At 54.4% G+C, this 230686-nt stretch carries 194 protein-coding genes, 3 tRNA genes and 1 pseudogene (1 of these 198 cut by a window edge); 107 read left to right on the plus strand and 91 right to left on the minus strand.

The window, feature by feature from the left end; all coding sequences use genetic code 11:
* Positions 1-211: 211 nt before the first annotated feature.
* Positions 212-1150: a 4-hydroxy-3-methylbut-2-enyl diphosphate reductase gene (gene ispH / locus SH668x_RS17720; protein WP_437186393.1), complete on the plus strand. Its 939-nt coding sequence runs from the start codon at positions 212-214 to the stop codon at positions 1148-1150.
* A gap of 140 nt (positions 1151-1290) precedes the next feature.
* Here ispH and SH668x_RS17725 read toward each other — a convergent pair whose 3' ends face one another.
* Entirely contained in the window at positions 1291-3981 is a 2691-nt protein-coding gene (locus SH668x_RS17725) for an MGH1-like glycoside hydrolase domain-containing protein (protein ID WP_437186394.1), read from the minus strand.
* 323 nt (positions 3982-4304) lie between these two features.
* On the opposite strand from SH668x_RS17725, the gene SH668x_RS17730 reads away from it, so the two are divergent.
* Positions 4305-6176, plus strand: coding sequence for a hypothetical protein (locus SH668x_RS17730; protein ID WP_437186395.1), 1872 nt, complete (start codon positions 4305-4307; stop codon positions 6174-6176).
* 147 nt (positions 6177-6323) lie between these two features.
* Here the strand turns inward: SH668x_RS17730 and SH668x_RS17735 are convergent, their stop codons facing one another.
* On the minus strand, positions 6324-7262 hold the full coding sequence (locus tag SH668x_RS17735; protein ID WP_437186396.1) for a UbiA family prenyltransferase: 939 nt from the start codon (positions 7260-7262) through the stop codon (positions 6324-6326).
* Positions 7263-7691: 429 nt separating this feature from the next.
* On the opposite strand from SH668x_RS17735, the gene SH668x_RS17740 reads away from it, so the two are divergent.
* From SH668x_RS17740 to SH668x_RS17750, 3 genes are all read left to right on the plus strand, one after another.
* Positions 7692-7976, plus strand: coding sequence for a hypothetical protein (locus tag SH668x_RS17740; protein ID WP_437186397.1), 285 nt, complete (start codon positions 7692-7694; stop codon positions 7974-7976).
* 1049 nt (positions 7977-9025) lie between these two features.
* Entirely contained in the window at positions 9026-10204 is a 1179-nt protein-coding gene (locus tag SH668x_RS17745) for an ATP-grasp domain-containing protein (protein ID WP_437186398.1), read from the plus strand.
* Between the two features lie 205 nt (positions 10205-10409).
* A complete protein-coding gene (locus SH668x_RS17750; RefSeq protein WP_437186399.1) occupies positions 10410-11705 on the plus strand; it encodes a PP2C family protein-serine/threonine phosphatase in 1296 nt (431 codons plus the stop codon).
* A 153-nt stretch (positions 11706-11858) separates the two neighbouring features.
* Here SH668x_RS17750 and efp read toward each other — a convergent pair whose 3' ends face one another.
* Positions 11859-12422, minus strand: a complete 564-nt coding sequence (gene efp, locus SH668x_RS17755) for an elongation factor P (protein WP_437186400.1) — start codon at positions 12420-12422, stop codon at positions 11859-11861.
* A 319-nt stretch (positions 12423-12741) separates the two neighbouring features.
* Between efp and epmB the strand changes: the two genes are divergently transcribed.
* From epmB to SH668x_RS17775, 4 genes are all read left to right on the plus strand, one after another.
* The gene (gene epmB, locus SH668x_RS17760; RefSeq protein WP_437186401.1) at positions 12742-13785 is read left to right on the plus strand and encodes an EF-P beta-lysylation protein EpmB; all 1044 of its coding nucleotides are present in this window, start codon (positions 12742-12744) and stop codon (positions 13783-13785) included.
* A 56-nt stretch (positions 13786-13841) separates the two neighbouring features.
* A complete protein-coding gene (locus SH668x_RS17765; protein ID WP_437186402.1) occupies positions 13842-15074 on the plus strand; it encodes a cysteine desulfurase-like protein in 1233 nt (410 codons plus the stop codon).
* Between the two features lie 176 nt (positions 15075-15250).
* Positions 15251-16180, plus strand: coding sequence for a DMT family transporter (locus tag SH668x_RS17770; RefSeq protein WP_437186403.1), 930 nt, complete (start codon positions 15251-15253; stop codon positions 16178-16180).
* A 270-nt stretch (positions 16181-16450) separates the two neighbouring features.
* Entirely contained in the window at positions 16451-16897 is a 447-nt protein-coding gene (locus SH668x_RS17775) for an STAS domain-containing protein (RefSeq protein WP_437186404.1), read from the plus strand.
* A gap of 126 nt (positions 16898-17023) precedes the next feature.
* Here the strand turns inward: SH668x_RS17775 and SH668x_RS17780 are convergent, their stop codons facing one another.
* From SH668x_RS17780 to SH668x_RS17790, 3 genes are all read right to left on the minus strand, one after another.
* Positions 17024-17362 carry a translation initiation factor gene (locus tag SH668x_RS17780; protein ID WP_437186405.1) on the minus strand — a complete coding sequence of 113 codons (339 nt, stop codon included), beginning with the start codon at positions 17360-17362 and terminating at the stop codon, positions 17024-17026.
* A gap of 185 nt (positions 17363-17547) precedes the next feature.
* The gene (locus SH668x_RS17785; RefSeq protein WP_437186406.1) at positions 17548-18693 is read right to left on the minus strand and encodes a M20/M25/M40 family metallo-hydrolase; all 1146 of its coding nucleotides are present in this window, start codon (positions 18691-18693) and stop codon (positions 17548-17550) included.
* A gap of 171 nt (positions 18694-18864) precedes the next feature.
* Positions 18865-19536, minus strand: coding sequence for a DUF4912 domain-containing protein (locus SH668x_RS17790; protein WP_437186407.1), 672 nt, complete (start codon positions 19534-19536; stop codon positions 18865-18867).
* A gap of 503 nt (positions 19537-20039) precedes the next feature.
* Between SH668x_RS17790 and SH668x_RS17795 the strand changes: the two genes are divergently transcribed.
* The 11 genes from SH668x_RS17795 (at position 20040) to SH668x_RS17845 (ending at position 28833) form a co-directional block, all read left to right on the plus strand.
* Positions 20040-20258 (plus strand): AtpZ/AtpI family protein, encoded by a 219-nt coding sequence (locus SH668x_RS17795; protein ID WP_437186408.1) that lies wholly within the window; start codon positions 20040-20042, stop codon positions 20256-20258.
* Between the two features lie 18 nt (positions 20259-20276).
* Complete coding sequence (locus SH668x_RS17800; protein WP_437186409.1) at positions 20277-20672, plus strand: hypothetical protein; 396 nt, start codon at positions 20277-20279, stop codon at positions 20670-20672.
* A gap of 22 nt (positions 20673-20694) precedes the next feature.
* The gene (atpB, locus tag SH668x_RS17805; protein WP_437186410.1) at positions 20695-21582 is read left to right on the plus strand and encodes a F0F1 ATP synthase subunit A; all 888 of its coding nucleotides are present in this window, start codon (positions 20695-20697) and stop codon (positions 21580-21582) included.
* A 100-nt stretch (positions 21583-21682) separates the two neighbouring features.
* Positions 21683-21994 carry an ATP synthase F0 subunit C gene (locus SH668x_RS17810; RefSeq protein WP_437186411.1) on the plus strand — a complete coding sequence of 104 codons (312 nt, stop codon included), beginning with the start codon at positions 21683-21685 and terminating at the stop codon, positions 21992-21994.
* A gap of 62 nt (positions 21995-22056) precedes the next feature.
* The gene (locus tag SH668x_RS17815; protein ID WP_437186412.1) at positions 22057-22716 is read left to right on the plus strand and encodes an ATP synthase F0 subunit B; all 660 of its coding nucleotides are present in this window, start codon (positions 22057-22059) and stop codon (positions 22714-22716) included.
* Entirely contained in the window at positions 22710-23441 is a 732-nt protein-coding gene (locus SH668x_RS17820; RefSeq protein WP_437186413.1) for a F0F1 ATP synthase subunit B family protein, read from the plus strand. The genes SH668x_RS17815 and SH668x_RS17820 overlap by 7 nt, the downstream gene beginning before the upstream one ends.
* A 106-nt stretch (positions 23442-23547) precedes the next feature.
* The gene (gene atpH, locus SH668x_RS17825) at positions 23548-24186 is read left to right on the plus strand and encodes an ATP synthase F1 subunit delta (RefSeq protein WP_437186414.1); all 639 of its coding nucleotides are present in this window, start codon (positions 23548-23550) and stop codon (positions 24184-24186) included.
* Entirely contained in the window at positions 24137-25660 is a 1524-nt protein-coding gene (gene atpA, locus SH668x_RS17830; protein ID WP_437186415.1) for a F0F1 ATP synthase subunit alpha, read from the plus strand. The genes atpH and atpA overlap by 50 nt, the downstream gene beginning before the upstream one ends.
* Positions 25661-25757: 97 nt before the next feature.
* Positions 25758-26630 carry an ATP synthase F1 subunit gamma gene (atpG, locus tag SH668x_RS17835; RefSeq protein ID WP_437186416.1) on the plus strand — a complete coding sequence of 291 codons (873 nt, stop codon included), beginning with the start codon at positions 25758-25760 and terminating at the stop codon, positions 26628-26630.
* Positions 26631-26857: 227 nt separating this feature from the next.
* Entirely contained in the window at positions 26858-28306 is a 1449-nt protein-coding gene (gene atpD, locus SH668x_RS17840; RefSeq protein ID WP_437186417.1) for a F0F1 ATP synthase subunit beta, read from the plus strand.
* Between the two features lie 116 nt (positions 28307-28422).
* Positions 28423-28833: a F0F1 ATP synthase subunit epsilon gene (locus SH668x_RS17845; RefSeq protein ID WP_437186418.1), complete on the plus strand. Its 411-nt coding sequence runs from the start codon at positions 28423-28425 to the stop codon at positions 28831-28833.
* A gap of 116 nt (positions 28834-28949) precedes the next feature.
* On the opposite strand, the gene SH668x_RS17850 is transcribed toward SH668x_RS17845, so the two are convergent.
* Both SH668x_RS17850 and thrS read right to left on the minus strand, forming a co-directional pair.
* Entirely contained in the window at positions 28950-30989 is a 2040-nt protein-coding gene (locus SH668x_RS17850; RefSeq protein ID WP_437186419.1) for a PrkA family serine protein kinase, read from the minus strand.
* A gap of 527 nt (positions 30990-31516) precedes the next feature.
* Positions 31517-33709: a threonine--tRNA ligase gene (thrS, locus tag SH668x_RS17855; RefSeq protein WP_437186420.1), complete on the minus strand. Its 2193-nt coding sequence runs from the start codon at positions 33707-33709 to the stop codon at positions 31517-31519.
* Positions 33710-34764: 1055 nt separating this feature from the next.
* Between thrS and SH668x_RS17860 the strand changes: the two genes are divergently transcribed.
* Together SH668x_RS17860 and SH668x_RS17865 are read left to right on the plus strand one after the other, a co-directional pair.
* Positions 34765-36210, plus strand: a complete 1446-nt coding sequence (locus SH668x_RS17860) for a tetratricopeptide repeat protein (RefSeq protein ID WP_437186421.1) — start codon at positions 34765-34767, stop codon at positions 36208-36210.
* A 364-nt stretch (positions 36211-36574) separates the two neighbouring features.
* Entirely contained in the window at positions 36575-37015 is a 441-nt protein-coding gene (locus tag SH668x_RS17865) for a hypothetical protein (RefSeq protein WP_437186422.1), read from the plus strand.
* A 76-nt stretch (positions 37016-37091) separates the two neighbouring features.
* Here the strand turns inward: SH668x_RS17865 and SH668x_RS17870 are convergent, their stop codons facing one another.
* Together SH668x_RS17870 and SH668x_RS17875 are read right to left on the minus strand one after the other, a co-directional pair.
* Positions 37092-38114 (minus strand): class I SAM-dependent methyltransferase, encoded by a 1023-nt coding sequence (locus SH668x_RS17870; RefSeq protein WP_437186423.1) that lies wholly within the window; start codon positions 38112-38114, stop codon positions 37092-37094.
* Between the two features lie 40 nt (positions 38115-38154).
* The gene (locus SH668x_RS17875; RefSeq protein WP_437186424.1) at positions 38155-39519 is read right to left on the minus strand and encodes an NAD(P)/FAD-dependent oxidoreductase; all 1365 of its coding nucleotides are present in this window, start codon (positions 39517-39519) and stop codon (positions 38155-38157) included.
* Between the two features lie 249 nt (positions 39520-39768).
* Between SH668x_RS17875 and SH668x_RS17880 the strand changes: the two genes are divergently transcribed.
* The 7 genes from SH668x_RS17880 to SH668x_RS17910 all read left to right on the plus strand — a co-directional run bounded on the left by SH668x_RS17880 (position 39769) and on the right by SH668x_RS17910 (position 43818).
* Entirely contained in the window at positions 39769-40269 is a 501-nt protein-coding gene (locus SH668x_RS17880; protein ID WP_437186425.1) for a hypothetical protein, read from the plus strand.
* Between the two features lie 61 nt (positions 40270-40330).
* Complete coding sequence (locus tag SH668x_RS17885) at positions 40331-40555, plus strand: hypothetical protein (RefSeq protein ID WP_437186426.1); 225 nt, start codon at positions 40331-40333, stop codon at positions 40553-40555.
* A complete protein-coding gene (gene rnpA / locus SH668x_RS17890) occupies positions 40539-40961 on the plus strand; it encodes a ribonuclease P protein component (protein ID WP_437186427.1) in 423 nt (140 codons plus the stop codon). Before SH668x_RS17885 ends, rnpA begins: the two co-directional genes overlap by 17 nt.
* 39 nt (positions 40962-41000) lie before the next feature.
* On the plus strand, positions 41001-42203 hold the full coding sequence (locus SH668x_RS17895; protein ID WP_437186428.1) for a hypothetical protein: 1203 nt from the start codon (positions 41001-41003) through the stop codon (positions 42201-42203).
* Positions 42204-42333: 130 nt separating this feature from the next.
* Entirely contained in the window at positions 42334-42837 is a 504-nt protein-coding gene (locus SH668x_RS17900) for an acetolactate synthase (protein ID WP_437186429.1), read from the plus strand.
* Between the two features lie 113 nt (positions 42838-42950).
* Entirely contained in the window at positions 42951-43367 is a 417-nt protein-coding gene (locus SH668x_RS17905) for an ArsR/SmtB family transcription factor (RefSeq protein ID WP_437186430.1), read from the plus strand.
* Positions 43354-43818, plus strand: coding sequence for a DUF6428 family protein (locus SH668x_RS17910; protein WP_437186431.1), 465 nt, complete (start codon positions 43354-43356; stop codon positions 43816-43818). Before SH668x_RS17905 ends, SH668x_RS17910 begins: the two co-directional genes overlap by 14 nt.
* Positions 43819-43913: 95 nt before the next feature.
* On the opposite strand, the gene SH668x_RS17915 is transcribed toward SH668x_RS17910, so the two are convergent.
* Positions 43914-45128: a M28 family peptidase gene (locus tag SH668x_RS17915; protein ID WP_437186432.1), complete on the minus strand. Its 1215-nt coding sequence runs from the start codon at positions 45126-45128 to the stop codon at positions 43914-43916.
* A 195-nt stretch (positions 45129-45323) separates the two neighbouring features.
* Between SH668x_RS17915 and SH668x_RS17920 the strand changes: the two genes are divergently transcribed.
* Both SH668x_RS17920 and SH668x_RS17925 read left to right on the plus strand, forming a co-directional pair.
* The gene (locus SH668x_RS17920; RefSeq protein ID WP_437186433.1) at positions 45324-45626 is read left to right on the plus strand and encodes a hypothetical protein; all 303 of its coding nucleotides are present in this window, start codon (positions 45324-45326) and stop codon (positions 45624-45626) included.
* Between the two features lie 456 nt (positions 45627-46082).
* Positions 46083-46931: a hypothetical protein gene (locus tag SH668x_RS17925; protein WP_437186434.1), complete on the plus strand. Its 849-nt coding sequence runs from the start codon at positions 46083-46085 to the stop codon at positions 46929-46931.
* Positions 46932-47033: 102 nt separating this feature from the next.
* On the opposite strand, the gene SH668x_RS17930 is transcribed toward SH668x_RS17925, so the two are convergent.
* Positions 47034-48398, minus strand: coding sequence for a glycerate kinase type-2 family protein (locus tag SH668x_RS17930; protein ID WP_437186435.1), 1365 nt, complete (start codon positions 48396-48398; stop codon positions 47034-47036).
* 38 nt (positions 48399-48436) lie between these two features.
* Positions 48437-48509, minus strand: a tRNA-Thr gene (locus tag SH668x_RS17935).
* Positions 48510-48694: 185 nt separating this feature from the next.
* Here SH668x_RS17935 and SH668x_RS17940 point away from each other — a divergent pair.
* Genes SH668x_RS17940 through SH668x_RS17950 form a run of 3 tightly spaced genes read left to right on the plus strand, consistent with a single transcriptional unit; the run spans position 48695 to position 49949 of the window.
* Positions 48695-49354, plus strand: coding sequence for a hypothetical protein (locus tag SH668x_RS17940; protein ID WP_437186436.1), 660 nt, complete (start codon positions 48695-48697; stop codon positions 49352-49354).
* Between the two features lie 13 nt (positions 49355-49367).
* Complete coding sequence (locus tag SH668x_RS17945) at positions 49368-49580, plus strand: transposase (protein WP_437186437.1); 213 nt, start codon at positions 49368-49370, stop codon at positions 49578-49580.
* Positions 49581-49604: 24 nt separating this feature from the next.
* A complete protein-coding gene (locus SH668x_RS17950) occupies positions 49605-49949 on the plus strand; it encodes a transposase (protein ID WP_437186438.1) in 345 nt (114 codons plus the stop codon).
* A gap of 47 nt (positions 49950-49996) precedes the next feature.
* Here the strand turns inward: SH668x_RS17950 and SH668x_RS17955 are convergent, their stop codons facing one another.
* From SH668x_RS17955 to SH668x_RS17965, 3 genes are all read right to left on the minus strand, one after another.
* The gene (locus SH668x_RS17955) at positions 49997-56548 is read right to left on the minus strand and encodes a ThuA domain-containing protein (RefSeq protein ID WP_437186439.1); all 6552 of its coding nucleotides are present in this window, start codon (positions 56546-56548) and stop codon (positions 49997-49999) included.
* Between the two features lie 250 nt (positions 56549-56798).
* Positions 56799-58202, minus strand: a complete 1404-nt coding sequence (locus SH668x_RS17960; protein ID WP_437186440.1) for an ATP-binding protein — start codon at positions 58200-58202, stop codon at positions 56799-56801.
* Between the two features lie 134 nt (positions 58203-58336).
* The gene (locus tag SH668x_RS17965; protein ID WP_437186441.1) at positions 58337-58669 is read right to left on the minus strand and encodes an FmdB family zinc ribbon protein; all 333 of its coding nucleotides are present in this window, start codon (positions 58667-58669) and stop codon (positions 58337-58339) included.
* 628 nt (positions 58670-59297) lie between these two features.
* Between SH668x_RS17965 and epsC the strand changes: the two genes are divergently transcribed.
* Complete coding sequence (gene epsC, locus SH668x_RS17970) at positions 59298-60233, plus strand: serine O-acetyltransferase EpsC (RefSeq protein WP_437186442.1); 936 nt, start codon at positions 59298-59300, stop codon at positions 60231-60233.
* 136 nt (positions 60234-60369) lie between these two features.
* Here epsC and SH668x_RS17975 read toward each other — a convergent pair whose 3' ends face one another.
* The 3 genes from SH668x_RS17975 to SH668x_RS17985 form a co-directional block, all read right to left on the minus strand.
* A complete protein-coding gene (locus SH668x_RS17975) occupies positions 60370-61836 on the minus strand; it encodes a hypothetical protein (protein ID WP_437186443.1) in 1467 nt (488 codons plus the stop codon).
* Between the two features lie 353 nt (positions 61837-62189).
* Positions 62190-63395 (minus strand): class I SAM-dependent rRNA methyltransferase, encoded by a 1206-nt coding sequence (locus SH668x_RS17980; RefSeq protein WP_437186444.1) that lies wholly within the window; start codon positions 63393-63395, stop codon positions 62190-62192.
* A gap of 139 nt (positions 63396-63534) precedes the next feature.
* Positions 63535-63990 (minus strand): response regulator, encoded by a 456-nt coding sequence (locus tag SH668x_RS17985; protein WP_437186445.1) that lies wholly within the window; start codon positions 63988-63990, stop codon positions 63535-63537.
* 354 nt (positions 63991-64344) lie between these two features.
* Between SH668x_RS17985 and SH668x_RS17990 the strand changes: the two genes are divergently transcribed.
* The 3 genes from SH668x_RS17990 to SH668x_RS18000 all read left to right on the plus strand — a co-directional run bounded on the left by SH668x_RS17990 (position 64345) and on the right by SH668x_RS18000 (position 66520).
* Complete coding sequence (locus tag SH668x_RS17990; RefSeq protein ID WP_437186446.1) at positions 64345-65346, plus strand: metal ABC transporter solute-binding protein, Zn/Mn family; 1002 nt, start codon at positions 64345-64347, stop codon at positions 65344-65346.
* Positions 65347-65529: 183 nt separating this feature from the next.
* Positions 65530-66111, plus strand: coding sequence for a hypothetical protein (locus SH668x_RS17995; protein ID WP_437186447.1), 582 nt, complete (start codon positions 65530-65532; stop codon positions 66109-66111).
* A 55-nt stretch (positions 66112-66166) separates the two neighbouring features.
* Complete coding sequence (locus SH668x_RS18000; RefSeq protein WP_437186448.1) at positions 66167-66520, plus strand: Rid family hydrolase; 354 nt, start codon at positions 66167-66169, stop codon at positions 66518-66520.
* A gap of 96 nt (positions 66521-66616) precedes the next feature.
* Here SH668x_RS18000 and SH668x_RS18005 read toward each other — a convergent pair whose 3' ends face one another.
* The gene (locus SH668x_RS18005) at positions 66617-67678 is read right to left on the minus strand and encodes an agmatine deiminase family protein (RefSeq protein WP_437186449.1); all 1062 of its coding nucleotides are present in this window, start codon (positions 67676-67678) and stop codon (positions 66617-66619) included.
* Positions 67679-68073: 395 nt separating this feature from the next.
* On the opposite strand from SH668x_RS18005, the gene SH668x_RS18010 reads away from it, so the two are divergent.
* From SH668x_RS18010 to SH668x_RS18045, 8 genes are all read left to right on the plus strand, one after another.
* A complete protein-coding gene (locus tag SH668x_RS18010) occupies positions 68074-68244 on the plus strand; it encodes a hypothetical protein (protein ID WP_437186450.1) in 171 nt (56 codons plus the stop codon).
* Between the two features lie 162 nt (positions 68245-68406).
* On the plus strand, positions 68407-68523 hold the full coding sequence (gene rpmJ, locus SH668x_RS18015; protein ID WP_437186451.1) for a 50S ribosomal protein L36: 117 nt from the start codon (positions 68407-68409) through the stop codon (positions 68521-68523).
* Positions 68524-68532: 9 nt separating this feature from the next.
* On the plus strand, positions 68533-68913 hold the full coding sequence (gene rpsM, locus SH668x_RS18020) for a 30S ribosomal protein S13 (RefSeq protein WP_437186452.1): 381 nt from the start codon (positions 68533-68535) through the stop codon (positions 68911-68913).
* 174 nt (positions 68914-69087) lie between these two features.
* The gene (rpsK, locus tag SH668x_RS18025; RefSeq protein ID WP_437186453.1) at positions 69088-69471 is read left to right on the plus strand and encodes a 30S ribosomal protein S11; all 384 of its coding nucleotides are present in this window, start codon (positions 69088-69090) and stop codon (positions 69469-69471) included.
* 145 nt (positions 69472-69616) lie between these two features.
* Positions 69617-70639: a DNA-directed RNA polymerase subunit alpha gene (locus SH668x_RS18030; RefSeq protein WP_437186454.1), complete on the plus strand. Its 1023-nt coding sequence runs from the start codon at positions 69617-69619 to the stop codon at positions 70637-70639.
* A 117-nt stretch (positions 70640-70756) separates the two neighbouring features.
* Positions 70757-71335 carry a bL17 family ribosomal protein gene (locus SH668x_RS18035; protein ID WP_437186455.1) on the plus strand — a complete coding sequence of 193 codons (579 nt, stop codon included), beginning with the start codon at positions 70757-70759 and terminating at the stop codon, positions 71333-71335.
* Between the two features lie 267 nt (positions 71336-71602).
* On the plus strand, positions 71603-71965 hold the full coding sequence (locus tag SH668x_RS18040) for a flagellar biosynthesis anti-sigma factor FlgM (protein ID WP_437186456.1): 363 nt from the start codon (positions 71603-71605) through the stop codon (positions 71963-71965).
* A gap of 54 nt (positions 71966-72019) precedes the next feature.
* Positions 72020-72523 (plus strand): Fur family transcriptional regulator, encoded by a 504-nt coding sequence (locus SH668x_RS18045; protein ID WP_437186457.1) that lies wholly within the window; start codon positions 72020-72022, stop codon positions 72521-72523.
* A 181-nt stretch (positions 72524-72704) separates the two neighbouring features.
* Here SH668x_RS18045 and SH668x_RS18050 read toward each other — a convergent pair whose 3' ends face one another.
* On the minus strand, positions 72705-73034 hold the full coding sequence (locus SH668x_RS18050; RefSeq protein WP_437186458.1) for a hypothetical protein: 330 nt from the start codon (positions 73032-73034) through the stop codon (positions 72705-72707).
* Between the two features lie 308 nt (positions 73035-73342).
* Between SH668x_RS18050 and SH668x_RS18055 the strand changes: the two genes are divergently transcribed.
* Complete coding sequence (locus tag SH668x_RS18055) at positions 73343-73708, plus strand: 4a-hydroxytetrahydrobiopterin dehydratase (RefSeq protein ID WP_437186459.1); 366 nt, start codon at positions 73343-73345, stop codon at positions 73706-73708.
* Between the two features lie 36 nt (positions 73709-73744).
* Here the strand turns inward: SH668x_RS18055 and SH668x_RS18060 are convergent, their stop codons facing one another.
* The gene (locus tag SH668x_RS18060; RefSeq protein WP_437186460.1) at positions 73745-74320 is read right to left on the minus strand and encodes a GNAT family N-acetyltransferase; all 576 of its coding nucleotides are present in this window, start codon (positions 74318-74320) and stop codon (positions 73745-73747) included.
* A gap of 298 nt (positions 74321-74618) precedes the next feature.
* Between SH668x_RS18060 and lpxK the strand changes: the two genes are divergently transcribed.
* The 4 genes from lpxK (at position 74619) to SH668x_RS18080 (ending at position 78779) form a co-directional block, all read left to right on the plus strand.
* Positions 74619-75707, plus strand: coding sequence for a tetraacyldisaccharide 4'-kinase (gene lpxK / locus SH668x_RS18065; protein ID WP_437186461.1), 1089 nt, complete (start codon positions 74619-74621; stop codon positions 75705-75707).
* 116 nt (positions 75708-75823) lie between these two features.
* Positions 75824-76366 (plus strand): dTDP-4-dehydrorhamnose 3,5-epimerase, encoded by a 543-nt coding sequence (rfbC, locus tag SH668x_RS18070; RefSeq protein WP_437186462.1) that lies wholly within the window; start codon positions 75824-75826, stop codon positions 76364-76366.
* The gene (gene pdxA, locus SH668x_RS18075) at positions 76363-77433 is read left to right on the plus strand and encodes a 4-hydroxythreonine-4-phosphate dehydrogenase PdxA (RefSeq protein ID WP_437186463.1); all 1071 of its coding nucleotides are present in this window, start codon (positions 76363-76365) and stop codon (positions 77431-77433) included. The genes rfbC and pdxA overlap by 4 nt, the downstream gene beginning before the upstream one ends.
* Positions 77434-77567: 134 nt before the next feature.
* Positions 77568-78779 carry a protein-L-isoaspartate(D-aspartate) O-methyltransferase gene (locus SH668x_RS18080; RefSeq protein WP_437186464.1) on the plus strand — a complete coding sequence of 404 codons (1212 nt, stop codon included), beginning with the start codon at positions 77568-77570 and terminating at the stop codon, positions 78777-78779.
* 115 nt (positions 78780-78894) lie between these two features.
* On the opposite strand, the gene SH668x_RS18085 is transcribed toward SH668x_RS18080, so the two are convergent.
* Together SH668x_RS18085 and SH668x_RS18090 are read right to left on the minus strand one after the other, a co-directional pair.
* Complete coding sequence (locus SH668x_RS18085; RefSeq protein ID WP_437186465.1) at positions 78895-80178, minus strand: glycosyltransferase family 4 protein; 1284 nt, start codon at positions 80176-80178, stop codon at positions 78895-78897.
* 116 nt (positions 80179-80294) lie between these two features.
* On the minus strand, positions 80295-81479 hold the full coding sequence (locus tag SH668x_RS18090) for a hypothetical protein (protein ID WP_437186466.1): 1185 nt from the start codon (positions 81477-81479) through the stop codon (positions 80295-80297).
* Positions 81480-81738: 259 nt separating this feature from the next.
* On the opposite strand from SH668x_RS18090, the gene SH668x_RS18095 reads away from it, so the two are divergent.
* The 3 genes from SH668x_RS18095 to SH668x_RS18105 all read left to right on the plus strand — a co-directional run bounded on the left by SH668x_RS18095 (position 81739) and on the right by SH668x_RS18105 (position 87205).
* A complete protein-coding gene (locus SH668x_RS18095) occupies positions 81739-83535 on the plus strand; it encodes an RDD family protein (RefSeq protein WP_437186467.1) in 1797 nt (598 codons plus the stop codon).
* Positions 83536-83710: 175 nt separating this feature from the next.
* On the plus strand, positions 83711-84640 hold the full coding sequence (locus SH668x_RS18100) for an AAA family ATPase (RefSeq protein ID WP_437186468.1): 930 nt from the start codon (positions 83711-83713) through the stop codon (positions 84638-84640).
* A gap of 261 nt (positions 84641-84901) precedes the next feature.
* Complete coding sequence (locus tag SH668x_RS18105; RefSeq protein ID WP_437186469.1) at positions 84902-87205, plus strand: ATP-binding protein; 2304 nt, start codon at positions 84902-84904, stop codon at positions 87203-87205.
* A gap of 104 nt (positions 87206-87309) precedes the next feature.
* Here the strand turns inward: SH668x_RS18105 and trpD are convergent, their stop codons facing one another.
* From trpD to SH668x_RS18120, 3 genes are all read right to left on the minus strand, one after another.
* Positions 87310-88332, minus strand: coding sequence for an anthranilate phosphoribosyltransferase (gene trpD, locus SH668x_RS18110; protein WP_437186470.1), 1023 nt, complete (start codon positions 88330-88332; stop codon positions 87310-87312).
* A 96-nt stretch (positions 88333-88428) separates the two neighbouring features.
* Positions 88429-89085, minus strand: coding sequence for a phosphoribosylanthranilate isomerase (locus SH668x_RS18115; RefSeq protein ID WP_437186471.1), 657 nt, complete (start codon positions 89083-89085; stop codon positions 88429-88431).
* Between the two features lie 106 nt (positions 89086-89191).
* Positions 89192-89869, minus strand: coding sequence for a 7-carboxy-7-deazaguanine synthase QueE (locus tag SH668x_RS18120; protein ID WP_437186472.1), 678 nt, complete (start codon positions 89867-89869; stop codon positions 89192-89194).
* A 294-nt stretch (positions 89870-90163) separates the two neighbouring features.
* On the opposite strand from SH668x_RS18120, the gene SH668x_RS18125 reads away from it, so the two are divergent.
* Together SH668x_RS18125 and SH668x_RS18130 are read left to right on the plus strand one after the other, a co-directional pair.
* Positions 90164-90400 (plus strand): carbon storage regulator, encoded by a 237-nt coding sequence (locus SH668x_RS18125; RefSeq protein WP_437186473.1) that lies wholly within the window; start codon positions 90164-90166, stop codon positions 90398-90400.
* Positions 90401-90948: 548 nt separating this feature from the next.
* Positions 90949-92055 carry a S1C family serine protease gene (locus SH668x_RS18130; protein ID WP_437186474.1) on the plus strand — a complete coding sequence of 369 codons (1107 nt, stop codon included), beginning with the start codon at positions 90949-90951 and terminating at the stop codon, positions 92053-92055.
* Positions 92056-92110: 55 nt separating this feature from the next.
* On the opposite strand, the gene lpxB is transcribed toward SH668x_RS18130, so the two are convergent.
* On the minus strand, positions 92111-93289 hold the full coding sequence (gene lpxB, locus SH668x_RS18135; RefSeq protein WP_437186475.1) for a lipid-A-disaccharide synthase: 1179 nt from the start codon (positions 93287-93289) through the stop codon (positions 92111-92113).
* Positions 93290-93439: 150 nt separating this feature from the next.
* A complete protein-coding gene (locus tag SH668x_RS18140) occupies positions 93440-95317 on the minus strand; it encodes a hypothetical protein (RefSeq protein WP_437186476.1) in 1878 nt (625 codons plus the stop codon).
* Here SH668x_RS18140 and SH668x_RS18145 point away from each other — a divergent pair.
* Positions 95316-95474 (plus strand): hypothetical protein, encoded by a 159-nt coding sequence (locus SH668x_RS18145; RefSeq protein WP_437186477.1) that lies wholly within the window; start codon positions 95316-95318, stop codon positions 95472-95474. The genes SH668x_RS18140 and SH668x_RS18145 overlap by 2 nt on opposite strands.
* Before the next feature lie 112 nt (positions 95475-95586).
* The gene (locus SH668x_RS18150; RefSeq protein ID WP_437186478.1) at positions 95587-96786 is read left to right on the plus strand and encodes a S1C family serine protease; all 1200 of its coding nucleotides are present in this window, start codon (positions 95587-95589) and stop codon (positions 96784-96786) included.
* 150 nt (positions 96787-96936) lie between these two features.
* Here SH668x_RS18150 and SH668x_RS18155 read toward each other — a convergent pair whose 3' ends face one another.
* On the minus strand, positions 96937-98052 hold the full coding sequence (locus SH668x_RS18155) for a hypothetical protein (protein WP_437186479.1): 1116 nt from the start codon (positions 98050-98052) through the stop codon (positions 96937-96939).
* A 419-nt stretch (positions 98053-98471) separates the two neighbouring features.
* Here SH668x_RS18155 and SH668x_RS18160 point away from each other — a divergent pair, with 419 nt between their 5' ends.
* Positions 98472-99752, plus strand: coding sequence for a glycosyltransferase (locus SH668x_RS18160; RefSeq protein ID WP_437186480.1), 1281 nt, complete (start codon positions 98472-98474; stop codon positions 99750-99752).
* Here SH668x_RS18160 and SH668x_RS18165 read toward each other — a convergent pair.
* Complete coding sequence (locus SH668x_RS18165; protein WP_437186481.1) at positions 99706-100470, minus strand: (5-formylfuran-3-yl)methyl phosphate synthase; 765 nt, start codon at positions 100468-100470, stop codon at positions 99706-99708. The two genes, SH668x_RS18160 and SH668x_RS18165, sit on opposite strands and share 47 nt — an antisense overlap.
* Positions 100471-100700: 230 nt before the next feature.
* On the opposite strand from SH668x_RS18165, the gene SH668x_RS18170 reads away from it, so the two are divergent.
* Complete coding sequence (locus SH668x_RS18170) at positions 100701-102119, plus strand: sigma-54-dependent transcriptional regulator (protein WP_437186482.1); 1419 nt, start codon at positions 100701-100703, stop codon at positions 102117-102119.
* Positions 102120-102335: 216 nt separating this feature from the next.
* On the opposite strand, the gene SH668x_RS18175 is transcribed toward SH668x_RS18170, so the two are convergent.
* The gene (locus SH668x_RS18175; RefSeq protein ID WP_437186483.1) at positions 102336-103280 is read right to left on the minus strand and encodes an aldo/keto reductase; all 945 of its coding nucleotides are present in this window, start codon (positions 103278-103280) and stop codon (positions 102336-102338) included.
* Positions 103281-103522: 242 nt separating this feature from the next.
* Between SH668x_RS18175 and SH668x_RS18180 the strand changes: the two genes are divergently transcribed.
* The 3 genes from SH668x_RS18180 to SH668x_RS18190 all read left to right on the plus strand — a co-directional run bounded on the left by SH668x_RS18180 (position 103523) and on the right by SH668x_RS18190 (position 106850).
* Positions 103523-104140: a UbiX family flavin prenyltransferase gene (locus tag SH668x_RS18180; RefSeq protein WP_437188583.1), complete on the plus strand. Its 618-nt coding sequence runs from the start codon at positions 103523-103525 to the stop codon at positions 104138-104140.
* Between the two features lie 181 nt (positions 104141-104321).
* The gene (locus tag SH668x_RS18185) at positions 104322-105350 is read left to right on the plus strand and encodes a DUF1559 family PulG-like putative transporter (RefSeq protein WP_437186484.1); all 1029 of its coding nucleotides are present in this window, start codon (positions 104322-104324) and stop codon (positions 105348-105350) included.
* Between the two features lie 288 nt (positions 105351-105638).
* Entirely contained in the window at positions 105639-106850 is a 1212-nt protein-coding gene (locus tag SH668x_RS18190) for a cofactor-independent phosphoglycerate mutase (protein ID WP_437186485.1), read from the plus strand.
* Positions 106851-106996: 146 nt separating this feature from the next.
* Here SH668x_RS18190 and hemB read toward each other — a convergent pair whose 3' ends face one another.
* From hemB to SH668x_RS18205, 3 genes are all read right to left on the minus strand, one after another.
* Positions 106997-107986, minus strand: coding sequence for a porphobilinogen synthase (gene hemB / locus SH668x_RS18195; protein ID WP_437186486.1), 990 nt, complete (start codon positions 107984-107986; stop codon positions 106997-106999).
* 71 nt (positions 107987-108057) lie between these two features.
* A complete protein-coding gene (locus SH668x_RS18200; RefSeq protein WP_437186487.1) occupies positions 108058-110688 on the minus strand; it encodes a tetratricopeptide repeat protein in 2631 nt (876 codons plus the stop codon).
* A gap of 238 nt (positions 110689-110926) precedes the next feature.
* A complete protein-coding gene (locus SH668x_RS18205; RefSeq protein WP_437186488.1) occupies positions 110927-111241 on the minus strand; it encodes a hypothetical protein in 315 nt (104 codons plus the stop codon).
* Positions 111242-111748: 507 nt separating this feature from the next.
* Between SH668x_RS18205 and SH668x_RS18210 the strand changes: the two genes are divergently transcribed.
* Together SH668x_RS18210 and bioF are read left to right on the plus strand one after the other, a co-directional pair.
* Complete coding sequence (locus tag SH668x_RS18210) at positions 111749-112927, plus strand: M24 family metallopeptidase (RefSeq protein ID WP_437186489.1); 1179 nt, start codon at positions 111749-111751, stop codon at positions 112925-112927.
* Positions 112928-113010: 83 nt separating this feature from the next.
* Positions 113011-114180: an 8-amino-7-oxononanoate synthase gene (gene bioF / locus SH668x_RS18215; protein ID WP_437186490.1), complete on the plus strand. Its 1170-nt coding sequence runs from the start codon at positions 113011-113013 to the stop codon at positions 114178-114180.
* 147 nt (positions 114181-114327) lie between these two features.
* Here the strand turns inward: bioF and SH668x_RS18220 are convergent.
* Positions 114328-114401 (minus strand) — tRNA-Val (locus SH668x_RS18220).
* 718 nt (positions 114402-115119) lie between these two features.
* On the opposite strand from SH668x_RS18220, the gene SH668x_RS18225 reads away from it, so the two are divergent.
* Positions 115120-117237, plus strand: coding sequence for a sigma 54-interacting transcriptional regulator (locus SH668x_RS18225; protein WP_437186491.1), 2118 nt, complete (start codon positions 115120-115122; stop codon positions 117235-117237).
* A 105-nt stretch (positions 117238-117342) separates the two neighbouring features.
* Here the strand turns inward: SH668x_RS18225 and SH668x_RS18230 are convergent, their stop codons facing one another.
* The 5 genes from SH668x_RS18230 to SH668x_RS18250 all read right to left on the minus strand — a co-directional run bounded on the left by SH668x_RS18230 (position 117343) and on the right by SH668x_RS18250 (position 123110).
* Positions 117343-117753: a hypothetical protein gene (locus SH668x_RS18230; protein ID WP_437186492.1), complete on the minus strand. Its 411-nt coding sequence runs from the start codon at positions 117751-117753 to the stop codon at positions 117343-117345.
* A gap of 22 nt (positions 117754-117775) precedes the next feature.
* The gene (folK, locus tag SH668x_RS18235) at positions 117776-118588 is read right to left on the minus strand and encodes a 2-amino-4-hydroxy-6-hydroxymethyldihydropteridine diphosphokinase (RefSeq protein ID WP_437186493.1); all 813 of its coding nucleotides are present in this window, start codon (positions 118586-118588) and stop codon (positions 117776-117778) included.
* Between the two features lie 278 nt (positions 118589-118866).
* Entirely contained in the window at positions 118867-119352 is a 486-nt protein-coding gene (greA, locus tag SH668x_RS18240; RefSeq protein WP_437186494.1) for a transcription elongation factor GreA, read from the minus strand.
* A gap of 292 nt (positions 119353-119644) precedes the next feature.
* Positions 119645-120715 (minus strand): ParB/RepB/Spo0J family partition protein, encoded by a 1071-nt coding sequence (locus tag SH668x_RS18245; protein WP_437186495.1) that lies wholly within the window; start codon positions 120713-120715, stop codon positions 119645-119647.
* A 436-nt stretch (positions 120716-121151) separates the two neighbouring features.
* Positions 121152-123110 carry an ArnT family glycosyltransferase gene (locus SH668x_RS18250; RefSeq protein ID WP_437186496.1) on the minus strand — a complete coding sequence of 653 codons (1959 nt, stop codon included), beginning with the start codon at positions 123108-123110 and terminating at the stop codon, positions 121152-121154.
* A 267-nt stretch (positions 123111-123377) separates the two neighbouring features.
* Here SH668x_RS18250 and SH668x_RS18255 point away from each other — a divergent pair, with 267 nt between their 5' ends.
* The 3 genes from SH668x_RS18255 to SH668x_RS18265 all read left to right on the plus strand — a co-directional run bounded on the left by SH668x_RS18255 (position 123378) and on the right by SH668x_RS18265 (position 126788).
* Positions 123378-123980, plus strand: a complete 603-nt coding sequence (locus SH668x_RS18255; RefSeq protein ID WP_437186497.1) for a 3'-5' exonuclease — start codon at positions 123378-123380, stop codon at positions 123978-123980.
* Positions 123981-124041: 61 nt separating this feature from the next.
* Positions 124042-125364: a replication-associated recombination protein A gene (locus tag SH668x_RS18260; RefSeq protein WP_437186498.1), complete on the plus strand. Its 1323-nt coding sequence runs from the start codon at positions 124042-124044 to the stop codon at positions 125362-125364.
* A 281-nt stretch (positions 125365-125645) separates the two neighbouring features.
* Positions 125646-126788: a Gfo/Idh/MocA family protein gene (locus SH668x_RS18265; RefSeq protein ID WP_437186499.1), complete on the plus strand. Its 1143-nt coding sequence runs from the start codon at positions 125646-125648 to the stop codon at positions 126786-126788.
* 82 nt (positions 126789-126870) lie between these two features.
* On the opposite strand, the gene kdsA is transcribed toward SH668x_RS18265, so the two are convergent.
* Positions 126871-127710, minus strand: a complete 840-nt coding sequence (kdsA, locus tag SH668x_RS18270; protein ID WP_437186500.1) for a 3-deoxy-8-phosphooctulonate synthase — start codon at positions 127708-127710, stop codon at positions 126871-126873.
* A 252-nt stretch (positions 127711-127962) separates the two neighbouring features.
* Here kdsA and SH668x_RS18275 point away from each other — a divergent pair, with 252 nt between their 5' ends.
* Together SH668x_RS18275 and SH668x_RS18280 are read left to right on the plus strand one after the other, a co-directional pair.
* The gene (locus SH668x_RS18275) at positions 127963-129093 is read left to right on the plus strand and encodes a DUF1559 family PulG-like putative transporter (protein WP_437186501.1); all 1131 of its coding nucleotides are present in this window, start codon (positions 127963-127965) and stop codon (positions 129091-129093) included.
* A gap of 103 nt (positions 129094-129196) precedes the next feature.
* Positions 129197-129571 (plus strand): hypothetical protein, encoded by a 375-nt coding sequence (locus SH668x_RS18280; protein ID WP_437186502.1) that lies wholly within the window; start codon positions 129197-129199, stop codon positions 129569-129571.
* 366 nt (positions 129572-129937) lie between these two features.
* On the opposite strand, the gene SH668x_RS18285 is transcribed toward SH668x_RS18280, so the two are convergent.
* Entirely contained in the window at positions 129938-130333 is a 396-nt protein-coding gene (locus SH668x_RS18285) for a hypothetical protein (RefSeq protein ID WP_437186503.1), read from the minus strand.
* Positions 130334-131079: 746 nt separating this feature from the next.
* On the opposite strand from SH668x_RS18285, the gene SH668x_RS18290 reads away from it, so the two are divergent.
* From SH668x_RS18290 to SH668x_RS18300, 3 genes are read left to right on the plus strand one after another with little or no spacing between them, the layout of a single operon-like run.
* Positions 131080-131709: a DUF6088 family protein gene (locus tag SH668x_RS18290; RefSeq protein ID WP_437186504.1), complete on the plus strand. Its 630-nt coding sequence runs from the start codon at positions 131080-131082 to the stop codon at positions 131707-131709.
* Positions 131702-132745, plus strand: a complete 1044-nt coding sequence (locus SH668x_RS18295) for a nucleotidyl transferase AbiEii/AbiGii toxin family protein (RefSeq protein WP_437186505.1) — start codon at positions 131702-131704, stop codon at positions 132743-132745. Before SH668x_RS18290 ends, SH668x_RS18295 begins: the two co-directional genes overlap by 8 nt.
* Before the next feature lie 39 nt (positions 132746-132784).
* A complete protein-coding gene (locus SH668x_RS18300) occupies positions 132785-133525 on the plus strand; it encodes a TIGR02996 domain-containing protein (RefSeq protein WP_437186506.1) in 741 nt (246 codons plus the stop codon).
* Positions 133526-133862: 337 nt separating this feature from the next.
* On the opposite strand, the gene SH668x_RS18305 is transcribed toward SH668x_RS18300, so the two are convergent.
* The 22 genes from SH668x_RS18305 to SH668x_RS18410 form a co-directional block, all read right to left on the minus strand.
* Positions 133863-136010 (minus strand): heavy metal translocating P-type ATPase, encoded by a 2148-nt coding sequence (locus SH668x_RS18305; protein WP_437186507.1) that lies wholly within the window; start codon positions 136008-136010, stop codon positions 133863-133865.
* 66 nt (positions 136011-136076) lie between these two features.
* Complete coding sequence (locus SH668x_RS18310; protein ID WP_437186508.1) at positions 136077-136454, minus strand: RND transporter; 378 nt, start codon at positions 136452-136454, stop codon at positions 136077-136079.
* Positions 136451-139621 carry an efflux RND transporter permease subunit gene (locus tag SH668x_RS18315; RefSeq protein WP_437186509.1) on the minus strand — a complete coding sequence of 1057 codons (3171 nt, stop codon included), beginning with the start codon at positions 139619-139621 and terminating at the stop codon, positions 136451-136453. Before SH668x_RS18315 ends, SH668x_RS18310 begins: the two co-directional genes overlap by 4 nt.
* A gap of 21 nt (positions 139622-139642) precedes the next feature.
* On the minus strand, positions 139643-141268 hold the full coding sequence (locus SH668x_RS18320) for an efflux RND transporter periplasmic adaptor subunit (RefSeq protein ID WP_437186510.1): 1626 nt from the start codon (positions 141266-141268) through the stop codon (positions 139643-139645).
* A 151-nt stretch (positions 141269-141419) separates the two neighbouring features.
* The gene (locus SH668x_RS18325) at positions 141420-141929 is read right to left on the minus strand and encodes a hypothetical protein (protein ID WP_437186511.1); all 510 of its coding nucleotides are present in this window, start codon (positions 141927-141929) and stop codon (positions 141420-141422) included.
* Between the two features lie 238 nt (positions 141930-142167).
* Positions 142168-144624, minus strand: coding sequence for a heavy metal translocating P-type ATPase (locus tag SH668x_RS18330; RefSeq protein ID WP_437186512.1), 2457 nt, complete (start codon positions 144622-144624; stop codon positions 142168-142170).
* A gap of 119 nt (positions 144625-144743) precedes the next feature.
* Positions 144744-147035 carry a SulP family inorganic anion transporter gene (locus SH668x_RS18335; RefSeq protein ID WP_437186513.1) on the minus strand — a complete coding sequence of 764 codons (2292 nt, stop codon included), beginning with the start codon at positions 147033-147035 and terminating at the stop codon, positions 144744-144746.
* Between the two features lie 87 nt (positions 147036-147122).
* A complete protein-coding gene (locus tag SH668x_RS18340; RefSeq protein WP_437186514.1) occupies positions 147123-147938 on the minus strand; it encodes a response regulator in 816 nt (271 codons plus the stop codon).
* 151 nt (positions 147939-148089) lie between these two features.
* Complete coding sequence (locus SH668x_RS18345) at positions 148090-148587, minus strand: hypothetical protein (protein WP_437186515.1); 498 nt, start codon at positions 148585-148587, stop codon at positions 148090-148092.
* Positions 148588-148761: 174 nt separating this feature from the next.
* Entirely contained in the window at positions 148762-149454 is a 693-nt protein-coding gene (locus SH668x_RS18350; protein ID WP_437186516.1) for a methyltransferase family protein, read from the minus strand.
* A gap of 211 nt (positions 149455-149665) precedes the next feature.
* Positions 149666-150220 (minus strand): hypothetical protein, encoded by a 555-nt coding sequence (locus tag SH668x_RS18355; RefSeq protein WP_437186517.1) that lies wholly within the window; start codon positions 150218-150220, stop codon positions 149666-149668.
* Between the two features lie 72 nt (positions 150221-150292).
* On the minus strand, positions 150293-150991 hold the full coding sequence (locus tag SH668x_RS18360; RefSeq protein WP_437186518.1) for an ABC transporter ATP-binding protein: 699 nt from the start codon (positions 150989-150991) through the stop codon (positions 150293-150295).
* Position 150992: 1 nt separating this feature from the next.
* A complete protein-coding gene (locus tag SH668x_RS18365; protein WP_437186519.1) occupies positions 150993-152216 on the minus strand; it encodes an ABC transporter permease in 1224 nt (407 codons plus the stop codon).
* A gap of 40 nt (positions 152217-152256) precedes the next feature.
* Positions 152257-153054, minus strand: coding sequence for a hypothetical protein (locus tag SH668x_RS18370; RefSeq protein ID WP_437186520.1), 798 nt, complete (start codon positions 153052-153054; stop codon positions 152257-152259).
* Positions 153055-153170: 116 nt separating this feature from the next.
* On the minus strand, positions 153171-153701 hold the full coding sequence (locus SH668x_RS18375) for a hypothetical protein (RefSeq protein WP_437186521.1): 531 nt from the start codon (positions 153699-153701) through the stop codon (positions 153171-153173).
* Positions 153702-153813: 112 nt separating this feature from the next.
* Complete coding sequence (locus tag SH668x_RS18380; RefSeq protein ID WP_437186522.1) at positions 153814-157083, minus strand: efflux RND transporter permease subunit; 3270 nt, start codon at positions 157081-157083, stop codon at positions 153814-153816.
* Between the two features lie 14 nt (positions 157084-157097).
* Positions 157098-158603, minus strand: a complete 1506-nt coding sequence (locus SH668x_RS18385; protein ID WP_437186523.1) for an efflux RND transporter periplasmic adaptor subunit — start codon at positions 158601-158603, stop codon at positions 157098-157100.
* Between the two features lie 160 nt (positions 158604-158763).
* Entirely contained in the window at positions 158764-159213 is a 450-nt protein-coding gene (locus SH668x_RS18390) for a hypothetical protein (protein WP_437186524.1), read from the minus strand.
* Positions 159214-159468: 255 nt separating this feature from the next.
* The gene (locus SH668x_RS18395; protein WP_437186525.1) at positions 159469-160980 is read right to left on the minus strand and encodes a TolC family protein; all 1512 of its coding nucleotides are present in this window, start codon (positions 160978-160980) and stop codon (positions 159469-159471) included.
* 823 nt (positions 160981-161803) lie between these two features.
* Complete coding sequence (locus SH668x_RS18400) at positions 161804-166963, minus strand: DEAD/DEAH box helicase family protein (protein ID WP_437186526.1); 5160 nt, start codon at positions 166961-166963, stop codon at positions 161804-161806.
* Positions 166964-167226: 263 nt separating this feature from the next.
* Positions 167227-167544: a hypothetical protein gene (locus tag SH668x_RS18405; protein ID WP_437186527.1), complete on the minus strand. Its 318-nt coding sequence runs from the start codon at positions 167542-167544 to the stop codon at positions 167227-167229.
* Positions 167545-167818: 274 nt separating this feature from the next.
* The gene (locus SH668x_RS18410; protein WP_437186528.1) at positions 167819-168298 is read right to left on the minus strand and encodes a hypothetical protein; all 480 of its coding nucleotides are present in this window, start codon (positions 168296-168298) and stop codon (positions 167819-167821) included.
* Between the two features lie 299 nt (positions 168299-168597).
* Between SH668x_RS18410 and SH668x_RS18415 the strand changes: the two genes are divergently transcribed.
* The 5 genes from SH668x_RS18415 to SH668x_RS18435 all read left to right on the plus strand — a co-directional run bounded on the left by SH668x_RS18415 (position 168598) and on the right by SH668x_RS18435 (position 177711).
* Positions 168598-170622, plus strand: a complete 2025-nt coding sequence (locus tag SH668x_RS18415; protein WP_437186529.1) for an ATP-dependent nuclease — start codon at positions 168598-168600, stop codon at positions 170620-170622.
* Positions 170619-172439: a UvrD-helicase domain-containing protein gene (locus SH668x_RS18420; RefSeq protein ID WP_437186530.1), complete on the plus strand. Its 1821-nt coding sequence runs from the start codon at positions 170619-170621 to the stop codon at positions 172437-172439. The genes SH668x_RS18415 and SH668x_RS18420 overlap by 4 nt, the downstream gene beginning before the upstream one ends.
* A 604-nt stretch (positions 172440-173043) precedes the next feature.
* Positions 173044-173745: a hypothetical protein gene (locus SH668x_RS18425; protein ID WP_437186531.1), complete on the plus strand. Its 702-nt coding sequence runs from the start codon at positions 173044-173046 to the stop codon at positions 173743-173745.
* Entirely contained in the window at positions 173742-177170 is a 3429-nt protein-coding gene (locus tag SH668x_RS18430) for a DEAD/DEAH box helicase (RefSeq protein ID WP_437186532.1), read from the plus strand. Before SH668x_RS18425 ends, SH668x_RS18430 begins: the two co-directional genes overlap by 4 nt.
* A gap of 337 nt (positions 177171-177507) precedes the next feature.
* Positions 177508-177711 carry a hypothetical protein gene (locus tag SH668x_RS18435; protein WP_437186533.1) on the plus strand — a complete coding sequence of 68 codons (204 nt, stop codon included), beginning with the start codon at positions 177508-177510 and terminating at the stop codon, positions 177709-177711.
* Positions 177712-177802: 91 nt separating this feature from the next.
* Here SH668x_RS18435 and SH668x_RS18440 read toward each other — a convergent pair whose 3' ends face one another.
* From SH668x_RS18440 to SH668x_RS18475, 8 genes are all read right to left on the minus strand, one after another.
* Positions 177803-177979, minus strand: a complete 177-nt coding sequence (locus SH668x_RS18440) for a hypothetical protein (RefSeq protein WP_437186534.1) — start codon at positions 177977-177979, stop codon at positions 177803-177805.
* 446 nt (positions 177980-178425) lie between these two features.
* A complete protein-coding gene (locus tag SH668x_RS18445) occupies positions 178426-178761 on the minus strand; it encodes a hypothetical protein (protein ID WP_437186535.1) in 336 nt (111 codons plus the stop codon).
* A 33-nt stretch (positions 178762-178794) separates the two neighbouring features.
* Positions 178795-178980, minus strand: a complete 186-nt coding sequence (locus tag SH668x_RS18450; protein WP_437186536.1) for a hypothetical protein — start codon at positions 178978-178980, stop codon at positions 178795-178797.
* A gap of 402 nt (positions 178981-179382) precedes the next feature.
* Positions 179383-179970 (minus strand): hypothetical protein, encoded by a 588-nt coding sequence (locus SH668x_RS18455; RefSeq protein WP_437186537.1) that lies wholly within the window; start codon positions 179968-179970, stop codon positions 179383-179385.
* Positions 179971-180024: 54 nt separating this feature from the next.
* Positions 180025-180297 carry a hypothetical protein gene (locus SH668x_RS18460; RefSeq protein ID WP_437186538.1) on the minus strand — a complete coding sequence of 91 codons (273 nt, stop codon included), beginning with the start codon at positions 180295-180297 and terminating at the stop codon, positions 180025-180027.
* Positions 180294-181202 carry an ArdC family protein gene (locus SH668x_RS18465; protein ID WP_437186539.1) on the minus strand — a complete coding sequence of 303 codons (909 nt, stop codon included), beginning with the start codon at positions 181200-181202 and terminating at the stop codon, positions 180294-180296. Before SH668x_RS18465 ends, SH668x_RS18460 begins: the two co-directional genes overlap by 4 nt.
* A 54-nt stretch (positions 181203-181256) precedes the next feature.
* Positions 181257-183185: a ParB N-terminal domain-containing protein gene (locus SH668x_RS18470; RefSeq protein WP_437186540.1), complete on the minus strand. Its 1929-nt coding sequence runs from the start codon at positions 183183-183185 to the stop codon at positions 181257-181259.
* Between the two features lie 71 nt (positions 183186-183256).
* Positions 183257-183520, minus strand: coding sequence for a hypothetical protein (locus SH668x_RS18475; RefSeq protein ID WP_437186541.1), 264 nt, complete (start codon positions 183518-183520; stop codon positions 183257-183259).
* A gap of 506 nt (positions 183521-184026) precedes the next feature.
* Here SH668x_RS18475 and SH668x_RS18480 point away from each other — a divergent pair.
* A complete protein-coding gene (locus tag SH668x_RS18480) occupies positions 184027-184275 on the plus strand; it encodes a helix-turn-helix transcriptional regulator (protein ID WP_437186542.1) in 249 nt (82 codons plus the stop codon).
* A gap of 276 nt (positions 184276-184551) precedes the next feature.
* Positions 184552-185748 carry a tyrosine-type recombinase/integrase gene (locus SH668x_RS18485; protein ID WP_437186543.1) on the plus strand — a complete coding sequence of 399 codons (1197 nt, stop codon included), beginning with the start codon at positions 184552-184554 and terminating at the stop codon, positions 185746-185748.
* 333 nt (positions 185749-186081) lie between these two features.
* Here SH668x_RS18485 and SH668x_RS18490 read toward each other — a convergent pair whose 3' ends face one another.
* The 3 genes from SH668x_RS18490 to SH668x_RS18500 are packed head-to-tail and all read right to left on the minus strand — an operon-like array spanning position 186082 to position 191600.
* Positions 186082-187986, minus strand: coding sequence for a hypothetical protein (locus SH668x_RS18490; RefSeq protein WP_437186544.1), 1905 nt, complete (start codon positions 187984-187986; stop codon positions 186082-186084).
* A gap of 35 nt (positions 187987-188021) precedes the next feature.
* Complete coding sequence (locus tag SH668x_RS18495; RefSeq protein WP_437186545.1) at positions 188022-188633, minus strand: hypothetical protein; 612 nt, start codon at positions 188631-188633, stop codon at positions 188022-188024.
* Between the two features lie 15 nt (positions 188634-188648).
* On the minus strand, positions 188649-191600 hold the full coding sequence (locus SH668x_RS18500) for a hypothetical protein (RefSeq protein ID WP_437186546.1): 2952 nt from the start codon (positions 191598-191600) through the stop codon (positions 188649-188651).
* A 324-nt stretch (positions 191601-191924) separates the two neighbouring features.
* Between SH668x_RS18500 and SH668x_RS18505 the strand changes: the two genes are divergently transcribed.
* Entirely contained in the window at positions 191925-192278 is a 354-nt protein-coding gene (locus tag SH668x_RS18505; protein ID WP_437186547.1) for a hypothetical protein, read from the plus strand.
* Between the two features lie 134 nt (positions 192279-192412).
* On the opposite strand, the gene SH668x_RS18510 is transcribed toward SH668x_RS18505, so the two are convergent.
* Positions 192413-192784: a hypothetical protein gene (locus tag SH668x_RS18510; protein WP_437186548.1), complete on the minus strand. Its 372-nt coding sequence runs from the start codon at positions 192782-192784 to the stop codon at positions 192413-192415.
* 395 nt (positions 192785-193179) lie between these two features.
* Here SH668x_RS18510 and mobF point away from each other — a divergent pair, with 395 nt between their 5' ends.
* From mobF to SH668x_RS18600, 18 genes are all read left to right on the plus strand, one after another.
* Positions 193180-195870, plus strand: coding sequence for a MobF family relaxase (gene mobF, locus SH668x_RS18515; protein WP_437186549.1), 2691 nt, complete (start codon positions 193180-193182; stop codon positions 195868-195870).
* Positions 195860-196366: a hypothetical protein gene (locus tag SH668x_RS18520; protein ID WP_437186550.1), complete on the plus strand. Its 507-nt coding sequence runs from the start codon at positions 195860-195862 to the stop codon at positions 196364-196366. Before mobF ends, SH668x_RS18520 begins: the two co-directional genes overlap by 11 nt.
* A 254-nt stretch (positions 196367-196620) precedes the next feature.
* Positions 196621-197328, plus strand: coding sequence for a methyltransferase family protein (locus SH668x_RS18525; protein WP_437186551.1), 708 nt, complete (start codon positions 196621-196623; stop codon positions 197326-197328).
* A gap of 202 nt (positions 197329-197530) precedes the next feature.
* On the plus strand, positions 197531-197791 hold the full coding sequence (locus tag SH668x_RS18530) for an AbrB/MazE/SpoVT family DNA-binding domain-containing protein (RefSeq protein WP_437186552.1): 261 nt from the start codon (positions 197531-197533) through the stop codon (positions 197789-197791).
* Positions 197784-198167, plus strand: a complete 384-nt coding sequence (locus SH668x_RS18535) for a type II toxin-antitoxin system VapC family toxin (RefSeq protein WP_437186553.1) — start codon at positions 197784-197786, stop codon at positions 198165-198167. The genes SH668x_RS18530 and SH668x_RS18535 overlap by 8 nt, the downstream gene beginning before the upstream one ends.
* Before the next feature lie 520 nt (positions 198168-198687).
* The gene (locus tag SH668x_RS18540) at positions 198688-201897 is read left to right on the plus strand and encodes a hypothetical protein (protein WP_437186554.1); all 3210 of its coding nucleotides are present in this window, start codon (positions 198688-198690) and stop codon (positions 201895-201897) included.
* Positions 201898-202776: 879 nt separating this feature from the next.
* The gene (locus SH668x_RS18545) at positions 202777-204267 is read left to right on the plus strand and encodes a hypothetical protein (RefSeq protein ID WP_437186555.1); all 1491 of its coding nucleotides are present in this window, start codon (positions 202777-202779) and stop codon (positions 204265-204267) included.
* A gap of 56 nt (positions 204268-204323) precedes the next feature.
* On the plus strand, positions 204324-204890 hold the full coding sequence (locus tag SH668x_RS18550) for a ParB/RepB/Spo0J family partition protein (protein WP_437186556.1): 567 nt from the start codon (positions 204324-204326) through the stop codon (positions 204888-204890).
* A 39-nt stretch (positions 204891-204929) separates the two neighbouring features.
* Positions 204930-205124 carry a hypothetical protein gene (locus SH668x_RS18555; RefSeq protein ID WP_437186557.1) on the plus strand — a complete coding sequence of 65 codons (195 nt, stop codon included), beginning with the start codon at positions 204930-204932 and terminating at the stop codon, positions 205122-205124.
* Positions 205121-205363 (plus strand): hypothetical protein, encoded by a 243-nt coding sequence (locus SH668x_RS18560; RefSeq protein WP_437186558.1) that lies wholly within the window; start codon positions 205121-205123, stop codon positions 205361-205363. The genes SH668x_RS18555 and SH668x_RS18560 overlap by 4 nt, the downstream gene beginning before the upstream one ends.
* Complete coding sequence (locus SH668x_RS18565) at positions 205360-206991, plus strand: type IV secretory system conjugative DNA transfer family protein (protein WP_437186559.1); 1632 nt, start codon at positions 205360-205362, stop codon at positions 206989-206991. Before SH668x_RS18560 ends, SH668x_RS18565 begins: the two co-directional genes overlap by 4 nt.
* A 48-nt stretch (positions 206992-207039) precedes the next feature.
* Complete coding sequence (locus SH668x_RS18570) at positions 207040-207621, plus strand: hypothetical protein (RefSeq protein WP_437186560.1); 582 nt, start codon at positions 207040-207042, stop codon at positions 207619-207621.
* 30 nt (positions 207622-207651) lie between these two features.
* Positions 207652-208101, plus strand: coding sequence for a hypothetical protein (locus SH668x_RS18575; RefSeq protein ID WP_437186561.1), 450 nt, complete (start codon positions 207652-207654; stop codon positions 208099-208101).
* Complete coding sequence (locus SH668x_RS18580) at positions 208098-208475, plus strand: hypothetical protein (protein ID WP_437186562.1); 378 nt, start codon at positions 208098-208100, stop codon at positions 208473-208475. The genes SH668x_RS18575 and SH668x_RS18580 overlap by 4 nt, the downstream gene beginning before the upstream one ends.
* Positions 208408-208935, plus strand: a complete 528-nt coding sequence (locus SH668x_RS18585; RefSeq protein WP_437186563.1) for a hypothetical protein — start codon at positions 208408-208410, stop codon at positions 208933-208935. The genes SH668x_RS18580 and SH668x_RS18585 overlap by 68 nt, the downstream gene beginning before the upstream one ends.
* 67 nt (positions 208936-209002) lie before the next feature.
* On the plus strand, positions 209003-209281 hold the full coding sequence (locus tag SH668x_RS18590; protein WP_437186564.1) for a hypothetical protein: 279 nt from the start codon (positions 209003-209005) through the stop codon (positions 209279-209281).
* Between the two features lie 71 nt (positions 209282-209352).
* Positions 209353-209619 carry a hypothetical protein gene (locus SH668x_RS18595; RefSeq protein ID WP_437186565.1) on the plus strand — a complete coding sequence of 89 codons (267 nt, stop codon included), beginning with the start codon at positions 209353-209355 and terminating at the stop codon, positions 209617-209619.
* Between the two features lie 70 nt (positions 209620-209689).
* The gene (locus SH668x_RS18600) at positions 209690-209914 is read left to right on the plus strand and encodes a hypothetical protein (protein WP_437186566.1); all 225 of its coding nucleotides are present in this window, start codon (positions 209690-209692) and stop codon (positions 209912-209914) included.
* Positions 209915-209917: 3 nt separating this feature from the next.
* Here SH668x_RS18600 and arsB read toward each other — a convergent pair whose 3' ends face one another.
* The 4 genes from arsB to SH668x_RS18620 are packed head-to-tail and all read right to left on the minus strand — an operon-like array spanning position 209918 to position 212319.
* Positions 209918-211015, minus strand: a complete 1098-nt coding sequence (gene arsB, locus SH668x_RS18605; protein ID WP_437186567.1) for an ACR3 family arsenite efflux transporter — start codon at positions 211013-211015, stop codon at positions 209918-209920.
* Positions 211012-211428, minus strand: a complete 417-nt coding sequence (locus SH668x_RS18610) for an arsenate reductase ArsC (RefSeq protein ID WP_437186568.1) — start codon at positions 211426-211428, stop codon at positions 211012-211014. Before SH668x_RS18610 ends, arsB begins: the two co-directional genes overlap by 4 nt.
* A gap of 32 nt (positions 211429-211460) precedes the next feature.
* A complete protein-coding gene (locus SH668x_RS18615; protein WP_437186569.1) occupies positions 211461-211916 on the minus strand; it encodes a DUF6428 family protein in 456 nt (151 codons plus the stop codon).
* A complete protein-coding gene (locus SH668x_RS18620; protein WP_437186570.1) occupies positions 211903-212319 on the minus strand; it encodes an ArsR/SmtB family transcription factor in 417 nt (138 codons plus the stop codon). The genes SH668x_RS18615 and SH668x_RS18620 overlap by 14 nt, the downstream gene beginning before the upstream one ends.
* 160 nt (positions 212320-212479) lie before the next feature.
* Between SH668x_RS18620 and SH668x_RS18625 the strand changes: the two are divergent.
* A pseudogene (locus SH668x_RS18625) lies at positions 212480-213421 on the plus strand (recombinase family protein); the annotation flags it as partial.
* A gap of 533 nt (positions 213422-213954) precedes the next feature.
* On the opposite strand, the gene SH668x_RS18630 reads toward SH668x_RS18625, so the two are convergent.
* The 4 genes from SH668x_RS18630 to gcvT form a co-directional block, all read right to left on the minus strand.
* Positions 213955-214041, minus strand: a tRNA-Ser gene (locus SH668x_RS18630).
* A gap of 32 nt (positions 214042-214073) precedes the next feature.
* Positions 214074-214283: a hypothetical protein gene (locus SH668x_RS18635; protein ID WP_437186571.1), complete on the minus strand. Its 210-nt coding sequence runs from the start codon at positions 214281-214283 to the stop codon at positions 214074-214076.
* Positions 214284-214531: 248 nt separating this feature from the next.
* Positions 214532-215245 (minus strand): pyridoxine 5'-phosphate synthase, encoded by a 714-nt coding sequence (locus tag SH668x_RS18640; protein ID WP_437186572.1) that lies wholly within the window; start codon positions 215243-215245, stop codon positions 214532-214534.
* A 154-nt stretch (positions 215246-215399) separates the two neighbouring features.
* The gene (gcvT, locus tag SH668x_RS18645; protein ID WP_437186573.1) at positions 215400-216488 is read right to left on the minus strand and encodes a glycine cleavage system aminomethyltransferase GcvT; all 1089 of its coding nucleotides are present in this window, start codon (positions 216486-216488) and stop codon (positions 215400-215402) included.
* A 120-nt stretch (positions 216489-216608) separates the two neighbouring features.
* Here gcvT and SH668x_RS18650 point away from each other — a divergent pair, with 120 nt between their 5' ends.
* Positions 216609-217751, plus strand: a complete 1143-nt coding sequence (locus SH668x_RS18650; RefSeq protein WP_437186574.1) for a serine hydrolase domain-containing protein — start codon at positions 216609-216611, stop codon at positions 217749-217751.
* Between the two features lie 149 nt (positions 217752-217900).
* Positions 217901-218455 (plus strand): peptide-methionine (S)-S-oxide reductase MsrA, encoded by a 555-nt coding sequence (gene msrA, locus SH668x_RS18655; protein WP_437186575.1) that lies wholly within the window; start codon positions 217901-217903, stop codon positions 218453-218455.
* 142 nt (positions 218456-218597) lie between these two features.
* Here the strand turns inward: msrA and SH668x_RS18660 are convergent, their stop codons facing one another.
* Together SH668x_RS18660 and SH668x_RS18665 are read right to left on the minus strand one after the other, a co-directional pair.
* On the minus strand, positions 218598-219605 hold the full coding sequence (locus tag SH668x_RS18660) for an acrylyl-CoA reductase family protein (RefSeq protein ID WP_437186576.1): 1008 nt from the start codon (positions 219603-219605) through the stop codon (positions 218598-218600).
* 55 nt (positions 219606-219660) lie between these two features.
* The gene (locus SH668x_RS18665; RefSeq protein ID WP_437186577.1) at positions 219661-220698 is read right to left on the minus strand and encodes a vWA domain-containing protein; all 1038 of its coding nucleotides are present in this window, start codon (positions 220696-220698) and stop codon (positions 219661-219663) included.
* 536 nt (positions 220699-221234) lie between these two features.
* On the opposite strand from SH668x_RS18665, the gene SH668x_RS18670 reads away from it, so the two are divergent.
* The 4 genes from SH668x_RS18670 (at position 221235) to SH668x_RS18685 (ending at position 228742) form a co-directional block, all read left to right on the plus strand.
* Positions 221235-221720, plus strand: a complete 486-nt coding sequence (locus tag SH668x_RS18670) for a hypothetical protein (RefSeq protein ID WP_437186578.1) — start codon at positions 221235-221237, stop codon at positions 221718-221720.
* 255 nt (positions 221721-221975) lie between these two features.
* On the plus strand, positions 221976-222620 hold the full coding sequence (locus SH668x_RS18675; RefSeq protein WP_437186579.1) for a bifunctional 4-hydroxy-2-oxoglutarate aldolase/2-dehydro-3-deoxy-phosphogluconate aldolase: 645 nt from the start codon (positions 221976-221978) through the stop codon (positions 222618-222620).
* Between the two features lie 321 nt (positions 222621-222941).
* Positions 222942-227552 (plus strand): outer membrane protein assembly factor BamB family protein, encoded by a 4611-nt coding sequence (locus SH668x_RS18680; RefSeq protein WP_437186580.1) that lies wholly within the window; start codon positions 222942-222944, stop codon positions 227550-227552.
* Positions 227549-228742, plus strand: coding sequence for an amidohydrolase family protein (locus SH668x_RS18685; protein WP_437186581.1), 1194 nt, complete (start codon positions 227549-227551; stop codon positions 228740-228742). Before SH668x_RS18680 ends, SH668x_RS18685 begins: the two co-directional genes overlap by 4 nt.
* A gap of 60 nt (positions 228743-228802) precedes the next feature.
* Here the strand turns inward: SH668x_RS18685 and SH668x_RS18690 are convergent, their stop codons facing one another.
* The 4 genes in view from SH668x_RS18690 to SH668x_RS18705 are tightly spaced (at most 39 nt apart) and all read right to left on the minus strand, a layout consistent with a single transcriptional unit that may run on beyond the window.
* Complete coding sequence (locus SH668x_RS18690; protein ID WP_437186582.1) at positions 228803-229246, minus strand: ExbD/TolR family protein; 444 nt, start codon at positions 229244-229246, stop codon at positions 228803-228805.
* A 39-nt stretch (positions 229247-229285) separates the two neighbouring features.
* The gene (locus tag SH668x_RS18695) at positions 229286-229699 is read right to left on the minus strand and encodes an ExbD/TolR family protein (protein ID WP_437186583.1); all 414 of its coding nucleotides are present in this window, start codon (positions 229697-229699) and stop codon (positions 229286-229288) included.
* Positions 229700-229708: 9 nt separating this feature from the next.
* Positions 229709-230509, minus strand: a complete 801-nt coding sequence (locus SH668x_RS18700; RefSeq protein ID WP_437186584.1) for a MotA/TolQ/ExbB proton channel family protein — start codon at positions 230507-230509, stop codon at positions 229709-229711.
* A 23-nt stretch (positions 230510-230532) separates the two neighbouring features.
* Positions 230533-230686, minus strand: the 3' end of a protein-coding gene (locus SH668x_RS18705; protein ID WP_437186585.1) for a hypothetical protein. It continues 911 nt past the right edge of the window; 154 of the gene's 1065 nt are visible here — the last part of the coding sequence; its start codon lies beyond the right edge, outside the window — the gene reads right to left on this strand; the stop codon is at positions 230533-230535.

Here is a 230686-nt window from a genome sequence, read left to right on the forward strand (position 1 = left end):
CAAATAAGTTCCTTTTGTGGGTAAATACCACTGAACGTTGACAATTCACATCGTCGCTGGCGGTCAATGTACTCCTCTTTCCTGTTTCCGAACTGGAATTCCTGTGAAGCCACACTCTACACTCCGGTCTGAGTTTGGGTTGCCGCGTGTTCAGAACACACCCCCTCAACGATCGCGATCTTCAGTGGCAAATTCAGTTGCCGAGGTCTCCATGAAAGTAATTCTGGCCAATCCCCGCGGTTTCTGCGCGGGAGTCAACATGGCCATCGATTGCCTGGAAGAGTGCATCAAGGCATTTGGACCTGACATTTACGTCTACCACGAAATCGTCCATAACCGCTACGTCGTGGACAGGTTCACAAAAGAGGGTGTGAAGTTCGTCGACCATATCGACGAAGTCCCGCGTGGATCGATTCTGCTCTATAGCGCACACGGTGTCTCCCCTGAAATTCGGGCAGCAGCAAGAGCGCGAGACCTTCGATCAATCGATGCGACCTGTCCGTTGGTCACGAAAGTCCACCTTGAAGCGATCAAGTACGCCAAGGGAGGCTACAACATCGTCCTCATCGGCCACGAAGGGCACGATGAAGTGATCGGAACTATGGGAGAAGCTCCTGAGAGCATCACCCTCGTTGAGACTCCCGAAGATGTCGACACGCTGACATTCACGTCGGAGGACAAGATTGCGTACCTCACTCAGACGACGCTGAGCGTTGAAGAGGCAGGAGCGGTCATCAAGAGATTGACCGAACGGTTCCCGCAGATCACAGCTCCCGCCAAAGAAGACATCTGCTACGCAACCACGAACCGTCAGCACGCAGTTCGTGAACTCATCCAGCAGGCAGATCTCCTGCTGGTTCTCGGCAGCCAGAACAGCTCTAACAGCCGTAGGCTCATGGAGATCGGTCTTTCTGAGAATCGTCCTTCATTCCTGATCGATGGAGCTCACGAACTCCAGCACGACTGGTTCACAGGCATTTCAACGGTGCTGGTCACCGCAGGCGCCAGCGCACCGGAAATTGTCGTTCAGGAAGTGCTGAAATTTCTCGAAGACAACTTCAGTGCGGTTGTTGATGAAATCACAACTCGTACCGAGCACGTGACCTTCCCGCTACCGAAGGAACTCAGGGCACTTCAAATCAGTAAGTGATTCTGACGATCAACAAAAATGAAAACGGGTCCGTTCCAATGACTTTTGGAACGGACCCGTTTCGCTTGAGTGATCGCTGCCTCACAATCGAATCCAGCACCGGGCGAAATCTCTTTCGCCCAATTCGGAGCCGAGAAGAATCATTCACTCGCTGTACGCCGTCGAGCCAGATGTTCGAGAATTGGAGCGATGAGCGCGGTCCAGCCAGTCTGGTGGCTCCCCCCCATTCCTCGCCCGGTATCTCCATGGAAGTACTCGTAGAAGAGGACTTGTTCATTCCAATTCGCGTCGTAATGGAACCGCTCCCCGCGTGAGTAGCTGGGACGACTGCCCGCCTCGTCAGGAACGAAGAGCCGGGCAAGACGAACGCGGATTTCGTCGGCCACTTCTCCCAGGTTCATCATATTCCCCGAACCGGTCGGACACTCGACCTTGAACGTATCGCCGTAAAACCGGTGATACCGGTCGAGGGATTCAACGATCAGGTAATTGAATGGGAACCAAATCGGACCGCGCCAGTTGGAGTTTCCTCCGAACATGCCGCTGTCCGATTCTCCCGGAACGTATTTCACGGACATCGTTTCGCCGTTGACGTCGAACGTGAATGGATGCTTCTCGTGGTATTTCGAGAGTGAGCGGATTCCAAAATCTGACAGGAATTCGTCTTCATCCAGCAAGTACGCGAGAATTCGCTCCAGCCTCTCGCGAGTGGAAACAGAGAGCAGCCACATCCCCTTCCCTGCCCCTTCCTCTTCGCTTCGGTCGAGGAATGTCATGAACGTTCCGAGGTCTTTGCGATGTTTCTTCATCCACTTCACGCGAGCCAGAAACTCCGGAAGCTGGTTAACAACTCGCTCTTCAATAACGTCCACAGTGAAGAGAGGGACCAGCCCGACGAGCGAACGGATTCGCAACGGAATGCTTTGAGAATCGACGAAGAGATGGTCGTAATAGAAGCCATCTTTTTCATCCCAGAGTCCGGTCCCGTCCAGCGTGTTCATCGCTTCTGAGATCGCGATGTAGTGATCGAAAAATTTGTAAGCGGTATCTGCGTACGCTTTATTACCGTCGGCGAGTTCGAGTGCAATCGACAACATGCTGGAGCAGAAAAACGCCATCCAGGCAGTTCCATCGGCCTGCTCAAGATGTCCTCCGACAGGGAGTGGTTTCGAGCGATCGAAAATCCCAATGTTATCCAAGCCAAGGAATCCACCGGTGAAGATGTGACGTCCGCGCACGTCCTTTCGGTTCACCCACCATGTGAAATTCAATAGCAGTTTCTGGAAGACTCGAGACAAAAAGACGCGGTCCCGCTGCCCCGGAGGACCGGTTTGTTCATATGTTCTCCAGCATGCCCAGGCATGGACCGGAGGATTGACGTCGCTGAAATTCCATTCGTAGGCGGGGATCTGCCCGTTGGGGTGCATATACCATTCACGCAGGAACATGATGAGTTGCTCTTTCGCAAACTCAATGTCCAGTCGAGAGAATGGAATCATGTGAAACGCAGAATCCCAGGCGGCGTACCAAGGATACTCCCATTTATCGGGCATCGAGATGATGTCGCGATTGAACAGGTGTTCCCAGTCGCCATTCCGTGGAAGTGCAGACTGCTTATCGTTGTACGGAGGGCGATTCGGTCCATTCTTCAGCCAGTCATCGACCGAATAGAAATAGAACTGCTTCGACCAGAACAATCCAGCGCTCGCCTGCCTCATGATCTTCCGCTCTTCGGAATTGATTGAGGCTCCAAACTTCAAATCGTAATAAGCATCCGCTTCAGCGATCCGGGTTTCGAAAGTAGTATCGAATTTCGAATCGAATGGATCCCGCGGAGCATGTTGCTCGTCTGTCATGCGGAGACGGATTTCCACTTGTCCGTGAGCAGGCACGTTCAGCGAATAGTGAGCAGCCGCCTTGGTCCCCTTGGGCTGCGAGTTTACCGCCCGCTTCATCCCTTCAATGAAGTACAGATGAAACGCATCTCTGCAATTGGGGCGTTTGATTGCAGGAGTACTCATCCGGCCAATGTTGGTGTCGTTTTCGGTGAACAACCACCGCGGTTTGGCTCCGCGTGGACCGGGGCCCGCTGCGATCTGCATGCGGCCCAGCGTTTCATGCTCTGCCACCAGCGTCTCATGGTCGACCTGAGTAATGCTCGGTCTTCCAAGTTCTTCCTCATAAACGTTTGTATGAGACCAGGTATTGCGAAACCAGAAGGTCGGCAACAGGTGAATCGGCGCAGCCTTGTTACTGCGATTCGCGACGACAATGCGGATCAACGTATCTTCGGGAGAGGCTTTCGCGTACTCGATCGTGATGTCAAAGAATTCATTCTGATCGAAGATTCCCGTGTCAGTCAGCTCATATTCCTGCTCTTCTCGTCCGCGGTTGCGATTCACTTCAACCAGCTGAGAGTATGGAAACGCGTTCTGCGGGTATCTGTACAACCCCTTGCAGTAGGAGTGTGTTGGAGTGGCATCCAAAAAGTAGTAGCTCTCTTTAACGTCTTCCCCGTGATTCCCTTCAGGACCACTCAGCCCGAAAAGACGCTCTTTCAGAATCGGATCTTTCCCATTCCACATCGCCAACGAAAAACAAAGTCGGCACTGACGGTCGGTCCACCCAAGAATCCCATCTTCCCCCCAGCGATAAGCACGCCAGGAAGATTGATCATGAGTGAAATGCTGCCAAGGTTCGCCATCAAGTGAATAGTCCTCTCGAACTGTCCCCCACTGACGATCTGCGAGATAAGTCCCCCATCGCTTCCAGTTTCCGTCGACATCCCTGCGAGAATCAGCAGCCAGGCGCTTTACCTCAGCTCCGCGCATCGAAAAATCAAGCAAAAATCCATCTCCCTAGATTCGGACTTTATCTGAACGACCTGTCGAATGTTGACTGGAATCAGTCCCCCATTCGCCATGAAACTCGGTCGCAATCAATGTCGAAATTCATTCCCGAACCCGTTGGCGCAAACGTTTTCTGGCAACAAAAACCTCGGATCAAACATTTCGGAAACTGATTTAGGGTTCCAAACACGACAAAAGTTTCATACATCTGATCGATTTCACCTGAAGTTGTCGACACAAATTCCAACGCAGGCCAATCAATTCCACAGCCCCTTATGCGTTGAGCTGTGACCATCGGAGCATTCATGTCGAATTCACAGCGAAAGATTTCATTTCAAGTCGATATCGCGGGAGTCATCGACATCATGGGCGGCTCGCTCTATAGCCGTCCCGACACTCCGATCCGTGAATTACTTCAGAATGCGCATGACGCCATCATGCGTCGCCGCCGATCCGACCTAGAGTTCCGGGGACGCATCCACGTTCGCCAAAATGCTGAACTCGGCACGCTCTCCTTTACCGATGATGGCATCGGCCTGACACCTGAAGACGCGGAAAACTATTTGGGAACAGTCGGAGCTGGCATTACAGGGATGATCAAACGATCAGAACCTGTTCCAGAGTCCGCCGGTGGATTGGGAGACCGTGGCGATCTCATCGGTCAATTTGGAGTTGGCCTCTTCAGCGCGTTCATGCTTGCTGACGGATTGATTGTCGAGAGCCGGAACGAACACGCCAAGACGGGAGTTCGTTGGGAAACTGGACAGGGAACAGAGATCTACATCTCGGAAATACCGAGAGAAACACTCGGGACGACCATCACGCTTGTCCTGAAATCGGAATTTCAATTTCTCGCACGGAAGCCGGAAGCAGTCGAAAAAGCGATTCGCGAATACGCAGACTTCCTCCCAATTCCCATCTTTCTTAATGATGTTCCCAAGCGGGTAAACGTCATTCACGCCGCCTGGTTTGAGCCATCTCAAGACCGTGAAGCGACCGAACTGGAACTGCAGAACTACTTCGACGAAGCCCCTATCGACATCATTCCAATTCGGGTTGAAAAGCCAGTCTCCATCGCCGGAGCACTCTATGTGACCCCGCAACGGGTTCCCGGATTTTCAAACCAGTCGACGGTGATGGTCACAGTGCGTCGAATGGTGATTTCCCGCACGATTCAGAATCTGTTGCCACCTTGGGCGACCTTTCTGCGAGGCTGCCTGGAACTTCACCACTGCTCGCCGACAACAAGCCGGGAAGACATCGTTCGCGACGACTACTTCGAACATGTCAAAGCCAACCTGGAAGAACTCATCTATCAACATTTTGAGGACCTCGCCGAGAGGGATCCCAGCCGGATGGAAGCGGTCGTCAATTGGCACCGATACTCCTTCGCGGGAGCTGCACTCGACAATGGAAGATTGCGAAATCTTCTGCGGGGGTCATACCGGATTCCGACTTCTCACGGTCCGCTCACAATCGATGAAATCCTCGACAAATCGGAATCCGATCCGCTGTATGAAGAGGAGGCGGAACGGGTCGTCTGGTACAACACCGACCGCCGCCAGGAGCGATGGATCAACTCGTTATTCAGCGAGCATCGCACTCCATGCGTGCATACATTCAGAAGCTTCGAAGAATCACTTCTCGCACAATGCGCCGCCGATGATAACGCCAGTGGAACACACACGGATTTGCGGATTGCTACCCCGAGCACTCCAGGATTCGCGACGACCATTCTCAATGTTCGCGATCTAGAAGAAGTTGATCCACAATGGAAAGAGTTTTTCAAAGATCTGGATGCGAAAATCTTGACCGGTTCATTTCGACGAGATCAGCCAGTCATGGCGTTTCTCAATGAACGCTACGAGCTTGTCCGCTCGTTCGATGAAATGAAACAACGGGGTGACATTCCTCGCGGATTCCAACGTCTGATCGACTCCCATTTCAAGAGCGACGCTCCTTCAGAAAACGAAGTGATTCTGAACCGCAGTCATCCTATGATCGCACGGGCTCTGTCGCAAAAGACGGGAATGCCACTGTCGAGCGTCATGCGGCTGATTGTCGTAAGTGCCCTGAATTCGGCTGGGGCAGCCACCCCGGATGCCGCGAGAAAGACGCAGCAGAGCGATCTCGACTGGATTGCAGAATGCCTTTGGGGCCGCGACAGCGACTCGTAAACTCTCCATTACCCAATCTACAAAAGCCGCGTCACCACGAGATTGATGCGGCTTTCTTCGTCTATGGGCGAATGTTCAACGATTTATCTCCGGGACGCGGAATCACACTGCAATCCATCATTTCGTGCGTGACATCCAGAGGCGTCCCTACGTCATCGAGATGACTCGACGCAACAGAATCGCAGGAATAATCAACGCCAACGTCGCGAGGACATACGGAACCCCGACCTGCCCCATCCGGTAAAAGATGACCATTGCATCAATCGTAATCACGGAGAGCAACATGGAGCCGATCGCTGGTTGAACGACTCCCGGCCTCGGATCCGAGATCGCGGTGATTGCTCTGCGGTTCAGCGAAAACGCGATCGCGGTCCACAAGACCAGGACAGGAAAATTGTCTTCCGTCCCAACGGGCCCCATGTCCCAACCCCATCCTTTAGGGATTTCGAGCATCCACACCGCAAGCAAAACGAGGCCGACATTCAAAACAACGAGCGCCCCGATCAGGGAACCTCGATTGCTCACCCTGGCCTCTGTGCGAGCAAACCACGTGACTCCCGTGATGTAGATTCCCATGGAAATTGCCACCCAAAGCTGAGGCATCGCCCAAAGTGATGGCAGGTCCGGGGCGGCACTGCTTGCTCCCAGAAGAATATTGAAAAAGCGGCAGGTCCCCATCGAAACGGGTCCGATTGGAGTTTTCTTCAGACCGCCATCATAAGCCAAGACGGCGACTGCAGTCAGAACCGCGATCAGCAGACTCGGAATCCCCACCACGCCAGCACAGATCAGCCCAGCGATCATCAGAAAACTACCGACGCCCATCGCTGCGGTCCGGGAAATCGCGCCAGATGGAATGGGACGATTTGGTCGCTCGCTTCGATCCTTATGAAGATCGAAGACGTCATTGAAAACCATCCCAGCGAGATAAAGACCGGCACTCGCTCCCAGCAAACATCCGAACTGCCAAGTGGGCTGCCATTCCTGTCGTGTCAGCAAGAAGCCAGCGAAAATATCGGCTAATGCGGTGAAGACAGTCGGCAATCGACAGAGACGCAACCAGGGAAGGATGGGGTTCGAACGCATACTCTTCACTCGTTGCGAAAATAGGGTTCAGCGGAATTGGGGAAACGCCCTTGTTAAGCACATTGCAGGCACAGTGTTGCAACTTCCGACGAACTCTGCCAAGCAGGTCCCGTAAAACAAAAAATGAACGCCGAACTCATTGAGTCCGGCGTTCAAGTTTTTTTGAATGATTCCGTTACGTTTCAGTTGGGGATAACTGATCGTTTTCGGGGTCACTCATCTTCAATTAGTTGCAAGCACCGGCTGGAACGCCGCAGCTTGGAGCACATGCTGCTGGAGCACCGCAAGATGGTGCACATGCAGCCACTTCGCATCCGCTGTCGCAGTAGTTATCGCACTTGTGAGCGTGACGTGCTTTCAGGCCATGGAACCAGCCAGCGAGCTTGTGCTTAACGCGGCAGCCCTTGGCAACTGGAGCACAGCAATCTGATGGAGCTGGAGCACAGCAAGCTGGAGCAGCTGCTGGTGCACATGGAGCTGCACAAGCTGGAGCAACTGCAGCTGGAGCACATGGTGCTGCACAAGCTGGAGCAACTGCTGCTGGTGCACATGGAGCTGCACAAGCTGGAGCAACTGCAGCTGGAGCACAAGCTTCGGCACATGGAGCACCGCAAGTTGGGCCGGCTGGAGCTGCACAAGCAGCAGCTGGTGCACAGCATGTTGCAGCTGGTGCTGCACATGTGCCGCCATGGTGACGGAACAGTCCGGCACTAGCAACGTTCACAGAAGCAGCAGCCATCAACAAAGCAGCGCACAGGGTTGTCAATTTCATCTTGAATCTCCTCGACTTCTTCCCGGGGGTTGAGTATTGCGACTTCGTCTTCACTGGTCTTTTTAGATCACAGTTTTTTTTGAAGCTCGCTAGTCACCACGATTTGTTTGGGTCCACCTGCCCAAAGATTTCGGCGTTCTAGCGGCGGAAGTGCAGTCTCTCGCTTCGAAAAATCGCCTCGCCGCCTCTCCCTGGCCCACATGTACCGTTTACAACGACCTTAACGCCCCCAGTGCCGATTTCCGGGATATATTTCCGCGAAGACAGCTCGATTGGCATCATTTCGCATCAACATCTGTGTGTTTAAACGGCGTAAAGGCTGCTGATTTCGCGACCCACAATGCTTGCTGTGAAATTTTTAAGACTAAAGCGAATCGTCTGTGATGAATTCTCTCAAGAAGCACGCCATTTTCACGACTGCGCTTCCCAAATCACCCCCGTATCCGCCTGTTTTTCCAACTCTCTGCAATACCGACGGCGTTCCGACCTCGCAAGACGTCCCTGTCGATTCAGCCCCAATCCAGCGGCACCACGACTTGCGTATCGCCAGATTGCTACAGGTTTGAGATAACTCGTACTTGATGAATCGAGAACCTCGGCAGAAGATGGGAACGGTCCGACTGCGGTTACCTATCCGTGTCGTCGTGCTTCAGGACGAGATGCGAGCCGATCGAGCAGAATTTGATGGTCGAATTCTGATGTCATGTCGCATCGTGCCGCTCCTATTTGCATAAAGCGAACAGGTTGGAGCCATTTTTTAATCGCCCCTTCCTGTCTATCGTTGCCAGTCGTCACTGCCCGATTGTGTGATTATGCTTCAGGAAGTCATGCTGAGCCGTTTCCGAAGTCGCTGTCATGGGGGCTGTCGTTCGTCTCGGCACGACGAAATAGAGAGTCAATTCAGGGCTGCATTCTGCGTTAGAACACTGAAGCAGGGCTGAGCTTTTGACATGCTTCCGGAATTAGCTGCAATATTGAATGGATGATCGGCGTGAATGCGAAGGCAGTGAGCGAATGTGACCTGATTATTGTCGGAGCGAGTACGCGAGCTGCAGCGTTTTCCGCATTGCGTGCAGGGCTACGACCCTATTGTCTCGATGCTTTTGGCGACGCTGATCTCGCTGCCCGAGTGCCGGGCCAAGTCATTCCGGATTATCCAGATGGATTGATTCCGATCCTGAAGACAATGCCTCGACTTCCCGTGGTGTACACCGGAGGGATCGAGAATCGAGCGGACATTCTCGATTATCTTGACGAGAATTTCGAACTCTGGGGAAATCGCAAAGACGCAGTGGCGCGCGTTAGGGATGCGGCAGTTCTCGCCGACGCTGCCCGTCTGGCTCGAGTCGGTTTTCCGGAGTGGCGAGCCTCTAGTGACCCGCCCCCAATGGATGGAACCTGGCTCCTGAAACCAATTCAGAGCGCTGGGGGATCAGGAATTTGCGTTTGGAATGAAGCTGCTGCAAATTCACCGACGCTGGCAGCCCAGCATTTGTTCCAGAAATTCATTGATGGAGTCCCCTTCTCCGCCGTATTCGTTGCTCCGGCTCCGGTTTGTGACGTTCGGTTCGTCGGAATGACGCAGCAGATCATCGGTGAAAAGGCCTGCCATGCACAGCCGTTTCAGTGGTGCGGGAATATCGGGCCCATCTCATTAACGATCTCCCTCGAGACCAACATTCGGCGTTTCGGGAATATCCTGAAGTGGAAGCTGGGGATGTTGGGGGTGTTCGGAGTCGATCTGATACTCGACGCGAACGGAGACGCTTGGGTAACAGAAGTGAACCCCAGATATCCAGCATCCTTCGAGCTGCTGGAGCATGCCACCGGTCTTCCACTTTTCCTCGAGCACTGTCGTTGCTTCACGGAAGCCGAATTTCCAGATGCTGAGTGGAACGAGGCAATCAACGCTGATTTCGTAGGGAAGGCCGTGTACTACAGCCCGACTCCTTTCACGTCCAATACCGAACTCGCGGAGCCCGGGTCTGTGCAGGTTTTCAGGTTTCCTGAGATTGCTGACCTGCCGGCACCGGGTTACGAAAACCAAGCCGGAAGCCCGGTTTGTACGGTATTCGAAAGCGGTAGCGGTGTTGAAGAAACTTGGTTTGCGTTGCAACACCGTTTACTGGCGCTGGATGCCCAGTTTCGCCACTCGTCCGATTCACTCTGAGCAATGGAATTTGACTTGGGGTAAATCACGAGTTGCGATTGCATTCTCTGCCGAATTGCAAGGTCGAGGAATTGAGAGGGCTGGCGGCAACATTGCAGTTTTGTTCCAATAAAGTCATTGATTGAGACATTCTTCGCCAAAGAACACCTGTTCATGCAGGCGCTCTCGGTGCATTGATCACATCACATTCCAAGACAGGACCAACGTGTATTGGGAGCAGTCCGTCCAGTGTGGCGCCGAAACCGATATTGGTTTGCGTAGACAGAACAACGAAGATTCGCACTACGTTCATGTTTGTAGTGACGAGTCCGAGTGGCGGCGCTCTGGACACTTACTGATGGTCGCAGATGGAATGGGAGGACATGCCGTCGGTGAGCTTGCCAGTCAAATTGCCGTTGAGACCGTCCCGCACGTCTTTCTGAAGTCGACAGAAACCGATCCCTGTAAGCTGCTTCGAGAGGCGATCACCGCGGCCAACGCGGCGATTTATGAGCGAGGCACCCAGAATGTGGATTTTCTACATATGGGGACGACCTGCTCTGTTTTAGCCCTCACATCTCAGGGGGCAATCGCTGGGCACGTTGGTGACAGTCGACTTTACCGTGTCCGTCGGGACCGAATTGACCAGCTGACGTTTGACCACAGTCTGGAATGGGAGCTGGAACGTCAGCATGGTCATCTTGATGGCTTCATCAATGCCCACCAGCATCGGAACGTGATTACTCGATCTTTGGGACCAGAGAAGTCGGTCGATGTCGATATTGAAGGTCCTTTTCCAGTTTATCCCGAAGATACGTACCTGCTTTGCTCGGATGGGGTTTCCAATCAGATTTCCGATCCAGAATTGGGAGCGATTCTTAGAGAACTCCCTCCGCATCAGGCGTCGAAATTACTAATCAATCTCGCGAATAGTCGCGGTGGGCCTGATAACTCGACGGTCGTAATTGCACGCGTAGGAGCGTTGCCGGCCAACGTTGTCCCAATTTCCCCTGAGAGGGCGTTCGAAAATCCATTGGCACTCGGATGGTCCTGGTTGATCGGCTATTGGCTCACAGCGTTAGGGGGAGTGACCGGGATCGGGATGTCGTGGATGGGACACGACGTGCAAGGGGCGTTTCTCATCATGGTGTCGCTCATCGCCCTGGCCGGGCTGAGTATCGCCCTCGTCCGCCGGCAGAAGAAAATCCGAAGTCAGATGCTTCTGGACGCTTCTTTTACTCATCATTCAAGACCCCATCGGACTGCTGTCGGACTGTCGTCGAAAGCACTGCTCGAACTCTTGCTGAAGACCAGCGGAGACCTTCAGCGGGCGGCGCAGGAAGATCGGTGGGGCGTCAATTGGGAAGAGTATCAGCAGACCCTTGATTTATCGCTCAAATCGCAACGCGAGAAACGCTACTCCAAGGGGATTCGAGAAATCGCTCGGGCCATTTCCATCATCATGGATAAGTTGCCAAGAAATGGGACTATTGGCCGCGAAAAGTCTCATCCATCGTTGTGAATCCACGTGTCTGAGGAGCGGCGAGATTGAGAAGTGTTGCGGTAAAACACAGCGTCGGCCAATCAATGCTCTTGTTTCCAAGGGAAATGACTAGCCGACGCACACGATTTTTCAGATTGACTGTCGTCGCGTCGTCAGACGCGAGTTGGGCAATTACGCTCGGCCGAGGTATTCGCCGGTTTCAGCTGCGATACGAATCTTTTCGCCTTCTTTGATGAACCCTGGGACCATCACTTCAGCGCCTGTTTCAACGGTCGCAGGCTTCTGAACGTTTGTGGCAGTATTCCCCTTCATCGCTGGCTCGGTGTAAGTGATTTCGAGGATGACGTGAGTCGGAGGAGTAACACCGATGAGCTGATCATTCCAGTACATCAGGCCAGTTGGCTCACCTTCTTTGATGTACTTCATCTGATCAGCACAGACGCTCTTGGAAAGAGTCACCTGCTCGAAGCTTTCGTTGTCCATGAACACGTAGCTCTCGCCATCAAAATAGGAATACATGCCATCGGAATTGCGAATGTCGGCAGCTTCCAGCGAATCACCACTTCGATAAGTGATGTCGAGGCTGACGCCAGTCAGCAAGTTTCGAATGCGGGTTTTGTAGAGAGCCTGGCCCTTACCGGGCTTCACGAAATGGATTTCAATCATTTCATAAGGGGACCCCTCATGGACGACTTTAATCCCTTTCTTAAATTCTCCCGCGTTGATCTGTGGCATTGGTCTTTTTCCAACGAGTCGCTAAGTTGACTGAATCGCTGCGACGCAGCGAGAGTTCGTGTTACACTCCGATTCCGGCCGAACTCACTCTTTGTAAGCCGGAATAGCAGGAGGAGAATAGCAAATGCATCGGGCGCGGGAAATCTTAGCCTGAAATCGCATACTTCTTGTCATGGAAGCGAGAGTGGAAAGCCCTCCGGATTGTTGCTGCTTTTGCGATTGTCCGAACTCTCGCCAGACATTGCCTTGAGCAAATTGTCTTGGGGGGTAATTTCTGTAAGTATTTTTCGGGTTCTGTGTTACGTAGAGTTCGGTCGAAATGAATGGGACTGTCAGTGTGGACGACGTGACTCGTGGCGACTTCTCCGGGATGGTCCCCGGGAGGAATCGAGACTGGCAGAAGAGTCTTGCGAATGCGATTCGCGATCTCCCGACACTGCTGGAATCACTCGGCCTCTCGTCCGAAGTACTCCCTGAGTTTCTTGATGCCGAAAGCGAGTTTCCACTACTCGTCCCAGAGAGCTACCAGCAACGAATGGAGAAGGGAAACTTTCATGATCCGTTGCTGATGCAAGTCCTTCCAATGGCTGTGGAGAATCAGCAAGTCATTGGATTCGACCATGATCCCGTGGGGGACGATGCGTCGAGAGCGGCTCCCGGACTGCTGCATAAATATCATGGGCGGGCCCTGCTGATTGCTCATGGTTCCTGTGCGATTCATTGCCGATACTGTTTTCGGCGCCACTTCCCATACGATCAGGAACCGCATTCCTGGGAGAGTTGGCAGCAAGCCCTGAACGTCATTCGTGACGATGAGTCTCTCCACGAAATTCTGTTGAGCGGTGGAGATCCTCTCATCCTGTCCGATCGACGACTGAAACAATTGATCGAGGCGTTGGCTGACATTCCACACTTGCGCCGTCTGCGAATCCATTCCCGACTCCCGATCGTTCTGCCAGAGCGAATGACCCCCGAACTCATCGCGCTACTGACGTCGACCCGCCTGCGCACGATCTTTGTCGTGCATGCAAACCATGCACGTGAATTAGAACAGGATTGTGCGATCGCGTTGCAATCCATGGTTCAGTCCGGGATGACGGTCTTGAATCAGGCTGTTCTGTTGAAGGGCGTCAATGATCATGTGGATGCCTTGGCTGAACTCTGCGAGAGATCTGTCGACCTAGGGGTGATTCCGTACTATCTGCATCAGCTCGATCGGGTTCAGGGGGCAGCTCATTTCGAAGTTCCTGTCGAAACTGGTCGGGAATTGATCGCTGCATTGAGAAGTCGTTTGCCAGGCTACGCTGTTCCGAGGTACGTTTGGGAGGAGCCGGGCGCTCCATCTAAAATGCCTCTCACTTGAAATGCTCACTTTTGTCTGTCCGCCACGCGCGGTTCAGCACGATTAGAAGCTCTGCCATGTTCGATTTTTCAGCGATTCGGGATCAATTTGTCGGGTTGCGACGAACCGTCAATGGAGATCCGGCAGTCTTCTTCGACGGCCCGGCTGGAAGTCAGGTTCCCGAATCGGTGATCGATGCGATCGCAGAGGCGTTGCGTTATCACAACGCGAACTGTCACGGACCGTTCGCGACGAGTATGGAGGGCGATGCAGCGATCGTCGCGGCCAGAGAAGCGGTGAGTGATTTCGTGCAGTGTTCGGACCCGGATGAAATTGTCTTTGGTCCAAACATGACCACAATCACGCTGAATCTGAGTCGGACGCTCGGGAGGACTTGGAGTCCATGCGACGAGATTATCGTCAGTGGGTTAGATCACGATGCGAATTTCACCCCCTGGAAAATTGCTGCCGAGCGGTCCGGTGTGAAAGTGCGAACGATTCAGGTGCGTCCAGAAGACTGCACTTTGGATCTCGATCATTTCCACTCATTGCTTGGGGAACGGACGCGACTCGTCGCGATTGGCCTGGCAGCGAATTCCACCGGAACAGTCAATCCAGTGGCGGAGATGTTTCAAGCTGCTCGAGCAGTCGGCGCGACGACTTTTGTGGACGCAGTGCACATGGCGCCGCATCGACGGTTGAACGTACAGAATCTGCACTGTGATTTTCTGGTTTGCAGTGCCTACAAGTTCTTCGGTCCCCACGTTGGAATTCTGTGGGGCCGCCGCGAATTACTCGAAAATCTACAGGTCGACAAGCTCCGCCCCTCCCCGAATACCGTTCCGGAAAAGTGGATGACAGGAACTCAAAATCATGAGGGAATTAGCGGGGTTCGAGCTGCGATCGATTATCTCGCTGGACTGGGAAGAGATTCTGCAGATGAGTCTCGCCGGAGTGCGCTTGATCGATCTTTCGATCGAATCACCGCACATGAGCAGTCGTTGTGTGCGCAGTTCCTGAAGGGGATTGCACAATTGAACCAGTACAGAGTGTGGGGCATCACCGATCCGGCCTCTTTCGACGCCCGAGTACCGACAGTGTCTCTCACTCATCGGTCGATTCCGGCGGCTCAGCTTGCCGCTCGACTTGGTGAGGACGGGATTTTCTGTTGGGGAGGAAACCACTATGCGGTTCCCTTTACAACTTCCGTTGGACTCGAGCCCCACGGAACCTTACGCATCGGAATGCTGCACTATAACACCAGCGAAGAAGTGAACCGGGTTTTGGAAGCGCTCGCTCGGTTTTCATGATTGCATGAAATGCTTCTGGTTTCGACCGAACCTGGCGGCAATCGGATCGGTCAACGGATTGTCTCGATTGATGCTGCTCTGACTGATGGCATGACGCGTTTTGATAAGTTGGTGTTTTGCATTTTGAACAAAGAGGCTCGCTTTGTTCGCTGAATCCTTGCCTTACGTTGAAAATCATGGCTGCCGAAGTTGAGACCCCTCCTGCTCAAGCAAAACCGGGCACAGAGCCAATGGGGCCAACGTCGATTTTCATTGCTGTGTTGACCGCGGTCTTCTGGGGAGCCACCGCGATCTCGAATCAGCTAGCGATGGATGTCATCCCGCCGCTGTTACTTGGTGGGATTCGATTTCTCCTCGCTGCTGTCTTTATGTTTGTCTGGTGCTTGAAGGATGCGGACCCTGTCTGGTTAAAGCCCGGTCAGTGGAAACCTGCCTGGGTCATGGGGATTCTCCTCTTTCTGCAGATCGGAACATTCAACGTCGGGGCGAATTGGACCACGACATCCCATGCTTCGATTCTGGTGAATTCCTATATATTCTGGGTTGCGATCGTTGAGGTCTTATGGTTTCGCACCATTCGGATGCGGTCGATCCAATGGGTGGGATTGGTCATGGCAAGCATTGGGTGTGGCTGGGTGCTGTTGAACCAGAGCACTCCTGACCAACAAGGACAGGATACTCCCTCGCTAGCTGGTGATCTGGTACTTGCCGCCAGCGGATTCATTCTGGCTGTGAAGACTCTCTATGCAAAACATGCAGTCAGAAGTGTTGCTCCGGGAACATTGATCCTATGGCATGACGTTATCGGAGCTCTGATCTTCTTCGCGGTGAGCCCACTGGTTGGTGAGCGGATTACCGGAACCATGACGCCGGTTTCCTGGGTTGCGATGCTCTACGCGGGCTTCATTGTCTCCGGATACTGCTTCGGTGCGAACGCAACGCTATTGCGTCGTCATGGAGCTTCGCAGGTCTCGGTGTTCAGCTTTCTTTCGCCGATCATCGGCGTTGCGCTGGGGGTCTGTTTCAGAGGAGATGAACTGACGATTGGATTGCTCATCGGCGCTCTGCTAGTCACGACCGGGATCTACCTGACGAACAAGGGGTGATGCAGAATAACACAGTTCCACTACGGCAGTTGGCGTTGCCGACAGGCATCGCCGGTGTTCATTTGCGGTGAAATGAGTCAACTGCAACCGCCTAAATGATTAGCAATCTTGACACGACGAAAACACCTTTAACTGTTTCTGAATCGTGAGTTACCTGATGGTGGCTCGCGGTATGTCGTGACTGCAACGAAATTAATGTGCATTTGGCCTGATCATTGCGTCAACGGGCAACTAGTGGATTGCTGCGAGTTTGATTTCAGGACACGAAATATGGCTGATCGCAAGTACACACACGATCTTGAAGTCTCCCCTACTGAGCACGGAGCATTGCTCAGCATTGGTGATATGGAGATTTGGGATGGTGCCGACCTTTCGCTCATTCGAGATACGCTCTTCCGTCTCATCGCCAATGAGAACGTGAAAGCCGCGGCGATCGACATGCATGCTGTGCAGCACATTCCGAGCGGATTCTTCGGAATGCTGTTCGACTGGATGGAACGTGGAATTGAAATTCGCCTGGTGAACCCGCGAGAACGGGTCCAGCAGATGCTGTGGTTCCGCAAGTTTTTCGAGCTTGAGTCGACCGGTGTTTATCAGCTGCGTGACAGCAATCGGATCGATGAGACGAATTCAGAAAATCTTTGGGAGCCAACATCTGCTCACGTGCAGAATTCGAGCACTCCTCCAGCCAAGTCGGCCCTCAGTATCGTCAGCTAATTCGCGTGAACCGAACTGACCATCCCACGAACTGGCGCTCACGGCCAATGTGTCGAAAGCCGCCTCGCCTGAGAACAGTTCATGAACTTCGGGCGCGAGGGCAGGCGGGCTCTTTGGTGAGTGAGTTCAACGCACCTGATAGCCTGCATTTTTGAGCCAGATGGTGCATCGTTCCCGCTGGTCACCTTGGAGTTCCAAGACATCGCATTGAAGTGATCCACCAGCACCGCACGTGTTCTTCAGCTGGCTGAGCACATCAGTCAGATGAGTCCCTTCGTCGGCAAGTCCACGAATCGTGGTGATCTGCTTTTTGCCCTTCCGAATCTCTAGTTGCAGTCGCACTTTTTGCTTCTGCGGCGGAGTCCGTTCTTCAACTGGAGAAGGGCAAGTGCATTCCGACTCCAGCTTTTCGCACCGCTCGCAATGTGGAGGTCGATCAAACGGTGTCCCTGCAAACAGACCCATGAAATTGTCTCAACTCAATGAAGGAATAATCTGGTGGGGGCGTCCGGCTTGCCGCACAGCTTCGGGTCGGGTTCACTTCGACGTCGGCCGTTGCAACAGCGTTGCCAAAGTCGCTACTCGCGGGGGCGAACAGATGCTGAACTCGATTCGTCGTCCCCAAATGCCAAGCTTTCAAGTAAATCCTGCTAGTTCTGACACCAACGGTGCAACATGCGGGAGTACGTGTCCGTCCCGATTTGGAGTTCCTTCAAGCTGATGAACTCATCGTGAGTGTGTGCCTGTGCGATATCACCAGACCCCATGATGATGCAATTTTGCAGGTCCTGAAAGCGGGCTGCATCTGTTCCGTATGCAACAGTGTGAGGTTGCTTAGTCTCTGAAAAATCCAGGCATTCCTGAACAAACGGGGCAGCCGGATCGCGAAAGAACGGCGTCGCTCGGAAGGTCAGCTCAAATTCGAGTTCGTTCTTCTTTGCCTCTGCCTGAATTTTCTCGATGATCGGGTCCGTGTTCATCTGTGGCATGGCTCGAAAATAGATCACGCACACACTCTGGGCTGCAGTGACGTTCATCGCATAATTGAAATCGTTGACTCCAAGATTCATGGTCATCGTGGGAGGGTCAAAATCGAGATTCCGCCATTGAGGATCAGATTCCATTTCCTGATTCAATTTCTGCATTTCGGCAAGAAACGGGATCATCTTCCAGTTCGCACTGACTCCCTTGCGAGTGCTAGAATGGGCAGCAATTCCTCTGGCTGTCACTCGAATTCCGCAGCCACCTTTGTGGCCGTGGACCACAATGGAACGTGACGGCTCTCCGACGATCGATTTCGTGTTGCCCGTCACCATTTCGCGGTAGAGTCGCGATTGCTGCTGAACAATCTCAGCTCCATGCATCCCAACCTCTTCGTCCGCTGTGCAGCAGAAGTAAATCGGGGCGGACAGTGCTGCTTGGCTGCGGTGAATAATGGCCGCCAGCATGCAGGCGAGCGAGCCTTTCATGTCTGTGCTTCCGCGACCAAATAACAGTCCATCGCGAACGGTCGGTTCGAAGGGGCCGTGGTGGTCGAAAAGCCATTTGCTCGCGGGAACCACATCCGTGTGGCCAAAATATCCCATGCCTCCAAGACCGCTTCCGAGCTTTGCGATCAGATTGGATTTCTGGACCCCAGCACGGTCTGTGTACTCAATTCGCTCCGTTTCGAAATGGTGTTTTCTGACCAGATCTTCAATGAAGTCTGTGATCGCAGTATTCGACTTAGAGCTGACAGTGTCGAACCTGATCAGTTCCTGTGCAATTTCCAGAGCAGTCGGCATAAGTTGGGACATGTTTGCTGGTCGAGGCCATTTCGTGCGAGCGAGAGGGGCTTTAAAGTAGCTGTCACATCGCACAAGCTCCAGTACATTAGGAAGATTATCCGGGGGAATTCTTTCTGCCGTTGAATTCGATTTCAGGAGAAACTTCGTCTCCGTCCTCAGATTTCCGGCTGAAATCCCCGGTTAAATATCGGATGAGGGCTCTGGCTCGAGTAAGTGGAAGTTCAGGTCAATTGACAGAAGCGCACGTTGAATCTGAAGCCCATCCGACACTTTCACTGGAACAACCAGTCTTCCGTCTGTCAGTTTAGTTTGCCATTTGAAATCTCCGCTCGTGCGGTCAACAGCGACGTCTTGGTCGTCAACGGATGCGATTGCGCCAGGGCGAGTGCGTCCCTGCAGCGAGAATTGCCCCCGGACCTGTAGGGGAAGAGATTCACCATTGCTAAGGGTGGACAGCAGCCTTTCGTCGCCAAGAAACTTTTTGGACGTCTGTAGCTGCGTGTACGTGCCAGTCAGGGCAACTGCGGGAGCCTGCAGCATGGAAAAGAATCGTCCATCCCCAAAAGCCATTCCGAGTTCGAGCCCCCAGGCATCGTCTTTGGACGGGGCGTGAATGAACCATTCATTGGACTGGGACGGAATCACGATCTCTTGATGGAGAGCTCGATTTTTTGGCCCCGATTCATCCTGTTTGATTCTGTGTATTCTGAGAATCCTTTTCGCGCGATGGGAATCGCGTCCCATTGCGCTCACTGCTCTGGACATCGTTTTGTCACTGATCGACCATCGACAACGGAGCCAATGTTCTCCGACTTCCTGTACGATCAGATTGTCTTGGGTGTCGTTTACCATCAAGAATCCTCGAAGCTGGTGCGTCTGGGGGTCCTGATTGCTGGATTGTAAAATCTCAAATTTGCAGTGGTGTTCTTGAAAAAATGCTGTCAATTTCAGGGGAGGCACACGGGATGGTGTGTAGCCGCTCCATGACAGGTTCATTCAGTCGGTGAAATAAGCCCTCTGAGGTTGCCGTATTTCCTGCCCGCGTCGAATCTAACGATTCTCATCATCAGGAAATATCATTCCAAAAGGAAGCATGCAGGGAAAGTTCTGAAGTGACCACAGGCTGGATCATTGAGAAATCAGCCTCAAAACCCACGAATTACGGGAATTACGGATGTTGATTGAAGAAACGGGAAGATATTGAACTCTGCTGTCATCACCAAAAATGAGGATATATGACGAGGCCTGTAATGCAGCTTTGACTTAGGTTTTAGACGGGACTAGACTTGCCGAACGCGAGATTTCCTGCCCTGTCAACGAATTGGATTGGTCGGGAGAATTACTTGAAGGGTTCAATGCCATCGTCGTCTCGTACTGCGATTTTTTGGGCCACACAAGTCACAAGTATCTCATTCGAGATCGCGTTTCTTGTGCTCATTGGCTACTGGGGCGATCGGTATTGGGGGACAACACCGCTGCTTCTACTGGTTGGAAGCGGGCTTGGTCTTCTTGTGCTCTTTTGGCACCTTTGGTTAATGGTAAAGTCATTTCATCGTACTGATTCCAAGTTGTAGTTCATTTTAGGGTTCATCTTGAAATCCTTGGGGATTCAGTTGGGGGCAATGCTGCTGGCGATCATCATCGTTGGCGGACTATTTGCACTCATTGGTTGGACTCAGGTAGGAATGGACGCGGTTTGGGGTGCACTTGCAGCGGGTGTAATTTCTCTGCCGGTTAGTGCGATTGTTGTCGTGTTTTTTTATTGCCGTGGCGTCCAGGCCGCGTCGATTGTAGCCGGAACGATGCTCCGTCTGATATCTACAGCACTTCTGGCTGGTGCCGGTGTGTTGTTGCTGCCAGTATTGCGGACTCCCAGTTTTTTTCTGGCGATTGGTTTAGTTTATCTGGCAAATCTGGGTCTCGAGACTTGGTTTGCTTTCCGGTCAAATTCCGTGTCTCGACGTGTCGAGACGCCGGTCGGGCACTGACGTCGAACTGAATTGTATAGCTATGTTGGCTGCACACGGAACATTTCATCACGTCTACGATTTCAGTCAGTTCGAGCTACCATTTGGTAAGCATCTCGAGCTACCGAGTATCGCTGGCGTGCAAGTTACCAAATTCATGGTTTTGCAGCTGGTCGCTGCCTTGCTTGCTTTCCTGATCTTCCGGGGTCTTGTGAAGCATATTCAGGGTGGAAAAGTTGCAAACGGATGGTTTTGGAATTTTTGGGAAATGCTCGCGGTCTATGTCCGCGATCAGGTTGTCCGACCAGTGATCGGTGATCCCGATGCACACGGACACGATGATCATGGCCACGGTCATGACGCTCCGAATCTTGAGCCGGTTCGCGGAATTCCGCACGGGGGCCATCCGGCAGACAAGTACGCACCGTTCGTCTGGTCAGCCTTTTTCTATATCCTGTTCTGTAACCTCCTCGGGGCACTTCCTTGGTTGGGGTCAGCAACAGGAAGCATCAGCGTGACACTTGCTCTGGCGATTGTCGCTTTTGGTGCAACGTTCTACTACGGCGTTCGCAAGTACGGTCCGATTGGGTTTTTCGCTCATCAAGTCCCGGCCTTCGAAGCACCAGGTCCAATGAAAGTTCTGCTGGTTCCAATGATCTTCGTAATCGAAGTCTTTGGACTGTTCATTAAACATTCGGTGTTGGCGGTTCGATTGTTCGCCAACATCATGGGTGGTCACACGGTTCTCGGTGTTTTCCTTGCGTTCATCGCTGATGCCGCAGGAACCGGACTGTGGGGCGTCGTTGCACCTGCCAGCCTTTTCGGACAGATCGGTATCGGTCTGCTGGAGCTGCTGGTGGCGTTTATCCAAGCTTATGTCTTCGCGTTTCTGTCAACGATTTTCATCTCTATGTCCCTGCACGAGCACTAAGCTTCGAGCACAGGACCGGGATGTCGATGTTGCACCAGCGACGTTGAATTGAGTGAACTCTGAGTTTTCGACCAAGTAACTAAATGTGAGGAGATAGAGCGTGTCTCGAGCTTTCCAAATGATGTGGACCGTCGGTGTTGCAGTGTTGGCCCTGGCTACTCCAGCTTTCGCACAGGAAGCAGCTGCTTCAACACGTGCCCTGATCGACCTTGGCCCAGCGTTTGGTGCTGGTCTGATCATCCTGGGTGCAGGTCTGGGAATCGGTAAAGTCGGTGCTGCAGCTGTCGAAAGCATCGCACGACAGCCAGAAGCTTCCAAGGACATCAGCGGCGGTATGCTGCTGGCTGCAGCTCTGATCGAAGGTGCGACATTCTTCGCACTGATCGTCTGTATCATCGCACTGTTCTCGTAATAGCTGGCCTTGAACGACTTGTCTTTTTGTTGTCTCCAGCGTTCTTTGCTTCGTGGTTGAACATGCGAATCTGGCAAACTGGTAATTTGTTGTCGGCTCTGTCACGTGTGAGTGTCAGCTGCATGGTTCTGGGACTCATCCTTGGATCATTCGCAGTCACCGCTCACGCTGCAGATGCGGCGTCGACCAACTCTTCTGATCCCGCTGCTGCACATGAGCCTTTGGAGCATGTGCACAATGTTGAGCACGAAGCAGTTGGCGATGGACATGGGGGTGTGGACTACAACAAGCCACCACTCGTTCCATCGATTCCACTGTTTGTCTTCTCGCTGGTGGTCTTCGTGACGTTTGTTTTTGTCATGAGATCAACAGTTTGGCAGCCACTGATTGCCAATCTTGATGCCCGTGAAGAACGGGTCATTAAAGCAGAAGCAGAAGCGAAGCAGACGCGCCTTGATGTTGAACGACTCACTGCCCAGGCGGAAACCCGTTTGGCGGAAGTCTACAACGAAGTTCAGGCGGTTGTCTCAAAAGCACGTGAAGAGGCAGAAGCACAAAGACGAGAAATCGTTTCCAAGGCTGAAGCTGATGCAGCCAGAATCAAGGCAGAAGCGATCGCCGCCATCGGTGCAGCGAAGACTTCCGCAATTCAAGATCTGGAAGCAAAGGTCGAAGAGCAGGTTTCGCTCGCGACAGCACATGTTGCGGGAGGCAAATGGTGAGCAACGTTCGCACAATGTTCTCCAGCGTGATTTCCGTATTTGAGATGAGTTTTCCGATGATCAACAACACAACCAATCATCGTCCTTCCTCACATCAGCCGGTTGCACGGCGTGCGGCCGGACTGTGGGCGATTCTGTTTGTGTGGGCAGCCTGCCTGATTGGAACACCCAATCTGCAGGCAGCCGATCATGCGGAGAAATCATCAGCTACTGCTGACGATCATCACGATGGTCACGGTGAGTACTCAATCAAGAAGGACCTCAACTTTTGGTCCTTGATTGCATTCATCGGATTTGCGTTTGCGATTAAGAAGCTCGGCCTGTGGGATTCGTTGTTGACGAACATGTCAGCTCGACAGACCTCCGAATCAGCTGCAATTGAAACTGCCGAATCGACTCTGAATATTTCTTTGGAAAGCCTGCGTGCTGCTAAAGGACGCGTGGAAGCCCTGGATCAGAAGATTCGCGAAATTCGCGATGAAGCAGGCCGCGATGCTCAGAGCACACGCAATGAGATTCAAGCGACTGCCGCCCGCGAAGCTCAATCCGCTCTGGATCGGGCAAATCTCGAGATTGGTCGCACACGTGACCAGGCTCTGAATGAAATTTTTGAAACCGTTGCCGATCAGGTCACGGCTCGTACCGAGCAGAAGTTGCGTCAGAATCTTCAGGCAGACGATCAGAATCGCCTGCTGGATGAAGCTCTGGCGGGGCTTTCCATCTGATCGTGTTTGAACAGTATTCGGTATTGCTGGCGTTTTGCTGAGTCGTATCAAATGCAGTTCCTGTTTAGCCTGATTCAGTGCATTCGTTCATCGAGAGTGTTTAGAAATGTCCGAAGCTACCACAACACGTTCGTCGCAGGTTCTGGAAGATCCCAGCGCGAAAGCTGTCGCACGTGTGTATGCCTTGGCGTATTTGAATGCTGCAACAACAGCGGGTGAAGCCGATCCGCTGGAAGAGATTCAATCGTTTCAGGACGACGTTCTCAATGCATCACCGCAGTTTGCGGAAATGTTGACTTCGCAGTTCCTGAATCGCGATCAGAAATTGGCTCTGATCTCCAAGACAATCGAACCGCACGCAAGTGCCGGATTTTCCAAGTTTCTCATGGTGCTGATTGAGCATGACCGGGCGGAACTGTTCCCTGTCGTTCTTGAGTCGGTACGTAATGAACTTGAAGTTCGTCGCGGGCAAGTGCGAGTTCAAGTGAAAAGTGCTGTTTCGCTCAGCGAAGAGCAACTCAATCGTATTAAGAACCGACTTCAATCCGCCCTGAAGATCGAACCAATCCTCATTCCGACTGTGGATGAGAGTCTGATTGGTGGACTGGTTATTCAGGTCGGTGACACCGTGTATGATGGATCGCTGAAGACGCGGCTGACCAGCCTGCGTCAGCGACTTCGCAAAGGGTATCTCCATGAAATTCAAAGCGGACGAAATCGCTTCAGTCATCCAGAAGGAAATTGAGGGCTTCAACAGTCAAGTTCAGACTGCAGAAGTCGGTCGCGTGATTGAGGTGGGGGACGGAATCGCCCGCGCCGTGGGGCTTTCGTCCGCCATGGCAGGGGAAATGGTTGAGTTCTCCAACGGAACACGTGGTCTGTGTTTCAACCTGGAAGAAAACTCGGTCGGTATCATCATTTTGGGGGATTACCTCCAGATTGAAGAAGGCGACGAAGTCAAAACAACCGGCACATTGTTGTCCGTTCCTGTCGGCGAATCGCTGATTGGTCGCGTGATTGATCCGTTGGGTAATCCACTCGACGGCAAGGGTCCAGTTGTGACCAGTCAAAGCCGCCCAGTCGAATACCCTGCTCCAGGCGTTTCAGCCCGTCAGCCGGTGAAGCAGCCATTGCAGACCGGTGTGAAGGCGATCGACTCCATGACCCCAGTCGGTCGTGGACAGCGAGAATTGATCATTGGTGACCGCAAGACCGGAAAGACCGCGATTGCTCTGGACACCATCATCAACCAAAAAGGTGGCGACGTCATCTGTATTTACGTTGCATGCGGCCAGCGTGCAGCGAACGTGGCAGCCGTCGTTGAGGCTCTGACGAAGCATGGCGCGATGGACTACACCATCGTTGTGTCTGCATCGGCAGCGGATCCAGCTCCTTTGCAGTACATCGCACCTTACGCTGGTGCTGCCATTGCTGAGCACTTCATGTATCAGGGCAAGCACACTCTGGTTGTATACGACGACTTGACCAAGCAGGCTCAGGCCTATCGTCAGCTTTCGTTGCTCATGCGTCGTCCACCAGGTCGCGAAGCGTATCCAGGGGACGTGTTTTACTGTCACAGCCGTCTCCTCGAGCGAGCAGCTAAGTTGAGCGACGAGCTCGGCGGTGGATCGATGACTGCATTGCCAATCATCGAAACCCTCGAAGGGGAAGTGTCTGCGTACATTCCGACCAACGTGATTTCGATTACAGACGGTCAGATCTATCTCGAGCCAGACCTGTTCTTCGCAGGGGTTCGTCCTGCGATCAACGTCGGTATTTCGGTTTCCCGCGTCGGTGGTAACGCTCAGACGAAGGCGATGAAGAAGATCGCCGGTTCTTTGCGACTGGACTTGGCTGCCTTCCGTGAATTGGAAGCGTTTGCTCAGCTCGGTACCGAACTCGATGCTGGTACTCAGCGACAGCTCGACCGCGGTTACCGAATGGTCGAACTGCTCAAGCAGCCACAGTACGAGCCACTGGATATGGCCGATCAGGTCATCTCGATTTACGCAGGAACAAAAGGTTACTTCGATAAGATCGCACGTAACCAGGTTGCTCGTGCAGAGAAAGAACTCCTCCAGTTCATTCGCGATGAGAAGAGCGAAGTTCGTAAGGCTCTCGTGGAAACGCAGACTCTTTCGGACGATGTCGAAGCGAACCTGAAGGATGCCCTGTCTGAGTTCGTGAGCCGATTCAAGCCAGAACCAGCCAAGGCCTAGTGTGAAGAACAGGATCTGCTGTGCATTGTTGGCGTGCAGCAGATCATCTTCAATGAAGATTCCAATTTCATCGCTCAAAACAAACTGACCGTTTCCCATGGCCAAAGCTCGAGCACTCGTGAAACGCCGCAAGGCGGTTCGAAACATTCGCAAAATCACGCGGACGATGGAACTCATCGCAACTGCGCGGTTTAAAAAGGCGATGGATCGTGCCACTGAGGCTGCTGCATACACCAAGAAGATCAATGAGATTGTGTCCGATCTGTCGCAGTCAAACATGACCTTCAGTCATCCGTTGCTGCAACAACCAGAGACAACAGAGAACGTCAAGGTTCTGGTTCTCACATCGAACCGCGGGTTGTGCGGCGGATATAATGGTGGTGTTTTGCGGCAGGCGGTTGCTCGCATCCGCGAGATTCAGGCAGCAGGACAGCAGCTGAGCCTTGAGGTCTCCGGAAAACGCGGCTTGGCGTTCATGAAATTCGAGAAGCGTGCTGTTGACGAAGCATACACGCAATTCGAAGACAAGCCTGGCTTTGAAGAGATCAATGCGATTGCTGATCGTTACGTTTCAGAGTTCATCGCAGGTCGCCTTCATCGGTTAGACGTTGTTTATCAGAAGTTCATCAGCTCGGCTCGACAGGTTCCAACCGTCGAAACCCTGTTGCCATTCGGTGATTTGGCGACTGGATCAGCGCGAAGCACAGTTGCGACAGACTACGAATTCCTGCCAAGTTCGACAGAGATTCTGGAAGAGATTGTGCCAGCAGCATTCAAGGCACGTTTCTTCAAATGCTTCCTCGACGCGGCTGTGGGCGAACAGATTGCTCGAATGGTTGCAATGAAGTCTGCAACAGAAAACGCGGACGAAATGATTCGCGACATTTCGATGGAATACAACCGTGCCCGACAGACACAGATTACGTCGGAACTTGCGGAAATCATCGGGGGAGCGGCCGCCCTTCAGTAGGCCGATCAAATATGAAATACGTTCACGTTTCGTGAAACTCGGGACGTGAAAGCAGCGATGTCAGAGACGTCATCGCGACATTGAAACAAGACGCAATTCAAATAATTCACCTGCCAGTTGAGACTGTCGGACAAGTGTTTTGAAATTGAAGAGACGGTGAAGCCAGCCGTTCCCGTTCACTTCAGGAAGACTCACTCCGAAGCTTGATGATTAGAGGATTCGCTTTTATGAGCACCGCCACAGCGACAAATGTCGGACATATCACGCAGATCATCGGCTCCATTTTCGATGTGGAGTTTTCAGAAGACTCACTTCCGAAGATCTACAACGCAGTCACCGTCAACGCCGAGGTCAAGGGTGTTCAGATCCGCGTGACAGGCGAAGTCCAGCAGCATCTGGGCGGCGGCCGGGTCCGTTGCGTTGCTCTCTCGTCGACCGACGGGATGGTTCGTGGAATGGAAGTTGCCGATACTGGTAAGCCAGTGTCTGTTCCAGTCGGAAAAGAAACTCTCGGTCGCGTGTTCAACGTGATCGGTGAGCCGATCGACGGAAAAGGTGAGCTCGACAATCCAGAGCGTTGGTCAATTCACCGTGCTGCTCCAAAACTCGAAGACCTCTCCTCGAAGACTGAAGTTTTCGAAACAGGGATCAAAGTGATCGACCTGTTGACACCGTTCGTCCGCGGAGGAAAAGCGGGGCTGTTCGGGGGAGCGGGTCTGGGCAAGACCGTTATTCTGACCGAGTTGATCGCTCGTATCGCCCGCCAGCACGGGGGATACTCAGTGTTCGCCGGAGTGGGTGAGCGTACCCGCGAAGGAAACGACCTGATTCTCGAAATGGAAGATGCCAAAATCGGGGACACTGGTCGCTCTGTTATTGATCAGACATGCATGGTCTTCGGACAGATGAATGAGCCACCCGGTGCTCGTCTTCGCGTGGCCTTGACCGGTCTGACCATGGCGGAATGGTTCCGTGATACAACCGGCGCGGACACGTTGTTGTTCATCGATAACATTTTCCGATTCTCTCAGGCAGGTTCGGAAGTGTCCGCTCTTCTCGGCCGTATGCCAAGTGCGGTGGGTTACCAGCCAACACTGGGAACCGAACTCGGACAGTTGCAAGAGCGTATTACCTCGACCAAGAAGGGTGCGATCACCTCCGTTCAGGCCGTTTACGTTCCTGCGGACGACCCGACTGACCCGGCTCCTGCTGCTGCGTTCAGCCACCTCGACGCATTCATTTACCTCGAGCGTAAGATTGCGGAAAAGGGTATTTACCCAGCGATCGACCCGCTCGCTTCATCGTCACGAATTCTGGACCCACAGGTTGTTGGTGAGCGTCACTACGCTGCAGCCCGTGCTGTTCAACAGATTCTTCAGCGATACCGCGAACTCCAAGACATCATCGCGATTCTGGGGGTTGAAGAACTCTCAGAAGAAGATAAGCGAGTTGTTGCTCGTGCTCGTCGTATCGAGCGATTCCTCTCTCAGCCGTTCTACGTTGCTGAAGTGTTTACAGGTAAGTCCGGTAAGTTCACTTCCCTCGAAGAAACGATCACTTCCTTCGAGGAGATCTGTGCAGGTAAGTGGGATCATCTTCCAGAAAGTGCGTTCATGTACGTCGGGGGTGTCCAAGAGGCTGCGGAGCAGGCTGAGCGAATGGCTAAAGGTGGTTGATCTGTAGCACCGATGGTGCTCGTTGGAATCATCAAGGGGCGGCAGACGACTTCTGTCGCTCCTCTGATTCCGAATCACGCGGAAAAGTCATTGTCATTTAGTACGAGTTTACTTTCATGATCGCTGCCACTGAACTTCGACTGGTTCTGGTAACTCCAGAAAAAACGCTGCTGGATCAGCCAGTGAAGGGACTTCGATTTCCATTATTTGATGGTCAAATCGGGGTTCTGCCCGGCCGCGCTCCACTCGTTGGTCGCCTTGGAACAGGCGAGCTAAAATTTGATCTCGCCAACGGAAGTGACCATTACTTCATCGACGGCGGGTTCGTTCAGATTAAAGGCTCGGTCGTTACGCTTCTGACAAATCGTGCGATTCCAGCGGCTTCAATCGACGTGGCGAAGACTCGTCAGGCACTTGAAGAGGCGATTGCGATTCAGCCAAAGAGCGAGTTTGAGCAGACTCAGAAGACGAACTCCATTGAACGTGCAAAGAAGATGCTGAGCTTGAAGCAATCTCTCGGGAACTAAGAGACCTCCTCAGGCATGAACAAGAGTCTCGCTCCTCAGCAGAGAAGGCTGATGTTGCGGGATTCAATTAATCAAGAAGAAGAGCCGCACAATTCAGTGCGGCTCTTCTTCTTTTGTCAGTTATCTTTGGTGTCACCTCTCGCAAAGATACTCGCGACGTACTGAAGGACATCTGTCGCAGATTCGTCGTTGTATCCGTAGTTTCGAATCAATCGATCCTTCACGATGTCGATCTTCTGCTGAGTCTCTTTGTCGACGACCTGCGAAACCAGGCTTGTGAGCTTGATCGAGTCCTTCTGGTCCTCAAAGAGCTTCATTTCGAGCGCCTTCTGGAGCCTCTCGTTCGTCTTGTAGTTGAAGATCTTTCCATCAATGGCCAACGCACCGATGTAGTTCATGATCTCACGGCGGAAGTCCTCCTTGCGTGACTCCGGAATCTCGATCTTCTCCTCAATAGACCGCATGAGGCGTTCATCAGGTTGCTCATCATCTCCGGTAAAACGGTTTTTGACTTTCTCGTGCTGAGTGTACGCCTTCACGTTGTCGATGTAGTTTGAGCAAATACGAGTCAACGCATCTTCATCGGCAGCGATCGCGCGCTGCACCTCGTTTTTCACTATGTCTGTGTACTCGTCTTTCACAATCGAAATCAGTTGCCGATAGTGCTCTCGCAGATCCTCACTTCCAATGAGTGAGTGATGCCGCAAACCGGCCTCGAGTTCATTCATCACCATAAACGGGTTGAGACTGGTTGCTGTGGTGTTCACGACAAGGGCGTTCGAAAGCTTGTCCTGGACATAACGGGGCGAGATTCCTTCCAGTCCCTCGTGCCGGGCCTCTTTGTGAAGCTGTTTGATGTTCTCAGCGGTAAATCCGGGGAGAGATTTACCGTTGTACAGCTTCATTTTCTGCAGCAACGTGAGCCCATGGTGCTTGGGAGTTTCCAGGCGAGTGAGGACGGCCCACATCGCAGCCACTTCGACGGTGTGAGGCGCGATATGCTTCCCACGTACTCGCCGTGGGTGGTAACTCTTGTTGTAGATCTTCACCTCTTCATTCAGCGTGGTAACATACGGGACGTCGATCTTGATCGTTCTGTCACGCAGGGCTTCCATGAATTCATTCGACTGGAGCTTCTTGTATTCAGGCTCATTCGTGTGACCGATAATGACAGTGTCGATGTCGGTTTGTGCGAACTTCTTGGGCTTGATCTTGTGTTCCTGCGATGCCCCGAGGAGGTCATACAGAAACGCGACATCCAGTTTGAGCACTTCAACAAACTCGATCATGCCTCGATTGGCGACATTGAATTCGCCATCGAAGTTGAAAGCACGAGGATCAGATTCAGCACCGAACTCTGCGATCTTCCGATAGTTGATGTCGCCAGTCAGTTCGGTCGAGTCTTGATTCTTCTCGTCCTTCGGTTGGAACGTTCCAATCCCGACCCGGTCCTGCTCAGAGAGAAACACGCGTTTGCAGACAACGGTTTCGACGACTTTGGTCCAGTCTCCATCAAATTTCTGAAGACGATCCTGGAAATGCCATCGGGAAAGTGGACAGACCTGACCTTCGATTTCGATGTCATATCCGTGGTCTGTTCGACCTTCATTGAAAAAGTTCTCGAACTCGTGACGAGCTGAATCGGGGATGAGTAGCAGTGGATCGCAGTTCATCGGATCCCAGGTCACACTGCCGTCTTCCTCCTTCCAACCGAAGGTGTACAGGGCACCGGCTTCAGTGCGGCTATAGCGTTCCAGACCCCGTTTCAGCAGTCTGGCGACAGTTGATTTTGAGCTTCCTACTGGACCATGTAGTAGAAGGACTCGTCGCTCTGTTCCGTACTTTAATGCGGCTGAGCGGAAGACATTCACCAGCTCAATGAGCGTATTCGTTAGCCCGAAAATGGCGTCTTCACCATCGTGATGCGGGTCATCAAAAAATCGATAGCGAATAAGATCCTTGCTTCCATCGACCGGGTATGTCCCATCCTGCAAGATCATGTCATAGATCCGCTGGTAGGAGGTGCGAGCGATTGCCGGATTCGCTTTGACGAGATCCACGTATTCAGAAAATGTTCCCTGCCAATGCTCATGTCGAAATTGGGACTGATCCTGGCGTGCAGCGAGCTGCGAGAGAAATTCTTTCCCCAACGTCATCGTAAATACCTCCACCTATGTGGCGAAACAGCAAGCTTGGACGATGAGCGAACAAATTCAAATGGAGAGATCGCGGTCGATGTTTCCTGAAAAGAACTGGTAAACACGAACTCCGGGAGAGCAAACGAACAAGAAAAAATCTCGTCGTGGGCCAGCTGTCAAGTTGCCAAAAGACCAGACAGAGCGCAATCGGTGAGGAACAATCTTCGTTGTCTCACCACTTCAGTGTTTCACATCACAGGAGCAGTGACATTCTTGCCACTGGATCTCAGTTGATACGCAACTATTATCACCGAGTGTGGATTTCTGGCAATACCAGAAACGTCAGCCCAAAGTTGACTGATCTGAAATCGCTGTCAGGTGAATGGAAAAGGAGCAGCACAACGGTGGTTGTGCTGCTCCTTATTATGGACGACTCTTGGTCATCTCGGTTCTGACAGTCAAGAGTCTGACTTTGGACGAGGGTGGTATCTGGTTTCGACACTGAGTCGCCCGTCGTCCCCCTTCAGTCTCTCATCAGTTCGACATCAGTAGTCTGATGACTCAGATTCCCCGGGTTCACCAGAATCGTTGAAACCTGAAAACTGGCTCTTCACAACTTGGCGGATTGCGCGATCATCCCGCTCCTGTTTCAGTTTGGCGAGCGCATCGGTCAGTGTCATGAAGCCGAGATCTCCGTCGATTCGATCTCGCACAGATACTCCCCCTTGATCCTTGTCTTTGGATCCGATCACCAACATGTACGGAATGAGGTCTAGCTGGGCATCGCGAATCTTCTTCTTCACGTTTGCAGACTGACGATCGATGTTGACTCGGAAGCCCGCCTCGCGGAATTGCTTCTGCACTTCTTCGCAGTAGGGGAGCATGTCGTCATTCAGGCCCAGGATCCTGATCTGTTCCGGTGCCAGCCAGAGTGGGAACGCCGCGGCGAAATGCTCGATCAGCATTCCGACAAAACGTTCCATTGATCCGAATGGTGCACGGTGAATCATCACAGGGCGGTGAGTCGCATTGTCAGCGCCGACGTATTCAAGCTTGAATCGCTCTGGCAGATTGTAGTCGAGCTGAACGGTTCCAAGTTGCCATTCACGTCCGATGGCATCACGGACCATAAAGTCTGCTTTCGGTCCGTAGAATGCTGCTTCTCCTTCACACTCTGTGAAGTTCAAGCCGCTCTCTACGAGCACTCTGCGAAGTGTTTCTTCGGCATTGTCCCAGAGTTCGGGTGTTCCAACATACTTGTCGGAAGCAGGATCCCGCTTGGACAACTGAACGCGATAATCGTCGAGTCCGACGCTGGAAAGGACGAACTTGACCAGATCAAGCGTCTCTTTGAATTCCTGCTCCACTTGTTCCGGAGTACAAAACAGATGGGCATCGTCCTGGGTGAGTCCCCGAACTCGCAGCATCCCGTTCAATTCGCCCGATTGCTCATGTCGGTAGACAGTTCCGAACTCGGCGAGGCGAACAGGGAGGTCTCGATAGGAACGAGGTTGGGCCTTATACATCTGCACGTGATGTGGGCAATTCATCGGCTTGAGCAGGTAGCGTTCCTGCTGGTGTTCCCACTTCTGAATATAGGTATGTTTCTCTTCCTTTGTTCCAGCCTGCGGATAGTCGTGGAACGGGCAACCGCAATCTTTGGCTGTCAGCAGGAAGTCCGATTCAAACTTCTCCGAGAGTTCACCGGCAACGAGGAGTTGCTTCCAGTAGTCGACCAGCTGACCTGCGGGATGCCCAAAGATCGGCGCAAACTGTGAGTCGCGGTAGTACGGGAAGTGACCACTGGTCTCGTACAACTCCGCTCGCCCAACGTGTGGAGAGTAGACGGGTTGGTAGCCGCGTTTGAGGAGTTCCTGCTTAATGAAGTCTTCCAGAATGGAACGAACTGTCGCTCCTTTTGGAAGCCAGAGGCAAAGCCCCTGCCCGACTTCAGTTGAAATTGTGAACAGGTGGTGCTGCTTGCCGAGAACTCGATGGTCGCGACGTTTGGCTTCTTCAACCTGATCCAGATACGCTTGCATCTCTTTCTTGTCGAAGAAAGCTGTCCCGTAGAGTCGCTGGAGATGGCGATTGTTGGAATCCCCTTTCCAGTACGCACCGGCGACGTTCAGCAACTTGAACGCTTTGAGTTTTCCTGCATCCGGGATGTGAGGACCGCGGCACAGATCGACGAATTCGCCTTGTCGATAAAAGCTGAGTGACTCGTGGTCCTTCAACCCTGTCGCGATGTGCTCCGCCTTGAGTTCCTGATTCAGGTCCGAGACGAATTTGACAGCGTCGTCGCGATTGAGATAGAACCGCTCGAATGGTTCCGCCGCTTTGATGATCTCTTCCATTTCAGCTTCGATTCGCGGAAAGTCTTCTTCGCGAATCGGAGTTGCGAGGTCAAAGTCATAATAGAAACCGTTGCCTGTCGTAGGGCCGAAAGCGAGCCCTACTCCGTCATACAGACGCATGACAGCGCGTGCCATGATGTGAGCACTTGAGTGTCGGAGAACTCCAAGCGCTTTCGCGTCTTTGGTTGTCAGGAGTTTGAGCTGAATCGGGTCCGAATCACTCAATTCATTGATCGGTCGTGTGGCATCGACAATCTGGTCGTCAATTTCCGCTGCAATTGTGGCGTTGGCGAGTCGCTCACCAATGGATCGGGCCACGTCGATTGCTGATGTCCCTTCGGGAAATTCTTTCAGACTACCATCTGGGAGCTGAATTCTCATCGATCTTCACTTTCACTCAGTGCGATCCTGCGCGGGCCCTGAAACTGGAGAAGTCGGCGCCACAGGGCGAGAACGGTCGTTCGCCCTCACAGAATCGGGATTCTCCATCGCGGTCGCCGGTACGAGGGGCGACTGAAACACAGATCTGGAGAGTGGTTCGTTCTATTGGACCAGTAGATTTGAGTCCAGTGGTGAGGGTGTATCGCGGTGAAAAATGGTCATCGTCGAGTCGGGATGAACAGGCTTGGTGGTCCCTGCCGCGGGAGATGAGGAGAGCGCAACCCGTCATATTTAGGCGCAAACGAGATAAATCCCAGCTGAGTTTCAGTCGAATTCGAGCACATCCTGCTCACGCAATTTGTTGGCAGAATACGGGTTAGGAGAAGAGCATTCCATTAAACTCTCGAATCAGAAGCGTTAGATTACAAAACGTTTAGAAATGAATTTGCGGATTTAGTTCGCACATCGAATATTTGTCAAGAAGCTTAACACGGAATCCGCCAACTTTGTGCGCAAACACGTCATTTTGAATATGGTTTGGACGTACTTTCGAACAATAACTTGAATGGCCGATCCTCTTTCAGACACGGATATTACTACTGCGAGCGAGATATTTAACATGTGGGCATGTTGGACTTATGTGCTTCTTTTAAGAATATTGAGTACGCATAACATGTCATTCGCAAAACACTTGCATCAATCCAATCGCATGCGAACAAAGAGGTATTGTGCCCTTGCATCTTCTCTGGGGACCGGCGAGAATGTTCTCGCTGTCGGCGTTGGCCCGCACTGACAGCAACTACGAGCAGTCACCGGTCAGGCCCGTCCGGTGGCTGCTTTTTTATTTCTACTGCAGGTTATGCGCACTTCTGCGCGTTGACGGTTCCGCATCCGTCTGTTGCAAACCAAAGCAACATTGACCTTTTTCTGCATTCAAAGCTACAAGTCGCGAATTCCTGAAATGAATCGGGATGTTGGGAGCTGCCCCAGGAATTGGGTGGGTGCAGTATGATGCGAGTGCTCAGTGCTTTCGAGCCAATGGACTGGAACGAGCTATGAAGCGTATTTCTTTGGGGCTGGTACTTGGAGTTGCGTTGTCAGGTTGTGGAAGCAACGGCGACAGCACGGTTCACGTCGACGCCTCACCTGCGATCATGACCGATGCCCCGGCCGTGACCAATCCTGAAGAGGCTGCCACGTCAGCGCCCGTCAGTCCTGCGTTCTCCTATGAAGAACTTCTCAAGATTGCGGATGAGCACTTCAGCAAGAACGAGCTGAACAAGTCGGTCCAATCCCTGACTCAAGCGATTCAGCTACAACCCAAGTCCGCGGCAGCGTATCTGAAACGGGCAGCCATTCTGTCCAAAGCGCAGAATATGCCTCAAGCGATCGCCGACATGACAGCGGCAATTCAGATTGAACCTGAAAACACAAAATACCTGAATACTCGCGGCTATTTTTATTTGCAGTCGAAACAATATGAGAGCGCCGACGCCGATTTCAGCGATGCCATTGGGTTCGATTTCTCTTACCCGCAGCCTTACAACAATCGCGGATTGATTTACCTCTCAAAGGGGGATTTCGAGCTTGCCCTTAAAGATTTCGATAACGCCCTGAAGGCAAAACCAGATTACGTCGACGCCCTGAACAATCGCGGCTTTGCTTTGATGCAGCTTGAGAAACTGGAAGAGGCTGAGCAGGCTTTTTCCGCTGCGTTGGCGATTGACCCGAATTATTTGAATGCGATCACCAGCCGCTCCCGAGTTGCGATGCAGCTTGGTAAACATGACCTTGCAATCAGTGATTTGACGAAGGCTCTGGAAATACAGCCGGATCATGTTCAGCATTATTTCTCCAGGTCTGAAGCATTCGCTGCTAAAAAAGACGAAGTTGCAGCGGCCCGGGACTTCAAGTACGCAAACTGGCTGCGAACACTGAATGAACTGAATCAGAGAATCGTGAACTCGCCTCGAGATTCGCATCTGTGGCTGACCCGTGCCCAGCACTTGATGCTGCAGGATCGCAACGACGAAGCATCGCACTCTCTGCAGAATGCACTCACACTCAACCCCAAGTTCCGCGATGCATTACTTACACGTGCGCAGTTGGAGATGAAGGCTGGCAATTACGAAAAAGTCGTGGCGGATTGCACCTCGGCTCTCGCTGAAGAATTTGGCTATAGTGCCCATTCGCTACGAGGGGATGCCTACTTTGAAATGCAGAAATTTGGCGATGCGATTGCAGACTATGAGTCGGCCCGTCGAATTGACGAACATGTTGCAGAGGCCTACCGTCAACGTGCTGCCCAGTTGCGTACTGCGGGCGATGAAGGGCTCGCCAAAGCAGATGAGGACTTTGCTCAGGGGTTGATTCGTCAGTTGGCGGAAGCACCAGCGAAGCCTGCGGACGCGATCGAACCTCGAGAAGTGGTGATCGAACAGACCAGCTACGAAGAAGCAGTTCCATCCGAGCCTGCACCGTTTCCTGTTCCGGCCGAGTGATCGAGCACACATCATGGCGCTTCGCGTTGAAATCTGAATTTCGAAACCGCCCTTGCAGAACTGCGAGGGCGGTTTCTGTTGATGGGTGATTTCAGGAGCATCGGAGCCAGATGATCGGTTAGCCCCTGCCTCAGGTGTGTGTGCAGGCGAATGGCAGCAAACCCTCATTCAGTTACTGCCGGAACGCCACACTCTCGTGAGAGGCGTTCAAGATTGCAAAACTGAGAAATTTCCTCTTCCCATGAGCGAGACCTACGCAGAACGAAATGGAGTTGGTAATTCTCTGCTGAAGCGGCTTCTCTGTGGTCTGTGATGAGGAGCTTCAATTGACGCTGAAAATGAACTCTTTATCAGAACCAGAATCATGTCTTCTCAAACATGGGTCGTGATTATCGGGGGACTCATCCCTGCGATTGGATTAGGGATTGCCGGGGTTTTCCAGAAGCTCGCAGGTCAAGCTGGAATCGCGACTGGATTGATGCTGATGCTGGCGGGGCTGGCGACAAGTATTGTTGGCGCCGTCGTGATGGTCGTTGAAAAGGAGTACCTAATCTCTGGTCGCGCAGCGAGCCTCGCATTTCTATTCGGAAGCTGCTGGGCCATCTCAAACGCTTTGATTATTTTCACTTTGCGAAAGCTCGGTGGGACAATCAGCCAACTCGCCCCGCTTTACAACATGAACACATTGGTTGTGGTCTTCATTGGGTTACTCTTTCTGGCAGAATGGAAGACGGTCCAGCCAACGCGAGTGCTCATCGCTTCCGTTCTGATTGTGATGGGTGGAATCGTCGCTTCAAAAGCGTGAAGATCGCAGGTTGGAATTCCCTGAAGACGCTCTACGAGTACACGCAGACGGCGAATCCGAGTGCCTCCTGTGGATGTCATTTCACCGCGAGGATCGCATCAGCTGGCGATTCAGTGACCTGCCCCTGCACTGTCTGAAATCCCGCAGACTGGAGCAAAAGTCGATACTCCTCGAGTGTTCGTTCTCGTCCTTCCGTGCAGACCAGCATGTTGAGGTCTTGTAGGAGCGCCCACTCAGGACCATTCCGTTCGGGGTTGATCATCTTTTCTGCGAGGAGCAATCCTCCTCCAAGCGGAAGCGCTGCGTGGATTTTTCTCAGCAGCTTCAAGCTTTTCTCTTCACTCCAATCGTGAATGATTCTTCCAAGGGCGAAGAGGTCGGCTTGGGGAAGTTCTGTTTCGAAGAAGTCGCCGTCAGCTACGGTGACCCGGGAGGCGACATCTGTTGAGGCGACCATTTCTCGAGTGAATGGAGTCACTTCCGGGAGGTCGAGAACAATTCCCTCCATGTGTGGATACAAGCGGCACGCTGCGACTGCAAGGTGGCCAGTCGCTCCGCCCAGGTCTGCGATCGTTTTGAATCGACTCAGGTCGAAAGCGGCGACGACGTGCGGCGAGCTGATGAGGCCAAATCCGTGCATTCCCATCAGGAACTCACGCTTGCTCTCCTCATCATGATAGAAGTGAGTGAAAATCGGTTTGTCATCGTCAAATGTCTGCGTCCAGCGATGCGATCCTTCGATGACGCTGTCTTCGAGATTACCCCAGAGCTTCCACCCGGATCGGTTTGAATAGTTGATATAACCTGTCATCCGCTGAGGACTTTGCGTTGTCAGATAGGCGGATGCGGCCGCGGAATTCTGATAGCTCTCTCCTGCTCGTTGAAGCAGTTGCAGTCCGACGAGTGCATCAAGCAGACGCGTCACGGCAACAGGAGAAGTTGGGAGCGAACTCGCCAACTCTGAAGCTGTCTTCGGACCATTCGCCAATTCATCGAATACTCCCAGTTTGACCCCGGCGAACATCGCTTTGGAACGCCGGTAGGCGACCAGAAGATCAAGGATTGGTGTTGGATCAGCTGAATCGGAGTGATTGTTCATAGCAGCTCATTCAGTGAAATCGGCTTCAGAATTTGCGGGCTCAAGCAGCGCTGGGATCCGGAGAAGTTCCCGTTTGACTATTTTCAGAGGTTGGTGGCACCCGTACAAAGCCGACGGACCGCGGCGCGACAACTTCGAGAGTCGAGTCCCCGGTGATCAGTCTCGCTTCGCTCGCACTTGACAGCCAGCTCAGGAACCAACTCATCAGCACTTCACTGCGATTTCGGAAACCAACCAGAAACGCAATGTGGATAAATCCCCATGCTAGCCAGGCTAGAAAGCCGCCGAACTTCAAGCTGCCTATCTCTGCGATTGCCTTTGAGCTTCCGATGATCGCCATCGATCCTTTGTCTTTGTAGACGAATGGCTTTCGGTCAGCTGGAGTCGATTTCCCCGCGAGCTCCCTCGAGAGTACTCGACCAACATATTTGCCCATCTGAATTCCAGCTTGCGCCACACCGGGTATGGGAGAATTGGTATCCGCTGACGTCGCCGCTGCCATGTCCCCGATCACAAAGACTTCTGGATGTCCGGGAATGGTGAGATCGGGACCAACGATCACACAGCCACTTTTGTTCAGCGGAACACCGAGTTGACTTCCCAACGGACTCGCCTTTACCCCTGCTGCCCAGAAGACATTGCGTACAGGGATGTTCAGCTCGCCAATCGAGATACCCTGCGGAGTAATGTCAGTGACACGCGAATTGAGGCGGACTTCCACTCCCAGTTTTTCGAGATCAGCTTCCGCGCGCCTGCTCAGCTCTTCCGAGAATGTAGGGAGAATTCGGTTTCCAGACTGGAAGAGAATCACCCGTGTGGTGCGGGTGTCGATATTCCGATAATCCTTCGGCAGTGCTTTTCCAGCAATCTCCTTGATTGCACCAGCCAGTTCGACACCTGTCGGACCTCCACCGACGATCGCGAACGTCAGGGCAGCATGCCGGGCTTGTTCGCTCCCTTCGTATTCGGCGGATTCGAACGCGAGAAGGATTCGTCGTCGAAGATTCGTGGCGTCTTCAAGCGTCTTGAGTCCCGGAGCGACTTGAGCCCAATGGTCGTTTCCGAAATACGCATGTGTGGCCCCTGCTGCAAGGATCAAATAGTCGTAGCAGGCATAGCCTCCGGGAACGTAGACCCGTTTGTTTTCAACGTCGATCCCTGTGACTTCGGTCAAAGCAACTTTGCAATTCTTCTGGTCACGCAAAATTGAACGGATGGGCGCACTGATATCCGCCGGAGAGAGAGAGGCTGTTGCAACCTGATAGAGAAGCGGCTGAAAGACGTGATGATTCTTCCGGTCGAGGATTGCAACCTCTGCATTGACCTTCGCAAGTCCCTTCGCAGCCGCCAGTCCGCCGAAACCACCGCCAATAATGAAAATTTGAGGAACCGATTCCGCATTCAAAGTGTTGGCTCCGATCAAAAAATGAATCGTCAAAATCCTTATGGATGACTGTGATTCGTTGTAGAGTAAGGTGATGATGTGAATGCGGGAATGCCATTCTGAAGTCGGAGGATGTTATTTTCGAAATCCGCGACTGAAGCATCATCCTCCAGAAATTGTCTGCAAAAATGGTGTTGTGGACCAACGTTGAAGTTTGTCCCGATGCCGCGTCCCGGGTGTTCCTCCGAATCGTGAAAGCGTCGAAGAACGATGTCTGCGAATGTTCGAAATATTGATGCGATCAGAGACTTCCGCAGTCAGCTTCTCAAGTTTATCGAGGAGTTGGATGGGGCTTTACAAACGATGCATCTCGAATTGCATCGAGCAATCGATTGGATTGGACAAGATCGCCCAGCATACTGGAAGCAGGAAATCCGCAGAGGGTTTGATACTGTCTCAGCGACTCGAATCGCACTGGAGCTTTGCCGGAATCGTACGGTCGCGGGCCAGCGTTCGTCCTGTATTGAAGAGAAGGTCGCTTTTGAAAAAGCCAAGCGAAGATCGCAGGAATGCCAAGAAAGAGCAGAGCGCGTGGCGAAATGGTCAATGAAGATTCAGCACGAATCGGATGAATTTCGATCGCAGCTTGCATCGCTTCGGACACTGCTTGATCGAGATCTCGCGCAAGCTGTGCTTTATCTTCACAACAGCATTGAGATCCTTGAACACTACGCAGAGATCCAAGGGGCTCCAGAGAATTCTGATGGCTGAGTGATTCAGCACAGGAACGCGGTTGACGAGTTGAAATTAAATCGGAACGCTGGAGGTCAGGATGCGAGTTGGAAATCTACAGTCAGCTGCCGGTCGAATTCAGGATGCACTGGAAGAATTGCAGATCGCGTGGCAGAATACGCGCGAACATTGGAATGACCAGCAGGCAATTCAGTTTGAGCAGACAGTTCTGAAGCCATTGGCAGAACAGTTGGTCATTACCATTCCTGCAATCAACAAGATCTCACAGACTTTCGGAGCGGCCGAACGTGAATGCTCTGAATAATCAAGATTCTGAAGCTGGCGATGAAACCGGGGCTTTGCTGTTTCCGCGTTTTCGTCGCATTCAGAGCGGTCGGGATTTTGAACGCATCTATGCATTGAAGCAGAAATCCTCGGATAGCCGACTCGTTATTTTTGCTTCGGTGAATGAAACGGGGAGAACTCGAATCGGCCTGAGCGTTTCCCGACGTCATGGAAATTCGGTGGTTCGACACAGACTTCGCAGATTGCTCCGTGAGGCATATCGGCTGGAGCAACACCAGATTCCGGAAGGATTGGATTTGGTTCTGATTCCGGGGCGAGAATCCGCAAGTGCGACGCAACAGGAATTTCGGGATTCCATTGTCGTGCTCACCAGAAAGCTGGGCGCTCGTCTGATCCTCGCGAAGACTCCGGAGAAGAGTTCATAGCATTCATGTTTCTTTCGGCGTTTGGGCGAGAGGCACACGATGATACTGAGATCGCGGCGTTTGCTTTGCTTCATCTTGCCGTTTGTCCTCTCTGTCTCATCCGGTGTCGATGCGGCGGATCTCAGAGGTGAGTTTCTTCAGGGAGTTATTCAGCGTCAGTATTACGAGATCGCTCAGGAAACGCTCGATTCGCTGAAGGCCGATCTGGAACTCCCTCAGGATTTGCAGGAGTTACTCGATCTTCAACAAGGTTTGATCTTGCGGGGTCTGGCAGCGACTGAAGCGAGTCCTGAAAATCGCAAGCAGATGCTGGAGCAGGCGTGCACTTGCATCGGCAGGTTCCTGGCTCAGCATGGGGACCATCCGATGAGAGACCGTGCGAAATGGGCGATCTCTGAATCACGAATCGAACAGGCTCGCTCGGTCGTTCACAGTGCAAGTTCTCTCACTCAGGAAGAGATGAGTGAAGAGGTTCGCTTCGTACTTCGTGAGGGTATTCATCAAGCTCGTCTTTATCTGAGTCAGTTGAACACTCTGTATCAGGAACAATGGGAGAAGTACCCCCTCTATATTGCAGCGGAAGATCATTCCTTGAAGATCGCGAGAAATCAGGCATTTGAGCGGTACCTTCGGTCTCAATTCGATCTGGCTCAATGTGACTATTGGGAATCATTGACGTATCCAGAAGTAAATGCGGTGCGAGGACGACTCCTGACCCGCGCTGGCAATGCCTACGGAGAGATTCATCAGCGATATCGCAGCCAACTCGGCGGACTCTATGCGAGGCTCTGGCAGGGAAAGTGTTACGAGGCGTTAAAAAGCGTTGAGGGGACGCGACTTGCCCTCGGCATTTATGGCGAGATCATCGAGCACGACGGAACATCTCCTTCGTTGATCTCAATCAAAGAGACAGCACTCCTGTTTCGGTTGAATTGTCTGAATTCCAAGTTCAGAAAAGACTATCAACTCGTTGAAATCGAAGCGTTGGATTGGCTGGACTCCCACCCCGAGCGCGCGGAAACAGCAGCGGGATTAGGGATCGAATGGCAGCTTGTCGTCGCGTTAGCTCGCATGAGCGAGGAAAAGGAATGGGCCAGAGACACACAGCGGGACTTTCAGATGCGAGCACTGGAGCATGCTGCTCACGTGGCATCAGTCCCGAATGACAATCAGACTGATGCACGTCAAATGGTGGAGTCGACCTCGGCAGAATCAAAAGGTGAAAATTCTCCCTCACAGTGAGGGAATCAGAATAAGTTTGACCCTCTTTTCAGAATTTCTTAACGTGTTCCACTGAAGAGATCGGCAACGGAGTTGATTTGGAGTCAAACCGGGTCGAAATCCGCTGGCACGTTTACACGGATCGCCCGAGATGCCGTTCAATGATGACGACGATATTCCGATTCAGCCCATGACGATGAGAAGTCGCGACTGGCCATGTTTGCGGCAGTTCTGTGTCGTGCTTGAAAACAGAGTGGGGCGACTTCACGAACTCATCAAGCAGCTTGAGTCTCAGGACTTGAGAATCGTTGCACTGAGTATCGTCGACGCTGTGGATTTCTCCGTCGCTCGCGTGATGGTGGACGATGCTGATCGGGTTCGCGAGATTCTGTCGCTGAACGGCTTTACGTTCATCGAGAACGATATTCTCGGTGTCGAACTCCCTGATGAGCCCGATCCGTTCGGAACAATCTTCCGGATTCTCGTGGCTGCGGAAATGAATATCACCTACACCTATCCACTGCTCTACCATCGCGCTCGTCGTGGAGCGATCGCCATCTTCGTCGAAGATGTTGATTCCGCCCGGCAGGTGTTAATCGATCATGCTCAGCATCTGCTGACGGAGAAAGATCTCCAGTCGGACGATTACTTCTAGTCGTTCACGGAGTCAGTCAAGCCTAAGGCCGACTGCCATTCGAGGCGATACTTGAGGTTGACAAGCAACCATTACACGATATTGTGTATTGATTCCTTGCTGGTGTTGGTGCAATGTCATCCTCAAAAACGAATCGATCACGCATACTATCTCTGAAAGACCGTAAGCTGCTCTCGCCAATTCAGGCGGGGGGCCTCGCTGCTGTATTCAAGGTACTTGCAAACGACACGCGACTGCGGTTGCTCCATGCCCTCATCCGTTCCGATGAACTGTGCGTTTCTGAACTTTCAGCTGAACTTGGGATGAAGCCACAGGCTGTGTCCAATCAGCTTCAGCGATTGCTCGACCTCGGAATTCTGTCGTGTCGACGCGAAGGGAACAACGTATTTTATCGCGTCATCGATATTTGTGTCTCGGGGCTCATTGAGCAGGGCTGGTGTCTGACTGAAGCCGCAGGGACTCACCCCTCACTTACCGATCGGGCGAATCAATGTTGCTCAATTGAAGGAGAAGGCTGTGAAACTCAGTGAATTTCTGAACGTCCTGACAGACAATCCATTCAGTTCCATTCAGATTGTCCTTCCGAACGGTTCGTTTGTGCCGCCGCACTTCCATGTGACAGAGGTCGGTCGAGTGCAAAAGGATTTCATCGATTGCGGTGGGACAGTGCGTTCTGTGACCTCCTGCGTGCTGCAAACATGGTTTACGGGCGATGTGGATCATCGACTCGATACAACCAAGCTGCATCGAATTATTCAGCTCGCTGCTCCGGTTCTTCGCTCAGAAGACCTTGAAGTTGAAATCGAACACGAATCGACATTGATTTCACAATATCCCTTGATTTCAGCAGAGGCCACGACCATGGGGCTAGTGCTGCGACTCGGAACAAAGCATACAGCGTGTCTCGCTGAAGACCTCTGCGTCGTGCTTCCGGTTGAAGAAGGTGGATGCTGTGGTCCAACGAGTTCCGGGTGCTGTTAACTCGCAGTTGACGGAACGTCATGTCGCATGTGGGCAAGATTGTGTTCCCTCAAATGGACCACGGTCGCCTCACTAAAACGCCGATGGCGTTCAAATTAAAACACAGCGACAAGCAGGATCAGTGCTGTTCGACCGACCCATTTGCGTTCATCGTCTGACACCTTCCCTTTTCGGACCATAAACCCGGTCTTCGATTGCACCTGGGAAACGAAAAAACGCTGCGTGAATGTCAGTTTGAAACGACCGTCTTCATCTGCTTTCATCAAATGACTTGTGATCTGATGAACAGCGCGGGCTTCTTCCACTTTTTGGTAGACGGGATCTTCCCAGACGATCGGCTGTTCGCCGTTCCCCAGCTTTGTGACGAGCTCAGTAATCAGCAGGATAATGCGAGTCGTCTTCGCGTAGTCGATTTTGTCCGGTGTGTCTGAAGGACGGTGGTAATCCGGGTGTTCTCCCGTTGAGAAGAAGAGAAACGGAATTTGCTGGTCTCGGAACGGACCGTAATCGCTTCGCGTCCCAATCATGTCCGTGCCGAGTTGAGCCAGTTCAAGGCCGTCGGGCACTTGAGTTTTCTCGATCGTCTCGCGAATCAAGCTGGAGTGCTCTGCTCCGAGCAGGAAGACTGTTGGCAGATCCATTCCGCCGAGTGAACGACCGATCATGTCTGCGGTGATGGAAAGCTTGATCTGTTGAAGATCTACGGGAGTGTGGCCAATAAACCAGCGAGACCCCCAAAGCAGCGTCTCTTCGAAATCGAAGGCAACAAATGCGACGCTTCGTTTGAGTGGTCTAGCTGCAATGGTTCGCGCGACTTCGAGTAACATCGAGGTCCCGGATGCATTGTCATCCGCTCCGGGATGGACTTCACCTCCTAGAACACCGAGATGATCGTAATGGGCATTGATGATGATCCATTCGTCCTTGAGAACGGGGTCTGTTCCGATAACGCATCCACCGATATTTTCGCCGACTGGTCCAAGTTCTCCATCGAGCCCCACTTGGCCGGGTACAGGTTGAATCCATTCGCCATTGAAGAACGGACGAACGCCGCTTCGCACGAATTCACGAATGATGTAGTCGCGTGCCAGCTGCTTCGACCGCCCTGCTCGCCCCTTTAATTCTGGACTGGCGAGATAGGAAATATGTGCCCGAATCGCAGCTTCACCCGTTAAAGGGACTTCTTGTGCCGATGCAGTGGCTGTCCATCGGGCACCGACCACCAGAGCGAATACAGCGACGGCCAGGTGAACAACTCTTGCCGTTCTAGCGGGGTACAGAACACGGAGGGAATTCAACAGATTGTGCATAAACACTCCTCGCGACCGACGTATCGTCTGTAAGAAGGCGTCGCTGATTTCGTGCGATTTTGCAGGTTGCATGGATTCTTCTCGAAAAGCCTGATGTGCAGGCTGCTTTTAGTCGAAAAACCAGATCAGTGTCCATCTATCATCGAGCGAAGGCCAACCGAGGCTGATTGTCCGACTTCAGGACTTGGAGAATAAATGTTCAAACGCACACTACTTGCCGTTGTCGGCGTGGCAGCGCTGCTGGCCTCCGGATTCGTTGGTTCCGAATGCGCTGAAGCTGCTCCTCCGGGGCAGCCAAACGATTGGCAGCGGTTCTACCACTACCCTTACGTCTACTATCCACACAACTTTCAGAAGCAGCCTGAGAGTTACAACAGCATGTACTACCGCTACGGACAGGAACGTCGAATCCCTGTGTACAACAAAGACTGGTACAACTTCTACCCAGCGAAGAAGCCTTACCACTCTGGAAACCACTACACCTTGGACGTGTTCTAAGAGTCTTTGCTAAAAAGATTTGCGAATCAGTTGAGTCTCGACAGCCCGCTTTTGAGCGGGCTGTTTTCATTTTGCAGCTGAACCCCGACGATTATCCTATCTTCCCCAAAATTCATATCCTTCGGCGATTCGGTTTGACTCACCCAACCTGCAACCTATTGTTCTGCAGAGCCGCATCGGACAGCTTGTCTGGTGCGGTTTTATTGATCGAAGAACTGAAACGCGGCGGGGCGAAGCTTGGAGCTTTGAGGGGGCCCTGCCGCGTTTTTTTATTGATCACTCTCTCAACGCCTCTTGTCAAAGCTTGACAATTCTATCGATTACGCCAAAGTTGCGGACTGCAAAACGTCGATACCGAGGAGGACCGTTTCTTGGTCGGGCGCGGGTCGTGTGGCCTGTTGGTTACATGAGAGGCCGGTTCAAGGTTCAACTCTGAAGTAGAGGCTTGCAGCCAGCATGATGTCAGCGAATCCATTTCGAGTTGCATTTTGGGCAATGGGCATCTCGTTCGCTCTGACCATTCTCTTACTGCTGCCCAATCTCCCCGGCGTTCGTGGACTCTCTCACAAGAAGAAGCATCTTCCACTTCCCTACGAACAAGCATCGACGGCGCAGCTGGATTCCAATTCGGATCGACGCACAGAGCAATCCGAAGTTCAAGTGGAAAAAGAGCCCACCCGATACAAGCCCATTCAAGTAGCGTCAGCGAATCCAGAGAGCTCTCTCGAACTCGGAATAGCTGGTCCCATGCCGACAATGGATGAACGCGCGACACTAGCGAAGAATTCGCAGCGTTTCGCCCAGAGCAAACCGGAAGAAGCAGAACTGGGAGTTAATATTCCTGTCCCATTTCCAGGTGGAGAGGTGGGGTCACCCTTCGCGTCCGATGGAGTGACAACTCCAGCTTCGGCCGAGGCAGCGATGCCAGTCCCAGACTTCGTTCCTGAAGTGAATGTCGTCTCCGCCCCAGCGACTCCACAAGTGATGCCCCCTGCTCCAGCCGAAGTCGTGGTACCCGTTGAAGAGAAGCGACCAGCGATCACTGTCATCGAAGGAGAGCAGGAGAATCGATGGACGTTTCAGTTCCACGAGGCTTCCATCGATCAGATCCTGAAGACACTCGCAACGTATCAGGGGATGACCGTCGTCGTTGGGAAAGGAATAGACTCCACCTACACCGGTGAGTTCGCGAATTCGGATCCAGCACAGGTGTTCGCAGTCATTCTGAAGACTTATGACTGCAAGCTGACACGTCGCGGGAACTTCATGATCGTCAACAAACGAGACGATGTCGCTGCCCACTAGAGCGCCTCTCACGGCAGCGTGGCGTTCCGGCGACGATAAACCCAGTGTTTCAACGAGCTTTTTCCACATTCGCCGCCCCCTCCGTGACAGGGGCTAGCGATTCTACGGGGCTGCCAATGCAACTCTCAAGTCCATCACATTGGTGTGTGTTGGACCGGTTTTGATGAGTCCATTGATCTGGTCAAAGTAGTCGTACGAGTTGTTCACTCGCAGAAACTCTTCGGGGTCGAGTTCTGAAACTCTCGTTCGCTCCAGGAGAGCGTTGTCGACAAACGCACCCGCAGCGTCGGTGGGACCATCTTCTCCATCGGTTCCTCCTGAAACGATTGCAAACGACGCTGGTGACGATGTGCGGAGTTCGCAAAGCGCTGCGAGGGCGAACTCCTGATTGCGACCGCCTCGCTGTGGGCCAGTGGTTCTAGAAAGCTCGACAGTCGTTTCCCCGCCGCTGACCAGGCAGACCTTGCGAGAGGGGTGAGCCTGGTGTTGTTCACAAATCATTTCAGCAAAGGACCGCCCGGCTGAACTGGCAACGCCAGCTTGATCAAATTTCGTGTCGAGAACGTCGTAGCCAAGTTCGATTGCGTGCTGCGCTGCCGCCTGGACAGCGGTTGCATTGTTCCCGATCACGTGATTGAAATACTGCCCGGTCGGTTCTGCAGGAAGCCTGGGACGACTGCTCTGCTTCCCGAGAACCTGCAGGATTGTCGCGGGGAACTCGCAGCCTGTTCGAGTGGAGACATCCTTTAAGATCGACAGCGCACAGTCTGGATCAGCCCGACGCAGAATCGTCGGACCAGATGCGATTGTTTCCAAGGGATCGCCGATGACGTCCGAGATGATCAGAGTGATCGTGAGCCCAGCACCGCATGCCCGCAGAAGCCCTCCTCCTTTGATCTCCGAGAGTTCGCTACGAACCGCGTTGAGCTCCTGAATCGTTGCACCATTTCGGGAGAGTGTTCGCGTGAGTTCCAGCTTCTCTTCCAGAGTAATTTCAGGGATCGGGGCCGGAAGGAGCGCACTGCCTCCTCCAGAGATCAGGACGATACACAGATCGTGAGAACGAAGTGAGCGAACTCGCTTGAGGATCTCTTGAGTCCCTCGAATCCCCTGTCCTGTTGGCTCGTTCACCCCGGCCGGTCTGGCTCCGTGCAGATGAATTTTCTTCAGCGGCTGTACGCAGTCTTCAGGGACATTGATCCAGCCGTCTATCCTTTTGAGCAAGTCGCAGCCAAAAGCTTGCTCAAGTCCGGCAGCCATTCCAGCCCCGGCCTTCCCAGCGCCGACAACGCAGATCTGACCGCCGTCTCCAGGAGACCAGCAGTGTCCCGCGATCGTTAAAGTGTTTCCGGAGACATGAATCTGGTTTCGGACCAGTGCAGCCGAATCGACCGCGTTGACGCCGGCAGCCCAGATTTTCATCGCGTCTTTCGTGAGGAGCGAAACGTTATCCGGAGCTGGGAGCATGAAACCAAGCCGGCAAAAGAACAGCAAGATCCTCAAAGAGCCGCCGATCAGATTCGAACTGACGACCTACGCTTTACGAAAGCGTCGCTCTGCCAACTGAGCTACGGCGGCTGAATTGATTAGCCCTGATGGACTCATCAACGTGAAATGTTGTGTTCCCACAGTCTGCCATCATCGTGCAACCATTGAAATACAAACTTCAGATCAAAGTCTACCGGTTCCCGTAAAACAGGCAAGCCAATCAAGCCACCTAAACCTTACGAGGACTTCCCGCTATTTGCCCATGCCATTGGTCGGTGGGCGAAAAAACTCGGGGTAAATTCGTATACTTCGGGCCTTGGAACGATTGGGAATCGGCGAAAAGGAGATCTGACGAACAGAAAGATGATCTCTTTGCGGGACGGACACCCGTTGTGCGTGGCGAGGGCCTGAACTTACGTGATCTGGCGAACCATTATCTGACGCACAAGACCCGGCAAGTCGACGCTGGGGAGCTTTCCACCAGGACTTTTCGCGATTGCCATCGAGCTTGTGAGCGAGTCATTGATGCATTCGAAAAAGACAAGCTCGTCTCTTCCCTCTTGCCGGAGGACTTTGGCAGGCTGCGTGAGCGGTTGTCTCAAACCCTTGGACCAGTTGCTCTGGGGGTTGAGATTCAAAGGATCCGGAGCATCTTTAAATTCGGAATGGACTCCGAGCTCGTTTCCGGCAGAGTCGCGTATGGAAAGCAGTTCGGAAAGCTCTCCAAAAATGCCGTCCGCGCAGCGAAATTAAAAAAGGGCGTAAAAGACATCAGATCTGAAGAACTCAGGGCCGTCATCGATGAGGCAACAAAACCACTCAAGGCGATGATTTTATTGGCCATTAATGGTGGCTTCGGAAACCATGACGTGGCTCAGATGCCTCAGGTAGCGATCAACCTAGAGTCTAAAATGGACTTAAGTGTTGAATTTTGAGTAGGTCCTGTGGATGAGAAAGCCACGGATGCCTTTCCCGAATGACGTCGCGGATGACGAATGGGCCTTTCTGGCCCCGTATTTGGCGATCGTCAAAGCGGACTCGCCCCAGCGGGTCCGCCCTTTTAGAGCGGTGTTTAATGCCATGCGATGGCTCGTTCCAACAGGTGCTCAATGGCGTTTCATGCCCCATGAGTTCCCTCCTCGGCCCGTGGTCTACCAGTAGGCGCGGCGTTGGCTGGATGCTGGTGTGTTTGAGCACATCACTCATGATCTGCGGGAAGTGGCTCGCGTTGCTCAGGGACGCGATGAGCCCGCTTCGGCGACGATCCTGGATGCGAGAGTCATCCAATCCACTCCCGAGAGTGGAGCCAGAGCAGGTTACGATGGTGGGAAACGGCGGAAGGGATCGAAGGTTCACCTGGTCAGCAATACCGAGACACAAAACGACGCCGAAACAATCAGCGAAAAGCTGATCATCAGGCTCCACTATTTCAATCTGCACGATTGCAGCTTCTTGATTTACTCGCTTTTGCTGTGTTTATCTCGCCGACTTCTCCCGAATGCTTCCCCCTCATTAGACTGTACCAGCTAGCCATTCGCTGAGGAGAATTGAGCGATCCCTCTTCTCTTTGCGACGGATCAATTTGCTTGATCGCTGGTGTCCTCATCAACTGTCTGGATGTAATGCCAGATCGCCTCGAACTGTCTTTCAGCATCGCCGTCAAAGTGTGACTTGATCTTGGTCGTCTTTCCGTCCGTAGCCAATTTGGGCATTTTCGTGTTCACGTCAAATCGGGGAGGATCCATCACGAAGCGGCTGTAAAAGTCGTGTTGCAGTCTGTCGCTGATAAATGCGAAGTTAATTCCGGGGGCAATCGTGACACGCGTGTCACCAGTCGGTTGATCGCGTCCAACCGCATGGCACTGACGACAATCAAGTCCTGTGTTGCTAAGCGTCAAGGCGTGTCCAATCTCGACAAGTTGCAGGTCAATTGTTTTAGCTTCTTGATTTAACGAGTGGCCATGTTCCTCTGCGAGCCCTTTTGCAAGCGCGGCTGCGTAAGCGGGAAATGCCGGCATTCGTCCTTTGATGTGCTCGCGGGGCTTATAGCTCATGTCCCCCTTGAAGAACTTCTCCATCCAGTCCGGCTTGAGTTTCTCTCCAGCCCACGTCAGGGACGGAATCGCTTCGGGGAGAAATCCAGTATCGAACTCGTCAATGAAGATCGATGCTCGTGGGCTTGAAACATCATCCTTGGAGTGACATGCACTACAGAACAGGCGTTTCGTTAATCGTTGTGCGGAGTCTGTTGGCGATTCCAGTTCCAGCGATGATTCTCCCATTCTCAGAAAAGTGACCAGAGCATCTCGTTGATCCTGATTGAAATGAAATCGCGGGATCATCCCCTGTTGAACATCGTTTTCAGCCAGGCAGCCTTGATAGGAAGGCGAAGCAAATAGGGAACGTTGCTTTGTGAGTGTGCTTTCCGCCGGAGACGATTGGCTGTGACACTGCGAGCAGCCTCGTGACACAAAGCTCTGTTTGCCACGTGCTGCATCCGCATGCGCGAGTTCGGCAGCATGTTCATGAATTCCGGTAGAGTTCTGTCGGAGATACGCTGCGATTGCGTTTGCCTCATCTACGCTCAGGCCGAAGTCTGGCATACTGATCCACTCGTAGTGTGCATGAGGCTTCATCAAGAATTGTTCCAACATGCCCGGTCGAAATTTCCTGCCGGTAAAGTGAAGAGAAATGCGGTCGTATTCCGGATCTCCCTCAGGAGGCAGGAAAGAATGGCAGGTATAACAACTGAGATTCGAGTAGAGAGTCTCCCCCTGCGTGATGAGTTCATCATTCACTTCATCTGCAGTTTCGACGAGGGAGTTACGATCGGCTGTGAGCCAGGCTGTGATGTCGGCAGCGGCTTGTCGATCGTCCGCACTCTCTGGATGAAATAATTGCGGCATCGTTCCGTGATTGCGTGTCGCTGCCGGATTCATCAGCCAGTTGAAGATCCAGTCTGGTTCGACCCGGTCGCGGATCTCGACGAGGTTTGGAGTGTCGCTGGCCAATTCCGGCATCGCGAATTCTGACATCCCATTGAACTCCGAATCGTGGCACCGAAAACAATGGAACGTGACGCTCAGTTTTCTCCCAAGCGTGAATTGCTGAGCAGCAATGAGTTCTTCTGATCGGGCATCGTGAAACAGGACCGTCGGTGGAATCGGCTCCCGTGCGAAGAGAGCACTCTTCCAGTAGAGGTGAAGTTGACCTGCTCCTGAGTCTTGGGATTGAAAATCGATTTCGAAGCGATGGTAACCCTTGGCAAGCGAAATGCTCGCTTCTCGCGAGGACGAGTTCAAATCGGAAACCGAGAGAAGTTTCGTGCCATTGATCGTCAATTCCGATGCCCCTGTTCCTTCCATGCTGAAGAAATATTCGTCCTTGGAAGAGACTTGCAGGTAACCGGTCATCTTCATTTGAAACGACCCCGGAGTGAGCGAGATCGACGAAGGAGTCCCTGCCTCGACGTTCAGCGCCGGGACCCGCGAAACGCGATGGTGAGTCAATTCCCCTTGCTGAAATTCGCTGTGTAAACCGGGTTGAAGAGATGCGAGGATGTCTTCTGAAAGCTGTGAGTCGGAAACGATCTGATTCAAGGTGGTCGGATCCTGTGTCGCGTCGCCAACCTTGTTGATGGTGTAATAGATCGTGTGCCGAAGTGGGTGTCCGTCCTTGCGAGCTAATTTGCAGTCGATGCTCATTTGCATGACAGGTTGCAGCGACGGGAGTTCAAGGAATACGGTGCGTCGGTCGGGGAGGAGCGTGGCGGATTGAATGTCCAGCACATCGCGCCCTTCCTGCAATTTTCCAGAGACACGGTAGTCGGTCGATCCGTAATTGGCTGAGTACAAATAGTTCCAGGCCTGAATCTCAAATTGATTCACGTCGTTGGCTGTGCTCGGGTCCAATTCCACTGGGAATGTGATCGCAATACCATTTGCTGCGGTTCGAACCTGCACCGGGAGGTCAACCTCTTTTCCGGTATATCGAACCCGTTGGAGGCACCCATCCTGAATGGCATTCGAGACCCATCCTTTGAGGCCGCTGACGTAGAGTTGATGATCGGTGGGGCTGAATCGACCACGCATTGCCCCCGAATCAAAATCGAGTCCGAAATCGACGATGCCTCCTTGAATCGACTCGCCGACCTGCTCTCGCAGCAGCAACTGGAGTCGTGATTTTCCATAGGACAGGCTCAGGGCCTGCCCTTTGAGAGGGCCCCATTGATCAGACGTCACCCACACTTGGCTTCCAGTGGAATTGTCGACAAGTCGCGGAATCCAGCAGATGGGAGGGTTGTACCCCAGCGGACGTTCTGATGTGACTTGAGGTCCAAGGTAGCCATAGAAATCCCCCTTCTTCACTTCATAAATTGCTGACGATGGAGTCCAGTCCCCTTCTTGTGGAGTCGTGGTTATCTCGTCGTTTGGACCGATTGAGAGTCCGTTTGGATTGCGAAGCCCGGAAGCAATCACCTCATGCCCTGAACCATCTTTCTTGACGCGTACGACACCCAGGTTGGCATGAACGAAGTAAAAATCCCCTTGAGAGTCTCTTTCCAGGCAGGCGATATAGTCGTGTCCTCCGGGGGAGGTGAGGTAGCCGTTATAGAAGCAATCGTACTGATCCGCTGTACCATCGTTATTGAGATCTTTCAGACGGGTAATCTGGTCCCGTCCGATCACGTAAATCTCGTTGTCGACAACTCGAAGGCCGAGCGATTGAAAGAGACCAGTCGCATACCGTTTCCACGTAACCTTCTTCAGTTCTTCGTCGATCCCTGTGACGATCCAGACATCGCCGTGGACAGTGCAGACCGCCAAGTCTCCGTTCGGAAAGAAGTCGTGATCGCTCAGGAACATCAGCGCACGATAGGGGTTATTGAAAGGGACCTGAATCGTATCAAGAGTGTAAGGTCCTGCATCTTCGCCGAGTTTCCCGGAGGTCTCGATCCGCTCTCCCCACTGATCTGGGCCAGCTAAAATCCACTGTGCGAGTGACGGGATTTCGCTCTCGAATGTCATCGACGACAGCACCTCTTCGACTTGCTCTTCTGTTCCTGTCCAGTACAGAATCTGAGTCGACTGTGCTTTTGAATTGGCAGGAATTTGAAGCAGGAGTGAATTCGGTCCACGTGTCGTGAGCGTGCCGATGCTCCCTCTGACTTTGACAATTGTCGCTTGGTTGTCCTGTCGACTGACAGCGAAACTCGTGCTTCCAGATTGTTTAATCTCGATTGCATGTAAGGTAGACAGAAGTGGTACCTCGACTCCCGATGGGGCGGTCGTTTCAATCGTTCTAGTGATTAAGGTGTGCCCCCCGTGCGATTCAGACCAGGGAGACTCAGCGAGAATTGCGTCTCCCTTCTGATAGCGGAGAACGGTGCGGTTCCCGTGAACGTTCATTCCGAGATACTTCGCTTTTAATGAACCATCGTCATCGAATGGCACGCTTTGAAAGAGGATGTTTCCTGCAATTTGCGGCGAATCGCTGATCCCATAACGCCCTGAGGTAAATTTGAGGAAAGGACCTGTCCAGGCTGCACGAAACTCGGACCGCCCTGTGTCGTAAACGACTGCCGCTTCAAGATTATTGCCGACGCGAATCGAGAGCCCTTTGGCGATTGGACGTTGATTCGGTAGCGGAACGATACTCGCGAGGAAACCGCCAATATCAGCCTGATTCCAGCGACCATCCACAGAATCTTCTTCCGTCCAGCGAAAGCCCAATGCATCTTCTCCCCAGTGCCCTTCAATCTTCAGGTGGGAACTGTTGAGGTTCGATTGTTTCGGATCAACCACACGGAGCGAGTTCTTTTGCAACGACTCGTCAGGGGATCCCCGCTCTGCGTCCCAGTTGTCCAGTCTCCACAAAGCGATCGTGTCGCGAGTTTGCTGGTGTGGTCCTGTCGGCAACGTGATCGGAAGAATGCCACGGGTAATTCGCACATCATCGATGAGCCCGTTGCATCCTAATTCTCTTCCGACAAGACATCCGATCGCGAAGCGACCCGGCAATGCGGCGATATGCCGACTTTGAATTTCCTGTTCCGCGACCTTCTGAGCGTCGACATAGAGGCAGACTCGATCTGTCGCAAACGTCATCGCGATGTGATGCCACTCTCGATCACAGATATTGATTTGGGAGTGGACATGATCAGGGCTCAGTCCGGGGAGGTAAGCCGTCAGGAAGCCGCTTCCCGGCATCGCAAACAGTTCCCAATGCGTTCCTGATGATTTCAGCTCATGGGCAGCGAGAATCTGATAGTTCTGGGCGTCCTCGATGCGGGCCCAGAGTTCAATCGTGACGGGCGGGTTTCCATATTCCTCAACTCCGTCCGCCATCAGTGGAATAGCTGCGGCGTCCAACGCTTGTCCCCACTTCCCTTCAACGAGTTCAGGTTCCAATTCCGCCGGCTCGGCAGCGACCTTCGCTTTGGGCAGAGGAGCAATTTGATCCTGCCTGGCAACCCATGCTCCCGCTCTGCGAATCAGTTCCGAAGTCCCGTCCGTCTCGAGTGATTCAGCTGCGTGTCCCAAAACCGTCTGAAACACACGGCCAGATTCGTATTCATAGACGAACGCCATGGGCTCCGATTCCCCTGTGACATTCGATTTCGCGGTGGCCAGCACGTGAATCGGGAGTGTTCCCTGCTGCCGAAAATAGAGTTCATCTGTCGTCTGAAACGGTTCCATCCCTTTGGTGATTGGGTGATCCTGATCTTCAATGTCAACGATGAATTTTCCGTAGTTGTCATGTCCACTCAGTCCAGGAGTATGGTCCCAGACTCTTCGGCAGATCTCGCGGTATTCCGGCCACTCGGATTCCGAAGCATTGGGTAGCGAAAAGTGAAATGCTCCATTCGCAAAATGGATGATGAGAAGTCCTCCGCCATCAGCGAGATACTGTTTGAAACCTGCTTTGGCTTCATCACTCAGCCCTGGTTTTTCCCAATTGCAGTAGTTCTGCACAAGAAAATCGTAGTTGTGGATTTCAGGCGTCGCGAGTACCTCAATCTCTTCGGAAACATCGACCCGGATACGAGGATCACGCTCGAGAGTCTCCTTGAGAATCGGAGTCGTTGCTTGCCATGGATGCCCGGGGTGATGCGCCCCGCTAAGGATCAGGCCGCGAATTGGCCGTTCGTTGACGACAGCCTTTTCAGTCCCTTCCTTTCCAGTGATTGCCGCAGTGATTTCGTCGTGTGTGTAATAACGAGCTTGAATTCCAGATTCAGGCACTTCGAGATGGGCTGTCCACGCCAATGCGTTCAGAATCATGCAGCGGAAGTCGTCATTCTTCCAGTTTTCGTAGAAGTGACCACATGTGGTTCCAAACCCGCGTCCTTTGTCGCTGCGTTCTTTGGCCCAAGCGACGACTCGGCCATTCTCATCCCGGCCGGGGAGTGCAGTGACAGAAAGAATGGGAGTGACGCTTGTGTCCCCCTCCTGGAATCGCAGATTGAAATAGAACTCTTCATTCAGTTGAAACGGCTTCATTCCGCGAGCAATAGGATGCTCGGGCGCTGCGAGATCAACACCGGTGTCCATCGTCTGAATCGCGGAGTACCACTTCCGTTCGCCGTTTTCTTCCCAGTCGAAGTACGCTCCGCTCCAGTTCAAAATATCTTCGGCGTACGCATCCGGAGCGAAGGTCGAAAAATGAAATGTCACGAAACCGCAGCCTCGCTGGATTTGTTTGGCGATCTGTTGACGATTCTCTTCGCTATTGAAGTGCGGGGCTTCTTCGTAAAGTTCTCCATCTCGACCATCGGAGATCACCATGATCGTGTCGGCATCATCCAGAGTCGTCGGATCTTCAGGCCAACCATCGAGGTGATATTCAACCCGAACTTGCTCCGTGATGTTGGAATTGTCGAGCATGACCTTCAGCAATTTGACAGACCAAGGATAGTCATGAATTCCGTTCCCGACAGGGCCATGACTCTTTGGGCCGGCAATCAGGACAATCTTGCGAGTCAACGGAGCTTCAGCCTCCTGAGCATGGATCGCTCTCGAAGCAAGAAATTGAGTGCCAAGCAGCAGCAAGAGAGCGAATCGCAGAATTCCTTGTTGGATTCTACTGAGTCGATTGATGGGGCAAATCGGTTTCATACGATCGTGCATCGATTCGGGTCCAATCTCTAGACTGCTCAAAACGCAAACGCATTGTCCGCAATCGCCTCATAGAGAGGACACGGCGGACACGTCTATCTGCGCCAATCTTAGTCAAGTCATGATTAAGATGGCATTGATCCGCCGCTCCAAGTCTGGAACTTCCAGTTATTGGATTTCCCCTATGTCCGCATCGGATTGCAGACAACGTTTGTTCGCAATGTCTCATCGCATTCGGTAAAGCGAGATGACGCCGTCTTTTTCAATTAAGTCGATAAGAACGAGAGGCGAACTCGGGCCATTGATTTGAACGTGATACATTCGGCTTACGGCAGATCATGCGGAACAGCGTCTCATCAGCGTCTCGCTGATAAGTGATTGATCCATTCAGGTTCTGTGCGGTCTGTCGAACAAGAGTCAGCCCTAACCCCATTCCTTCCGCTTTGGATGTCTGGAATGCTTCGAACATTCGCGAGACGTCAGCATCAGGAATTCCGGGGCCGTTGTCCCGAACATCGATGGTTACAGACTCGTCATTCGATGTCAGGGAGACGCTGACTTTTCCACCGTTAGAAGTTGCTTCCACTGCGTTTATACAGAGATTCAACAAGGCTGCACGCAACTGGTCGGCATCTTCGATTTCAAACTGGCAATCTGTCCCGACAAGCGAGAACCGGATCTGTCTGTGCTCACACATCGGGCGCACCAGTCGTTCGACATCCTGTGCGATCGCTCCGATTGTCGCCTTCACATGAGCACGTTTTTCATCGCGAATTAATCCGACCAGACCACGAATCTGCTCCTCCGTGAGTGCCAGCTGACGCAGCGTCACATTCAGGCTGTCGTCTGTTTCAAGATCGCACCGCCTCTGATGAACTTGCACCGCTAGTCGCGCTCCCGTCAGCGAATTCCTCAGCTGATGGGCGATTCCGCCAATCAGCTGTTTGATCAGTCTGGCCCGTTCTGCTTCCTGCTGATGCTTCGTCAGTTGATCCAGATGAACGCTCATCTGGTTGACGGATTCTGACAGGTCTCGCAGTTCATCGTCTCGAGTTGCCAATGGGATCTGGTCGAATTGACCACCAGCGATTTGAGCCACCTGTCGCTCAATTCCCTGAATTCGACGTCCCATGCGACTGGCAACAAGAATCACTGCAATTGAAGTAAACAGCAGCGTCAGAATCCCGGAGAGTATGGGAATTCGCACTGCATCCGATCGGGCCGATTCCACAAGCTCAAGTGGATAAAGGACGAGAACACTCGTCTGAACTCCCTGCTCAAATGTCGGCACCCGCTTTGCGAGATATTCAACACGGTTGAGCGTAATGGAATGAATTTGGTCTGTGGCGGAGACATGGTTCTTCGCGAGGTCGTCAGTCACTGCTGTGCCAGCGAGGTCTGGAAGAGTCGACTCGACAACGTTTGATCCCGTCCGATGAACGAGAAGTTCTGCGCCGGAGAGTTCTTTCATCTGGCTCAACACAGCTTGTGTAAGCGGGTAGGCCTTGTGAGTAAGCGCCGAATGCAGTCCTTCGAATCGGGCCGTGACTTGTTGCTCGACCCGCTTGAGTGCTGTGTTCGCTGCGAGAGAGGTGACCCCTGCCACAATCAGCAGCTGAATAGAAATCAACGGCAACAGGATCTGATTTCGAATCGGCCAGCGCATCGGCGTTTCCACTTCCCCTGTTGCCATGAGGCTCGTCTGGCCCCTGTGTCAGGGGATGAGGCGCCACCGAAAGCAAAACACCAACGATCGCTGCTCTGTACGCTACCGGACTGCAAAATGCCTCTGAGATGACATTAGTCCAGATGACCGAGACTATCCCCTTTGAGTGGGGCGTCTCTGGAAATGATATCCGGCCCCTTCCCTGCCCGCTTTTCGTAGATTCCGTCTCCAGCTTTGACGTATTTTGTAAATCCAAGACGATCCAGCTTCTTGTCATCTTTGACGTTCTTGTTCATCGCTCCTTCAGACCAACTCCCTCCGATAAAGGGAGCCTGAATGATTCGTCGAACGGGAACGCCGGTTTCCGGATGCTCTGTGAGAGGCGAATCTTTCATCCCCTGAATAATTTCAAAGGTCTCGCCGCCCGATCCGTCCTCGCTGATAACTTCGTAAACGTATGTAGGCATGGCAATTATGGAAAGGTTTGGAGTTGAGGGTGCTACTGCAATTTTAACCGGAAATGCTTGCAAGCAAAGGGCTCAGACAATATTGGAATCGCGTCGAGTTCCAGTTTACCGGAGGAATTCATCAAATCCGGCCGCATTTCCACATCACCACTCGAGGAAACACAAATCCAGGAACTTCACTTGTAACAGAATCGCGTTTCGAAAACCGTTAAAATGGGGACCGCAGGTAGAGATTGCCGCGAAGTGAAGCAAGGCGAAGCGGTCTCTCAGCGACCCTGATCAGATTGATTCTAGACTTTCCGTCTTCCGATCCGATTTTACGATGGCTTGTCTGTCTGGTTGTTGGGAATGTAAATTCTGGGTAATTCACGGAATGAATGCTGGATGTGAAGTTCGGGATTTCAAGGACAAACTGGCGATGACGGGAACAACCGAGTCGTGTCTGTTGATTCCGGTGTTCGGAAAAGCGCGGCTTCGAGCCCCTTGGGGGACTCTTCCTACGTGTTGCGTGATGCTTGATTCAGGGAAATGTTGCTCACCGGCGTGAGGCCGGTCTGTCAGCGATTATGGTGCTTCCTGAATCCGGGGAGTCGGAATCTTCATCGTGACTGTGTTTTAGAATCCAATCATGCCCACAAATTACCTACTGAAAGAACAACTGAAGGCTCTCACCAGCCGGATCGTTGAAAGCTACCAGGAATCCGACGTTGCGAATCATCTTGGGCATTGTCCGCTTCCAAGTATGTCTGCTGTGACAGAGATCCTGAACGACCTCAAGGAAGTGTTGTACCCCGGGTACCGGCGCCGACAGAACCTGCATCTCGGAAACGTCACCTACTACGTGGGTGATCTTGTTGACGGCCTGCACGATAAGTTGACCCAGCAAATCTCTCGAGCGTTGCGATATGAGTATGATCGCACGCACAAGACGACCTGCGATGAGCGGGAAAACATCGACTTTGAAATGCAGGGGCAACTCGCTGCGATTGAACTACTGGATTCGTTGCCCCAACTCCGTCGAATTCTGGCGACTGATGTCCAAGCAGCCTATGACGGCGATCCTGCTGCGAGCGGCCCTGATGAGATCATCTTCTGCTACCCAGGTCTTTCTGCCGTGACAGTGCATCGAATCGCACATCAGCTTTACCGACAGAAGATTCCGCTCATCCCTCGCATGATGGCTGAGCAATCGCACAGCCTGACGGGGATTGATATTCATCCCGGAGCCTCGATCGGACCGTCGTTCTTTATTGACCACGGAACCGGCGTCGTGATTGGTGAAACCTGCGAAATTGGCGCTGGCGTGAAGATCTATCAGGGGGTCACTTTAGGAGCTCTCAGCTTCGCCAAAGACGGCGAAGGGAATCTGGTTCGTGGCACAAAACGCCATCCCACACTTGAAAACGGAGTGGTGATTTACGCGAACTCAACGATTCTCGGCGGTTCAACAGTGATTGGCGAGAACTCCGTCATCGGTGCGAACGTCTGGCTGACAAAAAGTGTTCCTCCGAGCACGATGGTGTCGATCGAGAAACCAAGCCTTCGGCTTCGAGAAGCCTCTTGAAAAGAAGCTTTACAGACCACTCCAAATGGACAACGCCCCGCATGTAATAACCGGGGCGTTGTCCATTTTACGAAACGATCATTGGCCCGCTGAACGGGATTTGTCCCACTTCCTTCGGTGTCATTTGGTCCGTCGATTAAAAATCGAAATCGTGAACCAGCGTGGGGGCGGTTTCCTGATAGATCGGTTGACTCAGATTGCGCTGAGTTGCCACAGGTGCTGTCGCTTCCGGGCGTGCTTGGAGCTGAGCTTGAGGTTGCTCACGCTGAATAGGAACTCGCAGTTCCCTCCCTGCTTTCTCGCTTCCCCCGGATTTCAGGGAGACATCCAGTTTGGCTTCCCCGGGATCTCTCGCCACTGCCTGCAACAACGCTCGGCGGGATTGACCCGCTGGAAGAACACCAATCTGGTGTTTGACAAAATCCCCGTAGCGGTGCTCGAACTCTCCGGTCAAATGGACGAACAGTTGCACTTCTTCCGCCGGCGCCGTGCCGACGTTGCTGACTGTGAAGATCATCGACAGTGTTTCGCCTTCTCGAAGTGGTTTCACTTCGGTGTAGGTCAACCGTAACTCCGGTTTCCCAGCTGGGACCGCTTCCGATGGGACGTACTCTTCCGGGGCTGGACTAGCAGGGATGGACTCAGGAATTGGATCTGGATCGGGAGTCCTGACAGGTTCCGGAATTACGCGAGCTGGACTGACTGCGACAACGGCTCCGATGCGGGACGTCGGGATCAACTCCGTGACAGTCTGGATCTCACCGACACCTTCCGGAATCAACGTAATGCGGAACGATTTCGTTTCGCCCGGAGTGATGTTCTGGACATTCCAGACAAGGTCGTTGCGGTCAACACCAGCTGGTGGTTCCACCGCAGTGACTCGCTGAGCTTCAGAAATCCATTCGCGGAGATCGAGGCGTTCAATCGTGCGACCTGTCGAATTGTAAACTCGAATCTCGTAGGTGATCGGATCACCAGGGGTCGCGGTTCCAAGAACCGATTTATCCACGAGAATCCCCATGTCCAGCGACGGTGGAGACGTTAGCGGGATAGTCACAACGTTACTTGCGAGCATTGGATGCCAAGTCGAGGGGAGCCCCGCGGCTGCGATGAGATAGGAATCGAATGGAGTCGGTTGATGCAGTCGACTGACACTCTTCGTCCACCGATCATTCATCCAGTCTGCCGCTGCATTCAGTTGCGGTGACTCGATTTTTTGATCGCGGGAACTGCGCACTGTCAGGTGATTCGGATCGAACGAAAACGGGAAGTAGGTTCGAACGAACTCCGCGGACAGTTGGGCTTTCGAAATGAACGCGGGAGTCGGTTCTGGTTCGACTACCGGCGGCGGGGTGATCACGGGAGTCGGAATACTCGAGACCGAGGCAGCCTGAAGCACAGGTTCATGTACGAAAAACAAGGAGATCGTCAGCATGACGCTCGCGATTCCCGCAACCGATCCCGTGACCCAGACCGGGACCGTCCCAATAGCGTTGCGGATCGATCGACGGATACGGATATGCGACCGCTTCCATTCAATCAGGAGTGCTGAAAGCTCTGGAAACAGATGACGAGGTCGTGGAATGCGTTGACGTTGAGACACTGATGCTTCCCTGCATACAAACCGGAGGTCGACAGAGACAGTTCTGAACCAAATGCTGATGCATGGACCAACAACAATGGGTTGTCAGCTTTGCTTCAACATACAACTCCGATATTCCACCTCAAATAGCAAATTGTACCGATTGCGCAAAGGGCAATGTTGGTTTTGGCGGTCTGCGCAGGATTGGAAGAAGCGAGGTTCACAAAAAATCCGACGCAGCACCCTCGCTAAATAAGCCTTTGAGAGCCTCCTTGCGAGGAGCATCGGAAAAGGATGACCTGCGAGTCAGACGCCGCTGATCCCCTGCTCCCCTCCACACGAGAGGGGGCGGGGTGAGCAGTAGAAGCGGACGATTAGTGAACGCGACAAATCGTGCATTTCAGGTAACTGGTTTCAAGGCAGTTGACGAGAACCGGATGGTCGATAGCCTGCCCTCGCTCCTCGAGGATCTGAACACGTCGCCCGCAGTCCAGACTGGCTCGTGCGATGAATTGCTGGAATTCTTCTCGAGAAACATGACCGGAACAGCTGCACGTCACCAGAATTCCATCTGGAGTAAGAGCCTCCATGCCAAGTCGATTTAATCTCACGTAGGCTTTGGCAGCGCGCTCGAGACCCCCGCGCGTCCTGGCCAATTTCGGAGGGTCAAGAATGATGACGTCGTATTTCTCACCGGCAGCGACCTGCTCTTCGAGGAAATCGAAGGCATCGCTGACATGGAAATCAATGCGATCTGCAACGCCGTTGAGCTCAGCATTGCGTGAAGCGAGTTCGATGGCAGATGCAGAGGAGTCCACTGCAACCACTTGACTGGCGTTTCCAAGTTTCGCAGCGGAAAGAGCGAATGCTCCTGAATAGCAGAACGTGTCCAGAACACGGCCTCCGCGAACAAACGACGCCATTCTCGCCCGATTCTCACGTTGATCGTAATAGAACCCGGTCTTCTGGCCCGCTTGCAGGTCGACCGTCAACAACAGGCCGTTTTCGTTAATCTGCAAAGAGGACGGAGGTGCTTCTCCTGCCAATAATCCATCCTCAATCTCAAGCCCTTCAAGAGCCTTGATCCCCTTCTCTGTGCGCAACCAAACTCCGCGAGGATTCAGCAGCTCGTGAAGTTCGGCAAGAATCGGTTCCTGCCGCTGAGCCAAAGCTGCGCTGGTCCACTGCACCACGAGCCAGTCATCGACGCGATCAACGGTCAGGCCTGAAAGTCCATCAGATTCGGAGAAAATCAGGCGACATGCTTTTTCGGTTGTCGTGCCGACGAATTGCTTCAAACGGAAATTGACTGCTTCACGAACCCGATCCTTCCAGAACGTCGCATCCAGTGCATGTGATTCGTTCCACGTGTAGAGACGCACACGAATGTTGCTGTTCGGATTGAACAACCCGCGAGCAATGAACTTCCCCTCGTGCGAACGGACAATCACTTCTGAACCGACATCTGGTTGACCAGACACGTTTGCCACAGCTCCGGCAAACACCCAGGGGTGCTGGCTGAAGAACGGAAGCGCGCGTCTGGGTTTGAGGGTAACAACAGCCTCAGATGATTGATTCATGGAATCCAAAGACTTCGAATGCAGGAAGAATGCGAGATGAACTTGCCAATCGTTGATCGGAAGTCAACAGCAGGAAAAAATCATCCTCCGCGTGAAACGGAGGATGAAGACATCAGGTAATCAGCAAAAACAACGGCGATTACTTGGAGTTGGGTTCATCGACTTCAGCAAGGTAAGCAAGAAGTCGATCTCGTTCGTTGGTGAGATGCCGAACTCGCAATAATGAGCGAACTCGGGTTTTCAGTTCGAGGCGGTGAACCGGCTTCGTCAGGAAGTCATCGGCCCCTGCATCAACAGCCTTCTGGATGTCTCCCATCTCTTTGAGAGCAGTCACCATCAGCACGGGGATTCGCTGAGTCGTGGGGCTTTCTTTCAGCTTCTGGCAGACTTCGTAACCGCTCAGCTTGGGCATCATGATGTCCAGCAAGACCAGGTCAGGAGTCTGCTCCAGCGCAACTTCCACAGTCTGCTGACCATCTGTAGCCATCAGAATTTCGTGTCCATCGTCGCTGAGGTATGCCTCGAGCAATTCGCGGTTTTGTTCATTGTCGTCAGCGATTAAGATCCGGCCGACGATTCGCTCTTTGTTGTCCATCGTATGCTGCTTGACAGAAGGTTGTTCTGTTAGAATTTGTCACATTCTACCGGAGCGAAAGGATTTCGGAAGACGCTGCCGACAGGTTTCTCGTTGAATTGCCCGGATTGCATTGGAGTGAACTTCAATGCAAACTTCAGGCTGACCTGAATGATAGCAGAATGCAATCTCACTGGCGCAACGGGATCGCATTTGTATTCTGAATGAGCCACTGGCAGAATCTCCAGCAGCATTGAAACTGAAGTTGCCGGCGACAAGAAATTGGCCTCAACATCCGAATTGACAATAGTTTGCAGTCTTGGCTGCTCGGCTCTTCCCTGAGCATGGTCCCTGGGGATTTAGTGAGATAGAAGTATGAAAAAGATATTGTGCCTGCAATTCCTGCTCGTCGCCTTTGCACTGATTTTGACAGGATGTGAAGGAGCGAAGCCAACGGGGCAGCCTGTCTCCGAAACCGGAGAGGGCGCGTCGACTCCCAAACCGCTTCGCGTCGTTGTCACCACGACAATGGTGGGCGATCTCGTGCGGGCAGTTGCCAGTCAGTATGCCGAAGTGCGCGAACTGGTCGGCGAAGGAGTCGACCCGCATATGTACAGGCCGACGACTCGTGATGTTGGCGAGATGCTCGATGCCGATGTGATTTTCTATTCCGGCCTGGGACTTGAAGGGTCCATGCAAACCGCTTTCGAGCGGGTTGAAAAGAATGGGAAGCGAGTCGCAGCAGTGACACAAGGACTTTCTCCCGAGCAGTTGATCTACCCGAAGGACTCCACCGGGCATCCTGACCCCCATGTATGGAACGATGCATCATTGTGGGCTGAATGCCTGCCTGAGGTTGTCAAAGTGCTTTCTGAATTGGCTCCAGTGCACGCCGAGGAATTCGCAGCGAATGCGGATTTGTACAAAAAAGAGCTTCTCAAGCTGCATACCTATGCCATCGATTCCATTGCTTCAATTCCGGCAGAATCGCGGTATCTCGTGACTGCTCACGACGCCTTCTCGTACTTCTCTCGCGCTTATCAAATCGAAGAACGGGCAGTTCAGGGGATCTCGACCGAATCGGAACCCGGAGTCCAGGACATCAACAATCTCGTCGACTTCCTTGTGGCCCAAAAGGTCCCTGCGTTGTTCGTTGAAGCGACGGTCAATGCAGCGAATCTGAAAGCAGTCATCGAAGGGGCAAAGAAAAAGGGGCATGTCGTTCGGGAGGGGGGCGTTTTGTACTCGGATTCCACCGGAAGCCCAGGAACCTATGAGGCCAGCTATATTGGGATGTTCGACCACAACGTCACCGTAATTTCACATGCCCTGGGTGGCAAAGTTGAGTTGAAGGGCCTGAATGGCAAACTGCAGTAATCACCCGATCGCGATTTCGGCGTGAATCCCGGATCGCTCTATCCCGCCAGTGCATCGTCCACGTAAGTCATTTCTGAAGCGAGAGATGCATTTGTTGAGATTCATGTTGCGTCATTCTGGGATAACTGCGAGACTCCCGCACCTTCCTGTTGAGTACACAACCTCTTTTTCTGAACAAACGCTGTGCTTCCACGACGTTTTTTCCTCGCTGGCGCACTTGGCGGTCTTCTTGGGTGTTCACTCCCAGGACGATCGTTTCGGGGACAGAATGCGCAAGTCCCTGTGACGAACCCGCTGCTGGTGATGTCCCGAAATGAAGAGTTGGTTTGGGAGCGCGCAATTGATGTGCTCCATGATTTTCAGTTCGAGATCGGACGCGAAAATCGTCTCGGAAGGGTCATCGAAACTCTCCCCAAAGTCGGGGCAGGTCTGTTTGAGCCTTGGCACAGCGACTCGGTTGGATTTGAAAGTCGGCTGGAAAGCTCCTTGCAGTCAATCCGCCGAATCGTCCTCATCAGCCTGCAACCAGATGATAACGGCCAAGGGTTTCTGGTCTCTGTGACTGTGCAGAAAGAACTCGAAGATCTTCCGGGGGTTGCTGGCAACTCTGCCGGAGCAGCGACATTTTCAGAGAGTGTCCCTTTGGCTCGCGATCTGGCTCCGGTTGTCGGGCAATCCTCTGCATCATACTGGATCCCTCAGGGGCGTGATCTGCTACTCGAAGAAGCCATTCTCAGACGACTCCACACTGTCTATTCTTGGTGAGACGAATTCGCCCTCAATCGGGGCACCTATTGTTTTGCCAGGCAGCTTGAGAATTATGAGCTCAGAAATCGTACGACACGGAATTCAAAAGCGATGGTCCGATGTCGTTTGCCATCGCGGTGTCGCCTACTTTGTTGAGGTCCCGGACGATTCCTCAGCGCCTCCGGAATCACAGTTCGATCAGGTATTACAGCAAGTCGCTGCCACACTGGAGCGTCTTGGAAGCAAAGTCGAGAATCTGCTGCAGGTGATCGTTTATCTTCCTTATCCCGAAGACCTGGCAGCCTTCAATGAACGCTGGGATGCGTGGGTTCCGTTTGGTCACGCACCATCTCGGGCCTGCCTGCATTCTCCGCTCGTCTCGTCCGCCATGCGAGTTGAACTCGTGGTCACTGGAGCGATTGACTGAAGTCAACTCAGCCTAGTTTGAAAGAAAGAGAAGGGCACGAATCACATGTGATTCGCGCCCTTCTTCGTGTTGGATCATTCAGAATATTCTGAACCGCTAGCCTACGGCCGGCTGCTGCTGAGTGACGCAGTGAATGGAACCGAGTCCCCACACCAGGTCCGTTGATTGCAGGCCAACGACTTTGCGAGTCGGGAATAGTTTCGCGAGGATGTCCAAGGCAATCTGGTCGCGGTTGCAGTTGTAGATCGGTACAAGAACTTTGGTGTTCGTGATCAGAAAGTTGGCATAACTCGCTGGAAGCCGATTTCCTGCATGGACGACCGCATTCGGCATCGGGATCGGAATAATGTTGAGCGGCTTGCCGTTCAGATCCGTCATCGCCTGCAACTTCAGATAGTTTTCGTGAAGTGCTTTGTAATTGACGTCCTGAGGGTCTTCTTCGACCGCGGTGACGATGGTGTTGATGTTGACGAATCGGGTGATGTCGTCGACATGGCCATCAGTGTCGTCGCCAACAATGCCATCACCGATCCAAAGGATCTTCTTGACCGCGAGCATCCGCTTGAGTTGCTCTTCGATCTCTTCCTTCGACAAGTGAGGATTACGATTTTTGTTGAGCAGGCACGCTTCAGTTGTCAGCAACAGGCCCGCGCCGTTCACATCGATCGATCCCCCTTCGAGGATCATTGGATTAGAAAAAACGGGCTCCTTAAATTCTTCTGCGATGCGGAGTGGAACTGCCGCGTCCGCATCGTGTGGATGGTATTTGTTGCCCCAGGCGTTGTATCCCCAGTTGGTCAGCGCGCGGCCCCGTCGACCCGCTTCATCTTTCACAACATAGATTGGGCCATGGTCACGTACCCAAGTGTCGTTTGTCGCGATGTGGTGGAATCGGACCCGCTCCAAATGGGCGTTCGCAGCCTTCAGTAGCTCTGTAACTGAATCCTCCATCGCCTGATCGAGCACGTTAATGTGCACGAACTGGCCCTCTGAAATCTCACTAGCGAGTTCAGCGAAGAAAGCTGGAATCGGACCGAATTTTCCTGGCCAGGTCGCGATACGGTGCGGCCAGGACAACCACACCCCCTCCTGCGGTTCCCATTCCGCAGGCATGCGGTAACCAAGCTCGGCGGGACACGGCAGCTGCTCATAACTCATCGGAGGCTGTTCTTAAAGAAAGAAATCGGGGTGGATAAGGTTGGTTGAAGTATTCGAAACCGAATGATATCGGGTCAAATGCTTCGGCCCAACAAGCAATTTCGGTGGATTCACAAAATGGTGAGTCTTGCGATCAGAAATCAATATCCGACAGCGAGAAATGGTCAATTGAATCGATGAGGATTCTTTCCCCATAAAACCTCATTGATGGCTGAGGCGAGAGAGAATTGCATCAGCTCTCCCTGAACTGACGACTTACGAGCAGGGGAGGGAGCCACAGCTGCTTTGTATCCCCCTGCGCATATCCCCGGTTCCCCCTTAGTCATTGGACCCGATGAATTTTGTCCAAAACTGCGGAAATCTAAAAAAACGACTAATGGAAACCTTGTAGTCACATGCAAATCTACAAAAGATATCCACAAACCGCGACACCGTCGCCAATGAAATTCGAAGTAACTGCTGTCCTCGTTGATGCTTACCGAATTCACTGGTGCGACTGGCATTCTCCTGCAATGCTCGGTGGGAAAATCAATTTCGACGTGCTTGTCACTTGGTATGAAAGTTGATTATACTGCCACGCTTTCAATTTCCCGGCTGACTGACGGTCTAGTCGATCGAGGCAAAAGTAGTTCTTTGTGCAAAACAGTTGTTCCGTTTTGCGGATGGTTCAGCTTTCCTCTGTCATCGTGTATTAGATTGTTGGACTGAACACCTGGAGTGTAGGCACTATGAAGGTCCGCTCGAGCGTCAAGCGCATTTGCGAGCATTGTAAGGTGGTTCGTCGCAAGCAACGCAACTACGTGATTTGCGCCGCTAATCCCCGCCACAAGCAGCGTCAAGGATAGGAATTTACCATGCCTCGCGTACTGGGCGTTGATATTCCCAACGATAAGCCCACATTCATTTCGTTGACATACCTGCTCGGCGTCGGCCGCGTTCGGTCCATCGAAATCTGTAGAATTCTCGGTCTCAATCTTCAGCGTAAAGCTCGAGATCTGAGCGAGGACGACATTCAGCGGATTAACTCTCTGCTGGACACCAATTTCGCAGTTGAAGGTCAACTGCGTCGCCAGACTGCAGACCACATCAATCGCCTGAAAGCGATTCAGTGCTACCGAGGTATTCGCCACCGTAAGGGCTTGCCCGTCCGTGGTCAGAACACCCAGTCGAATGCACGTACTCGCAAGGGTGTGAAGAAGACTGTGGCTGGTAAGAAGGGTGTCAAAGACAAGTAATCGACTCTGAGCCCGCATCGATTATGGATCGTATGCGGGTCCTTCGCATTCTTAGCGAACCCACAGAGTTGTGTATTCAATTTGACGCGAAGCCAGGTGGTGAATCTACAGCAGCCAGCCTGAGCAAATCATTGAATCATTGCTGGCCGTTAAGCCATTATTAGGGGTAAGTTCGTGGCAAAGGTGAAGACAAAGAAGCGCGTTCGTCGTAACGTGACTCGCGGGGTTGCGCATATCAAGGCAACCTTCAACAACACAACTGTTTCGATCGCTGATACAAATGGCGATGTGTTGTGCTGGGCGAGTGCTGGTACCGTTGGGTTCAAAGGCTCTCGTAAAAGCACACCTTTCGCTGCACAGCGTGCGGCCGAAACTTGTGCAGACCGCGCTCGTAAGTTCGGCATCCGAGAACTGGAAATCCGCGTCAAAGGACCAGGTTCAGGTCGTGAAAGCGCGATTACCGGTTTGCAAATTGGTGGAATTTCCATCAAAGCAATCGAAGACGTTACACCGTTGCCACACAATGGTTGCCGTCCACGCAAGCGTCGCCGCGTCTAATTGCTGATTGCCGTTTCTCTAACGAGGAACGATCTAGTTCAGAGCGGTAAAAACAGTGGTCCGCGGACAGGGGTTCCTGGTCTCGCCCGTAACCGACGGACATCAACACGAGACTTGAGTCGGTAGAAGTTGAGGGGTTTTACACATGCGAATTCGTTGGCGAAATCTGGAATTGCCCAGCCGCGTCGCTCCGGATCTCAGCACGATGACACAAAGCTATGGTGCTTTTGTTGCTGAGCCATTTGAACGTGGATTTGGTCACACCATTGCAAATAGCTTGCGCCGAATTCTTCTGTCCAGCCTCGAAGGGAGTGCTGTGACTCGGGCCAAGATTGCTGGTGTTCAGCACGAATTCACGACGATTCCAGGCGTTGTTGAAGACCTCACTGACATCTGCCTGAACCTCAAGTCGCTGGTTGTTAAAAACTACAGCAGCACAAGCAAAGTGCTTCGCATCGAAAAACACGAGCGAGGCGTTGTGACTGGCGCTGACGTCATCTGTGACGACCAGGTCGAAGTGATCAACAAAGACTTGATCATCGCGACAATGACTGACGACGTTCCACTCAGTATGGAACTGACAGTTGAAAACGGCCGCGGATACGTTCCAGCGACTGAAGCATACGAGAAAAGCCCTGAAGCCGGAGTCATTCCTCTGGACGCTGCTTTCTCGCCTGTCACACGGGTGCGATACAAAGTTGAAGAAACCCGCGTTGGTCAGCGTACGAACTACGACAAGCTCACGTTGGAAATCTGGACAGACGGAACTGTGAAGCCAGAAATGGCTTTGGTGGAAGCTGCTAAGATTCTTCGTAAGCATTTGAACCCATTCATCAACTACCAAGAGCCTGGTCCAGAGCTTCCTCCAGAAGCTGGGCTGAAGGGAATGCTCGAAGCAACCGGCTATTCCCCAATCGATCTTGAGTTGGAAGATAAACTGAATCAGAGTTTGGCAGAGCTGAATCTTTCAGTCCGTGCGACGAACTGCCTGGAGTCCGAAGGGATCACCAGCGTTCGAGACCTTGTCGGTCGCAGTGAAGATCAGTTGTTGACCGTCCGAAACTTTGGTGAAACGACGCTGTTCGAAGTACGCGAGCGGCTGGGTGAAATTGGATTGCGTCTGGGAATGCGAGTCCCAGATCGTGTCAAGAAGCAGAACCGGTCTTAGTTTCGCTCCCAACTCGCTCGTTCGGTTGGGATGGGAAACACCAGTGGTTCAAACGAGAACAGTTGAGCAGTTGTCGCAGTGGCGGCGATTGTCACCAAATTGATTGGATGAAGAGCAATGCGACATCGTGTTAAAGGCCGTCGTTTGGGCCGCAGCGGCAGTCATCGTAAAGCCATGTACATGAATATGGCTGCAAGTCTGATTAAGACCGTCAGCTTCGACAAAGATGCTGTCGGTGCTCCAAAGGAAGAAGGCCGTATTGTTACGACCGTTCCAAAGGCGAAAGAACTTCGTCCTTTCGTTGAGAAGCTCGTGACACTCGCCAAGAAGGCATTGCCTTTCGAAGAGAAGGCAAAAGAGTTCGCGACAAGTGCTGAGCGTAACAGTGCTGAGTGGAAAGCATGGCGCGATAGCGATCAGTGGAGCAAATGGGTTGCAGCTCGCGCTCCTGCTGTGAATGCTCGCCGTCGTGCATTCTCATTCCTCCGCGACATGAAGGCCGTTGATATTCTGTTCGATGTGATCGCGCCGAAGTATGCTGATCGCAACGGCGGATACCTTCGAATTCTGCGTCTCGCGACTCCACGTCTCGGAGACGCCGGTGAGCGAGCAATGGTGGCATTTGTTGGTGAGAACGATCGAGTGAAAGTTCGTCGTTCAGCGCCATCTGTCGTCAGCGAAACAGCGAACGTCTAGTCGTCGCAAGAACAAGAGAGAAAGAGCCCACGAGATTCGTGGGCTCTTTCTGTTTTCAAGCATCAGCTTAGGTGGTCAGCGAGAGTGGTGCCTTTGACTTAAAATTCACATTCATCAGCGAGAGCTTCTCAAGTTTCTCGTCATTTTCGACGATAACATTATTACAAAATGGCGTGATTCATCGGCGGAATCACTCAAGTTCTACTCAGCAGGATGCCACGCGACAGCGTGATGACGTGCACCAGGACGGTCGCGAGGATGAGATCCATGCGACCCACATGCAACTTTGGACGTTTTTCTTTTCTTTCGTCCCCCTCAAATCCCGGATTGTTGAAATCCTGGAGTTTGGTCTACAATGAATGGCAGATTCTGCCGGTTCGGGAAAAGACACGTTCTGTACACGGCAGCTTTTTCCCTGACACCGAGGCGGCTATGAAACCTGCTGGTCAGAATGCTAAGACAGATTTATCGTCGGCAACTGAACAGTCCCAAGACCGGCCATCTGTCGAGACACGCGCTCAACGTTTGGAGAGAATAAAGCGGGAAATTGCTTCTGGGACCTACGAAACCGAAGAAAAATTGGAGCGTGCCATTGAACGGATGCTTGGTGTGCTGGTAGATAGAGCATAACCTGGTTCCAGCGCGGTTGGCCTTTCTTCCCATGGACCATTGAAAGGAAATGCCGTGTCTGATCTGGACCTGAAGAATATTGATGTCGCGGTCTCGCCAGCCGAGAAGTATCGAGAGTTTCTCGCCACGAAAGGGCTGAGAATGACTCCCGAACGGTCGATCATCGTGGAAGAAGTATTCTCCAACCATGAGCATTTCGACGCGGATCAATTGATTCAACGGCTTGTCCGACGTCGTGATGGCACTCGTGTGAGTCGCTCTACCATTTACCGGTCGATCACATTGCTCGAAGAAGCAGGGCTAATCCGAAAGGTCGCCCGTCAGGATGGCCGTGATCTGTACGAGCATGATTACGGTTACCCCCAGCATGATCACCTGATTTGCAATCGGTGCGGGGAATTGACAGAGTTCCACAACGACGGGATCTCAGAAATTCTAGATCAGATCTCGCGGGAATACGGCTTTCGAATGGATGGGCATCGGCTCGAAGTGACAGGACTTTGCCGCAACTGTTGTCGCGCTCCAGTGACACGTCCTAAGAAGCTGAACTTGCTTTAGATCCTGTTACAGCATCAAAACTCAAAAAGCCCGATGTTCAACGTTGAACACCGGGCTTTCATTCTGTTCTAAAACGTCTCAAACGGCGGCGGGCGTTCCGGCTCCGATAAACACAGGGTCTGAACAACCTTTCACCTGCATCCTCCGCCACACTCCCTTGAGTCACGGACTAAGACAACTGTCACGAAGATTTCACTTCTTGTGAAGCCTCTGACTTTGTTGGGAAGTAACTGCGGTAGAGCAGAAACTCCCACCATGCAGGCGGCCGCAAATTAAAATCATCTGGACGCATCACTCTGGTCTTGCCGCGGCGAGTGCGTAGAAGAAGCTGGCCGTCATCAAGGATTCGATCGACAACCCAGAATTTATCAACCTGATATTTGTAGTCGTCGCCATTGGGTGACGGTGCGACAGATTTTGCCCTACGACCTGGGTTCTGGCTGTGTTTGGTCATCCGGTAAATAACAGGGTCGCCTGCTTTGAATTCAGTTTTTGATTTTAGACCGATCATCGACCCCTCCCTTCAAATTGGGTGTCATTCCGAATGAAACTGGAAGTTTCCAGTCAACTTTAGTCAGGGACTTTTGCAAATTTTTCAGAGCTCTACAAGATCAAGTTTCATGAAATGCAAGCGTCATCAAATGTTATGCCTACGCCGCACATTTAGCGACCGCCTATTCCATCAATTAGAGCAATTGAGTGTGAAAATCTCGGGAAAAAGCCGCTAAAAGTCATTTGATGGTCACATTTCAGTTGGCTTAAGCAGCTGCTGAGTCATCATGGACGGTTCGGGCGATCATTATTTTACGAGGTGGGAAGATGTCATTACCCAAAGAAGGTGCTCTGTCGTCGAAGCGATGTGTCCCATGTGAGGGCGGAGTTCCGCGACTTGAGATCGCTGAGGCGAAATCGCTGCTTGATCAGATTCCCGGTTGGGATCTGGTGGAGTCAGGTACGCGAATTCAGCGACAATGGATGGTGCGTAACTTTGTCGCCGGAATGGATTTTCTCAATCGGGTCGCTGAAATCGCAGAACGTGAACAGCATCATCCAGATGTCGCATTGAGCGAGTATCGAAAGGTTGTCATCGAGATTTACACCCATGCCATCGGTGGTCTCTCTGAAAACGACTTTATCCTCGCTGCGAAGATCAACGAGATTCCGATTGCTTTGAAAAGCAGTTGAATTGCGATGCTTTGAGTTGATCAGTTCCGGTTGCAATTAGCTTTCAAGCAGCGGTGGGACCTCGCGATACGTGGTCGCGATGAGCCGAAATCCGATGGAACGATACAGGTCGACGGCAATCTGATTTTCTGCGGTGACATCAAGTGTCACGCGTCGAATTCCGTCTCTTCGAAATCCAGTCAGAGATTTCAGAACGAGCGACCTTCCCAGGCCGAGTCCTCGAAACGGCTTGGCGACCCCGACATTCAGAATGGCTCCCCAAGAGTGCGTATAAGTGAGCCCTTGAATCGTTCCGCATGGGACTCTCCCAGTCAGTTCTCCTTCGGGAGACTCGATCATCCAGGTGGCTTCTGGGAGAAACCCGGAGTGCGAGACAATCTTTCTAATGAGATGTTCGCATCCTTCTCTTGAAGAGAGATTCGGAAAAAGAACTCCATCCATTTCACCACGAAAGCTCTGGAATTTGATCTCCGCATGGCGATCGCACAATTCCGGGCTCCATTTCATCCAAGCGAACCCTTCGGGAAGAATCGCTCGGGGAATCGCAGTGCATCCAAAATCCATCTCCATTCGATACCGCTTGAACATGCGAGAATGGAGGGGAGTTGTCATGATTGACCAATGATCGAAGTTGAGAGAAGGTCACACTTCTGTTTTACCGGCTTCCAACAGACAATCAAGATTGGCATCGGAAGTTCATCCGGCATGCTGTGCATGCGTTGAGTCATGGGACGCCGCTGCGATTCAGCCAATCCGAGTCCTTTTTCAAGCGGATGCTGGAAGACATTTAAGAGATCAATCGAAGAAGTTCTCTTCCTGCTCGGGGACTTGGCGTGCCATAATGCAATACCGAAATATCAGTCGTTTTCAAGGGGAGTGATCCCCCTTTCATTGGGAGTTGAGGGGCGCTTTGGACAGGTATCTGTCGATCATCTCTGGAAAAGATCGAACATGGAAAGGGGACATTGGGAGAATTGTATTCCGTGGGCTCTCTGCTGCTTATTGGGGAGCGGTCCAGCTTCGAAACTGGGGGTTCGACTGCGGAGTGATTTCGCAACAGGCGGTGAACTCTCCCGTGTTGTCTGTCGGGAACCTGACGACAGGGGGAACGGGAAAGACTCCGGTCGTCGGTTGGCTGACGAATTTTCTCAAAGAGCAAGGGTTTCAACCCGGGATTGTCAGTCGAGGCTACCGTACACTGGATGGGGTGGAGAACGATGAAAAGCGACTTCTCGACCAACTCTGTCCTGATGTGGTCCACATCCAGAACCCGAAGCGAGTTCTCGGAGCCAAAGAGGCTCTGGCCAGTCATCATTGCGATGTGATCGTGCTGGATGATGGTTTTCAACATCGTTCGATTCATCGCGATCTCGATATCGTGCTCGTCGATGCCCTGCAGCCTTGGGGGTACAATGCGTTGTTGCCGAGAGGATTGCTTCGCGAACCGCTGCGACAGCTTCGTCGAGCAGACGTCGTGTTCATTACCCGCTGCGAGCTTGCCAATGACGACCAGATTCAAAAAATTGTGACACAGATTCGACAGCGAACATCCGTCCCAGTAATTAGAACAGCGTTTCAGCCGCTTGGGTTTGTCAATTCACTCGGAGATCGATTGACTCTGGAGGAGGCTACCAATCGTCCGGCTTTTTCGTTTTGCGGGATTGGAAATCCTGAAGGTTTCCGGCGTACGTTAACCTCACTGGCAATTGGGGCAGCTGAAGGACGCTTCCTCTCCTTTCCGGATCACCATCATTACACCCGGAAGGATCAAAAAACGATTGGATCGCGAGCGTATCTGCAAGGGGCGGAATGGTTGATGACCACGCGTAAAGATCTCGTCAAGTTGCAGGTGCCGAAGATTGAGGGACTCCCCCTCTGGGCTCTCGATATCGGTTTGGAATTTCTTGATGATCTACAACCTGTTCATGATCTATTGCGAGTTGTGCTCCCGGTTCCGCGAGTGTCGGAACCGCTCGCGAGTGAAGGCGTTTCAGGTTGATGTTTTGAAAGCTGAATTCGAATAACCGGCAGCGAATTGACAATTCTCTCGGTCTGAAGAAGGCTGCGAGATGAACGAAAATTATTGAACCGAATGCGGGAAAAGGACGTTTCGGAATGGACGTGCGGCAGACAGAGTTGCCAGGGGTCGTGGAGATTGTCCCTAAAGTCTTTGGAGATGACCGTGGATTCTTCCTCGAAGTGTTTCACTCAGGGAAATTTGCAGCCCATGGTCTTGAGGCTGGCTTTGTTCAAGACAATCTGTCCCGTTCACAGCAGGGAGTCTTACGAGGGTTGCACTACCAGATTCAGCACCCGCAAGGAAAACTTGTGAATTGCTTGTCAGGAGCAATTTTCGATGTCGCGGTCGATCTTCGACGAAGTTCGCCGACATTCGGAAAATGGGTGGGTGTTGTGCTGGATGACCAGAAGCGAAATGCGCTCTACATCCCTCCGGGTTTCGCTCACGGGTTTTACGTTCTTTCCAAGACCGCAGACGTCTTCTACAAATGCACAGACCTCTATTATCCTGAATTCGACAGATCATTGCTGTGGAGCGATCCACAGGTAGGGATTGAATGGTCGTTGACTGGAGATCCTCAGCTTTCAGCAAAAGATCTTCAGGGGAAACCACTTGCAGAAGCGGAGTGTTTCGAATGATGAATTCGGCCACGAGATTGCGTCCCCGAACTGCGCTCACGATGGGGGATGTTGCCGGGATTGGACCGGAAATCATCGCGAGAGTCGTCGCTGACCGTCAGTTGTACCAGACGTGCCAACCGGTTGTTGTCGGTGATGTCGATGTCCTCGAGCGAGCCTGTGAGTTGCTCAAAATCAAGGTGAACGTCCGCGAGATCGTTCACCTTGATGAGGCATGGGAAGATTCGGACGCTGGAAGCGACACGATAGCGATCCCCTGTTGGAATCCCGGAAAAACGATGACGGCCGACGTTCCTCCCGGGCGGGTTGATGGACGTGCGGGGAAAGCGGCGTATGAATGGTTGGTCGCAGCGACTCAAGCAGCGCTTCGCAAAGAAATCGACACAATTGTGACAGCTCCGCTGAGCAAAGCTGCCCTGCATGCGGGGGGTGTCTTCTACCCCGGACATACCGAGATTCTTGCAGAAGAGTGCGGCGTTTCTGACTTCGCCATGATGCTTTATTTGCCTCATGGCTCTGTTCTGAAAGGTCCCAATGGTCTCGGTGTCGTGCATGTCACGCTGCATACCTCGATCGCGAGCGTCCCAGGTCTCCTCACGACGGAAGGAATTGCGGAGAAAATTGGGTTGATGGACCAGTTCCTGAAGCGAATCGGCTGCGCAGCTCCGCGAATCGGAGTTTGTGCTCTTAATCCGCACGCAGGAGAGTCAGGCTTATTTGGAGATGAAGAGAGCCGGATCATTGCGCCAGCGGTCTCCAGTGCGAGGAAGAAGGGGATCGAAGTCGATGGACCTGCGCCGTCCGACACTCTCATTCAACGATCGGTCCTCGGAGCGTACGATGGCGTTGTTGCGATGTACCACGATCAGGGGCATATCGCTTTGAAGCTGATCGCGTTTCAGAAGGCGGTCAATGTCACGCTCGGACTTCCAATCATTCGAACCAGCCCCAGTCATGGAACCGGATTTGACATCTCCTGGCGTGGAATGGCTGACGATGGGGGAATGAAAGAGGCGATTCGTGTTGCCATCTCGTTGTTCCACCATCAGGGAGTTCCTGCTGCCTGATCGAAATAGACGTTCGTATCGACCCGAAATGTCGCGCAATTTGACTGACTGCAATGGACCGTTGTCAGCGAGCACGTCGGGAAATCATCAGGATGATGTTCAGCTCAGCCTCGAGGGCCGAAGGAAACGGAATTATGAGTCGGATTTACTCTCTTGTGGTCTTGGCGATCACATTAGCGGTCACGCCAGTCGCATTCGGGCAGCGTCCGGATCGATATCATTTACCGCGTCAGAAGATGGTTGTGGATTACATTGAAGCGGAAGGGGTAAAGAGTCCCAAGGTACTCGCCCAGATGCGGAAAGTTCCTCGCCACGAATTCGTCTCGGCCGATGTGCGACATCTCGCCTATCGCGACCACGCAGTCGACATTGGTCACAAACAGACGATGTCCGCCCCATTTACTGTGGGGTACATGACAGAAACAATTGACCCGCAACCGACGGATAAAGTGCTGGAGATCGGGACAGGCAGTGGATATCAGGCTGCTGTGCTCTCCGGACTGGTTCAGGAAGTCTATTCCATCGAAATTGTCGAGCCCCTAGGCAAACGAGCCGGAGTCGTGTTGAAGCGACTGGGTTACAAGAACGTCCATACCCGAATCGGAGATGGGTATCTTGGATGGCCCGAACAGGCTCCTTTTGACAAAATTATCGTGACCTGCTCACCTGAAGATGTTCCAGCTCCACTTGTGGAACAGCTGAAAGAGGGTGGCAAAATGCTTATTCCGGTCGGAGCGTTGTATCAGCAAGTTTTTCACTTGTTGGAAAAGAAGGATGGAAAGCTCGTCGAGACAAAACTGATTCCAACGCTCTTTGTTCCCATGACAGGAAAGATGGAAGAGCTCCGGAACCATATTCCCGATCCAGCACAACCGGAAATCGTGAATGGCGATTTCGAGCAGGCAGCCGATGACGAAGGGGTCGTCCCGGGGTGGCATTTCCCTCGTGGAATCTCATTGGTTCCTGATGCCTTCGAAGGGGAGACTGCAGTCCGTTTCGAGAACGATGATCCCGGGCGCGTCACACGTTTGTTGCAGGCATTCCCTGTCGATGGAGTCAAAGTCCCTTATCTGAAGTTATCCTGGGCCATGAAGTCCAAAGGGATTCACGAAGGAAATGGACCAGCTGAACTCCCCGGGATCTACGTTTATTGCGTCGATGCCAAAAGGCAGGTGATCGAGCGAATCACAATTGGGCCGTGGGAAGACGATGTCGAGAGCTGGAAATCAAATTCGCGGCTGATTCGGATTCCTCAGGGAGCCAAAGAAGCCGTGATGCAGGTTGGACTCAATGGTGCGACCGGCACACTTTGGATCGACGACATTCGACTGGAAGTTGCAAATTAGTCCATATTCTCAGGGGAGTGTGGCGGCGAACGCTGGCAAGAGCTCATCCAAAGGCTGTGTTCATTGCCGCTTGAACGCCATACTCTCGTGAGCTGCGCTCGAACTGACGCCGACGTCATGACCTGTTCAGATAGCCGTGGCAGAGTTCGATTGTCCGTTGTGCCATCGCGTCGACTCCAAAGGACGCCCGCACACCGTTCCATGCTTGTTCTGCCAGCGTGGATCGCAGCGATGGATCGCTGAAGCGCTCGAGTCCGTCCGCCAGAGCATCTGCATTACGCGGAGAAACGAGAAGCCCTCCTTGAGTCGCATTGATGATCTCAGGAAACGCTCCATGGCTTGGCTGAACGACAGGGACTCCATTTGCCATCCCCTCGAGAATGGGAAGTCCTTTGGGTTCGAGGAAATCAGTCGGGACACTGAGAACATCCAGGCTGGAGAGAAATCGAACTTTCTCTTCAGCTGACTCTGGACTGCCAGCGTTCTCGTAATCAATCCCGGATTGCTTGAGTCTCGCGTTCATGGCATCCGAGTATTCCTGGTACGGAGCACCTTGATATCCACCCACTTTCAATACCGCATTTGGAATCCGCTTCCGCAGGATCTCAAAGGCATCGATTAAGTTGTGGAGCCCCTTCTCAGGCGCAAACCGGGCAAAATATCCGACGACGAATCGATCTGAATTTCCTTGCTTTGGTTTCCCGGTGTGCTCAGCGAAATCGATTCCAAGCGGGAGCACCTGAAACTTCTCGATTGGAAGTGACAAGTACCGGGACATGTAGTCCCGATAAAAATTCGTATGAGTCAGGAATCCGTCGTAATCTTGTGAATTCTTTGAGACCAGGTCGATCGCCCGTTGTTTGTAGTCAGCGGGAAGTGTGTCCAGAAAGACATCATCCCCTTGAAGCATGCAGAGCACGGGGACCGAACATGCCTGTTTGATTTCACTGAGCGCCCCAGCCAGTAACGCATTGCTGAAAATGATCAGATCTGGACGGATGCTGGTTTTCAGGATTTGTGCGAGTTCTCTGATCGCTGCCCTGTGTGGACCGTGTGATCCTTGCAGCATTGAAATCGAGAGGTCTCCGAGTTCCGTAGCGTCATTGCTGACAGAACGTTTGGTTGCCAACCGGATCACTGTGGGAGAATCCAGCAACCGGGTAAGGCTTCTCGGGACGCGGTTCCACCACTTCAACTTGCTGTTGAGGTAAACATTGATTCCTCCCAAAAACACCCTGTTGAGAGAGGCATTTGTCTCATCGAGACGCAGCGGTGTGTAGGTCGGTATCAGCGAGACTTCCACACCATGCCGAATCAGTGCTCGGGCCAGAGTGTTGTCGTGCATGCACGAACCGCAGAACATTCCTGCGCCGCCTGCGGTAATGATCGCAATATGCATCTCTGAATGATCTGTTCAAGCTATCACCCGGAAATCGTCAGAATTTACGGCTTCAGCGTAACTCCGAGTCGAATCAACAGCAACAGTTCGGGATGTCGGCCTGCATCGCAAATGGATCACTTCGAATGCATGATCCGATTGAATTCATCAGGATCGAAGGCATCTGGGCGAATTTGTAGGCGGACCTGATTCAGAAATTGATCATCGCTTTCAGGGAGAACTCTCCGACTTTCCGCAGGCTGCCCTGTCACGGCATTGGATTTGGATGGCGTCAGTTCGTCAGCTTTCGGAATTTGAAGTCGCCTCGGTTCTGTCGGTTGTAATTCGGCAGAAGCTTGAGGCGATGTCTCATTTGCGACAAGTTGAAGTTCTTCTCCAGAACGTGTTCGCTGTTGTTGAGGAGATGGAGACAGATCTCTCGAGGGAGCAAGGCCATTTGCGCGTTGTTCAACTGCGACGAGCGCCAACCATTCCTGCAAAGTCTGTAGGTGACCGGCATTCTGAGGCCCGAAAAATAAATCCTTGTGTGGTCCGGTATCGTTCGCTGCCTCGACGATCAGTCGACTGTTTTCTGGACGTTCGTAATCAATGAACTTAGACAACATGTTCAGGTTTTGTTCCGATGCGGATCTGATTCCCGGGGAATTCAGTCGGGCCATGCGGAGTTTGAAGTCATTTTCGACCGCTGACCCGTGGCAATTTCCATTTCCGCATTTGTTCATAAGAAGCGGTTGCACACGTTGCATGTAGATGAGATTGACTTCTTTTGAGAGGGAAACACGTTCCTGTTCTGATGCGTTTTGAAAGGTTGCTGCTGAGATTGCTGGCTTTCGGGAGGGGATCGGCTGAGCAGTCACTCCAGGACGTAACACTGCATCGACCCGTCTCATCAAGACCTGAGCGTCTTTGCGGAGAGGTTCCAGTTTCAGAGCAGTCTGGACTTCGATATCTGCTTGAGCATAGAGATTGTTTGTGATGCACCACTCTGCAAGCTGGAGATGGCTGGTGGCAGACGGGAGTGGAATTGTCCCTCTTAACGCTTCGTATGCCCCCACCATCGAATCGGATGTGACTGTAATTCGATCGTACGGGAGGATTGTAGAGGTTTTGCCGTTTTGTATCCGATAGCCCCCCGGCACTTCCGAAACTACCCCTTGGAAGGCCCGTCCGTCGTTGAGTACGATAACTCCTTGACGGGAGGTCGTTTGCGCATTTGATGCGGGCGAAACGACAACACCGAGAAGAAGTAGAGTCAGCGCTGCTGCGATGGATCGAATTGACAGGATTTTTCGACGGGACATGTGCCGATCCTCTGCAAAGAGTGGCGATAGGAAGAAGGATTCTGCGAGTCGCGTGAAAGATGGTCAACCCGAATTTCGCTAGCATCTCAGTAGTGGCGAAATGGGTAACAAAGTTGCTAGATTGGTGTTGTGAGAGCGGCAGAATTCGCGACTTGCACTCTCCGAAAGAACTGCGATTCTCGAACGAATCGGGAATCCTCCCACTTCAAGTCCAATTCAGACCAGACTGGGGAGTCGACTGCCCGGTCGGAGCGAGTGCATGCCGAAGATCCGTTGCAGTGGGTGCGAAGCCGTCCTGAACGCGCCAGAGCAGGCCCGTGGGAAAGTGATTGCCTGCCCAAAGTGTGCGACAAAAATCAGGGTCCCTGACGAAGGGGGAAGCCATCCGCCAGCGAAACCTAAACCAAAGTCGGCAGCACCGAAGAAAGCCGTGGCCGATAGCCACATCGACTTCGGAAAACTTGATCTCGATCAATTGCGGCAAGAAGGGATGGAATCTGGGGTTTGCCCGTATTGCGCCGCCGAAATCGATGCAGAAGATCCGGTGTGCCGCAGTTGCGGAATGAACATCGAGAAAGGGCAGATGGATGCGAAAGAAGCACGCCGTCGCTCGCTCAAAGGGGCAGACCCAAACCTGTTCTACTCCCATGCCTGGAAAGAGTCCTGGGAATTCCTGAAAGAGAATATTCCGCTCGCAATTCGAACGGGGTGGATTTGGGCACTCTTCGCAACGATGAACGCGACTTGTACCTACATGTCGCTGGTCTACTGTAAAAACTGGCCGACCAAAGCGTTTTGGGGTGGCCTAGCGATCATCTCCGCCTTGGGGATTTTCGGATGGTTCCTCACGATGGTCATGGGAATCATCTCCGTCAGTATCGTTAAAGAGAAGTTCCGGGCGGATCGTTTTTACTTTGACTTTTTCAAAGCAGCGGCAGCAGGGGGGCGAGTCATTTTCTGGCCGCTGGTGGTGATTGGCCCCTTCCTACCGCTGTTCCTTCTCTTTTATCTCTACATGTTGACGTCTGACCCGGCATTGGCGAAAGATCCGAAATTTTGCGGTGGGATGATACTCGCTGCTGAAGCATTGCCGTTTCTGGTGTTGCCGATTGCGCTTGTTCACATGACCACCAGACATCCCTACAAAGCGTGGATCTTGTGGGAACTTCTCAAGTTATTCGGCAAGAACGCAGGGGCGACGCTGTACTTCCTGTTTGTCGGGTTCATTGCATTTCTGCCTGCACTCGCAGCAGCAGGGGGCGTCTTCTACATGATCGGAACCCTGAATCCATTTGTCAGTGAAGTCGTCGTCGGTGCTCCAATTGGGGATGCTCCAGCGACGGCCGACGCGGTTCAAGCATGGTCCCCCGGAATCACAGGAAAAATTGCCCTGTGGTTCATGGGGCTGGTCGAACTCGGTACCGATCAGAATACGTTGGCGTACTCCGCTATCAAGGGATTACTCAATGTCGCTGCAACAGCGATTCTCTTGGTACCAATTGCTTACATCGCAGCTTTTCCGGCGATCATGGTCGCACGAATGGCTGGCCTGTTCGGGTTCTATCGGACACACACGCTCGACATGGTGCAGAGAATTATGCCAAATGAGCCGGCAACCTTCTGGGTTCGCTATCTGGCACATACAGTCGACCTTCTGTTTGTCCCACTCACTGGATTTCTCGTCACCTCTAATCCCAAGACATTCATGATGCAGTGGGGGCTGACAGGAGTTCTGCTGCTGACGTATTTCACTTCACCCGCAACATTCCCGATTACACTGGCAGTGTTCGTCGTCTTCACGAGTTGGCATTACTGGGCCGTGCAGGAATCATCCCAGTTGAAGTCGACACTCGGGAAGGATACGTTCGGACTGATGGTCGTCACAGAAGACGAAAAAGCCATGACTCTGAAAACCGCCACCGCAAAGTGGTTTCTGAGAAATCTCTGGTATTTCTCGGGGGGCATCCCATTTTTAATGATGGTCGTCAATTCGAACAGCCAGACATTGCATGACCAGGTCACCAAAACGAAAGTCGTCTTCAAAGGAGACAAGTAGTCACCAGCGATGGCGATACGTCGATCAGTTTGCAGGTATCGACGTTTTTGGGGCTGCGTGACAGTCCACCCCCTCACTGATTTGGATTCTCTCGAGGCTCAATGGTCATCCCCTTGTGGGACGGCAAGTAAACAAGAATGCGAGATGATTAGTGGACAGTTCTGTGACCGGGGCAATGCATCCATCAATTCGGAAACTGGAAGAAAATATTGGAAAGGTGCTGCTCGGAAAAAGCGAAGTGATTCGCCTCGCGCTTGTTGCCCTCTTCGCTGAGGGGCACTTGCTCATTGAAGACGCCCCCGGGCTGGGAAAGACTTCGCTCGCAAAAGCGATCGCGCACAGCCTCAACTGTCAGTTCACCCGTCTGCAATGCACCCCCGACTTGCTCCCCAGCGACATCCTCGGGGCAAGTATTTTCTATCCCAATCGCGGGGAATTCGAATTTCGGAAGGGCCCGATTTTCACCCACGTTTTCCTCGCGGATGAAATCAACCGGACGACTCCACGAACACAAAGTGCGCTTCTGGAAGCGATGATGGAATTGCAGGTTTCTGCGGACGGGACGACTTACCCGTTAGCGAGGCCGTTTATCGTTTTGGCAACGCAGAATCCTTTTGAGTTTGAAGGAACCTATCCACTGCCGGAAAATCAGATGGATCGGTTCATGATCTGTGCTGAAGTGGGATATCCAAGCCGTGATGCAGAAAAAGCAGTGTTTGATTCGCACCGTTCTGGTGAGCCAGTCGACACGTTGCAGCCAGTCATGACGACCGATGAACTGATCGATTTGCAAAAGCAGGTCAGAACAGTTCAGCTAGAGGATTCCATCGTCAATTACATCCTCGATCTTGTCACTGCAACGCGATCTCATAAAGAGCTCACCTTGGGGGTCAGCACACGAGGAGCGCTCACCCTTTATCGAGCAGTCCAAAGTCTTGCCCTCATTGAAGGGCGAAACTATGTCATTCCAGATGACGTGAAAAAACTGGCTGGGCCAGTACTGGCTCATCGAGTGATTTGCGGTGGGATCATTCGTGAGTCACAACGAACTCGCGCACGCATCGTCATCAAGGCCCTTCTGGACACGATTGAAGTCCCACGTTAACCCCTTGACTCTAAAGATCGTGCTGCTGAGGAAGCGAACGAGATATCTCACGGGGATCTGGGCCGTGAATACCCTCTTCTGTCTCTCAGTGTTTTTCTTTGCGGAGTCAATTTCATAAAGAAATTGACGGAAAACAAAAAAGTTTGTTTATTTGAAATTCTCCTGAGTAGTGAAGTGAGTTAAAGATAGAGACGTAAGTGGGATCGCATTGCACCACAGAGAATCTCCGGTTAACGGATGACGTACTCCATCAAAAAATTTATGGACGCCTACTCAGGCGATGCCGTCATCGTGACGGATGATACGTTACATGTCACCTTCATGAATGAGGTGGCTCAAAACCTGACTGGCTGGAAAAATTCGAGCGCGATTGGACGTCCGCTCTCAGACGTCTGTCGCGGATTGGATGTCGATCAGGTTGGCAATCGCGATGTAGTTCTTCAAAGTGTGCTTCGAAACGGTGTCGTAGGCATCCTGTCACCGCGGTTCATCTACACCGCGTCGCAGGAGAATCCAATTGAGATTCTCGGTAAGATCGAACCGATTCAGGTTGATCATCGCGTGACCGGCGTGGTCATCCTCTTCCGTGAATCCTATCGACCAAAGTCTTCGGAAACCGTTCCTGAGAAGGAACTGTATGAAATACGGTCCCGATTGGAGTCCGTTCTTGCAGCGGGAGAGGTCGGGACATGGGACCTCGACGTCAAGTTGAACCGAGTGCGTGGAGATAAAAATCTGGGGCAGTTGTTCGGTTTTACAGCAGACGAAGCGGCCAACGAACCTCTCGAATCGTTCATCAATCGAATCCATGTCCACGATCGGGTACGTATCCACCAGTTGATCCACGCCAGCATGCAGGATCGGGACGTTCATAACTATGAAGCGGAATTCCGGATTGTACCTGAGCAAGGCCGGATCATCTGGGTTGCTGCACGAGGTCGAATTGAACGTGATTTCTCAGGAGAAGCGATTCGATTTCCGGGAGTTTTAATCGACATCACGGTCAGAAAGCAGAACGAAGAAGTCGTCGCATTACTTGCTCAGAAGAGTGAACAGCTTCGGCGTCTTTACGCGACAGCGTTGTCGAATACAGAGGATCTGATTTTTACCGTCGATCCACAGGGGCACTTCACCTTTGTGAATTCCTCGCTGCTGAATGTGTGGCGGATGTCCTACGAGCAAGCGATCGGGAAAAATTTTCTCGAGGTGGGTTATGCTCAGGAATTCGCTGGGAAAATGCAGCGTGAAATCGAAGGAGTTATCAGAACACGGGCGACGACTCGAGGAGAAACAAACCAACTCACACATTCGTGGAATCGTTTTTTTGAGTACATCCTCGTTCCAGTGATCGGAGAAGATGGCACGGTTGAAGCCGTCGCTGGCTCCACCCGAGAAATCACCGATCGCAAGAACGATGAGATGGCATTGCGTGAGTCTCAGCGGAACAAGGATGGGTTTCTCGCGACACTTGCTCACGAATTAAGAAATCCATTGACGCCAATCTCAATTGCGATTTCGATGATGCACGACGCTGCCGAAGACCCCGCGCAGGTGCGTGAGCTTGCAAGTGTTGCCGGGCGTCAGTTGAAGTTGCTGATCCGCCTGGTTGATGACCTGCTAGACGTCTCCCGAATCAGTCTCGGCAAGATTGAACTTCAGCTTCGTCAATGTTTGCTGCAGGATGTGATGGTTCAGGCGCTGGAATCGGTTCAACTTACTGTTCAGGAATCGGACCACCTCCTGATTCCCAATATCCAGACCGAACCGATTTCCCTGTGGGGAGACTCAGACCGATTGACGCAGGTCGTTATGAATCTGATCAACAACGCTGTGAAATACACGAATCCAGGCGGTCGGATTGAAGTGACAGCCAAAGCTGTTGGTAAAAATGCAGTAATTGAGGTGAAGGACAATGGAGTTGGAATTCCGGTTGATCATCTCAGCGGCGTGTTCGAACTCTATAAGCAACTCGATTCGCAGACCCTTTCGAAGAACTCGGGACTCGGCTTAGGGCTTGCGCTCGTCAGGCAATTGGTGGAACTGCACAGAGGAAATGTCGTCATTTACAGTCAAGGGGCAGGGACAGGGACACGAGTAACGGTTGAGATCCCCGCAATTCAGAATCAGGCCCAAGAGACAGGGGCCACTCAGCTTCAGGAGCGAGTCACGTTCCGCACCGAGAATTCCAGAAGGATACTGGTTGTCGATGATATGCGGGCCATCACACTGTCGATGAAGAAGTTGCTTGAAAGATTAGGACACAGGGTGTTGGCAGCAGAAAACTGTCAGGCTGCTCTCGATCAGCTGGATTCGTTTCAGCCAGAAATCATTATCTCAGACATCTCCATGCCGGGCATGAGTGGGTACGAGTTGGCGAAGCAGGTCCGACAACGCTTCGGCGCGTCAATCGGGCTGATCGCAATGACAGGCTACGGAATGGAAGCAGACCAAGAGTTCTCAAAGAAAAACGGGTTTGATTACCACATCGTCAAGCCGCCCAATATCCGAGAACTTCAGCGAGTGCTGGAGACAATCAACTCGCGAGCGGAAGTCAAACCGGAATAACCACGGATCGGCCATTCGCTGACTCAACTGAAGGAAGGGCGAATCTCCGGAGATGCGATCTTCTCGTCGCCCCATTCTCGATTCAGGCACCTCCGTGACAGGGACTAATGCTTGTTCGTCCAGTGCCTGAGTTCTTCCAGTTTGTTCCAGGCCCGGCCATCGTCAATGGCCTTGGCAGCCAAGCTTGCAGCCTCTTTGAGATTGTCTGAAATGCCTCGACAATAAAGCCCCATCGCAGCGTTTGCGAGGACCATATTGCGGTGCGCTCCCTTTTCCCCTCGCAGTAGACCTTCGACGACCTTGGCGCTTTCTCCGGAGGAGTTCACCTTGATTTCAGCGATCGTGCATTCCTGCAAATCGAAATCTGCTGCAGTGCAACTCCATTGGGTCAATTCGCTTCCACGGACTTCCCAGACGTTGGTGCTCTCCCAGAGAGAGACTTCATCTATCTGATTGTTTCCGCAAACGATACACGCACGCTTGAGATTTAATTTGCTGGCAGCACCTGCAATTTTGGCTGCGTAGGTATCTCTCGCTGCCCCAAGAAGCTGGAATTCTGCCGCTGCCGGGTTCGTCAGCGGTCCAAGTAAATTGAAGATTGTTCTGAACGCCAGCTGCTGTCTGACGGATGCGACATGCTTCATTGCGCTGTGAAACGTGCGCGCGTAGAAGAAGCTGAGTCCGACGGCGTCGAGGCAGGCTCCCGCTTGATCGGGCGTCAGCTCAATGTTCACTCCGAGTGCTTCCAGGACATCGGCCGAGCCACTGGAGCTCGAGACACTTCTGTTTCCATGTTTAGCAACTGGAACTCCTGCTCCGGCCAGCACGAACGCAGTCGCAGTGCTGATGTTAAACGTGTGGAGCTGGTCGCCACCAGTACCGCAGGTGTCGATCAAACCTTCCCGAGTGGTTTGAAGTCTGGCCGCCCGGGCTCTCATCGCCAACGCTGCTCCTGCCAGTTCATCAACGGTTTCGCCTTTGACTGCCAGCCCGGTGAGAAAGGCAGCGATTTCGATGTCGCTGCAACGCCCATCCATGACAGCGCCGAACGCCTGCTCCATCGAGATTCCATCGAGTGATTCACCCTGTAGGAGTTTTTGAAAAGCACTGCGAATTTCAGACTGCATGAGCGTTCCAGTTCAGGGACTTGTCTATGAAGCACGAGATGGATGGAGTTCTGAAATTCGCAAGCCGATGCAGGTCGCGAGTCTCAGGAGCGGAAACTACATGGTATTGATTACTGGCTGGCGCGAAAACTCGATGAACCGACGTACCGCCTCTGGACTTTGCTTTCCGGGAAATTCTTCAACTCCGCTGGCAACATCAACACCAAACGGACGAACGGTCGAAATTGCTTCCCTGACGTTTTCCGGGTGAAGCCCACCCGCGAGAACCATTGGCGGCCAATCCGGACACCAGTTTTGCGAGAGCAGTTCCCAAGGGGCGACATGACCGGTGCCGCCATAACTCCCTTCAACTTTAGCGTCGATCAGTACACTTTTGATCTCCGTGCCTCGTTTCTGATGCTCCTCAAGCTCTCTTTGTAGGGTGTCCAACCCTTCTTCGCCCACTCGGCATGCACGGATGATCTGAAAGTCTCGAAGCTCCGCGACGAAATCCGGGGTTTCGTCTCCATGTAGCTGAATCGTCCGAATTCCACATGTGGTAGCAATGCTGCGGATCTGTTCGAGTGAATGATTGACGAATAACCCAACCGGGCAGATCGTCTCTGGAAGAATCCGTACGATTTCCTTGGCCACATCTGGAGTGACATAGCGTTTTGAACGTTCAAAGAAGTTGAGTCCGATGGCATCCGGTTGGAAGCGGATGACCTCTTCTGCGGATCGGATCTCTTTGATGCCGCAGATTTTTACCCACATGTTCATTTCCTGAATAACAAAGCAGAGGAGAAATCAGACCTGGCAGTGGCACGTCGAGGGGAAGTCTCGAGGATGGCGACCGAAACCTGATTGGTCTCGTACCGAATTAAGTTCCACGAGTGTTCCCGAAGAGTTCGATGTGCAATCTCGGAGTCACATTCCAGCCACGTTTCTTCGCTTCTTCTTCGAGCCAGCCCATCTTCTCTTTGAGAAGCTCCAGTTGGGTCCCTTGCGGCATCAGGTAGACCTTTTCCGGAACGACGTGCGGAAACTCTTCCAGATACTGCTCGATGTCGTCGAGGTCCTCGATGACGTCGACGACAAATTTCAGCTGGTAATCATACTCAGTTGTGAGCCGTTGGATGACCTCTGGGCGATGCCTGCGGGCATTATGACGCAGTTTCCACGTGGTTCCAACCGGGGTGGAGTTTGCTCGCTTGGGGCTGATCGACATGAGATCGGCAGTAACATGGCGAAAGACTGTCCCGGCTGTTTCGATGGTGATTGTGAAATCTTGTTCTTTGAGAGCGGCAGCGAGCGGCACAATCTCGGGAGTCAGCAACGGTTCGCCTCCCGTCAACACAAAATGCCGCGCGCGATAGCTGCTGATTTCCTGCAGCAGGCTTTGAATGGTTCGTTCGGTCCCCTCGGGTTTCCATGAAGTATATGGAGTATCGCAAAACCAGCAGCGGAGGTTGCAACCAGAGGTGCGGATGAACCCGGACGGGATGCCGAGGTATCGCCCTTCTCCTTGCACTGACTCAAAAACTTCTGAGATCCACATGAGCTGAACTTGATGAGTTGGCCGGTTGCACGACTTGCAGGGGGAAATTCTCGATTTTACAGAGGTGGGGGGGCAAAAGACAGTCTCACTCTGGAAATCCTAAAAAACAAACACCACGAACAATTCCCGCAAACTGATTCACTTCAATAAATTACGTCACATCACATCAATGCAGGCGAGTTTCTGAGCCAACGATTGGCATGGGGTGTGCTTTACAGTCTTGCATCACACCAAAACATCCTCGAGTTCAACTCTCTCGAATCAATCAACTCACCAGCTTATCTGGAGATCAATATGTTAGTTCTGTCTCGCAAAAACGAAGAGTTCATCCAGATTGGCAGCGACATTGTGATCAAGATCATCAAGTCGTCGAATGGTTCAGTCAAAATCGGAATTGATGCACCGGGAAATCTTCGCGTCCTTCGAGGAGAACTCCAGGAAGAACGGCTTCCAATGGCAAAACCAATCAGCCGACAGCGTTTTTCAGAGATCTCGGAAGCCAAGATTCCACAGATCGCTGAAGTGATTTAATGAACTAAAAAAATCATCCGCCCCCTTTTTAAGATTTCCTCATTGAACCCAGCGATTGTGCCGATTCTTATGGGGCACAAGGAGAGCGGTGAGAGTTTCCATCTCGCGGCAACTCAAGGGGGGCGCCCTTCTCCGGTGTCTTCTTGCGAAGAAATTCGCATTAGCGTCCAAAGAGTTGGACCTCTTTAAAACCGCGCGAACGCTCGCGCGGTTTTTTTATGCGCCGAATTCTCCCCGTTCGCCCTCAGCTTGAAGGGGCCCCCGATCTTTCAGGGAATGCGAACTGATCTGCAGGCAGATTCGGCCACGTCCGAACGAACCTAAACCCTTGTCCCACAATTGTATTTGTTCCCATAAACGACACACAGCAATCCTTAAAAAGTGGTGATGAAGCGATTCGAGGGGTCCGCGAAGGTGTGACGTGATTGCGATTGTAAATGGTCAGAAATTGTCACTTTTTCCACTTTTGGATGACAACGGCCATCGCTGTTACATAGAATGACGCGGTGCTTCTGTCGGTGCTTGGATCATATCTGTAAAGGTTGTGCATGAAATTCCGCACTCCTGTACTCTCGACGCTGGCGTCATTGGCAATCCCCTTGCTCGGGATTCTGGCATACATTCCGTTAGTGGCGAAAGCAGATCCGCCGCCGCCGCCGTTCTCCGATAGCGACTTGGTGACCGGGCGAAATTTTCGGACCGCATTCAGTGGTGTGATTGAGCATCCGGCGAAAAGCACAGTTGTGATTCTGGCCGGAGAGAAGCGAATTGCCTTCGGCACGATTGTGAGCAGCGATGGTTTTATATTGACCAAAGCGAGTCAGACGACATCCGCTGATCAAGTTCGCTTACCTGATGGAGCGGTTCTTCCCATCGTCCGAGTAGGCATTTCGCAGCCGGTCGATCTTTCTCTCTTTAAAGTGGAAGCCGCTGGGCTAACATCTGCAACATGGGATGCTTCAGAACCTCTCCTTGGAGAGTGGTTCATCACTGTTGGAGATCAATCTGCTGCTGTCGCTGTGGGTGTCATGAGCACGGCAAAGCTGCGAATTCCTCGATCCGATGTCCATGGATATCTGGGGGTCAGACTCGCTAGAGAGTCTCTGCCAAAAATCGAACAGGTGTTCCCGAACAGCGGTGCCTCCAATGCAGGATTGCAGGAAGGGGACGTGGTTCTCGAAATCGACCAGGAAGCAATCACTTCTGGTGGTCAACTCGTGAAGAAACTCCGCGATTATCGCCCGGGGGATACACTGACGATCAGAGTGAAGCGGGCGGAGGAGGAACTTCCTTATTCTGTCACGCTGATGCATCCCTATGGGGAGTTTCTCTCGCGAATGGCGTTTCAAAATCAGATGGGGGGATCTCTGAGCTTTCGGCGTGATGATTTTGAATCGGTCTATCAACACGATTCTGTACTGGCGCCCGAAGAATGTGGAGGTCCAGTCGTGAACCTTGAAGGTCGCGTCGTCGGCATCAATATCGCCCGTGCTGGCCGAACTGAAACGTACGCCCTTCCCACTGCAACGGTTTTGGCGACACTCAATGAACTGATGTCTTCACCGATGAATCTGAACACGCTCGAGGCATCTGCGGATTCCTCCGAGCCAATGCCCAGTCCTCCGTCCAACGACGCGGACTCGTTTTCTCAGTGACACGGTCTTAGTCCACCCTGATTCGCCATTCCCGAGAGTACCCCGAGTGGAACAGTCAGGCCGTCTTTCGCAATTCATCGTATTGCGATTGCTGAAATCCCATCCGCTTTAGGAGGGTTTCCGCGGCGAGTTTCACTCCACCGGCAACAACGATCTCATCTGCGAGTGCAGCGACTTCCTGTTGCGATTTCTTCAATTCTTCGCGGTCAGAGAGCCACGAGTTCAGGACCGCGGTCATTCGATTCACTGTACGGCTACGACGTCGAACGATCGGGAATTCCGGCATGATGACGCGATCTGCGATCAGATTGGGGAGCGTCATGTATTTGCAATGAATCAGCAATTTCGCGAGTACATATAAGAGTGGAGTACCACGATAGACCACTGTTGTCGGTTTCTTGCGAGCCAGTAGTTCCAGGCTGACAGACCCCGATACCATCAGGCAACAATCCGACGCTTCAATGACCTCTGGCGTTGCATGCAGGTACAGGTCGATCGGGAGATCTTTGCCGTGCTCTGCAATCAGTTCTGAACATCGATCGTAGTGCCACTGCTTGTAACAGGCGACAGGAAACCGCACATCCGGATGTGACTGATGTAGCTCTTCAATGACGTCGAGCATCACCGGAAAATTACGGTTGACCTCAGCTTTGCGTGACCCCGGCAGAATAGCAAGTTTCGTTTCTGCTGATGCATCAAGCTGCTGCATGACGTGCTTTTGCAATTGATGGTGACGGACTTCGTCGAAAAAAGGGTGCCCAACGTATTCCACGTCGACTCCTTTTTCCTTGTACCATCGTTCTTCGAAAGGGAGAACGGAAAGGACGCAATTGACCAGGCGTTTGAGTTTTCTTAATCGCCATCCCCCCCAAGCCCAGAGTTGCGGAGGACAGTAGTAGTAGACTGGAACACCAGCGCGGCGGGCCGCTTTTGCAATCCACCAATTGAATCCCGGAAAGTCGACCAGTACGACTGCATCTGGCTTGTTAGCCTGAATGAAGGCGTCTGCTTGCTTGTAGAGGTCCCAGAACTGCGACAACAGCGGGAGGACTCCTCCGATTCCCATTACTGCGAGATTCGTCAGGGGGTAAATCGCAGTCTGGCCTGCTTGCGCCATATGCGGGCCGCCGAACCCGGTCACACGGACGTCAGGAATGTGCGACTTAATCTGCTCAATCATTTGAGCAGCGTGCTGGTCACCACTCGGCTCACCGACGGAAAAGAAAATGTGCATCGAGACTTCCTGATCTGCGCACGCTGTGATTCGTCCTGAATTCTAGGGGGAGCTTAATCGATTCCTGAAAGAGCCGCTACGTACGTTTTCATCCCCGCAACTGCGGGCCCTGAACAAGCGACATCCCACAACTGTTTTCCCCGAAATGCCTTACAGCTCGACTTCGACGAGCGGCTCGAGATTTCCCTGAGGAGTAAACCGACCAAATACGGTTTCGTTGTTCGTGTGAACGCCAAGTACCGATCGCGGAATTTGGGCTTCCTGGTGGCTGTGGTAGACCATCCATTGCTTCTTGCTAAAGCGGATGCGGTGGCCAACAGCGACTTCGGGTGGAATGTATTGGCCATTCTCGACGACAGTCAGACGATACCACTCGACTGGGTCTTCCGTCCGTTTTGGAGACCAGTCGAACAGCGTTGAAAGGTAAAGTGACTTGCCGTGCGACTGAATCGAGACCGTGACGTTTTTGTCGTCAATCGTCATGGTTTCGTCACTTCGGTCCAGTCGCATTTGCGGGGATGTCCAGGGGAAGACGCGAACACGCAAACTTCCATGAATCAATGCCTGCTCGCGTGAAAGCCGGTCTTCTTCATGCGACCATCCGGCGGCCAGTGGTAATCTCTTTGTGAATTCGAGTGTACACTTCTCTGGAGTTCGTACCGAATCTGAGATCATCAACAGTGATTCGTTACGAACGAGTAATGCCTGCCGAACAATCTGAATCGGGGAATCGGCGTTCATTTGAAGTTCGATGAACACGGCATCTTTATCGAAGAACCAGCAACAGCATGTCCAGCTTCCCGTCGGAATCTGCTCGACTCCGTTCACCTTAAGAGTGTGCGACCATTCTCCGGAAAACAGGTTCTGGTTGGCGGCGATCACATCGATTTCTGGAATCTCACCGGCAAACTTGACGAGAAACTGATCGACGGGTCCCTTCCAACTCGAGCGTAGCGATGCCCACTCAGCCCAGTCCGACTGTTGACTGACGAGTGGTAATTTTCCACGAATTGCCAATGTGTCTTCGTTCGAAACAGACAGGAATGACGCGGATTCCCATTTGGAGAGCAGCGAAATCAGGCCCGGTCTCGACTTTAAGTGCAACACTTCTGCGACGGCCAGCAACGTACTGCAGACCTGACCAACCGGTCTGGTTGTCGTGGCCACATGACGAGGTGTGACTAACAACGCACTCCGACAGAACAGTCCTTCCAGTCGCTGATGACTCTCCCGATTCCAGATTGAAGCATTGACACAATCCGCGAACAGCGTGAGTGCTGCCAGTTGGGTGAGTCGAGGAATAATCTCATCGAGGATACGGGCGTGGGGCGTGCCATCATTGTCAACGATCGCCTCCAGTCCCCGCCTCAGGTTTTGGACGGCGCTGCGATAGAGCTTTCGATTTCCTTTCAAATCCGGGCAGATCAAGCTGTGCAAAACCTGAATTTCCAGTGTATCAAACCCGGTGCAGGAAACTTCGTCCTCGGCCGCGTCCTGATCTTTCGATTCTCCTGCAAGCGACAGCCAGCTGCAGGTTGATTCGAAGGTCCAGCGAAACAGAGTGAAGTAAGTCTCGTCATCCAGATGTCTGGCGCCGAGTCGTAGTAACCAGTGAGCAGCGATCAACGTGTGTTGGTCGAGTCCGGACTCAGAAGATTCAGTGATCTTGGCCTGAACAGCCTGCGACAATTCTTCGGAAGTAAGTGACGTGTTCAACAGGCATTGTGCGAGCGACCCTTCGTGGAGATCCGATTGATCGACGGAGGCAAGTTCTTTCCAGAAAGTCAGCAGCGATCCAAGAACGCGCGCCCGCTCACGTTTGCCGATTCGACATTCACGCTCGAAGGCTTGAGGAAGTCCCTTCGCAAAGGCGACGACATCACCGTGCTTGGCTGCAGTCGCAATTTTACTGGAGCAACCGTTGCGGAAATGCAGTGTTTTCAACCAATCCGCGTCGCTCAGATTGTGGGAGTTTTCCACTTGTGAACTATGTGAATTGGAGTTCGAATGACCGCTTTTTCCTGACATGTCTTGGAAGCCTATTACGAAATCCACGGGAACAGCGAAGGCCATTGATCCGGGGACAGTGATCTGTCTGGGGACGAATTTCAAAATTCAGGATGATCGATTTTCAGGAATCAGCTACAACCCAGTCGTGACCGGGACAATCCGCCGTCGCAATTGAATGATGACAAATTGCTGACGCCAGAGCGTTTCCGGCTGCCATGACTGATCCGTGAGTGTTTGCAGTATACAGATTTCGACGTGGTGTCGAACCTTGAGAAAAGGGATTTTTCGTGCGTCAATTCGTCGCTTGCCTGCTCGCAGCCATCGTGGGAAGTTGCGTGTCGTTATGGATTCTCGACTCAGGGAGTTCCGGTTTGGGAACTGTGCTGGCACAGAATTTTCCAATGAACCTCCCGCCGCTTCCTCAAACCGGAGGCGATCAGGTCAAATCCACCCCTGTCGATACTCGCAGCCAGTTCCCGCTGGAATCGTATAACCGAGATGGATTGACTCCCGATGAAGCAGTGAACATCGCGGTCTATGAACACTGTAACCGGAGTGTGGTGAATATCTCGACAACCGGTTCAAGCTCCAGTCGTCTCTTCATGATGACGGTTCCGGAAGAGGGAAGTGGTTCCGGAGCCATTCTGGACAAACAAGGTCACATTCTCACGAATTACCACGTAATTGAACGGGCCCGTCAGGTTAACGTCACTCTCTTTAATGAAGAGTCGCTCCCCGCAAAATTGGTCGGAGCAGATCCGGTGAACGACATCGCAATCATCAAGATTGATGCTCCTGAGGAACACCTGTTTCCGATCGAGATTGGAAATTCCGACAACTTGAGGGTCGGAATGCGTGTCTTCCCACTCGGGAATCCGTTCGGTCTTGAGCGGACGATGGGGCAGGGGATTATTTCCAGCTTGAATCGAACGCTTGAAGTGCAGCGCAACTGGGTGATCAAGTCGATCATTCAAATTGATGCATCCATCAATCCTGGGAATTCAGGCGGGCCGTTGATCGATACTCATGGCCGCCTGATCGGCATGAATACCGCGATTGCCAGCCGCGTCGAGCAAAGTGCGGGAATCGGATTCGCAATTCCTGCAAATCTGATTCGTCGAGTCGTTCCGGAATTGATCAAGCAAGGGAAAGTGATTCGAGGAGACGTTGGCATCACTCACGTGACTGTCACGGACAAGGGACTGCGTGTGACTCGAATGACCCCCGCCGGTCCTGCGGAGAAGGCTGGAGTGAGAGGTCCACAGGTTACCCGTCGTGGGCCACTACTGATTGAAGATCGCGGAGCGGCCGACGTTATCGTCGCTGTGAATGAACAGCCGGTCACTTCCGCTGCTGAGTTTTTAGGCTACATCGAGAGCAAAAAACCGGGTGACATCGTAGAAATCTCGGTGTTGCGAAGAGACAAGGTAATGAAGATTCCTGTCACACTGGGAGGGGACCCGAACGTGACAACACCAAGTCCGTAGTCGACTCGCAGAGAGCCGTTTGGCGTGCGCCTGCTACAGGAGAATTCAACCCGTCGTAAACGGCAGTCACTGAATGACTCATCAGAAAATCGCGTCAGCACTGACCTGTGCTGACGCGATTTCGTCTTTAGATCGACTCGGTTTTCAAAGTTATGGAAGGTCGATGACTTTCAGGACAACGGGATCTTTTCCGGTCTGGATTAGCACGACACCGCGCGATTCGTCCAGCTTGTCCATCTGTAATGTTCCGCTGAGGGCTTCAACTTTCTCAAATTCCTGGCCAGCAGTGTTTCCATCTGGGACAGGATTGGTGATCCCTTCTTCTCGCGCGATGTCATCAGTGCTGATCTTCATCACACCACGAGCGCTGTTCGAGAGCAGCAAAAAGTCTTTCCCATCTTTCTTATAGGCAATCATGTCCAATGGTTGGTTTCTGTTGCCGAGTTCAGCGAGAGTGGTTCCCTGGACTTTCGCTGATGGTTCAGAGCTTTCTGACAGGCTGGTAAGCGGGAATCGCACGAGCGGAGTGCAAACGAAGCCGGCGAGCAAACTCGGCTCCCCGTTGACTATGAATGGGACAAAAGTACGAATCGGAGCGTAGTCTTCCGAACGACCATGAGCCGCATGATAGAACTCGAGTGAAGTCCCCTGGTCGACTTCCTGAAACGGAAATTTCAACGACCACACGTTGGACGCTGCTTTCTCATTGCTCAATCCCGCGACGAGCAATTGCCCGTTCGCAAAGCTCAGGTCGGTGATGGCGTTGGTTCGATTGTTGCGAGTGCGATTTCCAACGGTCACCTCTTTGTCTTCAGCGGCATTTGGCAACGCAATGCTGCTGAATGGAATATTACTGAGGTCGAGTTGGCGGAGTTCGCCTTGACCATTTACGACCTGAAAGATCGCTGGTTTTGCGTCTGGAGTTTCGACGGAAATATAGACGTTCTTTGTAGCTGGATTGACAGCAAGGTCTGAGATCTTGATAGATTCAGCCATGACATCGAGTGTCTTCGCGATCTTCGTACTCAGCTTGTCGACTTCGGTTAAGGGGGCATTCCCCTCGTTAGGGTCGCCAGAAGCGATTGCGAAGATTTGCGCGGATTTAGAGTCGCCAACGAAGAGAATTCCGTCTGGGCCGAACGCCATTGCGCTGATGGATGCGATTTCGGGAGCACCCGATTTCAATCCGTAGATGTCTTCAGCTTGCAACGGGGCAGCGAGAGCGAGAAGAAATGCTCCCAACGCGAGGTCTTTCAGATTCATCATGACGCTTCACCTCTTCAGAAAGGAAATCGTAAGGGTGAATTTGATCTTACGCATTTGAGGTGATGGTTCTCAAGGATTTCTTGGTCGGACGACCAAGTAAACGGTCAAGTAACGGTGGAGTCCTACAAGAATGCGACGGGGCGTTCCAAACCAACATCAATTTTCACCATTCCTAGAAATCGGTTTTCTGCATCGCAAATTCGTAACAACTGTTAGTGACGAGCGATCTCTGGCGGTCTCTCAGGGCTGAAAAGAATTTTGCTCTCTCAGATCCGCGATTTAGACGACAAATACGCAGAGTTCGCAACATTCCCTCGTTCTGGTCTCATTTTAACAACACCCATCGAACGCTTTGAGAAGACGGTATCTAGTAAGAGATCCTCTAGCGGTTCTGATTCTGAGAGTTCGGTCGTTCTACCATGTACTGGTTTGTGGGGATCTTCTTAGGTGCAGCCTCGATTGTGATCTCGATCCATCTTTATTGGACATACAAATTTGTCCAATTATTGAAATCGAGTTCAATTGGCCGAGACGAAATCGCTCGATCGCCGAGAACTCTCGTCGTGATGGCGTTAAGAGGTGCGGATCCATTTCTTGGAGAAACGCTCCTTCGTCTCGCCAGTCAGTCCTATCGAAACTTCACGATTCGAATCATCGTCGACAGCGAGACCGATCCCGCCTGGGAGCCCCTGAGTCGCTTTCTAGATGTGAAAGATCGTCCTCGCACTGAGGTCCAGATCCTGAGACTGCGTCGGACCAACTGCAGCTTAAAGGCCAGTGCTCTGATCCAGGCATTGACGAATCTGGAACCAGAATACGAAGTTATCGTTCAACTGGACGCAGACGCTGTTCCGTATCCAGACTGGTTGCTGGACATGGTTGCCCCGATGGTTTCCAGGCCGGAAGTCGGAGTTGTCAGCGGCTTACGCTGGTACGTCGCTCCGAAAGACAACTGGGCCGCTCGCCTGAGACAGATCTGGGGAGCCGGAGCAATGATCCAGATGCATGCGCTGGATATGGTCTGGGGCGGCTCATTGGGAATTCGGCGAACTTTTCTGGACGAGAGCAATCTGCTGGGATACTGGAGTCACAGCATCTCGGACGACATGGTGACGACAAGTGCCATTCGCTCTACGCACTATAAAATTGCGTATGTCCCAGCGATCCTGTCCAACCACGAACGGACAACAATTCCATCGAGCTTCGAGTTCATCAGTCGCCAGCTTTTTCAGGCTCGTTGGCATAACGAGTCCTGGACCTATGTCAGCCTGATGACCAATGGTTCCAACATCGCGGTGCTGAGTGCACTCGCTGCAATTGGGATGGCAGCGATCTCTGGCGACTGGGGAGTTGCCCTGGGTGTGCTCGCATTACTGATCGTTGTGGTGGACGCCGTTGGACGACAGCTCAGATGGGCTGAGCGTCACGTGCGAGTCCGGCTGCATCATCAGGGAGAGACGGTTAGCCCGATTGGACTATGGCACTTCTTTTGTGTGTACCCCGCGGGAATTCTCTCTGGACTCTGTTTCGTTAAGGCGAGTCTGTCTAGTCGCATCGTTTGGCGAGGCGTCGTTTATGATGCACTCGGGCTGCAGCAGTTTCGCCTGGTTACGGATAACGATCGCGAAATGACCGTAAATGACCAGCAACCGGTCAATTGTGTTCTTGTCCCATCGGAATCCCCTTCAGCCGGCTATTAAACGCGTGAATCGCGCGCGGATCTATTCCCTGCATGCGATTGTTATCGAAGCAGACCGCTGAGCGGACCGCCACGACGTCGACCCCCGCTTCGGCGAGAACGTTCACGTCTTCAAGTGCGACTTTTCCCGCGGCGATCACCATGAGACCTGCTTGATGCAGTTGCTTGACGATGGCCTGCAGACGTTGTCTGGAGAGATGATCCAGCAGCGACCCGCTTCCCTTAAGAAACGTGTCGAAAAGCACTCCTGCGCAGCCCGTGTCAATTGCGGCTGAGAGAATCTCATCCGTGTCGGGAGATTGAGCCGCTTCCGAGTCCACGTACACCACCCCGATCCATTGTGGAGGAGGGAGAGATTCGCGGCACCTGTGGAGGAGTACTTGCCTCACATTCAGCCAAAGACTCTTCCAGTTCAACTCTTCTTTGAGATGCGAGAGCCCCATTTTGATGTAGCTCAATTGAGGGATCGACTCGCCCTCGTGCAGCTGACTTTCAGAATGGGCGAACTCGTGAAGTTCGCCCCATGCGGCACTGACCTGGATGACAATCTGAGAACTGTGAGCAATCTGGGTAATCTCTTTGATCACCGCGAGATCCGCCCTTCCGAGAGACCCGCGAAGTGTCTCTTTAATATCGAGGATATCAACGCCTGCTTCCAATGCGACCTGTGCCTCATGCGAATTTCGGACACTCACCAGGAGTTTGGGGGGGGATTTCATTGCGTCGGAAGTCGGGTGCTGAATTGGAGAGAGGTTTTCGGATACAAAATATCGACATAAAGCAGTAATTTTCAGTCATTTCGGAAAAATTCGTTAAAGATCTTCGAAGACTCGAATTTACACGCTCGCCGGATTTGTGTTATTTACTCCTTCGCAATCACCCCCCCTGCGAGAGCTTGGATGCTTGAACAGGGGATGTCTCGTAGTCTCTCAGCAACACAGGATCCGTTATGTCGTCACGGATGGACGACCCGAGCGCAAAAGGCGCCCGGCGTTTACGGTTGCTCTTCGTCGATGATGAAGCTCCCATTCGCATGGTTATGGGGAAGGAGCTCCAACGCATCGGACATGAAGTCACAATTGCAGATGGTGGAAGAGCCGCACTGGCTGCGCTTTCCGAGAACATCTTCGATGCTGTGATCGTCGATTTGAAGATGCCGGAAGTCGATGGCTGGGGTGTCATTGAACACATTAAGAAGTCCGGTGTCGAAACGGACATCATCATCAGTACCGGTCACGGTGGGGTTGATGACGCAATTCGCGCGTTGCGTTTAGGAGCCTACGACTTCCTTCGCAAGCCATATAAAATCGTGGAGATTGACAGCGTTCTCAATCGAGTCGCTGAAAAACGCACACTTGCAAATCGGGCCATCGCGCTCGAAAGCGAACTCGAGACAGTCCGTGGAAAAACAGATCTCGTTGGAGAGTCTGCCGCGATGCAGCGAGTCAAAACGCTGGTCAGCCGGATTGCACCGACTGACTCAAGCGTCCTGATTCTCGGAGAAACCGGGACAGGGAAAGAACTCGTTGCACGCAGCATCCACGAGTCCAGCCAGCGCTCAAAGATGCCCTTCGTGGCAGTCAATTGTGGTGCATTGCCCGAAAATTTGGTCGAAAGCGAATTGTTCGGCCACAAGAAAGGGGCATTCACCGGAGCAGATACCCCACGCAAAGGCCTGATCGAAGTTGCCAACGGCGGGACATTGTTCCTGGATGAGTTGGGCGAACTCGACAAGTCGATGCAGGTGAAGTTGCTGCGGTTTCTGGAATCCGGAGAAGTTCGTCGGGTCGGGGAAAACGAAGCCTTCAATGTCGATGTCAGAGTTGTCTGCGCGACCAACCGTAACCTCGCGGATATGGTGGCAGAAGGAACATTTCGAGAAGACTTGTTCTTCCGCGTGAACACGTTTGAGATTCGGCTCCCTCCATTGCGGGAGCGAAAAGAAGATATTCCGGCACTCGCCCGATTCCTGGCCGCACGCCAAATGAAGCGGTCATCTGTTCCTGAATCACTTCTAGCTCCTGAAACGATCGAGTTGATGCGATCGCACGAATGGAGCGGAAATGTCCGCGAACTGGCGAATGCTGTTGAACATGCCCTCATCCTTTCCGACGGCAAAGTCATCCTTCCGGAAGATCTGCCAACCAGTGTTTCACGACGTCCTTCGACGGGGAACAAGCCGTTCCAGATCTCTAATTTTGCGTATCTGATGACGCTGAAAGAGATCGAAATGGAAGTGATTCTTCAGACAATGGAGAAGCACAATGGCGACAAACCGAAGACCGCCGAAGAACTCGGAATTGCCTTGAAAACGTTGTACAACAAGCTGAATCAGCACTACGGCGGAGAGCAATCAAAAGTTGCCTGAACGCCTTTCAGAATCAGTTTGAATTCAGCCGCTGCGTCGACACGACACAGCGGCTTTTTTGTTCCGTCCGTCGAACGATGCTGAATATCAACACTTTGGAACGAGATTCACTTCCCTGAGTGCATGGGTTGTTGTCCACCTTGCCGAAGGAAAGAGAACAGGTTGACTTGGGAAGCGTCAGAGAAGGATGTCTGGCGTTAGGCGCCGGATCTGGACCTACATGACTGGAACGTCGTTATTTTCAGGGCGGCCTTCGATGTAGAACCAGTTGTGGATCGGCTTCAGAATTTCCAACACCCCTTTTAACAGCTCTTCATCCAATGGTTTTTCTGTCCATTCCGCCCACTCTCGAATGCGATTTGGGTTTGCACTTCCGGTGATACACGTCGACATCCCGGGGTGTGCAACGGAAAACTGCAACGCTAGCTGCGCAATATCGACGCCATTCGATCGGCAGTACTCAGCTGCAGCAGCGCAGGTTTCACGGACAAAGGGAGTCGCTTTATGCCATGATGGAAGTGATGCATTCGTTAAAAGCCGTGCTGAAAATGGGGCCGCATTCAATGTCCCGACACCTTTCCCATGCAGATACGGCAGCAAGTCGGCGTACATCGTATTTTGAAGTGTGTAATGGTTGTACGACAGCACAACATCCAGTTGAGCCTGGTCGAGAACGAACTTGAAAATCTTCATGGGGTAGCCGCTGATCCCCACAAATCCCACTTTTCCCTTCTCCTGTTCTTTTCGCAGAGCAGGCAAGGTTTCATCAACGATCTGCTGCATCTCGACAAACTCAATGTCATGACAGAACACCAGATCGAGGTGATCGACCCCCATCCGTTCCAAGCTGACGTCGATACTCTCTCGCACTCGCTTTGCGCTAAAGTCGAAATGCGATCCAGCGTATCTCCCCAGTTTGGTACTTAGCAGATAGGAATCGCGGGGGACTCCTCGTAACGCGAAACCGAGCAGGCATTCTGAAGTTCCGCGACCATAAAACGGAGACGTGTCAATCAGATTCATCCCGCAATCGAGAGCAGCATGGACAGACGAAATGGCTTCGTCGAGATTGACTGATCGAAATTCCTGTCCCAGCGACGAAGCACCAAAGCTCAACACAGGAACTTCCAGACCGGTTTGCCCTAACTGACGTCGCTGCATCGATTCTGCCCCTCAATTGGCCCGTAGAGATTCCCAATTTCTGCCAGAGAACATGACTATACAAAACAGTTGGAGTGATGTGCAGCGTCGATCGGCACCGTTCACCAGCATCCAGATGCCAGTAGATGGAAAACTGGATTCCTGAAATTTCAGAATCAACACAGTCTGCCGGAGAGGTAGGAATCAACTATGCTCCTGGGAACTCAACGAGTTTTGTTCGCATTACTTCAGCAGGCATTGTTATGCACCCGTACGTTCTCGCAATCACCGGTGCCAGTGGTGCTGCTTACTCAATCAGGCTGCTGGAGGTCCTGCTTTCTGCTGGACATTCCGTTGAGCTGACGATTAGTCCTTCGGCTACGATCGTTCTCAAAGCTGAACTCGGCCTGACTGTCGACGTCAACGCCTTTGATTTGCAGCAACTCCTCCCGAACCTCGTCCCAGGTGCAGTGTCCGGGAAGTTCCGCTATCACCATTTCCAGAATTTCCACGCAGGAATCGCAAGTGGTTCTTTTCTGACGTCCGGAATGGTGATTTGCCCCTGTTCCATGGGAACGCTGGCGAGTATTGCAAATGGGTTATCAACAAACCTGATCCATCGAGCAGCGGACGTTCACCTCAAGGAGCGTCGGAAGCTGATCGTCGTCCCCAGAGAGACACCTCTCGGAAGCATTCAACTCCAGAATATGAAAACACTTGCAGATGCAGGTGGTGTCATTCTCCCCGCCATGCCGGGATTTTATCACCAGCCAAAATCGATCTCGGATCTGATTGATTTCGTGGTCGCGAGGATTTGCGACCACTTGGGAGTCCAGCGTGATCTGTCCCCACGGTGGGGCACTTCGAGCGATTCGGTCTAATCGCCGTAAACTGAAATCAGAAAACTCAATTTGCCGTCATTTGGAACGCCTGATACGATACATCATGAGTCTTTATGACAAAAAGTGTTCATCGCTTGTCGACGCGAGGTAAGGTTGTCGAAACGCGTCGACGAATCTCACGAACACGAACTACAAAGAGTCTCGCAAGGAGATTGGGTGCATGTTACGACGAAACACCATCGGTCGTTCAACGAATTCGAAGCGGGCAGCGTTCACGCTGATTGAGCTGCTGGTGGTGATTGCGATCATCGCTCTCCTTGCAGCGATGCTGATGCCAGCTGTCCAACGGGCACGCGAGTCGGCACGCCGCGCTTCATGCAACAACAATCTTCGCCAACTTGGATTGGCTGCCCAAAATTATCAAGCTGCACACGGGGTCTTCCCCTCGGGTTGGATTATTCCCGACCAGGACACCGATGGCGACGGTGCGATTGATCCGACCTATCCGGATTTCGCACTTGGCGGATTCACTTCGCCCATCACGGTCCCAGTCGCAGCGGGAGCGGCTCAACCAAAACCGACAGCAAGCGCCGTCGGTCAGAGCTATATCAATTCATGGATCTACGGAGGTAGCTGGGACTGGAAAGCGATGATGCTTCCACAGTTGGAGCAGAGCGTATTGGCCATCGACTTCAGGCTGCCGAAGACCGCTCACGTTGCACCGACTCCACCTCTGGATAGCAACTGGGAATACATTCAGGCTCCGATCGCAAGTTACGTCTGTCCAAGCGCCGCACTCCCGAGCCCCCGCCCAAGTAACATGGGGTATTCAAACTATCGTGGAAACATGGGAGCTTGGACACAAGCTGACAACTCAAACGTCGGCCCGCTGAACAACGGACTATTCTTCGCCAACTCCAGCCTGAATCACGGGTCGATCACAGACGGAACATCGAACACCATCATGTTCGGTGAATCGCTCGTCGGCTTCTGGGGAGACAACTATTCGAGCGTCGTACGAACACGAGACGATCAACCGGGATTCAATCGCTTCTGGACCGGGACATCTGGTACCCCGAACGTCACCGGAAACGTCTACTTCTTCAGCTACGGAAGTTATCACGATAGCGGAAACAATTTCTGCCTGGCAGACGGTTCAGTAAAGGCGATTTCCACGAACATCGACACGAACACGTTCTGGGCACTCTGCACGCGAAACGGACACGAAGCGATCGGGCAGAGTTTCTAACATCCTCCCGAGATTGGGGCATCAACGCCGACTCATCAACAAAAACGTATGTCAACGCCCGCTTTTTACAAGCGGGCGTCTTTTTTCCATCAATGATGGAAGTCTCCCCATCTGGGGGATAAAGTGTCGCTACTCTGAAGCAGGAACTGCAGCTGGCCACCTGACCTCGCTTCTGCTTGAGAGGTACTCACCCATTGCGTGCCCGCGCAAGCCGTCATTCGGCTGTTCAAACGCTAGCCTCCAGGTGGAAGGTTTGTGGCATCAACAATCTGAACTGGTTTTGATCTTATGAAGTTCGTGCTCGTGATTCCTGATGGTTGCGCAGATGAGCCACAAACATCGCTCAACGGTCTCACCCCATTGCAGGCAGCCAAGGTTCCTCACATGGACTTGATTGCCCGATCCGGAACTGTCGGCCTGACTGACAATGTCCCTGTCTCCATGCCTTCCGGTAGCGACGTCGGGACAATGAACCTGTTTGGTTACGACCCTCTTGTCTACCACACAGGACGCGCACCTCTTGAAGCTGTTGCCCAAGGCATTGAACTAGGCCCCGACGACTGGGCAGTGCGATGTAACCTCGTCACTGTCGAATCTGAAAAGATGAAGAGTTTTACATCTGGTCAGATTTCCAACGCAGCCGGCAAAGCACTTCTGGAATCGATGCAACAGCAGATTGGTATCGATTCGAAGTGGCAGTTTGCACCAGGTGTGAGCTACAGAAATTTGCTCATCTATCGCCCGAACGGGGATCCCGCACCGTTTGATTCAAGTACACTGACGACTCCACCCCACGATATCACAGACCAGGAAATCGCTCCTCACCTTCCTCAGGGAACCGGTGCCGCTGAACTCCTCAGTCTGATGACTCAAAGTCGTGACGTCTTCGCCGACCATCCCGCGAACGTCGAACGAATTAAAAAGGATGAACTCCCTGCGACACAGGTCTGGCTCTGGGGGCAGGGGAAAACTCCAGCCCTCGTCAACTTTGCTGAACGCTTCGGAGTCTCAGGAGCAGTGATCACTGCGGTGGACCTACTGCGAGGCATCGGCCGTCTGCTCGGATGGAGTGTTGTTGAAGTCGAAGGAGCGACAGGCTACCTCGACACCGATTACGCAGCCAAAGGTCGAGCCGCGATCGAAACCCTCAAGAGCGGCGTCGATTTCGTCGTTGTGCATGTGGAAGCAACAGATGAGGCCTCACATGAAGGCCACGCTGATGAAAAGGTGAAAGCACTGGAGCAGATCGATCAGCACATCGTCGGCCCCGTGCACGAGTACCTGAAATCGCAAGGGGATTACCGCATCCTCGTCTGCCCTGACCACCCGACATTCATTCGAACGAAAACGCACAGCCACGGATTCGTCCCATTCGCAATGTGCGGAAATCACGTCGCTCACAACGGGGCGGCAAGTTACGACGAAGTCGCTGCCGCTCAGACGGGAGATGTCATTCAGGAAGGGCACAACCTGATGGGACGATTTCTTCAAAAATCGTAGCAGGCATTCCGCTGCACCCCATCGATTTGAGAAAGGATGCAGAGAGAGAACTATCCTGAGAAGGACTGCCGACTGACTTCTTAAACTTCGTTCTGCCTGTGAAAGAGGCCGCAGAGATTTCAATGCGGCCTCTTTTCTTAGGGCAATTACTTTTCCGCCAACCATCGAGCGACATCTTTTGCGTGGTAGGTGAGGATCATGTCTGCACCTGCCCGCCTCATGCTTGTTAGGATCTCCAGCGTCACTCGTTTTTCATCGATCCAGCCGTTAGCCGCTGCTGCCTTCACCATCGCGAACTCTCCGCTCACGTTGTAGGCAGCGAGTGGAATCTCCGGATACGCTGACTTGACTCGCTGAAGGATATCCAGATAGCTCAAGGCGGGTTTCACCATCAGGATATCGGCCCCTTCAGCAACATCCAGCCCCACTTCTCGCATGGCCTCATTGCCATTGGCCGGATCCATTTGATACGTCGCACGATCGCCGAACTGGGGAGTGCTTTCCGCCGCTTCTCGAAACGGACCGTAGAACCCGGAAGAGTATTTGGCCGAATAACTCATGATTGGAATGTGACTGAACCCCGCAGCATCCAGGGCATCACGGATGGCTTCGATCATTCCATCCATCATTCCACTGGGAGCAATCATATCCGCGCCAGCGCGGGCATGGCTGACTGCCTGCTCCTGCAATAACGCCAACGTCGCGTCATTATCAACATCTTTCTGGCCGCCAATTTCGTGAATCACGCCGCAATGGCCATGATCGGTGAATTCACAAAAGCAGACGTCAGTGATCACCAATAATTTCGGGTCAATTTCTTTGATCGCCTGAATCGCTCGCTGAACAATTCCGAAATCAGTGCAGGCGTCCGTTCCGACCGCATCTTTATGTTCGGGAATTCCAAAGAGGATCACCCCTGGAATCCCGAGCCGACTGATCTCATCAATTTCCGTCTTCAGATGATCGATCGTCATCTGAAAATGTCCGGGCATGGACTGAATAGGAATCTTCTGACCTTCGCCGAACCGAACGAACAGCGGGAGGATCAAATCCTTCGCAGAGAGAGTTGTCTCTCGCACCAGCTCCCGAAGTTGAGGGTGACGACGTAGGCGTCGAAGTCGTAACGATGGAAACATTGAACAAACACTCGTTTCATTGATGATTCAAAAAAATTCTGCCGGGGATGCCCGCGTCGAAACGGAACAAATCAAGCTTCGCCGCCGCTGATCAGCTTGCCGGCTCCGTTCTCGCTGCGCCGATATCCCTGCCAGACAACTCCGGGACGCTCTCGATACGCGTCCTCGCCTTCATCGACGTGAATCACAACTGCAGGCTGCTTCTCACAGACGTTCTGGAATTCCAGAATATCGTTGATCGCATCGTCTTCGTTCTGCGCCAGCACTCCCCAGTCGATCAGATACTCAGTCCAGTCTTCCTGACCGACCAGACACCCTTCAGAGTGCCTCCAATTCGCCTCTAAGGGTTGACGAAGTTGCACACGATAGAATTTCACATCGTCAACTTCTTCGTTCTGTTCACGATACGCCTCCAGATACTCATCTGAGAGAAGTCCTGCTCTCAACAGCCTTAACGCCGCCCGCTTACGGAGGGGATCATCTTCTGGCCATTCGCGAATCGTATCGCACATCGCTTCCGACAACCGAACCAATCCGTGCAATGACAAATAATCCACGTCCACAAAGCTGAGATTCAGGAACTCCTCGAGCTCTGCTTTCGCATCGGCATGCAGTCCCATCTGATCCAGTGCGCACATTCGGATGACGTGAAGGTGCATCTGCCCGGGAGGATCAAAATTCAATTCCTCGTCCAGTTCGACCAAAGACTCTTCAAATCGCCCCAGACGGAAATACGCGAGTCCACGGTAATAGTGAAACCACGATTGTTCCTGATCCGAAAGACTTCGATACCGGTCTAAATAGGTGAGCAACATGTCGTACTGCATGAGTTGCAGTGCCGTCATCGCTGCCTCCCATGCAACGTGTGCGTCTGTTGTCCCTTTTCTCAAACTGAGGTCCAACACAGCGAGTGCATCCCGCGGTCGGTCTGTTTCGCGGTAGATATCCGCCAACTGATGTGCAACGGCGCCATCTTTTCGGTCCAAACGGAAGGCCCGAGCAAATGCCTGCTCAGCGTCCCCGGTCATTCCTTCTTCAAGGAAAAATGTTCCTGCTCGAGCGAAGTTCCGCGGATGATTCGGATTGATTGACATCGACAATCTGAACCAGACTTCCAGTTCAGAAACCTTGATCAGCTTCTCGAAACTTTCTTCATCGGCACTTAAAAAGAAATGCCCAAGTGACGCGACAACACTCAGCATCACCGCATCATCAGGGAACTGAGTCTTCATCTGAAGCGCCCACTCCCAGACTCTCAACGCTTCCTCTGTTCCCTGAGTCACATACCGAGCAAGATGAACAAGGTAGGCCGCATCACCTGCTTCCTCAATATCGCCTGCTTGATGACTGAGAATCTTCTCCAGAATCACCTGACGTGCTACTTCATCCTCAGCGGACGCCAGAATTTCCTGCATATATTCGGCAAGAATCCCGGAAAGTGGAGTCACTGTTTCGACGACATCATCAGCATCCGCGTCACCAATTTCATCATCGAGATCCAAGGCAGCGTCTTGAAGCCCCACTTTTTCGCTATCTGTCGATTCATCCGAAACCGCTGGCCCAAACACTCCGCAATCTGCATTCGCCACGAGTGGAACCGCACAGACTCGAGTCTCAGGGTCCATCAGAACTTTGAGGCGTCTTTGCGTGAGATGATCCTGTGCTTCAGCCGCCTTCGCTTCAATTCCCTTTGCCAGAGTTTCAGCCCGACTCCGCTTGTCCGATAGAAGATACGCAGCGATTAGCCGCAACCGGACTTCAAACCAGTCGTCGAGACAACCCGCCTGGGACAGTGTCTGATCCCACTGAGTCAGGATGTTGATCGCTTCCTGGAAATCTCCATTCACCGCATGTTTCAGCGCAGCGAACTTAGCGCGAATCAATTCAAACCTCGGCCATTCCCCTTCCTCTGGGAACTCTGATGGATCGAGTTCCGGAGTCGACTCGCCCTTTCCGAGGAGCAATCGCACCTCGTTCATGGCAAGAGTCATGATCAGTTTCGCTCGCTGCTTGAGATAAACATTCTCAGCAGTACTGACTTCCAGTCCCTTCTCGAGATCGGACTCAGCGTTCAACAACCTTCCTTCAAGCGCGTTGACCCAGGCCAGTCGCTCATAGGCCTTCCAGCGTCGATCCTGACTTTCCCGCTCCCGACCTTCCAGCAGGGTCTGGCACTGGTAACGCACCATCGGCATATCATCCGATGCGAGATAGACGTCAGAGGCATAAATCCGGAAACACTTGATGCACTCCAGCTTTCCAGTCTGCCGACAAACCTGAATCCCTTCGTTGATGCACTCGTGCATGCCTGTTGAGTTGTATCCGGACATCAGGCCTGTCGACTCGGCCAAGTTGTCATAGGCACACGTCGACATCCAGGAACAGACCCAACTGTAAATCCCTTCGTCGAGCGCAGGTTCGATTCGACGCGCCTGTTCCTCATCTTGAAGCAAGACGATGAGTTTTACCGCTGCCTCACGTGTCAATTGAGGATCAAGTAATCCCTCTCCAAATCGCATCTGATTGAAGAGCGCGTACATGTATTTGACGACGTTCCCCGAGTTCTGAGCCAGTCTGAGTGATTCATTCGTGGTGCGCAGGGCTGTTCGCAATTTGGACTCTTTGAACAGCGCTTCCGACCGGTCCTCGAGTTCCTGCAGTCGACTGTTGATACTATCAGAATCATCATTGAAATCGTTCACGTCATCCCTTTTCAGGTGAAAGTTGAACTCCATGGTGCTGAATAGTTCGCTCGGAAGCAAGAACACTGCAGGCGATCGGAATCACTGACACTTCGGGACGATTTCGAAAAGCAACATCACCTCACGAAAATACAAAATCCCGTGTTGCGTTTTGTCCCAAAAGACAGGCAACACGGGAGCGGGATTTCAATTGTTTGATTCTTACAGGGCGGCAGTCGGAGTCGGTCCTGCATCACGACTATCGAATGTAGAGACCGAAGTTAGGTGTCGAGAGACCGAATCCAGGAGCAGAGTACACGGGGTACCCGTAGACTGGGGGTCGCACGACTGGAGCGTAAACCGGGCCTCGGTAACCTCCATATCCACCATAGCCGCCGTAACCACCATACCCTCCTCCGTGGTGATGGTGGTGGTGATGCCCGCCACCGTATCCTCCATAACCACCATAAACGGTTCGAGATCCCCCCCTTGGGCCATGTGCTTCAGCATTCGCTGCCACACCTAAAGTTGCAAACCCAACGACCGCAGCAGCAACCATCATGAACTTTGTCATCTTTGTTACTCCTTCACCTTTGTTGTTATCTATCCATTCCCGGCGATTCTCGCTCTCGCGGTTAGTTTCCGCCTCAGCATGCCAAAAGAGAAATGCACATCTGGGCCCAAACTTCGGCAGATTCTGCCGAAAAACTCAAAACACATTTCTCTAAAAAGACTTACAACAAACAAACAACCTCGGTCGCCATATTGACCACTGTCGCAAAAACGACAATTCGACATCACATTGACAACAAACAGTCGCAACACTTGCGACAACACATTGACGCCTCTACACAATCTCGAGCGACTCTTAATTTCGCTGTACCGAAGATGCCGCGAAAATCAGACTTCAACTCCGGTTTGGCTGCGACACAATGAGGCGGTTGCCGAAATACACGCTACAATCCCAACATCACAACGACTCATACCGACACATGTACTGCAACTGTTCCTGAGAACCGACTACCGATTCACTCAAAGAACATTGCAAACAGTTCTGAAATGACTTCTGAAAGAGACCGAAATGCTGACTCGTGAAGGATGCCTCGCTCGGCAAGAACGCCTGTGGAACTCCGTCCCCGCAGCGATTGAATGGTTGCTGATCGCTGACCCTCGCCACGTTCAATACCTGTGCAATTTTCTGGTCCAACCGCTCAGCTTTTCAAATGGCGAACGAGCCCTGCTACTCCTTGAACGGGGTGGAAAATCAACACTTCTTGCAGACAACTTCACCTTCCGGTCCGCGTCCAGCGAGCCCTATGTCGACAACACCGCAATCACGACCTGGTATGATCACAAACACTCAATCATTAATCGCGATCACGCGCTACTCAAATCCCTGAGTAGCGTGACTTCGGGACTCAACGGACGAAAAGGACTCGTGGAAGCGGAATGGCTCCCACTAGGGGCCGCTGCTCTCCTCACCCCGCAGGATTACGAATTCTCCACCAGCGAAGAATCGACTTCACCCGGAAATTCAATCGACTTGGGAACAATCCTCCGTACGCTTCGCCGCTGCAAAGATGCAGATGAAATTGCACTGCTAAAAACATGCATGAAGGCGGGAGAAGCAGGACAGGCCCGGCTGTTTGAAGTCATCAGAGAAGGAATCAGCGAACTTGAGATTTACACGGAAGTTGCACAAGCAGCGAACCTCGCAGCAGGTCGCCCTGCAGTGGTCTACGGTGACTTCCGAGCATCTTTCGCGACGGAATGGAAAAACGGGGGTCTCCCCAAGAACGGTGGCCGCAAGCTCCAAAATGGTGACCTGTATGTTCTCGATTACTCCGTGATGCTCGACGGCTACCGAAGCGACTTCACCAACACCGTGAGCGTCGGTGAACCTTCTGATGCAGTGAAAACAATGTTCTCGCTCTGCCAAGCGGGTATGAAAGCTGGCGAAGAGACACTGAAAGCTGGCGTGGCAGCATCTGCAGTCCACAAGGCAGTCGCCAGCCCGTTTGTCAGCGCTGGCCGCCCAGAACTCTTCACCCACCACGCAGGCCATGGAATCGGACTGGCACACCCGGAAGCGCCAATTCTGGTCCCAGAAAGCACTGACACACTCGAATCTGGCAACATCATTACACTTGAACCGGGAGCCTACGCTGAAGGAATCGGGGGAATGCGAATCGAACGCAATTACCTCATTACCGAAACGGGCTACGAAACATTGAGCCACCACGACATTCGCCTGACATAGCGAGCAATTTCGTTTTTCTACTCCACAAGGGAGGCGTGCACTCAGGCACCCTCCCTTTTTTCTGTCCTGAAACACCAATTGCCATGTCTCAAAACAACTGGCTTCAGGAAAGCCTGACTGAACTCGAAGCCAAGGGACTACGAAGGCTCCGGAGAGAATCGCATCCACTCTCGGGAGGACGCGTCGAGATCAATGGGAAGACCCTCTGGAATTTCGCCGCGAACGATTACCTCGGACTTGCCTCAGATCCCAGATTGGCAAGTGCAGCCATCGAGGCGATCCGCGAATCAGGGTTAGGATCTCGCGCCAGCGCACTCGTCACGGGTCGCTCGCAATGGCACGCCCAACTTGAATCGCATCTCGCTGAATGGAAAGGAGCGGAAGCAGCGATTCTGTTTCCATCCGGATACGCTGCAAATCAAGGAACGATCGCTGCACTCGTTGGCAAGAGCGATGCCGTCTACTGCGATCGACTCAACCACGCCAGCCTAATCGACGGCTGCAAAATCTCTCAGGCCCGCTTCCGCGTTTATCCACACAACGATACCGCTGCACTTCGTCGAGAGCTCAACAAGGGAACCGCTTTTGAACGCCGACTCATTGTCACTGACTCAGTCTTCAGCATGGATGGGGACTTAGCGCCACTTCCTGAACTCGCCCAGCTTGCTGACGAATTCGACGCGATCCTACTTGTCGACGAAGCGCACGCATCTGGCGTCTTCGGAAATAGCGGGGGAGGGCTCCTCGAACACTATCAACTCCACTCCGACCGCATTGTCTCAATGGGAACACTGAGCAAGGCAATGGGACTCCAGGGTGGCTTCGTCACCGGAAGCGACTCGTTGATTGACTGGCTTTGGAATTCAGCACGAACCCAGATTTACTCCACAGCACTCCCGAATCCTATTTGCGCAGCGGCAGTCGCAGCGATCAACATCATTCGAAATGACCCCCTCCCGAGAACACATCTCCTGCAGCAGTCGCTACGCGTCACAGACTCCCTTCGCAACCAAGGATGGGAGATCCCTGACGGCGCAATGAGCGCGATCATCCCCATCATTATTGGAGACGCTTCGCAAACAGTTGTGTTTGCCAAACAGTTGGAAGAGCGTGGAGTTCTGGTCGCTGCAATTCGGCCGCCAACGGTTCCCAATGGAACATCGCGTCTTCGAATCTCCCTGAGCGTCGCTCATGGAGAAAACGGAATCAACGCTTTAATCCAAGCGATGTCGGACCTCCGACGAGCGAGCTGACTCAGGCTTAACCATGTGTCCCCCAAAGCCCACCAAATGAGGGGACAAAAAAAGAGTGGCCAGCATTGCATCAAGCGAATACTGGCCACTCTTAAAATCCGTCGTTTCACTCTCTGGCAGATGGCTGAAGAGCTTTCAACGAACCAGTGCGCCCGACTGGACTCGAACCAGTGACCTCATGCATGTCAAGCATGCACTCTAACCAACTGAGCTACGGGCGCGTGGGAGGGAAATGTAACTGCCAAGCAGGAGAGGGTCAAGCGGGTCGAGGGATCGGACCGCAGCATTTTTGAGTTCCCATCTTGCACTTTATCTGCCAATTGCAGAACCAACGGTGTCTCCGCCAAAAATTGAGTCGAATCAATAAAAAAGCCCGCGAATTGTAAAATTCGCGGGCCCACCGTACCTCGGAATGGAAAAAAACAAAGACGATTACACAAACAACAGAAATCCGATAGGATGACACGGCGACGAATCGGGAATAATCAGGAGAACCAGTCCTGCAATCTTCGCGCCAACTCGAACAAAATCGTAGAACGCCATATCCCATTATGTTTCTGACGCACTTCAAGGGTATCCATTCTCAAAATAATCGGGGATTCCCCTATTTAACTAAAAGCTGATGCATTTTAAAACACAGCAAAACTAATCAGAACAAAATCTGTCTGCACCGAAATAAATCACCCCGTCAACATAACGCTCACAAATCACTCTTTCTCACGTTAATTGCCCATATGGCATCTGATCTGCTCTAAAACTGACCAACTTCAGGATGATTTGCTTGGGATATGCCACAATTGAGCACGAAGCCTCGGTGCTTTTTGCAATTGGAAGGAAAACCCCGAGCAAATTCAGCCAGAGTTAGACTTAAAGAAGGATTCGGTCAGCTCATTCGAATGACTGACCTGGAACATTCACCTGCCGCAGGCGTAATGGAATATGGAATTATCGGAAATGACTGGGAGCGATGGACGAGGAGCCGAGTCTGCATTCCTGGTCATTCAACGCGGCGATGCGCGACTAGAGGTCGTTGAATTGACGCCTGGTGGCCGCTTCACAATCGGTCGAGCTCACACCAATCGCATCGTTCTACCTGACGCAAAATGCAGTCGCCTTCACTGCGAAATTTTCTCAAGAGCTGGTGAATGGAAGCTGAGAGATCTCGGAAGCCGTAACGGCGTCACAGTGAACGGGAAGCGGCTCGAAGCGGACGAATCTCTCGACTATGGAGATTCCATCGGGGTCGGTTCATGCACCATGCTGTTTACCGATCGCCCGCGTGATGGCAGCCAAGACATTCCTAAGAGCGATCCCTCGATCGACGTGGAGTCTGGCTACGAAATCATCGAACGGAAATCTGGAACGCAGTACGACATCCAGCATGGAATGGAGCGAGTTAACAAGAACCGGGACGACGCGGCAGCGTTGTTCCGCCTAGCTCGTTCGATTTCCTCAAGCACAAGCGAATCGGAACTGTGCCACAACGTTCTGGAGTCACTGGCAATTCGGACGGGCGCTTCGTTCGGGGGCATCATCATCACCCCTGCTGGCGACCCAGACCCTGACATTGAACGAATGGCCCCGATCGCTGTTTACGGTCAACCTCCTGCGACCGGCTTCTCAACCTTTCTGACTCGCATTGCGCTTGATGATCAGGATGCAATTCTCGCCCATGATATTTCCAAAAACGCGTCACTCGCGTCACAGCAAAGCCTGCAAGCACTGAATGCAGAGAGTGCGATCTGTGCACCGATCCGCCACCACAAGAAATCGCTGGGAGTCATCCACCTTTACAGCACAAACAGCACTGCACCAATGACGCAAAGTAGCCTGGAATTCGTTCTCGCTGTCGCGGATCACATGGGGGATCAAATGTCCGCCCTGCGTGAACGATTGGAACTCGAAGTCGGACTCGATCGGGCCAGGCAAATCGTCGTCGATCTTCAGGATCAGCTTGAGGTCGGCAGTGAACTTGTAGGTAACAGTTCAAAACTCGAGGAGCTGCGGCGTTCAATCGCTCGCGTTGCCCCCACCGATGCATTGGTTCTGATTCGCGGTGAGAGTGGTGTTGGAAAGGAACTGGTCGCTCGCGCGGTTCACTTTAACAGCCTGAGAAAAAACGGACCATTTGTCTGTGTGAACTGTGCGGCGTTGACCGAGAGCCTGTTAGAAAGCGAACTGTTCGGACATGAAAAAGGAGCGTTCACGGGAGCCTCATCCAAGCGATCCGGGAAGTTTGAGCAAGCACACGGCGGAACGTTATTCCTCGATGAAATCGGTGAAATGAGCCCTGAGATTCAGGCGAAATTTCTCCGCGTCCTCGAAGGACAAGCATTCGAACGAGTCGGTGGTGGCGAGCCCATCATGGTCGACGTCCGTGTCGTCACAGCGACGAACCGCAACCTTGAGGAAGCAGTCCGCGAACGTCGATTCCGTCGCGACCTCTTCTTTCGCCTTCAGGTGATTGAGTTGGAAGTCCTTCCACTTCGACACCACCCTGGTGACATCCCAGCGATCGCTCAGCACTTTGTTGAACGATTCGCTGCTCAGGCACATCGTCGAGTTCGCGGGTTCAGCACAGCTGCCATTCAAAAACTTCAGCGGCACGACTGGCCAGGAAATGTTCGTGAGCTGCGCAATGTCGTAGAACGAGCTGTCATCCTCAGCGACCACGAAATCCTTGGGCCAGACGACATTGTTCTGACTCGCTTGCGGTTGGATGATGACGAGAGTTCCACCACGACATCTCCCTCGATTCCAACATCGATTGCAGCTTCAGCGGAGTCTCCTCTTGAAACGAGCGTCGATCCTTCAATCGATCTGTGGGGAAGTTTCATTCAGCGGAGCACGACGCTCGACGACATGGACCGTCTCTATATCGAAGCGGTGCTGAAATCGACAGACTGGAATAAGTCTAAGGCGTCACGCATCCTTCAGATCGAACGCACGACGCTCGACCGCCGTCTCAAGAAGTACGGCATCGGTCGACCGGGCGGACTTCCAGACGACGAAGGCGATGAAGACGATTCCGTCAACGAAACCGTTTTTACTCAGTAATTCACAATCCGAAATTTGAATTTTCAGAATTCACGTTTCACGTAAATTGGCCATGACTGAACACCGCGGTGATTTTCAGTCATGGTTTTTTTGCTGAATGCAAAGTCAGCAATCATGTGAAAGCGGCTGAGTCAGCACGTTTATCACGAATGGAAGGCTGACGGCGATGCCCAAGGCTCCAATCGCCTGGGTTCGAAAAACTAACGAGAACAGGAGCATCAGCCCCCCAACAACGAAAGCGACTGCTGCCAGTTGAAATGAGATCCGAGTTGTACGATCCAAAGCCGTATCATCAAGAAAGAGCGACGCGATAAAAGCGAAACCACTCAATCTCCCTGGAAACACCACTCCAAGAAATCCGAACAACAGACCGCAAGCCGCGAAGAGTCCGCAGCTATTTAGAAACGACAGCAAAAAGTTCGATGCTACGATCGAAGCGGCTGAGAAATAAATCCCGGCAATCGCTCCACCCAGCCCGCCGACAAACCGCTTCATCATCTGGTCTAGCACTGACACGCCTCTCTTACATCTGGCCTGCTCAAAGAGACGGCGATTCCACTGGGGCGATCATCGGCGTCGGTGCGTCGAGTGCTGCATGAAGGACTTCACTGATTCGATCAAGTGCAGACTCCGCTGCCACCCGGATTTCTCGAGCACCAGCTACTTCTGAAGTTACCGCCTCTTCAACGAAAAATCGAATCTGCGAAGACAAGTGAGATTCGCCAACATGAAATACTACGGACTCCGAATCAAACCCTGACCGCAGCGAAGAAGTGAGACAATCAACGTAATCATTCTCTCCACCCACTGAAACGTTGAGTGGTCGCTCACGAATTCTTTTCCTCATTTCGAGTACCGATTCGACAAGCAATGGATGTCGCCAGTCCGGTTGAATTTCACACCAGGGATCAAGAACAAATCGTCTGTACCAGCAACCAGGGTGTGGGAGCCGAAGTGTCGCGAGACGCGTGTCCAGAGAGCTTGACACGGCTGGCTTGTTTTCGGTTGCTGTTTGTAACTGAAGAATCTGATCGTCGAAGTTCAAGAGATCGAGGTCAATTGTGCGCGGCCCCCAATGAGTCGTTCGCACTCGCCCTAGCTGCACTTCAATCGACTGTAGTTTCTCCAACAGTTGCAGCGGATCTCGCTCCGTTTCAACGAGGAACGCCCCGTTAATAAAGTCTCCTCCAGCATCGGCGCCGACGGCGCGGGTCGCGTAGAGCCGACTCGTCTTCAGCACGCGAACCCCTGAGTCTTCATTCAGAATCTTCACAGCGCATTGATACGTCTCAGGAACATTTCCGAGGTTCCCGCCAAAGGCAATCGCAGCGACAGAAAGCCGACTCATCATTGCGAGCATTCCAGCAAATAATCGAGGTGATCAATCTTCTTCGCACAGAATACGTACCGACAGAGTGGATTCAAACTCAGTCACTTAACCTGCGATGGCGCCAGTCATGGATCAGCCAAATACTTCCCTCACACGCTCGACCGGTTTGTAAATTTTACAACCGACCCCAACATCGATTTCTGAAACCGGATTTCCTCGGATAAGTGCGGTCGACAAACAACAGCGCCCAGCAATCGATGCTGGGCGCTGACATGCTTTGCGAAGTCGAAACGACTGTGTCACTCACCGTGATCTACGATTTTGACGACTTCGAATTTCATCGTTCCACGAGGCAAAGAGACTTCAACCCGGTCTCCTTCCTTCTTCCCCATGAGTGCGACTGCGATCGGGCTGGCCGTCAGAATCTTCATGACGTCTCCCGAGTAGTCTTCCTCACCGGGCCCAACAAATTCGTAAGTCTCTTCGTCCCCACCATCGAGTTCTTTGATTGTCACCGTGGAACCGAAGGTCACTTGCCCCTTGGGCATGTCTGCTTTATCGACAACGTAGCACGACGCGAGCTTCGCGTTGAGCTGATAGATCTTTGCCTGAACACGCCCCTGTTCTTCACGTTGCCCGTGATACTCGGCGTTCTCTTTCAGGTCCCCTTCGGCACGTGCATCTGCGATGTTCTGGGCAATCTGTGGCATCACCACTTCGTCCAGATGCTTAATCTCAGCTCGCAGTTTTTCGTAGCCTTCGCGGGTAATCGGTTGTCGGTCCATTTTACTCTATCCGTCTCAAACGCACTGACTAACAAAATGAAACCACGAGCAGAGGGCTCGTGGTGGTTCATTCTCAAGTTGTGTTATAAACGAACACGGAACGCGAATTGACGCGTCCCGTGTCTTGTACTGTGTTAACCCATTTCCAGCACGTTGTCCATGCTAGAATTGTGGATCCTGATCCGAATTCTGAAACCTTGACTCACGAGCGTTGCCGCGTTGAAATTCAACCATCGAATTCTCAATTGCACCACGATTTCGTACTTAGAATCTGAGTTTGCCCCACAACTGATCAGGCTGCATTGCGTCGCAACGTCGCGAGAATTCTTTCGAATTCTTGATTGTTGCCGAACGGGACCAGGATTTGGCCGCTTTCCTTGGAACTCAGTTTAATCTCTACCCGTACTCCCAGCAGATCCCTTAACTGAGACTCCAGCGACTCGACGTGGTTCGTGCGGTTCTGATCCACTTCCCGCATCTGCAAAATGTCACGTTCCGACTTGGACTCAGCTGGTGGAACTGGACTGGCGGAGACAGTCGCCTGAGCTGGCACTTCGACCTCAATAGCCGCTGGCATTGCGTCCGGCATCGATGGGGAGACAGTTGCCGATTCGGCCATAACAGGAACGTCGACTGCGGTTGCTGGCTGTGCGACTTCGACATCACGCCCCATCAACGATTTGACGATCGCTTCAGTCTGACGAACTGATAGCTGCTCTGCCTGAATTCGCCCTGAGAGTGCAAGTTGATTCGCTTGGTCCAGCGGGAGAAGTGCACGGGCATGACCAGCCGTCAGACGCCCGCTGTTGATCGCGTTCTTTATGGGATCTGGAAGTTCCAACAGACGCATCATGTTCGAAATCGTCGAGCGTTTCATGCTCAACTGCTTTGCAAGCTCTTCGACGGTACACTGGAACTGCTCGATGTAATCTTTGAACGCCTGGCCCTTTTCCAGATCATTCAGGTCTTTGCGTTTCAGGTTCTCTTCGAGCGCGTACTCGCAAGCGGTCTTGTCGATGACATCCACCACGCGACATGGAATGGATTTCAGTCCCGCCTTTTGGGAAGCCTGCCAACGACGTTCCCCTGCGATAATTTGAAAACCGTTTTCAATCGCGCGAACCAGAATCGGTTGAAGAACGCCATGTTCCTTGACGCTGGATGCAAGCTCACCGATCGACTCGGGGTCAAAATGCTTACGAGGCTGAAACGGGTTGCGGCTCAACTGGCTTGTCGGAATCTCCCGCAACTCTCCCTGAATCTCCTGTTGTGTTTCTTCATGAGCTGGAGCACCTCCACCAAGAAGAGCGTTGAGTCCACGACCGAGGCGACGTTGGGGAATGACTGGAACGTTTTCACTCATGGGAGCCTGTCTCCGTACAGACAAATTCAATTTTATTCTTCTTCAAAAGCCACCTGCTTCTTTCCTTGAAGCGCCAGCAACTTTTGATTGATCTCGAGAGTCCTCTCGGGGTGGAACAACACTTTGACGCCATCCCCGTGAGAGTCGAGCAGAAATCATTCTGCCGACGTTTTGTAATTCGGACGGCCCAGGGGAGTCTCTCCAGTGGAGTTGGGTTCCATTCGAGAGAACTTTTTTGAGCGGTAGTTTTCCAGATCAAGCAGGAAACTCAGGGGCTTTAGAGAAATTCACTAATATTCGCCATACAGGAGGTCTGCGTAAATCGGCGTCGCATCGGCATTCGCGGTCCCGATTGCTCGACTTCAATCGAGAACCACTCACGACCAGATCCCCAAATTCTCGCCTCAGATCCATCAGTCTGAGGATGAAGAGTCCCCTAATGATCGCGGTTGATTCTCCATAATCGGACCTTTTGATCCCGGTGATTTGAAAGTTCGCGAGGGGTCATGTCGTCCAGCAGGACGAGATCACTGGGTGTGAAATCCAAGGTCGTGACCTCGAGGATTCTGTTGAACTCCAGATCGAGCTGCTCAATCTCTTTCTGAGCGTGCATCCCTGTGACGAGATAAGCAGGCACTTTGCCATCAACTTTCCCCGAAGAAAGCATCCCCAGATCCGACGCTGGCTGGCTGATGTATTTGAGTCCTTCATTCTCTCTCGCCGCCAGCTGATAATAGAGTCCCGGTTCAGCGAGGACGTAGATGACGCAATCAATATTGCTCAGTTCGGACTTCTGATGCACCTCGAGGTCCTTCTCGATCGCTGCCAATACTTCGCTTGTCACGCTGACAAATCCGGTCCGGTCCTGCAAAGCGGGAAGGAAAACTGTCCGGTTCAGGGTGACAACGGTCGGGACAACTGAAACGAAAATGGATGCTGTGAGTGGGACCATTTTCAAGATGATTGGAACACTCAGCTCCTTCAGAGGTCGTTGACCGATGGTTGCTCCCCGCCATCCCCGCAGGACAGAGACCAGCACGCTGACCCCAATCGCAGCCCCCATGACAAGTGCCGTCAACAGAGGAAGGATCAACCGTGGATACGGACGGTAGAGTGGCGTTGTGAGGAGCAGCCCCAGAATCCAGGCGAGTAGAATCCACATTCCGAGAGGCAGAGTCCGTAGAGCAGGGGCATTGGCTGCGTCGAGATTCCCGGCCGCTGGCGCCTCCAATTCTCTCAACGACGCATTGACGTGTTTTTTCCAAAACACAAAGGCGATGGTCGTCAACACGAGCAGCAACGGCAGGAGACCTGCGATCACCACGGATATCATCGCTCCAAAAAGCAGAATTGGTCCCCCGAAGAAGAGGGGGCGGTTTTGCAGCTGAAGGTAAGAATCGATGTACGTCCCGCGCTGAAACGGAATCACAATGGCGATGAACAGACCACAGATCGTCGGCAGGTTGGAATAGTACCAGTTCACAAAAACGTGCTTCGAGACAGACTCTCCCCACCCGCTCCACCCGACGAGATACCCCTGATGATTCTTCGCGACGGCAGCGTATCCACCGGTTGCTTGCAATGAGTTCAGGCAGGGAACCCATAACAGAAACGCCCCCAACGCAATCGCAGCGAATAGGACCACTGGTTGCCACCCCGAAACAGTGCCGCTTGACTGGGATCGATTCGATCCTTTTTTCTTCTCAGGCGGCGTTGCCAGCAAGCTCGCTCCGCTCAAAGAGGATCGTCCCAGTTGAGTGAGCACCAGCCATCCAGCGAGACCCGCCCCAAGAATCGCGAGCGGCAGCCAGCCATTATATTTCGTCCACCAGGCGCAAGACGTCAGCATCGCGCTCGCTGCTGACCACTTCCAGCTTCCGGTCCGCAGAGCTCTCGCTCCGCACCCAACAGCGGAAACCATCCAGAAGGTCACGGGAATATCAGTGAGCGCGGCCCGGCTGTACTGGATGAAGAAATCCCCACAGGCGACCATCGCTGCTGCTGAAAGCGATGCCCCTTGCTGAATCACAGCGACCAGATCCCACTTCGCACTTGCAGGAGTCGAGATGGGAGTGGATGTTTGGAGCAGTTCTTTGGTGGTCCACCAGACCGCGAAAATCAATCCGGTCCCGAAGACCACATTGACCCACATCACAGCGTGTGAACTTGCACCGGTAAACACCATCACCCATTCGAAGATCGCAGGGAGCAGGGGAGGGGCGTAGTACTGACGATCGGGGTACTCGAATCCAATGTGATCCGAGTAGAGATTCGAAGCGTAGACCCCCTCGTCAAAATGTTCGACCGCCATCCGCGATGGGAGAGTGACCCGAAGAACAAAGCCCACGACTAACAAGAGGAGGAGAGTCAACGTATTCAAGCTGAGGTTTCGCATCGCGAGATTGTGATCTCTTCGGGAAGGGGTGTCCAGTTCCTCTCCGTCCCCTTTGGAGTCAATCGATCGCCACGTACGGTTTCACGTGGAACCCTCTGAAGTTCCATCAAAACACGCAGATCAATCAACGATCAAGTTCTGTCCGGAAACCACTTCAATTGTTCCCGTACTCCGACTTCCCGTATCCTTGATTTCCGTTTCACGTGGAACACTTCGCATCAACGTGTTTCCACTTACATTTTTCGCCGCGCCAAATCAAAGACAATCATGCCTGAGATCTATGTGAGCACCGATATCGAAGCAGACGGCCCGATCCCGGGCCCGCACTCGATGCTCAGCCTGGGATCTGCTGCCTATCTGGAAGACGGCACGCGGCACTCCACTTTCAGTGCGAATCTCGAGACCCTACCGGGAGCGACGGGACACCCGGAAACGATGGAGTGGTGGGAACGCAATTCTCGAGCATGGAATAAAACTCGCCGCGACCTTTTGACCCCCGAGGCAGCGATGCTTGCGTACTCGGAGTGGCTGAAATCGTTACCCGGACGGTGCGTGTTCGTTGCCTATCCTGCCGGGTTCGATTTCACCTTCGTCTACTGGTACCTGATTCGATTCACTGGCGCGAGTCCATTTTCATTCTCGAGCCTCGACATGAAAACCATGGCGATGGTTCTGATGAACTCGGAGTTTCGGGAAGCGTCAAAACGTAACATGCCTCACAGATGGTTCAGCAAGCGCCCCCACACTCACGACGCCCTTGACGACGCGATTGAGCAGGGGGAGATGTTCTGCAAAATGCTCGCTGAGGTTCGCAGTCGAGGCACCGCATTGAAACCGGCAGACTCTCCCAGTAGCGAAACTTCCCCGTAGGCCAATTGAGTCTGCAACTCATTTCCTCTCCCACACCTGAATGCACCAGACTGAGACAACGATGGCAGGGTTGTTCGATAAACAAGAGAAGCAACACGCAGAGGCCGCCAAGCCATTGGCGGCCCGAATGCGTCCAACAACTCTGGAAGAGTTCGCCGGGCAACAGCACTTTCTTGGGGAAGGAAAGCTGCTCCGCCGCATGCTCAAGGCAGACCGTATCGGATCAATGATTTTCTACGGTCCCCCGGGCACCGGAAAAACTTCTCTAGGCGAAGTCATCGCCCGACAGACGAAGTCTCACTTCGTTGTGCTGAACGCAGCTTCAGCGGGGGTCAAGGAACTTCGGGCCGCCCTTGATGACGCCCGAAGTCGCCTACAGTCCAGCGGAGCCCGAACGGTTCTGTTCGTCGACGAGTTGCATCACTTCAATCGGACTCAGCAGGACGTGCTCCTACCGGACGTCGAAGCAGGGGTTGTCAGCCTGATCGCTGCCACGACAGCCAATCCTTTCTTTTCGCTTCAAGGGGCTCTGATCAGCCGCAGTCAGGTCTTCGAGTTCCAGTCACTCACACAGGAAGACATTCTAAAGCTCCTGAAGCGGGCCCTCACGGATAAGACCCGCGGTCTCGGCAAGTCACCCGAATCCGCTACGGAAGAAGCGTTGAACTTTCTGGCGGACGTCTGCGACGGAGATGCACGCCGATCGCTGACGGCACTTGAAATCGGAGTTCTGTCCCTCGATGAGACGCGACCGGTACTGGACTTGGAGATTGCTCAGGAGTCCATCCAGAAGAAAGCGGTCCTGTACGATGCCAAGGGAGACCAGCACTACGACGTCGCGAGTGCGTTCATCAAGAGTATGCGAGGGAGTGATCCGGACGCTGCCCTTTATTGGCTCGCCCGAATGCTTGTCGCTGGCGAAGACCCCAGGTTCATTGCCCGCCGCATTGTGATTCTGGCATCCGAGGATGTCGGGAACGCGGACCCGCAAGGTTTGATCCTCGCCAATGCCGCTGCGGAGGCAACGGAACGTGTCGGCATGCCGGAGTGCAGAATCATTCTGGGGCAGGTGGTGGCATACCTCGCGTGTGCTCCGAAGTCGAACGCTGCGTACATGGGAATCAATGCAGCGATGGACGACGTTCAGAACCAGCGTGTCGTTCCTGTCCCCGTCCACCTGAAGGATGCCCACTACAAGGGGGCCAAGCAACTTGGACACGGGAAAGGCTACCAGTACGCCCACGATGGAGAGGGGGGCTGGGTCGATCAGGATTACCTCGGCGTCGACAGGCAGTACTACGTGCCGACCGACCGTGGTTACGAACAGCGGATCAAACAACGACTGGAGGAGATTCGAGAACGGAAGCATCCGCCACGAGACTGAAGGTCACAACACCCCTCCGAGCCTATTGGTGATTCAGACTCTCCGCCGGTCGAGACCGACTCAAGAGTACGAGTTCAGCGGGGTCAATTCCATTCCGCCAATGCCTCACATCCCTCCCTTATCAATTCCAGACCTAAAAATTGTATGGACACTCCCCGGAGCACCCGTTGGTTCCCCTGAAGTTTGAAACCTCTCCCCTCTGATTGAGTGAACATCAACTCAATTCTTGATACATTCCGTTTCTGTTCAGTCACAAGTGCAATTTTATTTGGAGACTCCGAATGTCAAAGCCGTTGAACATCGGCATGATTGGTTACGGGTTCATGGGCCGTACTCATACCAACGGGTACAAGCGAGTTCCCGACTTCTTCCCCGAGCTGAAATACCGCCCGGTGCTCAAGGCAGCCTGTGCCCGCAACAAGGAGAAGATCCAGGAGTTCGCCAACCAGTGGGGTTATGAGTCGATCGAGACCGACTGGAAAGCATTGATTGCCCGCGACGACATCGATGCTGTGGACATCTGCGTCCCGAACAATCTTCACAAAGAAATCGCCATTGCCGCTGCGAAAGCTGGCAAGATGATTCTGTGTGAAAAGCCCCTCGCACTGAGCGTGGAAGAGGGAGAAGAGATGTGCGCAGCTGTCGAAGCTGCCAAAGTCCCGAACACTGTCTGGTACAACTACCGTCGAATTCCTGCTGTCACTTTTGCGAAGCAGATCATCGAATCCGGCCGTCTGGGACGCATCTTCCACTACCGCGCCAACTTCCTGCAGGACTGGACCATCAACGAAGACTTGCCACAGGGTGGAAACGCTCTTTGGCGTCTTGATGCTGCCGCTGCGGGATCAGGGGTAACAGGCGACCTGCTGGCTCACTGCATCGACACTGCGATCTGGCTCAACGGCAAGATCAAGGACGTTTCTGCAACAACCGAAACGTTCATCAAAGAACGCGTTCACACAGAGACCGGGCAAAAGCAGAAGGTGACAATCGATGACGCGTGTGCGTTCATTTGTCACTTTGAAAATGGTTCTCTCGGACTGTTCGAATCAACCCGTTACGCGCGTGGCCACAAGGCACTCTACACGTTCGAGATCAACGGGGAGAACATGTCACTCCGATGGGACCTGCATGACCTGCACCGTCTCGAAATGTTCGACTACAACGATGAAGGTCCATTCCGAGCCTGGAAGAGCATTCATGTCACCGACAACGGCGGCGACCATCCTTACATGAACAAGTGGTGGGTTCCGGGTCTGCAAATTGGATACGAACATTCGTTCGTCCACCAAGTCGCAGACTTCCTCAAGAGCCTGGAAACTGGCGAGCCCTGCGGTCCGACATTCCGCGATTCTCTGGAAACGCAGAAAGTTTGCGACGCGGTTCTCAGCAGTGCCAAGGAACTCGCCTGGAAGAACGTCTAGCCCTTTGAGCTGACGAATAAAAAAGGTCGGACGCAGTACAGTGTCCGACCTTTTCTTTTTGAGAGTTCCGGTTCAATACGGTTCAGGCATTGAACTCGTTGATGAGCTCGCGAACTCGAGAGAGCTGTTCGAACGTCTTCTCAAGGTCGTCAAGCCGCACCTGATTCGGACCGTCTGAAAGCGCCTTGTCTGGATCCGGATGCGTCTCCATAAAGACCGCATCGGCCCCTGCTGCCACTGCTGCTCGAGCGAGAAACGGCACCATTGCCCGGTTCCCGCCAGTGGTACTTCCACCCGGACGCTGCACGCTGTGAGTGGCATCGATGCAAACAGGGCACCCCATCGCTTGCATCGTGGGGATGCAACTCATGTCGTTGATCAGCCGACCGTACCCGAACATGGTGCCGCGATCGGTGAGAAGCACATCGTTCGCTCCAGCTTCCCGGCACTTGTTGACAACGTGAATGATGTCGTCTGGAGCAATGAACTGTGGCTTCTTGACGTTGACGATACAGTTGTTGTCGCGGGCCGCTTCGGCGATCGCGTTGACCAGATCAGTTTGCCGCGCCAGGAATGCCGGCACTTGAAGGATACGACACACCCGAGAAGCAGGGGCTGCCTGCTCCGGGGAATGAATATCTGTCGTCACAGGAAGTCCGGTCGTCTCACGAACTCGGTCAAGAATCTCCAGACCACGCTCCAGACCCGGCCCGCGAAAGCTGTTGAAGCTGGTGCGGTTTGCTTTGTCAAAACTCGCTTTGAACACAATCTGCCAGCCTCGCCGCGAGGCCATATCCGCAATCCGGAGCGATGTCTCCCGAATCAGATCCTCAGATTCAATCACGCAAGGCCCTGCAATAAACACCAATGGCTGCCCTGCGCCGCATTGATATGAATCGATCTTGAATTGGCTGAACGCCATGGAATTCCAACTCCCTGAAGTAATTTCGACACCCATCCTGAGGCGGCAGATTACCAGACAAGCGAGAGGTTTAGGCAAGTCCACTTTATTCGTGGCACGATCAATCAAACACAACGAGACAGCACATTATCAAATTTCAACAGATCTTCATCAAAAGAAAATATTCAAAACCATACTACGTCCGCACTGCTGATGAGAATTTCAATCTCCTGAAACCTCTCGAACTCAGCCACTCATACCTAGGATTTTGCAATGAAGGTTCGACCACAGGCACGTCTGCCCCAGGCGCCCGCACGCAGCGGATTCACACTGATTGAGCTCCTCGTTGTGATCGCGATTATCGCGGTCCTGATCTCCCTGTTATTGCCCGCCGTCCAGCAGGCACGCGAAGCTGCCCGTCGTAGCCAATGCAAAAACAACATGAAGCAAATCGGCCTGGCTGTCCACAACTTCGAAAGCACCTATAGCCATCTTCCACACTCGGGACAGTGCAACAGCACGGGGTCATCGAACACAACTTACATGACGGAATCAGTCCCGACGTTGCTGTTGCCCTACATTGATCAGGCCAACGTGTACAACATGATGGATCACAGCCTGCGATACGCTGACATGGCCACGGCAGGATACACCACAACGAACCTGCACCCGGATTCCATTGGCCGCGTCTACAACGATGCGTCACACGCTGGAACTGTGGCGGCCGCCAAAACGCACATCGCGTCCTTCGTCTGCCCATCAACCCCGGCAGATCCAGGCGCTCGCTCAACAGATGGATTCGGCGTCTGGGACTACATGTTCATCACCACCAGCGACATCGAATCAGATCCCTCACAAGCCAACTACCGGGCACGGGCCGTCTCCGCACGCCGAACAATGGCAGGAGTGACGGTACAAGGATTCCTGAGCTGCGAGAAGAATCGCAAAATGGGAGCGATCACAGACGGAACATCAAATACGATTCTCTGTATTGAAGACGCTGGCCGGTCGCATCCCAACGCGGGAATCTTCGCTTCACTTTCCAATCGCCCATCGCCTGTCACCGAAGGTCCCGCCTGGGAAGGTGGAGCCTCCGGCGGGCGCCGCATGTACGCGTGGGCTGATCCCGATGCAGGAACAAACGGGGTTTCCGGACCGAGCAATTCGACAGCCTCACAACAGGCGAAGATCAACGCTTATGCCAACCCGATGGGTGGCCCACCGGAATGCCGCTGGACAGTGAACAACTGCGGACCAAATGACGAGCCATTCAGCTTCCACGTCGGTGGTTGCCACGCGGTAATGGGAGACGGTTCAGTCCGATTCCTCGGAGACAGCTTGGATTCCCTCGTCCTGAAGTGGATCGCAGGAGCACAGGACGGGCAGGTTGTGGGCGAGTTCTAAACCGCAACAAACTGTCACTTGTCGACACCAATCAGATTTTGTTTCTTCCATGACTCGCTGGGCTTGGTCCATGCGAGTCATGTTTTGACATCGGAACCAACAAATGCAATCACGTCGAAACTTACTACTCTCGCTGCTGATCGTTGCCACAATGGGAGTCGGCTGCGGCGGTGCGAGGATCACTCCAACTGCTGATCGTGTGAAACTCACCGGGAGTGCGACTGCGAACGGCAAACCACTGAACGATGTGATGATCCGTTTCCAGCCGACCGGAGCTGGTCTCCCGGCAGTCACAACGATCAAGAGTGGCAAATTTGAAATCGAAATCGTTCCCGGTGATTACACCTATTTCATCCAGCCGGTGGAGAAAAAAGAGAAGCTCTTGGCGACGGTCCCAACGAAGTACCACACAGCGACTCTCGATCGCAAAGTGACCATTTCAAATGGCGGAACGCAGGACTTCAAACTCGACGACTAGCCCCTGTTTGCAGGGAAGTGTGGCGGTGAACGCTGGCGAACGCTCATTCGAACGCAGTGTTCATCACCGGCAGAACTCCACATTTGTCACGAACGCTACGGGAAGCCGTCGCCACAATAAGCCAAAAGCCCCTCGATGATGTATCGAAGGGCTTTGTTAGTTTCAGCGGTGAGGACCGGACAAACCACCGAACGTAGTCATCAAGTGACGCAGCAGTCATGGGGAGTGACCCCGACCAGAGGGGATTCAGCAGCGGAAATCTATCTCCAGAGAGTACCAACGGAGCGAGTCATCGCTGTCACGAACCACCATGACCAAGGGTCCAGGTTTCTTGAACTGCGTCTTGCCCTCGGTCTTACCGATCCGCTAGTAGACCCCGCCTTGTTTGGTGAATTCGTCGATGTCGGCGTTGGCCTGAAAAATCTGTGCGGAGTGAGTACGGACAACGAAGTGATTGCCTCGACGATCCGGAGCCGCAGAGGTAATCACCAGCTCAAGTCCCGCAAGCGAGTCATCCAATTTGGTAGTGATCTCCTCGCCAAACATGTAACTCCCCGGATTGACGAGGAATCCTTGGACACGATCTTCGAGAGCCCTTGATGGTGCGGAGACTGGAGTCTCCTCTGCCAGTGCGACCTTCGCCACGGCCCCTGCCACTCCCAAGCTCATCGCCAGCTTGACTGCCTCTCGTCGATTGACTTCACCCATTGCAGGCTTCTCTCCGATTGAGCTGCGGACGGGGGATTCCCAGTTGCGTGTCACCTAGGGCAGTTGCAACTCTCGGAAACTCGCTCAATTCAGTATCCAAGTTCGGGAGCCCGTATCAAGCACTATCTTTTTGAGTTGGTAAGCGCACCTCGAAAACATGCAGCGTTCCAAACTCGCCGGATCAATCTGGCATGGCATCCGGTAACTGCAAACGTCGCCGAATCTGCACGAAGTCAACCAGTAGCCTGATGGTAGAGAGCACCATCGCAACGCATCAATTCCGATGCGACTACTTCGCCAAGCGTAATTTTATGAAGACGGAATCTGGCCAGCGGTTCGAGCAATCAGAAGTCCACATAGGTCAATGTGATGGAAACCCGAGACTTTTGGGTTGATCCAGAACCCCGCTGATTGAGCCATCAACTGAGCGAACCAACGAAAAAAGCCCTTCGACAATTCATCGAAGGGCTTTTTAATTGAAGCGGAGAGGACAGGACGCCGTTTGAACTTTTTATCGCGGGCGTCCGGGGCTGGGAAGCGGGGTTGCGCCGCCAAATCGAGGATGGTAAACCAAAGCTGGAATGAAGGTTGCGAAAGGTGACACTGGTGTATTTGTCCGTCACTCTGGGGGCCTACTTCTCAAGGTACTGACAGTGTAGGCCGTTGTTTTACCGTCATTTTCCGAACAGGCACACGGCTTGGAAGCCGACCGCCGGGCGGTCTATTCGGAACCCACGTCGTCATCGGATCTTGCCTTCTGTCAGAAACTCGCGTACACTTTTCTGACTGGAGCAAGAGCCATGACCACAACCGTACAAGACGACATTCTGAGCCGGATTCGCAGCCAAGGCCGGGGAAAGGTCTTCATTCCGAAGGACTTCCTTGACCTGGGCAGCCGCGATGCCGCCGACCAGTCGCTCTCACGGCTGGTCAGGAATGGCGACATCCTGCGGTTGGGGCGCGGCCTCTACCATTATCCGTGTATGAATGACCGGCTGGGAATCCCCCTCGGCCCCGATTTGGACGACATTGCCGACGCCCTGGCCCGGCAGACCGGCAGCCAGGTGGTTCCTTCGGGTGCGGTGGCCGCCAACCGGCTGGGACTGTCCACGCAGGTGCCTGCCAAGCCTGTTTACCTGAGCGATGGGCGGACCCGTCTGGTGAAGATCGGCAACACGACGATCCAGATTCGTCACGCGGCTCCGAAGGAACTGCCGGTGGGGAGCCGGACCAGTGCGATGGTCTTTCAAGCCCTGCGGCATCTTGGGCAGGCCGCCGTGGACGACAAGGTGATCGGCCAGATTCGGCGTGCCCTGTCACCAGACCAGCGGCGGGGGCTGCTCCAGGACGCCCGCTACACGACCGACTGGATCGCTGCTGCTGTCCGGCAGATTGCCCAGGCAGAACTGGAGGTGGCCGGTCATGGATGACATTGCACGGCTCCCCATTGCTGACCGGACGGACCTGTTCGCGGAAACCGCAAGACAACGCGGCCTGACACCAGCGATCATCGAAAAGGATTTCTGGGTCTGCTGGACGCTCAAGCGGTTGTTCACGTTGCACAATCCACCAGCCGGACTGCTGTTCAAGGGCGGCACGTCGTTGTCCAAAGTGTTCGGGATTATCGAACGCTTTTCGGAAGACGTGGACCTGTCCTTCGACCGGGCCGGGCTGGGATTCGGCGGCGAGAGCGATCCGCTCAACGCCACATCCGGCAAGAAACGGAAGCACGGACTCGAAGCGTTGACTGAAACGTGCCAACGAGTCATCCGGGAACGGTTGCTGCCCCAACTCATCGAGTCCTTCGGTAACGCCTTGGGCGAACCGCCCTCGACGAGTTGGGACCTGGAATTGGCCGAGGACGACCCGGACGGGCAGACCTTGTTGTTCCACTATCCGGCAGAAAGCCGGGATCACCCCGCCGACGAACCGGCCTATATCCGGTCAGCCGTGCGGATGGAATTTGGAGCACGTTCGGACCATTGGCCAGCCATTGAGGCCACCGTCACGTCCTACGCGGCGGAGGACTTTCCCAATATCTTCAAGGAGGCTGGATGCCAAGTCCATGTCTTGGCTGCCGAGCGGACCTTCTGGGAGAAAGCCACGGTGCTGCATATGTGGCACCATGCACCGGCGGACAAGAAGTTCCGGGATCGGCAATCGAGGCACTATTACGACGTCGTGCGACTGTACGAGCATGACCTGGGGAGGGCCGCAATCAAGGATACCGAACTGCTGCTGAAAGTCGCTCGGCACAAGGAAGTCTTCTTTCCCGCAGCCTGGGCACGGTACACGGAGGCCAAACCGGGCACGCTCCGGATCGTCCCTCCCGATGCTCGCCTGCCGGAACTGGAGCAGGATTACCGCAAGATGCAGGAAATGATCTTCGGTGAACCGCCTGCATTCGAGCGATTGCTCGACATGCTGCGTCGAATCGAAGCGGAAATCAATGCGTCTGGCGGATAAAATGCGGGACGTCTATGTCGGCTTGGATGGGGAATGGCAATGCAGCAACAACCATATACGGATCAGGAACTGGCTCTCATCGAAGCCATCCATGCTGCGCCACGTGACGATCAGCCGAGGTTGGCATACGCGGATTGGTTAGAACAACACGGTGCAGGAGACTATTCCGAGTTCATCCGTTTGCAATGCCAGCAACCGTATGTCGGCATCAGCAGGCGCGGCCAGGATCAAGGCGAAAGGAGTCTCCGTTGGGACTTTCCCTGGGAAGACAAAACGGCTGCGGAACGCTTGCAGAGGCTTCTGGACCTCCTGCCGGGGATCTGCCGCGCGAAGCGGTTCGCCGATATGGAGCATCTTATCTGTTGCACGGAGTATTATCGGGGACTGCCTTTGTTTGAAATCGAGGAAGGCGATTGGGGACTGCCAATGCGTGTTGTAGACGGCGATAGCTTCAATTTGTCCCCACTGGCGCGAATAGATCTCTCTCTATATACCTATCGATCACATCTTGCTGAATGGCTGAAACATCCTTTGATGTTCCGAGTCGATGTCCTGCGCATCTGGCTGCATCCCGCTTATGAAGACAAACCAGATGACGAAGAGGACAAGGACTGGGATGTCGAATTCGTGGAATCGGACATCCGTCTCCTGGCTGATTGGCCGCTTTTGGACCGATTGGAGACACTCAACCTCTGCCGTCCAATTTCTCCCTTTGCGGAAGAACTGGTCAAAGAACTTCTAGAGCCGCGCGTCGATGTGGATACCAGCTACGGCCAATGATCTTTGACTGACTCGGGCTTTAACCAATTCCCTCTTGGCTTTGCGGTTCACCGTCGCCGTCGGAGTGTTTCGTCGCGGGGGTTCGCAAGAACTGGCCCCCGTGACGGAATGCAACAGAGGAGGCGTGGCCCACGGTTCACCAGAGCCTAAGGTGGATTCCGAGCAGGGAACACTCCTTTTGTGCAGCAATCTCCTTCGGACTATGCCCCTCTTCGGGCCAGCAGGTTCATTCGTAGCTCCCGGTGATCCATGTTTCCTTGAACATGATCAAATTGCCAAAGCATGTTGGCATAGTGACGGTTCCTTTCGCACCCTGCGAGAAATGTGGTTCGTTTTATCAGTCCTTGAGCAACCGTAACCCATTGAAGATCACGAGCAACGAGGCTCCCGTATCCGCAGCGATGGCTCCCCAAAGTGTCGAGTACCCGACAAACGTCAGTACGACGAACGCCGCTTTCACCAAAAGAGAGAACCAGATGTTTTGCTGAATGATTCGCAGAGTTCGTCGCGACAGCCCCACAACCCACGGGAGCTTCGTGAGATCATTCGACATGAGTGCGATGTCCGCCGTCTCGATGGCCGCATCGCTTCCGGCCACGCCCATGGCCACACCCAGGCTGGCGGTGGCCAAGGCCGGTGCATCATTGACTCCGTCACCCACCATCGCCACATGCTTGTATTCTTGAACGAGCCTCTCAACGGCGTGAACTTTCTCGGCAGGGAGAAGCTCGGCCCGAATCTCATCGACTCCAGCCTCGCGGCCAATCGCTTCAGCCGTCGTCGCCATGTCACCGGTCAACATGACAATATGCTGAATGCCTGCGGCTCTGAGTCCGTCCAGAGCGGACTTGGCGGTCGGTCTTACCGTGTCGGAGAGTGCCAGCAAGCCGCAAACGTGTTGTTGATTCCCGACCACGACCACAGTCTGTCCCTGGTCAGCGAGACTGGTAATGCAGTGCTGAATTTCAGGCGTCTGTTGCCCTCGCTCTTGCAAGAGGCGGACGGAGCCGAGCCAGTAAATCTCGCCATTCCAGCGGCCGGATGCGCCTTTGCCGGGAATTTCCTGATAATCCTCAGCAGGCCGAACACTGACACCAGCAGAGCGGGCGTGTTCAAGAATCGCTACGGCCAAGGGGTGTTCGCTCCGAGCTTCCAGCGCAGCGACCCGCTCCAGAAGTTCTAATTCCGAGTGTCCATTGAGTGGGATGACAGCTCGAACACTGGGGCGTCCTTCCGTCAACGTTCCCGTCTTGTCGAGGGCGATGGCCCGGAGCCTGGCAGGAGCTTCGATGAACACGCCACCTTTGATGAGGACACCCTGCCGGGCCGCGACAGCCAAAGCGGCGACAATGCTCACCGGTGTCGAGATCACCAACGCACAGGGGCACGCAATGACCAGCAGCACGAGACTGCGATAGAACCAATCCCCCCACGCCTGTCCCAGCAGGAGAGGCGGCACAAGGAAGATCAGCAGGGCAATCGCCATCACGGCTGGCGTGTAATAGCGAGCAAATGACTCGACCCACTGTTCGCTCGGCGACCGCCGCGTCTGGGCTTCCTCGACCATGCGGACGATGTGGGCCACGGTTGTGTCATCCGCCGCCTTCGTTGTCTCGAATTCCAGCGCCCCGTTCCCGTTCACCGTCCCAGCGAAGACCACATCGCCAACCTGCTTTTCGACGGGCAGACTCTCGCCGGTAATGGGGGCCTGATTGACGTGACTGGAACCCGCAATCACCTTCCCATCAAGCGGTATTCGTTCTCCAGGTTTAACGATGATCCGGGATCGAATCGGCACTTCCGCAATGGGGCGAATTTCCTCGATGCCATCCAGATTGATGAACCGAGCCGTCGGAGGGGAAAGGTCCATCAACGCGGAAATCGCTTTATGAGCACGGCGGATGCTCCAGGCTTCCAGAGCTTCAGCCAAGGCGAAGAGGAAGGCCACCGAGGCGGCTTCCAGATACTCGCCGATGAGAATCGCCCCAATGACTGCGATGGACATGAGGAGATTCATGTCGGGTCGCAATCGCCTTGCCGCTCGGATCGCCTTGGGGCCGACAAGTCGCAAGCCGCAAAGGATGGCTGCTGCAAGAAAGGACTGTTCCACAGCTTCAACTGCGAAGCCTGACAGCAACTGCCAAGCCAGTGTGACCCGCAGCAGCAAGGCAACTGCAAGAAAGCTTCCGCTCAGGCTCGTCCAGACGAAACTCGGGGTCCAGGCGGATGAGCCTGTTGCGTTCGCTTGATCCTTATCTTCCGTCCACTGTTCCGCACGCATTCCCGTTCCGGCAACCGCTTCCATGATGACGGATGGTGTGACGGTCTCACCGTTGGAATGAACCGTCAGGCGACGGTTCAAGATGTCGAAAGAGAGGAGATTCTCACCGCCCACCACCGGTCCCACTGCCTGCCGCAAAACGGCAACCTCTTCCATGCAGTCCATGCCTGCAATGCGGAATTGAAGGACGTGGGGTCTTGTCATTGGGAATGCTCCTCTCGATCAGATGCGGGTGCGGGGAAACCCCCAGCACCCGCTCGATCCGGCTGATTAGCCTTCCGGCGTTGGTGGCTGCTTCCCGTACTTGGCCTCGTACTGGGCGGCGAACTTGGCTTCGAGTTCGGGGTGGCACTTGAAGCACTGTGAATCGGGGCGATCATGCTCCTTGCACCAATCCCCCTTCTTCTGAAATTCCGCCGCCAGCTTGCTGTCACATTGACCGCACACTCCTTCTGGAACGCCGTGCTCGTTGCACCACCACCCGGAGTGATCGCCTTTCTCAGTTGCGGCATGTTCATCATGATCGTGGTCATCATGAGCGTCAGTGTGTTTCTCGGCTTGGGCCGGAGGCGTCGCGGATTGGCCACAGCCGCTTACGAATGCCACGGCCAGCACCAGTGATGCCGCCATCCAGAATCTCGTTTTCATTCGTCGTTTCTCCATAAAGAAAAGGGTTGTTCAGTCGATCCCGCCAAGACAGGTTCGGCAGGTGTTTCTTCGTGATGCTCTCGGTGCTCATGGCGAGCAACGGGGGCGTTGAAGAGCAGATACAGCACACGCAGCACGAGCAGCGACATGATCATCGCCCCAATGACGCCGCCAATCACGACGGTGGCGAGGGGACGCTGCACCTCCGCTCCCATCCCCTCGCTGAACGCCATCGGCAGAAAGCCAAAACTGGCGACGAGGGTTGTCATTAATACCGGACGCAGCCGGGTAATCGCCGCTTGGGTGACGGCCTCGTCCAACGGCAGCCCCTTCTGGCGAAGTTGCCGGATGTAGGAGACGAGGATCATGTCATCCAGCACCGCCACGCCAGACATGGCGATAAAGCCGATGCCCGCCGAGATGGAAAACGGCATATCCCGCAGCCAGAGGGCGAAGATGCCACCAACCCAAGCGAAGGGGATACCCGTAAAGACTCGTAAGGTATCTACAATGTTATGGTACGTCATGTAGAGTAGGATGAAGATCAATACAAGCGCCAAAGGCACCACAATCATCAATCGAGTTTGTGCCCGCTGAAGGTTCTCGAACTGTCCGCCGTACTCGACCCGGTAGCGGGCTGATGGCAGAGAAACCTGTGTGGCGATCTTGTCCTGAGCCTCGGCGACAAAACTTCCCAGGTCACGTCCACGCACGTTGGCGGTAATCGTAATCCGTCGTTGCCCCCATTCCCGTGTGATGGTGGACGGCCCCTCGGCAATCTCAATCGAAGCCAGGCGGGACAGAGGAATCCGCTCTCCCACAGGTGTCGAAATCAGCATGTTGCCGATGGACTGCGGGCTTTCCCGGAATTGCTCAGGGAGCCGCACGATCAGTGGAAAGCGAAGCTGCCCTTCAACAATTTCTCCGATCGGCTTGCTGCCGATGGACTCCACGAGGTCGAGAACCTCCTGTGCGGAAACGCCGTAGCGGGCGATCTGGTCCTGGTTCACTTTGATCTGAAGCACCGGCTGACCGGTGACCTGTTCCACGGCGACATCCGCCGCCCCGTCGATGGAGTTCAGAATCCGTTCGATTTCCTGCCCTTTGCTGACAAGAACATCGAAGTCGTCACCAAAGAGCTTGACGCCGAGATCCGCACGCACACCCGAAACCATCTCGTTAATTCGCATCTCGATGGGTTGCGAGTAGGCGAGTCGTTGTCCAGGCATGTCCCGTAATGCCTTGTCGATCAACTCCGTGAGTTCCGCCTGCGTGCTGGCTTTTTTCCATTGCGAACGCGGCTTGAGGGTGACGAACATATCCGTCAGTTCAACGCCCATCGGATCGGTAGCGACTTCCGCCGTGCCGATGCGGCTCCAGACGTTTTCCACTTCATCAGGAAACGTCGAGAGGATCACTTTTTCCATTTCGGTGTTGTAGCGGATGGATTCACTCAAATCGGTTCCGGCCAGCCGGACGACCCCAATGGCGAGCGCGCCTTCCGAAAGACGGGGAACAAATTCGGAACCCAAATTGGGAGCAATCATCCCGAACGCCAGAATCAGCACGCTGGCCGCAAAGCCCATGACGGCCAGCTTGTGGTGCATGGCAAATTGCAGGATGGGATAGTGAATGGCATGGGCGACCCGCATCAGGAACGGCTCACGCTCCTCGACTTTCTTCGGAAGGAGGTAACTCGCCAGCACCGGCATTAAGGTCAGCGAGAGAACCATCGACCCCATCAGAGCAAAGATCACCGTCAGGGCCATGGGACGGAACATCTTCCCCTCGATCCCTTCGAGTGTGAGGATCGGCAGGTAGACGATCATGATGATCAATTCGCCGAACATCGTCGGCTTACGGACTTCCACGGCGGCATCCCGGATGATGTCCAACCGGCTCTTCCCACTATTGGAATCATGAGCCAGATGCCGCACGCAGTTCTCGATCATCACCACCGAGCTATCGACAACAAGGCCGAAGTCGATGGCCCCCAGGCTCAGCAAACTGGCGGCAATGCCGAAGCGATACATACCGGTGAAGGCGAACAGCATCGACAGAGGAATCGCCAAAGCCACGATCGCCGCCGCTCGCAGATTTCCCAAGAAAGCGAACAGCACGGCAATGACAAGCAACCCGCCCTCAAACAGATTTTTCCGCACGGTGTCGATCACGAAGTCCACAAGATGCGTGCGGTCGTAGACCGGCTTGACCTGGACATTCGGCGGCAGGCTCGATTCCAGAGATTTCAGCTTCTCCTTCATGGCCCAGGTGACTTCATGGCTGTTCTCGCCCATCAGCATGAAGCCCAGGCCGAGAACGACTTCTCCTTGGCCGTTCGCCGTCACGGCGCCACGGCGAATCTCGTGCCCGATGACGACTTCGCCCACATCCGTAACCCGGGTTGGAACTCCGTCCCTAGCGGCGATGACGATCTGCCGGATCTGGTCGATGTTCGTTGTGCGTCCAAGCCCCTGGACAAGTAGCATCCCGCTCGGCTGGCTGATGTTGCCGCCGCCGACATTGAAATTGTTCTTCTGGACGGCCTGAACTACCTGATCGAACGTCACCCCATGCTTGATGAGGCGGTCGGGATCGAGACGAATCTGGTACTGCTTGACGTATCCGCCCCAACTGTTGATTTCGGCTGTGCCGGGAACCGTTCGCATCGGTGGCTTGATGACCCAATCGTGGATTGTGCGCAGTTCCGTCACGTCGGTCCCCTGGCCGGTGACGACATAGTGGAAGACTTCACCCAAGCCGGTCGCGACCGGCCCCATTTGCGGTCGAGCGATGCCCTGCGGCATCTCGACCGAACCGAGACGTTCGTTGATAAGCTGGCGGGCAAAGTAGATATCGATGCCGTCTTCAAAAACGACGACGACCTGCGAGAGGCCGAATTTCGAGATCGAACGAAGTTGCTCCAGACCCGGCAGACCGCTGATTGCCTGCTCGATAGGGAACGTAATCTGCCGTTCAACCTCTTCCGGACTCAGGGCGGGAGCAGTCGTGTTGATCTGCACCTGCACCGGTGTGGTGTCTGGAAAGGCGTCAATATCGAGATGCTGGAGCGAGAAAACCCCTGCCACGCCCGCAGCCAGCACGCCCAGGATGACCAGCACCCGATTGTGCAAAGAAAAGTCGATGATGCGATTGAGAAAGTCCATGTCGGCTCGGTGCTCCTTCGCTTAGTGTTCATGACAGCCGCAACCCGCACCAAGGTTGCTGCGAAGGAGTTGAGCCAGCAGAACATTGCTCCCCTGGGAGGCGATGACTTCTCCCGGAAGGACACCGGCCAAGAGTTCGACGGACTCGCCGTCCCGTGCTCCCAGGCGTACCTGCCGGACATGGAAGAACTTCGGCGAGTTCTCGTCGAAGTAATTCTTGTCACGAACGAAGACGAACGAAGCATCCGGTGTCGACTGCACGGCTCCACGGGGGACGACAATGGCATTCGACTCTTCTCGCAGGACGATTTGGCCTGACCCGAAGGTTTTGTCCCGAAGCATTCCTTCCTCGTTGGCGATGGCAACTCGCACCTGCATCGTGCGGGTTTGTTCATCAATGGAGGGGCTGATCCAGGCAACTTTCCCCGTCACGCTTTGATCGCCGTTATCGGAATGGAACCGGACCGGCAAGCCCCGACGAACGTACTTGGCATCTTCCTGGCGAACATTCAGCACCAACCACATCCGGCGAGGATCACTGACCGTAAACAATGTTCTTGACGGATCGGCGACCTCTCCGGCGACGACCGCTGAAGCGAGCAAAACACCGTCATAAGGAGCTCGCACCGGAATGAGATTGGCTGTTTTCGTTCCCGCCGCGAGAGCGGTGATGACTGAGCTGGGAATGCCCAGGAATCGGAGTTCGTCGGCAAGGGTTTGGGCTGAGCGGGTTTCAAGACCCTCCGGGAGATCAAAACCTAGGTTCGCCAATGCCTGGCGAGCCGAGATCAACGTCACTTCCGCCTCTTGCAAAGCGGTTTCCGCTTCGATGATGGACTTCTGCGGAACCGCCCCGCTATTCGCAACTGGTCGGAGTCGTTCAACGGTCGTCTTTTTCAATTGAAGTTGGACAACGGCTTGCAGGAATTGCGATTTCACCTGCCCGACCTGAGACGCATCGACGAGGGCCAGAATCTCACCTGCAATCACTTGATCTCCAACTGTCTTGAAGACGGCCGCAACCGTACCCGGGACCCGTGGAGAGAGTTGTCCGACACGAGTTGGGTCGAACATCAACTCTCCATTTGCCGTGATCGCATCGTGCATGGCACGCTCTTGCACCACGTCCACATCGATACCGGCTTTCATGACCGCCTCTGCGGACGAGAACTGGACCCGGCTTGTGTGCATGGTGTTCCGGCTGTTGTTCTCCGGGCGGGAGACGAGGGAAATCGCCTGGATCGTGTCGTACTTGGGAAGCTGGGCCTGCCCCTTGACCTGGGCCAATTCGGGGTGACAAATGACACACTCAGCGACCCCGTGCTCTCGACAAAAGCCTGTCGGCTTGGCCTTAGGCAGCAGATCGGTGCGGCATTCGATGCATTTCGAATCGGGAACCAGATGCTCCGAGCACCAGTCGTCAGCAGTGACGGTGGCGGTTCCCATCAGCTCGGACATCTTCGGCAGCTTCCAGCCGGTATGATGGCCGGCATACATCACACCGCCCAGGAGCGAAAATACCACGAGGTTTGGAACGGCGTTCAGGGCCTTCATCCACCAGCGTCGGCGGGGCGTCGTGACGGGCTGTGTCTCAATGTGCGGCGGTGTAGCCACCGGATGTGCCGGGGCGGTCATAGTAGCGGACATACTCTCTCCAAAAGTAGAAGGGGGATGCCTTAACCCATTGCAACACGAGAATTGACTCGTGGAACGAGGACAAGGCGGGGCGGAACATGTTGGCCGAGGACAACCCGGAGGTCATCGACTCAGCACAATCAACGCCGAGGAGAGAGGCTGGTTAGCAGCGAATGACGACCGTAGAGATCACGGTCAATGTGAAATCAGGGACCGCAGGCGGGCCTGTCCACCGAAAATGCGGCAAGAAAGAGGCGGCATCAGTACCGCTCAACCACGTCGGCAGCCAGGCGACAAGCAAAGCGAGTCGCTCACTATCTACTGTGACCGTGGGGCGAGTGACAGTTGTCGGGTGGCCAGCGGAAGCCGCAACCGGGATATGCGTGCATCCACATGCATCGTCCTTGACAACACGGTTTTGCTCAGGACAAGGCGATGTTTCGTCATGATGGCCGCAAGATGGCTCCGCAATTCCCTCGGTACAGCCAGCGTCCGAACAACAGGTCTCATGCGCAGCTTCCTGCTGATGCTCCTGGCAGCAGGTACAGGACCGGGGACCTGTGTCCAAGCAGCAGTATTCGCCATCGTTGCTGATGCAGAGATAGACCGAACCGCCACTCCCGGCAAGGAGTTGCGTCGTCATCAGCATCAGGATGAGCAACGATTTGGCCATGAAAAACCGCCGATGAACCTTTCAGATTTTGTGATTGTATCTCCAATCCTATGATCCTATCGGCCTCTTCCACCTGCGTCCATGCCAAAACAGCGGATGGCTTTCGGTCAAGGCCCGCGCGTTGGCAATCAGGGAAAGCGAGCCTCTCCATCGAAAGAGTCAGTTTCCGCCATCCTCAAACTGTCGCTGCAAGGTATCGACGTGTCATTCAGCTAAACGCATGTAGGGATCTTGGAGTTCAAGGCTTTCGGTAGGCAAGCAGTCTTAATGCGTTGAAGACCACCAACAGTGTCGAACCTTCATGAAACAGGACGGCGGCCCCCATTTGCAGCCCCAGCACCGTCGCGGGAATCAGAAACGCCACCATGCCCAGACTGAACCAGAGGTTCTGCCGAATGATCCGGCTCGTTTTCCGGCTGAGCCCGACAGCAAAGGGGAGATGATTCAGATCATCGGCCATCAGGGCTACGTCGGCAGTTTCCAGCGCCACGTCAGAACCGGCCGCACCCATCGCGATCCCGACGGTCGCACTGGCCATGGCGGGGGCATCGTTGACGCCGTCGCCGACCATCGCGACACCTCCCTGCTGGCTGAGTTTCTTGATGGCCTCGACCTTATCGTCAGGCATCAGGTCACCAACGGCTTCGTCGATGCCGACTTCTTTGGCAACAGCATCGGCGACCTGCTGGTTGTCGCCTGAAAGCATGATCATTCGCTCGACGCCAAGTTCCTTCAGCCGTCTGATGACATCCTTGGCAGCGTCGCGGGGAGTGTCCATAAGCCCCAACACGCCCAGGTAGGTATCGCCATATCGGACGACCATCGTGGTCCGCCCCGCCGCCTTGAGGTCTTCGGTGGACTGGCGAAGCGCATCTGGAAGCGACGGGCCTGCGATTTCGCCAAAGAGACGATCTTTACCGATGTAAACGGCCTGATCCTCAATACTCGCTTTGACTCCCCGGCCTGTGATGCTTTGCACATCGTGGGCCTGTAAGTCCGAATCGCTCTTGAGACGTTCCTGGCCCCCCTCGACCACGGCTGCGGCCAGCGGATGGTCACTGAGTTTCTCCACGGCAATCGCCACTCGCAATAACTCGTCCTCCGAGCGGCCATCCACCGTCACGACATCTGTGAGGCGAGGCTTTCCCTCTGTCAATGTGCCGGTCTTATCAAAGGCGATGGCACCAAGTCGTCCGAGATTCTCCAGCGGTCCGCCACCCTTGACGAGCACGCCGCCCCTGGCGGCCCGTGCGACGCCACTTAACACCGCACTGGGAGTCGAGATCGCCAGGGCACAAGGGCTGGCCGCCACCAGCACCGCCATTGCACGATAGAACGAATCCCGAAACGGCTCGTCGATCACGGCCCAGGCAAACAGCAGCAAGACAGCGAACGCGATGACCACCGGGACGAAGATCCGCTCGAACTTGTCGGTGAACCGTTGCGTCGGTGATTTCTGCGTCTCGGCTTCATTGACCATTTGTACGACGCGGGCGAGCGTCGATTCACTGGAAAGTTTTGAGACCTGAATCTCCAGAGCGCCGCCGCCGTTAATTGTGCCTGCAAAGGTCCGATACTCCGGTCCGAGCCGATCCGGGTTCGCGGCGGCCTGGCCGGGATCATCAACGGCTCGCTTGTCCACGGGCACACTTTCGCCGGTAATGGGGGCTTGGTTGACGCTGCTTTCCCCCTTGAGCACGAACCCGTCAGCCGGAATCCGCTCGTTCGGCTTGACGATCACCACGTCGCCTAACCGAAGCTGTTCCACCGGCAATTCTGCGGTCTGGCCATCACGGCGGACCAGCGCGGTTGGGGGAGCCAGTTCGGCGAGCGCTTCAATCGCCCGCTTGGCTCGTCCCATTGCATAGTGTTCCAACGCATGTCCCAGGCTGAAGAGGAACAGGAGCAAAGCGCCTTCCGCCCATTCTCCGAGCGTGGCGGCACCGATGGCCGCAACGAGCATCAGCAGATCGATTTCAAGACGATAGGCCCGGAGATTCTCGAACGCTTCCCGGAAGGTGAAAAAGCCGCCGAAGAAATAGGCTGCCACATAGAGGCTCCACGGGAGCCAAGGCGAGACATCGAAGAGCATCGGCAGTAGCCATCCGACAAGCAGCAATCCGCCACAGATCGCTGCAAAAACGAGTTCCGTCCGTTCGCCAAACCAACCCCCATGTTCGTGGTGATCGGCTTCCTCTGCTGTCTTGCTCTCCACCTCGCCGGATTCGACAGATGCAGCCTGTTTCGATTCTTGGCGAATTCGCACACCCTCTTTTTGCAATTCTGTCTGAATGGCCTCTTCCGTGACGATCTGCCGATCAAACTCAATACGCACGACACCGGCGGGTGAAGCCGCGGCTTCCAGGACTCCAACGATTCCGCGTGCTCGCAACTCCACCGTGCGGGCCTCACGGGCGTGCATAGCATCCGTCTTGAGCAACAAGTGCCCGAACCGTTGCTCAAGTTCTGCCCCTGCACGGATGGCTAATTCGCGCACCTCCCCCATCGAGATGCGTTCGGGATCAAAATGGATGCAGAATTGGACAGGTTCGTTCTCGCTGTTGTCCACGAGGTGTGCGGCCTCAACTCCTCCCTTCGCTTTCAGCAAGTCGGCCAAGCGCTGGACGCAGGCATCGCGCGTGTCCGGCACCGTGGGTAGGACCAAATTGATTTCGATCCGTGTTTTGTCGGTCATTTTGATCTCTCCGTCAGTTTTGTCAGTTCGGGTACATGGACGGAGTCGCCGGACGATCACACCACATGTCAGCCCCGATATCGAATACGCTCACGGTTTGTGAAAAACCGCAAGCATTTTTACGCCGCCCGTTGATGTTCGTGGCTCCTGCCGCGTGCATTGGCAACGTCCCCTTTCATACCCCTGCCGCGATGTGGACGCGGCCGAGCTGTGCGGAAACGTGCGCGAAGGATGTCCCAATCCAGGATGAGCTTGCCGCCCGTTGCTTCATGTTGTTTCTCCCAATTCATCAGCAGCGTCAGGCATGTGTGGTCGATATAGCTCAGTCCCTTGAAATCGACATGCAGAATTGTCCTTGGCGGAATGCTTTCGAGCACGGATGCGAGCTTAGGTAATCGCAGGAACGTCGCCGCCCCCTCCAGAACGAGGGTGACGCGACCGCTCGCCGCGTCGCCACGTTGCCGGATGTGTAACCGGGAGAATGTGTAGACGAGCTTGGCGACCGATAAGGCCACGCCCAGCATGACACCCGACAACAGGTCCATGGCGACGACGGTGACGGCGACGATGAGACAGATGGCCCCTTCGCCCCGGCTTTCCTTCCATAATGCCCGGATTGCCGGGAACTGGATCAGGCGGAAACCGGTCAGGACAAGCGTCGCCGCCAGCGCCGCAACGGGGATCATCCGCAGGAGCCCAGGAGTCAGCAGCACGAACGCCAACATCCAGATGCCGTGAAAAATTGTCGCCCAACGTGACTTTGCTCCCGCTTCCAGGTTGGCGGACGTTCGGACAATCACTCCAGCCATTGGCAGCGCACCAATCACTCCGCACAGGGCATTGCCGATGCCTTGTGCGGCAAGTTCGCGGTCATACCGGGTCCGGGAGCCCGTATGCATTCCATCCGTCGCCGCAGCCGTGAGGAGAGACTCCGCGCTGGCAAGAATGGCAACGGTCAATGCCATCTGCCAGACCATTGAGTCGCCAAACATCGCGGGCAGGGAAGACAAGTCGATCAGCTTGACACCTGAGGCGAGACTCTCGAATTCCACTCGCTGGATGGGCAAATTCAGCAGAGTGGTGACCGCTGTTGCGATGACGACTGCGGCCAGAACGGAGGGGATGACATGGAGTTGCCTTGGGACGACCCGCTTCCAGAGCAACAGCACGGAGAGGGTGAGCAGTCCGATCGACGCGGCAGGGAAATGACCTTCATGTCCTGGGTGACCATCGAAGATGTCCATCAGAGCGCGCGGCATACCGAGATAGTTGGCCAGCGGGCTGCGAACCGGAGAATCATCCACGGTCACATGGAACTGTTGAGCCAGCAGGACGGAACCGATCCCGGCCAGCATGCCGAGAATGACCGCCGGTGACACGGCTCGGAACCACTGCCCCAAGTGCAGTAACCCGGCAAGGACTTGAATAAGTCCGGCAAGAAAGACAACCAGTCCCAGTGCAGCAAACCCCAGCTTCTCCTGAATACCGAGGAGAACAATAATCAATCCGGCAGTCGGTCCACTGACCTGCAAAGGCCCGCCACCGAGGAGCCCGACCACGACCCCACCGATGATGGCGGTGATGATGCCTGCGGCCGTCGGAACACCGGATGCTTTGGCGATGGCAACACAGAGGGGCAACGCCACGGCAAAGACCACCAGCGACGCCGAAATGTCGCTCTTAATGGTCTCAAGCCACCTCAGGGAGTCGGACGTCGGCGCAGACTCCGGCGACTCCACCTTGGCAGCCTGCATTGGCTGCTGAGCAGGAACCGGCAATACCGCGTGGACGACGGGCATTTCCAGCAGTGGACCGAAGGCATTGGTCAGGGGATCGAACGCCAAGACCTCGCTGGTCTCAAACCGCAACACCCATGCATGCAGCCGGACGGCGCCGGTAGCCAGTGCGGCGGCCACAACCGGGTGTTTCGTCAGGTTATTCACCTGGGCCAACACGTTCCGCTCGACTGCCTTGTCCCAAAGTGCTTCTCCCTGGAGATCGGGGTGCTCGCCTTCGATAACGGCTTTAGTCTCGGCGGCATAGGCCAGCCACTCCCTTGTCTTCGGTAACTCGCCGCCTTCGCCCGGATGGAGGATTGCTCGCACCGCACCGCAGCGATAGTGACCGCAGACAATAATGTCGGTCACCCCGAGGGCATTGATTGCGTACTCGATTGTCGCGGCTTCTCCGCTGGGTGCGTCAGGCGGTGGGATCAGATTTCCCGCATTGCGCGAGACAAATAGGTCACCGGGATCGGCCTGCATGATCGTTTCGGGAAGCAGACGTGCGTCAGAGCAGGTAATGAGCATCGCTGTCGGGTGCTGACCTTGAGTCGCGCGCTCGAAAAGCTCTTGCCTTTCCCAGAGGACATGCTCCTGAAAATGCTTTAGGCCTTCGATCAGTTTTTGCATGTCACTCTCCCGTATCAAGGCCGAACATAACGCGGCAGGCGTGATCCAACCCGGTACGGATCGCTTCCTGTAAACGAACACACAGACTCATTGCTTGTTTGGCGAGGAGGCCATGCCACTCGACTTCGGCAAACTCGGTTTGCTCAACATTGAGCGAATGCGAGAGATTGACGTGAGTAGTGGTCCGTAAGCCCATTCGAAGAAATGACCTTCCGCAGGTAACTCTCGGATGTGAGTTGCCAATGCGGGACGATTAGGGTCGGTGGTTGCCCTATTTCCCAGGTCTGGCTGGGAAAGCAGGTCATTGGGACATGTCGCGAGTTCCCAGAGCTCCTGTGCAACCTCCGCGACGGATGGCAGGGGTTTCTCGAAGACACGCAGGGCACCACGCTTTAACAAGCTGACACGCGTCGCTGCCCGCGCGTCGCCAGTCATAAAGCAAAAACGGACGGATGGATTGATCGCGCGCAAGGCATCGAGGGTTTCTGGTCCATCCAGCACCGGCATCCGGACATCCGACAGCACCACGTCGATGAGCGGATAGAACTGCTGGTAAACCTCGACCCCCTCCGCTCCATCCGTCGCGAGCCAGACGTCGAACCCACGGTTTCGGAACCCGATGCTCAGCGCCTTCCGTAGTAAAGGCTCATCTTCGACAATGAGAACCCCATGAAGCCGCGAGGTCTCCTCGGATGGGCCGGATATGGAGTCTTGGTTCTCGCACGTCGGGAAAGCAGCTTCAGTTTCGCCCTCGGCGGCTGTGTCATTCGTTAATGCGTGACGACGTGTAGCGCTGTCAATGCTGTGACCAGCATTAGCGGTACCAGGGCTTGGAAGTGGAGAGCACTGCGAGCCACGAAACGAAATCGTGGGAGCTGAGAGGGACGCAATGGGTGAGGACATATCGCCTCCTGGGCGGAAAAGGGGGATGGTTCGACCAGACCGTCACGAAAAGATCTCGTGGCGTGCAACGGACGATGCAGCAGAAACACATCGAGCGAGGATGATTACGGATCATCGACTCAGCGCGACAACGCCGAAGAAAGCGGCTGCGTTAGCAACGAATGACGACCGTGGAGACGACGGTCAAAGTAAAATCGGGAACTGTTGAGGTGTCGTAGCAATGGAACGTGAGTTGAAGCACGGATTGGTAGGCAATATCAATGGTGGGTGCCTGTGCGAGGAGCGAAGACAACCATTCAAAATCTACCGCGATTGAATTTCGCGTCGTCCTCGTCGGCTGGTCGGATGCCATCACAACCGGGATATGCGTGCAATCACACGTCCCAGCCAGAACGAGGGGATCGCCAGTCTGGGAGACCGCCCGATCTCCTGGATGGTTGCCACAGGGTGAACGCTCCTGCTGCCCTGGACTGGCGTCATTGCACGAATGGCGGACACTTCCGCAGGTCACTTGGCCAGGTGTGCAGGGGGCAGATCCCGCATGGATGGAATAGGAGCCGTCATTGCCGATGCACAAATAGACGGAATCGCCACTCCCTGCGAGGAGTTGCGTCATCACAAGCATCAGGACGAGCAATGACTTTACCATGAGAAATTCCGAACGCTGTTTATCGAATATTGGATTCTATTGGACATTTAAACTCGGCCAAAAGAAACTGCGGATTTTATACTGGATATCGGTTTGAAAGCTCGTTTCACCGAGCGTCATTCGGACCGACAGCATTCGTTGAATGTGCCGAAGCATCTCGCCGGTCCAGCATCGCTACCAGACTTCTAATAATGTGGGCAGTAAGTCGGTCTCTTGGAGTTGTGAAACAACATGAGCTGCGGCGGCGAGCACAATGAACCAGAAAGAATCCACGATGTTTCTACGCAATATGCTGGGAAATATTGTGTATGTCTCCGGTTCACGGTAATGGAAAACGCGTGGCCAGAATGCTGGCGTCGTTCGCCAGAATTCTTCGTAATCCAAGGGATGATTTGAGAAGAGACGTTCCTCTTCACAATGGATAATCCACGGGTAATAGACGGAAAAGAACAGAGCCATGATCGCCGGAACCGCAAAGGTTCCTGAGCAGAGCCCGATGCCGATCATGCCGATCGCACTGAAGAAATACAGTGGGTTTCGACACATCGAATAGGGGCCGATCTGGACCAGAACTTTGGTCTTGTAGCCGGAAATGAACAAGTGACACCACGTCCGGCCGAGTGCTCCAGTCGCGGCCAGGCAGATTCCTGCCAGAAACATCAATTCGCGGACGACACCGTCTCGCGGCCACCGGCTTTCGATGCCCAATAAGAGGAAGGCAATGAAAAAGCCAAAAAAGAAGGTTAGTGGCCGTCGCCGGCGCTCCATGCTCGCTTGTCCCAAGGGAAAAGCCGTCGGAAATGGACCGTCGTTACCTGGAGCTGCAACGCACCTTTGCCAAATAGGGATTGAAAAGTCATTGACCACGTGGAGATCCTGTTTTTTAAGGTGAAATTGTTGCACCTCAGAAATGAGCAGTTCTTGTCGGGAAGGGATGCGACCTGAATATGATCCGTATCTGTTAAGACCGAAATTCGAATCGATTGATCATGTGCCCTTCATGTCGGCGGAGGAACGGACATGAAGGCACATCATGAAAAAACACTCTCGATCACTTGTGAGGTGATGGGAATGGCACTTAGTGCTTGTGGTCGGCGTGATCATGATCATGGTCGTGTTCGATTTTGCCGGTATATTGCTTCCCGTTGATCGTGACGACCAGTTTGGCGGCACTCCCTTTGGCATCCAGATCCTGGGCAATGTGTTGTTTCTCCTGAGAAACAAACCGCGACGATTTTCCCGCCGGATCACCGGCATCAGGGGAGGCGGGGAGTTTGAACTGCTCGGCCTTCCCCTCGTGGGAGAGATTGATCGTCACGTCCCCAGCGTCGATGGGAACAGCGGTCTTGGCGCTCCCATCCAGGAGATACACCGTCACCGTTCCGGTCTCATCCTCATGAACCACTTCCGCGTGATATTCCTCGTTGCCCAGTTCAACGAGATGACCATGATGCGGCCCTTCCTCCGGGTGGGCATGATCGTGGTCGTCGTGCGATTCGACACTGGATGACGGAGAGGGAGGCTTGCCAGAATCAGGAGCGGTTCCACAACCTGACAGCAGGAGGGTTGCAAGACAGGTCGCGGGGAGGGTCCCGACGATGAATCGCTGGAAAGTGCGAGAATGGACAGGCATCAGATTTTCCTTATGGAGGTTAAAACAGGGACGATCCTGTGCTTGGTGATGAGCGAGCACAGGCTGCGCTCGTTATGCGGACTGGCGCTGACGAACCGGGACGGTTTCGCAGCTCAGAAGGACACCCTGCCGCAGCGTGAGCGTGCGCGAGGCCCGACTGGCGGCAACCGGATCGTGTGTCACCGTGATCACAGTGCGTCCTTCCCGGTGTGCGGTATCAAAGGCACCGAGTACCGTTTCGCGACTTTCCGGATCAAGATTCCCTGTCGGCTCATCCGCGAGAATGATCTGGGGGTCGTTGACCAGCGTCCGAGCGAGCGCGACACGTTGTTGTTGCCCGACACTGAGTTCCGCCGGGCGATGGTGCAGCCGTTCTCCCAGGCCAAACCGGCCGAGCATGTCCGCAGCGCGGCGTTCCTGCTCTGTTCGATCCTGCTTGAGCAAACAAAGCGGGATCTGCACGTTTTGCAGTGCTGTCAGGTAAGGAATCAGGTTGAACGTCTGAAAGACGAATCCCATCCGCTGGCTCCGCAAGGCGGAGCGTGCGGCGGCGGGCAATCCGTAAATGGACGTCTCCTCCAGCCAGACCTGTCCGGCCGTGGGAGACAACATTCCCCCCATCAGAGACAGCAGGGTGGTCTTGCCGCTCCCGCTCGGACCGACGATCGCAACATATTCCCCCTTCGCGATGGAAAGGTTTTCGCATTCCAGTGCAGTGACTTGCTCGCCACGCCGGGAATACTGCTTGATCACATTTTCGAATCGAAACATCTTAGACCTCCTGAAAGCAGAGACATGGGTCGAGGGTGGCCGCCTTCCGTGCCGGCCACCAGGCGGAGAGAATCGCAAGACAAGTGGCGATCAAAATCGCCAGCAACGAGGTTGTGGGAAGAATAGAAACGGTGACACCGGCCCAGGCGGGACCGGCCGCCACAGCGACAATCAGCCCGACCAGACAGCCGAACGTCCCCGCCACCAGACCGAGAACCAGGGCCTTTCCGAGGAACAGCCGCTGCACGAACCGGGGCGTTGCTCCCAAGGCCATGAGCGTCCCGATTTCACGACGCCGTTCCCGGACATTCGCGGTGATGGCTCCCGCGAGGCTCGTCCCGCCGACGATGACCAGCACCGCCAGCACAAACCAGGAGGTATTCGCCATGAGCCGGTTGACGCCGACTTGCGTCTGGACCACCTGCGAAATGGTGACGACCTTGGTGTTCGGCAAGAGCTTGCGCAGCTCGGGAACAAGTCCTCCCGCCGCATCCTCGCAACATCCGATGACTTCGATGGCATTGCAGACGGGACCGCTGCCGGAAGCATCCTGCACGGTGTGCAAGTGGGCGAAGACCCGCGAATCGTCAACCGTTCCCGTTGCCGGAAGAACGCCGAGGATCTTGAATGACTTCCCGAGCAGTTCCACGGTGTCGCCGGTGGAAAATGCGGATCGCCCCGCGACATCCGCCCCCAAGACCACTTCATCGGGTTTGAGGTTCTGAATCGCCCGGTACGTGACCAGCGAATCGGTCCCTTCCAGTTGAGCGGTCGTGAGCTTGGCCTTCTCGCATCCCTCATGGGCTTTAGGAGCGGTAAACAGCGTCGTGGTCTGCCAAGTCGTCTGGGCTTCCAGTTCCGACTGGGGCAAGATCCCGGTCAGCGTGACAGGGATGCCTCCCAGGTTGGCGGGGATGTTGAGCCGGGGCGAGACCTGCTCAACACCTGTCAGCCCTGCCAGGTAAATCTCCGAGACATGCTCCTCCGGAATCGTGCCGCTGTTCTGATCGGCGGCATAGTAATCCTGCAAGGTCGCTTCCGGGGGTAAAACGAGGATATTGGCTCCGAGTTGAGACAGTTGTCGCGAGACATCCTGTTCGGAGGCCACTGTGATATGCCGGATCGCGACCAGGGCGGCGACTCCCAGCAGAATCGCGAGACCATTGGAAAAGGCCGCCCAGGGACGAGACCGCAGTTCGTTCCAGATCATTGATTGCAGCGTCATGCTGAAATCCTCCTCTCAAAGGGGTGAATGGGGAGTGGGATTACTGGCGCTTGCCGCCGGGTGCGGTGGCTTGGGGGGCATGGTTGTGCTTGCAGTTTTCGTCTTCGCAGCACTGCCCGGCTTTATGGATGGCTGCGGCAATCTGCTCGGCACTGGATTGGGTATCGAAGTGGCCAATGAGTGCCCCGGGAGGCGCGATCAGGACAGCATACGGCCCGTTCACCTGGTTCGGATTCAGCTTCATCTGCTGATAAAAGCGGGCTTCGGCAGGATCGTCGAGACGCATTCCGACCAACGAAATCCGGTCTTTGAACTGCGGGAGTTGCTGAACCGCCCGAACCCCCTCGGGAACATCAACCCGATCCGTCCGCGTGAGGCAGACGAAGACGAGCTTCTGGTTCTGAAGTTCCTTCATGCACTGCATCATCGTGGGGGGAACGATGGCTGCGGCGATCTGCTCCGAGGTGATTGCCCGGGGAAACAGCCCGGTGACGGCACCGTTGGGAGCGATGACCACCGCCATCGGCATCGGGGCGCGGGCAATCCCGAGTTTTTCCACCAACGCCCGCTCGGCGGGGTCGTCAACACGAGCTGTCGTCAAGACAGTCTTGTCTGCGTGCGAAGTCAACTCGGTTTGGACTTGTTGATGGAAGGTCCGAGTCGCCTCGCCACTATCGCGATGGAACACGACGAACGTGAATTTGCCGGACTGCGCGGACTGGCCGAGCGTGGACTGGAGAGGGCTGGTCCCTCCGGGCTGTTGAGCCACGGCTGCGCTGGCCGAACACCACAGACAGACGACCGTCAGGCACACCTGGGACAAAGCGTGAAATTTCATAGCGAACTCCATTTCTTGGGGTAAACGGTTCCTTGCGAAATCAAACTCACAACGGTACGGCACCGTTGAATTCCGTGAACGAAGGCGGTTGCCGGGCCAGTACCGGCACTTGTCCATTAGTGTTTATGGTCGGCGTGATCATGGTCATGAGCGATCTTGCCGGTGTACTGCTTCCCGTTGATCGTGATCACGAGTTTTGCCATGCTGCCATCAGCATCCAGGTCCTCGGCCAGATGTTTGTCCGTCAGGCTAAAACGGCTCGTCTTCCCCGCAGGGTCTCCCTTGTCCGGAGCCGCCGGCAGCTTGTATTGCTCGGCTTTCCCCTGATGCACCAGGTTGATCATGACTTGCTTGGCCTCGGTGGGCACGGATTTCTTGGCTTCATGGTCCAGCAGGTAAATGGTGATCTTTCCCTCTTTTCCATGAACAATCTCGGCGTGGTATTCCTCCTTACCGAGTTCAACGAGATCCCCGTGGTGGGGCCCTTCGGATGGGTGCTCGTGGCCGTGTTCGTCCTTCGCTACGGAGGGGGCCGAAGTACGTCCTGGTCCATCCGCAGTGACAACGCCGGTCCAGAGACTTGCGGACAGGAGGGCGGGGGCGACTTGGAGAACCAGTCTCCAACGTGTCAAACAGAGAGTACGCATCGATCTACCTTTCGTGAAATTCGTCTGGTTTGTTTAATCCTGCCAATACCACCAGACGAATCGCGGTATTGGCATGTGAGATCAAACTCACAACGGGTGACTACTGTTGAACTCAATGGACGAGGGATGTTGCCGTGCTGGTGTTGGCACTTGGTAAAGGGGAATGGGCGATCTCATCGTGTTCCACCAGTGGAATCTCTTCCTGAGATTCTCCCACGACGCGGGCTGCCGATTTCAATCCGAATAACCAGAACAGGGCCGGGTGAACGAAGAAGTCGAGCAGCGTCGAACTGATGACACCTCCCAGAATGACGGTGGCCACTGGGTAGAGAATCTCTTTGCCCGGTTCATCGGCTGCCAGCACCAGTGGGACAAGCCCGATCCCCGCCGTGAGGGCGGTCATCAGGACGGGAGCCAATCGTTCCAGGCCGGCACGGATGATCATCTCCTTGGTCCAGTCTTCCCCTTCATACCGCACCAGGTGCAGGTAGTGGTTCAGCAGGAGAATGCCATTCCGGGACGCAATCCCGGTGAGCGAAATGAAGCCCACCATGGCGGCAATCGTCAGTGTCTGCCCGGTGATGACCAGCGCGACCACGGAGCCGATAAATGCCATCGGCAATGCGGTCATGACTTGTAACGACAGGTTCACGGATCGGAACATCGAGTACAGTGCCAGAAAGACCCCCATCAGCGAGATCATGAACAGCACAGCGATCAGCCGACTGGCCGATTGCTGGCTCTCAAACTGCCCGCTGTACTCCACGAAATACCCTTCCGGGAGACTGGCAATCGTCGGGGCGACTTTCTGCTGAATGTCTTGCACGACATCCACAACACCGCGATCGGAGACATTGCACTGTAACACGACGCGACGGCGGACATTCTCGCGGTTGACCGTGTTGGGGCCGCCCGACTGGTAGATCTTGGCGACTGACTCCAGGGGAATCTGTCCTCCTTCGGGCAGATCGATCGTCAGTCGCTTCAGGGCATTCAGGTCTTCCCGGGCGTTTTCGTTGAGTCGGACCAGCAGGTCGAATTGCCGCTGGCCGATCAGCACTTCGGAGACGACCTCGCCATTCATGGCCGTTGCGATGAACTCGTTGACATCGCTCACCGACAACCCATTGATCAGCAGCTTGTCTCGATCAACCTCGATCCGCAGTTGCGGAATGATGACCTGCGGCTCGACCAACGGGTCTTTGACTCCAGGGACCGATTTCATTGCTGACAGCATTTCCTCGGCTTTGCGGCGCAAGACGTCGAGATCGTCGCCATAGATTTTGATCCCGACCTGGGCCTTGACGCCGGAGATCATGTGGGAAATCAGGTGGGCGATGGGTTGCTCAGCGGCTGTGACGATGCCGGGAATGTCTGCCATGGCTTCCCGAATCTCATTGAGCAGCTCTTCCCGGCTGCGCGGCGACTCAGGATCGAGCTCAATGAGATATTCACTCATGTTGACCCCCTCAGCGTGCTCATCCAGTTCGGCACGACCGGTCCGGCGGCAAAAGGAGTCAATGTCTTCGATGGCCTGCAAACGCTGTTCGACCTTGCGGTTGATTTCGTTGGATGTCGCCAGCGAGGTTCCGGGCGGCAAGACGACGTTGAGCTGGATCGTCCCTTCGTTGAACGGCGGTAAAAAATCCTTCTCAAGGTTCGCAACGAACAATCCGGCAATCGCGACCATGACCAGAGTCACGGTGAGATTCAGCCGGGGAAATGTCAGGCTGAAACGAATCACCTTGTCGGCGACCCATTTGAGATTTCGCAGGACGAAGCCGTCCTGGTCATGGTCCATGAGCTTGGCATTTCCCAGCAGCCAGTAGGAGAGCACGGGAGTGACCGTCAGCGACACCAGCAGTGACGCCGCGATCGACACGATGTAGGCCACACCCAGGGGAGTGAACAGCTTCCCTTCCATCCCGGACAGGGCGAATAACGGAATGAAGACCAGGCACACCACGATGGTGGCGAAGACCACGGAGTTCCGCACCTCGGTGCTGGCTTGAAAAACCACCTGCAACGGATGCTTGGGATGCGCGGCGTGCCTGTTTTCCTTCAACCGGCGAAAGATGTTTTCCACGTCCACAATGGCATCGTCGACGAGTTCGCCGATGGCAATTGCCAATCCTCCCAGCGTCATCGTGTTGATCGACAACCCGAAGATCGAGAACACCACGGCTGTCAGGGCCAGCGAAAGTGGAATGGCTGTAAACGTGATGAACGTCGTGCGGAAATTCATCAGGAAGAGAAAGAGGATGATGACGACGAGAATCCCGCCATCCCGCAGGGCCTCGATCACATTCTCGATGGCCCGGTCAATAAAATCCTTTTGGGAATAGGTCGGTTGAATGCGAATGTCTGGCGGCAATCCCGATTTCAGTTCTTCGACTGCTTTCAGAATGTTTTCGGTGATGAGCCGTGTGTCCGCCCCTGGCTGCTTGTTGATGGTGAGGACCACCGCAGGTCCGCCTGAAAAATCCCCTGAACCTGAAGTCGTGGGCGAAGAATTGGGGCTCGAATCCTCGCCGCTTCTCCTGACAAAAACGCTGCTGTCGCCCCGTTTGACCTGTGGTCCTTCCACGACTTTGGCGATCTGAGCCAGTGCGATCGGTTGATCATCGCGAATGGTGACGACCACCTTTTGCAAATCTTCGATTGTCTGAATCCGGCCCAACGCCCGCACCAGAAGTTCATTCGGTCCCTGCTGATCGAGATAGCCTCCCGTGGCGTTTTCATTGCTGTCGACGACCGCCTGTTTGACCTGTTGCAGTGTGACGCCATATCGCAACAGGGCATCCGGATCGACAAGTACCTGAAACTGCTTTCGTCCCCCGCCCATGGTGAAGACCTGCGACACACCTGGAACCGTCAGCAGGCGCTGTCGGACCACCCAGTCGGCCAGCGTGCGGAGTTCGACGGGATCAGTCACACCGCCATCGCTCCACATACCGAGCATGAGGATCTGCCCCATGACAGAGGAAATAGGAGCGAGAGTCGGCATCACGCCAGCAGGCATCCGATCTTGAATAAGTTGCAGACGTTCCATGACGATCTGCCGGTCGGTGTAGATGTCAGTTCCCCAGTCGAACTCGACATAAATGACTGAGATTCCGATTCCAGACGAACTACGGACGGCCTGGACGCCGTTGGCACCATTGATGGCCGTTTCGATTGGAAACGTCACAAGGGTTTCGACTTCTTCCGGGGCCAGGCCGGGAGCCTCGGTCATGATCACCACGCGTGGCCGGTTCAGGTCAGGGAACACATCGACGGTCGCGTGCAGCGCCTGCCAAGTCCCGTAGCCCATCAGGAACACGGCCAGGGCCATGACGATCATCTGTTGACGCAGTGCAAAGCGGATAATGGCATTTAGCATGATGGCGCTCCTGATCAGTGATTGTGCCCGGCATGCGGATCAGCTCCGCCGCCGGACTTGTTCTTGAGGGCCATCTGCAACTGGTGGGCACCACGCTGTGCCACGATATCCCCTGGAAACACCGAGCCATCATTCTTGATGACGGCATAGGCTTGATCGCGATAGATCACGTGGACGGGTACGCGATCGAAATGGTTTCCGTTCTGCTGGAAGACAAACGCTTCCGCTCCTTCCTGGGCAATCGCATCCACGGGAAACACGATCTGCTGCTGCCATTCCTCGACCGGCACCCGAAGCTGCAATCGTTGCCCCGGACGATACTTCCACTCGATGAAACGCAGCCCATTGGGAGAGGGGACATCGCGAGTCAACTGGTTCGGCAGGCGGACATAGAAGGGAAGCGTGCGGGATTGCACATTCACGTCACTCGCCGCATAGAGCAATTCCAGTCCCGGGACTTCCTCGGACTGCTGTCCACCCTGCTCGAAAACAGCGGTCACTTTCCAGTTGTTTGCCGCAGCAGCAGCCAGCAGACGGGCATCTTGCTCAAAAGCACGCCCTTCGAGATATAGTTCCGACATGTCCGAAAGGACTGCCAGAGACGTGCCGGCCAGAACACGTTCCCCTTTGCTGACCAGGACGTCCTGAAGAATGAGCAGTGGCACGTCATGGCCATCCGCCGGTTGGGAATGGTCTGCTTCAGAATAGTCAGCCTGTGAGACTTTATTATTCGTCAGTTCCAGTTCGTCTTCGTTGTGCTGGTCAGGAGCCGGCACCCGGATTTGAAGGTCACGCAGAAGACGTCGATTCACACTAATGTCCTGGATCTGGCGGTCGGACAATCCCTGGAGCCGGAGCGCTTCTTTCTGGGCCGCCAACAGGACTTCCAGCTTGTCCTTGGCATATTGCCGTTCCAGCAGTGTTTTCTGGGAGACGGCTCCCGACTTGGTCACCTCTTCCAGCCGGGCAATTTCTCGATTCTCGACATCAATGCCGCCGATGGTTTTGAGAAGTTCCGTCTGCGTTGCCACCAACTCGTCGGCGGTGATGCGGATCTCGAACAGAAGCGTTCCGGGGGTGATGGCTTCACCGCGAACCGCGTGCACATGCGTAATGACTCCGGCCATCGGTGTAGAGACCTGAATTCGCGTTCGGCCCGGGCGTTCGACGATGATGGCGGGGACGGTGATCGAGCGCAGAAAGGTTTCGAGTTGCACCGGCTTGAGGAAGTCGTCGGTCAGACCCACATTCCCCATCGCCTGTTGTGACAGCTCCAAGGAGGTTCCTTCATCATGGGCATGCGCATGGCCCCCATGGTCGTGCCCATCCTGACCTTCGCTGTGAGCGTGCTCGTCCGACGTGCTCGCTTTCTTTTGAGCCGCGATCGTATTTCGGACCCAGTCCTGTGCGACGGGCCACCAGCGGTTGAGGGTGAATCCCCCAATTCCCACGAGAACGATCACTCCGGCCAGCCACAGCCAACCTACGGAAATGCTGCGGAACGGTACTTTGAGCTTCATAAGGCCCCCTTATCGGGACACAGCGCATGCGCGCAATCTCAGCGCAGTGATGCTGGTGCAAGGAATGGGAAGAATGACCACCGACAGGACGCAACGATGCCGCGGTTCCTATCGATCGTCAGCAAGAGAAAGGCGACAGCAGGTCGCCGAGAGAGGTGGCTTAGATCAGCCAGACTTGGGTGAGCGCACGGCGTTCTCGCGCAGAATGCGAGATCGACCAGTCGCGCAATTCACCCCAGGCCGTTAACTGAGATTGCTGCACAACCTGCAAGTCGGCCAAAACAAACTGGGTGGGTCCCCACATTTCAAGACTGAAAAACTGCGGGACCACCGTCGTCACCATCCCGCTATAGACGCAACGATCTTCCTCACAAGGAGACTCAGCCGGATGATCGTCGGAATGGCTTTCTCCGCCAGATGCAGGCGAGCCATGAGACGGACAGCTCGAATGGCCTGCGTGAGCATGATCCAGCGACAAATCGCCGTCGATCACGACCGCGACGACATGATCATGACCCGCATGTGAATGGGCATGATGCCAGCAGCACCCAAAAATGCTGTGAATCAGCATTGGGATGAGTGCAATCAAACTGACAACATTGCCGCTCATTTTTAGGTCGTCCACCCCTTCTGTCGCTGCCGAGAACGAAGTCAAAGCCAGCTAAAACATGACATTATCGAATATCTGGGTTATCGGGTCAATGGCGGTTTTCTCTTGAAAAATCGCTGAAAATTCGTGCGGGAATCGAGTTCTGAACGGGCCTCGACTGGTTGCAAGACACGGTGACGTGGGTTCCAAACTTCCAGCCGCAGCCGCCACATCCCCTCACGAATGGAAGCTTGCCACGTCTGTTCGTCTTGTTTGTTACTCGCCGCTGAGACTTTGATCGCGCAGGCCCGAGCCGATGTCTGTATCCCGTGTGTTGTCCAATCCACCAGAAAGCACCATTCCCTGCAAGTAGGTTTCCGCGAGTGCCAGGTTCTTCTGCGAGAGGACATATTCGAGATTGGCGTCGAAGTAGGTCTTCCGCACGATGAGGACTTGCAGAAACTCAAACTCACCGGCGGAATAAGCCTGTTCCGTGAGCGCAAGTGCCTCTTCGGCTTTAGGAAGGGTCACCTGTTGGTACTGTTCGACAGCGGCCGCAGCAGATTCGTAATCCTGTCCTGCCTGTGCAATCCGCGACTCGATCGAGAGCTCAATGCGTCGCACCTCCTCGCACGCCCGGCTGAATTCGGCCTGCGCCGCAGAAATATTTCCCTCATTGCGGTTGTAAATCGGGAGGGGCAAGCCGACTTGAGTATTGATCATTCCGGAATTCGTTCCTCGATCAACGCCACCGCCCAGCATGAAGGTCAGGTTCGGAATGGCTTGAACTTCTTGTCGCCCGATATTTGCCCGCGCCCGACTGACACGGGCTTGGGCTGCCCGCAATTCGGGACTGGCGGCCAAGGTCTGACTCGTCACCAGTTGCAAATCTTCAACCGTCACCTGGCTCGGGAGAGCCCCTTCCAACGCTCCGGGGAGAGTTCCCGGGAGACCGGTAACAGCCATCAGTTGCTTCCAGGCTCCCCGGAATGCCGCCTCGGCCTGACGGCGCTGGACTTCGACCTGGTTGAGTTGAATTTCCGCTTGCAGGACTTCAGGCGTTGAGCCTTCCTTGGCCTCCAGGCGTGCCTTGGCAACGTCCACGCCCTTCTGCGCGATCACATGAAACTCCTTGGTGAGCGCCAAACGTCGCTGTGCGGCCAGGGCTTCATAGTATCGCTGACGTACATCCGTGAGGACGCGATAACGCTGGGCTTCCACTTCCCACAACTGGGATTGGACTTCCTGGTTCAGGACCTCCTGATTCCGGGAAAGCTTGTCGCCAAGAACAACTTGCTGCTCGACAAAGACGGTATGTTGATCGGTTCCTCGGTCAGCAAGTTGGGTCCCGTTATAACCGACGATGGGATTCGGCTTTTTACCCACTTGATCTCGGAACCCGATCGCCTTGTGAGCCGATGACGACGCCTGTCGAATGGACGGATTATTCGCTAAAGCGGTGGATTCCAAGCTGGCAAGAGTCCACGAAGTGACGACTTCGCCGGGAATGAATGAGGGAGAGTCTGGAATGGGCGATCCCGCAAGAGTGGGTGCTGGTCCCGCTTCGCCCGCCGTTAACTCGATGGAGGGTTGTTTGGCAGCGACGATGTCAGCGGGAGAAGACTCCCCAGGTCGGTTGTCTGCGGGCAGTGGGGCGCGACGAACGGTCTCTGCCGAGACCTGGATTTCCGGCGACGAGCGTGCGGCGAGCTTGCCACGAGTCCCTTGACAGCCACAGAATTGAACGAAAACCAGTCCAACAATAGCGACAAACAGTCTGCTAGACATGAGAAGATCTCCAGGGAAAGGCGTAGTGAAGTACACATCGTGAATCGAGATCGCGATGGGCTTCAACCTAAACCTGGAGACGGACGCAGCCTGTCAATTGAGGCGATTCAAAGGTACAAAAATCTCTCTCTGCACGTGTCAGAAAGTGCTGGAGAGTGACACTTGCGTCTGTAAAAAAGACGGGCTGCCAGCCGAATGCAATCGTCCCGCTGACGGCAAGCTGAAGTTCTGATCCTGATCCAGAAAGGAACACGACCAGCCGACGACAAGTTGATTCCTGCGAATCTGGGCAGGAGCCTTGCGGTTCATGAGGGCAGGGACAACAGTCCGCTTGTGAGGCCGAATTGCAACCTACCGTATCGTTTTCGTGGTGATGATCCTGGCATTGATCACCATCACAAGCTGGGCATCCGCAGGCCGCAGCGGAGCGCACCGTCCCGATGCCGCACTTTGCGCAGCCGCAAGGCAAGGCTGACTGACACATCACTGTCAGTAGCAGCAAACCTGCCATCAAGCTTCGCAGTCGCTTGCCCACGGGAATCCATTCCCTCCATGAAATGATCGAGCAATTGTGCCAAAATCGTCCTTCTTCGTGATCGGTCATTGGAGTGACCAGATTGAGCAACAATTGCCGGTGCTCTCTGAATCCGGGGAAATCGATTCAGACATCCGACAGATTCGTTGGAACCGGCAAAGTGAAGGTTGCTGGAGAATCTGACTGGGCAGTCAGCAACTTGATTGTCTCCGCAATTTCGATGCGAGAGCCGTTCATTGCTGAGCGGTGGATTCCGAGGGACTTTCCCGAATGCCTGCCCCCACGGTCTTACTGCGGACTTTGGCCTTCGCCATCGTCTCTCCGTTGGCGCTCGCGTAAGATACGATCCTGAAATGTCATTGGCGGCTTGTCGAGTGAATCCTGAAATTCCCGTTGCTGCACTTCAGTTGCAAATTCCTGTTCGCCGACCTGGCCGGACACAGCATGTGTCTCCTGTCGGCGGCGGATGCGGACGGTGATTGGTTCCTCTGCCCTGGACTGCTTGCGTTCAGATCGCTGCGGCATGTCCTCAAGAGTGTTAGCAGCCTTGAGAGCCTTGATTCGCTCGGCCAGTGCGGGTGTGGCTGGCCCTTTGCTGTCTGCGGATTCTTGCCCTGATGCCGATAGCTTCGCCTTGAGCTGGTCCCGTAGTTCAGTGAGTTCTGATAGATATGCTTCTAGCAAAAAGGGTTTGCCTAAGCGGGCCTGATAGTCGCGGAGCTGCGACTCGGCAATCAATAGGTCTTGTCGGATGCGGACGGTCTCCGAGGCATAGCCGGTGGCGATGCGTTCCAGAGCGTTGAGAACAGCTCGTGGGCCTTGATGTTCTTTTGAGAGGCTGGATGTCCGGGTGATCACCCCTTCCAGATAGACATCCGGTGGAAAATTCGGATGGACAATGACCCCAAACGCCAGACCACGATAAATGCCGATGGGCACCCGCGTCGGCTCACGGACAGAAAAAGGCAGGACGTCCAGCCGTTTACCAAGAACGGCTGTCACGTCATCACGGGCCAGCGGATGCTTGCCGATGGCAATGGGATCGCCTTCATGCTGTTTGACGGCCTGTTCGTCGCCGGTCAGCTTGGCCAGCCTGCTGTTTTGCGCTCCGATGAAATCCGGCAGGTCTCGTACCTTGCGGCGGGCGACGTATTGCTCGTCGAGATGGTTCTTTTTCAGCAGCGTCAGGCGTTGTAGCTCGGCATCCGCTTCGGCGAGCGTCAGCACCGCCGGGTTGCCGGAAGCGATGGCCTTCACCTCGGCATAGCTGAGTTCCTGACTGCCGATGTCCTCGGCCCGGCGGGCGGCATTGTCGCCGGTCATGATCTGGCTGATGAAGCGGGCTTTGGTTTCCAGCGCCTGCCACATATAAGCATCGAAGCTACCTTCGGTGACGTAGCGGTAGATGGAGACTTCCGGATTCTCGTTCCCCTGCCGGAGGATGCGTCCGTCGCGTTGCTCGACCTCGGCAGGCTTCCACGGGGCGTCCAGGTGATGCAGGGCGATCAGGCGTTTCTGGACGTTGGTGCCGGTGCCCATTTTCTGCGTGCTACCGATCAGCACGCGCACGGAACCCTGTCGGACCTTCTCGAACAGAGCCTGTTTCTTGGCGTCCGACTCGGCCTCACCCATCGTGGCGATCTGTTCGCGTGGGATACCCCCGGCGTGTAACTTCTCGATAATCTCCTCGTAGGGCGAGTACCCCCACGGGGTCGGATTGACGCCCATATCGGCGAAGATCATCTGTGTGCTGCGCGTCGGTGCCGATTCCTTCCAGATATCCACGACGTTTTCCACCAGTCGGTTGATCTTCGATTCCGGGAAGTCGGGAGCCGAGGCCGAGAGCATCCGGGCATCGGTCGCCAGCTTGCGACCATCGGTGGTGATCGCCAGGGCGTTGTCGATGCGGGGATCAATCTTCTCGGATCGGATGCGTTCGTAACGCTCGACCAACTCCTGTTGGAGTTCCTGCTGCTCGTCGGACATCGGGCAGGCGACCACGATGGGCTTGCCGCCCTTGAGTTTTGGTCGCGGCAGGTTCAGCATCTCGGCGGTCTGCACGTCCGAGAACGCCCGGAACATCTGCTGGAGTTCCGGCAGGTTGGTGAACTTCGCAAAGCGGCTTCGCTGACGAAGCCCACCGCCGTCCGGCGAAAGCTCCATCGTGTCCACGACTTCGCCGAACGTGGCCGCCCAGGCGTCGAAATGCTCGATGCCCCGGCTCCTTAGCCCGCGCGGGTCGAGGAACCTCTGCATCGTGTACATCTCGACCATCGTGTTGGAAATCGGCGTCCCGGTGGCAAAGGTGACGCCGTGGCCGGGATGCTGCTCGTCGAGGTAACGGGCTTTCATGAACACGTCGAAGGCACGCTCAGAGCCGCCGGTCTGGATGCCGGCGACGCGGTCCATCTTGGTCGGCGTCTCCAGATTCTTGAAGTAGTGGGCTTCGTCGATAAAGACGTGATCGACGCCAAGTTCGTCAAACACCAGCCCGTCGTCCTTCTTATCCTCGGCTAGCAGGTTCTTGAGCTTCTCGGCGCGGGCCGCCTTTTGTTTTTCGATGGTTTTGATGAGGTTACGATTCGTTCCCTTCTGGGCGGCGTGTTCGATCAGCAGTTGGTCGTACTCGGCGATCTGCTCGCGAAGGAACTGCTCCTGATAGTCCTTCGACATGCCGATGCGTTCAAAGCTGGAATGTGTGACCACGATGCCATCCCATTCGCCGGAGGCGATCTTGGCCGTCAGCATCTTGCGGCGTTCCTTGGACAGGTCTTCCTTGGATGCCACCAGTAACTTGGCGTTCGGGTAAAGCTGCATGAACTCGCGGGCGAACTGCTCCAGCAGGTGATTGGGTACGACGTACATGGGCTTATGGACCAACCCGGCCTGCTTCATCTTCATGCCGGTGGCCGCCATCGTGAAGGTCTTACCCGCACCGACGACATGAGCGAGTAAGGTGTTGCCGCTGCTCATACCTCGCCAGACGGCATCTTTCTGATGCTGCCGTAGCGACAGAGCCTGGTTCATACCGGGGAAATCGAGGTGGGAGCCATCAAACTGGCGAGGGCGTAAGTTGTTGAAATTGTCGTTGTAAATCCGCACCAGCCGTTCGGTGCGGTCGGGATCGGCGAAGACCCACTGCCGAAACCGCTCCTTGATGAGCTTCTGCTTTTCACGGGCGGCCATCGTGTCTTCCTGGTTGACGACACGCTCCTCGCGGTCGCCGTGGTCGATGGTGTCGTAGATGGTCGGCGACTTCATGTTCAGAGCCAGTTCCAACAGCCAGGTGCCGTTGGCGCGGCCGGTACCAAACTCGGAAGTGGCGGCGACGGACGCCTTGGCAGCGTAGCCTGCATCCAGGTTCCAGACAGCATCCTTTTTCAAATGGGCAACGGGTACGGACGACGGATCGACCTTGAACAGATCGGCGGCGAATGCCTGGACGTCGGATTCGGGAATCCAAGGGGCACCGAGGTTGGCGTCGATGTCGCCGGGCAGCACGTCTTCGGGCTGTACGTCACGTAGAGCATTGATATTGCGGGCATATTGCGATCCGGCCTTCTCGGCAGTGGCGAGCTTTTCCCGGACATTGCCGGAGAGATAAGCGTCGGCGGTTTCCCATTTACCGGTCTCCGGGTCTTGGAAGATCAAGTCGCCCAGTTCCTCGATCACCTGGCTTTCCGGCTTGCCGTAGAGCTGCGAAATGTAGTCGAGAAAGACCGCCCCATGCTGGTTGAGCGACACCAATAAACCTTCCTCGGCGCTGCGGACCTGGGTGACGGGCGGGGTTTTTCCGACCACATCCCGCGACATGATCGCGGCTTTGGTCGCCTTGCCGGTCGTCTCGTCATAATCCTCCAGGGACATGACGAGCATCCCATCCGGGTCTTCCTTGAACTTGACCAAGTTCGGCATCCGCCGGATCGTCGTGCCGTCCTTGGTTTCGCTGAACGTCGTCTTGTTAATCGGGCCATAGGCCATCACGAACCGGTCATATGTGCGGTTGAGTTCACGGCGGGCGTTCTCGCGGTGCTGGTCGGGCCAGCCTTCGTTCTGCGATTGCAGCACGCGGCGGGCTTTGTCACGGAGTTCGACCAAGGCCCCCAGTCGCTTGCCGGTCATCGTGCCGTCGCTTTTAAGCTGCGTGCCGCTATAGACAACGGGAACACCCTGGCCTCCGTCGGTCTGGTAGATGATGCGGTCGTCACCGATGAAGAAACTGCCTTCGCCGATATGCCGTTCGGGCGGGGGAGGGACGAAAACCGGTGCCGCCGGTTCCTCGGACTTGGATGGCTGGATCGGGGCGAATTCGGGTAGCCTGCCAATGGCTTGGCCAAGTTGCTGGGCGAGGTCGCCGTTGCTGGTCAGGCTATAGCCTTCGCCGCCATAGAGCGTGTCCTTCGTCGTCCAGTTGCCCAGCACCATTTCGGGATGGTGATGGAAGTAGCGGTTGATGCCGACTTCCCGGCCTTCGATGGTCAGCGGTGCAACGCTGAGCCAGTCAACATCCACATGATTGGCTGCCACCCCAGGCGGACGCTTCCGCAGGAACACGATGTCGGTGACAACGGCGGTTCCCTCGCGTTTGAAGGCATCGGAGGGGAGGCGGATCGCGCCGACGAAGTCGGCCTTGCCAGCAAGGTATTCACGGATCGCGGCGTTTTTCTTGTCGAGCGTGTAGTGGGATGTGACCAGCGCCAGTACGCCGCCTGACTTGAGTGAATCGACTGACTTGGCAAAGAAGTAATCGTGCAGGGAGAACTTCTGACCGTGATAGTCAAGCGTGAGGTTTGAGAACGGCACGTTGCCGATCACGGCGTCGATACGCCCCTCGGGTAACTTGGAGTCCCGGAAACTTTCGATGCGGATGTCGTGCTGCGGGTGGATCGCTTTGGCGATGCGGCCGGAGAGGGAGTCGAGTTCGATCCCAATGAAGCGTTGATCGGGCTGGCCGTGGCCGATGAAGTTGCCGATACCGCAGCCGGGTTCCAGGATCGTCGCGTGATCCGAAATACCCAACCGGCGTATGGCATCATAGATACCCCCGATGACGGTCGGCGACGTGTAGAAGGCGTTGAATGTGGTACGTTTGGCGCTGTCGTACTCGTCTGGGGTGAGGAGTGATTTCAACTCCTCCCCCAGTGCCTGCCAGCCGGAGTCTTTGTAGCGCCCGCTGACGGGGTCGGGAAAAATGGAGAGGGCGACCGGGCCGAAGCCGGAGAACCGGGCAAGTATCTGTTTTTCTTCGGGAGTGGCCGGGCGGTTTTCCTGCTCGATGGTCTTCAGCGTGCGGATGGTGGCGATGATGTCGCGGGCCTTGGCCTTCTCGCCGCTGGCCATTCCGTTGGAAGATGAGGGGAGTTGATCGCGGGCGCGGTGAAGTGCGAGGGTCGGGTCCGGTATCCCGGCCAGTGCTTCGAGTGTCGATTTGAGTTGTGCGCTGTTCATCGCGTGGTCTCCTTCTGGCGTTTTCGGCCCGCTTTCGGGGGCCTGACGGCCGGAAAACGACCCAGCCTGAAGCCGGGGCTCTGCTCGCGGAGCGACCGTGCCAGCGGAAAGTTGGGGGAGACCTCCAGGGGGAACCGGGTTTCCGCTTGCACGGCCCGGCGGGCTGGGTAGCGTGCCGTCAGATAAGGCCCCAGGCGGGGCGGACGGCTGAGGAGAATCGTCGGAAGTGAAATCGAACAGCGATTGCTGTTGTCGTCCGGCTTTTACTTTTTCTGTGAATGACGGCGGATGAACGCCATGGCTCCGTCGAGGGAGAACACTTTCGGCTCGTCCACTGGCGATACGGGCAGTAAACGATCTTCCAGCTCTTGCAAGGCCATCTCCAAGGCTTCCGAAGAGATTTGAATGGGATGGCTGTCGCTCCGTGCCTGAGCGAGTTGTTCCTTGTACATTTCGTGGAGGGTCTTCAGTTCCATTGCCAGACGATCCAGAGTTTCCAGCGGATTCTCGTCCTTGGGCAACTGGTCCTTGATCTGCGTCCGAAACTCCAACATTTCCATGACGATCGTCTTGTACTGCATGGTTGGCTCCTTGCGGTTGTAGGCGTGATTCCTGTTTCGACTCGGTCGTCTCGTCCGGGTCATCGGGAAAGAGTGTGGGGCCTCGCCATCCCGGCGGCTTCCGAGCCATCCTCAGCAACGCTCGGAGCTGTTCGCCCCGCCTCCGGGTTGCCGGTCTGGCCTTCCCGTGAACGATGATTCGCAGGAAATGGTCCGCTTGGCAAGTGGCAAATCACCATGAACCGGAATGTTGAACGAGTGCATACGAACCTGCCATGCCTCTGATCAGGTCCGCTCAGAACGGCACTTCCTGGCCGGATTCGATCCCCTTGGCCTGGCGGATCATCCCGCGTACTTCCTGGTAGAGCCGTTCGGCCTCGATACGCGTGGTCATGGCTGAATCGGGCTCAATGGGATGAATCCACATCAGATCGCGAGAGTTCCAGCGGTAACCGGCTGATTTGACTCGTTCGAGCACCTCTTGGCTGGGCTTCTCCTCAAACTTGATCGCCATCTGGCGGAACCGACGGCTCTCGAACAGTCGAACACCCGCCTCATAGTCGCCTGCGATTCCGAAGGGGTCGGCGGCAATGATCCGGCCTCGTTGTTGCTGGAGACGTTCGACAAAAGTAGGCTGTAGTTCAGGGGCTTCCGGTGCGGATGGTTCCTGAACGGCAGTGCTGGCGAGGTCGGCCAGTTGAAGCTCTGGTTCGGGTTGAATGGGATTTGGTGTTTCGGTGGGTGTGGTGTTCTTTGGGGTGCGTTTGCGTGCCATATCGTCCTCCATGATGTGTAGGGTGATTCATTCACCTCTATAACTGACATTAGCACGATTCAATCCCTTCGCGCAATAGGCTGAGTGCGGGTTTCAGCAACATGCCATACTCAAAAGACGCAGAAATGCTAAGGTTTCATAGAGACAACACGCTGCAACGCCACAGTTTTTCTGATGTTTTTGATCAATGCTCTACAGGAACAGAAATATATGAATGAAGTGATTTCATTCGCTTCCGGGATGCAGGCATTGCCTGACCGTTAGAGTCACACTCGCCATTTTTAGGATCATTAGCAGTAATGTACATATCACGTATACGTATTCAGAACTACCGTTGCTTCAAGGACTCTACGATTGAGTTTCAACCAGGGCTGAACGTCATTATTGGCGAAAATAATTCTGGTAAGACTACGCTTCTCAAAGCCCTTGCACTGGTTTTTGATCGCCGATCGCAAGGGCGACCAACTGTTCACGATTTTCACAGCCTATTAGAACCGATTGATTCGCCTCCACGGATCACAATATCGGTCACGCTTCGTTCATCTCCCGCTGACACTCCCGCCGATCGCGCACTGGTTGCACCATGGCTCACAAGTCTTGACTCACGCTGGGAGGCGCAGCTCACTTATACGTTTTTCCTGCCGGAAACTGATGAAGACACATTCCGCGAAGCGCTGAATAGCACGACAGATCGACCAGTATTTTTTGAGATTGTTAACGAATTCCTTCCGAAGTACGTCACTCGGGTGTATGGAGGCAATCCTGCAACGGTCCTTTCCGCTGACGCGGATACGTTGTCCAAGTTCGACTGCCAATTCCTCGATGCGCTGCGAGACGTGGAAAGCGAAATGTTCTCCGGTAGAAACCCTCTTTTGCGACAAATGCTGGAAGAAGTGTTGGACATCAACAAAAAAGACGGAGAGAAACGCCAACTGCGATCAGCGTTTCGCGAACGATCAAAAGAGCTGCGCACTGAATTAGTACGACGCCTCGATACTCCCCGGCTCTTTCAGCTTGTTTCGGAAACAGGAGCCGGTGACGGAGGCAATCCAACTCTCGATGGAGGCGTTCAGGAAAGTGACCTGATTGCCGCCTTGAGATTATTCATTGAGCGTGAATCGTTTGCATTTCCAGCATCTCATCAGGGATTGGGATACAACAATCTGCTCTATATCTCGCTCCTGTTGGCCAGCATGTCGTTTCGGGCATCAGAGCAGCGTCGGGGGCAGAATGCTGCAGTATTCCCAATGCTGCTCATTGAGGAACCGGAGGCACATCTGCATCCCGCACTTCAATACAAGTTACTTGCTCACATTGTCAGCCGTGTCGAAAAGGAGCCTCACCAAAACCGCCAAGTGTTCGTTACGACGCACTCTACGCATGTGACATCGGCCGCTCGTCTCACGCCAATTATCTGCTTATCGGTACGTGAGTCGGGAGAGATCGGAATCGCATATCCGGCTCGTCTCTTTGCTGATACCGTCGAAGGTAAGGCGTCTCGCTCCTATGTGGAACGGTACCTGGATGCCACCAAATCTGCGATGCTCTTCGCGAAGGCAACTCTGCTTGTTGAGGGAATTGCCGAACAACTTGTCGTTCCGGCCTTTGCATCGAGGGATGGACGGTCATTTGACGAACATCATGTGGCTGTCGTTAGGGTGGATGGCGTGACTTTCAAACATTTCTTGCCACTATTCGGTGCGGGTGTCTCCGCCGACCTATTGGAGCACACATTACATCGAAGGGTCGCATGCATCGTTGATGCTGATCCCGGTCGAAAGGAACGTGGTATCGACGATGCGAGATGGAAGTCGTGCTTCCCATTCCAACTCAACGGCGATGTCAGCAGCTTTGATTACCGAGCAACTTCCGGCGTGCAGGAGGCATTGGTCACTTTCATTACCGGGCGAGCAAACCTCCAAGTGTTTTCCGGGAAGAAAACCCTTGAGTATGACCTGGCCCTAGCGAATATAGGAAACTCCCTACTTGTCACAGACGCGGTGACGCACAGCGCTGCACTCAAGGAACTGTGCGCCACCCCCGAGACTCTGCCGCGAAAGCTTGAGAAGCAGTTTGAGCCGGATGAACTTGCAAGCCTCAAAGCAATCCAGGACGCGACTGAACGCAAGAAACACCGATTCGCGGCAACGTATCTCCGGTGCGCAGAAAACGCCAAAGGCGAACATGCCTTTGCCCTTGAGAAGATCATTCGCGTCCCACCGGGCGATTCGACGGCACTTCAATGCCCCAAGTACGTTGTTGATGCAATTAATTGGGTAACAAAGGCAACGGTGCAGCAAGCTCCCGGAGCCACGACGCTATGACGAATTCCCACGCACTGAACTCATCCGACCGAATCAACGACGTTGAACATCACTTCCGCGTTACGGCGGGACCTGGTTCTGGCAAAACGCATTGGCTCATTGGACATGTACGGCACGTTGCGCAAGCATCCCAGCGTCTCACTCCTTGCTCCCGCATTGGTGTGATTTCGTACACAAATATCGCCGTCCGAGAGATTCAGCGACGACTTGGCGCGGCGGCAGATGTCGCGGAAGTATCCACGATTCATAGCTTTCTTTTTGGCAATATCGTCCGTCCCTATCTGCATCTCTTGAAGGACTCTGTTGGAGCTGACGTTGCTTCACATCATCTGGTTGACACACATTCCGAACACTTCATCGCTCATGACGTGTTTGATGGCTGGCTCGATCTTTACAGCCGTCGTCAATTGCTCATGCAGCAGAACAATCTGCAACTCCTGAAAACGCGACTACGCAGCATTTCCGTACGCATTGACAATCAAGGCTTGCCTTTCCACACCCCGTGCAAGTCCGAATCGCGAGACAAGCACATTATAGACTTGCTGACACCGGAACGGCTCCTGGAATACAAGAGCCAGTATTGGAAAAGAGGGCATATTGATCATGAGGATGTGCTCTACTTCGCCTATCGTCTGCTAAGAGAGTTTCCCGCACTCAGGCAGTTTCTCAGTGCGAAGTTTCCATATCTTTTTATTGACGAGTTTCAGGACACCACGCCGGTGCAGGCGGCAGTCGTCCGCTGGCTTGCCGAAACTGGAACTGTGGTCGGAGTTATCGGTGATCCTGAACAGGCGATCTACAGCTTTCTCGACGCCAGTCCGACACATTTTATCGGGTTCCAGCTTCCTGGTTTCAAAGCCTATGCGATTGAAGGAAATCGCCGCAGTACACGATCACTCGTCTTATTTCTCAATGGCATTCGCACCGATGGGCTAGAGCAGAACCCCGTTGAGACAGAGGAAGGAACACCACCAACCATCTACTTTGGTGATCTGGCGGATTCCTTGTCGCATGCCCGCGCGAATACTCGGCATGGTTCGACTATGCTTGTACTGGCTCGAAGCCACAAAGACGTTTTGCGAGCACGCCGACCGGATGTTGCCAAGAGTACGGCGACGTGGGAAAGCGTTGAGCAAGCAGATGTTGACCGTCACCGCTTCTTGTTTACCGTTGCATTAGCAACTGATCTGGCTTTACGAGGGCTATACGACCTGGCCGTTCAGAGACTTGTTCAGGGAATTTCGTCCCGAAAGCGATTCCGGACACCCATCAAGTACGGCGGCGAGGTCACGATAGAAAAACGCCGCGCACTTGCACTGTCGCTTTTGGAATACATGGTTTCCCAGCATGCGGTAATGCTTCAGCGGTCGACTCTCGAAGTCTATCGTTCCCTCACAGAATTTGTCTGCACGTGTCTCGATGGACTGTCACTTACGAAAGCCACCCGAGGTAAATTCTGCGATCAGATGACGTCATCTGCATATGCCGACCTCGTTCACGGCATCAAGACCACTGATGAAACCAGGCTCACTCGCACGATTCATCAGGCGAAAGGAGGAGAAGCCGAAGCAGTCTTCGTGGTATTGGACAACGGGGAAGCAGAGCATATCCTCAATCCCCAGGCGGGGGAAGAGGAGCATCGCATCACCTACGTCGCACTGAGTCGTGCCAAATCGGAACTTTTCATCTACTGCCCAGATCCCAATCTCCAAGATCGGTTTAACGCGCGCGGGGCGAACGTCGTCATTCTCCCACGCAACGAGCCCGCCGTCGGGGAGCCAACGGCAACGAAACGCCGTCGAAAAGCATCTTCGTAAGGGTGCACCATGCAATTCGGTTACTGTGTCGTCAATGTCGCCCGTCCGGCTGGGTTTTTCGTAGAAACTCGCATAAACTCTGACCTTGCCGATAATTTCGCTTGCGGCTATCGACGGCACAAAACCGTACCGTGATTGACTGTTTTTTTATTATCCGGCAAGCCTAATCAATGCTCTACCGCCAAAATAAGGGACGTAGTTTCCAAAAAAACACTCCGTCTCGAAAAGGACAAGCATCTTGTATGAGCTTGAATAATCCACCGATCAACAGAAACTGTTCAATCAGTTCGCTGACGACATAGGCTTCAAGAAATCGCTATCGAACGCGATTTTAGAGTCGAATAAACCGAGGTGACGTGAAGCTCACCAAACCAGGGCCGCATCAATGTCTTCATCAATAGCACAACAACGTCACCAGGGTCTCACAAAGGCTGGTGTCCTAGATTGGCTCAATGAATCCCATTCACCCACCAAAAGGGAGAACTACTTCCACAGCCGGTATTCGGAATCGGTAGAAGGGTGGAATACTGTTTCCGATTTGGTGGCCGAATATTTTCGATCTGCCCATGACGATGCAATCCAGAGATTCCGAAGAATCGCCGGCATGTCGTTACATCCCACTGGACAAAGCCAACCACTTCCCTCTCCGTACGATCAATATCCCTTTGGTTTCCCTGACATCGCTGTCCAGGGGTTATTCGGCGAGGTTCTCGCGGGACTTCTCGCCGAGACATGCGGAGCGGCCGGATTTGACAACTGGGAAGTCCCAGCACATCTGTTTCACACGCACATAATTGCCTTTCAGCAATTGGAGCAACAGTCCCAGAGCGGGATAACGGCGACAACACTGTTCGGTCGGACTGGCGACGACTGCCTTGCTTTTCGTCGTGATCCGAAAACGTCAGAGATCGTGTCCGTTCTCTATTGTGAAGCGAAATGTACGACTAGACATAACATTTCCCTGGTTCAAGAAGCACACGCTAAAGCAGCGACAAGTGGGATCGTCGATATTTTTCAACTCATCGAAGCCCTCGCTTCGAGAAACTCAACAGATGCAGATGAATGGACCAACGCACTGCGAGTACTCCATGGAAGGCTGCATTCAAACCCCTCTGTCTCCATCGATCGTAGCGATGCTGTGTACTACCTCCATGGCCAAGCGCCAATTCAACGCGCCACATGGATCGATAGTGACAATCCAATACCGGAATACACTGCTGCACGACACCTGCATGCCATAGAAGTCCATCTTTCCGATGTATTAGTTCGCGTTCGCTCCATCTACTGCCCCCAGGTGTGGACATGAGCAAAGCCGAAGCATTAAGGCTAGCGACGGAGTGGTTGAACAACACCGCGAAAGCTGGCCTCCGCCCTGTCGATGCTCGGCTCTACAGCCACCAAAGCCGAATTCGTAGTGGCCAACCGGGACTGCCCAGTTGGAAAGAGGCCGAGGCGACTGATCGCCTGCAGGATGCTGCCCAAATGATACACGCGGGTCTTTTCTTGCGTCGCGAAGAGCAGCCAGAATGGTCGGCGTGCATTCGAAGAGCAGGTGAGATCTTAGAGTGGCTATCTAACCCATCTGTTCGACCAGGCAGCGTTCCCTCGCGGTTGCTAGCTGGTGCTGCCTATTGGCTTGCCGGATATCCGGCTCGCTCAGGCTCAATGCTGGAGCAAGTCGAGAGCGATGAAGAATCGGAGATCTTGCGGCATTATTTAAAGGGTGACTTCCATGCAGCACTCGAATCGACTCACAGATTCTGGGAGCAGCGAGCCACTGCACATTCACCAGGAGCCCTTCCAACTGACTCTCAATGGATACTCGATGAGGTTGTGCGATGCCTGGGCTTGCTGTCTGCCGATATTAGATGGGGTGATGATCAACGATCCTTGACTGCGCTCGAAAAGCTCGATGCGATCTCATCGTTGCTCACGATCGAACGTGATGCCTTCTCTTGGCTACTTGCTCGGCTGACCACCGAATGCGCCAAGGAAACAATGCTGCATACGTGGCGGAGGGTCCTTTCAGAGCTTTCATCCGGAATGCCACCAGATGGTCAAGCGGCTTTCGATCGATATGCCCGTCTCAACTGCCTGTACCGGCGAGCGACAGCGTGGCCGTCGCAGGAGGACGGAATTCGACGCCTGACATCTGCGGGTTCCTTTGCGCTGTGTACGCCAACCGGTTCTGGAAAGACCAGTGTTGCTGAGGTCGCAATTCTTCAGGCCTTGTTCGGATCGGAAAGTAGTTCTCCGCTATGCCTATATCTTGTTCCGAGTCGAGCGCTCGCAGCAGAAGTGGAAGGGAAAATGACGCGGGTATTACGACGAATGTCGCATCGGCATGTCGTCGTTACCGGTCTCTATGGCGGAACCGATTGGGGACCAACCGATGCCTGGCTTACCTCTGACGACCCGACTGTTCTCATTTGCACGTACGAAAAAGGGGAGGCACTTGTTCGTTTTTTAGGTCCCTTATTCCTCACCCGTATGGCTCTTGTGGTACTCGATGAAGCACACATGGTGCAGTTCAACGGTTATACGGCTGACCTTAGGCGAGCCGAGAGCCGGTCACTCCGTCTCGAATCGCTTGCTGCTCGAATTCGCCATTTGGTTCCGAAAGATCGTTGTCGTGTCATTGCTCTATCGGCCGTCGCGGCAGGACTCGAAGATGCATTGCACACATGGGTCGGCGCATCCCCTGATACACACCCAGTGAAAACGCTCTATCGGAGCACACGCCAGCTCATCGGACGATTGGAAGTAACATCTCAAGGGCGTTTCGCGATTTACTACGATTTTCTCGACGGGGCACCTCTGGCGTTTTCACACGATTCTGAAGCTACGCCCTATGTCCCATCTGCAATAGCTCAATGTCCGCCAAAGCCTGTATGGATTGGCCCGGAAAAATCATTGCGCCCCCCACTGCTTTGGGCTGCGCTCAAACTAGCGGCAGCAGATGATCGAGGTGAGCATCATGCAGTCTTGATTTCCATCACACAGAAGATCGCAGGTGTCGCAAAGGATTTCTTGCAATTGCTTGAAAAGGGCTGGAAGGGACTGGAAATCCCGTTGGTGCTGCGTGAAGCCAACACCGAAGGAGAGAGAGAGCTCTGGAATTCCACGCTCGTTGTGTGCGAAGACTATTATGGCTCTCACAGTTACGAATACAGGCTTCTTAAGTATGGCATCGTCCTACATCATTCGAGCCTGCCAAGGCCGTTGGGGCGTCTATTTGTGGACGTAGTACAAGCTGGACTTGCAAATGTTGTGGTTGCCACTTCGACTCTATCGGAAGGAGTGAATATTCCGGTGGAAACCGTTCTCGTGCCTTCGCTGCTTCGGAGTGGACGCACCATGAATGTTTCCGAGTTTCGCAATCTTGCTGGAAGAGCCGGACGGCCAGGTGTCTCAACTGAAGGTAAAGTGCTGGTTCTTGTTCGACCTGACGCGAACGAAACTCCTTCGAGGCGGTACAACGAGTTGAGAAGAGAATTGCTCAAGACGGTACAGCCGGACGTTCCACGTAGTCCGGCTTTACATGCCATCTACGACGTCTGGGAGCAGTGGTGTCAATTAACTCGAACTACAGATGTCGGCCGATTTCTCCAGTGGCTGGAGTCGGTTGATCCGCAGCAGTCGGACTCTGATTTTGGTTCGCTGGATAGTCTTGATGGGTTTCTACTTGCCGGTATGGTTGAACATGAGGAGATTCGTGCGCTGACCGATTGGGAGGCGTCCCTTCAGGATCTCTGGCGGGGTATCTTTGCATCTGCCGCCGCCAATCCATTTTATTTTCAAGCATTTTTATCTCGGGGGAGAGCAATTCCTGTCGTCTACCCTGATCGAAATGGGCGACGTAGACTTTACAAAACGGGATTACCACCATCGACCGCGTCCGATCTTCTTCTGCGACTACAGTCCATTCTGATGGTATTGAAGGAGGGAGACGGATATGCCGAAATGGACGCTGGTAAGCGATTTGAATACATCGCAAGAACTGTCACGGCACTTGCTGAAATCAAGCGATTCCGCCCAGATGCCGATGCCGATGAGTGGTTGTCAACGTTGAGGTGGTGGGTTCAAGCTCCAAATGCTGCGACGCCAAATGACTCGAAAGTTGCAGAGTGGCATTCGAACGCCAATTCCTGGTTTGCTTACCGTTACTGTTGGGGCCTTGGCAGTGTCGTTGGTGTTACTTTCGACATTGTCCATGAAGGGCAGCTTTTGCCGACTACGCTTGAGCAGTGGAATGAGACAGGGCTTCCGTGGAGTGTGTTTTGGCTCAAGGAGCTCGTGACCTGGGGTACTCTTGAGCCTGTCGTAGCATTTTTGATGGCCAGGTCTCTGGCCCGTACGCGAGCAGAAGCTACCGAATTTGTTTCAGAGTATTACCAGTCGTCGTATGCAGTAGCAGCAGCTGATCCACTTGATCCCAGGGCGATCCGCGACTGGAGTGAAGAACGCTTTCCTGGCACTGACATCAGGCAAAGAAGGCTGCCAAGAAACATCCGGATTGATGAAGTCGATTCCTCACTCGCTGGTTTTCGGGGACGGATTCGCGTGATGCCCATTGTACGGTCCGACAGTATTGAGTGGATCGACTGCGCTGGATTTGTATTGGGTCGATCTGCTAGGACGTCCCTTCCCAGCTCAGAAGAGGTGATTTCAACGATTGATTTTGTATTTGACGTTGATCGCCTCCATGTGTCTGTCGAGTGGTATCTTTAAATGTTTCGTGATGCCTTGCGTCGTGTGACTGAAAAATTGGTGTTTCTACGAGTAAAGGAGCATGCGGTCGAAACACGGTTCAATATCGGATATCACTTGATCAAATACCGGAGAGTTCCATATGGCCATGCGGGTCAGAAAGGGCGTCTGATCGCGAATTTCCCCGGGAAATTCCACCTATGCAGTGCATAGGGAAGACGCCTGAACGTTTTGTGGCTTGAAATGCCCTCTCAGACTTGTGTGCCCCATGTCTGGTGTGGAGACGTCATGTCAGGGCATTCTGGTGGGCGGTGAAGAGTTTCCTCACCGCCCGGCCCGTGTGGGGCAAGATGGGAGAATGCCAGCTCAAAAGCTGTCAGTCAACAAGAGAGTTGGAGGACTGGCCAGAGGCCATTGTGGACGGCTCGCATGGCTCGCCGTTGGGGGAGAAGCGGCAGCCGAACATCCGCCATGCGGTCAGTTCGGAATTTCGATGAATGAGCACTTGGGAAGTGCAGTCGAGCTGAAGAAGAGTGCCAGCGTTACTCAGGACGACCAGTGAGACAAGGGTACTGGCCTCGGGAAGCCAATATGGTCAGGGCCGGACATCAGCGCCGCCGTCTGCGTTAGGGAATCGCAACATCCTGGACCGATCAGGGCGTCTCATTCTGCTGCGCGATGGTCGTCCGCTCTTCAAAGCCGTCTGGCACTACCTCCCTGATCCAACTTCGTTGCCGGAGAAGGGACGTGAGGATTCGGGATAATGCCTCGGCATGTTCTCGATCCTCGGCAACGATGTCAATTTCTACCCGGAGGCGGTAGTGCTTCATCGGCGGTTCCTTTCGTTAGAGGTTTCTCAATCTCAATGTTGCTTGCCGCACAGAAAGAGGTTGCGATCGGCCTTCCGGCTTCTGCCGGCTAACAACGGGACGGGATGATATCCGTGCAACCCTGCCTCAATCCGCAGACTAAGTCAAAGGGAATTGATGGCAGAATGCGGGGGCATTCGCAGGCGGCTCGCATGGCTCGCCGGTGAGGAACAACAACAGCCGAACACCGACCAAGGGGCAGGTTCGGAATCACGATAACTGAACGCCCACGGGAACCGTGAGCAGGAGTCAAAGGAAGGGCTAATAATAATCGAAAAGGAAGCGGCCTCGGCAGATTGTAAGCTCGGGCGGGGGCTTACACCTCTTGACCGGCCATAGCCAGAGACGGGCTGGTGATACGCCTCGGTTCCTCGTTGCAGCCCGTCTCGGGTTGAGGTGGGCCTCCGTTATCCGGTCGCCTCGGCAATGACAGCACGCAGGGTGGCAAGTGGCTCCGCTTCCCATTCCATTTGCGTGCAAGCCTGCGGATCGTCGGCTTCCAATGCCGCTTCCATTGCTGTCAGAGCCTGCTTGCAGGCTGCCAGCAGTTTTGGGGCAACGACCATCAACCGTAGTGCGGACAGCGTCGGCGGCACAGGGTCATCACCTATGGGCAACCAGAACGGGCGGCTTCTGACGATCTCATCGCCCTCGGCGTCCCGGATGAAGGCTATGTCCTCGGTGCCGTCCTGCTCGAATTCGAGGCTCCACGGCTGGGTAGAGTCGATCACTTGCGATGTCATGGCAGAATCCTTTCGTGTTGGGGAGAGGGCCGCTTAGCGGAAGCGGCCCAGGAGGTCGATGGCCTCTAAGCCGAGCAGTTCCTCGGCGTCGTAGCCACTGGGCTGGCTGTCATCGTCGAAGGCAAGCGGCGTTGTGCGGATCAGGTCGCGAATGTCGGCGTCGTCCCAATCAGATGTGTCGAAAGAATCGAAGGACGGATTGTCATGAGGGTGGGCCATCGGTGTTACTCCTTGTCTTGTGTTGCAGGCCGTCCCATGCGGCCTTCCGGGGGTGAACACAAGCCGCCCTTCAGACGGAGGCGGAGCGGACCTGCCAGCGAAAGGCCGAAGGCTTCCGCCTTGCGGAAAGCGGCCTTGGCAGCTTGCAGGCTCCGGCGGGCGGCTTACACCCCCCGCTGTTGAAGGCCGCTGACGGGCTGCCACGAGCAGTAGTCAAGGAAGTACCGATGGCTGCCTGCGCCGAGAACCCGTTAGTCATCTTTGGGCAACAACAAGGTTGTCACGGAGCGGTCGGCTTCGGGGGTGATCCAGAAGCGATGAGAACCGGAGCCGTAGGCCGAGAGAGCAGCCGGTCGTCTTGATGCAGGGCTTCGTCGGTATCGCTCTGGTGATCTCCGTGGGCTATAAGGTGATGATCTGGTAATCGTCTAATAACTCGGACCCTTCGTCGCGCAATCGCCGCTGGAGTTGAGCCGGAGTTGGCTGGGCCGGGAAGTACCAGTCGGCCTGGTAATCGTCGCCGACGGCGGGGTGGACCCAAACACTCACTCGCACCCTCATGCCTTTGGCCTTCATACGACAGTCCTGCTTCGCCAGTTTTCGTCTCTCACGTTCTGAGAATCTGGCGAGTTCTGCGTCCAAATCAGCCACAAAGCAAGATTCACACAAACCACCCCGGTTCGTATCAACCGTGGTCGGATTGAACGCCGGCCCCGAACAGCGGATGCAGGGCATCGTTCGGATGGTCGATAGCAGGGCAGAGACATCTGCGTCCGTGGCGGTCTCTGCCGTGAGCGAGCGATTGACCGCACATGCTTTACCCAAGGGGGTTCCCGCCGCGTTTCGCAAGCGGGCCTCCACTTGCAGGGGATATCGCGGGTACATAAAGACGCAGGGGGAGACCTCGCCTTCCAGTCGTACACCATTGCCCAGGTCGTGGGAGTATGTTTTGCGGGGGCAGATTGCGTCGGTTTTCATTGTTTTCTTCATGTCGGAACTCCTTTCCGTTTTGTGATGGTGTGGCGGGATTGCTTCGCGAATCGGTCAGTAGTCTTCGGGCAGTAACACAGTTGTCACCGAACGGTCGCACTCCGTGATGATCCAGAAGCGATGCGAACCGGAGCCGTAGGCAGAGAACAACCGGCCTCCATGCCGAAGGGCTTCGTCATTGGTCTGCATGTCCTCGGGGCAGAGATCGCCCCAATCCCCGGCGGCATGACGCTGCAAGGCGGACAACACTTCCTCGGTGGTGAGCCGCAAGCTGGCATTAGCGGTGATGACCGTTTCGCCGAGCGGAAACAAAACCGCCCAGGTCATGGCTGTTCTCCCAACTCGTCACTGCCGGGCGGCTGGAGTCCGTGCAGGAAATCGACCGCCCGCTGGGCATGGGCCGCCGCCCGGAAGATGGCCCGCTTGTCTGCCCGGAGTACCTGGAGCCAGTGACTCAGATACGCCGCATGGTCTTCGCGAGGTTCCGGCGTGATACTGAGGTCACAGCACAGGAACGCCGCCCCGATCTCGGCCACCAGTTCCTCGCGGGCATACCCTTCGTCACCGAATGTCTTGCGGCCAAAATCCCGGTCGAGACGGGGCGTGGCTTTGGTCCAATGCGTGATCTCATGCGCGAGCGTGGAATAATAGCTCTCCGCATCGCGGAACGCGGCGAGCGGCGGCATCTGCACATGATCGGACGAGGGGGAATAGTAGGCGTGGTCGCCACCATGCTGGATGTCGGCTTCGGTCTGGGTAAAGAACCGGTCGGCGACCTCCATTCGCTGGACGGGATTGCCCGGAGAAACTGCCGGGGCATAGTAATGCGGCGGCAGTCCTTCGATCTGTTCAACATTGAAGACGGTATAGCCTTTGAGGAAAGGAATGCGGTGCTGCGTTTCCTGGCCGTCCTCGCCGGTTTCCGTTTTGGTGATGCGGTCGGCATAAACGACCGATGTTCCCTTGGAACCTTTCTTAATGTCAGCCTGGAGTTCCTTGGCCTGCTTGAAGGTCATCCAGATTGGGACGGTGAACTTCTGGGAGAGAGCCGATTCCCAAAGGCTCAGCACGTTGATGCCCCTGTAGGGTTGGCCGTTTGCCCGGAGCGGACGGGTAATCGGTCCGGCAGCGTGTTCGGCGTTCCAGGGCTTGAGCCACGGTCGGACACCGCGTTCCAGATCGGTGATGATCGCGTTCGTGACGCGGGAATAATGATCGATACGGGTTTTCATATTGGAATCCTTTCCAAGAAAATGGGGCGGACATGGCTGCCCGCCCCGGTTGAATCATGCGGCTTCCTGAGTATTGGCCGTTTGTGATGGTGCAATCTCGAAGCTCATCCCGACAGGCAACCAATCCTTCAGACGCTCGATTTGCTCCGGTGTCCGTCCCGGCTTTTCGGGATCAGAAAACGCTCGGTGAAGCTGCCCCACCAACGACGCCTTCTTGTCACCAGCTCGTGAGTGTGCCCAGGCTTCACCGAGAACCTCGCGACCGACGGCCAGCAACTGCTCGCGAGTGATCCGGCCCAGGAAGTTTTCACTGGTCGGACGCCAGTAGTCGGCGACATTGCCAGAGGTCAGTGACAACGCCACATCGTAGGCGGTCACGTCTTCCTCTGCCGTGGAAGCCAGTTTCGGTTTCAGCGTCCTGGCCATGCAGTAGGCCAGCAACTCGTGCTTGGCTGCGTCGGGCAACGAACGGAACGCCTCAAAGCGGGCCACTTCCGATGTGGGCTGGAGCCACTCGACGGGAAGTGCGTTGGCGATGGAGGCGAACGCATCACCGGCAATGGTCGGTTCCTCATCATCCGAACGATCCTGGCGAGGAATCTGGAAACGCACATCCGCTCCCTCATCAACGGAATCCGAGTCGCCCAGCATCAAACTGGCGACCTGGAACACCAGCAGGTCGAACGTCACGGCAGGATGTTTGGCCAATTCGACCTGAGCAGCCTCCAAGCGGGCGGCTGCCAGATCGCAGCAAAGGCTCGCGGACAGCGGGGGCTTCGGCTTGACCTTCTCGGGACGGGTGTCGTCGTCCTCACCCATGAACCGGGTAAGTTCCTTGCGATGTTCCGGTTTCACCAGCCCCTTGTCGAAAAACGGCGTTCCATCCTGACCAATCGAAACAAAGCAACCAGCCAAACGCTTCTGGTCGGAGTCGAAACCGATAAAGGCGGCCAACTTCTCTTCGACTTCGTCCAGTTGGTCTTGAAGCTCCTGTTGCCGGTCGAACGATTCGTCCGATTCGGTTTCCTCCAGCATCTGCTCGATCTCTTCCAGTTCGGCGTCCAGCCGGGCCTTCAGGTCAAGCAATTCGGATGGGGCATTGACGAGCTGGGGACGAAGACGTTTGCAACTGCTGATGAGGCTGTAGTCACGCTCAGGATTGATCTCGATCCAGCCCCAGCCTTCGGCTTCCAGTTCCTGACGGATGGCATCGAGTTTCTGTTCGGCCAGTGCGTGCAGCAGGTCCGGCTGTTCGAGGTAGATGTCTTCCCCGAACAAGTCGGCATGTGTCGAACCACCAGCGGCCGTGTAAGCTTCCAGTCCGACGAATCGGGCCAGCTTGCTGCTGGCTTCGATCATCTTCTCGGTCAGGGCATCACGGATCGCTCCCGGATCTTCCTTCTGCCAGTCCTGAAGGAACTGGTAAACCTTGAGCTGGCGATCATGGTCATCGGTAACGGCGAAGGCCATCAGGCATTCCAGTGTCATCTCATCGTTGCGGTACTCTTCGAAAAGCTCGGGTGCGATACGGGCTAGCTTCATTCGCTTATGGACGAGGCTTTCCTCAATGCCGAACCGTGTGGCGACTTCGGCGGCGGTGTGTCCCTTGTTGATCAGTTCGGCAAAGGCTTCAAACTGGTCCGCCGGGTGCATCGCCAAGCGAACGACGTTCTCGGCCAGGCTCATTTCTAAGGCCGATTCATCCGTCACGACCTGGCACGGAACTGCGAAGTCTTGCGGTAGCTTGCCTTCGGCTTGTAGTGAGTGGATCGCTTCCAGACGGCGTCCACCCGCAATGACGTGGAACAGTCCGTCACTGGCATCCGTGACGACCAGGTTCTGCATCAGGCCGTGCGACAGGATCGACGCCTTCAGTTCTTCTGTGCCGCCCTTGACCATCGTGCGACGGGCATTGAGCGGGGATTTTTCCAGCTTGCTGGCTGCGATGACCTGGGGTGAGGAAATGGTTTCGATGTTGGTCATATAAACTCCATAAATGGTGGGTTGAGAAATGAAACCGGCGGGCGACCGGAGTCGCCCACCGGCATCCGGGGTCAGGCGGCTGCCTGAGCGGATTCTTTGCGGCCTTTGGCATCGGCCTGAAGCTGGTGCATGATCCAGGTGTGGGCCTGGTCAAAGAGCTTGGCCATCGTCAGCAGGTCGTCAAAACCGAGGCTGTCGGTTTCCTTCCAGGTGTCGTCGCCGTTCTTGTAACTGCGGGTCGGGATGACGCTGTACCAGTTGCCGCGTTCACCCTGGTTACGCCAGATGGTGACTTGCAGGACGCCGATACGGATTTTGTGTGCAGGCTGTGACATGAGTATTCTCCTTTTCCTTGTGTTTCCGGCTGCGACCATCGCGGCCTGATGGCACCCGAACCAAAGCCGCTACAGTCCGGGGCGAAGCGTGCGCAGCGAACCGGGCAAGGGGAAAATTGGGGGCGACCTTTAGGGGGAGCCGATTTTCCCCTTGAGCGGACCGGCGGCGGCTTTAGGCGTGCCCGTCAGGAAGGCCGCTTTGGTCACGGAAACAATAGATCGAGAAAAGGAGAGCCAGAGCCATCCCCGCCATCTCACAATGCCGCTTTTCTGAGCCAAAGCACCCTGGCCAAGCCGGTCTGGTGATACGCCTCGGTGCCCTCGTTGCAGACCGCCTCCGGCCATGACGGGCCTCGACGCGGCCTGGATTGGAAACGAGTGATTCACGCTGGCTCAATGGCTTACGCAGCCATCACGCCTCAAAGCGGCTCTGAGTGCGATTCTCCGAGACAATCGGTGCCGAATCGTGCTATTCTCGAAGGATGCAGGCACGGCGGAGACCGGCCATGAACGCAGACAGGGACGTGATTATGAATGAGATTCCAGAAACAGGATTTGTGCGACTGACGCAGGTGCTGAGCGTCATTCCGCTCGGAAAGACATGCTGGTGGGAGGGGGTGAAGTCGGGACGGTTTCCAAAACCGGTCAAGCTGTCGGCTCGCTGTACTGCTTGGAGAGCGGAAGACATTCGTGAGTTGATCAAAACGCTGTCGGGAACAGCTCCATCAGGGGAGGGAAGTCGTGTGGATCACTGAGGCAATAAGGGTTGGGGTACAAAACCGGGGTATGTTTCTATTTGTATCTCGCAAATCGTTTTGAATATCAACTGCTTACTATGCTTTCGTGGTTGCTGTCGCCTCCACCATTTTACAGGACGTTAATGTCCGTCAATGTCCGCCAAACCAAGACTGGAAGCCAATCACGGGACGATTTCCGCTCGGCCCTGCCCGAACGAACTCGTTGACATCCGCCTCTGAACTGGGGTACTTATTGAGCCACATACCCCACTTCAACGAAAATGTACCCCGGATATGCCCAAATGCCTCACTGATGCTACGGTTCGCAATGCAAAGCCTAAATCCACACCCTACAAGATGTCCGATGGGGAAGGATTATTCCTTCTCATTACGCCGACCGGTTCCAAATATTGGCGGCTAAGGTATTTCTTTGGCGGGAAAGAAAAGTTGCTGGCGTTGGGAGTCTATCCGCAAGTGAGTTTGATCGAAGCCCGCGAAAAGCGGATGCACGCTCAAAAGCAACTTGCCGTCGGGACCGACCCTGGGGAAGCAAAGAAAGAGGAAAAGAAGCAAGAAGTCTTTCAGCGCTCGAATCCGTTCGAGAAGATTGCCGATGAGTGGTTTCGCCAACATGAACCGGAATGGGCCACATCTTATAGCGACCGCCTACGCCGCCAGATCGACAGACATCTCCTGCCGAAACTCGGTAAAAGGCCGATTGCAGAAATCAATGCTTCGGATGTCTTGACCGTACTTCGGGCAATCGAGGCGAAAGGAACACTCGAAACGGCCCACCGCATGAAGCAAGTTGTCGGTCAGATTTTCATGTACGGAATCGCCACGCAACGGGCGGATCGTAATCCAGTGCCGGACCTGCAAGGCGCCTTGAAGACACCTGTGGTCAAGCATCAGCCTTCCCTGAAGGAAGACGACCTTCCGGAATTTCTTGGAAAGCTGGAAGCTTATGAGGGAGGGCTTGTCACCAAGCAGGCACTTCATCTGCTCTTGCTCACATTTGTCCGAACAACCGAGCTACGCGGTGCGCAATGGGGCGAGTTCAATTGGGACAAGGCGGAATGGAGGATACCCCCAGATCGCATGAAAATGAAGGAATTGCACATCGTGCCGCTGTCGAGGCAGGCGATCGGCATTCTTCAGGAATTGCATCCGATCACGGGTCATGGGCACTATGTCTTTCCCAATGAACACAACCTCTCCTCGTTTATGAGCGAAAACACGATGCTCTACGCTCTGTACCGGATGGGCTATCATGGGCGTGCGACAGGACACGGTTTTCGCAGTACCGCAAGTACGATCCTGAACGAGCATGGGTTTCGCCCCGATGTGATCGAGCGGCAGCTTGCCCACGGAGAGCGGGATAAAGTCCGGGCAGCCTACAACCACGCCCAGTACCTGCCAGAACGGCGGGAGATGATGCAGTGGTGGGCCGATTTTCTCGATCAGATGGCGGCAAAGAAGCCGTCAAAGTAAGTCATCGCCGGGCTGGTGATACGCCTCGTGCCTCGTTGCAGCCTGTATAGAGGGGAAACTCAACGTGCCGTCTTGGTAATCGGAACCGTGTTTCTGGCATGGTGGTAAGCCTCGCTTTTGTACTGACGTGGTCCGTCATGCGCCAGGGAGATGTCACTGCCCTGGTTGGTGTCATACCGCCAACTCGGCAAAGACGACGAGGTTCTGACCGAGACCAGTGAGGCTATGATCCGAGTTGCCATGATTCACCTGATGCTCCGCCGACTGCCACCGCTCAGCTAGTTTTCAGCCATGCTGTAAGATCGGATTTGCTAAACCATACTTCTCACTTGGTTAGAGCGATGGCCCAGTATCAGAGCTGCCGTGATCCGAGTAATGATCTGATGGGTCGTTATGGTGGCTCGTGTCGTGCTCAGAGCTACTGTCTTGATGTGTGACGTGATCGACCCAGCTTGTCTGTTGCTGCGAATGATCATGGGGAGCAACTTGCTCGACCCAACTGCTGGCAGGTGTATCGCGGTCATGGGACAAGGTGTCTTCTTCACGCCCGGTGAGCATATGCTGGAATGCCGACTGCACCTGGCTGCCCCATCCGTCCTGTGGTTCCTCGCGGGTTGGTTCTTGCTGGGCGTGATGGGAAAATGGGTTTTCGATTTGTGTAAGACTGCCAATGCTTCCCAAAAACTCCATGATCCCACCAGAATGATTCTCCGGCGGGGTCGCCGACTGTTCGGCAGTGTGATGGCCCAACACGTCGGTAATGCTGCCAAAGGCACCGAGGATGTCATGCTTGCTTTCATGCTGCGAGGCAGTCTCTTGTTGCCCCGGATCGACAAGGCCCTGGAATTGAGCAGCACCCACGCCAATATCGGGCCATTCCATCGTGACCTCCCGAGGTTGTTCAGGTCCATGCGAGTCAATGGGAGCCGCAGGTCCTGTTGCCCATGACTGGATTTCCGGCCATTGCGGAGCTGGCATTGCTGTAGGCTGGTCCGGGGCAACATCGGGAATTTTGTCGGGATGAACCACCTCTTGCACGGGCTGGTGAATAGCCGCTGCAATGTTCTCGACAAATTGCGAGGGTGCTTCAGGAGGCGTGACGGCATCATTGGCAGGCTGTATCTGCTGCGGAACAGTGTCCCACGAATGAATCTCTGGCCATTGCAGTTCCGGTGACATTGCGGATTGGTTCACTGGACCGTCTGTGACTTCCGTTGGATGCGCCTTGTTCTCCATAGGCTGATCCGTGGTAGCCGCGAACATGTCGTGCAGCGGAGCTTGTGCATTCGGTTGAGCAGCGTCGGCAGGCTGAGGATTCAGATGTGATTCGAGCGAATGAATACCATCGCCGACTGTCCATTCCGCCTTGCTCGGAATATGGTCGGCTGCCTGTTCAACTGTCGGTATTCCGTAAATTGGCCCCATGCGTTCCTGTGCCGTCGCATCTTGTAATAGGGCATGACCGTAAGCAGCACTGTGATTGTCAATTGCATCCTTTGCAATCTGATACCCCAGCATTATATCAGCCAGTTCTTGGATTGGGCGCGTATCATCATGTGGAACATTTTCAAGGAGAGTAGTGCTTATTTCATATTGCCGCTCTTGCTTCTCTGCCTGGCCATGTAAAGACGGATTGTCAATCTGTTCGACCGCACCAACGTGAGCACCATGACCACTTACGATATCTCCTTGTGTCACATGAGCGACAATCTTTTCCGAATAGTCTGCATTCTGGTAAGTACCCGCTGGTACACCATTTACGATTTCCAATTGGGCCAGTTGTTCTTTTTCTCCCGGAGCGTTGAACGTACTCGCCCGGCCGTCAGTGGAAATAGCCACCAAGCTTGCCAGATTGCCGCCGAGAGAATGGCCAACCTGAGATATCGCACTAACAGGCACTTCTCCCAATTCACTGATTGCGGCAGCAAACGACATCGCGTCTTTATACTGATCCGTGGGAACAGCATGGTGCAGGATTTGTCTATCTGCGGTCAGCAGATCCTTCGAGTCATCGAGTTCCGTGCCGCGATGCGCAATTATGATCTGTTCAGGATGCTCGATATTCTGGTATGCCACGCCGTAATATCCGGTGTCTTTCCCAATTCCAAGTGAATATGAAATTGCTAATATCGTCCAACCGTGCGGCGGTACACCTCCATTGTCCAGGTATGATTGTAGCGCAATGTAATAGTCACGCTCGGCGTCTTTATCTTCGCTGTCTTTTCTTTCTGCTGTCATATCATTTCATCCCCTTCCTTCAGTTGATTCTATGGTTAGATCGTACAGTGCAAGCTTTCCTTCAATATAGACTCCCATGCCTTGCTTTGATCCAAATCATCTACGAGCGGTTCAGACCTATCCGACGAGAAGCCGTCTATCCCATGCTGAATCATGTATGTGGGGTAGTAAGTAGGAGCGCCAATTGCCTTAATGCTGTCGCAAGCACTCTGCAATTCTTTGGAGTCAGGCGTGAACATGTCGGAATAGGCATTCCATTTGCTTTTCTGCTGGGAACTCAGGGAGCTGATGTATTGCATGATGAGGACTGTGCGCGCTTGATGTGCCGTCACATCTGCGACACGCTTGGCATCGAATCGCACGTAACTCCCTGCCAACAGAAATAGACCTGTCGCATTCGCGTATGACGACTCCCGCACGCATTTGGCAAACGCATTGTAAAGGTCGGGTGGCGTATACTCGCTTTTTGCGGAGGCAAGCGGGATACAATCAAGCTCATGCGTTACAGCGAGATTGCCCTGTGCTTCGTAGTTTGTAACCACAGTACCTGATGTGGCGCCAGGCTGAAGTGCGCGATATTCGCTGGAAAATGCGTCCGTTGACACGACTATGGCGATGACAACAAGTATTGATGACGTTAGCCGCATGGATACCTCATTGCACTACCTTCCGCGCCTTTCGGAAGTATTTTCCAGGTAATGTTCCTCCAGTGATGCGCGGAAACGCGCCTCGTGACTGCCTGGTTTAATGATCGCCGGATTCAGGATGCGTTTCGGCTCCTCGTCCAGCTTGTGAATCTGCTGCTCAATCAGGCGGCGATCCGCGTCGGTGGAGACCTGTAGCTGCTTTTCCAGGTTCATCTTGTAGATGTCCAGGAACAGATCGTAGCGGTTCATCGCGTCGCGCGTGATCAGCTTGACATAGTTATCGAAGACGGCACCGTAATCTCCTGTGGTGATGCCAGCCTTCAGCCGTTCACGAAACTGCTGCACCTTTGGGTTTTTGTCGTGAAGCTGGCCAAGCTCCGCAAAGAAGTCGAAGAACGTTGAGGCAATCAGGTTATCCAGTCGCTCGCCCACTTTTTCACGATACTCCTCCACGGAGCTAAAGCTCATCTGCTGCACGAAGCGGTTGATAACGTCATTGGCCATTGGGTACGCGGCGGGCGCTTCCGGATTTTCGGAGAAGATGTTATTCACGCCCGCTGTTTTGACCGCCTGCGGAAGGTAGTATTCATAGCCGCAGACACGCAGGAAGGTGTCACCGACTGTCGGCTGCTGTGCGCTGCGGTGTTCCATGAAGTGCTTGGCGTCGTCGGTGAAGCCTTCCATGTGCTCCTTCGGAAAGGCGTTGATTCGCTTTGGACGCGTCGTGGAAGGTGAGGGTTGACCGTCTCGCAGCTTGGTATCGTAAAGCTTCCGGTCACCGTGCCGGTGCAGATAGAAGTCAAAGACGTGCTTCACATCCTGCACGCCAACAATCGACATGCCAAACTCGTTGGCAAAAAGCGCCCGCACGGCCTTGTCGGTCTCGTCTCGTACCATCTCCCTCGCCCAATGCAATTGCGAGCCATACGGCAAGAGATTCGCTTGCTGAATCACGTCTATCTTGGCCGCCTTTGACAGATAGCTGCCGATGTTGGGCTTGAGCGTGGAATCAACGAAGTCGCGTAACGCCTCCTGGGCAGGTCCCAGTTGGCCTGTACGCGGGAGTGCGTTGGACTCCGCCAGGATCACCTCCATGTCACCCGTATTCGCAATGCCAAGGCAGAAGTGCTCCATCGCGGTCCCCAACCTGCCACGCAGAATGCCAAGCAGGGTGTCGACCGATTCCGCTCCGCTCAACTCGCAGGCATCCTGGAGGTTTTGCGTGTTCTGGTTCCCCGACTGCAAACAGAAACGAGCCAGGTAGGCTTGTCGCGTTCGCGCGATAGTCAACGCATCCTGGCAGTAGGGCTGAAACTCGTGCTGCTCCACAATGGTCTTGATGTCGTCCAGAATCTTGTCGATTTCCTGGCGATGTTCGGCCACGTTGACCTTTTGCGACTTGAGGTGGGCCAGAAACTCTTCTCTGATGGCAAGCCTGGCTGCGTCCTCTTGTTGCTCCTGACCCTGGTATTGTGCTGCGACTTCACCAGCCGCCGCGCTCGTCACGCCTGTGCCCAGTCCGACCAGCATCGGCAGGAGCAACGTCCCGATTCCGGTCATCGCGCCGCCCGCAAAAATGGCTCCCCCAAGAATGAGTCCTGCTTGTTGCGCCCCGCTGCGGATACTGCTGGACGCCACTTTACCGCCGATATAGGCCGCCGTTGTTTTCCTGGCGTTGATCTTCTTCGTGATCTCGATCGTTTCTTCTGTATTTACAATCCGCTCATCCAGCCTCCGGTTCTGGGCCTCGCCATCCCTGACGCGCGCCTGGAGACTGTCAACGTCTTTTTTCTTTGCCAGCCCCTCTGCCTCCAGCCTCTCGATGCGGTCCTGAACCCCCTGAAAGAGCCCTTCAAAATGCTGGAGCTGGGCGTTGGAAAGGTCCAGGGCTGTTTGCAGGCGTTCCTGGATCGGAAGATTGCGCGAAAGCACAGCACCGTAATCCACCGGCTGGGTGTTGTTTTCGGCCCACTTGGTGGCGTCCGACTGCTTTTGCTCCGGGGCCTCTGGCAACTTTCTGCGCCCCGAGAGCGATAACGGCTTTTGCCCCAGGATTTCCAGGGGTCGATAATCGTCCGTGTCAGCCTGTTGCAAGTCATCGACTTTGCTGGCAAGAATCTGAAAATAGTCGAAGTTCGGAATCACGTCCTGATTGAGAAACTGCTTGAATGCTCGCTCCTCAGCGGAAAGGGCAAGATTCTTCCTGGGATCGCCCTTTGCCTCGTGTTCCTGCCCCCAATGCAATGCCTGCTCAAGTGCGGTCCGGCTCAGCGTGCCATAGGTAAAAGGCGTGGCAGAGGCACGGAGTTCAGGGGATGCCAGCATTGCCTCAAGAGTGGTGCCTTGCTGTCGCGCAGCACTATCCATCAAGTCAGCAGCGGTGAGTGCATGATCGGTGAGAATATACTGCACCATCAATTCGTAGTGTCTTTTGCTGTTTTCCTGCTTTTCAGGATCTAGTTTGCCTGCGAGCTCGATCCGTTCGGATTCCAGCAAAGCCAGCTCTTTACTTTCCCGCTCTAAAACAGGGGTGTAACTGTCGCGGAGCTCCCGATGCCTCTCCGCCTCATCTTCGAAGGCCTTTTGCGCGGCAGCTAATTTCTGCTTCTGGATCGCCAATCCTTCTTCAAGAGCCTCTCTAGTCCCCGGCTTAGGCATCCGCAGGGCATCCTCGTACTCCGACACCCAGTTTCTGCATGAGAAGACACGCTCAAGTGCTCTCTCAACACTTTCTTTGTGCAATGACACGGTGCCGTTCATGGTGACGCGACGGTCATGCAAGTGCGATATGCGTTTTGACAGCTCTGCTTCCCTGGCGTGCAGCAGGGGGACTTCTTCGGGACGAACCACTTCTCCAGCTTTGACGCCCTCCAGGGCCTGCTGCAACTCTGCTCGCTTGTTGTGCAACCCCTGCAATACCGGCTGTTCGTCGCTGTATGGATTGTTGTCGTCTACACTATTACCCATATCCTCCGATTCCATGTCCTTTAATCAGTCGCAGCGCACTTGGTACGACTACACATGACCAGCACCGAGATAGGTTAACGTATATTTACGCTTCGTTGCAAGAACTATATTGCGCATCATGGACATGCAGTTGCCTTCTCTGCACGCAACCAACTGTATTATAACTCCATTTTCAATATGTGAATGTCGTGCGATATTTCTGTGGTCGCCTCTGCCATACGACATGCTGGTCTATAACATGGAACCGAAATAGGATATCAATAAATTGACACTGGCGCCGGGGTAGTCCATGATGTGTGCTGAAGTACGATTATGGATAGTGCTATGACGAGCAACGCAAGCAACTACGTTATTGCTGGCAAAATTGCCAGCACGGTGGGAATCGGTGTCATCCTTGCTGTGAGTGCAAAGGCGATTGACTCCAGCATGGCCACGCCACCCGCCGCGGTGAAGGAGTACATTGATAAACATGGCGATATGCCGTCGTATCTCGCCGCATCACAATTGACACGGCACGAACCAGATTACCAGAAGGCGATTCAGGCGAACTGGCACCATAACGCTAGGGGTCTCCTTTACAGTGCGGCCGTTTTTGCCGCAGCCGCTGCCGGACTGCTTGTGACCTGGCGATCTCCGCTTGTGGAAAAGACAGTCAGCACGTTGGGCCGATCAATATAGATGCACATGGCGTTTACCTACCAGCAGAAACTTGCTCTGCAAGACGGAAGCATGGTGTTTTACCATGAGGCGAATCTCCCAATCGGCGATGTGTTTCACTTCATTACGAATGTGCCTGGCGTTCAGCTAGAACGCTATTTCGCGTTTCTCGCTAATAATAGTGACTTCCAAGTAAGCGACCTGGAAGCATTTGGAAGAATTCTGCGGTGCGAGAAAGGAAAGATGACTGACCTTGAGATAGGGCTTTTCTTGCTCAACAGGCTTTGGTAGCCATCGTCTCTTCTGGACAACGCTGACGAGAACCAGTGCCCAAACCTACTGATGGCAATCAACGCACAAGCCAGGTGTAGGAAGCCGTCGTACAGGAAGGCGTAGTGCTCATGGCGGACCAGCAGACGGCGGTAGCGATACAGCCAACCGAACATCCGCTCAACCAGGTACTTCCGCGCCCGTCGCAGACAGGAAAGTGCGGCTTCGCCGCCCGAGGCAGAACTGCAAGCATCCATGCCGTCGGCACTCCGATCACGACTGCAATGGCGCCTTCTCATGTTCCTGAAGTATATGATCAGCGAAACGCTATTTTCGTTCCTTCGTCTTGGTCAAATAAGCCATCCGTAGCTGTTAACGATCGTTAACCGTAGTGCAGACACCTCCTTTGCGCAACTAAAAGCGGTCATGGATGCACACCGTCCGCCGAATTCCAACTGTCTGGGACAATCAGGCAGCGATTGGCCGAAAAATCTCTGAAAAATCAACCACAACGAGTCTTGTGGCGGTGACAACACAACCATGTTGCAGTGACATTGCAACATGCAAAAATCTCGCAAATCGGCTCTCAGAGCCAGAGAGCACATTGTAGTTAAGGAAGCGTTAACGAATCTGTGTCATGATAAAATGAGGCATGATTCGCGTCTCGCAACAGAACAGTGCCGCCGGAGCCAAGCGTTATTACGCCACGGCCGACTATTACATTGACGGTCAGGAACTGGTCGGCCAGTGGGGTGGCAAAGGGGCCGAACGGCTCGGCCTGTCTGGCGCAGTCGGCAAGCAAGCCTTTGAGCAACTCTGCGACAACCTTGATCCCCGTACCGGCCAGCCGCTGACCGTCCGTACCCGCACGGAACGCACGGTTGGCTATGATTTCACATTCTCGGTGCCCAAGTCCGTATCACTGCTGTATGCCCTGCATGGCGATCAGGAGATTCTCGACGCATTTCGCTCCGCCACCCAAGAGACGATGCGGGAAATGGAAGCGGAAATGAAAACCCGCGTCCGCACGGAGGGACGGGATGAGAACCGCACGACCGGCAACATGGTTTGGGCCGAGTTCATCCATACCACCTCGCGCCCGGTCGATGGAATCCCCGATCCGCAGCTTCACGCCCATTGTTTCGTCTTCAACAGCACCTTCGATCAGGAGGAGAATCGCTGGAAGGCGGGCCAGTTTCGCGAACTCAAACGCGATGCCCCGTACTTCCAGGCGGCGTTCCGTGTCCGGTTGGCCAATCATCTGCAAGACATGGGGTATGGCGTCGTCCGCAAACGAGACGATTTCGAGATCGCCGGAATTCCCAAGGACATCCTCAGCCGGTTCTCGCGACGGACGGAATTGATCGAGCAGATCGCCCAGGAAAAGGGAATCACCAATCCCGACCGCAAAGCAGAACTTGGTGCCGAGACCCGCGAGCATAAGGGCAAGAATCTCAGCATGCCCGAACTCCAGAAGGAATGGAAATCTCGCCTGACGCAGGATGAACAGGACTGGATCGCCGAGGTGTACCGCCGGGAGATCAAGCCGGTTCGCCCCGAGCCGGGCGAACGCACGGCGGTCGCTCACGCCATCAAACATAGTTTTGTGCGTGAGGCGGTCGTGCCCGAGCGCAAGCTGATGACCGAAGCATTGAAACGAGGCTTGGGTAGCGTGACGGTGGATGCCGTTGCCAAGGAACTCTCTACCCGCCCTCTGATTCGCAGCCACGTCGAAGGCCGCGACATGGCGACGACACGCGAGATGCTCGCCCTGGAATCGAAGCTCGTGGACTTTGCCCGCGACGGTCGGGGCCGCTGCCGACCGCTCGGCGACCCGAAACGAAAGATGGCCCGCAATTGGCTCAACGAGGAACAGCAAGCCGCCGTGCGGCATGTGCTGGGTTCCCGCGACCGCGTGATGGTCATTCGCGGCGTCGCCGGGACCGGTAAGACCACGCTGGAACAGGAACTCGGCGAAGCCTTGGCAGACGCCGGAAAACCGGTTGTGGCCCTGGCCCAATCGGTGAAAGCCAGCCGCGAGGTGCTACGGCAGGATGCGGGGTTTGACACTGCCGATACGGTCGCCAGATTCCTGAAAGACATCGAAATGCAGCAGTCGGCCAAAGATGGCGTCATCCTCGTCGATGAAGCGAGCCAACTTGGCACGCGGGATATGCTCGCGGTGTTCACGGTGGCCGAGACCGTCAACGCCCGCGTCGTGCTGGTCGGCGACCGGCGGCAGCATAAGAGCGTGACGGCGGGCGAACCGCTGAAGTTGCTCGAAGACCGGGCGGGCCTGCCTGTGGCCGAGGTCACGGAAATCCAGCGGCAGAGCGGCAAGTATAAGCAAATCGCCAAGGACCTGAGTGAAGGACGGGTTGGCCACGCCTTCGAGCAACTGGATGATCTCAAATGGATCAGGCAGGTGGATGATGAGGAACGCTACCAACAGCTCGCTGCGGCGTATCTGGACGCGGTGAAGGAACGCACGAAGGAAGGCAAACCGAAAACCGCCCTGGTCGTGTCCCCCATGCACGCCGAAGCGGCCAAGGTGACAGAGGCGATCCGCACGGCCATGAAAGCGGATGGAGCGCTCTCGGAGGAGCGGGTCGTCACCGCTTATGTGCCGGCGCACCTGACCGACGCTCAGAAAACCGACATCACCGAATACGAACCGGGCGACCTGGTCCAGTTCCACCAGAACGCCACGGGGTTTGCCAAAGGGACGCGGCTGGTCGTGGATGAGGAAACAAAACCGCCCATTGAACAGGTGGAGCGGTTTGAGGTCTATCGTCCCAAACCACTTCCGCTCGCCATTGGCGACCGTATTCGCATCACCGCTGGCGGGACGACCAAAGATGGCGAACATCGTTTGAGTAACGGCGCTCTGTTTACCGTCGATGGTTTCACGCCGCACGGTGACATCAAGGTCAATGACGGCTGGGTGATCGACGGCGACTTCGGCCACATCGCCCACGGTTACGTCACCACCAGCCATGCGAGTCAGGGAACGACGGTCAACAAGGTGTTCATCGCCATCAACAGCGAGTCATTCAAGGCGACCGATCAGCGGACGGCGTATGTGGCCATCACGCGCGGCAAGGAGCAGGCGGTGATTTTTACCGACGATCAAGAGGAACTGATCAAGGCGGCGACGCGGGCGGGTCAGTCGCTGACCGCCACGGAACTGGTCGATTCGCTGAACAATCCTGCTGGGAGATCCTCCGCCGAAGTCTTCGCCAATCGCCGGTTGGGGTGGCGTCATCCCGTCGTGCCGGAAATGGCCAAGTCGGTTCCGTCACAGGAAATAACTCCGAACAGGGAACACGATCATGCTCGATAACGGCACCACGCATCAAAATCGGCTCCAGGCCAATCCGCATCTGGCAGGCAAGATCGCGGGTGGCGGTCCCCATCCGCCGGATGGCGGCGAGGGGGCGTGCGCCGCGTTTGGGTTCCTGCGCGGCATTCGGGATCGGGCCGATGCCATCGAATTCCGCCTGGCCAGCGGCAACAGCGTCTGGTTCCCCTACAACTGGCTGGGCACCGTGAAGTTCGATCCCTCGGCGGGCCTGCTGCTCAAATTCTCCGGCGATCTGGTCTATCTGGTGCTGATCCGGGGGAGCAATCTCAACCGCCCCATCGAGGAGACCGGCATCGACCTGATCCGGGCAGGACTGCAACGCCATCGTGTCCTCTGGGTACGTGAGATGAGCGAAGAGGACATCTGCCAGACCGGTGAAAATGGGCCGACCATCGACAGTATCGTGATTGGCGAGTTTGAGACGCGGGCGGTGCTCACGGAATGGCTCACGCAGAATGCACCCATGTTCTTATAGGTCGACAAATATGGTGTATAAAATCGGGAAGGAGATATATCTCCAGCTCGAGAGGCCGGTATCAGCCAGAACACTACTTGTTGAACTACACGAGATAGGTGTTGAAATTGGACTCGCCGCAAGCTGTTCGTGACTGGTTAGCCGCTCATGTTCCAGCCTTTAATGGATAGCCTGATTTCATTCGGCATCTGATTCTCATTGCGCGGTCTCTCATACCGTGGCATAACACCAAAAATGCCCTCGGTGAATTCTGCGTGGCATATTCAACACGGAGTGGGTTTGAGAAAGGGGCTGCTGGCGAAGCTATCATGCTGACATCAAAGAGAAAGGATGATTCGATCATCTCCACTGTGCCCGAGAGAGGCATATTGCTCAAGGCTCGCATCAAGCATACCCGCTTGTTCCTTGCTGCGTTTGTGCCTGTCGTGCTCGCTACGTCTCCGCTCTGGCCGGAATATAGTTGGCCGCACAGAACCATGGACTGGGCTGGCCACATCTTGGTGCCGCTTGGCGTATCGATCCGCGTCTTCGCGTCTCTTTACGTTGGCGGTCGGAAGAATGATGAATTGGTCACTTGGGGACCGTTCTCGATCGTTCGCAACCCGCTCTACGTTGGATCGTTCATCGCCGCAGTCGGCCTTGCGCTTTTGACTGCCAGTATTGTGCTTACCACTTTCATTTCTCTGGCGTTTGCGGCGTACTACTCCGCCACAGTGGCAAGAGAAGAAGTGTATCTGCACCGCAAGTTTGGCGTTCGTTATCGGCAGTACCTGCGGTCCGTCCCGCGATGGATTCCTAAACTCAGAAAATGGGACAATCCTGAAGAACTTGGCACAAAGCCGTATTTTGTCCTTCGAACCATGATTGACGGTTCACTGTTCTTTCTATGTATCCCGATTCTGGAAGCCCTGTGCGAATTGCGGCTCAGTGGCCTCGCCCTTACCATACTGACCGTACCCTGATTATTGAGGACAGGTCACGGCGCCCGTTCTTTCCCTGTCAGTAAAATAGATTGGATATTACCTGATACATGTCAGGATAGTTCTCAGTCAATTTCAGGCAGTTCTCCCAGAGTATTACGCCATTCTTCATCGTTGTTGACAATTCAGCGAATCCGTGGCAGTCTCAAAGAGAAAGGTCACACTGCCAAGGTGGGCAACATTTATGAATCATGTCATTCATTCCAAAATTGGCCAGGGACGCCGAGTTGCCATTCCGGCTGAGTTGTGCCAACAGTTCGGCATGGAACCAGGAACACCCGTAGTTCTCGAAGTCATCGAGACGGGCATCATGGTTCGTCCGCTGTCAGCGGTCGTTCGTGAAGTCCAGGAGTTCTTCCTGGCTGCGATCCCTCAGGATGTCGTGCTTTCGGATGCGTTGATCCGCGATCGCATCGAGGAAGCCGTACAGGAGGACCGTGGCTAGCGCGGTTCTGGATGCCTCGGCCCTGCTGGCCTTTCTTCACCAGGAACCTGGTGGCGAGAAGGTTGTTCCGGTGCTTTCCCGATGTGTCATGTCGGCTGTCAACCTGGCGGAAACCTACAGCCAGCTCGCCCGGCAGGGAGCTGCTCTGCATGCCGCATCTCATCAGATCCAGCGGCTTCAAATTCCTATCATTCCCTTTGACAACGGGCAAGCGATACTGACCGCTTCGCTCCATAACATCACGCGAGGACAGGGGCTTTCTCTGGGCGACTGTGTCTGTCTGGCACTCGGGATGTCACAAAAGGCGATCGTCGTCACGGCCGATCGAAGGTGGACGGCGTTGCCAATCGATGTCGAAATCGTGCAGATTCGTTGACCGGTTTTCGGGTTGCGGAACGCTGTTTAATCAGGCTTTCACAGCGACCCACGGGAGCCTTCCAGGTCGAAATTCTTAATGAATCCCCCTCCGCGAAACGCGAATAGCGTTTTTCGGCGGAAGGGGGAGCGAAAGCCCATTGATGTCCGGGGGGGAGTGCCGTCCAGGACGAACGGTGCGGAGGGGCACCCGGTCTGCACAAGCGAGGCTTTGCAAGCGCGGAAGATCGGGGAGGGGCCGTATCGGTCGCCCGGCCTGATCCTTGACGGTACGGGGGTGCTCCCCCATTGGGATTGCGTCATAATAATCGTGGAATCCGGCGTGGGCCGTCTGGTCAACGTGGGCCTCCCCAAAACCGCTTAAACCGAGATTGGTTTCTCGTGATGGGGACACGATGCGGCATGACCGGCCATCTGGAGGGCCATCACCGCATCATATACTTGTTGAACCATGCACGAAATGTGGGGTAACGTGCCAGCGACCACACGGAGCATGAAAGAACGTCAGGAACAAATCATCAATGTCAAAGGGCGACAAGGTCATCGAATTCCCCGACGGAAGTCGCAACGAAGCGCTCCGCCGCATCCGTGAGGCGGCGGCCAGCGGCCAGACGACGCTCAACCTCAGCGACCTGGCCCTCGACGCTTTGCCACGTGAACTGGAAACTCTGAACGGCTTGCAGCGTCTGTTGCTGGGAACCAGCAGGCCGGTTTCGGTCGGTGGGCGGCTGACAACGGTGAAGCCGACCTTCACGGACCTGTCCCCGGTCGCCGCGCTGACCAACCTGCAATCGCTCGATCTCTCCGGTGCGATCCGGCTCCAGGATGTCAGCCCGCTCTCCTTGCTGGTCAAACTCCAGGAACTCCACCTCAACCACTGCGTGTCGGTCACTGACCTGGCCCCGCTGGCCAACCTGTCTGCCCTCGCACGTCTGAGTCTGCCGTACTGCAAGAAGGTCCAACATCTGGAACCGCTGGCAGACCTGCGGTCTCTCACGACACTGGACCTGACCCGGTGCGTGGCGGTCTCGGATTATCGCCCCCTGTCAGGCTTGACTCATTTGAGAGTGCTACGACTCGGAAAGTCCCCGGACACGTCTCAATGGGAACCGTCGGGCGATTTCGTTCGCCAACTCGAACAGGAACTGTCGCAATGCCGTCAACCGACCGATTTCTCGTTTCTGGCGGGGTTGCGCGAACTCGAAGAACTGGACCTGTCTGGTTGTCATTTCCTAGCGGACCTGAAGCCGCTGGCCAACCTGACGCAGTTGACAGACCTGAGCCTCTATGCCTGCTCCCGCGTTAGCCGTCTGGAGCCGCTGGCCGGGCTGTCGAAGCTCGCTGAACTGGACCTCACGATGTGTTCCAGCCTCACGTCTTTAGAGCCTCTCTACGCCTTGCCCCAACTCGACCGGCTCTGGATAAACTTCACCGTCTTTGAAGTACCGTTCCAATATGTCTGCGAAGGAGATGCCTCGGCTATCCTGGCTTGGCTGCAAGGGGTCAATGCCGGTCCCCGCCGCCCGCTGACTGAAATCAAACTGCTTCTGCTCGGCCAGGGGCGGGTCGGCAAGTCACACTTGCGGCGCCGGATTTTTGAGAACGATGGCCTCGATTACCACGACGGGCGGTTGGAACCGACCCAGAGTGTGGACTACACGCAATACACGGCCACACTGCCAGATGGCCATGTGATCCGACAATCCCACAATAACCCTCAGCTTCGCCTTCGGGTCTGGGATTTTGGCGGGCAAAGTCACCTCCACTCTGCTCACCGCTTTTTTCTGGGCGGGGAACGGTGCTTTTACCTGTTGGTCCTCGCGGCAGATCGGCCCGCCAATGGTGAAGGATCGGAATCCAACCGACTGAACTACTGGTTGCGAATGATTGCCTGGTATGGCCGCAATACGAATGGGAAGAAGGCTCCGGTGGTCATCGTCATTACCCGCAATGACGAATCAGCGGCGGTGGCCAACAAGGAACAGCTCGAAGCCGCTCTTCAAGCCGCCGAGCGTCGTGATTGGTTTGGGGCCAACGTCGTTCGGGTCATTCGCGGGCTGGGCTGGTCGCGAAGCCTTGCCCGTTCCAGCAACGCGGTGATCTGGAACCGGCATAAAGCCGCAGCGGACGAGGTAGTGTCTGCCATCGGCGACCATCTCGATCAGGTGCCGGGACTTCAGGCTCCAGTACCGCTGGCCTGCCATAGTGTGAAGAAATCCATCGAGAACTCTTTCTTCCCACCGGCCGACACCTCGAATGTCCACAGGTTAAAGCCCAACACGATCCATGACGATCATCCACGGCCTTATCTCGTTCGTGACGAATTGTTGTCTGGTTGGTCGAGTGAACTGACGATTTTGGATCGTGGTAAGGAGTTAAGGCGCATCGCTCTCGAACTTCTCAATAACCTCGGTGCCGTCCATTGGGTCGGCAATATACCGGAAATCGTGCGCAGGAATCCCTGGGGACTCAAGGAGTTGGTGTTCAACCCGGAGTGGGTCAAACGCCCGGTGTACGACCTGCTTTGGCGGGCGGCTCCACGGGAGGCACAGACGGGTTTCCTGACCGACTGTCAGGTTCAAGAGGTACTGGTTGTCCGATCGGGTAACCCGCGCGGAACCGATCTGTATGACCGCACGGCGTTCACCGAGGAAGACCGGGGCCGGGTTCTGGAACTGATGAAGGCGTGCCGCATTATCTTCGATAGCCCGCATGAGCCGGGTATTCTGGTTCCCGACCTGCTGGAAACTGCTCGTCTGCCTGACGACGAGATTGTGCGGGAGGGGTGGCGGTATTCGGCGGAATTTCTGCCTGAGAAGGTGGTGCTGCGGTTCATCGCCCAGCAATACCGGGCCATCGATACGCGAGCGGGCCACTGCTTCCGCAACCGAGTGGTGTGGAAGCGAGGGAAACAGGAGGTCGTTCTCGAAGCCCACTTCAGCCCGCCTGGCGGAACCCGGCCCTATGTGCTGATTCGTCCTGCCACCATTGAGGGGACAGTTCCCGAATTCGTCGCCGCGAATGTCGGCCTTTTGCTCGATGAAATCTTTGTGGACGAGGGGCTGGGGGAGGTCCGGCGGGAGTTACGACTGGCAGGCGAAAGTCGACTGAATGGCCAGTTCGTGTTCCGTAAGATTCCACCGGCACGTCGCGGCCCCAAAGCCAAGCCGGGGTTCTCAATCATTTTCGACGGAGTGGACCTCGGCTCAAACTGGCAATTTCTGACCGGGCTGGAATACCTGCACACGCTGATTTGTCATCCGGGCCAGCCTTGTTTCGTCCGAGATTTAGCGCCCGATGCCCGCGCGGCATACCGGTTCCAGCAGAAGACCATCGAGAGAAAGCGGGAATCCGAAGACCGGTTCAGAAAAGGCGGGCAGTTTGCAAACTACAAGATATCGCGTCTAAAAACACTGCTGAAGACCGCCAAAGACAGTCTGGCGCGCGCTGTGGAAAAGAACGAGGATGAGCAGGAGTGCCGAAAGTACGAACTCCAGGTGGAGGAACTCACCTACGAGATCGAGCGACGTGATAACCCCGAGATGAAGAAGTTGATGAACAATGCTCAACAGCATCTCACGCGAGCCGTGAACGAATTAAAAAAGCGGATGCAGGAGAACGGCATCCCCGACGCTGACCTGGGGCATTTCGACCACTGCACGTCATCCGAGCAACACCCCTTGCATTTCTGCTACCGGCCTGACTCTTCGGTGGAGTGGGAGACGGATTGATCGTCCCACTCGGCTGGGGGGGTGTCCCACTTCGGCCCCCTCTGGCCCAGCAAAATCAAAAATCTTTTTTGCTCTGCAAACGCCATCCAGTAATTGGGTTGCGTCTCTTTGTTCCACTGGAATCCGTCCCACTTGGGAGATACGACTCCCAAAGTGGAACCTTGCTTTATGTCAGCCGGGCATTGCCTGAGTTGCTGAAGCCGCCCTGCCCGAAACAGAGCGCTATTGCGACATCAGGGCAGTAACGAGTTGAAAAGCACACAAGGCTTGGTTGGCACACAACACAGTCGCATGGCTGTAACAAACTTCAGCCGTGCTGATGGCACACGAACCCAAGCCTGTGAGCAATATAGCGAGGCGGTCATGCACTTTCAAAACTTAAATGTTGTCACGAGCGTGCATGACGACATCAGTATCGTCAAGAACAAGGTACATCGTGCCATTGGTTCCGATGAACACGTTGCGGATCGCATCGGGATCGACAGGTTCCAGCCGAATGATGAAAAGAACCAGGACGCACCGGAAGGGCCTCAATTCGGCTCGGATACCCGTATTTCACCGCAAATCGCATTGTTTTCAGTGTTTCGGGGAATTTTGAGGACCGTGTTTGGGGCATTTTTGCACTCCGAACACCTCTCGCGGACCATGTTTCGCCCTTTTGGGGCTGGGCCACCGCCTTAATCCTTCCCTGATCGTGATGTGTCGGGCCATGGGCCGTTAGCCACCCATCCCAGTAGTCACGCCTGCGCTTCCTGAATCATTTCAAACCATCGCCCCCGGCGTCTGCGTGGAAAGTACGCGCCGAGAGAAGCCCATGACGGTCATGACACTTCCGACGATGACAGCCCAAAACTCTTTCACAACAAGGGGATCAGCAATATGAACACGCCACTGCAACAACCTGAAGTGGAAAACGGGCGGGAGGAACAACCGCAGCCGGAAGTCCCTCGCTATCCCCAATGGGTTGAGAAGCTCGGACTGACCTTGTTTACCGATCAGCATGGCGTGGAGTGGGCACGGGTGCCGGTCCGGGGCCACTACGAGACGTATCGACTGGCGAGCAAGGCGTTTCGCAATGCCCTGATGAGAATCTTTCATCGTCATGGCGGAATCCCCAAACAAAGTGTCCTGCGGGAAATGATCGCGATCCTGACCGCCCTGGCGGACGAGGAACGGCAGGAACTTTTTAACCGCAGCGCGTGGGATGCCCAGCAGCAGATCCTGCGGATCGACCTGTGTGACGACCTCTGGCGGGCGGTGCGGGTCACACCAGAAGGCTGGAGCATCGAGGAAGATCCACCGAGCCTGTTCCGTCGGTTTGCCCATCAATGGGAACTGCCGACACCGGAGCATGGCGGCGACATGCAGGAACTGTGGAACTACCTGCCGCCGCTTGCGTCGGACGGTGACCGCCTGCTGCTGATGGCTTGGCTGGTCACGGCTCATATGCCGATTCCCCGTCCCATCCTCACGTTGGTGGGACCGCACGGCTCGGCCAAGAGCACATTTTCCGCGTTCATGCGTCGTCTGCTCGATCCCTCCCGCGTGGAGCTGCTGGGACGGGATGCCCGGACAGACCTACCGCTGGTCTTTGATAAACACGCCGTGCCGGTGTTCGACAACACCGATGGCATGACGCCGCAGGAAGCCGACCTGTTCTGCCAGGCAGTCACGGGCCGGGGGATTGCCCGACGCAAGCTCTATACCGATGCCGACGAGTTCATCCTGTCGTTCAAGCGAGCCATCATCCTCAACGGCCTGCGGCTGCCGACTAACCGCCCGGACTTTCTTGACCGGGCGCTGATCCTCGATGTCGAACGCCTGCCGCCGGAACGTCGGCAAGTGCTCGAACAGGTCGAAAGTGCGTTCATGGAAGCCCGACCCCGGCTGCTGGGGGCGCTCCTGACCACGCTGTCGCGGGTGCTCTCTGTCATGCCGACGGTGAGCCGCGAAGGTCTCAGCCGCATGGCGGACTTTCACCTGATGGGGCGGGCGGTGGCGGAAGTCCTCGGCGGCACGTCGGCGCAATTCGACGAAGCTTTTGCCCAGGCCGAAGCCCGCCAGAAACGCGGAGCCTTCGACAACACGCTGGCCCTGACACTCCTCCTGTTCGCCCGGCAGGTGCGGCGCTGGCAGGGGGACGCCACGAACCTGCTTCAGCGGCTGCACGAGACCGCCAAGGCCAACCAGATCCGGCAATCGCCGGAGTTCTGGCCGGACACGCCGATGGCCCTCGGCCGCCAGCTCAAGCATCTCGGCGATTCGCTGGCCCGCAACGGGGTGCGGGTCAGCAAGGTCAGGCGGGCCACGGCCCGCCTGATCTCCCTGGAGTACGACCCCGCCGCCGACCGTCTCGGCGATGACGAGTGAGACGGATGTGACGGACTTTTCAGAAACCCACCACGCGAACACAAGGAGAGCAAGTCATGGCAATTCAGACAAAGAAGCTGATCGACTGGTTCAAGACCAACAAGCAAGTGCGAGAGCAAGTTGACGACGAGAAGGATCGGGAACTGTCCGAGTCCTTGAAGTCAGAGGGCCAATTGCAACCGGTCATGGCCTTTGCCGATGGAACGCTGATTCTGGGCCATCGCAGGCTGCGGGCGGCTCGCAAAGCGGGGCTCACGGAACTTCTGGTCACCATCATCGACGAATCGCTGACGGAGACACAGGTCAAGATTCTGCAAATCACGGAGAACATTCACCGCGCCGACCTCAGCGACTTCGAGAAGTTCCAGGCGTGTGAGGAACTGGTGCGGCTCAATCCCGACTGGACAAACAAGGAGTTGGCTGCCCACCTCCATCTCAGCGAACCGACCATCACGAAATACCGGTCGCCGAGCAAAGCGATTCCAACGGTCTTGAAGGCGTTGGAAGCCGGGCAGGTCGGGATCACGTCGGTGTACGAGATTGCCAAGGCTCCTCCAGAACAGCAGGCAGAGTTACTGCAACTCGCGTTGACCGGCGCGTCACGCGATGGTCTTGCTGGATAAGTCCGCAAACACAAGACGTCCAACACGCCGCAAGTGCGGGTGAAACGCATCCTCTGCCCGTTGTCGTCGGGTGTCTCGATCACTGTCTCCGGAGCCGAACTCTCGCTCGATGACTTCATCGAGTCATTGGCCGAAGCCCAGAAGGAAGCCCGCAAGGCCCGCGAGCAGTCACTCGATGCCCGTACTTTCGCCTCAATCATGCGGGACAAGGCGAAACAGGGAGGTGCGCGATGAATCGCAAACTCTCTCTCAGCCAACTGATCGAGATCTTCACCGCCTTTGCCGGCATCACGCTGCTCGCCGTCATTGCAGAACGTGAAGAACCGGGTGGCGACCAGCATTTGATATCGCTGGGGATCGTCCTGGTCTTGTTGATGATCCATGCCGCCAGCGAATGCATCAGTGATTTTTTCACTCGCCCCAAACCTCTAGAAGAAATGGACACTCAAGACAAGAAAGGCAATGACCAATGAACCCCGAATTCTCCCTTCGACGAACGATCCAGACCCTTATCGGCCTGATGCTCCTCTGCATGGCTGCCTTTCTGGCGGAACGCGGCGATCCGAATGACGAGCTACGCATCCTGGTGGGTGGCCTTGGCGGCGTGGGACTCATGGCTCATGCGGCGCTTGGCAACATCCGGAAGCAACTGGCACCCCGTCCTAAGCCGTCCACATCGACGGACCTTCTCGACCGCGTACTGCTGCATTGGAACGAGGACAACGCCTTCACCGTCCGTGATTTATTAAGTGGAGGCGTCAGCGTCTGGGGCCGGACCGGCAGCGGTAAGACGACTTCTTCCGGCAAGGCGCTGGCCCAGGCGATTATCAATTGTCCTGGCAGTGGGGGCGTAATCTTGGCCGCCAAGCCTGGGGAAGACCGGGCGATGTGGCAGGAGGCATTCGCCAAAGCAGGACGTCAGGACGATCTGCTGATTTTTGCCCCGGATCAACCGCTTCGGTTCAACTTTCTTGCCTATGAGATGAACCAGGGTGGTGGTCACACTCGCAATATCACCAAGACGCTGATGACGATCGGCGAGAGCCTGCGTTCCAGCGATACCAATGGCCGCGAAGACGCCGACTTTTGGAACCGCGAGCAGGAACGGCTCCTCTACAACGCCATCGAGATGGTCAAGCTGGCAATGGGGCCGTTCACGGCTCCTGACCTGCAACGGTTCATCTCCACAGCGGCCATGTCGCAGGAGGATTTCCACAAGCAAACCTGGCTCGATGGCTTTCACAACCAGGTATTGCGTGCTGCTCACGCTTCTCCCAAGACGCCGCTGGAGCAGCATGATTACGAACTGGCACACACCTACTGGACTTCCGAGTTTCCGTCCACCGCCGAAAAAACAAGATCGTCCATTCTCACCGGTGTGATGGGAATTCTCCATGTTTTTAATACCGGCTTAGTTAGAGAAATTTGCAGCACCACGTCCAACGTCACCCCCGACGATCTGTTTGTAGGCAAATGGATACTTGTCGACATGGCCCCATCGGAGTGGGGCGACATCGGTCTATTTATTTCAGCCGGATGGAAATATTTAGTCCAGCGCGCCGTTTTGAGGCGAGTTGCCCGGCCGGATTCCAACATCGTCACGGTCTGGGCGGACGAGGCGCACCAGTTCGTCAGCAGCTTTGATGCCCACTTCATCACGCAATGCCGCAGCCATCGCGGCTGTCAGGTCTTTCTCTCGCAGTCGCTCAGTAATTTCTATGCGGCACTATCGGGCGAGAAGGGACGACATCAGGCGGACAGCCTGCTGGCCGGGTTCAGCCATAAGGTTCTGCACGCCTTGGGTGACGTAGAAACGGCCAACTGGGCCAGCGCCCTGATCGGCAAGTCGCTCCAGACCTTTACCGGTGGTTCGACGACGCCCTCCGACAGTTCCTTCGACGAGTTGATGGGCCGCAGCCGCTATAGCGGCAACTACAGCTCCCATTACGAGTCCACACTTCAGGCCAAGAGCTTCATGCACAACTTGAGGACCGGGGGCGCGGCCAACGATTTCCTGTGCGACTGCTTCGTGATCCGTAGCGGCGAACCGTTCGCCGATGGCCAGAATTATCTGGCCACCAGCTTCAGCCAAAAGGGCTAAGGCTGATTCCCCTGTGTTGTGTTTCTTCAACCTCGAAAGGAGGCTCCCATGTTTCCGCACTCACCACCTCAAGCCCCGCCGCCGGGCGACCGGCTGACAATGGCGGCCAGCTTCAATACGGCCAATTTCCTGTCCCACGCCCATGCCTTGGCTCTTACGGTCTTCCTGCGAACCGATTTTGGCCGAGAGGGAATCGGGATTCACGGGTTAGTGACCTTCGTCCTGATTCTGGGCTATGGCAGCTTCGCCCAGTGCTACGCGATGTTCCCGTTCTTTCTGCTCTGGATTCTGGCGGTGATCTGCCAGCGGGTCCGGCAGTTCGTGAACTGGCGACGCGGGGTCATCATTCACAGTTATTACAACGGCTACCCCTGGCTCTCCAAACGTCTGTTCCCGCGTATGTCGGAACTGAACGCCAAGGGTGTCGATGCCTTCCTGTGCCTGGCCATCGGCGGGGTGATCGCCCAGTTCGACAAGCCGTTCGGCTTGTTCATCATGGCCGGATTCGCCTCGATCCTGTTCACCGAGGCCGTGATCGTTGAGTCCACAAAGCGTCGTCTGCAAGCCATGCAGGACGCCGAGTTGGAACAGCGCTACCTGGCCGAGAAATACAAATCCGGCCGCTTCTAACTTCTCCCCAACCTGAAAGGAGGTTTTGTCATGTCTTCAGAACAGACACCCCTGTGGCAGCAGATGCTGGCCAAACGCCGGGAATGGCTGGAATCCCAGCCGTCCCTATCCGGTCAGCTTGCGGCAATGGGCCGCGAGATGGTCAAGGACGTGCGTTCCAGCGTGCATGAGTCGTTCTTCGGGCGACCCGAACATGCCGCCGAACCGGGAACGCCCGGCAATCCCACGCAGTACATGATCAATCAGGATCTCGGCACGGTGCATGGGAACTATGACCACTCGCAAGACCAGGCCCTGCCCGCTGATGCCGAGCTTCAACAGTACGTCACGCCCGACCCGGAGCAAGCGCAGCAGCAGAGCTTGAAATCACCGCGATTTTATGGCCCGGCGGATGAGCAAGCCATCAGTGACGAGTCCGAACTTCAGCGGTACGTCTCCCGTGCCCAGGAATCCCAACAAGAAAGAGGGGTGGAACGATGAGCGATTTCGACTGGTTAATCATCCAGCTTCAACTTCTCGTGTGGGGCTTCCTCATCTTTGTGACGGTCATGGTGCTTGCGCCCGTGGCGTTGATTGCCAGAAAGGTGAATAAGGACCGCGAAAAGCGCCAAGAGGAAGCCAACCGCTTGTCCGCAGCGGAGCCACCGGCCATCACGCCGGGCATCGCTATGTCCGAGAAGGATGGCCGCGTCATCGCCATGGAAGCGATGGAACCACAACCCGTCATGCCCGGTACTCCGCCGCCTCAAAAGAGTGGAGGCGACATGGCCATGAAGGTGGCCAAGCATGTGGCAGGTAAGGCGGCAGGTGCAGTTGCCAAGCATTATCTCAGGCGTTGGCTACTCGGAAGGTAGTCAGCAGCTTTCCCAGGTTTTGATTTCTCTCACCCGAAAGGAATGGTTCATCATGCACACTCAGGTCAAATTTTACTGTCAGAACTGCGGCTGTCCGATCATCGCGGATAGCGAAGCCGCCGGTTCGTCCTTCCAGTGTTTCCGCTGCCCGGAGATGGTCACGATTCCATCACCCACGGCAACGGTACCCACGGCATTGGCCCGTATCGACGACAGCCCTCCGCTCATGGAACACCCGGTCCATGCCAACGGCGTGATCGTGACTTCCAGTCAGGAAGCACATTCATTGTCCAAGGGTACGACGCCCGTCGAACTCAGGCTGCCGGGGCAACTCGGCGGCCTGAAGGCCAACGTCGACCAGAAGACCAGCAACGCAATGGCCACGACGTTTTTGGGCGGCTTGCTGGTCGTTGTCGGTGCCATGCTGGCCGTCATGTTTGGCGGCAAGCACAAGGCGTGAGTTTGGTTTCTCTGACTTCCAGGGGGAGCATCTGCTCCCCCGCATTTTCAACTAAGCGAGGTGATCGATGAAAGATGAAGACTGGAAGCTGACCAACGAGGAGTTGTCGAAGCCCGACCTGTTGAAACCGGTCGAGATCGCTTCTGGAACCGAACACTTGTTCCGGGATGAAGACCACCTGACGCACGCGGAGATGCAACAACTCCTTCGGGAATGGCGCGATGACGCTGCACAACGTCCGCTCTGGGAAAAGGGCGTCCGCTACGAGGACGAGTCCGACAGAAGGCTCGACGAACAGCTTGAGCAACGCCGGTCGCGCGAACGCGACCGGGGGCATGAACGGTAGAGATCGACACCATCCCCAAACGCAGTGCGGGCGGGGCACACACCTGCCCGCACTGCGAGGAGATGACGGCCATGACAATTGAAGACCGACTGACACGCATTGAAGCGATGCTGGCCGTGCTGGTTCAGGGACAGCAAGAGCGGGAGTGGTACACGGTCGAGGAATTTGCCCACATCGTTGGCCGTAGCGAATTCACCTGTCGCCAATGGTGCCGCCTGGGCCGGATCGAGGCCAACAAGAAGGCCAGCGGGCGAGGGGCACATGCCGCCTGGGCGATTGCCCACACCGAACTCGAACGCTTCCGGCGAGAAGGGCTTCGACACCCCAGACAGAACTAAGCCAGCCGAACTTCCTTGTTCCATCATTGTTGACTTGATTTCTCTCTCTTTCACGAAAGTTTTGGTTCCCATGTCCCGCAGCAATCGACAATCCGATTGCCAGAAACCGGAGGAAGCCACACGGCTCGTCCTTCCGGCCGGGACACCGGACTGGATCACGCCGGAGCTGATCGAAGCGACCGTTTGCACCTGGCAGCCGTATTACAAGACGCCGCTGACGGTTGATGATGCCATCGAAATCATCCGCAGTGCGGGGCTTTTGTTCGATGCACTGTCAACGGATCGGAAGGCTTAAATGCTAGGCACCGTATTCCGGAAACCATGCCTTCGTTCGATTGCAAGCCGCGCAGACGGAAAGCATGACGGGCACTTCGACCAGTACGCCCACGACAGTCGCCAAGGCCGCCCCCGATTCGGGGCCGTACAGCGCGATGGCCGTTGCCACCGCCAGTTCAAAGAAGTTGCTGGCTCCGATCAACGCTCCCGGCGCGGCGATGTTGTGCGGGACGCGCAGCAGCCACATCAGTCCGTAGGTGAGGGAGGAATTGAAATACACCTGCAACAGAATCGGAACGGCGATCAGGGCGACATGCAGCGGATGATCGAGAATGTTGTCGGCCTGAAAAGCGAAGATCAGCACCAGCGTGCCGAGCAGCGCTGTCACCGCGAATGGTTGAAACCGTGGCATGAACGACATCTCGAACCAGGCGCGTCCCTTGCTGCGGATCAGAACCGTTCGGAGTGCCGCGCCACCGGCAAGCGGGACAACGATGAACACCGCGACCGCCGTGAGCAACACATGAAAGGGAACCGCCAGTCCGGATACCCCAACCAGCAACCCGACGATGGGGGCGAACAGCACGAGCATGATGAGGTCGTTGACCGCTACTTGTATCAGGGTGTAAGCGGGATCGCCGTCCGTGAGGTAGCTCCAGACGAACACCATTGCCGTACAGGGGGCGGCGGCGAGGATGATCACCCCCGCCGTGTACTGCTTCGCCAGTTCCTCCCCGATGATCGACTGGAAGATGACCTGAAAGAACAGCCATCCCAACGCGAACATGCTGAACGGCTTGACCAGCCAGTTCACGAACAGTGTGACGAGTAACCCTTTCGGCCGTCGGGTAACCCCGGCCAGCGAAGAGAAATCAATCTTCATCATCATCGGTACGATCATCAGCCAAATCAGCACCGCGATGGGGGCATTGATCTGGCTTCCAGCCCCGAACTCCATTCCCCGAAGACTTTCGGTAAAGCCCGGCAATGCGCGACCAATCAGGACACCTGCGACCATGCACAAACCGACCCAGACGGTCAGGTAACGCTCGAACGAGTTCATCATCTTCGGCACTGCTTCGGCAGCAACGGGGGACGTGCCTGCTTCCGAGGCACTCATCCCTGGCTCCTTTCCACGTTCAGCGATGTCAGCAGTTCCTTCACCTTTCGCTCGATCAGATCGCGGACTTCGCGGTATTGCTCCGGCAGCATCTCCTTCGGATCAGGAATCTGCCATTCCTCCCGCCGTTTGGCTCGAACCAATGGGCATTCATCCCCGCAGCCCATCGTCACCGCAACTTCAACTTCCCGGCCGTTGAACTCGTCGAGCGACTTCGACGTATGAGTCGTCAGGTCGTACCCGATTTCCCGCATGAACTCGACGGCACGCGGATTGACCCGGCCCGATGGCCTCGATCCGGCGCTATGCGCCTCGATGCTCCCGTTGCTGTGGATGTGGGCGAACGCTTCGGCCATCTGGCTGCGGTTCGAGTTTTCGACGCAAACGAAAAGGACCAGTTGGTAGTTTCCCATACGGCACTCCTGGCTCAATTCAAAGAACGGGGTCAACAGCAACCAGGGGTTGCGCAACAACCCGATTCGACTGGCGCAATACCGCACCGGTCTTCCGCCAGGCAGGCGGTGTGCTTGTTCCCCAGATGCAAGAGAAGACCGGACGGAATAATTTCAGTCGTAGCGAGCGGATACTGCGACAAGACCTCGGACTCGTACTCAATTTCCACGGGCAAGTCGGTGGTCTTGAGCAATGGGGCGGCGAGTCGCAGGATACGGGCTAGCTTCGAGGTGTCGAGCCGATGTTCCGTGTCACCGGCGACCCAAACTTGCAGCACACAAGCGGTGGCGGATCGAACCGTTCCGCCGCAGTCGATGAAGTCCTTGTGGACCCGCCCAACCTCCGTGACGTGGAAATGGGCCGGAGCGAATGACCCATCCGGCAACATCAAATGGATCGCCGCCGAGGGATTGTCGGTCAGGACATTGAGGAATTCATTGAGTCTCACAGTCTTCTCCTTCGATATTACAGCATCGAGCGGCGCGGTCGGTCAGCGGGGAGCGATCGCCCGCCGCTTCCGTCAGGCACCAGCCCTGTTCGATCAGCCCGGACACGCAGATATCCACAACGCGGTACAGGATGTTGTTCCCATCCCGTCGGGACGACAGGATGCCCAGACCGGAAAGCCGCTGAAGTTGATTCGACACGGCTTGCGGCTTCATCCCCACGGCAGCCGCGAGGTCGGTCACGCATAGCTCATCCTCGCGGATGAGGGCGTGCAGGAGCCGCAGGCGCGTGTCATTCGCCAGCACTTTGAACACGGCCGCAAGTCCACCCGCCTGGATCGGCGTCATCAGCTTGCGCGTCTTCAAAGGCGATGTCGGCGACCGGCGGGATTTGGGTGGCGTCATAGCTGTCCTTTCGATACACTAAAACACAATATCGTGGAATAGTGGCGTAGTCAATGTCACAGCGATAGCACTCGCCGCACATCCCTGAAACCAAGGGAACTCGGTAGAATGACTTCCAAGATCGGTTCTTCTTCCCGGCATCAGTTCGGAGAAATCAGCTATGAAACAGTTCGCCGCATTGGCCCGTGTTAGCAGTCGGGAACAGGAACGCGAAGGCTTTTCGCTCGAAGTGCAGGAGGAAGCCCTCCGCCGTTATGCAACGCAGGCGGGTGGGGAGATCGTCAAGTTCTTCAAGATCGCCGAGACGGCCAGCAAGGGCGAGCAGCGCAAGACGTTCCGCGAACTGCTCGCCTACGCCAAGAAGAACGCCTTCGCTCTCGATGGGCTGCTGTTCTACAAAGTGGATCGTGCCTCCCGGAACCTGTTCGATTACGTCGAACTCGAACGGCTGGAATCGGAATACAACCTGCCGTTCATCTCCATTTCGCAACCAACCGAGAACACGCCCGCCGGTCGCATGATGCGGCGGACGCTCGCCAACATGGCGAGCTTCTACACCGAACAGATGTCGGTCGATGTCCGCGAAGGGATCGCCCGTCGCGTGAAGGAAGGCTGGTTTTGTGGCCCAGCTCCCTACGGCTATCGCAATATCCGCAAGGATGGCCGGGGTGTCATCGAAACCGATCCACTGGAATCAGACAACGTCAAGCGGATGTTCCATCTCTATGCCTACGAGAACCTGACGCTCGATGGTGTCGTTGAGAAGATCAACGCCGAAGGCCGAGTGTACCGCCCATCGCAGCCCAGGTTCCCCCGCACCTCGATCCACACGATGCTCAAGGATCGGTGCTACATCGGTGAAATCCAGCACAAGGGCCAATGGTATCCCGGCAAGCATGAACCGCTGATCGACCGGGCCACCTGGAACCGGGTGCAGGCGTTGCTTGGCGGAAGTACGCACCACGCCACGACCCTGACCTATGCCGGCCAGTTCATGACCTGCGGCCATTGTGGCCATCCCGTTACTGGCGAGCTGGTTAGGAAGAAGCGGAAAGATGGTGGCGTCAACGAACACATCTACTACCGCTGTGCCCGCTACGCCAAGGGCGACCATCCCCGCATCCGGGTGAAGGAAGCGGACATCGAAGTTCAGGTGCTGGCTCTGTTCGACAAGATGAAAGTCGAGGACGCCTCCGTCCGTGACTGGTTCCGCATGGTGCTGGCTTCCCAGACCCGCGACGCCCAAGCCGACAGCCGCGCTCAACGGGCCGAACTGACCCGTCAGGAAACGCTCATCATCCAGCAGCAGGACCGCCTGCTCAACATGCGGCTGGCCGATGACATCGACCAGGAAGTCTTCGCCAAGAAGCACACGCAGCTACGCGACCGGCTGGCGTCGATCAAGCTGCAACTCGACGTGCTGGACCGCTCCCACGACGAAACGGCCGAGTTGGCGGCAAAAGTGTTTGAACTCTCGCAAACCCTGAAAGAGCAATGGCTTACCGCAGATTACGTTACGAAACGCCGATTGCTCGAAATCGTCTGTTTGAACTGTGTCCTTGACAACGTAACCCTTTGCCCAGAAATGAGAAAGCCCTTCGACGTCCTCGTCGAAGGGCGGTTTCTAGAAACAAGCGGAGAGAGGGGGATTCGAACCCCCGGTGCCATCTCTGACACACAGCATTTCCAGTGCTGCACAATCGGCCGCTCTGCCATCTCTCCGTCGAGCGTCCCCGAAGGGAAACTCAATGAAACTATTCGGCTGCTTCAGCGTCAGCTGATCCGGCACCAGCGCGAACGTTGCGGCTGTTTAGACGCTCTTCGATCTGTTGAACGCGGGAGTTTGCTTTGCGCCAGTCCGGATTTTTTTTCGGAGTCTGCTCGCCCAAGCCGGCTTCAACGCGGCTCAATGCTGCCTTTGCGCGTTCGAGCTGATTCTGGAGTTCAGGTTGCTTGAGTGGCATTGGTGTCTCTTTCAAATCGGTACATCGACCGGGTATTGGTTTCGAGCCGCGTATTCTTGCAGGTGACGGCATTCTGTTCAATGGTGGAAGGACCAGACGGTCAATCTTCGCGGAGAATCGCCTTTTTCCGTGGATATTGTCAATTGGAATCAGTTTGAAATTGGGACTGGCATTCGAGCTATTTGATTCGATATGCCGCCAACTTCTCACTGAATCCTGGCGCCCGACGAACGAATAAGTCGTGATGCTCAGGAAATGAGAGCCTTCATTTCGCGGACAGCACGTTCGAAGCCCACCATCACCGCTCGTGCAACAATGCTGTGCCCGATGTTCAATTCGCAAGTTGATGGAATACGTGCTACCGGAACAACGTTTCGGTACGTGAGACCATGTCCCATGTGCAGCAACAGCCCCTGTTCGACCGCGAACTTGCCTGCATCTGTCAGGATCGCAAGCTCTTCCGCCTGCGATTCAGGTGTCGCTGAGTCGGCATACTTTCCTGTGTGTAATTCAATTGCCTGAGCTCCCAGATTCTTTGACGCTTCGATCTGAGCTGGATCGGGATCGATGAAGAGACTCACTTCGATCCCTGCTTCGAGAAGTTGGTCGACACATCTTGCAACCCGGTCGTGATTGCGAATGACGTCGAGTCCCCCTTCCGTCGTGACCTCTTCCCGCTTCTCTGGAACGAGTGTGCATTGAGGAGGTCGCACGTCGAGCGCAATCCGAGTGATCGACTCTTCCGCTGCCATCTCAAGATTGAGCTTCACCTGAACGGTGTCTCGGAGGATGCGAAGATCGCGGTCCTGAATATGCCGCCTGTCCTCACGTAGATGGACTGTAATGCCATCCGCTCCTGCAAGTTCTGCCAAAGCGGCTGCCCAGACCGGATCAGGCTCGATCGTTCGCCGCGCCTGACGGATCGTCGCGACATGATCTATGTTCACACCCAGTTTTGCCATTTTTGATCAGCTCAATCTTTGGACTGAAGCGGACTTTCGGCGCCGAAACCCACCTTCAGTCAAAAAGCCGTTCCAGTCAAAATTTCCCAACAATGGGGAGACCAGAAACGGCGAATCAGAATTTCCTAAACTCAATGCGGCAAGCTGCCGGGCGCTACTTTTTCGCTCGCTTGTAGAACGGCAACGCGACGACGGTTGCTGTTTCACGTTTTCCTCGAATGTCGATTTCGACTTCCTTACCCGGTGTTGCATGTGACGCCGGCACATATCCCATCGCGAGCGACTCCTGCAGTGTTGGAGAAAACGTTCCCGAGGTGATGTCGCCGAGCTTTAGATCTCCGGAGTAAATTTCTGCACCTTGCCGAGCGATCCGCTTTCCGGAAAGTTTCAATCCGATTCTCTTCGGAAGGTCTGGCTGCGTAGCAACGGCAGCGAGAGCCTCTTTCCCGATGAAGTTGCTCTTATCCAGTTTCACGCCGAACGCCAGGCCTGAAGTCAGTGGATTCACCGACTCGTCCATCTCGTGACCATACAGCGGCATCGCCGCTTCGAGTCGAAGAGTGTCACGGCATCCAAGTCCGCAGGGCACCAGACCGATCGCAACACCTGCTTGAATGAGTTGCTCCCATGCAGCGACGCCGGACGCATTGTCGACACTCAGCTCGAATCCATCTTCGCCTGTGTATCCCGTTCGACTGATGACAGCAGGGACACCGAATGCTCGAGTCTCGACGCCGTAGTAATACTTGATCTGTCCCAGTTCCGCTTCGACAAATGGCTGCAAAAGTTCTTCGGCTTGTGGCCCCTGAATGGCAATCATCGTGGTCGCAAGAGTCGAGTCTTCGATCTGCACGTCGTAACCGGCGCGGTGCTTTTCGATCCAGCCAAGAATCTTTTCGCGATTCGCCCCATTCACAACCAGTAAATACTTTTCAGCGAAGCGATAGATCAAGACGTCGTCCAAGATGCCGCCATCTTCGCGGCAGACGAGTGAGTATCGAATCTGACCGGGATGCATTTTGGACACATCATTGGTCAGAATCAGATTGAGAAACTCAGTCGCTCCGGGTCCGGAGAACCAGACACGCCCCATATGACTGATATCAAAGAGACCTGCGTGCTGTCGCACTGCGTGGTGTTCTTCGACAATCGATGTATATTGAATCGGCATGTGCCATCCAGCGAAATCGACCATTCGCCCACCATGCGAAGCGTGCCAATCGTGCAGAGCTGTTTGTAACATTGCCTGTCCATAAACTGAGATAAGTATTCACCATTGCACGATGCGGTATTTTTCTGAATATCATCGTAGCCGTGAAACAATTCTCAAGCCAGCGGTAGATTCTTTTTTTGACGGGGCCCCATGTCCTTGCCTGACCTTCAAATTGCTCCGCCAGAGTTGCTGGGAATTTCCCTCTCACGCTGGGAAAAAGTTCTGGAGCTGGCATCGAGTCTTCAGGTCTCAGGGGCTGTCCCAGCAATCTCGTTAGAAGTGCAACGTCGAGGGCTAACGACCGGAGCCTACCACTTTGGATCAACCCGACTGAGTTCCTATCAGCCTGTCGATGATCGCACATTGTATCTGCTCGCTTCACTCACCAAGCCGATCGTTGCGATGGGGGTGATGCTGTTGGTTGAGCGAGGTCAACTCTCTTTGAATCAACCGGTCAACAGTCTGATTTCAGGAATTCAAGACCCCGCGAAACGTCCGCTGACTGTAAAACACCTGCTAACCCATACTTCCGGTCTTCCGGACACGCTTCCGAATAACTTGGAGCTGCGCCAATCAGGGGCGTCACTCAAGAAATTTGTTGCGGAGACGCTCGAGGCTGAGCTGAATTTTCCTCCGGGACGAACAGCGCAGTATCAAAGTATGGGATTCACTCTACTCGGCGAGATCATCGAGCGGGTGACGGGCCTGACCTGCTCCCAGTTCCTCATGAACGAAGTATTCACTCCTCTGGGAATGACTGATTCCTATCTGGGGATCACAGCGGGGGCCGATGTGACAGATCGCATCGCTGAAGTGCGAGTCCCTGCTGCGCATGCAAATGGAGTCACCTGGAATTGGAACAGTCCTTACTGGCGATCGCTCGGCGCTCCCTGGGGGGGCGCATTCGCTTCCACAAACGATGTCAGTCGATTCCTTCACTCTATACTGGCAGCCTCGGAAATTCCTGTTGAGTCTCGCCTGTTTGCTCCTTCAACTGTCCGCGAGGCGATCGGCAATCGTCTCGGAGATTTCCCAAACATCACGGATTCCGAAATCCGGACACGTGGCTGGGGACTCGGGTGGAGGTTGAACTGGAAGGAACATCGGAGCGTGTTCTGTGATCTCCTCGGTCCGGAAATCGCGGGTCATTGGGGAGCCTCTGGAACGGTATTCTGGATTGACCTAAAACGACAGATTGGCGTGGTGATCCTCACAACTGCTGCACTCGATGAGAAGTCTTCACCGTTGGTGCGACTCTCCAATTTGATCGCTGCTGCATTTCGGGAAGACTGATGCCTGAACCGTCCGATCGACTTGGTGCAACGAAACATCGCTGATTGAAACTCGATGATTTTAGCTTGTTTGCACCTGATGAAATCGCGAAGATGTGTCATATCCTCAGTTCAGACTCTTCACGACTTCTGAGAGAAGGTTCATCAAACGTGACTACAGCCCACTCCGGACCACTTCAGCACGCAACTTTTGGAGGCGGATGTTTCTGGTGTACCGAGGCGGTGTTTAAATCCCTTCGCGGAGTCAAGAACGTCGAGTCCGGGTACACAGGTGGACACACAGTCAGCCCGACCTACCGTCAGGTTTGCACTGGCGACACTGGTCATGCAGAAGTCATTCAGGTGACTTACGATCCCACCAGGATCAGCTACGAAACGCTACTGGAAGTCTTCTTTGCCACACACGATCCGACGACATTGAATCGTCAGGGGAACGACGTGGGCACGCAGTATCGCTCCGTCATCTTCCCCCACAATCTGCGTCAGCGGGAAATCGCGGAGAATTCGATTCGCAGCTTAACAGAAGCGAAGGTCTTCAATTCCCCCATCGTCACCACTATTGAACCGCAGTCAGAGTTCTATCCAGCGGAAGACTATCACAAGGATTATTTCGCACTTCACGGCGAAGAGCCCTATTGCCAGATGGTTGTGCAACCGAAGGTCGAGAAGTTCCGCAAGAAATTCAAAGACGACCTGAAGAGTTGATCCCCCTGTCAACGTTCAATCGGCGAGCTCGATTTTCGAAGACGCTTTGCAGCGTTGTATTGGACCATAGCATCCATTCTTGATCACGTAGTTCAGGCCCGCGATTCGACATCAAGAATCGAATTCTCGGTATTCGCCCACGTCATTCGGAACAGGTCAGATCGACGACGACTCGTCCCACATTTCTACTGCCAAGCATGTCATCAACAACTTGATTCAGCTCCGTGAGGCCAACGAGAGTCCTGACATCCTGTAGATTGGGGAGTTTCCAATCACTGGCCAGTCGCTTCCAAATTCCTGCTCGCAAATCATCCGGGCACCAGGCAGAATCAATCCCGGTCAGAGTCAGCCCGCGCAAGATAAACGGGAAGACGGTCAGCCCCAGCACATTGCCTCCTGCCATTCCACAACAGGCGACACACCCCCGATGTGCGATTCGTTTACACAGATTCGTCAGAACTGAGCCACCGACCGTATCGATCCCTCCAGCGAACTCCCCTTTGAGTAGTGGGCGATCGCTCTTGTCTGAAAGAAACTGACGTCCAACAACTTCAGCGGCCCCCAATGATTTGAGCCATTCCGAACGCTCTGGTTTTCCTGAGACAGCGACGACATCGAAGCCAAGATGCTTGAGGATCATTACTGAGAGGCATCCGACACCGCCGGTCGCTCCGGAAACAACAATCCGTCCTTTGTCCGGAGTGATCCCCTGATGAAGTAATGCCAGAACAGACTGAGCAGCAGTGAACCCTGCAGTTCCGAATGTCATTGCTTCAAGCGTCGTCATGCCGGCGGGCAGGGGGACCAGCCAATTCGCTGGTGCAGTCAGATATTGTGACCAGCCCCCCCAACGTTCCACTCCAAACTCATGACCAGTCGCGATCACACGGTCGCCGGGACGATAGCGAGGGTCTCGACTCTCCAGCACAATACCAGCGGCATCAATCCCCGGAATGTGAGGAAAATTCTTCGCGATCGCAGGATTGCCTGTTGCAGCCATCGCGTCTTTGTAATTCAGCGAGCTGTACTCCACCTGTAAAAGGACATCCGATTGAGGCAGTTCACTGCGGAATTTCTCTTCCACAGCTGAGTGAATTTTCCCCTGTTCATTTTGTCGCACAAGAAAACAGGAAAATCGATCGGCGGGCATGTTTCGGAGATCCTTTCACTTCGACTGGCAGAGAATCAATTCGCTGATCCTGATGCTATTTCTTTTTCTTCGATGCGGAGGTTGGACCCTTCGGATTCTCCTCCGCGACAACAACATCTTCGCCCTCCCATTCCTCCGGAGCAATGAACTTGTAAGTTCCCTGATTCCGCGCAGCGAGCTCCTTCATCAACTTTTCTCCGCGATCATCACCGAAGCCAATCGTATGAATTGGAACTCGACCCTGATTCATTTTCGTAACGTTCAGAATCATGTCGAACCGAATATCCCCATCCGTCAGAAAGTAGATGACGTCTGGCTTCAAGCTCACCGCCTGCATGAGTGACACTTCTGGGTCTGTTTTTCCTTCGGCGGGAAACCTTGCCATCCAAGTCAGATAGCGATGCTTGGTGACAGGGTCAGCTTCCATCAGCCGATCAGCAGGCATCGGATGCGAGTTCTCATTGAAAAAGATGATGAAGAATCGCTCGTTCTCGGTCATCTGAGTGATGGTGTGGAGCAACTCGAGCTTGACTCTGTTGAACCGATTTATCGCGGGCCCTGGATAGGGCATCCCCATACTTCGGGAAGCATCCACGACAAAAACAGCACTCTTCCCCTCGTGATCAATCGCGAAGAAGTCGCCCGTTCCTTCTCCTTTTCCGTTACCGTAGCCTCTCCCTTTGCCAGCACCGACTCCGCCCCCGGAGCCTGATCCGCTGCCAGCCCCTGCGCCGGAATCCGCTGACTGCTGACCGCTGCTGTTCGAAGCAGACTGCACGGGAGCCAACGAAGCGACTGATGTTTCCAAAGCGGCCAGTGCCATCGGGAGGTCAGAAGACATCGCAGTCGAAGTCAGATCAGCAGCGACCTCATCTTCGCGAGTCTCTGACGAGTCCGCGTCACTTCCAGTGAGCACGCCTGACAGATCGAGCGAGAGATCGCCCCCACTTCCGCCGCCGCCTCCAGCATCCACCAAAACGGTATCAACGTCGTTCGAAGCGAAGATGGCTTCCACAGATTTCGTTTGAACGACCGGAAAAACCAACGCGGCCATCAGCGCCAGTGCGGAGAGGTGCAAAATAATGGAACACATCAGCGTCAACAAAAACAGCGAGAACCGGGAAAGGCCTGGCGAGGTCTCAGTGTTTTGAGGAGACAAAGACAACGTAACAACTTTCTGCTGGAAGGCACTCCTGTTCAATCGGCAGTTTCGAGATCCTTCCTCGCCGACAAATACGGTACTGCGACGAAAATGCGGGTGCAAAGTGATTTTAGGTAAAGAGCACCAATTGCTCCAAAATCAGCCTACCTCTTGAAGCCTCCACCGCACATTCCGCGTAAACAATCACCAAATAGTCACTTACAGCAACACCAACTCAGCGATTCATCGATTCGAAGTGCTCAAGACCAATGTCGCTGCGTTGGGCGAAGTCTCCCGTTTCTGCCGTTCGGCGGGTGGAACCTCTCGACGTCCCCGACGTCTGCTCCTGTAGGGACGCCACGGTCGATCGAGTATTCGAATCGATGTCCCGCTAAAACTGACCGACTCTTCACGTAAGCGGTCGCTGCTCCTAGAATTGCGAGTTGAATCGCAGCATTTAGTACTCTTGCACACAGATTTCCAGCACGATGAACTTTGAAGATCGATTGCGTAAAGCCCTGCAACGAGGCGAGAAAGCTCGCGATGACCGGGGACGAGCAGCTCTCGAACACGAACTCTCGCAGGAGGAGTTGCGGGCTCTCCATTCCCGCTACAGATTGGAACTTTCCGAGCACATTGAATTGTGCCTGAAAAAACTCGTCGACCACATTCCCGGATTCAAGTTCCAAAGTGTCGTCAGCGAAGAGGGGTGGGGCGGGCGAATCACCCGTGACGACCTGCATTTCGTTCCCGGCCGTCCACCAGAATCCCGATACAGCCGACTGGAAGTTCTCATCACTCCGTTTGGATCGATCGGAATTCTGGAGATGAGCGTTAAAGGGACCGTGCGAAACCGTGAAGTCGTCAATCGCAAACAATTCCAGCAGCTCAACCAGCTTGATCTGGACGCGTACAAAGAATCGATTGATTTGCGAATCCTTGAGTTCGCCGAGCAATATGCAGGTTCAAACTGACCAGTATCGAAAGAATGGTCAGAGACCATGTGGCGATCCAGGCTGCACCGACGCAATCGACGACTCTCATTCGTCTGCTGACTCCCACCAGGGTCCGAAATCCAACCACAACCACAACCGAAATCGCTCTCTCTCGATGTGAGGGGAGTCTCATGCCACTCACTTTTCATTCGCAATCGATCACTGAAACGATTTCAGAAACTTAAGAACTGCGGATGTTGCCACTTTCACTCCATTTCAAAAGCGAGAATTCCAATGGGTCAGGTGAATGTTGTCGAAAAAATCCTCGATCGCGGATTGGTTGCCATCATCCGAGCAGAGAACGGAGATCAACTTCTGGAGGTGTCCAAAGCGTTGATCGCAGGGGGCATTGACGTCATTGAAGTCACCTTCACCATTCCCGACGTTCTTAAAACTCTCACCGAAATCAAAACAGCACTTGGTGACCAGATCCTGTTGGGTGCCGGAACGGTCCTCGACCCAGAGACAGCCCGTGCTGCGATTCTCGCTGGCGCGGAGTACATCGTCACTCCTGTCGTTCGCGAAGAGGTGATCAAGCTCTGCCGCCGATACAACGTTCCATGCCTTGCAGGAGCATACACACCCACGGAAGTTCTCACTGCCTGGGAGGCAGGTGCTGAGATCGTCAAACTCTTCCCCGGTGAAATCGGAGGCCCCGCGCACCTGAAGGCCCTGAAAGGTCCGCTTCCCCAGATTCGCATCATGCCAACGGGTGGCGTCAACCTTGACACTCTCCCCGAGTTCATCAAAGCGGGAGCCTGTGCGGTTGGCATGGGGAGTTCGCTGGTTGAAAAAGATGCGTTGGCGCGCGGAGACATGCAGCGAATTCAACAACTCGCCGCTGCTTACGTCGCCAAGCTGAAAGAGTGCCGAAAATAAACCTGGGTTGAACCGAGAACCCCGACAAGACCTCGCTGGAACGATGTTCTGGCGAGGTCTTTCTCACTTCAATCAACCATCGTCTCTGTGAATCCGTCTATCTCCGTGATCCCGCTCCGCGATCCCGAGATCGCCAGTATTTTGAAGAACTGTCCTCTGTTTTTTGGACTTCGCTTTGACGCCGGATCAGTCTCAAGCGAGAATGTCTTTTCGATGGGAATCAGTCAGTCAAAGGGCAAAACTCACCAATGGTGGGGGATGAGCCCGGCCCCTTTTTTCATCGAGAACAGAATTCCAGCATTACCGGAGAGAACAAGAGTGATGCGTTTAGTGTTTTTTCAATTACTGACACTGATCGCTCTTGGGATTTGCCTCAGCCTGAATACAAGCGTACTACATGCTCAGGACGCAGAACCGCCAGCGAATCCGATCGCTGATCTTGTGAATGGAATCGACCGGGCCATTCGACAGGAACAGGAAGAACTCCAGCGTTCCAATGAATCGAAAGACTCTCTGGATGTCCGCCCTACTCAGCGACCAGAAGACAACCGTCGCCTCAATCAGGCCAAAGAGCTGATTGTGCAAGAGAAATGGAAGGATGCTGTTGACGTCCTTCAGTTTCTTCTGGATCAACCAAACGACGCATTCCAGTTTGGAGAAGGGCAGACCTTTCACTCGGTTCAGAATTCTGTCGACAAGATGCTTCAGGATCTGCCTCCGGATGCGCTGCGATTCTACATCACCCGATTTGGAGTCACCGCGCAGCAGTTACTGGATCAGGCGATGGCGGAACAGGATGACCTCCTTCTGTCGCACGTCGCGACAACCTATGCGAACACCCCGGCCGGAAAAAGCGCCTGGAAACTTCTTGCAAAGCGATCGCAGGACAAAGGGGAATTCGGAGCGGCCGCTGATGCCTTTTTGAGACTCATGACCGGTTCTTCTGAATCAGAGAAAAACGAGATTCTTCGAAGCGCTCTTTGGAATCTCGTACAAGCCGACCGTCTGGAGGAAGCACAAAAGCTGGTGGCAGCACATTCCAGCCAGCTGACACTTCCTCCACGCATGGCATTCAAATCCCCTTCCTACGAAAGCAGGAACAGCCAGAGATCGTTCATTCCACTCGCTGATTCCGTACAATTGCCTGGCAAGTTAGAGCCATCACTGCTTCCCATCTGGTCGTCACCACTGATGGAACGATTCTCGGTAGCAAGCAAAATCGGTCCGCTTGTTTCAGACCTCCGCGAACAAGGGCGAGCGCTCATTCCTTCGATTCAGCCATTGGCGATCCATAACAAAATTGCCTTTCGATCGCTGCGCAGCCTTCAGGTTCGGGATGTAGAAACCGGTCGACTGATCTGGGAACGACGGATGAAGCGAAGTCCAGAGGAACAACTGACTCCGCCTCAACTCCTCAATTCGAGTCTCTCTGAAGAGTTTCAGATCTCGCAAGAAGCGTTATTCGAACAGCACCAGCTTGCCAGTCTCCTGTACCGCGACGAAGTGTTTGGTTCGTTGACCAGCGATGGACTCAGGCTGTATGCCGTCGAAACATCGAGCGACGCTGTCCTCACGGTCCCGCTGCAAGTCTGGCAAATGCGATCAGACGATTCAGCAGCGAGCCCCCCGTGGGAAACCAATGAGTTGACAGCATTCGACCTTGAGACAGGGAGAATTCACTGGCGAGTCGGTGGCCCTGAGATTGAAAAACAGTTTTCAAGGCAATTGGCCGGGACGTACTTTTTCGGCGCTCCGACTCCATTCGAAAATGAACTGTATGTCATCGGAGAACGCAAGGGGGAAGTCTCGCTGCTGTGTCTTTCGGCTCAGACGGGGGAACTGCTCTGGTCACAAGCGCTCGTCGAGGCGGGACAATCCATTCGTGAAGATCTTGTTCGACGCCAGTGGGCCTGCCAGCCAGTAATAGCCGACGGGACGATTCTCTGCACAACTGGCTGCGGGTGGATCATGGCAGTCGATCTCCTGACGCACCGCTTGAAATGGACCAACCGATACTCACCGCGGCAGATGGAGAACCAGCAGTTTCGCGGTGGGTATTCCGTACAGACATTGCAAGAGCTGAACCGACGCTGGGACAAGAGCATCGCTCTCGTCTCTGGAAATCGAGTCATCGTCACACCTCCCGAATTACCGGACGAATTCGGTGTGAACGTCCCCATGCTTTACTGCCTGGACCTGCTGACAGGTGAGAAGATCTGGGAACAATCGAAAGGAGACATCGCGGGAGAGCAGGATCTTTACCTCGCGGGAATCTGGAACGATCTCGCCATTATGGTGGGAAACAGCAGAATTCTAGCGAGAGACATTCATCGCAATGGAGAGTCGATTTGGACGGTTCCAATCGCAAAAATGCCGTCCGGGCGGGGACTGATCGCAAACAACAAGCTATTTGTTCCGCTCGTTGACGAGACGCTACTGCAGCTTGAACTCCGTACCCAACGAGCCGAAGGAACGACAGATGACGTTCAGCTCGTGCTACCTGCTGTAAACGCACCTCTTGGAAATCTAACACAGACTCAGGGGACGTTAATCTCGGTATCGTACGACCAGATCGCTGTGTTCCGGCTTGACGCTCCATCTTTGGACCCATCCCGAGAACCGGAGTTGGTGGCAAGGACTCGACTCCGAGAAGCACGCGCACTGCTTGCGTCTCGAAATTTCGAGCAGTTGTCTGCGTTGCTGGAACAGATCGCGACGATCCCCAGGCTCTCGAAGTCTCTCCTCAACGATGCGCGCGAACTGCAGCGAGAGATGCTCACACAGAAGATCAAAAATGATCCAGAAACGGCTGCCCGTTCTTTAACTGAGTTGCAGAAGCTCGTCGAAACGGACGCTCATCAACGGAACTACCAGCGAATTCGAGCCGATTTCCTGTATCAAGTCGATGACGTTTCCGGCGCACTCGTCGCTTACCTCGACATCTTGGAACAATTCCCCCCCAATGATCAGGTCAAGGAAGACTCACGAATACTACGTATTGATAGTTGGGTGGGTGGCCGGCTTGATGACCTGTTTGAGGCCAATGCACACGCGGTTCTTGATCGCCTGCTGGAAGAACAGATCACCGCTCGCAGGGTGAAGTTCGATCGCGACCCCGTCATGAAAGACCGCTGGGCGAGATCATTAGGATTTCATCTCTGTGGTCAAAAACTCGAGTATGAATTGGCAGTCCAAAGCCTCGCTGATCACAAGATTGCAGCGGGCCTACTCAGATTGAATCGCGTGATCGAGTCCCCAGATCCGGCGTTGAAGTCACAAGCTCTCTTCACTCTTGCAAGTAAACAGGCAGAGATCGGTTGGCATCAGGATGCGTTGGAATCCTGGGAACAACTCAGCAGACTCCCTTCGAGTCCTCTTCAGAACGGGGAACTCTCAAATGAACTCGCCAGTCAAGGTATCAGCGTAGCGCAAACTTCCCTCGCGACGCAGCAGTCAGCATCCGCAGTCTGGGCTGACAAATGGAGACTCAAGCGAGTCAACTCCACGGGCGCAGAATTCGCCTCATCTGCGATTTACTCAGTCGGCTCCGCATATCATGGACTCAAGCAGCTTAAATTTACGAAAGATTTGGATGCACCACGAATTCGAATCGAGAAGCTCCCTGCGGGGGACTATGTCGGGTCCTTCCCGCTGAAGTCATTTCGTTCGAGTGACTTCAACAACAACACCGGTGTCACGAATGAGGATTCGCTGTCGTTCGTCATGCATTGCGGGGTCCTCCACGCCATCGGGTGGCCAGACCAGAAAATGCTCTGGTCGTGGACGCCAGACATTCAGGGACGGGCACTGTCGCGCATCGCAGGAGTTTACCCGGCATACGAGCACGGCATTAATTTCGTTCCGGGGAATATGGCGGTCCAGAGGAGCAGCAGACCCCAAAATCAAAATGGCTATCTTCTGTCGCCCGGTTCCCGCGCACTCTATCTTCATTGTAAAGACACCATCGCATTGGATCCGCTGACAGGGGAAGAACTGTGGAGAGACTCCACTCCCCGTGAGCGTTTTCGAGTACAGGCGATCGGACAGGACAGCTTCCTGCTGACAACGCTCCAAACAGCTGAATTCCAGCGAATGCTCGATGGAAAAGTCACTCCATCGCCTGTGGAGCAAAACAACGACGTGAAAGTGTTGTTTGCAATTCAGGATGATCTCCTGACATTCCAGTCCAGCACAAAATCCGCTGAGGGAGAAACTGTCACTCAACTGCAACGCATTACCCGCGATGGCACACCTGTTTGGACCTGCCAGTTTGCCAGAGAATCTTTGCTATCGATCCCAAATGAGCGGTCCATTCTCTGGATCAACCCTCTCAGGGAACTCTGGTTGATGAACACATCAACTGGAGAAAAGCAACAATTGTGCACTCTTCAGGATTCCGGTGACCCAAATACTTATCGCCCAGTGAGAGTCCTGATCGATTCTCGAGGCTATTACGTCCTTCAAGACCGTGGTAATGGTGATTCGACGTATATCAGCCTGCCTGCTGTCCGTTTTCAGGGACGCATCATTGCGTTCGATCGAGGAGGCAATCTGCTCTGGAACTATGAATCACCAATGGTGGCTGCAACCGCTCAAGGTCCAGATCAAACGGCGTCTGTGGAAACTCCCAACCCTGACGGTGCTCCAAAATCATGGCCCTTCAATATTCTGCTGGATGAGTTCGAAGAGAATCCGTTGCTGCTCCTCGTCGGTGACATTCCCATGGAACGCGAAGATCAGTACTACAACCAGCTACGAATCGTGGCGATCGACAAGCTGACTGGAACCCCAGTGATCGATTGGGAGCGCCCCAGCGAGTCCGGAGGATACTCCTTCATGCAGATCAACCCCGCTCAGAAGTTCATTGAACTTCGGACGTTCAACGAACGCTTCCTGCTTCAGTCAGATACTCGCGATGAGGGGACACCTTGAATCGATTTCGAGCGAGATGGTTTTTCCCGGGCAACGAGGCACCTGTTCGAAATGCGATCATTACCGTCGACAATGAGACGATTGTTGCGATTCAATCCCATACTACAGAGCCAGTCGCTGACCTCGGTGACGTCGCTATTATCCCAGGGTTGATCAACGCCCACACTCATCTGGAATTCAGCGATCTCAATGCTCCTATCGAGCCGCGTCATCGATTTGCCGATTGGATTCAGGCCGTCATCTCGCAACGTCGATCGCAGGATCTCCAACCACTGGAATCCGTTTCGCTAGGTGTCGCCGAATCGGCGCAGCGTGGAACCACCAGCATCGCTGAAATCGCAACGTCCGATTGGATATTTGACTACAGTCTCAACCAAACGTCTCCAAGCATATTCCTGTTTCGTGAAGTCCTCGGCCTGAGCCGTGATCGAGTCGACCAACAACTCGCCGGTGTGCAGGAGTTCTTAAATCAGGCTGAGCATATTTCTCACACGAAAATTGGACTGAGTCCTCATTCCCCCTATTCCATGCACCCGGCACTCTTCCGGGGAGTTTGTAACATCGCAGTTCAGAACAATCTGACACTCGCAATGCATCTCGCTGAATCGCCAGCTGAACTCGAACTGCTCCGATCCGGGACCGGTCAACTCGTCGCACTTCTAGATCGAATGAACTTATGGATTCCGGGAGAGATCCCACTTAATTCAAGACCACTGGATTACCTGAGAGAACTAGCTCGTGCTCCGCGCTCCATCGTCGTTCACGGGAATTTACTCGACGAAGAAGAACTGGTGTTCCTCGCCGCTCATCCTCATATGTCGGTCGTCTACTGCCCGCGAACGCATGATGCGATGCAGGAAGGCGCACACCCTTGGCAACGGATGATCTCCAGAGGAATCAACGTTGCGATCGGAACCGATGGCCGGTCGTCCAACCCCAATCTGAGTATCTGGGAAGAGTTGCAGTTCCTGAAGGGGAAGTTTGCAGACTTGCGTGCTTCGAAACTCCTGAAGCTCGCCACCGTGAATGCTGCTCAGGCATTAGGGGACTCAAGCATTGGCGAGCTCAACGTTGGAAAAATTGCGAATCTGTGCCTCGTCCCGCTCACACCGGAAGGGGTCGCAGCGCCAGAAGAATTCCTGTTCCAGAATGACGTCTGTCGAACGATGCTCGCTGGAAATTGGTTGTGAGAATTCAGCCTTTTCATAATGCACAGCCTCATGGGGAACCCGCATTTCCAGCTACGAATTTCACTTCTTGGCTGCGAAATTGATGGACTCAAACCCGGAAGCCAGACAGGTGTCGTAAATGTCAACCAAGTCTCCCAGCGCCACATCGGATGCGATCTCGAAGACGATTGGATTCTCGGGCCCCAACTCTGCCAGAGCACGAAGTTGTCCTTTCAGTTCATCGAGATCTGAATATTGCGTGCCATTCATATCAACAACGAGTTTTTGTTGATCAGGTCCGATCGAGAGCTTCAACCAGACATCGACAGGAACTGGAGCATCCGATGCTTGCGGGGCCGCCGACTCGACTGCGCCGGTTGTTGCAATCTCAGCAGGCAGCAGCATCTCTTTGATCCCGGAGCCACCTGTCACTGCAAAGAAGATCAGCAAAAGAAACACAACATCGATCATCGATGTCATTGCAATCGGCGAATTGTCACGGGTACTGATCGGTGGACGACGCATAATCTTTTGCTTGAATGTGCAGTGGCAAGTGAAACGATTCTATTCTTCCTGAATCACCTTGAATCCGAAGTTATGAATTCCGCTCCGGGCACAGGCCAACATCACAGGTTCGATAAAGGCGTAAGCGGCGTCCCGGTCACCTCGAATTCGAACGGCACATCGCTCCGGTTCCTCTCCAGCCTCTTGCGCAATTAATCTCTCAACTTCATTCAACTCGACAGACTTCATTCCGACAACATAAGTCCCATCCGCTTTGACGGTGATGGACAAACGTCTGGCGTGGATGTCATCACGATTCGTGGAAGCGGATGGAAGCGATACGGGATCGCTCGGCTCGCTAGCCGCAAAGTGAGACGCGACCAGAAAGAAAATGACCAGATTAAACACCACATCGATGAGCGGTGTCAGGTTCAGCTCTGATCCAGATTTCCGCCTGAATGTTGGTCGTCGCATGACCTCACCTTACGGATGCACTGAAGGAGCAGAGGGAGCCGGTGTCGGCAGCTGTTGCTTCCTGCGGTCGCGAAGTGAGCGGCGAAGCGGCTGAGCAATGTACTCACAAAGCAATGCCACCTCTGATGAAAACTCATCGATTCTATTGCGAAAAACCGTGTAAGCAAACAACGCCGGGACGGCGACGCACAATCCGAAAAACGTCGTCACGAGTGCTTCCGAAATCGCAGGAGCAAAGTCGGCGGGACTCGGATTGGCTTTCTCTGCGAACTCTGCGAAGGCTCGAATCATCCCCCAGACGGTTCCCATCAATCCCAGCAACGGGCCCAGAGCGCCAATCAGACTCAGATATTCGATCTTTCGCAGAAGTCTCGCTGACTGCTCGACAGCGGTATCTTCCATCGCCTTTTCCATCGATTCATAGCCGAACGCGGAATCTTTCAATCCTGCCTGAATCACCGCGGTCAAATAGTTCGGATTCTGCTTACACAGAAGTTCAGCTTGCTGCAATTGGCCGCCGGAGATCATTTTATTGAGTTCCTCAGCGACTCCTCGCGGCATGATGGCATCACGGCGAATTGTGATGAGGTGTTCGATCACAGCCGCCACCAAGGCAATGCTCAACGCGATGATCACATAGCCGATCAACCCGCCGGCTCTTAACAATCCGCCGGGATTGAGTTGTCCATCCTTAAAGACGGGGTCGTGAACCACTTCTGGGGCCTCAGCAGCGATCAACATCGAACCACTGATGAGGACGAAGAATAGGATCGCTGTGATTCGGACGGTCCAAAATAATTTCGATTGCAACGAAGTCTCCCGACGCGATCTGTTCACTCATTTGGAGAAGGTTGTTGTTTCAATGCGCCACGCAACTGTGATGCCTCCCGCGACCAGGGATATCGATTGAGAAGTTCAAGTTGAAGCGTGGATGCTTCACTCGTCAATCCAGTGCGTTTGAGCGAGCCAATCGCGTCCCCCATGGCC

This window comes from Planctomicrobium mucosum (genome assembly GCF_051466335.1).
Lineage (GTDB): Bacteria > Planctomycetota > Planctomycetia > Planctomycetales > Planctomycetaceae > Planctomicrobium.

Coding starts and splice junctions, on each gene's coding strand:
- atpB (WP_437186410.1), top strand. CDS start 20,695: ATGTTGGCTGCACACGGAACATTTCATCACGTCTACGATTTCAGTCAG.
- SH668x_RS18505 (WP_437186547.1), top strand. CDS start 191,925: ATGACGAGCAACGCAAGCAACTACGTTATTGCTGGCAAAATTGCCAGC.
- SH668x_RS18565 (WP_437186559.1), top strand. CDS start 205,360: ATGAACCCCGAATTCTCCCTTCGACGAACGATCCAGACCCTTATCGGC.
- SH668x_RS18130 (WP_437186474.1), top strand. CDS start 90,949: ATGAAATTCCGCACTCCTGTACTCTCGACGCTGGCGTCATTGGCAATC.
- SH668x_RS18290 (WP_437186504.1), top strand. CDS start 131,080: ATGACCACAACCGTACAAGACGACATTCTGAGCCGGATTCGCAGCCAA.
- SH668x_RS18530 (WP_437186552.1), top strand. CDS start 197,531: ATGAATCATGTCATTCATTCCAAAATTGGCCAGGGACGCCGAGTTGCC.
- SH668x_RS18495 (WP_437186545.1), bottom strand. CDS start 188,633: ATGCGGCTAACGTCATCAATACTTGTTGTCATCGCCATAGTCGTGTCA.
- SH668x_RS18295 (WP_437186505.1), top strand. CDS start 131,702: ATGGATGACATTGCACGGCTCCCCATTGCTGACCGGACGGACCTGTTC.
- SH668x_RS18340 (WP_437186514.1), bottom strand. CDS start 147,938: ATGTCCTCACCCATTGCGTCCCTCTCAGCTCCCACGATTTCGTTTCGT.
- SH668x_RS18035 (WP_437186455.1), top strand. CDS start 70,757: ATGCGACATCGTGTTAAAGGCCGTCGTTTGGGCCGCAGCGGCAGTCAT.
- SH668x_RS18480 (WP_437186542.1), top strand. CDS start 184,027: ATGAACGCAGACAGGGACGTGATTATGAATGAGATTCCAGAAACAGGA.
- gcvT (WP_437186573.1), bottom strand. CDS start 216,488: ATGTTACAAACAGCTCTGCACGATTGGCACGCTTCGCATGGTGGGCGA.
- epsC (WP_437186442.1), top strand. CDS start 59,298: ATGCCCACAAATTACCTACTGAAAGAACAACTGAAGGCTCTCACCAGC.
- SH668x_RS18090 (WP_437186466.1), bottom strand. CDS start 81,479: ATGTCCCGTCGAAAAATCCTGTCAATTCGATCCATCGCAGCAGCGCTG.
- SH668x_RS18580 (WP_437186562.1), top strand. CDS start 208,098: ATGAGCGATTTCGACTGGTTAATCATCCAGCTTCAACTTCTCGTGTGG.
- SH668x_RS17815 (WP_437186412.1), top strand. CDS start 22,057: ATGCGAATCTGGCAAACTGGTAATTTGTTGTCGGCTCTGTCACGTGTG.
- SH668x_RS17770 (WP_437186403.1), top strand. CDS start 15,251: ATGGCTGCCGAAGTTGAGACCCCTCCTGCTCAAGCAAAACCGGGCACA.
- mobF (WP_437186549.1), top strand. CDS start 193,180: ATGATTCGCGTCTCGCAACAGAACAGTGCCGCCGGAGCCAAGCGTTAT.
- SH668x_RS18575 (WP_437186561.1), top strand. CDS start 207,652: ATGTCTTCAGAACAGACACCCCTGTGGCAGCAGATGCTGGCCAAACGC.
- SH668x_RS18675 (WP_437186579.1), top strand. CDS start 221,976: ATGGGTCAGGTGAATGTTGTCGAAAAAATCCTCGATCGCGGATTGGTT.
- SH668x_RS18570 (WP_437186560.1), top strand. CDS start 207,040: ATGTTTCCGCACTCACCACCTCAAGCCCCGCCGCCGGGCGACCGGCTG.
- SH668x_RS18450 (WP_437186536.1), bottom strand. CDS start 178,980: ATGGCCCACCCTCATGACAATCCGTCCTTCGATTCTTTCGACACATCT.
- SH668x_RS18180 (WP_437188583.1), top strand. CDS start 103,523: ATGCACCCGTACGTTCTCGCAATCACCGGTGCCAGTGGTGCTGCTTAC.
- SH668x_RS18205 (WP_437186488.1), bottom strand. CDS start 111,241: ATGACAAAGTTCATGATGGTTGCTGCTGCGGTCGTTGGGTTTGCAACT.
- SH668x_RS17925 (WP_437186434.1), top strand. CDS start 46,083: ATGATGTCAGCGAATCCATTTCGAGTTGCATTTTGGGCAATGGGCATC.
- SH668x_RS17725 (WP_437186394.1), bottom strand. CDS start 3,981: ATGCGCGGAGCTGAGGTAAAGCGCCTGGCTGCTGATTCTCGCAGGGAT.
- SH668x_RS18245 (WP_437186495.1), bottom strand. CDS start 120,715: ATGAGTGAAAACGTTCCAGTCATTCCCCAACGTCGCCTCGGTCGTGGA.
- SH668x_RS18160 (WP_437186480.1), top strand. CDS start 98,472: ATGTACTGGTTTGTGGGGATCTTCTTAGGTGCAGCCTCGATTGTGATC.
- SH668x_RS18510 (WP_437186548.1), bottom strand. CDS start 192,784: ATGGATGCTTGCAGTTCTGCCTCGGGCGGCGAAGCCGCACTTTCCTGT.
- SH668x_RS17980 (WP_437186444.1), bottom strand. CDS start 63,395: ATGAATCAATCATCTGAGGCTGTTGTTACCCTCAAACCCAGACGCGCG.
- SH668x_RS18100 (WP_437186468.1), top strand. CDS start 83,711: ATGCATCCATCAATTCGGAAACTGGAAGAAAATATTGGAAAGGTGCTG.
- SH668x_RS17885 (WP_437186426.1), top strand. CDS start 40,331: ATGCGAGTTGGAAATCTACAGTCAGCTGCCGGTCGAATTCAGGATGCA.
- SH668x_RS18665 (WP_437186577.1), bottom strand. CDS start 220,698: ATGTGTTCCATTATTTTGCACCTCTCCGCACTGGCGCTGATGGCCGCG.
- SH668x_RS18050 (WP_437186458.1), bottom strand. CDS start 73,034: ATGATCGGTCTAAAATCAAAAACTGAATTCAAAGCAGGCGACCCTGTT.
- SH668x_RS17730 (WP_437186395.1), top strand. CDS start 4,305: ATGTCGAATTCACAGCGAAAGATTTCATTTCAAGTCGATATCGCGGGA.
- SH668x_RS18500 (WP_437186546.1), bottom strand. CDS start 191,600: ATGGGTAATAGTGTAGACGACAACAATCCATACAGCGACGAACAGCCG.
- greA (WP_437186494.1), bottom strand. CDS start 119,352: ATGGACCGACAACCGATTACCCGCGAAGGCTACGAAAAACTGCGAGCT.
- efp (WP_437186400.1), bottom strand. CDS start 12,422: ATGCCACAGATCAACGCGGGAGAATTTAAGAAAGGGATTAAAGTCGTC.
- SH668x_RS18040 (WP_437186456.1), top strand. CDS start 71,603: ATGCGACCCACATGCAACTTTGGACGTTTTTCTTTTCTTTCGTCCCCC.
- SH668x_RS18320 (WP_437186510.1), bottom strand. CDS start 141,268: ATGTCCGCTACTATGACCGCCCCGGCACATCCGGTGGCTACACCGCCG.
- SH668x_RS18670 (WP_437186578.1), top strand. CDS start 221,235: ATGAACTTTGAAGATCGATTGCGTAAAGCCCTGCAACGAGGCGAGAAA.
- SH668x_RS18125 (WP_437186473.1), top strand. CDS start 90,164: ATGTTAGTTCTGTCTCGCAAAAACGAAGAGTTCATCCAGATTGGCAGC.
- bioF (WP_437186490.1), top strand. CDS start 113,011: ATGTCTCAAAACAACTGGCTTCAGGAAAGCCTGACTGAACTCGAAGCC.
- SH668x_RS17985 (WP_437186445.1), bottom strand. CDS start 63,990: ATGGACAACAAAGAGCGAATCGTCGGCCGGATCTTAATCGCTGACGAC.
- SH668x_RS18095 (WP_437186467.1), top strand. CDS start 81,739: ATGCCGAAGATCCGTTGCAGTGGGTGCGAAGCCGTCCTGAACGCGCCA.
- SH668x_RS18210 (WP_437186489.1), top strand. CDS start 111,749: ATGCTGACTCGTGAAGGATGCCTCGCTCGGCAAGAACGCCTGTGGAAC.
- SH668x_RS18080 (WP_437186464.1), top strand. CDS start 77,568: ATGAGTCGGATTTACTCTCTTGTGGTCTTGGCGATCACATTAGCGGTC.
- SH668x_RS17955 (WP_437186439.1), bottom strand. CDS start 56,548: ATGCACGATCGTATGAAACCGATTTGCCCCATCAATCGACTCAGTAGA.
- SH668x_RS18465 (WP_437186539.1), bottom strand. CDS start 181,202: ATGAAAACCCGTATCGATCATTATTCCCGCGTCACGAACGCGATCATC.
- SH668x_RS18370 (WP_437186520.1), bottom strand. CDS start 153,054: ATGAAATTTCACGCTTTGTCCCAGGTGTGCCTGACGGTCGTCTGTCTG.
- SH668x_RS18635 (WP_437186571.1), bottom strand. CDS start 214,283: ATGCCACTCAAGCAACCTGAACTCCAGAATCAGCTCGAACGCGCAAAG.
- SH668x_RS18255 (WP_437186497.1), top strand. CDS start 123,378: ATGCCTGAGATCTATGTGAGCACCGATATCGAAGCAGACGGCCCGATC.
- SH668x_RS18365 (WP_437186519.1), bottom strand. CDS start 152,216: ATGACGCTGCAATCAATGATCTGGAACGAACTGCGGTCTCGTCCCTGG.
- SH668x_RS18485 (WP_437186543.1), top strand. CDS start 184,552: ATGCCCAAATGCCTCACTGATGCTACGGTTCGCAATGCAAAGCCTAAA.
- SH668x_RS17775 (WP_437186404.1), top strand. CDS start 16,451: ATGGCTGATCGCAAGTACACACACGATCTTGAAGTCTCCCCTACTGAG.
- SH668x_RS18325 (WP_437186511.1), bottom strand. CDS start 141,929: ATGGCCAAATCGTTGCTCATCCTGATGCTGATGACGACGCAACTCCTT.
- SH668x_RS18445 (WP_437186535.1), bottom strand. CDS start 178,761: ATGACATCGCAAGTGATCGACTCTACCCAGCCGTGGAGCCTCGAATTC.
- SH668x_RS17765 (WP_437186402.1), top strand. CDS start 13,842: ATGTTCGATTTTTCAGCGATTCGGGATCAATTTGTCGGGTTGCGACGA.
- SH668x_RS18280 (WP_437186502.1), top strand. CDS start 129,197: ATGCAATCACGTCGAAACTTACTACTCTCGCTGCTGATCGTTGCCACA.
- SH668x_RS17845 (WP_437186418.1), top strand. CDS start 28,423: ATGATCGCTGCCACTGAACTTCGACTGGTTCTGGTAACTCCAGAAAAA.
- SH668x_RS17735 (WP_437186396.1), bottom strand. CDS start 7,262: ATGCGTTCGAACCCCATCCTTCCCTGGTTGCGTCTCTGTCGATTGCCG.
- SH668x_RS17865 (WP_437186422.1), top strand. CDS start 36,575: ATGTCTTCTCAAACATGGGTCGTGATTATCGGGGGACTCATCCCTGCG.
- SH668x_RS17785 (WP_437186406.1), bottom strand. CDS start 18,693: ATGTCCCAACTTATGCCGACTGCTCTGGAAATTGCACAGGAACTGATC.
- SH668x_RS17930 (WP_437186435.1), bottom strand. CDS start 48,398: ATGCTCCCAGCTCCGGATAACGTTTCGCTCCTCACGAAAGACGCGATG.
- SH668x_RS18595 (WP_437186565.1), top strand. CDS start 209,353: ATGACAATTGAAGACCGACTGACACGCATTGAAGCGATGCTGGCCGTG.
- SH668x_RS18010 (WP_437186450.1), top strand. CDS start 68,074: ATGCAAATCTACAAAAGATATCCACAAACCGCGACACCGTCGCCAATG.
- SH668x_RS18430 (WP_437186532.1), top strand. CDS start 173,742: ATGAGCAAAGCCGAAGCATTAAGGCTAGCGACGGAGTGGTTGAACAAC.
- SH668x_RS18060 (WP_437186460.1), bottom strand. CDS start 74,320: ATGACAACTCCCCTCCATTCTCGCATGTTCAAGCGGTATCGAATGGAG.
- atpD (WP_437186417.1), top strand. CDS start 26,858: ATGAGCACCGCCACAGCGACAAATGTCGGACATATCACGCAGATCATC.
- SH668x_RS17990 (WP_437186446.1), top strand. CDS start 64,345: ATGAAAAAGATATTGTGCCTGCAATTCCTGCTCGTCGCCTTTGCACTG.
- SH668x_RS17820 (WP_437186413.1), top strand. CDS start 22,710: ATGGTGAGCAACGTTCGCACAATGTTCTCCAGCGTGATTTCCGTATTT.
- SH668x_RS18260 (WP_437186498.1), top strand. CDS start 124,042: ATGGCAGGGTTGTTCGATAAACAAGAGAAGCAACACGCAGAGGCCGCC.
- SH668x_RS18640 (WP_437186572.1), bottom strand. CDS start 215,245: ATGGCAAAACTGGGTGTGAACATAGATCATGTCGCGACGATCCGTCAG.
- kdsA (WP_437186500.1), bottom strand. CDS start 127,710: ATGGCGTTCAGCCAATTCAAGATCGATTCATATCAATGCGGCGCAGGG.
- SH668x_RS18345 (WP_437186515.1), bottom strand. CDS start 148,587: ATGGTAAAGTCATTGCTCGTCCTGATGCTTGTGATGACGCAACTCCTC.
- SH668x_RS17965 (WP_437186441.1), bottom strand. CDS start 58,669: ATGCCTACATACGTTTACGAAGTTATCAGCGAGGACGGATCGGGCGGC.
- SH668x_RS17895 (WP_437186428.1), top strand. CDS start 41,001: ATGATACTGAGATCGCGGCGTTTGCTTTGCTTCATCTTGCCGTTTGTC.
- SH668x_RS17780 (WP_437186405.1), bottom strand. CDS start 17,362: ATGGGTCTGTTTGCAGGGACACCGTTTGATCGACCTCCACATTGCGAG.
- SH668x_RS18455 (WP_437186537.1), bottom strand. CDS start 179,970: ATGAAGAAAACAATGAAAACCGACGCAATCTGCCCCCGCAAAACATAC.
- SH668x_RS17915 (WP_437186432.1), bottom strand. CDS start 45,128: ATGCACAATCTGTTGAATTCCCTCCGTGTTCTGTACCCCGCTAGAACG.
- SH668x_RS18115 (WP_437186471.1), bottom strand. CDS start 89,085: ATGTGGGTAAAAATCTGCGGCATCAAAGAGATCCGATCCGCAGAAGAG.
- SH668x_RS18680 (WP_437186580.1), top strand. CDS start 222,942: ATGCGTTTAGTGTTTTTTCAATTACTGACACTGATCGCTCTTGGGATT.
- thrS (WP_437186420.1), bottom strand. CDS start 33,709: ATGAGAATTCAGCTCCCAGATGGTAGTCTGAAAGAATTTCCCGAAGGG.
- trpD (WP_437186470.1), bottom strand. CDS start 88,332: ATGCAGTCTGAAATTCGCAGTGCTTTTCAAAAACTCCTACAGGGTGAA.
- SH668x_RS18380 (WP_437186522.1), bottom strand. CDS start 157,083: ATGCTAAATGCCATTATCCGCTTTGCACTGCGTCAACAGATGATCGTC.
- SH668x_RS17880 (WP_437186425.1), top strand. CDS start 39,769: ATGTCTGCGAATGTTCGAAATATTGATGCGATCAGAGACTTCCGCAGT.
- SH668x_RS17860 (WP_437186421.1), top strand. CDS start 34,765: ATGAAGCGTATTTCTTTGGGGCTGGTACTTGGAGTTGCGTTGTCAGGT.
- SH668x_RS18585 (WP_437186563.1), top strand. CDS start 208,408: ATGTGGCAGGTAAGGCGGCAGGTGCAGTTGCCAAGCATTATCTCAGGC.
- SH668x_RS18415 (WP_437186529.1), top strand. CDS start 168,598: ATGTACATATCACGTATACGTATTCAGAACTACCGTTGCTTCAAGGAC.
- rpsM (WP_437186452.1), top strand. CDS start 68,533: ATGCCTCGCGTACTGGGCGTTGATATTCCCAACGATAAGCCCACATTC.
- SH668x_RS18390 (WP_437186524.1), bottom strand. CDS start 159,213: ATGAGCGGCAATGTTGTCAGTTTGATTGCACTCATCCCAATGCTGATT.
- SH668x_RS18105 (WP_437186469.1), top strand. CDS start 84,902: ATGGACGCCTACTCAGGCGATGCCGTCATCGTGACGGATGATACGTTA.
- SH668x_RS17740 (WP_437186397.1), top strand. CDS start 7,692: ATGGAGCTGGAGCACAGCAAGCTGGAGCAGCTGCTGGTGCACATGGAG.
- atpA (WP_437186415.1), top strand. CDS start 24,137: ATGAAATTCAAAGCGGACGAAATCGCTTCAGTCATCCAGAAGGAAATT.
- SH668x_RS18545 (WP_437186555.1), top strand. CDS start 202,777: ATGAACACGCCACTGCAACAACCTGAAGTGGAAAACGGGCGGGAGGAA.
- SH668x_RS18405 (WP_437186527.1), bottom strand. CDS start 167,544: ATGCAGTACAAGACGATCGTCATGGAAATGTTGGAGTTTCGGACGCAG.
- SH668x_RS18395 (WP_437186525.1), bottom strand. CDS start 160,980: ATGTCTAGCAGACTGTTTGTCGCTATTGTTGGACTGGTTTTCGTTCAA.
- SH668x_RS18005 (WP_437186449.1), bottom strand. CDS start 67,678: ATGAGTTATGAGCAGCTGCCGTGTCCCGCCGAGCTTGGTTACCGCATG.
- SH668x_RS18490 (WP_437186544.1), bottom strand. CDS start 187,986: ATGACAGCAGAAAGAAAAGACAGCGAAGATAAAGACGCCGAGCGTGAC.
- SH668x_RS18305 (WP_437186507.1), bottom strand. CDS start 136,010: ATGACAAGACCCCACGTCCTTCAATTCCGCATTGCAGGCATGGACTGC.
- SH668x_RS18400 (WP_437186526.1), bottom strand. CDS start 166,963: ATGAACAGCGCACAACTCAAATCGACACTCGAAGCACTGGCCGGGATA.
- SH668x_RS18300 (WP_437186506.1), top strand. CDS start 132,785: ATGCAGCAACAACCATATACGGATCAGGAACTGGCTCTCATCGAAGCC.
- SH668x_RS18460 (WP_437186538.1), bottom strand. CDS start 180,297: ATGACCTGGGCGGTTTTGTTTCCGCTCGGCGAAACGGTCATCACCGCT.
- rpmJ (WP_437186451.1), top strand. CDS start 68,407: ATGAAGGTCCGCTCGAGCGTCAAGCGCATTTGCGAGCATTGTAAGGTG.
- SH668x_RS18140 (WP_437186476.1), bottom strand. CDS start 95,317: ATGTCAGGAAAAAGCGGTCATTCGAACTCCAATTCACATAGTTCACAA.
- SH668x_RS18355 (WP_437186517.1), bottom strand. CDS start 150,220: ATGCCTGTCCATTCTCGCACTTTCCAGCGATTCATCGTCGGGACCCTC.
- epmB (WP_437186401.1), top strand. CDS start 12,742: ATGAATGGGACTGTCAGTGTGGACGACGTGACTCGTGGCGACTTCTCC.
- SH668x_RS18310 (WP_437186508.1), bottom strand. CDS start 136,454: ATGAAAACGAGATTCTGGATGGCGGCATCACTGGTGCTGGCCGTGGCA.
- SH668x_RS17960 (WP_437186440.1), bottom strand. CDS start 58,202: ATGCGCTGGCCGATTCGAAATCAGATCCTGTTGCCGTTGATTTCTATT.
- SH668x_RS18030 (WP_437186454.1), top strand. CDS start 69,617: ATGCGAATTCGTTGGCGAAATCTGGAATTGCCCAGCCGCGTCGCTCCG.
- SH668x_RS18620 (WP_437186570.1), bottom strand. CDS start 212,319: ATGACGCCACCCAAATCCCGCCGGTCGCCGACATCGCCTTTGAAGACG.
- SH668x_RS17795 (WP_437186408.1), top strand. CDS start 20,040: ATGCCATCGTCGTCTCGTACTGCGATTTTTTGGGCCACACAAGTCACA.
- SH668x_RS18440 (WP_437186534.1), bottom strand. CDS start 177,979: ATGAAGCACTACCGCCTCCGGGTAGAAATTGACATCGTTGCCGAGGAT.
- hemB (WP_437186486.1), bottom strand. CDS start 107,986: ATGTTTCCATCGTTACGACTTCGACGCCTACGTCGTCACCCTCAACTT.
- SH668x_RS18265 (WP_437186499.1), top strand. CDS start 125,646: ATGTCAAAGCCGTTGAACATCGGCATGATTGGTTACGGGTTCATGGGC.
- SH668x_RS18120 (WP_437186472.1), bottom strand. CDS start 89,869: ATGTGGATCTCAGAAGTTTTTGAGTCAGTGCAAGGAGAAGGGCGATAC.
- SH668x_RS18375 (WP_437186521.1), bottom strand. CDS start 153,701: ATGCGTACTCTCTGTTTGACACGTTGGAGACTGGTTCTCCAAGTCGCC.
- SH668x_RS18660 (WP_437186576.1), bottom strand. CDS start 219,605: ATGCCCGCCGATCGATTTTCCTGTTTTCTTGTGCGACAAAATGAACAG.
- SH668x_RS17790 (WP_437186407.1), bottom strand. CDS start 19,536: ATGGTAAACGACACCCAAGACAATCTGATCGTACAGGAAGTCGGAGAA.
- SH668x_RS17900 (WP_437186429.1), top strand. CDS start 42,334: ATGCCGTTCAATGATGACGACGATATTCCGATTCAGCCCATGACGATG.
- SH668x_RS17920 (WP_437186433.1), top strand. CDS start 45,324: ATGTTCAAACGCACACTACTTGCCGTTGTCGGCGTGGCAGCGCTGCTG.
- SH668x_RS18170 (WP_437186482.1), top strand. CDS start 100,701: ATGTCGTCACGGATGGACGACCCGAGCGCAAAAGGCGCCCGGCGTTTA.
- SH668x_RS18550 (WP_437186556.1), top strand. CDS start 204,324: ATGGCAATTCAGACAAAGAAGCTGATCGACTGGTTCAAGACCAACAAG.
- SH668x_RS18360 (WP_437186518.1), bottom strand. CDS start 150,991: ATGTTTCGATTCGAAAATGTGATCAAGCAGTATTCCCGGCGTGGCGAG.
- SH668x_RS18420 (WP_437186530.1), top strand. CDS start 170,619: ATGACGAATTCCCACGCACTGAACTCATCCGACCGAATCAACGACGTT.
- SH668x_RS18315 (WP_437186509.1), bottom strand. CDS start 139,621: ATGGACTTTCTCAATCGCATCATCGACTTTTCTTTGCACAATCGGGTG.
- SH668x_RS18560 (WP_437186558.1), top strand. CDS start 205,121: ATGAATCGCAAACTCTCTCTCAGCCAACTGATCGAGATCTTCACCGCC.
- folK (WP_437186493.1), bottom strand. CDS start 118,588: ATGATGAGTCGGCTTTCTGTCGCTGCGATTGCCTTTGGCGGGAACCTC.
- rfbC (WP_437186462.1), top strand. CDS start 75,824: ATGGACGTGCGGCAGACAGAGTTGCCAGGGGTCGTGGAGATTGTCCCT.
- SH668x_RS17850 (WP_437186419.1), bottom strand. CDS start 30,989: ATGACGTTGGGGAAAGAATTTCTCTCGCAGCTCGCTGCACGCCAGGAT.
- ispH (WP_437186393.1), top strand. CDS start 212: ATGAAAGTAATTCTGGCCAATCCCCGCGGTTTCTGCGCGGGAGTCAAC.
- SH668x_RS18185 (WP_437186484.1), top strand. CDS start 104,322: ATGTTACGACGAAACACCATCGGTCGTTCAACGAATTCGAAGCGGGCA.
- SH668x_RS18000 (WP_437186448.1), top strand. CDS start 66,167: ATGAGCTCAGAAATCGTACGACACGGAATTCAAAAGCGATGGTCCGAT.
- SH668x_RS18650 (WP_437186574.1), top strand. CDS start 216,609: ATGTCCTTGCCTGACCTTCAAATTGCTCCGCCAGAGTTGCTGGGAATT.
- SH668x_RS18055 (WP_437186459.1), top strand. CDS start 73,343: ATGTCATTACCCAAAGAAGGTGCTCTGTCGTCGAAGCGATGTGTCCCA.
- SH668x_RS17905 (WP_437186430.1), top strand. CDS start 42,951: ATGTCATCCTCAAAAACGAATCGATCACGCATACTATCTCTGAAAGAC.
- SH668x_RS18425 (WP_437186531.1), top strand. CDS start 173,044: ATGTCGTTACATCCCACTGGACAAAGCCAACCACTTCCCTCTCCGTAC.
- atpH (WP_437186414.1), top strand. CDS start 23,548: ATGTCCGAAGCTACCACAACACGTTCGTCGCAGGTTCTGGAAGATCCC.
- SH668x_RS17945 (WP_437186437.1), top strand. CDS start 49,368: ATGAGAAAGCCACGGATGCCTTTCCCGAATGACGTCGCGGATGACGAA.
- SH668x_RS18475 (WP_437186541.1), bottom strand. CDS start 183,520: ATGTCACAGCCTGCACACAAAATCCGTATCGGCGTCCTGCAAGTCACC.
- SH668x_RS18540 (WP_437186554.1), top strand. CDS start 198,688: ATGTCAAAGGGCGACAAGGTCATCGAATTCCCCGACGGAAGTCGCAAC.
- SH668x_RS18165 (WP_437186481.1), bottom strand. CDS start 100,470: ATGAAATCCCCCCCCAAACTCCTGGTGAGTGTCCGAAATTCGCATGAG.
- SH668x_RS17870 (WP_437186423.1), bottom strand. CDS start 38,114: ATGAACAATCACTCCGATTCAGCTGATCCAACACCAATCCTTGATCTT.
- SH668x_RS18590 (WP_437186564.1), top strand. CDS start 209,003: ATGAAAGATGAAGACTGGAAGCTGACCAACGAGGAGTTGTCGAAGCCC.
- SH668x_RS18250 (WP_437186496.1), bottom strand. CDS start 123,110: ATGCGAAACCTCAGCTTGAATACGTTGACTCTCCTCCTCTTGTTAGTC.
- lpxB (WP_437186475.1), bottom strand. CDS start 93,289: ATGCACATTTTCTTTTCCGTCGGTGAGCCGAGTGGTGACCAGCACGCT.
- SH668x_RS18175 (WP_437186483.1), bottom strand. CDS start 103,280: ATGCAGCGACGTCAGTTAGGGCAAACCGGTCTGGAAGTTCCTGTGTTG.
- SH668x_RS18470 (WP_437186540.1), bottom strand. CDS start 183,185: ATGACCAACATCGAAACCATTTCCTCACCCCAGGTCATCGCAGCCAGC.
- SH668x_RS18225 (WP_437186491.1), top strand. CDS start 115,120: ATGGAATTATCGGAAATGACTGGGAGCGATGGACGAGGAGCCGAGTCT.
- SH668x_RS18275 (WP_437186501.1), top strand. CDS start 127,963: ATGAAGGTTCGACCACAGGCACGTCTGCCCCAGGCGCCCGCACGCAGC.
- SH668x_RS18610 (WP_437186568.1), bottom strand. CDS start 211,428: ATGGGAAACTACCAACTGGTCCTTTTCGTTTGCGTCGAAAACTCGAAC.
- SH668x_RS18690 (WP_437186582.1), bottom strand. CDS start 229,246: ATGCGTCGTCCACCGATCAGTACCCGTGACAATTCGCCGATTGCAATG.
- SH668x_RS18145 (WP_437186477.1), top strand. CDS start 95,316: ATGTCTTGGAAGCCTATTACGAAATCCACGGGAACAGCGAAGGCCATT.
- SH668x_RS18085 (WP_437186465.1), bottom strand. CDS start 80,178: ATGCATATTGCGATCATTACCGCAGGCGGCGCAGGAATGTTCTGCGGT.
- arsB (WP_437186567.1), bottom strand. CDS start 211,015: ATGAGTGCCTCGGAAGCAGGCACGTCCCCCGTTGCTGCCGAAGCAGTG.
- SH668x_RS18520 (WP_437186550.1), top strand. CDS start 195,860: ATGCTCGATAACGGCACCACGCATCAAAATCGGCTCCAGGCCAATCCG.
- SH668x_RS18410 (WP_437186528.1), bottom strand. CDS start 168,298: ATGGCACGCAAACGCACCCCAAAGAACACCACACCCACCGAAACACCA.
- SH668x_RS18335 (WP_437186513.1), bottom strand. CDS start 147,035: ATGCAAAAACTGATCGAAGGCCTAAAGCATTTTCAGGAGCATGTCCTC.
- SH668x_RS18695 (WP_437186583.1), bottom strand. CDS start 229,699: ATGCGACGACCAACATTCAGGCGGAAATCTGGATCAGAGCTGAACCTG.
- SH668x_RS18330 (WP_437186512.1), bottom strand. CDS start 144,624: ATGACCGACAAAACACGGATCGAAATCAATTTGGTCCTACCCACGGTG.
- atpG (WP_437186416.1), top strand. CDS start 25,758: ATGGCCAAAGCTCGAGCACTCGTGAAACGCCGCAAGGCGGTTCGAAAC.
- SH668x_RS18385 (WP_437186523.1), bottom strand. CDS start 158,603: ATGAAGCTCAAAGTACCGTTCCGCAGCATTTCCGTAGGTTGGCTGTGG.
- SH668x_RS18190 (WP_437186485.1), top strand. CDS start 105,639: ATGAAGTTCGTGCTCGTGATTCCTGATGGTTGCGCAGATGAGCCACAA.
- SH668x_RS18435 (WP_437186533.1), top strand. CDS start 177,508: ATGCCAGCTCAAAAGCTGTCAGTCAACAAGAGAGTTGGAGGACTGGCC.
- SH668x_RS18155 (WP_437186479.1), bottom strand. CDS start 98,052: ATGATGAATCTGAAAGACCTCGCGTTGGGAGCATTTCTTCTCGCTCTC.
- SH668x_RS18600 (WP_437186566.1), top strand. CDS start 209,690: ATGTCCCGCAGCAATCGACAATCCGATTGCCAGAAACCGGAGGAAGCC.
- pdxA (WP_437186463.1), top strand. CDS start 76,363: ATGATGAATTCGGCCACGAGATTGCGTCCCCGAACTGCGCTCACGATG.